Source organism: Pseudosulfitobacter koreensis (genome assembly GCF_024733015.1).
GTDB classification, from domain to species: Bacteria; Pseudomonadota; Alphaproteobacteria; order Rhodobacterales; family Rhodobacteraceae; genus Pseudosulfitobacter; species Pseudosulfitobacter koreensis.
In genome coordinates this window covers 1-161,884 of the sequence record NZ_JANKJG010000010.1, presented here as the reverse complement: position 1 = coordinate 161,884, position 161,884 = coordinate 1, and the positions used below count along the sequence as shown (strand labels likewise).

Here is a 161,884-nt window from a genome sequence, read left to right as displayed (position 1 = left end):
GGTTGATGATCAGCGCTTCAAGATCAGCACGGTCGGCGGGGCCAAGGTAAAGGCAGATGTCGGAACGTCGCATCCGCTGATCATGCCACAGCCGGACATCATTGGGAATCCTATGTCAGGTGGGGAACACTAGCATTCAGCTCACGTCAACTACGTCACCTGCCATTTATCGTGGGTCTGGGCAGCTGCAATACGGCCCGCCGAACCGGCCATTCGCTGCATTTAGATAGCCTCTAGCCATCAAGCAGTCACGCTAGTCCGCTACTAATGCGCGCAACGCTCGCAAGCGGCCACCCGTCTGTGCAACGCGCTCCGCAGTCATTAAACATTCCCGACAATCAGATGGACTAGGCTACCCTAGAGAGTATGGTCGCAACGGAAAGCATTTAGGCCGGATTTTTTTCATGCACGACACAGCCCGAAACCAGATACGACAATTCCTATTGAGTTGGATCAATTCGCCAGACAACCCAAAATTTGCTGTGATGCTTGAAGGTCAGTGGGGATGTGGCAAGACGCACTTCATCCAGAGCCTCTTAGGTGAACAAGCCTTTGAAACGCGAAAGACGATATACCTATCGTTGTTCGGAGTCAGCAGCTTGCAGGATTTCGAACGGCAGTTATTCTATGCCGCATCCTCAAAAGCCGTAAAGATTATGCATCAGGGTTTAGGCTTTGCTTCGTCCCTGTTTTCTGGAGCAATCTCGGTTGGATCGGGGGGCGTGTTTTCAGGTTCAGCAGATATTGGCAAAGCTGTCGAAAGCACTTTAGGCCAAGTGACCAAAGCCATTGATGTCATTAACGGCGCATTGGTGGTGATTGACGATCTTGAACGATGTGGATTCGATCAGTCTGAACTGCTTGGCGTTTTGAACCGGTATATCGAGCACGGCAATGCTCGCGTCATATTGGTGGCGAACACACAGCGGATTGGTGACGAGAAGTTTAAAGACTTCCGAGAGAAGGTTATCGGCCAATCCTTCGAATTAGAACCTGATCCTAAGGCTGCTGTCGATGCATTCATCGCCGAAATAGCAGAAAGTGATGTAAGAACAATTATCGTTTCTCGAACCGATAGGATTGAAGAGCTATATCGACTTTCTGGCTTCAACAACCTACGGGCTGTTCGGCAATTCCTGTGGTTTTTAACAGGGATGTTTGATGCGACAGACCAGAAGTTTCGAGAAAATAGTGATTTGCTAGATAGCCTTGTAACTCAAGCCTTCATCTTCTTCATAGAGTTCAAATTAAATCTTGGGGCACCAGACAATGTTCTGACCCCCATTGACCTTCTTCCCAAGTTCGGGAGCGATGACCCTGAACAAAGAAACTTCCATTCGTTCCAGCTGGGCGATAACGAGATTGACACACCTATTCGGAAAATAGTCGAAAAATACAATCTCGTGAACGGCATTCATGCAGCGGTCACACTTCGACAATGGATTGATATTCTTAATAGCGGCACCGTTAATGCGTCGCGGTTCAACGCTGAACTGGCAGACGCTCTCGAAGTTAACGGCCCGGAAAGCTGGCCTTCCTGGAAGCGGCTCTGGCACATTTGGACCTGGGATTTTTCCGATGGCTCAGGTTCAGTATTTGATGACGATGTCAGCGACGTTCTTTCTGGTATCGAAGATGGTCGTTATCAGAACCCGGTCGTTGTGATGCACGTTGTTGGCGTCATTCTGATGCTACTAGATGAAGGGCTGATCGATGATGTCGAAGGTGGGTGGGTCCAAAGATTTAAGAATTATATTGATGCGGTCGTGATACCCAAACTTGACCTCAAGAGTTTTAAATTAACTCGATGGGGATTCGATACCGGCTATGATGGCCTTGGGTATCACCGAAGACAGGAAGAAGATTTTGGCGAAGTTTTAAATCATCTACAGGTAGCTGCAGATGATTGGTATACCAATTGGAAAGCGCAATCCGTAGCTGACCACCTTATCAAAACTATGAAGTCGGACTACTTTTCTTTTCTCGGCGATCTGACTGTCATTAATGGCAAAGGCGAGCAAAGATTTCTAAGAGAGCCAATCTTACAGTGCATCCCAATAGCTCAGTTCGTAGAGGCGTGGACTTCTTTGAGCCGGGACGAAGAACGAATGCTCACAGGGTATCTCAAAGAACGGTATGATCGCGTACCGGAATTAATCCTTGCTGAGGGACCTTGGTGGAGAGGCGTTTCAGAAACCCTTTCGGTCTGGATCAACAAAGAAACACTATTGCCGCGAAAGGTCCAGCTCCGCAACTTGGTAGAGCGGATCGAAAGTCTAGTGGACGCTAGGCTAGAAAGAGCGCGATTGAAAGATCTCTTTTCCGCTCCAGCGTGCCAAACGGAAATTAATCTCGGCTGGACTTTGCCAATCAATGCAACAGACAATTAATCCTTCTAACCCCCAGTCCGCCTTTCCCATATGACATAATAGGGTGACAAACGATCGACGCAGACCCGTTTCGAGGTATCCGGAAAAACTGCAAACCTGCCTACGTCTAAGAAGAGGCCCGTTTGCCTTCGCTACTACGACCAGTGTCAGCTTCCTGCTCAGTGTAGCTAGGATGTTGCTGTATACACCAAGGCTGTGAAGATTTGTACCGCGTTTTAATGATCAAGATGGACGGAATCTGCAAATATGTTGTTTGGCGGCGCATATGGCTGACCATCCCGCGCGCTCGCTGCACTACCAAGATTTTCTAGCCAGCCATAAAACATATAGCTGTCCCCGTAGACTGTGAAGGTGCTCAATATGTCCTGGTCAGCAAACCGCCACATCGTGCTCAGAAAACAGTTCATTCTAAAGGGATGCGCGGCGAGGTTAAGCCCTTTGCGTTCCAAACCATCAACGATTATCCTATTTTGGTCGCGATGATCAAAACGCAGATGGTCGCATTTGGTCGCAATCTTCATCGCCTCTTTTACAGCGAAACGCCCAAAATGATCACGCAACCCTGAATTCGACAAAATGCCATGGGCAGTTATCCATAGGTCTAGTGATGAAATCCAAGCGATGTTTGCAAACTGGTCTGGGACTGTTAGCCGGTATGATTTCGTTGGTCTCATTCTCTTTGTCCTAACTGACTAAGGTAAAGGGCTTGGGCATCGCTCATAGTCATGTCAATTTTAACGCGTGGAAATTCAAACCAACTACTTGGCGTCCATTTTGTGTAGTTAATATACGTTTCGTATAGTCCGAATGAGTGCTCTGCCTTGAACTGGCCCCACCACTTTTTATAATACTGACGCTGCTCAGGTGAGAATGACGCGAAAGGGTCATCAGGTTGAGCCGCCTTTAATTTTTTGAGTAGTCTGTTAGCTCTGAGCAACCTACTTGCAATCATCATGCCGTTTAGCCTTTCAACAACTCTTCGATCTGAGCCAAGCGTTCTTCAAGTACGTCCATTTCATCAATTTCTTTCAATCTTGCGATGGACATTGAAATGGTTCGAGCTTCATCAGGACTGACTGTGCCGTCAATAAGCGCAGAAACGATACTGCCAACGTCTGCACCGTCTAGCTCAACGGTTCGCTGATTTGGCAGAATCTTTTCAAGAACGAATATTGCTGCCTTTGTGTCATTCCTATCCAAATTCTCCTTTAGGACTCGCAAGGCATCAAACGACATGTTCTTGATCTCTTGCATAGCCTTCTGGCTTACCCTGTTACGGCTACCTTTGGGTCGGCCAATATTCCCGCTGCCGGACGCGAAACGCCCGTTACTATCACGCCCAGCCAAGGCGGTAGACTTACGTTCGTTATCGGTCATTTTCGAATTACCTTAACGCCCTGCTCATCAAACCAGTGAGCTACCTGAGTTGTTGAGAACCATCCACTTGGGCCGTCTTTCAATGTCTTTGGAAAGCCTCGTGTTTCGCGCCAACGCTGGAGGGTCTGTCTTGTTACTGACGCCGTTATTAACAAAGATACCATGGTGATCGTGTCGGCTCTTGGCAACCTGACAACAGACATAGAGAGCGGACGCAGTTCGCGCCTGCGCTCAACATTTTGGCTAATAGACATCAGGCAGCTTTCAGGATTTCAAACACCTGCCCTGTAGTCATACTTGCGACGCTTGCAGCCACTAAAGTCAAGGCACCCGCAAGGTACTGATCTGACGCGTCGATTTCGTCATTGCTTTGAACGATGCCTATCCATTGATCACGTGCATTCTTTTCAAGGGTCTTCCAGTCCGGCTCAATGCCTGCCAAATTATCAATAGCCATGGGTGCTGGTGGAAATTTTTTGTCTGAACCATATAGAAATTTAACGACTGCATAGCGTTCTTCCACCCGTTCAAAGATTGTATCGTCCAAGCCAATAAGAGCGGGACCGCTTTCAATTGCCGAAGCAAGAAGTTCAACGTTTTTGGAGTTTAGCAAAGTTTTGAAAAGTTCCGGCGGGCTTAACGAGAGAAACCACTTTCGATATTCGGAACGCATTTCTGCATTCCCGCCCTCTACCTTCAGCATCATATCGCTGCGGTCTATCAGCGATGACTTTTCATCCATAATTGATCTACGCAGCGCGTTCCAGGGGGCAGCTAGGTTTGCTGCTTCTGTTTCAGCTTTTGTCTTGTATCCTTTTGCGTTCAGAACCTCAGCCTGCTTCAACATGGTTTTGCTGTAGTCATACAATGCGGTCGCCATTGCGTTGATCGATGGTGTTAGCCTGCTGTCTTTGAAGCGAGAACGCCAAAGCAGCGTAGCCATGCTATCGGTTCCATGAACCTGAAGAAAGTTACCTGCATCACCATCGGGGGTGTAAATCATCTTTGTCAGCATATTGTCTATCCTTTCGAGTTGCCTTTCCAGACAGGTGACGTCGCCCTCAAATCAAGTCAACCCATTAATTTTGCTAGAAAAAATTCTTATGATGCATTAGGTTCTGTGAGGTTTTGTTGGCGTAAGAAATTTTATCCGCCCCCATGCTAGAGGCGAAAAATCAAAGTAGAGCTGTAGAAGTTTTCAGCTGTATCCGCCTACCCATGGCTACTATATGGATACAATGTAGAGCTTACGAACCACGCCAATAAACATGCTTCAGCAGCGCATTGAATTTATTCAAATATTTCAGAATGTTGAGAATCAAGTATCGGACTAGGTATCCGTTGCAGACCATCTGAAGGTTCGCTGCAAACATCAGTTTGAGCAGTCCGTAATGGGCAAGCCATGATACTGCCCGACACCAAAATCATAAATTATCGTTCAGTCTAATCAATCACTGGTTCCCAAAGGTTCCCAAATTACTCAACACTATAATAACGCAAGATCAAATTTCACTTATTCTATATCTACAGAGTTCTTAGATGCTGGTAATTTTGGGAACCGTTGGGAACCGCCCCACTAATCGCGTCCAAGCTATGTTATTTTCCGAAAACTCATCTGATTACCAATAATAGTCCGTGCAATTTCTGACCTGTCTGCGTTCACTAGATTTTCAGCGGTCAAATCACCTTTTACGATCAAGACGGTTCTCACGTCTGGACCAATCTTTTGTTTGTGCGCAGACTTCATGCCAGCACGTTTGATTGCATGACCCATCGCCGCTGGCGACCTTGGTGCGTTCTCACCCATGAAGGTTGTCAGGTCACTGGTCGTCGCCAACTCTCCCGGCCAAGACCTGATGAATTCTTGGGCATCTTGGTCAGCAGGGCTTTCCATGCTCTTTAGTGATTTCACCTTGGCGACGTTCATTGGTGCAGGTTCATGCGGGCTAAAACCGTCCAAACTGAGCGTCGTCAAATAGCGTTGGACCGAAGCAATGAAACGTTGATCTTTTAGCAATTTGTTCAACCACAGATAGTACTCTTGCGATTGCCGGAGCACGGGGTTTTCAACAACGATGACGCGCCGATCACTGTTATCGAATGGCAATGCATCTTCATGGTTGGAAAACATCAGAAACCTACAACAGTTCTTTTCGACAAACTGCATGCCGTATTTTTCGTTGATATTGCGTGTTTCTTCAGTGATTTTCGCCTTAAACGCCTCTTGGTTCTGGTAACGATTAGCGGCGTTGCCTTCGCGGATTTCATCAACTGTTACCAGCAGCTTTTGCGCAAGCCGACCGTTAAATCCGCCAAACAATGCGTTTACGTCCATGTTTGCAGCAACATAACCTCGTAAAGCGCGTGTCAAAATACTGCCTAACGTGCCGCGACCAGTTCCGGTTTGTGGGGTGATCATAAGATAGCAGGTGTGTGGCAGTTCACCTGGCTTTTGAAAGATGTGCGCACACCATTTCAGAAACCGTTCTCGCTCAATGTGATCCGGCACAAGGTATTCAACGTGCTTCAAAAACGGTTGCGCCCACTCCTGCCAGTTTTCAGGCGGTGTTTGCAGCCGTATCCCAGACCAAAGGTTGTAGGCTTTGTCACCGCCTTGGCTGATTTCCGGTGAACGGCAAAACTGACCATCAGCAGGGTTCCAAGTTATCGTATCGACAGACGTTCTTGTTTCGCTTTTCATCCAGCTTTGCAAAGCTGGGATTGTCTTCAGAATTGGTTGCCCATCTTTGTCAATCTTGCCCGTGTCAAAGGTGTGCCAAGATGCTGCATATTCATTACCGGCATCATGAACAGTTCTAGTGGTCTTGTTGAGCGTGTTGACCACCTTTGATCCGGTTGCGACAAAAACAAGATGCTGCTGCATTTGCTCAAGTGTCAAAACAGTTGGGACAGTTGAGAAAGCAAGATCGTCGCCAATCTTAATGTCGTCAGTTTTGCGTTGGTTTCGCTGCCGCTGCATCACACCACCGAACGATAGTTGGGCCTGTACAGATGGCACGCGCCGTACGATGCTGGACCACCCTACCTGTGCATCCTTAATGCTGTTCCACTGCTTAAGATTTTCACCAACATCATTCCCGCTGTAGCGCTCGCACCATGCAGACCACATACCATAGAGCGTGTCAGGATCCGTCAATGACCATCCAGACTGCTTTATGGCCGCTGTAAAGCTGACCCAATCACCACGATCCAGCGTGTTCGGATCACAGTTGTCCAAAGCATACTGAACCCATTCTAAACTAGGCGCTGCTTTGCCTGGATCACCCAATTCATGACGTTCGCCGACACTGCTGACCACATTGACGTGTGCCAAGGCCAGTTCCAGCGCATCAACAGGCGTGACCATGCCATAACCCGATAGCTGCTGACAGGTTACTAGCTGCGGCTCACCTTTCAGATGGTATGTGCCAGGCAGACGCATTACGCGCGGCGCATCCCAGCAGGCCGGATCACCGTCGAAGAGCTGGATAAGCTTGCGCTGTATAGTATGAAACCGATCATTACCTTGATAGGGTATCACGGGCCAGTAGACGTGCGCTTTGTTTGCGCTTGATTGCACCATGAAAGACGGTTTGATTACCCATTCGTTTGCACGTTGCAAGTTTTGCATTGCTGAAAGGTTGTCCAGGTCCACAAATTGCGCTCTGTTGTTGGTGATATTGTCGGCTGATCGCCCATGTCCGTCCATCTGATTGATGACAACAAAACAACCGTAACCAAGTTGGTTGTAGACCACTAAAGTAGACCAAACGTCATCAATAGTTCCTCTGAAATTCACGCCCTGCAAACTACGATCACGGTCATGAATTGCACGAAAATCAAAGACACCACCGCCTAAAGCATCAACAAATGCACGGCCTTGGTTTATATCTTGATCGTCTGGAACAGAGTTGTCGAATGCTTGGGGGAAATAAGGGGTGCGACTGATCGCACAGAATTGGAAAGCCATGTTTATACCTACGGTTCAAAATGAGATTGAACGCCCGTGAAGACGTGTTTAGTAGGCTATCCGGCCTATTCGCCACGTCTTTACCGCGGCATGGGTCATCCAACCCTTACTCATGCACAAACCGCTAACGAGGGCGGATGCGGGGCAATCACCAATTCCGGTGAAGGTTCACGCCCCCGCTACCCTATCTCATTTTGCACGGTTGGATAACATGCCTACCCTTTGTACAGATTAGATATATGAATCGCAATATGCTGTTATTATTTAATTCTCTTGCAATATTCACCCGAACAACCCTCGCAATAATCATCTGAACGACCATCGCAATCAACGTGCTGCGGCTTCAACAATATTGCTTTCAACATATGCAACAAGGTCCGATGCGCGATAACGAACATGACGCCCCATCTTTACATACGGGATACGGCGCTCACACCATCTGTCACGTTCAAGCTTCTTCTCTGACACGCCCAGATACTCGGCAGCTTGTGCCTGTGTGAGTATCGACGGCAAGATAATATTTTGTTCCATGCTGTAACCCTTCAGTTAAACCCTAAGGCCAACTTATTGAGCGTTCGCCGCCCTTAGAAGCCATTCCCGACCGCAAAAAAGGGGTCAAAATCATTATGAAGGCTACAATGCGGCTACTTTGGTGAAGTTGCTGGCACATATCAGATATTTTAAAATATATATTTCGATCCGCAGCGGATATGTTGTCCGATGCAGCCCCAATAACTACCGTTCTAACTGCCAGTTCTCTTCATTAATCCCGCCAGCATTCCGACAGTAGTCGGTCTCCAAACATGCAGTACCAGACAGTTATTGGAAGAGAGTTATTTTTAATGGTGCTTTCTAGACGATACCAATGTGCCTGACAGTTCGCTGTATCTTCGCAAACGATAATGATTCCGGCTTGGCGTTCAAGCTCAACTCCATAGTGAAGAGCTTGACCAATTGCTTCTGCCCACTTATGAGACTTTTCAACCTCAATGGCGTACTCATCACTCACACAATCCGCCTTAGTTCCAGCTTCCGTGATGACTTCGAGATTCATTCCAACGCAAAAACGCTCTTGAAATTCGCGTTCTTTGATCTTTGATTGCGCAGTTGCCATTGAAGCTGCGAGTACAATAGCAACTAGAAATACTGCTAAACGAGTGAATTCGAGCATGGTGTACCTTTAGAAAAATGCTACTCAGTTAGCAAAATTGAAGTCGTTAAAGATCAGGTGACGGTTTTGTCCTCCTAAAGAAATATTGGGGATATGATGGCCTGCAAACCATATAGTCAAAACCATCAAAACTATTCATTTATAAGAAATCTAATTGTTTCGATACTTCTCAATAGCCATTTTCCGCTTTTCCGTTATCTGCCAATATTTTTCAACTGTCCTCTTGCTGACAGTAAATCTTTCACCAGTCGAAGGGTTTACGTGCCGGATCAACCTTCCAGTCTTGGGATTTTTTACAACTGCATCGACCGCGTTGGAATGTGAATTTTGGGTGTTTCCGTATTTGCATTTTAGCCTTCGAACTGTTCTGGCTATGGTTTTGACGCGCCAGTGCCCTGCTCCTATCGGCGGTCGTCCTTTGCGGGCATTGTGGGCGTTGGGTTTTTTCGGTGAAAACAATTCAGCAAGTTCTTGGCGCTCGCCTAAACCGAATGGGGCTTGGCCTGATCGCAGCATGTGCGCAAGTGAAGCGCCTGCAACAGATGGATGCTCTGCTTTGCCAGCACGCCATACAGCGTTAGCACGTCGCACCGCACGGGCAAACTCGGTTTCACCTTTCCGCTGCGCCTTGGAGCTATGCAACTTACCTGTGACCGCCAATGCCATCAGCTCTAATCCATGCTGATCAAGTTCTCCATCACTGCAGAGGATCGCACATAACGGACCGGCTTCAACCAAGTCATCAGCACGAGAGTATAGACGGATACCTTTTGCCGCGCGACGAACAGCGTGCGCAAAGCTGGTATCACATACAGCGTTCACGCCTTAACCGCCCGCAACATAAAATCTTCAATCCTTTGCATGGGTTCGCGCAAATCATCGGTTGTGATTTCACCAATGTAGCCTGCCGTTACATCGCTGGTGTTCCCACTGATATGGTTCAACAGCCTTTTCAACTTATATGCGGAGATGTCTAAAGTGTTCGCTACGGCTGCGAATGTGCGGCGTAAATCGTGCGCCGTCACGCGCAACCCACTGGCCTGCTGGATACGCGCAAATGCCGTGCGAAGATCGCTTGAAACTTTGTCGTCTTTATCACCAAAGACGTAGTGACCGGATGAAACCTCGTTGCGAGACGCAAGGGTTTTCGTCAGTTCTGTTCCGAGTGCAGTTTCATGATCGGTTCGATTTTTTGTGTCCCGAAATGTTACGGTTCTGCGCTTTAGATCAACGTCCGACCAGCGCAGCGCTGGATAGCCATCCTGGTCGTTGCCAAACACTTCAGCTAAACGCGCGCCCGTCAACAAGATGAATAGCAAGGCGTCCTTATGTTCCGCGCCATGCTTCAAACCCACAAGTTCAGTTCGGACTGCGCTTACCCAAACCGGAATGTCATCACGCTCAAGTCGCCCCTTCTTTGGTTTAGTATCTGCCCACTGATTGAGCCTTTTCAGGCGGTCTACAGGGTTGCTCACGATAAGAGGTGTGTCCCCTTCGCTTTCATCATTCACATGGTTCAGAGCGGCCCGCAGATAGCGCATGGCAAGATTTGCTTGCGTAGCTGCATCAACAGCTATTTCCGCGTGACGCTCCTTCACCATTCCACCCGTGATTGAGGTAACCGTCTTGTCCATCCAGTCGCCAAAATGACGATTGGTAACGGTATGAATATCGCGGATGGTTCGTGCCTTCTTTAGCTTAACGCCTGAGCCGTAACCGCTACCTTTCTTTTTCGGTGCATCCGCATACCTCTTAATCGCATCCTTTAAGGTTAGAGCTTCAGCGCGCTCACGCACACTAGCTTCCTTCAAGCGCACCTTTTCCGCAGCAGGGTCGACGCCACGGTTGAATGCGTCGGCTTGACGGGTCGCTTCAGCCCGCGCCCGCTTCAAATCAGTAAACACATCCACACGACCGATTGTCACACGGCGCTTCTTTCCGTTCACACGGGCATCGAAGATGAACGTCTTCGTCGTCGGGGTGACCCGCAACCCAAAGCCCCTTGGCGTATCAAACCAAACGAATTTTTGCCCCGCCACCGGGTGTGGCACAGCCTCAATCGCTTTCTTTGAAAGGTCCATTTGCTTGCCCTCGCCCGAAATGTAGCCAATATGTAGCCACACCAGTTAGAACTTTTGGGTGACCACAACGGACTCTTAGGGCATATAATCCTTTTTAAGCAAGGATTTTCATGGCTACATTGGATAATTAGCAGTTGCTAGAAGCGATACGCAACGGATTGCAAATCCGTGTACAGGAGTTCGATTCTCCTACTCGCCTCCACTTATTTTCAATGACTTGCGATCCGATCATCAGGCATCACTTTAAGATGCGGGTGCGACATTTGCAGACCCTCGCTTTACGCGCCCTTTTTCTTGAACAACCGGTACACATAGAGCACCAGCAATCCGCCCAGCAGGATATTGGTGACGGGATTAAGCCATTCGGACACCAGTTCGAACTGGCTGCCCAGCGCATAGCCCGCGCCGGTCAGCAGGCAGACCCACAGCACGCTGCCGATCAGCGACAGGAACAAAAACCGCGCAAGCGGCATGCCTGCGAGCCCTGCGGGAACCGAAATCAATGTGCGAACCCCCGGTATCATCCGCCCGATCAGGATTGCCATGTCGCCGTGGCGGTCGAACCATCCCAGGGCGCGATCATAGTCGGTTTCGGACAGGGTCAGCCATCGCCCATGTTTCACGATCAGCCGCCGGATACGGTCTGCACCAAGACGCACGGCAGCCCAATACCACAGCGTCGTGCCCAAAAGTGATCCCAGACTGCCCGCGACCACGGCGCCGAACATGGTCATCTCGCCCTGCTCGACCAGAAAGCCGCCCAAGGGCATGATCACCTCGGAAGGGATTGGCGGGAATACATTTTCGCCCAGCATCAGAAGGAAAATTCCGATCAGACCGGTTTGCGAAATCAGACCGGTTATCCAGTCGAACATAGTCTACTCCTGCTCTGTCATCTCTTCGATTTGGGTCCAGCCATCGGCCTCGCGCGAAAAGCTCACTTTCAGGTGGTGATCAAAGCTGCGGGTGCTTTCGACGGCGGCAAACCGCTCGACCGTGACGCGGTCGGGTCCCAGATGCAGAAGGTTGAAGTCGTTCGGCTCGCCACGCACCCGATTGGAAAGACCGGTGCCCGCGTGGATCTGGATAACGCCACGATGATCTTCGATGCGCGCGAATGTTTCGGCGCGCCAACTGTGCAGATGGCCCGAAAGCACGATGTCAGCGCCCGCATCGCCCAGCGCCTTTATCGCCGTGCGCGCGCCGCGCATCAGTTTTTTCTGCTCGCCCGGCAGATGCTCGAGCGGGTGATGCACCACCACGATCCGCAGCGCCCCGTCGGCTGCATCCAGAAATCCGCGTCTGACACGGCGAATGTCGCGGGGGCTGAACCAACCGCGCTGAATGCCCAAGGGGTTTACCGAATTGACCCCGATCACCGATGCTTGTGCATTGTGGACAACAGGTTGCAAATCGCGGTTGATCCACTTGCGATAGCGGTAAAAGGGCCAGATCACCCGTTCGAAGAAGTTATAGAGCGGCGTGTCGTGATTGCCGGGCACCACCAGCGTCGGCGCGTCGATGGCGTCGATGAAGGTGCGCGCCTGCTGGAACTGCCAGTTGCGCGCGCGCTGCGTCAGGTCGCCCGAAATGGCAACCAGATCGACATCCAGCCCGTTGATCCGCTCCAGCAGCGGCGCCATCAGTTCAGGGCGGTCGCGTCCAAAATGCAGGTCCGACAGATGAATGATCCGTTTCATCGAATACCCCCGTCCTCTCCATCCGGGGTCAAAACCGTCAGCGCCCCCTGGCGCATTTCCAGCTCAAAGGGGCCGGAAATCCGTGTGCGTTCGCCGTCGCGCGCCACCAGCAAAGATTTGCGTTTGCAGGTGATGTGCATGCGGTCGGCGCAGAGCAGTTCAAAGTCATGATCGCGCTGTGCGCGTCCCAGCATCAGCGCCAGACCGTTTTTCAGCAGACCGAGCCGACCGCGATTGGGTGCAATCAATACGGCCAGCTTGCCCTGTTCAATGCATTTGATCCCTTCCAGCCCCATCTGCTCCAGCTGGAATGCGTTTGAGACCGCGAACAAAAGCGAGGTTTTGACCTCGCGGGTGTCTCCGTCGACGGTGATCTTCAGTTTCAGCCTTCGGGGCAGCCGCATCATGGTCTTGAGCACCGACCAATAGGCGGCAATCCGGCTGCGGCCCCAGCGTTCATAGACGGTTTCGCGGGTCCGCAGGATCTGCGGATAGATGCCCAGGCTTGTGTTGTTCAGAAACACTCGGTCATTGATCACGCCCACGGGAATGGTCTTGCGGCGGTTGGCTGCAATGACGGCAATGGCCTCGGCGGCGGTTTCGGGAATGTTCAGCGAACGCCCGAAATAGTTGAACGTGCCCAACGGAATAACGCCCATCGCCGCATCCGTTCCGACCAGCCCGGAGGCGACGCCGCAGATGGTGCCGTCCCCCCCAGCTGCAATGATCAGTTCGGCGCCTTCGCGGGCCAGTTGCGCCGCGCGCGCCGAAATATCGTCCTTGGGCTTCAGCCGGATGATCTCGGCGGTGATCCCATGGGCGGCAAAGGTATCTTCGAGGTCCTGAATTTGCGGCTTTTCCGAGCCACGGCCCGATTTGAGGTTCATCAGGACATGCACACGCATGGTCTGCGGAACGGTCTGTGGTTCTGACGCCATGGTGGCCTGCATTTTTTCGCCTTTTCATCCGCTTTTGCGCGGAATTTTTACAAGATCGGCAAACGCAGTGCCTGCGCCGGTCCGTCCCGTCATCGCCCGCTTCTGGTGTGCGGACCCATGGTACAACGCTGCAACGCGGCGGCGGGTTCCTTGTGCGCCTTCGAACCTCAGAGAATGACCCGGTGTTCAGGCTGGCCCTTTACGTCCATCTTCTGAACGAAAGTCATGCCCGCCTTCGGATCGCTCGCGCGGTCCATATCCACCGCCGCCGTCGTCACGTAGAGCGTCTGAAAGCCCTCGCCGCCAAAGCTGGGGCAGGAGGATTGCGTCGCGGGCACGGTGACTGCGCGCAGGAAACGGCCGTCGGGCGCATAGCAGGCAATGCGGCTTGCGCCCCACTGCGCGTTCCACAGGTTGCCCTCGGCGTCGACCACGGCACCATCGGGAAACAGTTCCTCCGCGCGCAGGTCCACGAAAACCTTCGCGTCGCCCTTGGGCCACCCGTCCGCGTCCAGATTGATGCGCATGATCCGCTGCCTGACCGTGTCGGTGAAATAGGCAAGCGTGCCGTCGGGGCTGAAACAGATCGCATTGCTGACCGTTATGTCACCCATCAGCTTGCGCACCTCGCCGCGATAATAGCGATAGATTGCGCCCGCGCGGCGTTCCTGCCCCTTGCCCATTGTCCCGATCCAGAACCCGCCTATGGGGTCGACGCGGCCATCGTTCGAGCGTGTCACCGGATTGTCCGCGTCCAGCGGGGCCACATGCGTGCGTGCGCCCGTGTCGACGTCGAGAGTGAAAAGCTCGCGCTCGGACGCGATCAACAGGCACGTATCGTCAACCCAACCCGCTGCCGAGACATGATCGTCGAAGGACCAGACCTGCTCGCCCGCGTCGGTTTTTGTCAGCAGCTTTTTCCCGATGATATCGAACCAGAACAGTTGCTTGCGCATGGGGTGCCACAGCGGCCCCTCGCCCAATGCGCAGATGGTATCGCTGAATATGTCCATTAGCCTGCCTTTCGTGCCAGATCGTAGGCCGCAACAATGTCGGCGGCGCGCCTGCGGATATCGTTCACGGTCATGCCGGGAGAATAGAGTGCTGAGCCGATACCAAATCCATCGGCTCCCGCCGCCAGCCAGTCGCCGAAGTTGTCCGCCCCCACTCCGCCCACGGCAAAGACCTGGGCGTCCGCAGGCAGCACCGCGCGCATCGCCTCAAGCCCCCTGGTGCCCACCACGAACGACGGAAAAATCTTGATGCCATCCGCGCCAGCTGCAAGCGCTGCAAAGCATTCGGTCGGGGTAGCGCAACCCGGAAAGGACGCCATGCCCGCATCCTTGGTCGCGGCGATCACCGCGACATTGCAATCGGGCGACACGACCATCTGCGCGCCGATCCCCGCCAGTCGTTCGACATCGGCGACCGTCAGGACCGTGCCTGCGCCGATCATAGCCTGCTGCCCGTGCTCAGCCTGCATCGCTGCGATGCTGTCAAAAGGCTCGGGCGAGTTCAGCGGCACCTCGATCCGGGTGATCCCGGCGGCGATCAGCGTTTCGCACACCGGCTGGGCCTCTTGCGGCGTGATGCCGCGCAGGATGGCGATCAGATTGCGCGTCATGAGTGCTCCAGTTCCGAATATGCGGCGCTAAGCCCTGCAAGTGTCATGTCTGTAGGATTCTGGCGCAGCACCGGCACGCCTTGGGCGGACAATGCGACCTCGTAGGCGTCGGCAGAGTACGCCGCCCCGATCAGCGCGACCTGCTGGCCCAGCCAATAAGGGCGCGCGGCGGCCAGTTCGATGCCGATCAACAGCCCCGACAGACGCGCGCGCGCCTCGACTTCGCCAAGCCCGCCCAGCAAGGCTGCGGCACGCAGGCCGAAAAGCTTGGCGGCAACCGCCTGCGGCCTGCTCATCGCCTCGTCCACCGCCGTCTTGAAGGCGTCATCGTCCCAGCCGTTCAACGCCACCGAATGACGCAGCACCGATTGCTGCGACAGCAGGGCAAAGATCTCACCGGTCATGAAGGTCTGAAAGCTGACGATTTCGCCCGCGCTGAGATGCGCCCATTTGGTGTGGGTGCCGGGCAGGCAGGCCACACCGTCAAAGCCGGGATGCGTCGCAATCAGCCCCTTGATCTGCGTTTCCTCGCCGCGCATCACGTCGGCAGGGCTGCTCTGGCTGACACCGGGCAGGATGATAACCTGCAACCTCGCATCCTCTGTCTGCACCCGCCGTCCCTGTCGCGGATCGGGGGGCGCGCAGGGCACCGTGGCATAGGGCGCTTCGGCCCAGCCCTGCCGTGCTCCGGCCATGCCGCAGATCACCACGGGCATCGGGGCATCGTCCAGAACGTCCGAAATCAACGCCAGCAATGCGGGCTCGTATCCTTCGGGTGCAAGCGCGCCCATGCCGCGATCGCTGCTGCGCGCCTCGATCATCCCACCGCCGCGCGACATCAGCCAGACGCGCATGTGCGTGGTGCCCCAATCGACGGCGATCCAGTCCACCTGCCCCATCAGCCCGACACCGCGACACCGCCATCGACGACCATTGCCTGCCCGGTCATCATCCGGCTGGTCTGCGACGACAGGAACAGCACCGCATCGACGATGTCGCGCGGTTGCAGGTGTTCCGGCAGGCACTGCCGGTCAAGATGAGCGGCAAGGACGTCGGGCGTGGCCCACAGATCCATCTGCCGCTGCGTCAGAACCCAACCGGGCATCACCGCGTTGACGCGGATCTGATCCGGCCCCAACTCGCGCGCCAGCGCCCGTGTCAGCCCGGTGATCGCGGCCTTGGCCGTTACATACCCGGCCATCCCCGCCATCCCGAGCATGTATGAGATAGAGGAAAAGTTGACGATCGACCCGTATCCTGCCGCCTTCATCATCGGGGCTGCGGTCTGGGCTGTGAACAGATGCGGGCGCAGGTTGACGTTCTGGTAGGCGTCCCAGTCTTCGACGGTCAAATCGGCGACGTTGTGACGGTTGTCGTTCGCCGCGTTGTTGACCAGCCGCGTGATCGGGCCGTGCGCCTGCGCGGCCTGCGCAATCGCATCCTTCAGCGCCGGAATATCGGTTATGTCGCAGGGCAGGTACAATGGCGCATGTGCGTATTTCCCGGCCATTTCGGCGACGAAGGCGCTGGCGTCCGAGCGTTGGACAAAAGCCACCCTGGCCCCCTGCGCAAGGAACCCTTCGGTCAGGGCGGCACCGATCCCGGACCCGCCGCCGGTGATGAACACCGACGCCCCGTCGAGATCGTGGAAAGTGGCATAGGCTGTCATCGGTGTCCCTCTTCGCCGGGTGGTGCTGCACACGTCAAAGGGTACCGTATTTCCATCTCTCTGCCAAAGGCAACAGCGCCTGCGCGCACTTTCACCTCGCAGGGTAATGATCTGATAGAATACAGGAAAGGTGGCGTGGATGGCTCCAGTGACGGCGGCGCTTGGCGGGTTTGTTTTTGCAAGACGATTATTTGGTTTGATATTTTATATCAATGACTTGCGATGTTTTATTAAGGCTGACTGCGATCCTGTGGTGGTGCAAAAGGGCATGGAGTGTGCGGTTGGAAGACGAGCGAAGTACGTCGAAGCACCAGGCGAATGGATGCCGTGCAGGCTGTGGATAAGTCTACAGGCTTGTGCTTATCACCCTCCAAATAACTGATACAATACAATTTCTTCTGAAATAATTATCCACAGCAGGTTCCCGTATCATCAATCTGAACTGCACTTTCGACCAATCTCAACAGGAAGGACCAGCCGCGCGCCACAGGGTAAGGCGCCAGGGGAAATTCGCTTCCCGGCACCGTTCCGGCATAGGATCAGCGCCGTGTAACGCAGCTTGTGGATAAGCTTTGAAATGCGCAGTTATAGCAATTTCAAAGCTATATCACCATCAATTTCGCCAAAAATAGCATCAAAAGGACAAGCCCTTCAGCCCAGATTCACGAGGATTTACGCCGTTTTACTGCTCTCTCAGCCAGTCCATGACCGCCGGACGCACCGACATCGCGCCACGGTGGCGGGTATCCGCAATCACCTTGCGCAGATCCTCAAGGTTGGAACGCCGCAGCAGCGACTTGACCGGCCCGATGGACGCGGGCCGCATCGACAACCGGCGCAGGCCGATGGCTGCAAGACACAAGGCCTCGACCGGGCGACCCGCGTCCTCGCCGCAGAACGACACCGGGGTATTCGAGACCGCGCAGCGCTCGACGATCTGTTCGAGAAAGCTCAGGAAGCTGACGTTCAGCGTGTCATAGCGCCGCCGCACACGCTCGTTCTCGCGGTCCGCCGCAAAGAAGAACTGTTTGAGATCGTTGCCCCCGATCGAGATGAAATCGACCTCGTCGAAGAACTTGCGCGGCGCAAACCCAAGCGACGGAGTTTCCAGCATTGCGCCCACCTCGATCCGCGAGGGCAACGGGTGCCCCAGTCGACGTTCGCGCTCGAGCGCCTTGTCGACCTCGGCACGGGCGCGCGTATACTCTTCGTATTGCGCGACGAAGGGGAACATCACATAGAGCGGGCGCCCGTTCGACGCGCGCATCAGCGCCTGCAACTGCATGCGCAGCACACCCGGCTTGTCCAACCCCACTCGGATCGCGCGCCACCCCATCGCGGGGTTCGGCTCGTCGTTGGGCTTCATATAGGTCAGCACCTTGTCCGACCCGATATCAAGCGTGCGAAAGACCACCGGCTTGCCATGCGCCGCGTCGATCACGCGGGCATAAAGCGCGCTCAGTTCAGAGCGTTTCGGCATCTGGTTGCGGATCAGGAATTGCAACTCGGTCCGAAACAGCCCGACGCCTTCGGCACCGGAGTTCGGCAAGGACGGCAAATCGGCCATCAGGCCCGCGTTCATCATCAACTCGACCGTAGCCCCGCATTGGGTCACGGCAGGTTTGTCGCGGATCGAGGCGTAGCGTTCCAGCGCTTCGGCCTCCATCGCCATCTTGTCACGGAACGCTGCCACCACGTTGTCGTCGGGGCGCAGGTGCACGACGCCCTGATCGCCGTCCACCATGACGTGATCGCCGTTCAGCGCCTCGGTTGTGACCGATTTGGCATGCACCACCAGCGGAATGGCCAGTGCCCGCGCGACAATCGCCGCATGGCTGCCGACCGACCCGGTTTCCAGCACGATCCCTTTCAGACGCCGCCCGTAATCCAGCAGCTCGCCCGGACCGATGTTGCGCGCCACCAGGATCGGATCGGGCGGCATTTCCGCGCCCGTATCCGTGCCCTGCCCGGTCAGAATGCGCAGCAGGCGGTTCGACAGATCGTCAAGATCGCTGAGCCTTTCGCGCAGATAGCCGTCAGCCGCCTGGCCCACGCGCGCGCGCGCCAGCGATTGTTCCTTTTCCACGGCAGCCTCGGCGCTCAGGCCGCGCCCGATGTCCTCTTCCATCCGCCGCATCCAGCTTTTGGAGTTGGCAAACATCCGGTAGGCTTCCAGCACCTGCCGCTGTTCCTGATCGGGGCCGGCAAGGCTCAGCATCTTGTCCACGCCGACGCGCAATTCATCGACGGCGGCGTTCAGCCGCTCCATCTCGCGCTGCGGGTCGTCGGCGATGGGGTTCACCACCACCACGCGCGGCTCGTGCAGCCAGATGTGGCCCTCTGCCACGCCCTCCTGCCCGGTCGTGCCCTTGATCATCACCGGATGGCTGTGACGCGCCGACATCGCGGCACCTTCGCCCACGAAGGCACCCAGTTCGGTCATTTCGGCCAGAACCATCGCCACGACTTCCAGCGCATAGACCTCGTCCGAGGAAAATTCGCGCGCGTCCTTGGACTGCACGACCAGCACGCCCAGCGCTTCGCCCAGACGCTGGATCGGGATGCCGAGGAAACTGGAATAAACCTCTTCGCCGGTTTCGGGCATGAAGCGGAAACCGCTGGCCTTGGGCGCGTTGGCGGTGTTCACCACCTGTCTGCGCTGTGCCACGCGACCAACCAGCCCCTCACCCAGACGCATCCGTGTCTGGTGCACCGCCTCGGCCTTCAGCCCTTCGGTGGCACACAGTTCCAGTGTTTCCTGATCGCGGAACAGATAGATCGAACACACCTCGCAGCCCATCGACGTGGCGATCAGCGAGGTGATCTTGTCCAGCCGTGTCTGTCCGGGTGCATCGCCGGCCAGCTCATCGCGCAGCCTGCCCAGCAACTTGCGGCTCTCGGTGTCCGTGCGCTCGGTCATCTTGGCGCCCCCCTTGGTGTCCGGTATCGACTTAAATCATACCGCACGCCAATTAGAAATGAGGTTTTACACCCCAAGCGCAGGATTTGCCGCCTGCCTTCGCGGAACGTCGCAATGCCTGACCTTGGGCGCAAGGCCCGGCAATCAGGCGGATTTTTCCAGCTCGAACGCATCGTGCAGCGCCTGAACCGCCAGCTCCATGTACTTGCGATCGATCAGCACGCTGATCTTGATCTCGGAGGTGGTGATGACCTTGATGTTGATGCCCTCGTTCGACAGCACCCGGAACATCTTGGCCGCGACGCCGGTGTGGCTGCGCATGCCGATGCCGACAACGCTGACCTTGGCCACGTCCATATCGGCGATCATCTCGTCAAAGCGGATCACGCCCGACTCCTTGGCCGCGTCCATCGCCTTTTCGGCGCGTTTCACCTGATCGTTGGGGCACGACCACGTCATGTCGGTGCGCCCTTCTTCGGCGATGTTCTGCACGATCATGTCCACGTTCACGCCCGCTTCGCTGAGGGCGGTAAAGATCGTGGCGGCGATGCCGGGGCGGTCGGCCACCGACACAAGGGTCATCTTTGCTTCGTCACGGCTGAATGCGACACCGGCTACAACATTGCTTTCCATGATTTCCTCCTCGTCACAGACCAGCGTTCCGGCCGTGTCCGATTGTTCCTCGAAACTGCTCAGCACCCGCAGCTTGACCTTATACCGCATCGCCAACTCGACCGAGCGGGTCTGCAACACCTTCGCGCCCAGTGATGCCAGCTCAAGCATCTCTTCGAACGCGATCTTGTCCAGTTTGCGCGCCTTGGCGCTGACCCGCGGGTCGGTGGTGTATACCCCGTCCACGTCGGTATAGATATCGCAACGCTCTGCATCGAATGCGGCGGCAAAGGCCACGGCGGTGGTGTCGCTGCCGCCCCGGCCCAGCGTGGTGATGCGCCCCTCGGGGCTGACGCCCTGAAAGCCCGCGACCACGGCGACGCGCATACCCTGCTGGAACTTGGCCATGATGTTGTCGCTCGGAATTTCCTCGATCCGGGCCGAGGAATGCGCGCTGGTGGTCTTCACCGGCACCTGCCAGCCCTGCCAGGACCGTGCGGGCACGTCCATTTCCTGCAGGGTCAGCGCCATCAGGCCGGCGGTCACGTTCTCGCCGCTTGAAACGACCGCATCATATTCGCGCGCGTCGTACATCGGAGAGGTCTCGTTGACCCAGCCGACCAGCTCGTTGGTCTTGCCCGACATCGCCGAGACGATCACGATCACATCATAGCCCTTGGCCACTTCGACGCCCACGCGTTTCGCGGCGCGGCGGATGCGGTCAAGGGTGGCCACCGAGGTGCCGCCAAATTTCATCACCAGAACGGGCATGATGTCCTCACGTCAAAATCCGACGTTTCCCTACGCGTCGCTTGGGACAATGACAAGCGTTACAAGGCGGTTATATCGGCGCAGGGCCATCCGACATTGCAAAACCGACGTTGCACCCGCTTAGAAGGGGTGTGTCTCACCGTCCCACGTCAGAAACGACCCGGTCGAGGCGATGTCCAGTTCGGCAAACCGCGCGCTGAGGCCCGCGACGCTTTCGTCGACCGAAATCGCCGCCCCGTCGCCGCCCATGTCGGTGCGCACCCAGCCTGGATGATAGATGCCCACGGCGATCCCCTCGGACTTCAGATCCGTCGCCAGATTGCGCCCCAGATTCAGCGCCGCCGCCTTGGACGCGCGGTAGATATAGCTGCCACCGGGCGCGCGGGTGTCCGATCCCATCTGGCTGGAGATGATCGCGATGTTGCCCTTCGCCGCGCGCAGGCTGGGCAGCAGGGTCTGCACCGTCTGAAACACGCCCGTGACATTGGCGGCAAAGGATTGCGCCCAAATATCAGGTTCATAGCCGTCGTCGATGCTGTGCCCCTTGTCGAGGTAAACGCCCGCGTTGCACACCAAAAGATCGACAGGCTGCGTGCCGACGGCTGCGGCCAAGCTTGCGAAATCAGCCGGTTGCGTCACGTCCAGCCTCAGGTCGGCGGTGTCCGAGCGCCCAGTGCCTGTAACGTGGTGGCCCAGGGCCTTGTAATGCGCAGCAAGACCCGCGCCGATGCCGCGCGTGGCACCCGTGATAACGATGTTCATGATTTAATTTACCTTTGATTTGGGCAGGAACGGCAGCGGCATCAGCGGCACGCCGTCTTCGATCAGCGCCTTGGCTTCGGCGGGTTTCGCCTCGCCGTAGATGGCGCGTTCGGGGGCATCGCCCAAGTGCATCGCCCGCGCCTCACGCACGAAATTGCCGCCCACGTAGGTCGCGTTTTTTTCCACATGCTTGCGCATCTGTGCCAGCGCGGCCTTGAACGCGGCCGCCTTGGCGTCGTCGGTCTGGTCAGCAGGCACCGCTTCCGCGCGCGCGGACGCCACACGCGGGGCCATGATCGCCTTGTGCACATCCGTGCTGCTGCATTCGGCGCAGGTCAGATGACCAGCCGCGCGCAGGGCATCGAAGGCCTCGGCCGATTTGAACCAGCTTTCAAAAGTGTGGCCGCGATCACATTTCAGGGCATAGCGGATCATGTGTGCTCCAACACAGGGTTACAGAACTGAGATATACACGCAGGCCGCAGGTTCAAGCGGCAAGATCAGGGCTTGTTGTCTGGCTATCGCAGGATACGCGGATCGAAACCCTTGATGATCTGCGCCAGTTCGGGTTCTTCCACCAGTTGCGCGGCCTTCTTGCGGCTGACCCAGCGCCGCTTGCGCTCCAGCGCTTCGGGATAGGTCTTGGCCAGCGATTTCACCCGCACCGGGTAAACCATTGCCACGCAGGGCAGTTCATCCTCGTCGGCAATCGCCTTGTTGTAGGAAAACAACCCGATCGGTCGCGCGTCGACCTTACCCACCACGCCCGCTTCTTCCCAGGCTTCGGTCAATGCCGCCTCGCCGGGGGTATGCCCGTCCACGGGCCATCCCTTCGGCACGATCCAGCGCCCCGACCCGCGCGAGGTGATCAGCAGAACCTGCACCTTGCCGTCGATCAGCCGCCAGCACAGCGCGGCAAACTGGGTGCGCACATCGGTCTTGCGCGCACCGTTTACCGAGATGGGAAGCTGCTTGATCAGCGGCGCTGTCATGAGATGCCTCGCAGATAGTCTTTCGATTACCATGCACTGATTTAGGTCTGATACCAGACGGATGCCACGTTTTTGCGAATTTTTGGTGAAGGTGTCCGAGTTTCGTCACATCTTTGGCAGGACTTGCGGAATGAACTTGCGATGGCTGGGCCGCGTGTAAATACTGCCCAATCATGGGCAAACTTACATGCAAGAGCTTTTGCATCGCCGCTGCGATGATCTGCGCCGTCGCGGCGCCCGCTATAGCGCGCGACGTCACTGTTTTCGCAGCCGCCAGCCTGCGCGGCGCGCTGGACGAGGTCGCGGCCCTGAGCGCCGATACTGTCGTGATTTCCTATGGCGGATCGGGGGCCATGGCGCGGCAGGTGGCGCAGGGTGCCCCTGCGGATCTGGTCGTTTTGGCAAACCCGCAATGGATGGACTGGCTGCACGCACAAGGGGTGGTTGCACCGGATGCAGCAGCCCCGCTCTTGACCAATACGCTGGTCCTGATCGGGCATAGCGGCCCCGAAATGCCGAACCCCGACGCCGATGCCCTGCTGGCGCGCCTAAATGGCGGGCGCATGGCGATGGGTCAGCGCGACGCCGTGCCCGCAGGCGTCTACGCGCGCGCCTGGCTTGAGCACATCGGCGCTTGGTCCACGGTCGAGCCGCATCTTGCCGAAGTCGAGAACGTGCGCGCCGCGCTGGCACTGGTGGCGCGGGGCGACGCGCCGCTGGGCGTCGTCTATGGATCGGACGCGGGGGCCGAGCCGAAGGTCAGCGTTCTATGGCGCATTCCATCCGAGCAACATCCCGCCATCTCCTATCCTGCGGCGGCCCTGACGCCCGAGGGGGCGCAGTTCATGACCACCTTACGCAGCCCGCAGGCTGCAGCCATATTCGTTCGACACGGCTTCAGCCTGCCCTGATGGACGCCGCCGGATACGAAGCACTGCGCCTGTCGCTGCTGGTTTCGGGCACGGCGACGCTGCTTGCCCTGCCGCTGGCCCTGGGCTGCGCCTGGCTGCTGGCGCGGCGTGATTTTTGGGGCAAGGATCTGCTCAGCGCGGCGATACACCTGCCGCTGGTCCTGCCCCCGGTCGTCACCGGCTATCTGCTGCTGCTGGCTTTCGGCCGCACGGCCCCGGTGGGGCGGTTTCTGGAACAGACGCTGGGGCTGGTGCTGGCCTTCCGCTGGACCGGCGCGGTGCTTGCGGCGATGGTCATGGGCTTTCCGCTGATGGTGCGCGCAATGCGATTGGCGATCCAAGCCGTCGATCCGCGCATCGAGGCCGCCGCCGCCACGCTGGGCGCGCCGCGCTACGCCGTTTTTGCCACCATCACCCTGCCGCTGATCGCACCGGGCATTCTGGCAGGCACCGTTATGGGCTTTGCCAAGGCCCTGGGCGAGTTCGGGGCCACGATCACCTTCGTCGCCGCGATCCCCGGCCAGACACAGACGCTGCCCTCGGCCATCTACAGCTACCTGCAGGTGCCGGGCGGAGAGGCACGCGCGGCGCAGCTGACCCTGATCGCCTGCGCTATCGCGGTGTCGGCTGTCATCGTGTCGGAATGGCTGTCGCGGCGCATCGCGGCACGGATCGGGGCAGCATGAGCCTCAGCGTCGATATCGAACACCGTTTCGACGGCTTCACGCTCAAGGCCGCTTTCGAGGCACCGCCGGGGGTCACTGCGTTGTTCGGACGGTCTGGGGCGGGCAAGACGACGCTGGTAAATGCGGTGGCCGGTTTGCTGCGCCCGGACGCAGGGCGGATCACGCTGAAGGACCGCGTGCTGCTGGACAGCGCAGCGCACATCTGCCTGCCGCCGCACCGGCGTCGCCTCGGCTATGTCTTTCAAGACGCACGGCTTTTCCCGCATCTCAGCGTGGCGGCCAACCTCGATTATGGCACGCGCTATGCCTCCGGGGGCGGCACCGCGATGTCACGCAGCGATGTGATCGACCTCTTGGGTCTGGCACCGCTGCTCGACCGCCGCCCGCGCCATCTGTCGGGCGGCGAGACCCAGCGCGTCGCAATCGGGCGCGCGCTGCTGTCGCGACCCGAAATGCTGTTGATGGACGAACCGCTGGCCGCACTGGATGCGACGCGAAAGGCCGATATCCTGCCCTATCTGGAACGGCTCAAGACCGCCTACAACCTGCCGATCCTCTATGTCTCGCACGCGCTCGATGAAATCGCGCGGCTTGCCGACACGCTCGTGCTGCTGGCGGACGGCAGGGTCCACAGTGCCGGACCGATCCGCACGTTGCTGTCCGATCCCGCACTGGTTCCGGTGCTGGGCGTGCGCGAAGCGGGTGCGGTGATCGACGCGCGCGTGACGCATCATGCCGACGACGGGCTGACGACCTTGCGTATCGCGGCAGGCGATCTCTATCTGCCCGGCGTGCAGGCCCATGTGGGAGACGTGGTGCGGGTGCGCATCCGCGCAGGCGACGTGATCATCGCGCGCGAGCGGCCCAAGGGCCTGAGTTCGGTGAACATCCTGCCTGTCACGGTCACCGCCGTACAGATGGGCGACGGGCCGGGGGCTGCCATCGCGCTCGATGCCGCGGGCGACGCGCTGCTGGCGCGGATCACCGCACGGTCGGCGCGCGATCTGGGGCTCCAGGCGGGCATGCCCTGCTTTGCCGTACTCAAGGCGACGTCCGTGGCCCAGGCCTCGATCGGGCAGCACCTGCCCTGAGGGTTGATCACGTCAGGCCCTGACGCCCTTGCGACGGTCCAGACGTTCCTTCAGCCTTGCAACCAGCACCTCGCGCGGGGTGTCGGCATCAATCGCCAGCTTGCGCAGGGAAAAGTGGATATGCGCCATCTCGGCGTAATAGCTGGTGTACGCATAGTTCACCGCAGCCCCGGCCACGGCGCCCAGCACCGGCACCGTCTGCGCCGCAAGCTTTTGCCCCAGCACCACGGCCAACCGGGGCGCGACCCGCGCCACCAGCGCCTGCATCGCCGCCCCGCTCAGCGCGACCCGCGCCGACAGAAACGCGATGTCCGCGCCATCGTCCTCGGCCAGCGGCCCGGCGGCGGCAAAGACCTGCACGCAGTCGAACCGCACATTCTCGGACGCGGTGTCAAAGCCCAGCGCATGCGCCTCGCCCTCGATCACCCGCAACAGCAGCGTGGTGGTCACCGGCAGCTCTGCCAGCGCCGTGGGCAGACCGCCAAAGCCACCCGCCGCCCCCATCGCCGCACTGACCGACCGGTTGATCCACGAGGATTGGTCGCGCACCATCCTGCGCGAGCCGCTGGCAACCTTCATCGCCTGGGTCAGCGCCATGACCGTGGACCCTTCCAGCCGCTGGCGCACATCGCCGGGCAGTCGCGTCAGCAGCCCGTCTGCCCGTGCGCCAAAGGCGTTCAGCAGCTCGATCCCCATTCCGCTGGCCTTGCGATAGCGCGCGGCAAGCCTGTCCAGCTCGGCATCCAGATCCACAACCGCCGGTCCGGCATCTTCGGGCAAGGTCACGTTGTTCATGTGCAGTCCTCCTGTCCTCAAAGATCGGGGCAGAGGGCGCAAAATTCAATGCTCTATATCAGTCAGGCTTGGACAGTCTCAGACCTCGGCGTCCCAGCGCATCACGTCGCCGCGCACACCGTCCCATGCGCCCGGTGTCAACTCGTGCCCCAGCACCCGGTCGGGGTTGGTCGGCGGCGGCATCACCACGTCGTCCAGCCGCGCAAAGCCAAAGCGCTGGTAATAAGGCGCATCGCCCACCAGCATCACACGGTCCCACCCCAGATCGCGGGCAGCGTGCAGCGAAGCATGCATCAGTTGCCCGCCCAAGCCCTCGCCCTGCCGTGTCGGGTGCACCGCGACCGGCCCCAGCAGCAGCACCTGCGCACCGTCCACCCGCACCGGCCAATAGCGGATCGCGCCGCCCAGAATGCCGTCGCGGTCACGCGCCACGTGGCTCAGCCCGACGACGGGTGCGATGCCGTCCCGCAAGCGGTAGGACGACAGCGCCTCGCGTCCCGGTGCGAAACACAGGTCGTACAAGGCTTCGACTTCCCACCAGTCATCGCGGGTTTCGGGCGTCAGGGCGTACATCGGTGGCGGGTCTTACTTCGGTGGTTCCGGCTGGCCTTTGCCCTATCATGCGGCTAACCCTTTGCCAAACCGAACCGAAAGGCCTGCCTCATGTTTTATCGCCCCGCCGACGGACACCCTCTGCCGCACAATCCCTTCAACGCCATCGTCACGCCCCGCCCCATCGGCTGGATCTCGACGCAGGATGCGAGCGGCGTGCCCAACCTCGCGCCCTACTCGTTCTTCAACGGCGTGGCCTACGTGCCGCCGCAGGTCATGTTCGCATCGACCGGCACAAAGGACGATCAGGACAACACCAAGGACAGCGTCGCAAACATCCGCGAAACCGGCGTGTTCTGCGTCAACATCGTCGAAGCGGCGGCGCGCGACGCGATGAACGCGTCCTCGGCCACCTATCCCAAGGGCACGGATGAATTCGCCGAGGCAGGGGTCACCGCCGAGCGCTGCGAGACCATCGACTGCCCCCGCGTCGGCGGCGCGCCTGCGGCCCTGGAATGCAAGGTCACCCAGATCGTGCAGATCGAAGGCGCCTCCAACTACGTTGTGTTCGGAAGGGTCACAGGCGTGCACATGCGCGACGACACCATCGTCGATGGCCGGTTCGACATCACCACCTATCAGCCGCTGTCGCGCCTTGGCTACCGCGACTATACCGTGATCAAGGACCTGTTCGAACTGACACGCCCCGACGACTGACAACGCCACGCCTGCCCCCCGAACCCTGCGCTTCTTTTGGCCATAAATATCCTCGGGGGACGGCGCGCCAGCGCCGGGGGGCAGACAGCCCTCGCCGCTATCCCCCCAACAACCGCCTTGCGGGCCGCGCCCCAGACGTTAGGCTTGCCGCGATACACTCACCCCACGAAAGGGCGCCTCCCATGACCCCCACCCGCATCGCCGTGATCGGCGGCTCCGGCATCTACGAAATCGACGGTCTGGAAGACGCCAAATGGGTGCAGGTCGCAACCCCCTGGGGCAAGCCGTCCGACCAGATCCTGACCGGCACACTCGATGGCGTCGAAATGGCGTTCCTGCCCCGCCACGGGCGCGGCCATGTGCACACGCCGACGTCGGTGCCCTACCGCGCCAACATCGACGCGCTCAAGCGGATCGGCTGCACCGACGTGATCAGCGTCTCGGCCTGCGGGTCGTTCCGCGAGGAAATGGCGCCCGGCGATTTCGTCATCATCGATCAGTTCATCGACCGGACGGTGAACCGCGACAAGACCTTCTTCGGCCCCGGCTGTGTGGCCCATGTCAGCGTCGCGCACCCGACCTGCCCGCGCCTGTCGGACGCCTGCGAAACCGCCGCGCGCGACGCGGGCATCAATGTGCATCGCGGCGGCACCTATCTCGCGATGGAAGGCCCGCAGTTCTCGACCCTCGCGGAAAGCCGGATGTACCGCGAAAGCTGGTGCGCGGACGTGATCGGCATGACCAACATGCCCGAGGCCAAACTCGCCCGCGAGGCCGAGCTGTGCTATGCTTCCGTCGCGATGATCACCGATTATGACAGCTGGCATCCCGATCACGGCGAGGTCGACGTGACGCAGATCATCGCCACGCTGACCGGCAATGCCGACAAGGGCCGCAATCTGGTCGCCCGCCTGCCAGCCCTTCTGGGGGCCGAACGCGCGCCCTGCCCACACTTCTGTGACCGCGCATTGGAATACGCGATCATGACCTCACCCGAGGCGCGCGACCCCGACGTTGTGGCCAAGCTTGACGCCGTCGCCGGGCGGATGCTCGGCTGACAGCGGCAAACGTGGAAAGAAACCGCTGATGGATGCTTACCTCACAGCCAAGTGGCTGCACATACTGTCATCCACAGTCCTGTTCGGCACAAGCATCGGCACCGCGTTCCACATGGTCTGGGCCATGCGCAGCGACAATCCGCAGGTGATCCACCGCACCGTCTCGGGCGCCCTGATGGCGGCCTTGCTCTGCACCGCGCCTGCCTGGCTGATCCAGCCCGCGACCGGCCTGTGGCTGATCCACCTGCAGGGCTATCCGCCGACCGAAGCCTGGCTCACGCTGACCTATGCGCTTTACGCCCTGGCCTTCATCGCGTGGGTGCCCGCAATCGGCCTGCAGTTCCGTATCCGCAGCCTGACGGACAGCACCACATCCGTGCCGTTGCAAGCGCGCCGCGCCTATCGCATCTGCATCGCGTTGGGCTGCCCTGCCTTCCTTGCACTGGTGGCAATCTTCTGGCTTATGATCCACAGGCCGCCACTCTGGGGCTGAGCGCCCGCCTCCCCAAACACCGGAAAACACCATGAAAACCGTCCAAGACTATATCCGCACCATCCCCGACTTCCCGCACGAGGGCATCATGTTTCGCGATGTCACCACGCTCTTTGCCGATCCGCGCGGCTTTCGCATGGCTATCGACCAGATGCTGCACCCCTACGCGGGTCTGCATATCGACAAGGTCGTGGGGCTCGAGGCGCGCGGCTTCATCCTGGGCGGTGCCATCGCGCACCAGCTGTCCAAGGGCTTCGTGCCGATCCGCAAGAAGGGCAAGCTGCCCGGTGCGACGATCGAACAGGATTACACGCTGGAGTACGGCAAGGCCGTGGTCGAGATCCACGATGATGCCATCCAGCCGGGCGAGACCGTGCTGATCGTCGATGACCTGCTGGCCACGGGCGGCACGGCCGAGGCTGGCATCAAGCTGATCGAACGTCTGGGCGGCAAGATCATCTCGTGCAGCTTCATCATCGACCTGCCCGACCTGGGTGGCCGCGCCCGGCTTGAGGGGATGGGCATCGACGTCCAGGCCTTGTGCGCCTACGCGGGCGACTAGCCCTCCCCTTCATCTTGCCAAAAAACTCCGGGGTGAGGCGCGCCAGCGCCGAGGGGCAGCGCCCCTCTCGTCGGTCAGCCCCGCAGAACAGCGCCGGGGTTCATGATCCCCACAGGGTCCAGCGCCGTCTTGATCGCGCGCATCGCCGCCAGCTTGGCGGGATCGCCATAGCGCTCCAGATCGTCCACCTTCAGCCGCCCGATCCCGTGTTCGGCGCTGACCGAACCGCCCAGTTCTTGCACCAGATCGTGCACCGTGCGCTTGATCTGCGCACGCTTGTCCTGATGATCCGCGCGGCTCTCGCCCGCGACCGGAAACACGTTGTAATGCAGGTTGCCGTCGCCGACGTGCCCGAAGCAGTTGATGCGAAAATCACCGATGGCATGGATGCGCGCGTCGGCCATGGTGATGAACTCGGCCAGCGCGCCCAGCGGCACGGAAATGTCGTGGCTGCTGACCGACCCTATGCGCCGGTTGGCCTCGGGGATGTGCTCGCGCACGGCCCAGAAGTCGTCGGACTGCGTCTGGGATTGCGCGATGATGCCGTCGCTGACCAGATCCGCCTCCGCCCCCGCCACGAACAATTGCTCCAGCGCTTCGACCGGGTCCTGCGCCGCAGGCAGACCGACCTCGACCAGCACGCACCATTCCGGCGCCACGTCCCAGGGCCTGCGAATATCGGGCAGGGTTTCGGCCAGGAACTCCATGCCCTGTCGGTGCATCAGCTCGAAGGCGCTGATCCCCTCGCCCAGGACGTCACGGCCCAGAGTCAGCAGTTTCAGCGCCGCCGCCGGACTTTCGACCACCAGCATCGCGGTGCCGCTGCGGGCGGGGCGTGGCGACAGTTTCAGTGCTGCTGCGGTGATGATGCCCAGCGTGCCCTCGGCACCGATCAGCAGATGCCGCAGGTCGTATCCGGTGTTGTCCTTGCGCAACCGGCTCAGTCCGTTGAGGACGCTGCCGTCGGGCAGAACCGCCTCGAGCCCGAGGCACAGATCGCGCGTATTGCCATAACGCAGCACGCCGGTGCCGCCCGCGTTTGTGCTGAGGTTGCCGCCGATCCGCGCGGTGCCCTCGGCGGCCAACGACAGCGGAAACAGCCGTCCGGCATCGTCGGCAGCCTTCTGGACGTCGGCCAGGATCACGCCCGCCTCGACAATCGCCACGTTTTCATCTGGATAGACAGCGCGCACCGCGTTCATCCGCTCCAGTGACAGGATCAGCGGCACGGGGCCTGCCTCAGCAATCTGTCCACCGACCAGACCGGTGCCGCCGCCATAGGGAATGATGCCGATGCGATGTTCAGCGCATATCCGCACCAGCACCGCCACCTCTTCAACGCTCCGTGGCAGGGCCACCAGCCCGCTCTGGCCGCGATAACGTCCGCGCGGTTCTTCAAGATAGCGATCCTCGGAGCGCCGGAACCGGTCGTCAGGCAGCGCCGCAGTCAGCAGCGGTTCGATCTCGGGGGTCAATGATGCCAATGTCATGGCCGCAACATCCCGCCGCGCCGCGCCAAAGGCAACCGCTGAATGTGGCCCTATCGCCGCAGCCATTCGGGGCGCAGCACCATGATCGTGGGCCGCGACGGCAACCTGTCGCGCGACATCTGAAGGGACGGACCGCCCACCTCGACCACGGCGAAACTGTCCGTCATCCCGGTCAGGAACGCATCCAGCGCATAGTCGGAAAACCAGTGCATCGGCAGCACCACGGAAGACTTCAGACGTTTCAGGATGCGCGTCATCGTCGGCAGGTCCAGCGTCATGCCCCCGTCGATCGGGGCCATCACCACATCCAGCCGCCCGATGGCCGCATATTGCTCGGCGTTCGGCTCGTGGTGCAGGTGCCCCAGATGGCCGATGCACAGGCCTGCGATTTCAAACACAAAGATCGAATTGCCCCGAGGCTCGCTGCCGCCGTACTGGCTGCGAATGTCGGTCGAGACGTTGCGCACCAGCACTTCGCCCAGATCCACATGATGCTCAATCCCTTCGCCGAACGGGCCCCAACCATTCAGCACGTGGTCGATGGCCGGGTCGGGAAAGGCGGTCCAGTGGGTGTCATGCGCGTGGTTCATCGTGACCACGTCGGGGATCATCGGCACGTTACCGATAAAGCCCGTGAAATCGGTCACCATGTTCAGCCCGGCATGGCTTCGGATCAGAAAGCTGGCGTGGTTGATATAATGGATCAGCACCGTCTCGCGCGGCACTTCGGCGTCATAACTGGCGTGGTGGACAAAACTGGCGCCGTCGATGTCGCCTGCCAGTGCGATGCAGTGGCTCGGCGTGCGCGGCGGTTGCTGGGCAGCGACCTGCGTTGCGCCTGCAAAAACTGTCAAGGCCGTCAAAAGTCTGATCAACATGATGCGTTCCCCCTGACCCGAAAGGATAGCGCACCTGCCGCCAAAGTCATCCTGCGTCGGTGCGTCCGCGTCGGTCATGGCGCAGGGATGCGTAAAGAACGTGCGTTCGCCAGCGTCCGTCGATCTGCAGATAGGATTGCGCGACACCTTCGTACTTGAAACCCGACTTTTCCAGCAGCCCGCGCGAGGCGACGTTCTCGGGCAGGCAGGCGGCTTCGATCCGGCTGAGGTCCTGGCGGGTAAAGGCATGGTGCACCACCGCTTCGATGGCCTCGCGCATGTAGCCCTTGCGCGCAAACATCTGCCCCGTCCAATAACCCAGCGTACCCGCCTGCGCAGGGCCGCGCCGGATATTGTCCAGCGTGATCGCCCCCAACAGCACCTCGTCCGTGCGGCGGATCAAAAACAGCGGAAGCGCCGATCCGTTGGCGATGGAACGTTGCGCCCAATAGACCCGGTTGGTGAAGGCCTTGCGCGACAGATGGTCGTCGGCCCAGCCCGGCTCCCAGGGGCTAAGGTACTCCCTCGAATGGGCGCGAAGTGCAGCCCATGGCCGGAAATCTGCATGGGTCGGGGGCCGCAGCGTCAAACGCTCGGTCTCGATCCGCAGTTTCCGTTTGGTCAGAAGCATCAGGCGACCCGACGCTCCTGCAAGGCGTCCAGCGTGGGGGCTGTCTCGACCGGACCATAGAGCGCCAGTGCCGCCGGGGCCGAGGCCGCGATGTTTTCGGCAAACTCGCGCACGTCGCCGGTGGTGACGGCATCAATGCGTGCGATGGTCTCTTCCAATGGCGGCACACGGTCCCAGATCTGCACCAGCCGCGCCAGACGCTCGGCGCGGTTCGACGGGCTTTCCAGCCCCATCAGCAGCCCTGCCTTCATCTGCGCACGGGCGCGGGCCACTTCTGCGGGGTTCATGTCAGAGGCCGCGCGCTTCATCTCGTCGATGGTGATCTGCGACAACTCGGCCACCTGATCGCCGCTGGTGCCGGCGTAGACGGTCATCATGCCGGTGTCCTCATAGGCACCTGCCGAGGCGAAGATCGAATAGCACAGGCCACGGTTCTCGCGGACCTCCTGGAACAGCCGCGAAGACATGCCGCCACCCAGAGCGCTCGCGTAAATCTGTGCCACATAGATGTCGTCATCGCGATAGCCGGGGCTCTCGAAGGCCAGCGCGAAATGCGCCTGCTCCAGATCCTTGACCTGACGCACTTCGCCGCCCCGAAATGCCGCAGGCGCCAGTTTGAACGCAGGGGTCGGAACCATGCCGCCGAACATTTCCTCGGCCAGCTTTACGATGGCATCATGGTCGACCGCACCCGCCGCCGACAGGATCATCTCTTCTGGCCCGTAATGCTGGGCCACGAACTTCGCCAGGTCCTTACGCGAAAACGCCTCGATCCGCTCGGTCGGGCCCAGAATGGTGCGTCCGATGGGCTGTTCGGGATAGGCCTGCGCCTGCAACCAGTCGAATATCACGTCATCGGGGGTGTCCAGCGCCTGACCGATCTCTTGCAGGATCACGCCGCGCTCTATCTCGATCTCGTTCTTGTCGAAGGTCGGGTTCAGCAGGATGTCCCCGATCACGTCCATCGCCAGCGGCACGTCCGCCTCGAGCACCCGCGCGTAATAGGCCGTGACTTCGCGGCTGGTGTAGGCGTTGATATAGCCGCCCACGTCTTCTATCGCCTCGGCGATCTGCAGGGCGCTGCGCTTGGCCGTGCCCTTGAACGCCATATGCTCGAGGAAATGCGCGATACCGTTCTGCTTGGGCGCTTCGTGTCGGCCACCGGCATTGACCCAGATCCCGATAGACGCCGAGGCCAGCCCCGGCATGTGTTCGGTCACGATGCGAAAGCCGTTGGCAAGGCGGTGCTGTTGCAAGCTCACTGTGCGATGTGTCCCTTGATATGGTCCTTGAGCGCGGCAAGGTCGTTGGCAACCCGCGTCACCCGTTCCGCGCGTTCATAGAGGTCTTCCATGCGCGGGGGAAGAGGCGGATGAATGCCGCTGGCTTTCTCAACCGCGTCGGGAAATTTCGCCGGATGGGCGGTGGCCAGCGTGATCATCGGCGTGCCGGGCACGCGGGTGTCTTCCGCGACCTTCACACCCACGGCGGAGTGCGGGCACAAGAGTTCGGTGGTGGTCTTCAGCGTGGCGGCAATGGTCGCCTCGGTCTCGGCCTCGGACGCGCGGCCACTGTCGTAGTGCTCCTGCAGCGCCTGCATCGCGCCCTGGCTTACGTCAAAGCCACCCTCTTTCAATTCATCCATCAGTTGCGCCACGGCCTTGCCGTCGCGCCCATAGGCGTCGAACAGCGCACGCTCGAAGTTGGACGAGACCTGAATGTCCATCGACGGGCTGATTGACGGCACGGTCTCGCCCTTGCGATAGCCCTGCCCCTTGAGGCAGCGGTCAAGGATGTCGTTCTGGTTGGTCGCCACCACCAGCCGGTCGATGGGCAAGCCCATGCGCTTGGCGATATAGCCCGCAAAGATATCGCCAAAGTTGCCGGTGGGCACGGTAAAGCTGACCTTGCGGTGCGGCGCGCCGAGCGCGACGGCAGAGGAGAAGTAGTAAACCACCTGCGCCAGCACGCGCCCCCAGTTGATGCTGTTGACGCCAGCCAGCTTCACCGCGTCACGGAATTCAAAGTCGTTGAACATGTCCTTGAGCCGGGCCTGACAGTCGTCAAAATCGCCGTCGACCGCCAGAGCGTGCACATTGCTTTCGGTGGGCGTGGTCATCTGGCGACGCTGCACTTCTGAAATGCGGCCATGCGGGTAGAGGATGAACACATCGACGTTTTCGATCCCGCGAAATGCCTCGATCGCAGCCGAGCCTGTGTCGCCACTGGTGGCGCCCACGATGGTCACCCGTTTGCCGCTGCGGGTCAGGGCGGTCTGAAACAGCTGGCCGATCAGCTGCATGGCGAAATCCTTGAACGCCAGCGTCGGCCCGTGGAACAGTTCCAGCAGAAAATGGCCCTGATCCAACTGCACCAGAGGCGCGCGGGCGGCGTGGCCAAAGCCCGCATAGGCGCGGTCGATACACCCGCGAAATTCTTCGTCGCTGAAACTGTCGCCGACAAAGGGGCGCATCACGCGAAAGGCGATTTCCTCATAGCTTTGCCCTTCCATCGCGGCGATCTGGTCATGCGACAGCGTCGGAATTTCCGACGGCACGTAGAGCCCGCCGTCGCGGGCCAGACCCGTCAGCATGGTGTCTTCGAATGTGAGCTCAGGGGCTTTGCCACGGGTAGAGATATATTTCACAAGTCGGGCCTTTCAGGTCTGCGGCGGGTGCCGCGCAGGGCAAAAACAACGGTCATGCCGACCCAGATCAGGGCAAGCGAGAACCATGTGATAGCGTATTGCAAGTGATTGTTGGGAATACCGTCGGTGTCCACAGGCAATGGGATGACGGTGGCGTCCGGCAGCGATGTTTCGCGCGCCACCACGAACAGGGGTTCGGTGTTCAGGACCTGCGCCATCGCGGGCAGATCGCGGGCGAACCAGATGTTGCGGTCCAGATCGGGTTCGGGGGTGAAGCCGTCGATTTCCTGCGGCCAATGCAGGTTGCCGGTGACGGTCACGGAACCGTCGGGCTGGGTCACTGCACCCCGGTCCTCGTCCCGCACAAAGCCCCGGTCTATCAACACGCGGCGGCCCGCGTCGGTGACAAGCGGTGCAATCACGCGGTAGCCTGCGCCGATCTGCTTCTGGCTGACCAGCACGTAGATCACGCCTTGGTCGAAGGTGCCGGTCACCGTCACGGGCAGGTATTTGTCGTCCACCGGATCGGCCTCGTCAGGCAATGCCACCGGCGCTGCCGAGATACGGGCAGTGATGTCGGCCAGTATGCCTTGTTTCCAGGTCAGACGCTGCACCTGCCAGACCCCGAGCGAGATCAGGATAGCAGCCCCCCCCAAACCGATACCGATCAGAAACAGAATACGTCCCATGCCCGTCGTCCACCGCGCCGTTAGAATGACAAAAGGCGCGAGGGTGACCACGCGCCTTTCGGGGTATTAGGTATTTGCCTGGAATGTGCAACCAGCCAAGGCTTAGGACGGCACGCCCCACATGTAGACGGCGAAGAAGAGGAACAGCCAGACCACGTCGACAAAGTGCCAGTACCATGCCGCCGCTTCGAACCCGACGTGGCGTTCGGGGGTAAAGTGCCCCTTCATCGCGCGGATCAGACAGACCAGCAGAAAGATGGTGCCGATGACCACGTGGAAACCGTGAAAGCCTGTCGCCATGAAGAAGTTGGAATAGAATTCGTCGCCGCCGAATTCCCAGCCTTCGTGCAGCAGGTGGAAGTATTCATAGGCCTGCAGCCCGGTGAACAGAACGCCCAGCACGATCGACAGCGCCAGACCGTTGATCAGGTCCTTGCGGTTGTTTTCGTGCACCAGCGCGTGGTGCGCCCATGTGACCGCACAGCCCGACAGCAGCAGCACCAGCGTGTTGATCAACGGCAGGTGCAGCGCATCGACCGGCACGATGAACGGCGCCTCGTAGGAGGATCCCACGTAGTTTTCCATCGGATAGATCGCGTGTTTGAAGAACGACCAGAACCAGGCCGAAAAGAACATGACTTCGGACATGATGAACAGGATGAAGCCATAGCGCAGACCGATCTGGACCACGGGCGTATGATCGCCCACGTGGCTTTCGTCGACCACCTTGGACCACCACGCGAACATCACATAGAGGATGCCTGCAAGGCCGATCAGAAACAGAAACGGCGAGCCGTCGTGCATCCAGAGCACGGCGCCAAAGAGCATGGCAAAGGCCGCGACCGAGGCCAGAAGCGGCTCGATCGACGGCGGCAGGATGTGGTAGTCATGGTTCTTGGCATGGGCCATGTTCAGTCCCTCAGTTCAGGTTGGTGTCGTTGCTCTGCGCATCCAGGGCGGCATAGCCCTCGGGCAGATCAATTTCGTAGAATGTATAGCTCAGCGTGATCGTATGCACGTATTTTGCATCGCGGTCATCGACAATTTCCGGGTCCACAAAGAAAGTCACGGGCATCTGCACGCGCTCTCCGGGTTGCAGAACCTGCTCTTCAAAGCAGAAACACTGGATCTTGTTGAAAAAGCCGCCTGCCGCATAGGGGGCCACGTTGTAGCTGGCAGAGCCCGCGATGGGCCGGTCGGTGGGGTTGTAGGCCTCGTAGAAGGCCAGCGCGGTTTCACCGATGCGCAGCTTCATCTTGTTCTCGACCGGCTTGAACTGCCAGGCCATCGTGCTGTCGACCGACGCATCGAAGCGCACCGTGATTTCACGGTCGAGGATCTGATCCACACCTTCTGCGGCACGGCCCGGCGTCCCGCCGAACCCCGTCACACGGCAGAACCAGTCATAGAACGGCACCGACGCCCACGACAGCGCGCCCATGACCACGACCACGCCGACCAGTTGGGCAACCGTCCGCCCCGGACCCTGCAACCGCTTCATCTCAACGTCTCCGCCCGCGGCACTTCGAAATCACCGCTTGTGACCTTGGCAAAGGTCAGCGCCAGCACCAGCACCACGAAGGCGACCAGCAGAACGCCGACGCCTACATTGCGGCTGCGGCGACGGCCATGCATTTCATGTTCAGCTTTCAAAGTCATTACCAGCCTCCCAGACCCGAGTTGCGCAGCAGCGCCTCGGCCATGATCGCACCGAAGTGCAGGAACAAATACAACAGCGACAGCTTGAAGAACGACTTTTCAACCGCATAGCTGTCGGCTTCGGCCTGGGCCTCGTTGCGGCGCCAGATCGCATAGGCCCCTTTCAGGAACAGCGCGTTCAGGATCACGGCGGTGGTCAGGTAGATCACGCCGCCGATGGCGGTGAACGCGGTGCCCACGGCCAGCACCACCAGCAGGACGGTGTAGGCCAGGATATGTTTGCGGGTGGATTTGCGCCCGTGCGTCACGGTCAGCATCGGCACGCCCGCATCGTCGTAATCCGACTTCATGAACAGCGCCAGCGCCCAGAAGTGCGGCGGCGTCCACATGAAGATCAGCGCGAACATCAACCATGCCTCGACCGACATCGACCCCGTGGCGACGACCCAGCCGATCACCGGAGGGAACGCCCCTGCCGCGCCACCGATCACGATGTTCTGCGGCGTCGCACGCTTCAGCCACATCGAATAGACGACGGCGTAGAAGAAGATGGTGAAGGCCAAGAGCCCGGCCGCCAGAAAGTTCGCCGACAGTGCCAGCATCATGACCGACAGGCCCGAAAGCGCCACGCCAATGCTCAGGGCCTCGCCCGGCGCGACCTTGCCCGCAGGGATCGGGCGCTTGGCGGTGCGGGTCATCACTTGGTCGATGTCCGCATCCCACCACATGTTCAGCGCACCGGACGCACCTGCACCGATGGCGATGAACAGGATCGAGGCAAAGCCGATCACCGGATTCACGCCGACGGGTGCCGCCAACATGCCCACCAGCGCGGTGAACACGACAAGCTGCATTACGCGCGGCTTCATCAAGGCGAAATAATCGCCAAAGGACGCTTCGGCCTCGAAGGGCTGTTGCTGGCTGCTGATGTCAGTCATCGGTGGCTCACGCATCATGTAAAAACAGAAAGAGGCGGAGAGGCATGCCCCCGCCCCGTTGGTTCAAGTTTACTTGGCTGCGACCTGAAAGCTCTGCGGCAGGCTTGCGAACTCTTCGCGGGCCTCTTCCAGCCAGGCGGCATAGGCCTCTTCCGAGACGACCTTGACGGTGATCGGCATGTAGGCGTGGTTTATGCCGCACAGTTCCGAACATTGGCCAAAGTAGATGCCTTCACGGTCGGCGTTGAACCACAGTTCGGCCAGACGTCCGGGAATACCGTCTTGTTTCACGCCGAACGCGGGGATCGTCCACGAGTGGATCACATCCGCACCTGTCACCTGCATCACGATGTTCTTGCCCACGGGCACGACGACGGCATTGTCGGTGGCAAGCAGGAATTCATCTTCGGAATAGCCTGCTTCGTTCAGCTGCTCGATCACTTCGGGTGTCAGCATGTTCTGACCGCCGGTCGCCGGGGCACCGATCATGTAGCTGGAGAATTCGAACCCTTCGTCCACATAGGAGTAGTCCCAGTACCATTGGTAGCCGGTCACCTTGATCGTCACGTCGGCGTCGGGGATCACCTGCTGCTTGAACAGGATCGGCAGCGAGAATGCACCGATCAGAACCAGAACCACGATGGGAATCACGGTCCATGCGATCTCGATGGGCGAATTGTGGGTAAAGCTGGCAGGCTCGGGGTGGCGGCGCGCATTATAGCGCCAGCCGGCCCAGGCCAGAAGTACGACCACGAACAGCGAGATGATCGTGATGATGACCAGCAGCATGCCGTCAAGCCACTGCAGATCATGGGCCAGTTCGGTCGCGGCAGGCTGAAAGCCCATGGCACCGGGTGTCGGCGCGCCGACGATTTCAAGGTTGTCCTGCGCCAGGGCTGGCAATGCGGCGGTGGCGGCAAAAAGGCCGGAAACAAGGCCTTTGATCGAGAAAAGCTTGGTCATGTATCGTCCTGATCTTGTGATCGCTGTTGGGCGCGGGGAACGGACAAAGCAACATACGCTTTCGCCTCCCGTTGTATTACCCGCGCTTACAATCATATTCTAACCACAAGATAAAGCCATTCTTACCGCGTCAAAGAGACACGCTAAGCCCAAAACAGCAGGATCAGCACCCCATGACCGATGCCCCATTCGCCCCTTTCGACAGCCTGCTGGACCGCGACGAAGCGCTCAAGGTGCTGCGCGCCGCAACCGACGGGGCAGACGACGGCGAACTTTTCCTAGAACGCCGCCGGTCCGAAGCGCTGGTGTTCGACGATGGCCGCCTGAAAACCGCCAGCTACGACGCCTCCGAAGGCTTCGGCCTGCGGGCGGTGCGCGGCGAAGTGGCAGGCTACGCCCATTCCACCGAACTGTCGGTTGCGGCGTTGCGACGCGCCGCCGACACCGCGCGGCTGGCCGTGGGCGACGGCGGCGGCACCTGGGCCGATGCGCCGCAGGCCACGAACACGCGGCTTTACACCGATGAAGACCCGATTGCGGGTGCGGCGTTCCCGGTGAAACTGGACACATTGCGCGAGATCGACGCCTTTGCCCGCGCGCTGGACAAACGCGTGGTGCAGGTCTCGGCGACCATCGCCGCCTCGTTGCAAGAAGTCGAGATCTTGCGCCCCGAGGGCGGCTCGGTGCGCGACGTGCGCCCGATGACGCGGGTGAACGTGTCGGTGATCGTGGAACAGAATGGCCGACGCGAATCGGGCACCGCAGGCGGCGGCGGGCGCATCGGCCTCGACGGGCTGCTGGACCCCGCTGACTGGCAGGCCAAGGCGCGCGAGGCTCTGCGGATCGCCATCGTCAACCTGGATGCGGTCCCCGCCCCTGCGGGCGTGATGGACGTGGTGCTTGGCCCAGGCTGGCCCGGCATCCTGCTGCACGAGGCCATCGGTCACGGGCTGGAGGGCGATTTCAACCGCAAGGGATCATCCGCCTTTGCGGGGCTGATGGGCCAGCGGATCGCAGCCCCCGGCGTGACCGTGCTGGACGACGGCACGATCCCCGACCGGCGCGGGTCGATCAGCGTCGATGACGAAGGCACCCCCAGCGCGCGCAACGTGCTGATCGAAGACGGCATTCTGGTAGGCTTCATGCAGGACCGTCAGAACGCGCGGCTGATGGGCGTGGAACCCACCGGCAACGGGCGGCGCGAGAGTTATGCGCATACGCCGATGCCGCGCATGACCAACACCTATATGCTGGGCGGGAACCTGACACCGGGCGACATCGTGGCCGATCTGAAGGACGGTATATATGCCGTGGGCTTCGGCGGCGGTCAGGTGGACATCACCAACGGCAAGTTCGTGTTCTCGTGCACCGAAGCCTACCGGGTGCAGAACGGGGTTGTGGGCGCGCCGGTCAAGGGGGCCACGCTGATCGGGGACGGTGCCACGGCGCTGCAACAGATCCGCGCCATCGGCAACGACCCGGCGCTGGACCCCGGCATGGGCAACTGCGGCAAGGCGGGGCAATGGGTGCCGGTGGGCGTGGGCCAACCCACGCTGATGATCGGCGGGCTGACCGTGGGGGGCAGCGGAAAATAGGCTGTGGCAAAAGGCTGTGTTGATGCCGCCAATTCGTTCGATTGTTTTTGTCGAAACGAGGCTGATTCTTTCACCGCTTGTTAACCTAGAACCCGCATAAAGCTTGTAGCAACAGGCGGAGACACGGATGACTGAGCGAGGATCATATCCTTCTTCCACTCACCCCCCACTCCCACCCACCCCGGAAGACGATTGGTTTCTGCGCCTTCGCCTGTTGCGATCCCGCCGGGTCGGCATAGCAACCTTTCACAGGCTGCTGATCGAACACGGCACGGCGCAAAACGCGCTGGATGCGTTGCCGGAACTGGCGCGCGCTGCTGGTGTAGAAAACTACGCCCCTTGCCCCGTTGCCGTCATCGAGGCCGAGCTGAAAGCCGGCCGGACGGCCGGGGCAACCCTTGTATCGCAAACTTCACCACTCTACCCCGCCACCCTGCGCGATCTGTCGGATGCGCCGCCGTTCCTGTGGGCGATCGGCGATCTGTCGGTGCTGACACGCCCGATGATTTCGATCGTGGGCGCGCGCAATGCGTCCAGCCTGGGCACCCGCATGGCCAAATCGCTGGCCCGCGATCTGGGGGCCGAAGGGTTCGTGATCGTCTCGGGCCTTGCGCGGGGGATTGATGCGGCGGCACATCTGGCGGCACTCGAGACCGGGACGGTCGCCGTGCAGGCAGGCGGCGTCGACATGATGTATCCGGCGGAAAACACCGAACTGGCCCTGGCGATCCCCGAACACGGTCTGCGGCTGTCGGAACAGCCGATGGGTCTGCAACCGATGGCGCGGCATTTCCCCACCCGCAACCGGATCGTCTCGGGGCTGAGCCGCGCGACCATCATCGTCGAGGCGGCGTCGAAATCGGGCAGCCTGATCACCGCGCGCGATGCGCTGGACCAGGGCCGCGAGGTGCTCGCGGTGCCCGGCAGCCCGCTGGATGCCCGCGCATCGGGATGCAACTTGCTGATCCGCGATGGTGCCACATTGATCCGCAATGCCGCAGATGTGATCGAAGCACTTGCACCAATGGCACCGCGCGCGCCCAGCCTGCCGATGCATCTGCCGCTGACCCCGCCCCCTGTGCCTGTGCGCGACCGCCGCTCATTGCGCGACACCGCAGCACTGCACATCCAGATCCTGAACCGTCTCGGCCCTGCCCCGGTGGCCGAGGACCAGTTGATCCGCGATCTGGCCGCCGCACCGTCCGATGTGGCCCCGGTTCTGCTGGAACTGGAACTGGATGGACGCATCGAACGGGGGGCGGGCGGGCTGCTGACGCGGCCCAACTAAGGGCCCCTGCAAGGCCCCCAACCGGACCCATGTTGACATTCAATGCTTGCACCCCACATCTAGCGCCGCCATAGACGCAGAAGATTTTCAGTCCCCGAGGTGCATCTTACATGCCAGTTGTCGTCGTCGAATCTCCGGCCAAGGCCAAGACTATCAACAAGTATCTGGGTGACAATTACACCGTTCTGGCATCCTACGGCCACGTCAGGGACCTGCCGCCCAAGGACGGATCGGTCGACACCGACCATGATTTCGAGATGCTCTGGGAGATCGGCAGCGACAGCAAGAAGCACGTCAAGGCCATCGCCGACGCCCTGAAAAACGACAACGAACTGATCCTCGCGACCGACCCCGACCGCGAGGGCGAGGCGATCAGCTGGCACCTGCAAGAGGCGCTGACCAAGCGCAAGTCGATCACCAAGAGCACTCCGGTGTCGCGCGTGGTGTTCAACGCCATCACCAAAACCGCCGTGACCGAGGCGATGAAAAACCCGCGTCAGGTCGACATGCCGCTGGTCGAGGCCTATCTCGCCCGCCGCGCGCTAGATTACCTTGTGGGCTTCAACCTGTCGCCGGTGCTCTGGCGCAAGCTGCCCGGTGCAAAATCCGCCGGCCGCGTACAATCGGTCTGCCTGCGCCTTATCACCGAACGCGAGATGGAGATCGAAGCCTTTCGTGCCCGCGAATACTGGTCGGTCAAGGCGCTGCTTGCCACGCCGCGCGGACAGGAGTTCGAGGCGCGCCTGACCACGCTGGCAGGCAAGAAGCTGGATCGCTACGATATCGAGAACGGCACACAGGCCGAAATGGCCGTCCAGGCGATCACCAGCCGCGATCTCAAGGTGCAGTCGGTCGAGGCCAAGCCCGCCAACCGCAACCCCTCTGCCCCGTTCATGACATCAACGCTGCAACAGGAAGCCAGCCGCAAGTTCGGCATGGGCGCACGCCAGACCATGAGCGCGGCTCAACGTCTCTACGAGGCGGGTTACATTACCTACATGCGGACCGACGGCATCGACATGGCACCCGAGGCCGTGCAGATGGCGCGCGACGCGATCAAGGACCGCTATGGCGCCGATTACGTGCCGAGCAGCCCGCGCGTCTACAAGAACAAGGCGAAGAACGCGCAGGAAGCGCACGAATGCATCCGCCCGACCGAGATGTCGCAGGATGCCGACGCCCTGAAGATCAGCGATGGTGATCAGCGCAAGCTTTACGATCTGATCTGGAAACGCACGCTGGCCTGCCAGATGGAGAGCGCGCGTCTGGAGCGGACCACCGTCGATGTGGGCAGCCAGGACGGCCAGGTGATGCTGCGCGCAACCGGTCAGGTCGTGCTGTTCGACGGCTTCCTCAAAATCTACGAGGAAGGCCGCGACGACGATGTGACGGATGACGACGACAAGCGACTGCCGCAGATCGGCGAAGGCGACAAGATGGACAAACGCGCCGTCACGCCCGAGCAGCACCATACCCAGCCCCCGCCCCGCTACACCGAGGCGACGCTGGTCAAGCGCATGGAAGAGCTGGGGATCGGCCGCCCGTCGACCTACGCCAGCATCGTGACCACGATCCAGGACCGCGAATACGTCCGCAAGGAAAAGAACCGCCTGATCCCCGAGGACAAGGGGCGGTTGGTCATCGCCTTCCTCGAAAACTATTTCCGCCGCTACGTGGGCTATGACTTCACCGCCTCGCTCGAAGAAGAGCTCGACGACGTCAGCGCCGGTGACCGCGATTACAAGTCGGTGCTGGCGACGTTCTGGCGCGACTTTTCGGCGGCGATTGCCGAAACCTCGGATCTGCGCATCACCGAGGTGCTGGAAAAGATCAACGAGGTTCTGGAGCCGCACCTGTTCCCACCCACCGAAGACGGCACCGACCCGCGCCTGTGCCCCAACTGCGGCACCGGGCGTCTGTCGATGCGCACGGCCCGCTCCGGCGGTGCGTTCATCGGCTGCTCGAACTACCCCGAATGCCGCTATACCCGCGCCTTCGGCCCTCCCGGAGCCGAGGATACGGGCGGCATTCCGCCCGAGGGCAAGGTGCTGGGCGAAGATGCGGGCGACAAGATCTACGCCTTCAAAGGACGCTTCGGCCCTTACGTGCAGCGCGGCGAGGTCACTGACGACAACAAGAAGCCGCCGCGCCAGTCGATCCCGAAGGACTGGCCGCCCGCCGACGTCGATCTGGCGCAGGCGTTGCAATTGCTGTCTCTGCCCCGTCTGGTCGGCCCCCACCCCGAGGATGGCGTTGCTGTCTGGGCCAACATCGGGCGCTATGGACCCTATCTGAAACACGCCGAAAGCACGTCGGAGCGCGGCGGCACCAACGCCAACCTCGAAGGCATCGACGAGGTCTGGACCGTGGGCATGAACCGCGCGGTGCAGCTCTTGGCCGAGAAGCTCGCCTCGCGCGGGGGGCGTGGCGCTGCCGCGAAACCGATCCGTGAATTGGGCGAGCACCCCGATCAGGGTGGCCCGGTCAACATCATGAAGGGCAAATACGGGCCTTATGTGAAATGGGAAAAGGTCAACGCCACCATCCCCAAGGAGGTCGAGCCCGAAGACCTGACGATGGATGCGGCCGTCCTGCTGATCGAGGAAAAGCTGGCGAAATCTCCGGCCAAGCGCAAGGCAGCGCCTAAGAAGAAACCAGCGGCGAAGAAACCCGCCGCCAAGAAGCCTGCCGCCAAGAAAGCGCCGACCAAGAAGCCTGCTGCCAAGAAAACAGCCGCGAAAAAACCGGCCGCAAAGCAAGCCGACGCCGGCGAAAGCTGACCCCTTTACCGCCACCACCTCGCGAACTGCGACTGGTGGCGGTAACATCCTCCCAGCCCCCCTTCCAGAGCCGCCGGGTCATGTTGACACCAAGGCGACCTAAGGTCAGAAGTCTCGGGACACTGACAACAAGGGGATATTCGTGAAAAAAGTCTATGGCTCCGCCGCCGAGGCGCTGGAAGGCGTTCTTTCGGATGGCATGTTGATCGCGGCGGGTGGCTTTGGCCTCTGCGGCATCCCCGAACTGCTGCTCCAGGCGATCAGGGACGCAGGCACCAAGGATCTGACATTCGCGTCGAACAACGCGGGCGTCGATGATTTCGGCATCGGCATCCTGCTGCAGACCAAACAGGTCAAGAAGATGATCTCGTCCTATGTCGGCGAGAACAAGGAGTTCATGCGCCAGTATCTCGGCGGCGAGCTTGAGCTGGAATTCAACCCGCAGGGCACATTGGCCGAACGGATGCGCGCTGGCGGGTCGGGCATTCCCGGTTTCTACACGAAAACCGGCGTCGGCACCCAGATCGCCGAGGGCAAGGAAGTGAAGACCTTCCACGGCGAGGATTACATCCTGGAACGCGGCATCGTCGCGGACCTGTCGATCGTCAAGGCCTGGAAGGCCGACGACACCGGCAACCTGGTGTTCCGCAAGACCGCCCGCAACTTCAACCCGCCCGCAGCGATGTGCGGCAAGGTCTGCGTCGTCGAGGTCGAAGAGATCGTGCCGCGCGGCTCGCTCGACCCCGACAGCATCCACCTGCCCGGCATCTATGTGCACCGCATCATTCAGGGGCAGCACGAAAAGCGCATCGAACAACGCACGACACGCCCGCAGGAGGAAAAGTAATGCCCTGGGATCGCAATCAGATGGCCGCACGCGCGGCACAAGAGCTTGAAGACGGCATGTACGTGAACCTCGGCATCGGCATTCCGACGCTGGTGGCCAACTATGTCGGCGACAAGGACATCACCCTGCAATCGGAAAATGGCATGCTAGGCATGGGCCCGTTCCCGTTCGAAGGCGAAGAAGACGCAGACCTGATCAACGCGGGCAAGCAGACCATCACCGAACTGTCGCGCACGGCCTATTTCGACAGCGCCATGTCGTTCGGCATGATCCGCGGCGGCAAGATTGCTGCGGCGATCCTGGGTGCGATGGAAGTGGCCGAAAACGGCGACCTGGCGAACTGGATGATCCCCGGCAAGCTGGTCAAGGGCATGGGCGGTGCGATGGATCTGGTCGCGGGCGTGGGCCGTGTGATCGTGGTCATGGACCACCAGAACAAGGCGGGAGAATCCAAGGTGCTGAAGGATTGCACGCTGCCGCTGACCGGCAAGGGCGTGGTTGATCGGATCATCACCAACCTTGGCGTGCTCGACGTGGTCGAGGGCGGCCTGCGAATCGTGGAATGCGCCGAGGGCGTCACCGAGGACGAGCTGCGCGCGGCGACCGAAGCCACCATCGTCTGAGACTGAGCAATCAAGAGAGGGGGGCCCGTCGCGGCCCCCTTTTGCATGTCCGCCTGACTTTGCGCCTAGTTCATCGCCGCAAAGACACAACCGTCGCTGATCAACTGCGGCGGCGTCAGGCACAGCCCGCGCGCCACCTGAAACGCCGCCAGCACCTTCGGAACATAATCGCGGGTCTCGGCAAAGGGCGGCACACCGGCATGGGTCTGCACCGACCCCTCGCCCGCATTGTATCCGGCCAGCACCAGTATCGGGTCGTGATCGAACTTGCCCATCAGCCAATCAAGGTAAGCGACGCCGCCCCTGATGTTGTCGGCGGCCACCAGACTGTCCAGAACACCGAACCGCGCGGCGGTGTCGGGCATCAGCTGCATCAACCCCTTGGCCCCTGCCCGGCTGACCGCATCGGGCTTGCCGGCGCTTTCCACGGTCATCACGGCCAGCACCAGCGCTGGCGAGACCCGCGTGCCGATGGTGGATTTCAGAATCTCGACGCCCTGCGCCTTTGCTATGCCCTGCATCTGCTGCAAACGGGGGGCTGCGACGCCGCCTGTGCTGATCGCGGCCATCGCCTCCTCCAGCCGTCCGGCGCTGGACTGCGCCAGATCCGGCGAGACCTTTTCCCAGAACCAGTCGTAGGTTCCTGTTGCCGGACGCGGGATGCCGGGCGTTGCAGGTGGCGTGCCGGGTCCTGCGGGGGGTGCGGGCACAGCTGCGACCACGGGGGGCGCTTCGATCTGGATCGTGATTCGCTTTTTCACGCCCGCTTTGGGCGGTTTGACCCGCTTTGCCTGGAAATCGGGGAAGGGTGCGGGCGTTTCGGCACACACAGGTGCACACAAAAGCGCAGCCCCCAGCAGGGGAATCACAAAAAATCGCATATCAAGGACCTGCTATTTGCCCGGCTATTGTTTTTAATTGCCGCCAGCATCGCAGGAAACTGCTGTTGAAACCAGAAAATCAGCCGCCAAACATGGCCAAACGAACACATTTTGTTGGATTTCGATCACAGAGCACTGCGGTTCCATTTTTTGGAAAAAAAATAATCGTTCCGAAACAATGCCTTAACCCACTGTTTCCGAAAAAAACTGCGCACCATAATATATCCGAATTGACGCCAAATTCACGCCCCAATCAGACGGCTATATAGGGTCATACCAAGTCGAGCACGGGCCAATGAGAGAGAGCGGCCCACACAGAGCAGACAAGGTTGAACATAACATACTGATCCTTTGGAGGGACACTACGATGACAAAATTTTTCAAAAACTTCCGTAAGAACGACGATGGTGCCGTGACTGTTGACTGGGTTGTGCTGACCGCCGCCGTCGTCGCTCTGGCCGGTGCCGCATACACTTCGATCGAAACCGGTTCGTCGAACCTGACATCGAAAACAGCTTCGGTTCTCGGCGGCATCTCCGTCACCGAGTAAGCTGACCCGCTTACCAAGGTCAAAGCTTTCAAAGGCCGCGTTCTGCACGCAGGACGCGGCTTTTTTTGTTCCCTTCAGGGGGCGGTCGCAGTTTCCGGACAATGGGAAAATCGATATGCGAAAATTCATAAGCAAGATCCGTTCCGAAGAAAACGGTGCCGTCACGGTCGACTGGGTCGTCCTGACTGCCCTGATTGTCGGTCTGGCGCTGGGTGTGATCCTGGCCCTGACGAATGCCGGCATCAACACCGCGGACGGCATCGGAGCGTTTCTTTCGAACTACGTGCCCACCAACTGACACGGAGCGGTCTGCCGCACCAGATCGAACACACGCCGCGCCCCTCACCCGGACGCGGCGTTCGTACATGGGGCGGAAATTGTTTCCAAGTGTCACCAGCAGGCCACGCCGCGCCCCAGTTTTTGCCACATTACCCCTGTATGGTAAGCGTTGAAAAAACAGGCGCGCCGGGCATCCGGACGCCAGACATCGAGCTAGAGGTATTCACATGCGTGCTGTATTTGGAATGGTCCTGATCCTTGGCATCGCCCTTGCAGGCGGCGCCGTTTACATGGCCAAGAACTACATCGGGGCCTATCAGGCCGAACTGGCCAGGGAACGCGCGGCACGTGCCGAAATCGTGCCCACGGTCGAGGTCTATGTCGCGGACCGCGCCCTGAAATATGGCGAGACATTCACCCAAGAGGATGTGCGCGCGGTCAACTGGCCGGAAAACGCGATCCCCGAGGGGGCGTTCACCATCGACAACGCGCTTTGGCCCGAAGGGCAGCCGAAAGAACGTGTGGTCCTGCGCGCCATGGAAAAAGACGAGGCGATCCTTGCCATCAAGGTTACGGAACCTGGCGAAGAGGCTGGCCTTACCTCGCGGCTGGAACGCGGCATGCGCGCCTTTGCGATCAAGGTCGACGTGGCCAGCGGCGTTTCGGGCTTCTTGCGACCGGGCGACCGCGTAGACGTCTATTGGACCGGGCAAGTCAGCCGCAGCCTGTCGGAAAGCAGCGAAGTGACCAAGTTGATCGAGCCGGGCGTCAAACTGATCGCCATCGACCAGTCCGCCGCGGGCGATTCCTACGGCGCCGTGATTGCCCAGACCGTGACCGTCGCGGTGAAACCCGAACAGGTCGCAGCCCTTGCACAGGCGCAATCGACGGGCCGTCTGGCCCTGTCGCTGGTCGGCACCGACGACGACACCGTGGCCGGAGCAATCGAGATCGACCAGCGCACCTTGCTGGGCATCGCCGCCGAGGAAGTTGCCGCCGAAGTGAAGGCCAAAGAGGTCTGCACCATCAGAACCCGTCGCGGTGCCGAGGTTGTCGAGATTCCGATCCCTTGCACGAACTGACGACAAAGCGGCGCGTTATCATGATCTTACCCAAGACCGCCCGACGCTGGCGGTCTTGTCATTTTTGCACCTGTTGCCAGTTATCCACATAAACCAAGGGTGCGAAGCCGTTGATTCTTGCATAAAAAACCAAACTGGCGCATGGTCGTGACAATTCAGGGCACCAAGACCCAATCCAGGCGTGATCAAAAGGGCAGGTCACAATGACATTGAATAGATTTATTAAGATGGCTCTTTTGGGCCTTACGCTGACGGCTGCACCGTTGGCGCTGACACATTCTGCGCAGGCCGACACGTTACGTGTGGTGAAAAAGGGCACGTCCAGCACGCTGAGCGTACCGATGAACCGCGCCGTGGTGGTCGAAAGCGATATACCATTTTCGGAACTCAGCATCGCAAACCCGGCCATCGCCGACATTTCGTCGCTGTCCGACCGTACCATATATGTCCTGGGCAAATCGCCCGGACTGACGACGCTGACCTTGCTCGATGCGTCGGGGCAATTGATCACCAACGTCGAGGTCCGCGTCTCAGCCGACATTTCGGAATTCAAGGAACGCCTGCGGCAGATCCTGCCCGGCGAAAACATCGAAGTGCGCACCGCCAACGACGGCATCGTGCTTTCGGGCACCGTATCGTCGACCGCGCACCTGCAACGGGCTCTGGATCTGGCCGCGCGCTATGCGCCGGAACGGGTTTCCAACCTGATGAGCGTGGGTGGCATTCAGCAGGTGATGCTGAAGGTCCGCTTTGCCGAGATGCAGCGCTCCGTGTCGAAATCGCTGAGCTCCTCGCTTGCAATCAACGGCACGACCCTGGGCGGCGATCTGGGGATCAGCGGCGGCACCGGCACGACCAGCACCTCTGGCGGTGTGTCCAATTCGCTGTCGGGCAACATTCCCGCCGCGAACTCCAACGCGGGCGCGGTTCTTTTCGGCTTCAACGCGGGGTCGACACAAGTCGGCATCCTGCTCGAAGCACTTGAAACCAAGGGCGCCGTGCGCACCCTTGCCGAACCCAACCTCGTGGCCCTGTCGGGACAAGAGGCAAAGTTTCTGGCAGGTGGCGAATATCCCGTGCCCGTCAGCCAAGATAACGACACGATCACGGTCGAATACAAACCCTTCGGCATCGAGCTGAACTTTATCCCCCGCGTGGTGGACAAGGATCTGATCAACCTCGAACTGCAGGCGGCGGTGTCGGCCATCGACCCGACCAACGGCTTTTCGGTCAACGGCTTCAACATCGACGCGTTCACCCGCCGCGAGACATCGACGACCGTCGAAATGCGCGACGGCGAAAGCTTTGCGATTGCCGGGCTCTTGCAGGACGACTTTACCGACAACAACTCCCAGCTTCCGTGGCTTGGCGATGTTCCGGTGCTGGGCGCCCTCTTCCGCTCGTCCTCTTACCAGCGCAACCAGACCGAACTGGTGATCATCATCACCGCCCATCTGGTGACGCCGACACGCGGAGAAGCCCTGGCCCTGCCCACGGACCGGATTTTGATCCCGACCGAGAAAGACCTGTTTCTGCATGGCCGCGTGGTCGGTGGAACGCGGGCACCGAAAAAAGGTGCCGCTGGCGAAGTTGCCAAACAGGATTTCAGCGGTTCCTACGGCTATGTGATGGATTAAGGCGATGCGAGGCCCAAATATCATGAAAAACCAATGTGTTTCAGCGCTGGCCCTCGTGGCCGCCCTCTCCGCGTGCACGACCTCGACCGACCCGGTCTATACCCAGTTCCACCGCGAGGCGGGGGCATCGCTGGACAACGGGACGTTTGGCGCGGCCACGCACAACAACACATTGATCATGAACGGCGAAGCGCAATACACGCTTGATCTGGCAAACCGCTTTGCGGGCGAGGTCACATCGGTCGTGACTTTCGCCTTCAACAGCGCGCAACTGGACGGAACCGCCCAGGCGGTGCTGCGTCAACAGGCCGACTGGATACGCCAGTTCCCCGAAATCCGGTTTCGCGTCTACGGTCACACCGATCTGGTGGGATCGGCGGCCTACAACCGCAGGCTGGGCCTGGCCCGCGCCAATGCGGTCGTGCATTACCTGACATCGCTGGGCATTTCGCGCAGCCGTCTCGAAGCGGTGGCGTCTTTTGGCGAAACCCAGCCGCTGATCGTGACGCAGGGCCGCGAGCGGCGCAATCGTCGCACGGTCACCGAAGTGTCGGGCTTTGTCGCGCGTCACCCGCAGGTGCTGGACGGCAAATATGCCGAGATCATCTACCGCGATTACATCGCCTCTGCCGTGCCGCCCAGCCAGCTGTCCAACACCACCGAAGGGCTGGCTGAACAATAAGCGCGACTTTCTCGGATCGTGCCGAGATTCCTAACAATTGGGCCCTTTTGGCCCCATTCCTGCCCAGATTAGCTGCGATTTTACCTTTAATGGGACAGCTGCGTTCGGTGCTTTGCACCAGATGTGGCAGGGTCAGGTAGAATCGGGCAGAACATATAGCCTGAACATTGCTTGCCCAACCCTTTGACAAAAGGAAGTTAGGTAATGAGCAGTGTCATGCCACCACCACAGACCGCCCCGATCGTCGCTTGCACCGTCAGCCGCGATGTGCAGAACTTTGATCTGCTGATCGAGGACATGGAAACGGCACTTGGCGAAGCATGGGGCGATCTTGGCTTTGCCGAGGCGCTTGCCTTCTTCGGCCAACCCGAGGCAGAGGCCCTCGAATTCATTGCCCTGGCGATGGACCACGAGGACGAGCAGGACCTTGTTCTGATGTCCGAGATCATCACGCAGGCCAAGGCCCGCAAGATCAAGGTCATCCTGATCGCCGAAGACATGACCCCCGCCTCGCTGCACACGTTGCTGCGCAAGGGCGCGGACGAGTTCATCCCCTACCCTCTTCCCGAAAAAGAGCTGGAGCGCGCCATCGAGCGCATCCGCACCCCCGAAGAGCCCGCCAAGCCCGAAGCGTCGGCGCCGTCCCTCAAGGCCGGCACCAGCAAGGAAGGCGCGGTCATCGTCGTGCACGGGTTGGCTGGCGGCACGGGTGCCACGACATTGGCGACCAACCTGGCATGGGAACTGGCGATCCTTGAGAAAAAGGGCAAAAAGCCCCCGTCGGTCTGCCTGCTGGATCTGGATCTGCAGTTCGGATCGGTCTCGACCTTTCTCGACCTGCCCCGCCGCGAGGCCGTCTATGAAATGCTGTCCGACACCGAAAGCATGGACGACGAAACCTTTGGCCAGTCGCTGCTGACCTTCAACGACAAGCTGCACGTTCTCACGGCCCCGTCCGACATGCTGCCGCTTGACCTGATTTCGGTCGAGGACATCGCCCGCGTGATCGACATGGCGCGCAGCCACTTTGATTACGTGGTCGTCGACATGCCCTCGACGCTGGTGCAATGGACCGAAACCGTGCTGCACGCGGCGCACGTCTATTTCGCCACCATCGAGCTCGACATGCGGTCGGCCCAGAACACCCTGCGCTTCAAGCGCGCCTTGCAGTCCGAAGAGCTGCCCGCGGAAAAGCTCCGCTATGTGCTGAACCGCGCCCCGAAATTTACCGACCTAAGCGGCAAGGGCCGTGTCAAACGCATGGCCGAAAGCCTGGAGGTGGCGATCGAACTGTCGCTGCCCGATGGCGGCAAACAGATCACACAAGGGGCGGACCACGGACTTCCCCTGGCCTCTTCGGCACCAAAAAACCCGCTGCGCCGTGAAATTGCCAAATTGGCAGCGTCTATTCATGAAACAAAATCCGACGAAGCCAAGGCGGCCTAGTCTGAAACCGGGGGAAGCCCATGTTTTCCAAGTACAAAAAACCTGCGACGAGTGCGCCCAAGGCCGAATCTGCCGTCAAAGAGACGCCCATTGCCAAGATCACACCGTTGCCCAAGGCTTCGGTCAAGCCTGATCCGGGCCGTGTCGCGCGTCGCAGCAACATGGTCACCGCCGCCGTCGTGCCCGTCGAGAAAGAGCGCAAGCGCAAGGAGCGCATGGGCGAGATCAAGCTGGACCTGCACCGCGCCCTGCTGGACAGCCTGAACCTCTCGGCTCTCGAGACGGCGACGGAGAGCGATCTGCGTCACGAGATCGGAGCCATTGCCGCGGAATTCCTGCAAGAGCGCAGCATCGTTCTGAACCGTGACGAACGCCAGACCCTGAACCAGGAGCTTTACGACGAAGTGAAGGGTCTCGGCCCGCTTGAAACACTTCTGAAAGACGACACCGTCAACGATATTCTGGTCAACGGCCCGCAACAGATCTTTGTCGAACGCGACGGCAAGCTGCAACTGACCGACGTCACGTTCAAAGACGAACGTCACCTTCTGCGCATCATCGACAAGATCGTCTCGGCGGTCGGTCGGCGCGTGGACGAAAGCAACCCCTACGTCGATGCGCGTCTGAAAGATGGCTCGCGTTTCAACGCCATGGTGCCCCCGATTGCGGTCGACGGCAGCCTGGTGTCGATCCGTAAGTTCAAGAAGGACAAGCTGGGCATCGACGATCTGGTCGATTTCGGGGCCTTCACCGAAGAAATGGCCGCCTATCTTCAGGCCGCCGTCGCCACACGTCTCAACATCATCGTCTCGGGCGGTACCGGCTCGGGCAAGACGACCACGCTGAACGCGCTGTCGTCCTTCATCGACAACTCCGAACGCATCCTGACCATCGAGGATACGGCCGAACTTCAACTGCAACAGACCCACGTGGGCCGCATGGAAAGCCGCCCGCCCAACGTCGAAGGCAAGGGCGAGGTGTCCCCCCGTGACTGTCTGAAAAACGCCCTGCGGATGCGTCCCGACCGTATCATCGTCGGCGAGACGCGCGGCGAGGAAGTCATCGACATGTTGCAGGCGATGAACACCGGCCACGACGGCTCGATGACCACGATCCACGCCAACAGCGCGCGCGATGGCGTGTCGCGTCTGGAAAACATGATCGCCATGGCAGGCATCGAAATGCCGCTCAAGGCGGTGCGCTCGCAAATCTCAAGCGCTGTGAACCTGATCGTTCAGGCCTCGCGCCTGCAGGACGGCTCGCGCCGGATGACCTCGATCACCGAGATCACCGGCATGGAGGGCGACGTAATCTCCATGCAGGAAATCTTTCGCTACCAGCGCGTCGGCCTGACCCCCGACAACAAGATCATTGGACATTTCACCGCGACGGGTGTGCGCTCGCACTTTGCCGAACGCTTCCGGATGTGGGGCTATGATCTGCCCGCGTCCATCTACGAACCCATCGCGGCTCAATAAGGACAGATGACATGAGCGCAGAACCCATCATCTACGGCCTGATCTTTGTCGGCGTGCTGGTCCTCGTCGAGGGCCTGTATCTGGTCGCCTTCGGCAAGTCGATTTCGCTGAACTCGCGGGTCAACCGCCGGCTCGACATGCTCAACAAGGGCGGACGCCGCGAAGAAGTGCTCGACCAGCTCCGCAAGGAAATGCAGCAGCACATGAACGCCAAGTCGATCCCGCTCTATTCGCTGCTTGCGGAAAAGGCGCAGAAGGCGGCGATTGCCTTCACGCCCAAGCAGCTTATCGGCGTGATGGCGGGGCTGACCGTGATCGCGTTCTTCGGCCTGACCATCGGCACCGAGACGGAAACGCCCGTGCGGATCATGCTGTCGATCGTGATCGGCGTCGGCGCAGTCTATTTCTGGGTCTCGACCAAGGCCAACAAACGCCTGGCCCTGATCGAGGAACAGCTGCCCGATGCGGTCGAACTCATGGTGCGCTCGTTGCGCGTGGGCCACCCGTTCACCTCGACGATCCAGATCGTGTCGAAAGAGGTTCAGGACCCGCTGGCCTCGGAATTCGGTGTGATCGCGGACGAAAGCGCCTATGGCCGCGACGTCGGCGAAGCGCTGAAGGACATGGCAGAGCGTCTGGACATGCAGGACTTGCGCTTTCTTGCGGTCGCCGTGACCATCCAGCAGCAATCGGGCGGCAACCTCGCCGAGATCCTCGCCGGTCTGGCCCAGGTGATCCGTGCCCGCTTCCGCCTGTTCCGCCGCGTCAAGGCGATCACCGCCGAGGCGAAATGGTCGGGCAAGTTTCTGTCCGCCTTCCCCCTGCTGGCGCTGGTCGTGATCCAGGTCAGCGATCCCAACTATTACGACGCGGTGCGCGATCACCCCTACTTCATCCCGGCCTGCTTTCTGGTTGGCATTTTCCTCGCGGTCAATCTGGTGGTCATGCGCGTGCTGACCGACATCAAGGTATAAGGAAGCGAACCTGTGGACATGATACTGGAAATTCAGGGTGCCATCACGGACGCTCTCGGGCCACTTGGGCCGATCATCATCGCGGGTGTTCTGGGCCTGATGCTGGTCATCTTCACCGTCGTGATGATGCTGCGCCAGCCCGAAGACCCGATGACACGGCTCAAGCGTCAGGTGCAGGCCCCCGGCGGCTCGATCACCCGCGAAAAGCTGCGTCAGGGCGGGCATAACGAACAGCTAGACCGATTTGCGGGCTTTCTCGAGCCCAAGGACGTGGCCGAGCTGAGCAAACGCCAGTTGATGCTGACGCAGGCGGGCTATCAGTCGCGCGACGCGGTGCGGATCTTTCACTTTGCCCAGTTCACTCTGGGGATCATCGGTCTGATTCTGGGCGTGATCTATGTGAACGTCCTGAACGCAGACGTCGAGATGACCACGAACCAGATGGCCATGTGGACGCTTGGACCGGGTGGTGCGGGCTATTACCTGCCGCAATACTGGGTCACCCGCCGCGTCGAGACCCGCAAGGAAGAGATCACGCGCGGCTTTCCCGATGCCCTCGACATGATGCTGGTCTGCGTCGAGGCCGGACAATCGCTGGATCAGTCCATCGTCCGCGTGGCCCGCGAACTGCGTGCCTCCTACCCCGCTCTGGCCGACGAATTCGACATCGTCGCCTATGAGATGAAGGCGGGCAAGGACAAGGAAACCGTTCTGAAAGACATGGGCGAACGCTGCGGCGTGGCCGATGTGTCCAGCTTTACCACCGTGCTGGTGCAATCGGCCAGCTTCGGCACATCCATCGCCGAAGCGCTGCGGGTCTATGCGGGCGAAATGCGCGACAAACGCGTCATGCGCGCCGAAGAGGCCGCAAACAAGTTGCCAACCAAGATGACCCTTGCCACAATGATGCTGACAGTGCCGCCGCTGCTGATCATTCTGGTCGGCCCTTCGGCGCACGGGATCACCCAATTGGGCAACATGAGTAAGTAACCTTATGACATCAGCCACCAAAGCGGCCTTTGTTGCCGCTGCCATGGCTCACGGATTGGCCGCCTGTTCATCGGGCGGCCTTTCGGCATCTTCGGACGGCGTTTACGCCCCCGGCGTCGACACCCGCAAGGAGGCAGTCGACGGCGTCGAAGTCGGCCACCGCCTGATCGCGGCGGGCGAATTCGAACTGGCGATCAAGGCCTTCACCCGCGCCGCCCTCGACGATGGCATGAACGCCGAGATCCTGTCGGGCTTGGGCACCGCCAACCTGGGGCTGGGCCGTCTGGGACAGGCCGAAAAGCTGCTGCGCCGGGCGACCACCGACTACGAGGCATGGCCCGAGATCTACAACAACCTTGGCGTCGTCCTGATGGAAAGCGGCCAAAACGCCGAAGCCGAACAGATTTTTCGCAAAGCCTATGCACTTGATGACGGAGAAAGCACACTCATCCGGGATAATCTGCGCTTGGCACTCGCAAAAACGGAAAAATCTGTTAATGTGGAAGAAGAAAACAACAATTATAAATTGGTGCGGCGCGGCAGCAGCGATTATCTGATCCGGCCAGCATCATGATTGAGGCAGCAGTAAAGGACGCAATAAATGCGCCACCCCATTCTTGTTTCCGCCTGCATCGCAGGCGCACTGGTTCTATCCGCATGTGACAAGAAAAGCGGCGATGCCACCGTGCAGCGCGCCTTTCAGGACGTCAACGTCGTGGATGAAAGCAACCTGAACGACGTGATGCTGACCGTGGCCGACCCCAACGAGGCGGTCTCGTATTTCCAGCGCACCGCCGCCAGCGACCCCAGCCGCATCGACCTGCAACGCGGGCTCGCCAGTTCTCTGGTCAGGGCCAAGCGCATGACCGAAGCCGCCACAGCCTATGCCAAGGTGGTCAAGATGGACGGGGCCACGGCCGACGACCAGGTGGATTACGCCGATGCGCTCATCCGCGCGGGCGACTGGGCCAAGGCCGAAAAGGTTCTGGATGCGGTCCCCCCAACCCACGAGACGTTCAAGCGCTACCGGCTTGAGGCGATGGTGGCCGACAGCAATCAGGAATGGAAGAAATCCGACAGTTTCTATGAAATCGCCGTGGGCCTGACAACGAAACCCGCCGGGGTGATGAACAACTGGGGCTATTCCAAGCTGACGCGCGGCGACTTTGCCGATGCCGAGCGCCTGTTCGGCGAGGCGATCCGCCAGGAGCCGTCGCTGTTCACCGCCAAGAACAACATGATCCTCGCCCGTGGCGCGCAGCGCGACTATACCCTGCCCGTGATCCCGATGGACCAGGTCGAGCGCGCGCAACTGCTGCACACCCTCGCCCTGTCGGCGATCAAGCAGGGCGATGTGGAAACCGGCAAGGGCCTGTTGCGCGACGCCATCGAGACGCACCCCCAGCACTTCGAGGCTGCGGTCCGGTCCCTGCAGGCGTTGGAAAACAACGTCTCGAACGGCTAGGCGCATGGCGATCTCGGCCTGGTCCGCGTGGTGGTTCCTGCCCTTCGTGCTGCCACTGTGTTTCTACGTGGCCTTCACCGACCTGCGCGAAATGCGCATTACAAATCAGGCGGTCGGCGCCTTGGTCGTCGAGTTCGCGCTGGTCGGCCTGATCGCGCTGCCCTTCGATGAATACCTGTGGCGGTTCGCGCAGCTGGGCATCGTTCTGGTGATCACGATCATCCTCAATGCCGTGGGCGCAATGGGGGCGGGCGATTCCAAATTCATCGCCGCCGCCGCCCCCTATCTGGCGGTGGGCGACACGCAGATCATCATCGCCCTCTATACCGCCAGCCTGCTGGCCGCCTTCAGCGCGCACCGTCTGGCCAAGCACAGCGCCCTGCACCGCATGGCCCCACACTGGATCAGCTGGAACCAGGGCAAGAAATTCCCGATGGGCTTTGCCCTCGGCGGCACGCTCGCCTTCTACCTGATCCTCGGGGCGATTTTCGGCAGCTAGGGCAGCACTGCCAAAGTCGCACGAGTTTCGCCACAATATTGGCCCAAACGCCGGGTATTGCAGGCCCAAAGCAGACAACACACAGGCAGCGCCCCATGACCATGCAGCAGACAACCGTAATGGCCCCGCCCGCCCCCAAGCGGCTGGAAGAGATGAAGTTGCCCATCGTCATGATGCGCGACATCCTCCTCAAGACGATGTTCCGCAAGACGTTGGACATGGTCACCGACCTGGCCCCTGCGCTCTGCCTGCCCATTCCCGTCACGCAAGAGCTGATCGACATGGGCCGCGACCAGCGCCTGATCGAGGCGACGGGCACGCTCAACGCCAACAACGGCAGCGAAATGGGCTATCAGTTGACCGACGCGGGCAAGGCGCGCGCGCTCGATGCGCTGCAGCAGTCGGAATATTACGGTGCGATGCCGGTGCCGCTCGACGTCTACCGCGAACAGGTCGAACGCCAGTCGATCCGCAACATCATGATCAGCCGCGACCAGTTGACCAACGCCATGGGCCATCTGGTGCTGCCCGACAGCCTGCTCGACCACCTCGGCCCCGCCGTCAGTGCCGGCCGCTCTATCTTGATGTACGGCCCCCCCGGCAATGGCAAATCCTCGATTTCCAACGGTATCCGCGACGCATTGGGCGACTGTGTCTACGTGCCGCGCGCCATCGAATACGCCGGTCAGGTCATCACCGTCTACGACCCCATCGTGCACACGCTGGCCCCCGAAGAGGCCGAAGACCCCAGCGCGCTGCGCCGCGTTACCCGCTATGACCGCCGCTATGTCTGCTGCGAACGCCCCACGGTCATCACCGGCGGCGAGCTGTCGCTGAACATGCTCGATCTGGTCTACAACCCCGTCGCACGCACCTATCAGGCGCCGCTGCAACTCAAATCCACCGGCGGCATCTTCATCGTCGACGACCTTGGCCGCCAGGCGGAATCGCCACAAAGCCTGGTGAACCGCTGGATCGTTCCGCTGGAAGAGGGCAAGGACATCCTCTCGCTGCAGTCGGGCGAGAAGTTCGAAGTGCCCTTCGACACGCTGGTGATCTTCTCGACCAACTTCCACCCGAACGAGATTTTCGACCAGGCCGCCCTGCGCCGTATCTTCTTCAAGATCAAGATCGACGGCCCCAATCAGGCGAACTTCCTCAAGATCTTCGCGATGGTCGCCCGCAAGAAGAAAATGGCGCTGGACGAGCCTTCGCTGGTTCACCTGCTGAAGGTCAAATACCCCACCATCGGCAACGTCTATGCGAACTACCAGCCGGTCTTCCTGATCGACCAGATGATCGCGATCTGCGACTTCGAGGGCATCCCCTACAAGATGTCGCCGCAACTGATCGACCGCGCCTGGGCCAACATGTTCGTCAAGGACGAAGTGATCGTCAAATAACCCTTCATCTTGCCAGCCAAACTCCGGGGGAGGCCAAAGGCCGGGGGCAGCGCCCCCGATTGCTCTGGCCGCTGCGCCCGCGCCCGCTACATTGGGCCGCATGACAGACCTCCCCCCCCTCTTTGCCGACTGGTTTGCCGCCAAGGGCTGGCACATCCACCCGCACCAGCAGGACATGTTGGACCGCGCGGACGCCCCCGCCCTGCTGCTGATCGCGCCAACCGGCGGCGGCAAGACGCTGGCGGGTTTCCTGCCGACGCTGGTTGATCTTGCAACCACGCCCCATGCCGGTCTGCACACGCTCTACGTCTCGCCGCTCAAGGCGCTGGCCGCCGACATCAAACGCAACCTGACCACGCCCGTCACCGAGATGGCCCTGCCGATCCGGATCGAGGACCGCACCGGCGACACCACCGCCACCCAGAAACGCCGCCAGCGCGCCGACCCGCCGCATATCCTGCTGACCACCCCTGAATCGCTGGCCCTGCTCACCAGTTACCCGGATGCGCCACACATCTTCAAAGGGCTCAAGCGCGTGATCGTCGACGAAATCCACGCCCTGGCCGAAAGCAAGCGGGGCGACCAATTGATGCTGGCGCTGGGTCGGCTGCAAACCCTCTGCCCCGATCTGCGGCGCGTCGGCCTCTCCGCCACGGTCGAGGACCCCGCCGCCATCGCCCACACCCTCGCGCGCCATCCCGATCCCTGCGAGATCCTGCTTGCCGACCCGGGCCCCGCGCCCGATATCGCCATGCTGGACACCGATGCCGCCCCGCCCTGGTCCGGCGGCGGTGCCAAGTACGCCATTCCCGCCGTGCTCGACCAGGTCCGCCAGCACAAGACCACGCTGATCTTCCACAACACCCGCGCCCAGGCCGAGATTTTCTTTCACAACCTCTGGCTTGCCAACGACGACGGCCTGCCCATCGGCATCCACCACGGCTCGCTCGACCGCGCCCAGCGGCTCAAGGTCGAGGCGGCGATGGTGGCGGGGCAGCTGCGCGCCATTGTCTGTACCGGTACGCTCGATCTGGGGATCGACTGGGGCGATGTCGACCTGATCATCCAGATCGGCGCGCCCAAGAACGTCAAGCGTCTGGTCCAGCGCATCGGCCGCGCCAACCACCGCTACAATGCGCCCTCCAAGGCACGTCTGGTTCCCGCCAACCGTTTCGAAGTGGTCGAATGCATAGCCGCCATCGACGCAGCCCTCGCAGGCGAACTTGACGGCGAGCCGCGCGGCCCCGGCCCCCGCGACGTACTTTGCCAGCACATCCTGATCACCGCCGCCTCCGGCCCCTTCGACGCAGATGCGCTCTACGCCGAGGTCACCACGGTCGGCGCCTACTCCGCCCTCACCCGCGCAGATTTCGACGCCTGCCTCGACTTCGTGGCCACCGGCGGCTATGCCCTGCGCGGCTACGACCAGTGGCAGCGCCTGAAACAGGCCCCCGACGGCACATGGGCCTTGCGCGATCCGCGCTCCGACAGGCGCATCCGCATGAACATCGGCACCATTCAGGACACCGACACGCTCAAGGTGCGGATGAAGAACGCCCGCGGCGGCAAGCCTCTGGGCGAGATCGAGGAAGGCTTTGCCGCAAGCCTCACCCCCGGCGACACCTTCCTGATCGGCGGCCAGATCGTGCGCTATGATTCCTTGCGCGAAATGACCGTGCAAGTCACCCCCGACGCGGCGAAAAAACCCAAGGTCGCAGCCTTCATGGGCACCAAGTTCGCCACCTCCACCCAGCTCAGCCAGCGTATTCTGCGCCTGTTTCAGCAGGATACCTGGCCGGAGCTGCCCGACCACACCGCCGAATGGCTCGCCCTTCAGCGCAGGGTCAGCCACCTGCCGGAACCGAACCGCCTGCTGATCGAATGCTTCCCCCACGACGGACGCACGCACCACGCGATCTACGGCTTTGCGGGGCGCAATGCGATGCAGACCCTGGGCCTGCTGCTGACCAAACGCATGGAGGAGCTGGGCCTCGACCCGCTTGGCTTTCTTGCCACCGACTACGCCACCTTGATCTGGGGGCTTGAGCCGATCACCAATCCCGCACCGCTTTTCGATATCGACGCGCTGCGCGACGGGCTCGACCGCTGGCTCGCGGGCAACGCGGTAATGAAACGCACCTTTCGCGCCTCGGCCACCATCGCGGGGCTGATCGACCGCAACACGCCCACCGCGCGCAAATCGGGCCGCCAAGCAACGTTTTCCTCCGACATCCTCTACGACACGCTGGCCAAATACGACCCCGGCCACCTGATGCTGCAAATCACCCGCGAAGAAGCGATGCGCGGGCTCGTCGACTTTGGCCGCATCGAGGATATGGCCGCGCGCATCAACGACCGCATCGACCTCGTCACCCTCGACCGCCTGACCCCGCTCGCCGCCCCCCTGATGCTCGAAGTGGGCCGTGTCCCGGTCAAGGGCCTGGCCGAAGAGCGCCTGATCGCCGAAGAAGCCGCGCGGCTGATGGCCACTGCGGGCCTCGAACTCTGACCATTTCTTTTGGCCCCAAATATCCCGGGGGGCCAGGGGGCAGAGCCCCCAGATTCAGTGGCACGGGCAAAGCCCCCAAATTCGCGCTTTCACCCTGCGCACCCAGACGCTATTGAACAAACCATGAACTTTTGCGACATCACCCTGAACGGCGCACATCTCAAAACCCTCGGTTCCGGCGCGCTCTGGTGGCCGGATCAAGACCTGCTTTGCGTCTCCGACCTGCACTTCGGCAAATCCGAACGCATGGCGCGGCGCGGCGGGCCGTCGCTGCCCCCCTACGAGACCCGCGATACGCTGACCCGCCTCGCCGCCGATCTCGACCACACCCAGGCGCGCACCGTGATCTGCCTCGGCGACAGCTTCGACGACCTGCAAGCGGCGCAATCTCTGCCCGAAGAGGAACGCCTGTGGATCACCCGCCTGCAGGCAGGCCGTCGCTGGGTCTGGATCGAGGGCAACCATGATCCCGGTCCCATCGACCTCGGCGGCAGCCATCTGGCGCAGCTCGCGATGCCGCCGCTGACCTTCCGCCACGTCGCCACGCCCGAAGAAGCCGCAGAGATATCAGGCCACTACCACCCAAAGGTCACCCTGCCGACGCGCGGGCGCAGCATTTCACGGCCTGCGTTCCTGCTGGACGCGCACCGGCTGATCCTGCCTGCCTATGGCACCTATACGGGCGGATTGCGCAGCCATGACGGTGTTCTTGCAGGGCTGATGGGCCCCGACGCCACTGCAATCCTGACCGGTGCCACACCGGTCCGCATCCCGATGCCGCGCCTATAAGATGCCCGCAGCCTCAAGGTCCGGCTGGTATTTGCGGCTGACGGGCACCTTGTCGCCATTGCACAAGATCAGCACGGGCCGCCCGTTGACCATCTCGGTCTCGGCAATCGCCGCCCGCGCAACCCAATGCGAGCGGTGCGTGCAATAGCCTTCGACCAGGTCCATCTCCTCGACAGCATCGGCAAAACGCATGCGCAGCTCGAACTGTCCCTGCGCGGTGATCACATGCACCACATGCCCGTCCGCCGACAGCCGCAGCACGTCGTGATCCGCATCTTCCGGCAGCCTGCGCGTCAGTCTGGGGCGTTCGGGCTCTGCCCCTTGGGTCTCGGTGCTCACCGCTGCCATTTTCGGAAGACAATACCGCAACAGGCTGACCATGACGCAGATCACCAAGATCATGCCAGCCAGCGGCCAGAAGCCGAAATTTCCGGTCTCTTCGGGCTTCAGCCAGAACAAAGTCCAGCCATAGACGATGGGACTGAGGATCGCGGTTATCGTCAGCAGGACGACGGCTTCATGGGCCAGCGGCGGAAACGAGAGCAGTGCACGCGCCGACAGCCTGCGCACGGCCTGCGCCAGCGCGATCCCGACGCAGATGTTGACCAGCCAATAGAACAGCCGCGTCGGCAGGTAGAGATAGGAATAGGTTCCAAAAGGTCCCGCCAGGCTGATCGTGATCGAACAGACCACGATCATGGCCAAAGCGGGCAGCGTATCGTGCACCAAGCGTTCGCGATGTCTGGTAAACTCTGAACTCACGCAACCATTGCCCAACGCACAAAACAGGATTCTCTCAACCTGTGCGGGTTTTACGCGAAAAGCGTGGAGTTTCAACAGCCAACCCGACGCCCACGCCCCCAAAAGATGCGTGCGTTCAGATCTTTACCGGCAGGCAGGGACGAACCCCGCCCGCCGGAAAACCGGTCTCAGACGGTCAGACCCTCGGGCGCGGGCAGGCCATTGGCGCGGCAGCAGGCGGTGACCGTGTTGGCCAGCAGGCAGGCAATCGTCATCGGCCCGACACCTCCCGGAACGGGCGTGATCGCGCCTGCGACAGCGGCGCAGCTGTCATAGTCGACATCACCCACCAGCCGCGTGCCGCCTTCGGGCTTGTCGATGCGGTTGATGCCCACGTCGATGACCGTCGCGCCCGGCTTGATCCAGTCGCCCGGCACCATCTGCGGACGCCCCACCGCTGCCACCACGATGTCGGCGCGGCGCACAACGTCGGCCAGATCCTTCGTGCGCGAATGCGCGATCGTCACCGTGCAGCTGTCGCCCAGCAGCAGCTGCGCCATCGGCTTGCCGACGATGTTGCTGCGCCCGATCACCACCGCGTCCATGCCCGACAGCGATCCGTGGTGGTCGCGCAGCATCATCAGACAGCCCAGCGGCGTGCAGGGCACCATGCTGTCCTGACCGGTGCCCAGCAGACCGACGTTGGAAATGTGAAACCCGTCCACATCCTTGGCGGGGTCAATGCTGTTGATCACCAGATCCTCGTCCAGATGACCCGGAAGCGGCAATTGCACAAGGATTCCATGAATTTCCGGGTCGGTGTTCAACTGATGGATCAACGCCAGCAGGTCCGCCTCGGCGGTGCCCGCGTCCAGCTTGTGCTCGACGCTTTTCATACCGACCTCGAGGGTCATCTTGCCCTTGGACTTTACATAGACCTGGCTCGCGGGGTCTTCGCCCACCAGCACCACGGCCAGACCGGGCGTGATCCCGTGATCGGCCTTCAGCGCCGCCACATGGGTCGCCACCTGCCCCCGTACCCTGGCCGCAAAAGCCTTGCCATCAATCACCGTCGCCGCCATTTTCACGTCCTCTTTCTTGATAAAATCGTCGCCTGCACCGCAAGCCTTTGCAGGTTAAAACAGCCCTTCGATCTGGCCGTCGTCGTTCAACATGATCGTTTCCGCCGAAGGCGTGCGCGGCAGACCGGGCATCGTCATGATCTCGCCGCAGACCACCACGACAAAGCCCGCACCCGCGCTCAGCCGCACCTCGCGCACCGGCACCAGATGGCCCGTGGGCGCACCGCGCAGCGCGGGATCGGTCGTGAACGAATACTGTGTCTTGGCCATGCAAACCGGAAGATGGCCATAGCCCTGCTCCTCCCAGTCACGCAACTGGGCCAGAATTTTCTGGTCCATCACCGCGTCATCGGCCCGGTAGATGCGCTTGCAGATGGTCCGTATCTTGTCGGCCAGCGCCATCTCGTCGGGATAAATCGGGGCAAAGTTCGCGGTGTCCGCATCGGCAATCTCGGCCACGCGGGTGGCAAGCTCTTGCGAGCCGTCGCTGCCCAGTTCCCAGTGCCGCGACAGGATCGCCTCGCCCCCCTGCTCTGCCACAAAATCCTTGATCGCCTGCACTTCGGCCTCGGTGTCGGTGACGAAATGGTTGATCGCCACGACCACAGGCACGCCAAAGGATTTCAGGTTCTCGATGTGCCGCCCCAGGTTCGGACAGCCCGACTGTACGGCCTCGACATTCTCGGTGCCCAACTCGGCCTTGGGCACGCCGCCGTTCATCTTCATCGCGCGCACCGTGGCCACGCAGACCACCACCGACGGGGCCAGCCCCGCCTTGCGGCACTTGATGTTCATGAACTTTTCTGCCCCCAAATCAGCCCCGAAACCTGCCTCCGTCACCACATAATCTGACAATTTCAGCGCCGTCGTGGTGGCGATGACCGAATTGCATCCATGCGCGATATTGGCGAACGGCCCGCCGTGCACGAAGGCGGGATTGTTCTCCAGCGTCTGCACCAGGTTCGGCTGCAGCGCGTCCTTCAGCAGCACGGTCATCGCGCCATCGGCCTTCAGATCGCGGGCGAACACCGGCGTGCGGTCGCGGCGGTAGGCGACGATCATCGCACCCAGCCGCCTTTGCAGATCGTTCAGGTCATTGGACAGACACAGGATCGCCATGACCTCGGAGGCGACGGTGATGTCGTAGCCAGTCTCGCGCGGGAAACCGTTTGTCACCCCGCCAAGGCCCACGTTGACCTGCCGCAGCGCACGGTCGTTCATGTCCACCACGCGGCGCCAGACGACCCGGCGCACGTCGATGTCCAGTTCGTTGCCCCAATAGATGTGGTTGTCGATCATCGCCGCCAGCAGCGAATGGGCGCTGGTGATGGCGTGAAAATCGCCGGTGAAATGCAGGTTCATGTCTTCCATCGGCACGATCTGCGCATAGCCGCCGCCCGCGGCCCCGCCCTTCATGCCAAAGTTCGGCCCAAGCGACGCCTCGCGGATGCAGACGCAGGCCTTCTTGCCGATGCGGTTCAGCCCGTCGCCCAGACCCACGGTGGTCGTCGTCTTGCCCTCGCCCGCGGGCGTGGGGTTGATCGCGGTCACCAGGATCAGCTTGCCGGTCTTGCGGTCCTGCACCCCGTTGATGAAATCCTGCCCGACCTTCGCCTTGTCATGACCATAAGGCACCAGATCGTCGAGCGGGATGCCCAGCTTGGCCCCGATCTCCTGAATGGGCAGCTTTCGTGCTGCACGCGCGATCTGGATGTCGCTCTTGAAAGCCATGGTGTCACCTTCCCCTTTGGGCATCACCCCGCGACGCGTGGCCCTCGTGCCCTTTTGCATACAAGCCGACCCTGCCGCAACATGTCACCGTTTCCGACCCTTTCTTTGTGTCCTGCGGCGAATTCTTCCCAGAGGCTGCGGGGAACGTCGCGGCGGGGCTCTGCGTTTGTACCGCATGAGCAAAACCGAAGAAGGAGATTGAAGATGTATGCACTATCCAGATTGTCTACGGCATCGGCCCTCGTCGCGGCATCCACCGTGCTGGCCGGAACCACCGCACTTGCTGAAACGCACTCGAACCCCTGCGCTGACAACTACAGCATGACCGACGTCGACGGGAACGGGTACATTTCCCCGATCGAGATCAACGCCTATGCCGAAGCCCAAGTCGCGGCACAGGACACTGACCAAAGCGGCACAATCAGCCGCGATGAATACGTCAACTGCTCGATGCAGATGATGCAGGAGGACGCCCGTGCCACCGACCGGATCGTCGCCGACCTTGACGGCATGGACACCGACGACAGCGGCACCGTATCTCCGCAGGAATACGTGAAAGCCAACACCGAGGATTACACCGCGGCCAAATCCGGCGATACCGAGGCCGAGGCCCGTGCCACGCGGTCGATCCTGATCCTGCAACGCGAGCCCGAGCTGACCGTGCCGATGCTGAGCCTCGAAGAGGTTGCCGCACGCGCAGCGATGCTGCACGCCATGCTGGACACCGATCAGGACGGCGCGCTGACCGAAGAGGAATATCTGAACAGGATGCCGCCCAAGGTCGACATCTCGGAAACGATGAACCGCGAATTCGAAGCCGCAGACACCGACGCGTCGGGTGATCTGACCACGACCGAGCTGATCGCGGCCAACACCCGCCGGTCCGAAGCGGCACAAGCCCAGGCAGAGGAAGACACTGGCGAGGCCGCCAACCCCGACGTGGGCGCGCCCGTGGTCTACTACACCTACCCCAGCACCATGTAAGCGGGCCTCCGGGCCGTCATGACGACCTATCGCGGGCCGGGGCACATGCTCCGGCCCTTTTTTCATGCCCTATTTCATGCAGTGTGCTTCCAGGCGGGCTGGTCCGGTACATGCAGCACCAGCGTATCGCCGACCGAAAACCGTCCCGCCCGTTCGACCCAGGCCGTAACCCCGCGCCGTCCTTTCGCCGCCGGTTTGAACAGCTTGCCCAGCCCCGGCGTTTCCGCCTCGATCTCGCGGCCCGGCAGGTTGCAGGGGCGGTTTTCCATGTCGATCACAAGGGTCGCGCCATCGGGGCCTTGCAGGCGCGCGGATGGCGGCACATGGCTGAAATCAGGGATACCCTCGACGATCATCGACGCGCCCAACAGCGCGGGGTCGAGCCTATCGACACCCATCTTCTGCGCGATCTGCGCCAGTTCCTCGGCGGACATGACCGACAGTTGCCGCACGTTGGCGATCTCGGTGCCCTTGGGATGCTGCGACGTCACACGGCTGCACGATGCGCGCGTATGGCCGCTGTGCACCTCACCCTCGAATCCCTCCAGCGTGGCAACCACGGTCTCCAGCGGCTCGGACCGCAAGGCCCCCGCAACACTGCTGTCCCGCGGGTCGGTGTTGCGCCCCAGCCAGGTAATACGGGCCATGAATGTCGTGGGCTTGAGCGCGGGCATGGGGGGCGTCCTTCCGGGAGCGTGGCTGATGTCGGCGCAATCTGACGCGACGCTTGGCAAAAGAAAAGACCCCGCGCGTGCACCAGCCTGAAACCCTAGGCGCCCGGCAACGTCACGATGATCGCACCCCGGTCTGTCGCCACGACCGTATGCTCGTACTGCACCACCGGCGCGCGCGGCGTACTATACAGCGTCCAGCCGTCATCACCATCGTCCGCCCACTTCCCGCCCATGGACAGGAACGGCTCGACCGTCAGCACCAGGCCCTTGTTGATCCGCCGCTTGTCGTGGCGATTGGGCCAGGTGGCAATCTCTTCGGGGTATTCGTGCAGCGACCGGCCCACGCCGTGACTGGCAAGGTTGCGGATCAGCGTATAGCCGCGCCCCGATGCAAAGCGCCCGATGGCATTGCCGATCCCCGCCAGCGGCTTGCCACTGCCGACCTGTGCGATGCCGATCTGCATGGCGCGTCTGCCGTCCCGGCACAGCTTGGTGGTGGGTTTGATGACCGGCGGCACCTGAAAGCTCGCGCCGGTGTCCGCGAAAAATCCGTTTTTCGAGGCTGAAACGTCGATGTTCACCAGATCACCCGCCGCGATGATCCGATCCGACGGGATGCCGTGGGCAATTTCCTCGTTCACGCTGATGCAGGTCGTGCCTGGAAAGTCGTAGCAGGCCTGCGGCGCAGAGACCGCACCCGCTTGGTCGAGAAAGGCACGGCCAATGGCATCCAGCTCGCGCGTGGTCATGCCCGGCTCCATCGCCTTCGCCATGGTCTGCAACGTATCGGCGACGATCCGGCCGATGGCCTTCAGCCCCTCAAGTTCGTCCTGCTTCGTGATCGTCATCGCACCCTCGTCCTGACAGCAAAAGGCCCCGCACCAGCGAGGCCCTTCGTTATGTGTACCCTTCCAAGACCCCCAAGGATCAAGTCGGTTCCGGTTCCATGCCACCGTCCGAGGATGGCGGCTTTTTCTTCTTCGCCTTCGGGATAGCGGTCAAGCTGGGCTTTTCCTCGACAGCGGGTGTGCCGCCCTCGTCGTCGCTGCCCGGTACGGGTGGATCACCGTTCATCACGCGCTTGATCTCGTCGCCGGTCAGGGTCTCGTATTCCAGCAGGCCTTGGGCCAGACGCTCGAATTCGACGTTCTTCTCGCGGATGATCTTGGCCGCCCAGTCGTATCCGTCCTGAATGAACGTGCGCACTTCCTGCTCGACCGTCTCCTTGGTGTTGGCCGAGACCGAGAACCCCGCCGTCGCACCCTGATAGCCCTGAGCCGCTTCGGAATAGTCGATGTTGCCGACCTTGTCCGACATGCCCCATTGCAGAACCATCGCACGGGCCAGCGCGCTGGCCTGCTGGATGTCGCCCGCGGGGCCGTTCGACACGGATTCTTCACCGTATTTGAAGATCTCGGCCGCCTTGCCCGCCATGGTCATGGCCAGACGCTGCTTGCACTCGTCCTTGAACATGTTCAGCCGGTCCATTTCAGGCAGGCTCATCACCATGCCCAAGGCACCGCCGCGCGGAATGATCGTCGCCTTGTAGACCGGATCGCACTTCGGCAGGGACATCCCCACCAGCGCGTGGCCGGCCTCGTGATAGGCGGTCATTTCCTTTTGCGCCGCTGTCATCACCATCGTGCGCCGCTCGGGGCCCATCATCACCTTGTCCTTGGCGGATTCAAAGTCGATCATGGTGACGAACCGTCGGCCCACACGTGCCGCCATCAGCGCCGCCTCGTTCACGAGGTTTGCAAGATCCGCACCCGAGAAACCCGGCGTGCCGCGTGCAATGATCCGCAGATCAACGTCAGGGCCCAGCGGGGTCTTGCGCGCGTGCACGTTCAAGATCTTCTCGCGGCCCTTGATGTCGGGGTTGGGCACGGTCACCTGACGGTCGAAACGACCGGGACGCAGCAGGGCGGGGTCCAGCACGTCGCGACGGTTGGTCGCGGCCAGAATGATCACACCCTCGTTCGCCTCGAAGCCGTCCATCTCGACCAGAAGCTGGTTCAACGTCTGTTCACGCTCGTCGTTACCGCCGCCGTAACCGGCACCACGATGGCGACCCACGGCGTCGATCTCGTCGATAAAGACGATGCAGGGCGCATTCTTCTTGGCCTGCTCGAACATGTCGCGCACACGGCTTGCACCGACACCGACGAACATCTCGACAAAGTCAGAGCCCGAGATGGTAAAGAATGGCACGCCAGCCTCGCCCGCAATCGCGCGCGCCAGCAGCGTCTTACCGGTGCCCGGAGGGCCCACCAGCAAAGCACCCTTGGGGATCTTGCCGCCGAGGCGCGAAAATTTCTGCGGGTTGCGCAGGAATTCGACGATCTCTTCCAGCTCTTCCTTGGCCTCGTCGATGCCCGCGACGTCGTCAAAGGTCACGCGACCCGACTTTTCCGTCAGCATCTTGGCCTTGGACTTGCCAAAGCCCATCGCGCCGCCTTTGCCGCCGCCCTGCATCCGGTTCATGAAGTAGATCCAGACACCGATTAGCAGCAGGAACGGCAGCAACGTCATCAGGAACGACTGAAGCCCCGACTGCTGTTGCTGCTCGGCCTTCACCGGCACATTGTTGGAAATCAACAGGCTGGTCACCTCGGCATCGGCCGGCTTGATGGTGACATAGTCGGTCTCGCCTTCGCGAAAGCGCACCTGCTCTCCGTCCAGGGTCACGCTGGTGACCTTGCCGGTCTCTACGGACTGGACGAATTCGGAATAGCTGATTTCGCGGCTCTGCAATGTGCTGCCTGTGCCACTGAACAGATTGAACAGCGAAACGATCAAGACCAGCAGGACAACCCAAAACGCGATATTGCGTGCATTACCCAAAGGACACTCTCCCAAAAAATTCACGGGATCAGATGGCAGTTCGCCACGATCACCCTTCTAAGATAGACATGCTATCCCTCAGTTCAATGCGATAACACCATCATTGACGGGATAGAAGTGCGGCAAAAACGGAATCCTGCGCGCCCGTCGCCTCGGCCTTCCAGCCATCCGGGGCACCAACGACCGGTGCCGCGACCAATTCCTGCCCGCGCCAGACGGCGGGCATCGACATCAACGCGTCGCGCGGCAGACCCAGATCGCGCCAGTCGGGGCGGGTCGCAAGCCCGGCCTCGCCCAATGCGGCCACATGCAATTGCGCCGTATCGCCGGGGCCGGACACGCGCCAGCGACCGTCCCACAGATCATCCGGTGCACTGCGGGTGTCGCGCACCGCGTTCAACTCGCGATACACCCACATGTGATCGCCGGAAAAGCTGATCTGGCATCCGTCCAGCGTGACCGTGCGCCGTTCCTTGATGGCGGCCTGCACCGCCGAAACACCACCGCGGCGGGGAGGATAGGCCCCGCCGTTGATCCACAGTATAGCATGAACCAGCAGCCGACGCGAGATTTCCGCAGGCAGCGCCTCGTATGGCTGCAAGTCCAACCGCACCGTGCCCGCATGTACCGATGCGACGTCCTGCGCGGCGGTTTGCGTCTGCGCCTCAAGCGCATCGCGGGCCTGCCGCATGTTCTGCGCCACGCCCGAGAGGGTCTTGGCCGACAGGCCCAAGGGCCCAAGCTGCGCCAGCGCACGGCGCATCGCCACGCGGGCAAAGCTGGTGTCCTCGTTGCTGGGATCGTCCGCCCAACGGATGTGCCGGGCCTTGAGATAGTCGCGCAATTCGGCGCGGGTGATGTCCAGCAAGGGGCGCACATACGTCACGGCGCCGCGCCGGCGGCGAACGGCCATCGCCGACAGGCCATCGACCCCCGCGCCACGCGCCAGACGCATCATCAGCGTTTCGGCCTGATCGTCTGCGGTGTGCCCCAGCAGCACGGTGTCGATCCCCTGCGCTTCGGCCCAGCGGTTGATCAGGTGATAGCGCGCCGCGCGCGCCGCCCCCTGAAGGTTGCCGGTGCCGTCCCAGCCCTGCCAGCTTTCCACATGGTGCGGCAGCTGTTGGGCGGCGCAGAAATCGCCAACCAGCGCAAGTTCCTCGCGCACCCCGGACCGCAGCCCGTGATCCACGCTGATCACACTTAGGGAAATGCCCCGCGCACGGGCTATGTCGGCGGTCAGCGCCAGCAGCGCCATCGAATCGCCCCCGCCTGAAACGGCGAGGCCCAGTTTTTCAGGCAATTCGGGCTGCAACTGCCCAAGGATCGCGTCGGTCAGCGGCGAGTCATCCATGGTCAGCCGCAGATCACCCATGCTCAGCCGCAGACAAGCGTGCTCATCTCTGTCTGTGCGCGAACCGCCGCATCGGTCCCGGCAAAGCGCAATGGCACCTCGCTCAAGGTCACGCAGGCCTCGTCGGTCTTGCCCAGACGTCCCAACGACACGCCCAGCAGATAGAGCGCCTCGGGCGCCGTCTGGCCGGTCTGGTCCGCCGAGAACGATGCCAGATAGGCGCGCGCGGCCTCGCGGGTGTCGCCCAGAGCCTCAAGCGCCTTGCCACGACCCAGATCGGCAGCAGCGGCTAGCGGACCACCGGGATAGGTCTGATTGAAGGCCGCAAACTGGTCTGAGGCGCTGCGAAAGTCACCGGATGCGAGCGCCTCCGACGCCCGCGTAAAATCGGCTTCTTCCTGGGTTGCAAGTTGCGCGCCACCCGAAGGTGTCGTCGTGGGTGCGCTCGCGACCGGACCGGGCAAGGGCGTGACCCCGCCGGTGTCACCGCCCAACGTCGGCGTATCGCCCAATGTGCCCAGATCGCCGCCTTCCAGCTCGACCAATCGGAACTCCAGGTCACCGATGCGGTTGGTGCCGTCCTCGACCACCCGACCGATGCGGAACTCCAGCTGCTCGGTCTTGGCCGTCACCCGCTGCAATTCGGACTCGATGGCATTCAGCCGGTCGAGCGTGCCGCCCTCCGGCAAGTTCACCGAAGCCGACCCGGTTGTCGAAAGCTCGCGTCGCAGCTTCTGGATTTCCACGTTCAATATGGTCAGCTCCTGCCGGATGTCAGCCAATGTGCTGCCATCCGCCGATTGCGCCATACCCGTCGTCGGACCCATCAGGGCCAGAACGGTCACCAGAACTGCGAAACGTCGCATCACTTTACCCCGTCAATCCACCGGCCAGCACTGTCACAGCGCGGCGGTTCTTTGCATAGCATGCTTCGTTGCTGCACACTTCGATCGGCCGTTCCTTGCCATAGCTGATCGTCCGCAGACGGCCTGCCGGAACACCCTGGTTGATCAGGTAGGCCCGCGCCGCATCGGCACGACGTGCGCCCAGGGCAAGGTTGTATTCGCGCGTGCCCTGCTCGTCGGCATGGCCTTCGATGATGGCGGTGTAGTCGACGTTCTGGTTCAGCCAGATGGCTTGCTGGTTCAGCGTCGCGCGCCCTTCCTCGGTCAGGGTCGACTGGTCGACCAGGAACAGAACCCGGTCACCGACCGATTGCTGGAAATACGCAACCGAGGTGGGATCGCTTGCGCTGCCGGGGGCCCCGCCACCGATCATGCCGCTGCCGGTGCCCATGCCATTGGCTCCATCCGCGCCAAAGCGGTCGGGGTTGGTACAGGCCGCCAGTGCCAGCACGCCTGCCAGCATCACGAATTTAGTCGAGAGTTTCATTGCTTAATGCCTTTTGAATTGAGTTCTATGTCTCGCGTTCGGTTCACTCTAGCACGCTTGCCCGCCAAGGGGAATCGTGCGGCTTAATTCTGTAGCGGGCCCCAGCTTGGGTCCGACGCACCCTCGGGGGTGCGCACCGGGCGCAGGTTGCGACCCGTAATGTCCACCGAATAGAGCGTCGCGCGGCCCGATTCCCCCTGGGTTTCGCGGGTGAACATGATGACCCGCCCGTTCGGGGCCCAGGTCGGACCCTCATCCAGGAACGAGGCCGTCAACAGCCGCTCTTCGCTGCCATCCACCCGCATCACGCCGATGTGGAAACGCCCCTTCGACTGTTTGGTGAACGCGATCAGATCGCCGCGCGGCGACCAGACGGGCGTGCCATAGCGCCCCTCGCCAAAGGAAATCCGCGTCGGCTCGCCGCCGCTTGCGGACATCACGTAAAGCTGCTGGGTGCCCGAGCGGTCGCTCTCGAACACGATCTGGCTGCCGTCGGGCGAATAGCTGGGTGCAGTCTCGATCGACGGGGCCGAGGTCAGGCGCGTCGCCTGCCCCGAGTTGATGTCCATGGTATAGATGTCGGTGTTGGCCCCCCGGCTCAGCGAATAGACCACTGTCTGCCCGTTGGGATGAAACCGCGGCGCAAAGCTCATGGTGCCCTCCTGGCTTTCCAGAACACGGCGCTGCACGCTGCCCACGTCCAGCACGAAGATGCGCGGAAAGCCGGTCTCGTAGCTGGTATAAAGCACCCGGTCGCCCGATTTCGAGAATCGCGGCGCCAGCACGATGCTTTCACTGCCCGTCAGGTACTGCACGTTGGCCCCGTCGTAATCCATCACCGCCAGCCGCTTCTGACGGTCGGCCTTGGCCCCGGTTTCGGACACGAACACGACGCGGCTGTCGAAGTAACCGCTTTCGCCGGTGATGCGGCTGTAGACGGCATCGGCCACCTTGTGACCCATGCGCCGCCAGCCCGATGTGGTGCCTGCGAATTGCAGGCCGCTGCCCAGTTCGGCACCGGAAAACACGTCGTAGACGCGGAATTTCACGGTCATCTGTTCACCCGACACGGCAACCGCCCCGGTGATCAGCGCCTGCGCGTTCACGGCCTTCCAGTCGGCATATTGGATCGGCGCGTTGAAGTCATTCACCCCGCTGATAAAGGCCGAGGCCGGCACTTCGCGGAACAGGCCGGTGCCGATCAGATCGGCCGCCACCAGTTGCGCCAATTGCTGCCCCATCTGCGCGCTTTCGCCGGTTTCGGGCACAAAGGCCGGAACCGCGAAGGGCAAGGGTTCGATCACCCCTTCGGTGATCTCGATCCGCAGCGGGCCCTGCTGGGCCTGCGCGATTGGGGCGGTCCAGGCCAGAACGGCCATCATGCAAACGAGAATTCGCCAGATCATTTGATGCGCATCCTTTCAGGATTGAACGTCATTTCTATTTCTTGCCATTGCCCGTATTTTTCGGACGGCAGGTTAAATCCACTTGCACCGCAGCGGATGATCGCACGGCGCGCGGCTTCGAACGCCTGACCGGCAGCGCCGTCAGATCCGCCCGAACTGCCCGTCATCCGGATGGACGAGGTCACGGGCCGGGCGTCGGGCGTCATCGACACTGTCACCACCACTGTGGTGCGCAAGGCCTCGGACGACAAGGACCCCACGTTCCAGCAGCTTGATACCGCCACCCGCAACGCATCCTTCTCACCCGCAGACAACGGAGGCCCGGTCGGAACCGCAGGCTCAGGGTCAGATGTGGCCCCGCCAAGCGCTTCGGCAAGGGCTGCATCCACCGCGTCACTGGTGCTGCTGCTGGTCGCGGGCGGCGTCTCGGGCGTGGGCTCGGACGTCGGCGTAGGTGCGGGCGGCGTCGGTGCGGGTGTTTCCGCAGGCTCGGCAACTGCGGTGCGCACGGGCGGTGTCGGGCGCGCTGGCGGGCGCGGTGACGCGTTGGGGGCCGAACTTGGCTGTTCCGCCTCGGTCACGATCTCGGTCGCGGCCTCCTCGGGTGCTGTCGCCTCCTGCGGCTCCTGCACGGTCTCGCCGGTGTCTTCGGGGGTCACGGCCTCTTGCTGCACCGGATCGGGCTGCGCCTCGGGCGGCGGTGCTGCGACAGGCTCGGGCGCCACACGCTCGGACGGGCGCGGCACCGGACGGTCGCTGACCTGCGGCACCAGCACGGCCACATCCTCGGGCGGGCTGGGCTGCTGGGGCGGGCTGTCCTCGACCACGGCCACGGGCGGCGCGGGCTGCGGCACCTCCGGCACGGTTTCGGGCTCGGGTGCTTGCGTCACCTCGGGCGGTGGCGGCGGCGTCACTTCGGTCTCGGCGGGCGGCGGTGTCGCGGCGCTGTCCTCGACGGTCGGTGCCTCGGGTTGCGCCACTTCGGTCCCCGACTGGGGGGCCTGCTGTGCCGCGACCAGCGCCTCGTAATCCTCGGTCGAAATGACGGAAATATCCGTGGCCTGAAACGGCAGCGGCTCGGACTGGAACACGCCGCCAAACAGCAACCAGCCGATCAGGCCGATATGACCTGCACCCGATATGACATGCCCTGCGTGCACTGTGGCTTACCCGCCCGACGCGTCCGTGCCGTCCAGCGCAGGACCGCCGGTGTCGGTCACCAGACCAATATTGGAAAATCCGCCCGCATTCAGCGCGCCCATGATCTGCATCACGTCGCTATAGGGCACCGCACCGTCGGCACGCAGAAACACCCGGTCGCTGTCACGCTCGGCGGCAATCGCGCGCAGTTTCAGGACCAGCTGATCGCGCGCCGTCTCGGTCGTCTGGATCTGCACCGACCCCGTCGAGGTGATGGTGACCGTCAACGGCTCTTCCTGATCCGCGGCCAGCGCACCAGCGGCGGTCTTGGGCAGTTCCACCGGAACGCCCACCGTCAGCAGCGGGGCCGCGACCATGAAAATGATCAAAAGCACCAGCATCACGTCCACGAAGGGCGTGACGTTGATCTCGGCCATGGGCCGCGCACGGGCGCGCCTGCGCCGCTTGCCGCCCCCGCCGCCACCGTCTTTCGCTATGACACCTGCACCCATGGCTCAGCTGTCCAACTGGCGTGACAGGATGGTGGCGAATTCGTCGGAAAACGCCTCGTAGCCCGCGATGATGCGGTCGCTGTCCGACGTCAGCTTGTTATAAAGGATAACGGCAGGGATCGCAGCCAGCAGGCCAAGGCCCGTGGCCAGCAGCGCCTCTGCGATGCCCGGTGCCACGACGGCAAGGCTGGTGTTCTGCTGCTCCGCAATCTCGATGAAGGCGTTCATGATCCCGATGACCGTCCCGAACAGACCGATGAACGGTGCCGTCGATCCGACCGTCGCCAGAACCGTAAGCCCCTTTTGCAACTTGTCGGCTTCCTTGTTGATCGCCACGTCCATGCTGCGGTCGATCCGCGCGGTCGCCCCTGCGATCAGGCCGCCGTCGTCCCGGTGCGAGCGCCGCCATTCCGTCATGCCCGCCGCAAATATCTTCTCGGCGCTGCCGTTCGGGTCCGGTCCGATCTCGTCGAACAACTCGTCCAGCGGCTCGCCCGACCAGAATCGCTCGTCAAAGCGCGCGGCTTCGGCCTGCGCCGCGCGGTAGCGGATCAGCTTTTGCACGATGATCGACCACGCCCAGAAAGACGCGACGACCAGAATGATCATGACAAGTTTAACTGTAAATGTGGCGCGTGCGAAAAGGCCCCACAGAGAGAAATCTATCTCCTGCGCCAAAGCCAGCGTTTCTGCTTCCATCTGCCTGCTCTTTATCTGCGGCTGTTATGTCCAGCCTTCCCTGTCGGGAATCTAACGAAAGTCCAAGCAGAAAGCTATCACAATGGCGGCAACCGGCGTTCAGAGGTCATTCAATGCGCGTATTTTCGCTGGAAGCCGGGTGGGCCGCCCCTCGGTGGACATGCACGCCGCCGTCACCTTGGCGCGAAAGATCACCCTGTCGCCCAAAAGCACCTGCTGGTCGAACACCCAGCGCACCGCACCCACCGGCTGATGGGTGGTGACCACCCTCAAACGGTCGCCCAGACGGGCCGATCCGACATAATCCGCCTCCACGCGTGTAACCGCGAAAACAACGCCCTCGGCGCGCATGGCGCGTTGATCCACGCCTAGGTCCTCGACGATTTCCGACCGCGCGCGCTCAATAAACCGCAGATAATTGGCGTAATAGACGATCCCCGCCATGTCGGTGTCTTCGTAATAAACTGTAACGGGAAACTCATGCGCCACCCTGCACCTCCATCCTTGCGGCCAGCCGCAGCGCATGTGACGCATCGCGCGCCGCCACCGGCATCACCGGATCATAGGCCGCGCGGATCACCTCCGCGATGTCGGGGCGCAGCACCGTGGCCTGACCGACGATCCCCAGCGGCGAGCTTGCCACAAAGGCCATATCCGACCACAGCACGATCGACTGCGCCACCTGCCCCAGCACCAGCGTGTCGGCAGGCAGTGCCGTCAACGCGTCGTCCATGCGCACGAACACGAAACAGGCCTTGATCCCGCCCGCCGCATCGAACCGGAACGCACGGTACTGGTTGGCCTCCGCCGCCTTCAACCGCGCGACCAGCGGCACCAGATCCTTCACCAGCCGGTCCAGTCCCGGCACCTCCAGCAACTCGTCCCAGTCGCTGAAGAAGAACCACATGAAATTGCTGCCCAGTTCGGGGTCCATATCCGTGGTCTCGTGCCCCGCCAGCGTACAGACCGCCTCGATCGCGCCCTTGATGACACCCAGCGTTTCATCTTCGACACCAAAGGCGATCGGTGCGATCGGGCGCCCCCAGCGGGCAAAGGCATATGATCCGTCGGCGCGGGTGAACAAGGCTTCGATCTGGTCAGCTGTCATGGTTTCTTTTGGCCTCAAATATCCTCGCCGAAGGCATAAAAGTTATGAACGCCAGCCTCAACCAAACAAATCGTCAGGTCCGCGCGGCGCGTCCAGTCCCAGGTGCGCCCAGGCCTTCGCTGCCAGCATCCGCCCGCGCGGCGTGCGCTGGATCAGCCCCTGCTGCAGCATGAACGGCTCGATCACGTCTTCCAGCGAGTCGCGGCTTTCGCTCAATGCCGCACTCAGCGTCTCGATCCCCACGGGTCCGCCACCATAGTTCTCCGCGATCAGCCGCAAATAGCGCCGGTCGGCCCCGTCCAGCCCCAGATGGTCCACGCCCAGTCGCGTCAGCGCGCTGTCGGCCAGTTCCTTGGTCACACGCCCGTCGCCCTCGACCACGGCAAAGTCCACCACCCGCCGCAGCAACCGCCCGGCGATCCGTGGCGTGCCCCGCGCCCGCCGCGCTATCTCGCGCGCACCGCCTTCGTCCGCGGGCGCGCCCAGCTTGCGTGCATTGCCGGTGACGATCTGAAACAACTCGTCCTCGGTGTAGAAATTCAGCCGCGTCGGTATTCCGAACCGGTCGCGCAGCGGCGTGGTCAAAAGCCCCATCCGCGTCGTGGCCCCCACCAGCGTGAAGGGCTGCAATTCAATCCGCACGGTGCGCGCCGCCGGCCCCTCGCCGATCACCAGATCCAGCTCGAAATCCTCCAGCGCCGGGTACAGCACCTCCTCGACCACCGGGTTCAGCCGGTGGATCTCGTCGATGAACAGCACATCCCGTGCTTCCAGGTTGGTCAGGATCGCCGCCAGGTCCCCCGCCTTGGCCAGAACCGGCCCCGACGTCATGCGAAAGTTCACCCCCAACTCGCGCGACATGATCTGCGCCAGCGTCGTCTTGCCCAATCCGGGGGGCCCATGAAACAGCGTGTGATCCATCGCCTCGCCGCGCTGGCGGGCCGACTGGATGAACACCCGCAGGTTTGCGCGCGCCTCGGCCTGCCCCACGAAATCATCCAGCATCTGCGGCCGCAGCGCGCGGTCAAACCCGTCCTCGGGCAGCGGCTCGGGCCGCACGGTGGGGTCGATGTCGCTCATGCCCTACCCCTTCGGTGCCAGCAGTTTCAGCGCGGCGCGGATCAACGTCGGCGTGTCGGCCTGCGGATCATCATTCGCCGCCTGCGCCACCGCCCCCGCCGCATCGCCCGGTCCATAGCCGAGGTTGGCCAGGGCCGACAGCGCATCTGCCTGCGCCGTGGGCGTGGGCGCGGGTGCGGCCTTGCGTGCCGGGGTCTCGATCACCTCTGGGCTCTCGTCGCCCATCGCCTGAGCCACGGTGCCACCCATCGCCATCAGGCCGGGGGCCTTGTCCTTAAGGTCCAACACCACGCGCTGCGCGATCTTGGGTCCAACGCCCTTGGCCGCCTTGACCGCGTTCCAGTCGCCCAGGGCAATCGCGCGGCCCACGCCGTCGGGGCCAAGCGCGCCCAGGATTGCCAGCGATGCCTTTGCCCCCACGCCCTGCACCGACACCAGCAGGCGGTGCCATTCCTTTTCGACCAGTGTGGTAAAGCCGAAAAGCTGCATTAGGTCCTCGCGCACCACCAGATCGGTATAAAGCGCAGCAACCTGCCCGTTTCCGGGCAAAGCCGCCAGCGTGCGGTCAGAACAATAGACCAGATAGCCCACGCCGTTCACATCCAGCAGCACATGGTCCAAGGCGCGGTAGTCGATCCGTCCGGTAAGTTTGCCGATCATGCGCGTGCCCGTTCCACTGCCGCAGCCAGACCGCCCGTGGGACCATGATGCGCGTGGCAGATGGCTATCGCCAGCGCATCCGCCGCATCCGGCCCCACGATGACGGCACCGGGCAGTTGCATCTGCACCATGTGCAGCACCTGCACCTTGGCCGCATGACCCACGCCGACGACGGTCTTTTTTACCGTGTTGGGGGAATATTCGCCCACCTTCAGCCCCGCCTGCGCCGGCACCAGCATCGCGATGCCGCGCGCCTGACCCAGTTTCAGCGTGCCGGCCCCGTCCTTGTTCACGAATGTCTGCTCGACCGCCGCCGCATCGGGCCTGTATTGACGGATCACTTCGGTCAACTGGCTGTGCAGCGACAACAGCCTGTCCGCCAGATCCCCCGGCAGCGAATGGCAAATGCCGTTCGCCACATGGGTCAGCCGCGATCCGGTCATGTCGATCACGCCCCACCCAAGGTTGCGCAATCCGGGGTCGATGCCCAAAATCCGTGTCATATGTCTTGCCCTGCCCGGTCTCGATTGTGGCGTTTTTGCCGCTTTGGGCGACAAGTAGCACGAAACGCGAACATCCGCCAAGAGCTAAGGCGCAGGCGGTCATCGACGGGTTTGCCGCAAAAAGCGGCAGACGCGGGTCGAATCCGCCCCTTCGGCTCAAAAAAGCGACAGCAATTCGGGCCGCCGCACAGGCCTGTCAAGAAAAAAGTAACGTTTTGCCCAACCCATGTGATTTTCGCATATCTCACATGCAAACTTGACGGCTTGTGGCGCGAAAAGAGGCGAACTATGTGCCACTCAGAACGACGAGATAACGCAAATCATTTAAAAGAGGACTGCACCAATGGCTGCTTTCGACACCACCCGCACCACATACGGCTCCGCTATTGTAGCAGGCCGTATCAGCCGCTCCGTTTTCAACTTCATCGCTTCGGTGATGGCATGGAACGACGCGCGCGTCACCCGCAAAGCTCTGTCCGCCCTGAGCGACCGTGAACTGCAAGACATCGGCCTGATCCGTGGCGATATCGACTCGGTGGTTTTCCGCCGTTAATCCGCGCGGAAGCGCCGCTGCCGCCCCTCCCTCGGCACGCGTTTCACGCCCCGGATAAGAAAAACCGCTTCCCCTTCCGGGTGAGCGGTTTTTTTGTGTCCAGCGTCCCGGCGACAGCACAAAGATACCAAATAAAAAGGCCGCCGCGATCACAGATCGAGACGGCCCATAACCCCTTACCTTACCGAAATGTTCAAAGTAGATTGACGCGCGTAAAAGTCACGATTGTTTTTGTAACAGGGTCGGCCTGCATAACCCAGGCCCCGGCCTGTTCGACAATCGTGCCGTTTTGCAGCCTGGCCAGCCGGTCGGCATAGGTCAGCTCGCCCAGCGAAATCAGCATGAATGCCTTGAAGGCGAAGAAGCCCGCAAGAACCAGCAGCGCGCCTTTCAGCGGGAACTGGGCCTTGCGGCGTTTCGGCTTGACCACGATCAACCCGTCGCCGCGCAGGCGGGTGGTGTATCCGTTGGCCATCCGGCGGTGCTTGCGCGTCAGGACACGCAGGCGGGAATCGAAGTTTTGCTTGGTCTCAACCATGGCAGCCTCTCGCGGTTCGGCCCCCACCGAATTGCCTCAACTATATGCCGCTGAAATGTGGCAAAATCTGGGCAAATCGTTCAATTAAGCCTTAAAAGCGGCATTTCTCACGGTCTTTTTCTGACAGTAAGCGTCGTCCAGTCACCAATGACCTCTCGGTGATCCAGACTGTGTCCAGCTTCGAAATAGTGGGCCAAAACGTCCTCTGCCTGCTCGTTCAGGATACCGGACAGAATCGCGATGCCATCAGCGCGCAGATTTGCCGCGATATCGGGGGCCAGCGCGACCAGCGGACCTTTCAGGATATTGGCAAAGATCAGGTCATAGGGCGCCAGCGCCCGCAGATCCCGATGGTCAAAGCCTGCCGCCTCGACGCATCTGACAGCACCCGCCATGTCGTTGGCCGCCAGGTTGGCCTCGGCCACGTCCACCGCCACCTCGTCGATGTCGCTGGCGATCACGTCGCCCTGCCAGATCCGCGCCGCGGCCATCGCCAGCACGGCGGTGCCGCAACCGATGTCGGCCACGCGGTCTGCCTTCCAGCCGTCGCTTGCCAACCGGTCCAGCGCGCGCAAGCAGCCCAGCGTGGTGCCGTGGTGCCCGGTCCCGAACGCCATCGCCGCCTCGATCAGCAGCGGCACGCTGCCTTCGGGCACCTTGTCGGCATCATGGCTGCCATAGACAAAGAACCGCCCCGCCTCGACCGGGGCCAGTTCGCGGCGCACATGGGCCACCCAGTCGGTTTCGGGCAGTTCCGAAATCACGAAGGGTTTCGCCTCCATCGCAGTCGCCAGCAGCATCAGCCCGGTCTCGTCGGGACGCTCGGAAAAATATCCGCCGACCTCCCACAGGCCCGATCCGTCCTCGACCTCGAACACGCCGATGCCGGTGGGTTCAGGCTCCAGCCGCTCCATCGCGGCGCCCAGCGCCTCTGCTGCGGTTTTACCTGTCAGGGTGGTGAGGGCTGTATATGTAGGCATTTAACGTCTCCGAAAGCGGTCCAGATTCGGATAGGGGCGTGGCGGCGCGGGGTCAATGTCCGATTGCGGACCCAGCCGCGCCACATAGCGCCAGCCCCAGCTTGCCGCCAGTATGCCCATGACCGCCCCGCCCAGCGCCTGCCCATAGATCACGCCCGCCGCCCCGAAGCTGCCCGCCAGCAGCATCGCCGCAGGCCAGCTCAGCACGCCGTCCTTGAGCCAGTTCAGCAGCGTCGAGCGTCCGGGCTTGCCCAGATTGTTGAACGCGGCGTTGGACACGAACAGCGCGCCGACGAACATGAACGCTCCCACACCAACCCCGGCAAAGGCGTGCAGCACCTCGGCCCCCTGTCCCTTCAGACCGAACAGCACGCTGACGTAAGGGATCGCCGTCCACAGCAGCGCCCAGGCAACCAGCGTATAAAGCGCGCAGAACACCAGCGCGTCGCGATAGGTGCTGCGCAGCCGGTCGAACTGGCCCGCGCCATAGTTCTGGCCAAAGATGCCGCCGATGGCCCCCGACAGCGCAAAGATACCACCAAAGACCAGCACCGTCAGCCGCCCGACCACGGCCCAGGCCGCGACCGCATCGTCACCGAAGGGCGCCATGATGATCGTCAGGAAATAGTTGCCCGCAGGGGTGCTCATCTGCGTGGCGATGGCGGGCAGCGCCACCACCATGAAGGGGCGCAAGATGCGCCGCACCATCGCAGCGTCGGGGCGGTCGATCAGGTTCATCTGGATGATCGCATAATAAATCGCCAGCCCCAGCAGGCTGACGCGAAACACCACCAGGCCGATGGCAGCGCCGTCCAGCCCGTAATAGTAGATCAGCGGCGGGTCGATGAACATGCTCAGCACGCCCGAGAACAGCGTGACGTACATCGCCTTGGCGCCGTAGCCTTCGGCGCGCAGCACACCCGAGCCAACCAGAGACACCGCCATCGGCACCAGCGAGGGCACGGATATGGCAAGATACCGCGCGGCAAGCGCCGCAGTCTCTCCCGTGGCCCCGGACAGTTCCAGCAGCGGATGGCGAAAGGTGACGATCAGCGTCGCGACCACCGCCTGAATGCCGACGGCGATGACAATCGCGGCCCCCGCCTGCTGTCGGGCCAGCGCCCGTTCGCCCCGCCCGATGCTGCGCGACACCAGCGCCGTCGCCGCGATCATCAGGCCGACGCCGATGGAGACCGAAAAGAACTGGATCGCAAAGGCGAAACCAATCGCCGCCACCTGTTGCGGCGCGCCCCACAGGCTCAGCCACAGCAGGTTCGCCGCATCGACCAGAAACACGAAGGTGATGCCAAAGGCCCCCGTCGCTGTCATCCGCACCACATGGCCCATGGTGGACCCGGTCAGGAAACGCCCCTGCTCTGAAACCGGTCCGGGCACCTATCCGACCACGGCGGGCATGACCGGTGTCAGGATCGTCTCGTGCCCCGGAACCGGGTGGCGCGGGATCAGCAGCGCCAGCATCAGCGACGTGGCGGCCATGCCTGCCGCCAGAAAGAACACGGCGGCGGGCGACACCAGCCACAGCAGGCCCAGCGGCGCAGGCAGACCCACGGCGGCGATGTGGTTGATGGTAAAGGCGACGGCCGCCGTGGGCGCGATGTCCTGCGGATCGGCGATTTTCTGGAAATAGGTCTTCAACGCCAGCGCCAGACCGAAAAAGATATGGTCGACCACGTATAGAAACGCGGCCACCGCGATGCCCCAACCCAGATAATAGACCCCGCCATAGCTGAGGAACACCAGCACCAGACCGATGTATTCGACCCCCAGCGTCTTGCGCTCGCCATAACGTTGCACGACACGGCCCAGCAGCGGTGCGACCAGCATGTTGATCAGCAGGTTGACCAGATAGAGCATGGTCAGCTCGTCAACCTCGAAGCCGAACTTTTCGACCATCATGAAACCTGCAAAGACCACAAAGATCTGCCGCCGCGCACCCGCCATGAATTGCAGCGCATAATAGAGCCAATAGCGACGGCGCAGGATGAACTGCTTGTGCTGCGGATGCGGTGCCTCGAACTGCGGGTAGGCGATCATCGCGAAGATGGCGATGGCCGCCGTCACGCAGCCCCCCGCCATGTAGACGATGTTATAGGTCAGGTTCAGCGGCTCCCACAGCAGTAGGATCACCAGGTACACCACGAAGGTCGCCGCCGACCCGGTGGCCAGCAGCCAGCCCAGAACCTGCGGCGCGTTTTCCTTGGCGATCCATTGCAGTTGCAGCGACTGGTTCACGGTCTCGTAGTAGTGAAACCCGATCGAACTGAGCATGGTCAGCGTCAGGATGCCGCCCAGCGACGGATATTGCGCGGTGATCGCCGTGGCCACCCCCAGCAGGATCAGCGCGACCAGCCCCAGCACCTGTTCGCGCACGAAGATGATGATGGCGATGACACCGATGGCCAGAAAGCCCGGAATTTCGCGGATCGTGTGCAGCAGACCAATATCGGCCCCGTCAAAGTTGGCGGCGTCGATGACAAAGTTGTTCAAGAGCGCCGACCACGTGTTGAACGCAATCGGCATGGCAGCGGCCATAAGGAACAAAAGTGCGATGGGGCGGCGCCAGAACGGCAAGGTGGCGGCGTCGCCGGTTTTCACGATACGGGTCATGTGATCCGCAGTACGCCTATTGCGGAAAACTGGCGAGATGAAAATTGTACCAAATCGCCCCGATCATGTACATATTTTCGGCGATATCAGCAGGTTGACAGAACAACCAAAACTGCCGGATCAGTAAAAGCTCTGCGGATCAATATCTATGGCCAGCCGGATGTCACCCTTGATCTGCACCTGGCCCACCCATTTGCGCAGGGCCCCTTGCAGCGCCACGCCCTTGTCTGCCTTGACCAGCATCCGCACGCGGTGACGCCCCCGCACGCGGGCAATCGGCGCAGGGGCCGGCCCGTAGACCTGCGCCCCCACCTGCCGCAGCGGCCCGTCCGCCCGCGCCAGATGGTTTGCGATGTCGAACACCGCAGCCACATCCGGCCCGCTCAGGATGATCCCCGCCATACGGCCATAGGGCGGCACGCCCGCCGCTTCACGTTGCGCCGCTTCGGCACGCCAAAAGCCTTCCTCGTCACCCGCCAGAATGGCGCGGATCACCGGGTGCTCGGGCTGATAGGTCTGCAACAGCGCCGTTCCCGGCTTGTCCGCACGCCCCGCCCGCCCCGCCACCTGCCGCATCAGCTGGAACGTCCGCTCGGCGGCGCGCAGATCGGAGCCTTGCAACCCCAGATCGGCGTCGATCACCCCGACCAGCGTGAGGTTCGGGAAATTGTGCCCCTTTGCAACCAGTTGCGTGCCGATGACAATGTCGGCCCCGCCCTGGGCGATGCTTTCGATCTCGGCCTTCAGCGCGCGGGCGCTGCCGTACATGTCTGAACTCAGCGTCGCGATCCGCGCATCGGGCCAGAGCGTTGCCGCCTCCTCGCCCAGACGCTCGACGCCGGGGCCGACGGGCGCCAGACGGTCCTCGGCGCCGCAGGACGGGCAGATATTGGGCATCGGCTTGGTCTCGCCGCATTGGTGGCACATCAGCCGTTTCAGAAACCGGTGTTCGACCATCCGCGCGTCGCATTGGTCACAGGCGATCTGGTGCCCGCAGGCCCGGCAGAGCGTGATCGGCGCATAGCCGCGCCGGTTGATGAACAACATCGCCTGCTCGCCCGCATCAATCCGCGCCTGCACCGCCTTTTGCAGATCGGGCGACACCCAGCGATCAGAGGGCAAAGCCGCCGCGCGCATGTCGATGGTGCCCATCGTCGGCATCACGGCAGGACCAAAGCGCGAGGTCAGTTCCAGCCGCTTGTACTTGCCCGCCTCTGCATTCACCCAGCTTTCCAGACTGGGCGTGGCCGAGGCCAGCACCACATGCGCCCCGCAGATCGACGCGCGCAGCACCGCCATGTCGCGGGCATTATACAGCACGCCATCCTCTTGTTTGTACGAGGTGTCATGTTCCTCATCCACCACGATAAGTCCAAGGTTCTGATAGGGCAGGAACAGCGCCGACCGCGCGCCGATCACCAATTGCGCACCGCCCTGCCCGACCATGCGCCAGATCCGTCGGCGTTCGGTCATCGTGGCCCCCGAATGCCATTCGGCGGGCCGCGCGCCAAACCGCGCCTGCACCCGTTTCAGAAACTCGGCGGTCAACGCGATCTCGGGCAACAGCACCAGCGCCTGCCTGCCTTGGGCAAGACAGGCAGCAACGGCTTCCAAGTAAACCTCGGTCTTGCCCGATCCGGTGACGCCGCGCAGCAGCGTGGTGCCATAGGTCTCCGAGCGCACCGCCTCGGCCAGCATCGCGGCGCCGGCGGCCTGATCGTCGGTCAGCGCCTTGCCGGGCAGCGACGGGTCCAGCCTGCGGAACGGTACGTCGCGCGGCGCATCCTCTTCCGAGACAACACCCTGCTTTACCAACCCCTTGACGACCGAGGAGGTGACCCCCGCCATCTCGGAAAGCTCTTTCAACGTAAAAGACAGATCACCGTATTCGTCCAGCGTCTCCATCACCCGGCGGCGCGCGTCGGTGGAGCGTTCCGGTTCGCCCTCGCCCCGGCGGTAGATCTTGCGCATCGACGGCGGATCGCCCAGACCCGGCGCGCGGGTGGCCAGCCGCAGCATCGCGGGCATCGGCGTCAGTGTATATTCCGCCGCCTTCAGCAGAAACGTGCGCATTTCCGCGCGCATGGGGGCCGCATCCAGCACCCGGATAACCGAGCGGACCTTCTTGATATCCCAATCACCCCGCCCCGGTCCCCAGACGATTCCCAGCACCTTGCGCGGCCCCAGCGGCACCTCGACGAACGCGCCCAGCATCGCTCCGCCCTCGGGTGCCTTGTAGTCCAGCAGCCGGTCCAGTGGCTGCGTGGTCAGCACGGCCACCAGGGCACCTTCGTCGTAAAATTCGGGGCGCGTCACGTCTGGCCTCGGCAATTGTGGGTTTCAGCGGGTGTTCAGTTGGGGTACATGCAAACACAAAGCAAGACCATCGCCAACTGATCGCGCGTGGCCTTGTGATTGCGCTAACAGCCACTGGAGCCACCGACATGAAATTCTTCGTAGACACAGCCGATATCGACGCCATTGCCGAACTGAACGATCTGGGCATGGTCGACGGTGTGACGACAAACCCCTCGCTGATCCTGAAATCGGGACGCGACATTCTCGAAGTGACCAAGGAAATCTGCGATCTGGTTTCGGGTCCGGTCAGCGCCGAAGTGGTGTCGCTGGACGCCGACGCGATGATCGCCGAAGGCCGCAAGCTGGCCGAGATTGCCGAGAACATCGCCGTCAAGCTGCCGCTGACCTGGGACGGCCTGAAAGCGTGCAAGGTGCTGTCGGGCGAAGGCAAGATGGTCAACGTGACACTGTGCTTTTCCGCCAACCAGGCGCTGCTGGCGGCCAAGGCGGGTGCGACATTCATCAGCCCCTTCATCGGGCGTCTGGACGACATCAACATCGACGGCATGGACCTGATCGAGGACATCCGCACGATCTATGACAACTACGGGTTCGAGACCAACATCCTCGCGGCCTCGATCCGCACCGTCGCCCATGTGCAGGATTGCGCGCGCATCGGTGCCGACGTGATGACCGCGCCCCCCGAAGTGATCAAGAAATTGGCGGCGCACCCGCTGACCAACGCGGGCCTCGACCAGTTCATGAAAGACTGGGCGAAGACAGGCCAGAAAATCCTGTAAGCCCGCCGCCTTGCGCTGCCGCCGCCCGGTATTCGTCGGGCGACGCAATTGTGTGCGGCGCAGGCCACCGCGCCGGTTTGAGCGGGAAATCACCCGCGCTGCACACAGTCCGCGCCGAAACCATTGATTTTCTCCAAAAAGGGGCAGATTTCATCGCCCGTGCGTGTTACGGTTCCCAAAATAAAAAATGAGCAGCAGATGACCAGCAGCCCGAAAATCGACGACGCCCTGCGCGAGGCGATCATTTCGCGTCCCGACGTGATCCTTGACGACAAGGACATGATGCATGCCCTGATCGCCGCGAACGAACGCAGCATGGGCGGCAACATCGTCGATCTGCGCGGCATCGCGATGGAGCGGCTCGAATCGCGGCTGGACCGGCTGGAAGACACCCACCGCAGCGTGATCGCCGCCGCCTACGAGAATCTCGCGGGCACCAATCAGGTGCACCGCGCGATCCTGCGGATGCTGGACCCGATCGAATTCGAGACCTTCCTGCGCGATCTGGGCGGCGAAGTGGCCGAGATCCTGCGCGTGGATGCGGTGAAACTGGTGCTTGAAAGCGTCCAGAATGACAAGGACCCGGCTGTGCAGCGTCTGGGCGATGTGCTCAGCGTGGCGGAACCGGGCTTTATCGACAGCTATCTCAGCCAGGGGCGCGGAGGCCCCGTGCGTCAGGTCACCCTGCGTCAGGTGCAGGACGGCAACGCCGAGATTTACGGCAGCAATTGCGACTGGATCAGGTCCGAAGCCTGCCTGAAGCTGAACTTTGGCGCGGGCCGCCTGCCCGGTCTGCTGGTGATGGGGGCGGAAGATCCGCATATGTTCGGCCCGCAACAGGGCACCGACCTGCTGACATTCTTTACCGGCGTGTTCGAGCGCACCATGCGCCGCTGGCTGTCATGAGCCTGATTTCTCCGGCAGCACGTGACGCGCTGGAGACATGGCTGGACCACCAGCGCGCCCTGAAAGGCGCCGCCGCCAACACGATCACCGCCTATGCGGGCGATCTGGGCGAGTTTCTGGCCTTTATCAGCAATCACAAAGGCGCGCCGCAGGGTCTGGGCGCGCTGTCCCATATCACGGTCAGCGACATGCGCGCATGGATGGCGCACACCAGATCGGCGGATGTCGGCCCCCGGTCGCTGGCGCGCAAGCTGAGCGCGGTCAAGTCGTTCTATCGCTGGCTCGCCGCCCGCGAAGGGTTCGAGCCGACTGCCGTGCTTTCCACCCGCGCGCCGAAATACACCCGCAAGCTGCCGCGCCCGCTGGCGGTGGATGCGGCCCGCGACATGGTCGAGACCATCGGGATGCAATCCACGACCCCATGGGTGGGACTGCGCGACATCGCGGTTCTGACGCTGCTTTGGGGGTGCGGTCTGCGCATATCCGAAGCGCTGAGCCTGCGTGGCCGTGACGTGCCGCTGCCGCAGGTCATGCGGATCACCGGCAAGGGCGGCAAGGAACGCATCGTGCCCGTTGTCGGCGCAGCGCAGCAGGCGGTGGACGCCTATGTCGCCGCCTGCCCGCACATCCTGCAGGACGACCAACCGCTGTTTCGCGCCGTGCGCGGCGGTGCGCTGGCCCCGCGTGCCATCCAGAAGGCGATGGAATCAGCGCGGATGCAGCTGGGCCTGCCCGCCACGGCGACACCGCACGCGATGCGTCACAGCTTTGCCACGCACCTGCTGAACGCGGGTGGCGATCTGCGCAGCATCCAGGAACTGCTGGGCCATGCCTCGCTGTCGACCACGCAGGCCTATACCGCCGTCGACACCGCGCGGCTGATGGATGTCTACAACAGCGCCCACCCAAAGGCCTGAGTCCCGGCGGCTGTGCGGGCTGATCCGCCGATCTGGCCGGATGGCTCGATTTCCTTTTGCATCCATGCCGCCGATGGGCCATCAACGGGCATATGAATCGCCACGCAAAAGCTCTTTCCGTTCATCTGCTGACCGCCACGGGTGCAGTCTTTGCGATGCTGGCCATGCTGGCCGCTGTCGAGGCCAAGTGGGACATGATGTTCCTGTGGCTGGTGGTGGCCTTTGCCGTCGATGGCGTCGATGGCCCGCTGGCGCGCAAATACGATGTGGGGACCAACGCGCCTGAATTCGACGGTGTGCTTCTGGATCTGATCATCGACTATCTGACGTATGTGTTCATCCCGGCCTTCGCGCTCTTTGCCTCGGGGCTGATGGACGGCTGGACCGGCTGGGTCGCGATCATCCTGATCACATTCGCCTCGGCGCTCTATTTCGCCGACACGCGGATGAAGACCAAGGACAATTCGTTCTCGGGCTTTCCCGGCTGCTGGAACATGCTGGTTCTGGTGATCTTCGCGACCGAGCCGAACTTCTGGGTGTCGCTGGCGCTGGTGACCGTGCTGACCGTCGCGATGTTCCTGCCGCTGAAATTCATCCACCCCGTGCGCACCGAGCGTTGGCGCAAGGTCAGCCTGCCCATCGCGCTGGCCTGGACGCTGTTCGCGGGCTGGGCGGCTTGGGTAAACTTTCACCCCGACACGTGGGCGGTCTACGGGCTGGCGATCACCTCGATCTACCTGACCTTTGCAGGCATCGCGCAGCAGGCGATCTACGGTCCCGACGGCTGATCCCACTAGATCAGGAAGCCGCCCGCGCCCTCGTGGCGCAGCAGCGCGACCTTGGTCTCGACCCCGCCCGCCCCTGAAAATCCGGTCAGACCCTTGGCGCCCATGACGCGGTGACAGGGGATGATCACAGGCACCGGATTGCCACCGCAAGCCTGCCCCACCGCCTGCGCCGACGCGCCCACCTCCTTGGCGATCTCACCGTAGGTGCGGGTAAAGCCGAAAGGTATCGCCTGCATCGCCGCACAGACCGCACGCTGCAAATCGGACCCTGCCACGCGCAGCGGCAGGTCGAACCACTCCAGTTCGCCCGCATCATAGGCGCGCAGTTGCTTCGCCGCCGCGCGCAGCAAGTCGGTGTCATCCGCGCGCCCCGATGCCTGCCACGACAACGCCGTGATCGCGCCATCGTCCTCGGTCAGGCACAGGGTGCCGAACTGGGTGGAAACATCATGCAGGTTCATCGCAGCACCATGCGCCCGGCGCCGCGATCTCTCAAGTCCGAAACCTGCGCATTCCGCCGGCTACCCAGACACTGAAACGCAAACGGCCCGCCCCGTTTCAGGAGCGGGCCGCGAAGCTTTCGGAGCTTTGATGCCTCAGCTCAGCGCGTCTTCGCAGCGGCCACAGACACCGGGGTGCGCGTGCGTGCCCACATCCGGCAAGACCTTCCAGCAGCGCTGGCATTTCTGCCCTGCGGCCTTTTCAAACACCACGCCCACGCCCGAAACTTCGGGCATGCGGAACGCCTCGGCGGGTGCGGCGTCAGCGGTGATCGCGATGTCCGAGGTGATGCACAGATCCTCGAAGGCCACCGATTGCAGGGCCGCGCGCAGGGCGTCGTCCTCGACATGGACCACGGGGGCCGCTTCCAGCGAGGCACCGATCACCTTGTCGGTGCGCTGCACTTCCAGCGCTGCGGTCACCGCGCGGCGGGCAGCACGGACACCGGCCCACTTTGCGGCCAGCGCATCGTTGCGCCAATCCGCAGGCGTCGCAGGGAAATCCGCCAAATGCACCGAACTGCCCGCGTCCGGGTTCCGCTCCAGCCAGACCTCTTCCATGGTGAACACCAGGATAGGGGCCAGCCATGTGGTCAACCGCTGGAACAGCAGATCCAGCACGGTGCGCGCGGCCCGACGGCGCAGCGTGTCGCCATCGCAATAGAGCACATCCTTGCGCACATCGAAGTAGAACGCCGACAGTTCCAGCGTGGCAAAGTTGAACACCGCCTGCCAGACGCCCTGAAAATCGAACGCGGCATAGCGCGTGCGCACGACATCATCCAGTTCGGCCAGACGGTGCAGCACCCACTGTTCCAGCTCGGGCATGTCCGCGGCCTCGGTCCGGTCGCTTTCGGTGAAATCCGACAGCGACCCCAGCATGAACCGCATGGTGTTGCGCAAACGGCGATAGCTGTCGGCCACCCCTTTCAGGATCTCCGGCCCGATCCGCTGGTCGGCGGTATAATCGGCCTGTGCCACCCACAGACGCAGGATATCGGCACCGTACTGGCGCACCACCTCGTCGGGCACGATGGTGTTGCCGATGGATTTCGACATTTTCATGCCCTTGGCATCCAGCGTGAACCCGTGCGTGACCACGTTGCGATAAGGCGCGCGGCCCGTGGTGCCGACAGATTGCAACAGCGAAGAGTGGAACCAGCCGCGGTGCTGGTCGGTGCCCTCCATGTAGACATCGGCGATGCCGTCCTCGGAGCCGTCCGCGCGGTCGCGCAGGGTGAATGCGTGGGTCGACCCGCTATCGAACCACACGTCCAGAATGTCGGTCACCTGATTGTAGTCGTCGGGGTTCACGATCCCGCCCAGGAACCGCTCTTTCGCGCCGTCGGCATACCACACGTCCGCGCCGTCCGCCTCGAAGGCTTCGACGATGCGCGCGTTCACGTCCGCATTGCGCAGCAGGAAATCGGCGTCGGTCGGCAGCGCGCCCTTTTTGGTAAAGCAGGTCAGCGGCACGCCCCACGCCCGTTGGCGCGACAGCACCCAGTCGGGGCGCGCCTCCATCATCGAATGCAGACGGTTGCGGCCCGATTTCGGCGTCCAGTTGACGTTGTCGATCTCGGTCAGCGCACGCTCGCGGATGGTCTTGCCGAATGTGTCCAGCCCGTCGCCCACGGGCTTGTCGATGGCGGCAAACCACTGCGGCGTGTTGCGGTAGATCACCGGCGCCTTGGACCGCCAGGAATGCGGATAGCTGTGCTTGATCTTGCCGCGCGCCAACAGGCCGCCGACCGAGGCCAGCTTCTCGATGATGGCGGCGTTGGCGTTGCCTTCCTTGCCGTTGGGCTTCAGAATTGCCTTGCCGCCGAAGAACGGCAGATCGTCGCGGAAACGCCCGTCTTCCATGACGTTATAGGTGATCACCTGCTCCAGCATGCCCAGATCACGGTAAAGTTCGTATTCCTCCAACCCGTGCGACGGGGCGCAGTGCACAAAGCCGGTGCCCTCGGTGTCGGTGACGAAATCGGCATCACGGAAGTCGCGCAGGTCGTCCCATTCGCCACCTGCGCCTTCGGCGTCTTTCAGCGGATGCTCGAGGCTGGCCTTGGCCAATTCATCCTGCGCAACGTCGCGCACGCGGGTGTACATGCCTTCTTCAAGCCGCGCGCGGGTCATCACATCGGCGGCCAGCGCATCGCTCAGCACAAAACGCTCGCCCACGTCGGCCCAGCATTCCTCGGGCGTACCGGTCACTTCGTAGAGACCATAGGAAATACCCGCGCCGTAAACCACAGCCTTGTTACTGGGCATGGTCCACGGCGTCGTGGTCCAGATCACAACCTTGGCGCCGTCCAGATCACCGCCGGTGCCGACCACCTGAAACTTCACCCAAACCGTAAAGCTCTCCTTGTCGTGATACTCGACCTCGGCCTCGGCCAGCGCGGTCTTCTCGACCGGCGACCACATCACGGGCTTGGACCCCTGGTACAGCGTGCCGTTCATCAGGAACTTCATGAACTCCTCGGCGATCACCCGCTCGGCGTGGAAATCCATCGTCAGGTACGGGTTTTCCCAATTGCCGGTGATGCCCAGCCGCTTGAACTCGTCGCGCTGGATGTCGACCCAGCCGCGCGCGAAATCGCGGCACTCGCCGCGGAATTCGTTGATCGGCACCTGATCCTTGTCGCGGCCCTTCTTGCGGTACTGCTCTTCGATCTTCCATTCGATCGGCAGGCCATGGCAGTCCCAGCCGGGGATATAGCGCGCATCAAAGCCCATCATCTGATGGCTGCGCACGATCATGTCCTTGATCGTCTTGTTCAGCGCGTGGCCGATGTGCAGGTGCCCGTTGGCATAGGGCGGTCCGTCGTGCAGCGTGAAGGGCGTGCGCCCCTCTTTCTCGCGCAGGCGGTCATAGACACCGATCTCTTCCCAGCGCGCCAGCCATTCGGGTTCGCGCTTGGGCAGGCCCGCGCGCATCGGAAACTCGGTGCGGGGCAGGTTCAGTGTGTCTTTGTATTCAGGCGTATCGGCGCACATGTCGGGCGTCCTTCGGGTCAGATCGGAGATAATGGGAATGTGAGGGTCGGTGCGATGGCTCGAACACCTGTTGCCCGGCGTCTCAAGGGGTCAGAGCGCCGGGGAAATAATTCGAATAATGGGCGCGCAGTGCATCCTCATGCCCGCCTTATAATCAGCGGGGGATAGCCCGACAAGTCCCCTTCTTTTGGCCCTAAATATCCCGGGGGGAAGGCCGCAGGCCGGGGGCAGCGCCCCCCTACTCCCTCGCATCGACGGGTGCCGCCGTCTTGCCCTGCGCCCAGCGGTTCAGCCACGCCAGCCCCGCCAGCGACAGGCCCAGCACCAAGAGCGAGAACACCCGCACCAAACCACCCAGACCCGAGATGTCGATCAAAAACACCTTGGCCACCGCCAGCCCGATCACCACCAGCCCCGCGCGCCGCATCAGCGCCGATCCCGCAGCCATCGACTGATAGAACAGCACGGCCCCGGTCAGCAGCAGCGCCACGGTATAGGAATAAAGCTCGCCCTGCCCCATGCCCCGGCTCAACTCCATCGCCTCGGAACCTTGCCAGAAATGCCGGATCACACAGAACAGCCACAGCACACCCAGCGCGCCCGCCAGCACCGCCATCGCCAGCCGCAGCAGCCGTGGCAAAGTGCCGATCCGCCACACACCCAAGGCCAGAACCAGCGCCGGTGCCAGATAGGCAGGCATCAGCGTGTTGATCACCGGCGGCCCCGCCACCTCCGCGAACCACGAACTCAGCAGCGGCGATACCAGGATCACCCCCAGCGCCAGTGCGCCCAGCCCGAACAGCGCAAAAACCGCGCCCAAGGCAGCCCGCCCCCAGCGCAGCGCGCGCCGCCCGGCCATCCGCTGCACCTGCGCCAGCGCCAGCGCAAACCAGATCGACGCAAACAGCCCCATCGCCCAATGCGACCCGACGCTGTCCTCGTCCAGCACATATGCAATCGTGCGGTAGACCAGCAGCGTCAGCAAGATGCCCCCGAACGACCATGCGGCACTGTCCAGCATCAGCACCGCCTCGTCGCGCCGCCCCTGCGCCACGCGCGGACGCAGCAGCCACAGCCCCGCGACCATCGCGGCAAAGGCGCTGCCATAGGCCAGCAGCATCTCGAACAGCGCCACGTTCACCGCCCAGATCAGCCCCGGATCGGCCACCAGCCGGTATCCCAACGTCGCCACGCCCGCAGCCACGAACCAGCCCATATGCGGCAGATCAAACCGCCTGTCCAGCCATGCGGCGACCACCACCGTCACCGCAATCGCCGCCGTCAGCGCCGCCAGCGACAGGATCAGCACCAGCGCAAAGGTGATGCACGACAGCGCCGACAGCACAAAAAATGCAGTCCTCAGGCGATGTTCGCTTCCGTCCACGCGGGCAAAGCGTTCGGCCAGCACGCCCATCATCACCGCCAGTGCTGCGGCGTGCAGCGCCCAAGGGTACGCTCCGATGGCTTGCGTGGGTTGCCACGTCACCTCGATCAGCACCGCAAGCCCTGGCGCAATCACCGCCGCCGCTGCGGCCCACAGCGGGGCAAACGCACCACCGCGCATCGACCGCCACGCGGTCAGCAGAGACAGCACGGCGCCCACGGCCACAAGCCCGCTGACCGCCAGCGGAAAATCGGCATCGGGCGCGTCGGTATAGGTGTTCAGATAGTCCGAGACGACCTGCGCGTGGTCCAACCCGATCAGCGCCACCGCCGCTCCCAGGCCCGCAACAGGCAGCAGCGTCTGGTCCTGCAGCGCCGGTGCCTCCACCGACCAACAGGCCCATGCGGCAGCCAGCCCCGACAGCGCCAGCACCGACAGCCAGAATTCGGACACGCCGCCATGCGCGATCATCACCAGTGACACCACGGTCACGCCCAGCGCCCCAGCAGCCAGCAGCGTCGGAAAGTTCGGGCGCGCGCCCTTGCGGATTTCATGGACCTGAACACCGCTGTGATCGGGCATCAGCGACCGCGCCGGGATCAGCAGCGCCATCAGCGCCATCGCGGTGACATAGACCACGAAAGCTCCAATCGTCTGATCCGCGCCGACGACCAGCAACCAGCCCGCGACATAGGCCAGAACCACACTCAGGACCGACACCCAGGCCCAGCGTTTCAGCGTGTCGATGCCCAGCCCAAATGCTGATATGATCGCGAAATAACCATAGAATATCGTTGGATCGTCCGACGACCCGCCGACCACAAAGGGCGCCGCAAAGGCACCGATCACGCCGACCGCTGCCAGCAGCGGGCCATAGAACCAGCCCAGCACCAGCGCAATCAGCGCGACCAGCACCATGCCGACCAGCGCCGCTTCGGGGCCGATGAGATCGTAGAGCAGCCGCGCCGACAGCACGCCGCCGAACAGCGACACGATGCCTGCACCGGAAAAGACCGAGGGCAGATAGGCGGTGGCCGCGTCCTCGTCATCGCCAAAGCGGCGGCGGATGTATTCGCCCGCGCCGATCAGCGCGACGCCAAAGGCCAGCGCCGCTGCAACCCGTGCTGCGGGCGGCAACAGGCCGTTCTCGACGCCGTATTGCACCAAAAAAAGCCCCGCCAAAGCCAGCGACAGGGCTGACACGGCATAGAACCAGTTTTGCACGAGCCATGCGCTCAGCCGCTGCATCCAGTCCGACGCTTGCGAGGGCGGGCGAGGTGTCGAAGATGGGGAAACAGCCGCATCGCGCGCCGCGATCACCGCAGCCGCCGGTGGTGGTGGCGGTGGCGTCGCAAGTTTTGAGGGTTTCGGCGCAGGCAAAGCCGCTTCGCTCGGTCCCGCAGGCCCCGACAAACGCAGCGCCGTCAGTTCCTTTTCAACCTCGGCAAGGCGGGCTTTCACGCCGCTGTGGCTGATCAGAAGATAGATCACCGCCACCGGGATCGCCAAGACGACCCCTCCGATCACGACCAGAAGACCTTCCATGTCCGCCCTGCCCTTACCTTTTATTCAAAGCGCACGTTAACGCTTTGGCAGGACCGGGCAAAGCACGGAAATCCTTACCCGTGAACGATATTCAGGCGCCCTTGGACCCGAAGAGCCCCGTCAGGCTACGCTGTACGATGCCACGGCTGGTCGGACGCTTGCCCGGCGGAAACGGCAGCGGGCGGCAGACCTCCATCGCGGCGACGCCGACGCGGGCGGTCAATGCGCCGTTGACCAGCCCCTCGCCGAAGCGGCGCGAGAGTTTGCCCAGAAGCGATCCGCCCAGCACGGGCTCAAGCATGTCGTCGCCCACCGCAACGGCACCCGTCGCCACCAGATGCGACATCACCGCGCGCGTCAGCCGCCAGCTGCCGAAAAAGCCCGAGCGCCCGCCATAGACATCCGCCACCCGGCGGATCATCCGCAAATTGGCGCTGAGCGCGGTCGCGACATCGGCCAGCGCCAGCGGCACAAGTGCTGTCACGGCGGCGACCTGCCGGGCCGCGGCCTCGACCTCGCGCGATGCGGCCACGTCCAGCGGGGCCAGCAGTTCGGCATCGGCCAGCGTCAGCAGGGCGGCAGCGTCCATCTGGTCGCCGCGCAGTTCCTCAAGCCGGTCACGGCCCCAGCGGGTGTCCTCGCGCCCCGCATAAAGCGTGACCAGCCGGTCGGTGACCCTGCGCGCCGCAGCGAGGTCCACAGCCTCGAGCGCCGTAGCCGCCTGATGGCGCAGATCGTCGATGCGGGTCAGTCGCGCCAGTGCAGCCAGCTCGCGCACAGCCATCATCAGCAGCGTGAACACGAACAGCGCGAACAGCCCTGTCACGATCCAGCCGACGACGGGTGCGCGGTCGATCAACCCGGTGGCAAAGTCCCAGGAGGCAATCGTCACCACCGCACCGATCAGCGTGGTCGTCACCCACCAGAACAGGCGCACCAGCTTGGAAGGGCGGCGCGCGGCCACCCGTGCGACGGCCTGCATGGCCCGGCCCTGAGGCACCAGCGCCTCTTGCGCGTCGGGCACCGGCGGCGCGTCAGCGACTGACGGGGTTTCGGTAAGATCAATCAGAACCGGACCCTTGGCCATCACGGTGCCTCCCTGCTTGCGTGCCATTCGTATCGGATGTCGGGCAGGCCCGCGTCATTGTCCGCGCCGTTGCTGCGTTCGACGGGGCGGAACCCGGCCCGCTCGTAAAACCGGTTGGCGCTTGTGTTGCGCGCATAGGACCACAGGCCCAGCCGATTGCAGCGACGCTTGGCGTGGGTCAGAAGTGCGGTGCCCGCCGCACGGTTCTGCGCCTCTGGCGCGACATAGAGCCCTTGGATCTCCGTGCCGTCCAGCGCCAGAAACCCAACCACGCCCGCATCGGTGCGTGCGGTCGTCACCCAGCCTGCGTCGATCATGTCGGCGGCGAACATCACCTCTTCGGCGCGGCTGTGGACACGCGGCAGCCAGTCGGTTGCGTCCACATGCGCGCCGATGATCGCGCCCACAGTTCCGGCGTCGAGCGGTCGGGCGGGGCAAAGCTGCACCGCGCTCACAGCTTGTCCCCGAACAGGAACTGCGCGGCACGGTCCAACCGGATGTGCGGCGGCCCGTCGCCGGGGCGCAAGGTCAGCGTGGCGGGAGCAAAGCGCATCACCTGATAGTCGCCCGCCAGCCAGTTCTGCCCGCGCTGCGGGTTCAGCAGATGCGAGGGATCGCTCGGCAGATGGCCCGGAAAGAACGCCGCCTGCTTGCCGGTATCCAGCAACCTGCCCTGCACCATGCCCAGCGTCTCGCCCTCGTGGGGCATGTCGGTCTCAGTCGTCGCACGCAGCGACGCGATGGCCAGCGCCTGCGCGTCCGCACCGGCAAAACGCGCCCGGTCCGTGGCGTCGCGTACCAGCGCCTGCATGATCGCGGTCAGTTGCGCGTGCTGGCCGTGATGCAGGTGGTCGGCCTTTGTCGCCGCGAAAAGGATCTTTTCGACCCGTCGACCCATCAGCAACCGCGTCAGGAACGCATTGCGACCGGGGCGGAAGGCCTGCAGGATCTCGGTCAACGCACCGCGCAGGTCTTCGAGCGCGGCGGGGCCGTTGTGGATGGACCCCAAGGCATCGACCAGCACCACCTGACGGTCGATGCGGGCGAAGTGATCGCGAAAGAACGGTTTCACCACCTGCGATTTATACGCCTCGTACCGGCGGTCCATCTCGCGCCGCAGCGAGCCGCGCGGCGTATCGCCTGCGGGCAATGGCGCGAAGGTCAGCACCGGGGAGCCCGCCAGATCGCCGGGCAGCAGGAACCGGCCCGGCGCGCAATCGGAATAGCCCGCGCGCCGCGCATCCTGCAGGTAGGCCGCGAAGGTCGCGGCCAGGTCCTGCGCCAATGGCTCGTCAAGCTTGGTTGCACCATCGACCAGCGCGACCTTGGCGCGAAAGGCTGCGGCCTCTTCGCGGTTTTCTATCGCCTTCAGGGTGGCGGCGGACCACTCGGCATAGCTCTTGTCCATCAGCGTCAGGTCCAGCAGCCATTCGCCGGGATAATCGACGATGTCCAGATGCACCGTGCGCGGACCTTTTATGCCCGCAAGCAGCCCCTTGGGACGCACGCGCAGGCTGACCCGCAGCTCGGAGATGTGGCGCGTGCTTTCGGGCCAATGGGCCGGGTCGGCGGTCAGCGCGCCCAGATGGCTTTCGTAGTCGAAGCGCGGGATCGTGTCGTCGGGCTGCGGCTGCAGGAACGCGGCCTCGATCCGCCCCTCGGAGGCGGCCAGAAGATGCGGCATCCGGCCCCGGTCCAGCAGGTTGGCCACCAGCGAGGTGATGAACACTGTCTTGCCCGAGCGCGCAAGGCCGGTCACGCCAAGACGCACGACCGGCTCGAACAGCGTCTCGGATACCGTGTCCTGCACCGTCTCGACGCCGCGCAGGATGTTGTCGGCGATTGCTGATATGACCACTCGTGGCACCTTCTTTACTCTTCGGCAGCCTTTGCGGCTGCCACTCTTCTGTCAAACTCGGCCTGTTGCAGACAACATAGGCAGTCCAGCGCAGGCTTGCCAGTGGGCCCGCGTGGCGCTAGGGCATGCGCCATGCCCCGTTATGCTCTGAAAGTCGAATATCATGGCGCGCCATTCGTCGGATGGCAGCGGCAGCCCGACCATCCGTCGGTTCAGGGTGCCATCGAAGCGGCGCTGGCCAGGCTTGAGCCGCGCGGCCACACCATCGCCGCTGCCGGGCGCACCGATGCGGGCGTACATGCGCTGGCACAGGTGGCACATTGCGACATGGCGCGCGACTGGGACCCGTTCCGCCTGTCCGAGGCGATCAATTATCACCTCAAGCCCTTGCCGGTTGCGATCGTCGATTGCGCCGAGGTGGCCGACGACTGGCACGCGCGGTTTTCGGCGCTTGAGAGGCACTACAAGTTTCGTCTGCTGATGCGGCGCGCGCCTGCCACGCACCTTGAAGGATTGGTGTGGCGGGTGAACCGCGAACTGGACTTGGATGCGATGCGCGAGGGCGCGGCACATCTGCTGGGTCTGCAAGATTTCACCACCTTCCGGTCGTCGATCTGTCAGGCAGAAAGCCCGGTCAAGACGCTGGACGCGCTGGATATCACAGGGATCGAGACGGATTGGGGGCCGGAGGTGCATTTCGACGTGCGAGCCCGGTCGTTCCTGCACAATCAGGTGCGCAGTTTTGTCGGCACTCTGGAGCGTGTGGGCAGCGGCGGCTGGGCACCGGATGACGTGCGCCGCGCGCTTGAGGCCCGAGACCGCGCGGCCTGCGGGCCGGTATGCCCACCGCAGGGGTTGTATCTGGCGGGGGTGCAATATCCCGACGATCCGTTCGCGGGTTAGGCCGGTACGGGGGGCGCTGCTCCCGGCGCTTTCGCGCCTCCCCCGGAGTTTATCTGGCAAGATGAAGGATCAGGCCTGCGGCTTTGGCAGGTCGAGCCAGAGCGGACCCTTGGCATAGCCACCGCGGATCAGGTGGCCGGGTTTGCGCGCCTCCGGATAGGTCTTGAGCCAGTCGCGGTAGCGGTCGTTGGTGACGATGCGCGCGCCCTGATCGCGGGCGGCCTGCAGGATCAGCGGATCGGCGGGGGTGCCCTTGTCCACGACCAACACGTGACTTTCGGGCAGGTTCAGAGCCTTGGCAAAGTCCGCGTGGTGCCAGTAGCGCCCCTGCAGCAGGTGGCCCGCATTTGCGTCGAAGATGACAGCGGGCGTCAGGCCATGCGCGCGCAGTGTCGCGATGACGTCGCGCACCGGGGCGAGGTCGGGGGCCTGGGTTTTCCAGTACATGACGTTGGAGCCGTCGAGGATGACGGGCGGACCGGCGGGCTGGGCATCGGACGCGGCTTCCGGCGCTTTGTGCCGCAGGGCGCGCAACAGCAGGATGGCTGCGGCCACCGCCATCGGCACAGCCAGAAGCAGCAGATCGGACCAGCCGGGCACGATCAAGGCGGCGGCTACGCCCAGACATGAGATCAACAGGAGGATGAGAGGCGCGCGCATGGTGCAGTCTTAGCGTCGCATCAAGTTCCCGCCAAGGCTGTAAGTTCAATCCGCGTCGGGGTGGCTGGCAAGGACCAGAAGGCCCCCCGCAATCGCCCAGTTCTTGACGAAGATGCTGATCTGCCAGGGATCGTCTGGAATGAAATGAAAGGCCGATGTCACCACGCAGTAGGCGGCCAGCACCAGTGCCATCAGGCTGACACGCCTGCCGAACCAGAGCGCGAAGGCACCGGCAGTGCAGAACGCCATCGCGGGCCAGACCAGCAGCGCAGGCAGGCCCGCGCCGCGCAGCAGGTCCATCGCGGGCACAGGGTTCACGAGTTTCTGCACCGCCCCGGCTGCAAAAAACGCGCCCAGAAGGGCGCGTCCCAGACGCAGTGACCAGAGGCGATACCCGGTCACGCCATTTCGGGCGTGAACGTCAGGCTGACGCCGTTCAGGCAATGACGTTTGCCGGTGGGCTCGGGGCCGTCGTCAAAGATGTGACCCAAGTGGCTGCCACAGCGGCTGCAATGGCATTCGGTGCGCACGTAGAACAGCAGCTTGCGGTCCTCTTTCGTGCCGATTGCACCGGGCAGGTTGTCGTAGAAGCTGGGCCAGCCCGTGCCGCTCTTGAACTTGGTGCTGGCATCGTAGAGCGCCTGATCGCAGCCCTTGCAATGGAACACGCCGGGGCGTGTCTCGTCGTTGAGCGGGCTGGTAAAGGCGCGCTCGGTCTCTTCCTCGCGCATCACGGCGAATTCGGTGTCGGTCAGCATCGCGCGCCATTCGGCCTCGGTGCGGGTGACTTCGAAGCTGTCATCGGTGGTCGCGGCAAAGCCCGGACGGGTCATGGCGATTGCGGCGGCGGAAGCGATAAAATTTCTGCGTAGCATGATATGATCCTTTCCCTACACATGTAGGTATTGAATGGGACCCTGTCAAAAGTGGGTTGGCCGCTTGCCTCGAGGGACGCACGGCCAACCCGTCGGAAATTACGCGTACTTACTTCGGAACCAAAACCGCATCGACGACGTGAATCACGCCATTCGACTGGTCGACGTCCGCAATCGTTACTCTTCCGACATTCCCGTTTTCGTCATAGATATAGACATTGCTGCCCTTGACCTGAGCCGAGATCGCATCGCCCGACAGGGTCTCCATGTGGTAAAAGCCATCGCTGGAGCGCTTGGCCATCCGCACGATGTTGTCTGCCGACAGATCGCCCGCGACCACGTGGGCCGTCAGAACCTTGGTCAGCATGTCCTTGTTTTCCGGCATCAGCAGCGTGTCGACCGTGCCCTCGGGCAGCTTGGCGAAACCTGCGTTGGTGGGCGCAAAGACGGTGAAGGGGCCCGCACCCTGCAGGGCATCGACCAGGCCTGCGGCCTTGACGGCGGCGACGAGCGTGGTGTGATCGGCAGAGTTCACGGCATTTTCGATAATGTTCTTGTCTTCGAACATCGGCGCGCCGCCGACGTCGGGGTTTGCGGCAAAGGCGGATGTGGCCAGTACGGTGCCAAGTGCGAGGGCTGTCAGTGTCTTGATCGGTGTCATATCTTCAATCCTTCCAAAGTTGGTGCAGCGGCGTGTCCCCCCTGCTTGACCTGAGCCACGCAAAAACGCCGCGTGAAGTTTCACGCGGCGTTCATTTTTTCCGAAATATTTTCGATGGCCCTGTGCGGGCGGGATACTACAGCGCCTGTTCCACCGCAGCGGCCGCCAGAACCGCACCCGTGGGCGCGCCGGTGGGCGAGCCGCCGACCGGTTCGTCGGAGAGCGCCAGCGTCAAGCTGCCCGCGATGGCGCGCAACTCCTCTGGCAGGGTCAGCTGCCATTCGCCGTCCAGCGGCAGCACGCCCAGCGACACAGGGGCCGCATCGGGTGCAATCGCCCAAAGCTCGGTGACGCGGCCTGCGGGCGGGGCCGCAGTGCTGCTGCGCACAAGGTTCAGCAAGCCGGTGTCGGGTGCCAGCGTCGCGGTCAGCACAAAGCTGCGCTGTTCAGGCGTCAGTTGGGCAGTATAGACGGGACCGGGTGGTTGCAGACGATCCGGCACCACCACGATCAAGGCGATCACAGCGACAGTCGCAGCCCCCAGTCCAATCCACAAGGGGCGCCACCAGCGCCGTGCGCCTGCGCGCTGCTCCGCCCCGAACACGCGGTCCATCAGGGCACGGCGCGCGGCGGCAGAGGGTTGCACCGGGGCCAGATCGTCGGTCAGCGCCGACAGATCGCGCTGCCAGGCCACGACCTCGGCTGCAAAATCCGCATCGGTCCGCATCCGGCGCGCGGCGCTCTCGGCCTCGTCTTGCGACAGCAGGCTCAGGGCATATTCGGCGGCCAGTGCGCGGTCTTCTTCTCCAAGGGTGTCTCTATCAGCCATCGGACATACACTCGCGCAGCGCGATCAGACCACGGCGCAGCCAGGTGCGCATCGTGTTCAGCGGCTGTTTGAATTCAGTGGCCAGTTCGGCATAGCTGCGTCCGTCCAGATAGGCACCGCGCACGGCGGCGGCGCGGTCGGGGGGCAGTTCGTCCATGCAGCCCGACAGGCGGCGTGCCGAGGATGCGGCCACGACCAGCGCTTCGGGTCCGGGATCGGGCGACGCAAGCGCAAGCGCCGGATCATCGACGTCCGACGTGAACTTGCGTTTGCGCAAACGGTCGATCGCGGTGTTCCGCGCGATCGTGATCAGCCAGGTCATCGGGCTGTGGCCCGTGGTCTGATACCGTCCGGCATGCGTCCAGATTTTGATATAAGCGTCCTGCATTGCATCCTCTGCTGAGGCTTTGTTGGACAAGACACGCAGGCACACGGCCAGAAGTTTCGCAGAGGTGGCATCGAACAGAGCTTCGAACGCTGCACGGTCGCGCAAGGCACAGCGGGATATCATATCTTCCAGATCGGAATGCTCCATGCGCCATACATGCCACAGCCATCCGGCGTTTCAACAGTTAATCTTGATTGCACGTGCGAAATCAATGGAACCGGACGCGCGACGCATTGCGGGATTCAGAAACATGGGAACCTCCCGCACCACCGGAAGTTGACAAGTCAAACCAATCGGCATCTTAATGATGCAACCCCATTTTACCCCCTCAGGTTGTGCGCCACGCGGGTGCCGCCTGAGCGAACCGCCGGAATTTGCGCGCCAATGAAAGACGACGAACAGATCATATCCCAATTCGATTTGCGTCAGTATCTGACCTATCGTTTGTCCAAGCTGCAAAATGCGCTGAACGCACAGGCCGCGCAGGTACTGTCGGCGCACAGCGACATCACCCTGACCGAATGGCGCGTCCTGTTCATCCTGCGCAGCATGTCCACCGCCACGATGAGCATGATCGTGCAGGAAAGCCGTCTGGACAAGGCGCAGATCAGCCGGTCGATCAAGGCGCTGGTGGAAAAGGGCTATATCGCCTCGGTGCAGGATGAAAGCGATCAGCGGCGCCAGTTGCTCAGCGCGACCGAAGCGGGGCGCGCGCTGAAGGAAAAGGTACTGCCGATCATGATGCGCCGCCAGCAGGCGCTGACCGACGGGATGCCGCGCGCCGAGCTTGAGACCTTCTTCAAGGTGCTGGATCAGCTGGAAACGGTGGCCTTGCGCCGCGATTTCTGAGCGCTTTCAAGGCGGGGGCTGTCCCCCGCCACTCTTCCATCAGCTCTTGAGGATACCGGGCAGGTTCAGCCCGTTCTCGCGCGCGCAGTCCAGCGCGATGTCATAGCCTGCATCCGCATGGCGCATCACACCCGTCGCAGGATCGTTCCACAGCACGTTGGCAATGCGGCGGTCGGCGTCCTCTGACCCGTCGCAGCAGATCACCATGCCCGAGTGCTGGGAAAAGCCCATGCCGACCCCGCCGCCGTGGTGCAGCGACACCCATGTGGCCCCGCTGGCCACGTTCAGCATCGCATTGAGCAGCGGCCAGTCGCTGACCGCGTCCGACCCGTCCTTCATCGCCTCGGTCTCGCGGTTGGGGGACGCGACGGAGCCTGAATCGAGGTGGTCGCGGCCAATGACGACAGGTGCCGACAACTCTCCGGTGCGGACCATTTCATTGAACGCCAGCCCCAGCTTGTCGCGCAGGCCCAGGCCCACCCAGCAGATGCGCGCAGGCAGCCCCTGAAACGAGATCCGCGCGCGTGCCATGTCCAGCCAGTTGTGCAGATGCGGATCGTCGATCAGCTCCTTCACCTTGGCGTCGGTCCTGTAGATGTCCTCGGGATCGCCCGACAGCGCCGCCCAACGGAACGGGCCGATGCCACGACAGAACAGCGGGCGGATATAGGCAGGCACAAATCCGGGAAAGGCAAAGGCATTCTCCAGCCCCTCTTCCTGTGCGACCTGCCGGATGTTGTTGCCGTAATCCAGCGTCGGCACGCCCGCGTTCCAGAAATCGACCATGGCGGCGACGTGATTTTTCATCGACGCGCGGGCGGCTTTCTCGACGCCCTTGGGGTCGGTTTCCTGCTTGGCACGCCATTCGGCCACGCTCCAGCCCTGCGGCAGATAGCCATGCACGGGGTCATGGGCCGATGTCTGGTCGGTTACCATGTCGGGGCGCACGCCGCGCGCGACCAGTTCGGCAAAGATATCGGCGGCGTTGCCAATCAGCCCCACGCTTTTCGCCTCACCCGCCTTGGTCCAGGTCTCGATCATCTCAAGCGCGCGGTCCAGCGTGTGCGCCTTTTCGTCGACATAGCGCGTGCGCAGGCGAAAATCGACGCGGGTCTCGTCGCATTCCACCGCCAGACAGCACGCCCCCGCCATCACCGCCGCAAGCGGCTGCGCGCCGCCCATACCACCAAGGCCCCCGGTCAAAATCCAGCGCCCTTTCAGATCGCCATCATAGTGCTGGCGTCCCGCCTCCATGAAGGTCTCGTAGGTGCCCTGCACGATGCCTTGGGTCCCGATATAGATCCAGGACCCGGCGGTCATCTGGCCGTACATCGCCAGGCCCTTTTTATCCAACTCGTTGAAATGGTCCCAATTGGCCCAATGCGGCACCAGGTTCGAATTGGCGATCAGCACCCGCGGCGCATCCTTGTGGGTCTGGAACACGCCCACCGGTTTGCCCGATTGCACCAGCAGCGTCTGGTTGTCTTCCAGCTCTTTCAGCGCGGCGACGATGGCGTCGAAATCCTCCCAGGTGCGGGCGGCACGACCGATGCCGCCGTACACCACCAGCTCATGCGGGTTCTCGGCCACGTCGGGGTGCAGGTTGTTCATCAGCATCCGCATCGGTGCCTCGGTCAGCCAGCTTTTGGCGGTGATCGTGGTGCCGGTGTCGGGATAGACGTCGCGAAGGTTGTGGCGCGGATTGGTCATGATGTGCCTTTCGACTGCTGTATATGGATGGAAGTCACGCAAGTTCGCCGCGCACAAAGCCGGGAAGGTCGGCAGTCTCGATCAACTGACCGTCCCGGATCAATGCCGCCGCGGCCTCCAAGCTGGGGGCCATGTAGCGGTCCTCGACCACCTCCGGCACCGACCGGCGCAGGGTGGCGATGACCGATTGCAACGTCGCACTGGTCTGCAGCGGCGCGCGAAAGCCGATGCCCTGCGCGCCGCAGATCGCCTCGACGCCCAGGATCACGTTCAGGTTGGTGTTCATCCGCGCCAGCCTGCGCGCGGCATGGGCGGCCATGCTGACGTGATCCTCCTGATTGGCAGAGGTCGGCGTGCTGTCGGTGGTGCAGGGATTGGCCAGATGCTTGTTCTCGCTCATCAGGGCGGCGGTGGTGACTTCGGCGATCATCAGGCCCGAGTTCAGGCCCGGATCGGGGGTCAGGAACGGCGGCAGATCGAAACTGAGGTTCGGATCGACCATCAACGCCACGCGGCGCTGCGCGATCGCGCCCATCTCGGATATCGCCACGGCGATCTGGTCGGCGGCAAAGCCCACGGGTTCGGCATGAAAATTCCCGCCCGAGACGATCATCCCGCCCTCTGGGTGTGTATCATCGACCAGCACCAGCGGGTTGTCCGTCACCGCGTTCGCCTCGATCTCAAGCGTGCGCGCGGCGGCGTGCAGCAGGTCCATCGCGGCCCCTGTCACTTGCGGCTGGCAGCGAATGCAATACGGGTCCTGCACACGGGTGTCGCCATCGCGGTGGCTTTCGCGGATCTGCGAGCCTTCCATGAGGGCGCGCTGCGCACGGGCGACGGCGATCTGGCCCGCGTGACCGCGCAGAGTGTGAATCGCATCTTCCAGCGGTGCCGTGCTGCCCATGATCGCATCGGTGCTGAGCGCGCAGGTGACGACGCTGGCCGCCGCATTGGCCCAGGCGCCCCACAACCCCACCAGCGCGCAGGCGGTGGAAAACTGCGTGCCGTTGATCAGCGCCAACCCTTCTTTCGGCCCCAGCGTGATCGGCTGCAAGCCTGCGGCACGCAGCGCGTCGCCACCTGCCATGCGGATGCCCTGATGGATCGCCTCGCCCTCGCCGATCATCACGGCGGCCATATGTGCCAGCGGCGCCAGATCGCCCGACGCCCCGACCGAGCCTTGGTCGGGGATCACCGGCATCACGCCCTGCGCCAGCATGCCTTCGATCAGCGCGACGGTGGACCACACCACGCCCGACGCCCCGCGCCCCAGCGACAGCAGTTTCAGCACCATCATCAGCCGCGTCGTGGCCTCGTCCAGCGGCGTGCCCACGCCACAGCAATGCGACAGGATCAGGTTGCGCTGCAACCGCGCGGTGTCCTTCGCGGCGATCTTGACCGAGGCAAGCTTGCCAAAGCCGGTGTTCACGCCGTACACCGCCGCCTCGCCCGCTGCCGCCTTGGCGACCAGCGCCGCCGCCGCCTCGACGCGCGGACGGGCATCGGGCGTCAATTCCGCCGCAGGACCATGCGCCCAGATGTGGTGCAGGGTCGACAGGGATGTCGTGCCGGGTGTCAGGGTAACGATCACGGGGTTCCTCCGAAAATGCGGGTGTGCAGGGGGTTAAAGCCGATGCGATAGGCAAGCTCGGCAGGCTCGGTCACGTCCCAGACCGCAAGATCGGCACGCATGTCAGGGGCGATGCGGCCCTGATCCGCCAAGCCCAGTGCCAGCGCCGCGTTGCGGGTCAGCCCGGCAAGCGCCTCTGCGGGGGTCAATCGGAACAGAGTGCAGGCCATGTTCAGCGCCAGCAGGGGCGAGGCCAGCGGCGACGAACCGGGGTTGCAATCGGTGGCGATGGCCATCGGCACGCCCGCTGCGCGGAAGGCCGCGACGGGCGGCATCTGCGTCTCGCGCAGGGTGTAGAACGCACCGGGCAGCAAAACCGCGACGCTGCCCGCCTGCCCCAACGCCTGCGCGTCGGCATCGTTGGCGTATTCCACGTGATCAGCGCTGAGCGCAGCGTAACGCGCGGCCAACTGCGTGCCGCCGATGTTCGACAGTTGCTCGGCATGCAGCTTGACCGGCAGGCCCAGCGCACGGGCCGCATCGAACACCAGCGCGATCTGCGTGGTGTCAAAGGCGATGCCTTCGCAGAACCCGTCCACCGCATCGACCAGCCCCTCGGCATGGGCGGCGTGCAGGGTCGGGATGCAGACCTGGTCAAGATAGCCGTCCGCATCGCCCGCAAACTCGGGCGGCACGGCATGTGCGCCAAGATAGCTGGTGCGCACGGTCACCGGGCGCATGTCCGCGATCCGGCGCGCCACGCGCAACATCTTCAGCTCTGTCTCGCGATCGAGACCATAGCCGGACTTGATTTCAATCGTCGCGACCCCTTCAGCGATCATCGCATCGACACGCGTCAGCGCATCGCGCAGCAAGGCATCAGGCGTGGCATCACGCGTGGCCCGCACCGTCGAGACAATCCCACCGCCGCTGCGCGCGATCTGCTCATAGGTCGCGCCTTCCAGCCGCTGTTCAAACTCGCCCGCGCGATTTCCGCCAAACACCAGATGGGTGTGGCAGTCGATCAGCGCAGGGGTCACCAACCGCCCACCCAGATCGGTCGCGTCCTGCGCGGCATGTGCGGCAGGCAGGTCTGCCATCGCTCCGACCCAAACGATCCGGTCGCCTTGCACGACAATCGCGCCGTCGTCGATCAGGCCATAGCCGTCCGGCGTGGCCATGGTGGCGATACGGGCATTGGTCAAAAGCATTGGTACGACTCACCTTGGTTTATGTACATCTTTACAATTATTATGTCTGCACATAATATTCTGTCAAGCACGGGCTACGAAGCCCGGCACCCGGACCGAACACCCAGAGGGGACCGCGACGTGACGACAGCTTTTCGCAACTGGCAGGCGGTGCAACAGGAAGTGCTGCGGCGCATCCACGCGCGCGAATGGGCACCGGGGGACCTGATCCCGAACGAGGCCGATCTGGCATCCGAATTCGGCTGCGCGCGCGCCACGGTCAACCGCGCCCTGCGCGCCGTGGCCGAGGCGGGATTGCTGGACCGCAAGCGCAAGGCAGGCACGCGCGTGGCCCTGCAACCCGTGGCGCGGGCGACGCTGTCCATCGCGGTGATACGGCAAGAGGTCGAGGAGAAAGGCGCGCGCTATGGCTATGCGCTGCTGGAACGCAGCATGACGCGCCCACCTGCCCCCGTACGTGCGGCGCTGAACACCGCTGATGCCACATTGCTGCACATCCGCGCGCTGCATTTCGCCGACGGCGCGCCCTATGCGCTGGAAGACCGCTGGATAAATCCACAGGGCGCGCCCGGTGTGCTGGACCAGCCGTTCGAGACCACCAGCGCCAACGAATGGCTGTTGGAGCACACCCCTTATACCCGCGGCGACATCGCCCTGTCGGCGCAGAGCGCGACTGTGGCAGAGGCGCGGGATCTGGGCTGCGACGCTGGGGCCGCGCTCTTCGCCCTGACGCGCAACACATGGAACGGGCCGGTTGCCGTGACGCGCGTGCGCCTGCTCTTCGCACCCGGCCACAGCATGCAGGCAGATTTATAGCCCTAGGCAGGCCAGCCGCTGATCGCGCGCACTTCCAGGAACTCTTCCAGCCCCCAGATGCCGCCCTCGCGGCCATTGCCCGATTGCTTCATCCCACCGAACGGCGCACCGGTGCTGCGGCGCTGTTCGTTGATCTCGACCATGCCCGAGCGGACCTCGCGGGCGATGCGCATGGCGCGGTCGGGGTCGGCGGTCTGGACATAGTTGGTCAGCCCGTAATCGGTGTCATTGGCGATGGCTACGGCCTCGTCCTCGGTGTCGAAGGGCATCATCGACAGCACGGGACCAAAGATTTCCGTGCGCATGATCGCCATGTCGGGCGTGCAATCGGCAAACACCGTGGGCCGCACGAAATACCCGCGCTCCAGCCCCTCGGGACGGCCAAGTCCGCCTGCCACCAGCCGCGCGCCCTCGTCGATGCCTGCGGCGATCAGCGTCTGGATCTTGTCGAATTGTGCAGCATTGACCACCGGCCCGATGTGCGGCGCGGTTTCAGATGTGCCGCCCACGGTGAACGCGGCCGCGACCTCTTGCGCCTGTGCCACTGCCTGATCATAGCGCGCACGCTCGACCAGCATCCGGCTGGGCGCGTTGCACGACTGGCCCGAGTTGTTGAAACAGCGCATCACCCCGTTTTGCACCGCATCCGCGTCCGCATCGGCAAAGATCATGTTCGCCCCCTTGCCACCCAGTTCCAGACAGACGCGTTTCACCGTTTCCGCCCCGGCCCGCGTGATCGCGCGGCCCGCGTCGGTCGATCCGGTAAAGCTGATCATGTCCACGTCCGGATGCGCCGACAGTTGCGCGCCCACGCCCCGCCCATCGCCGTTGATCATGTTGAACACACCCGCAGGCACGCCCGCCTCGTGCAATATCTCGGCGAAAAGCATCGCGGAGAGCGGCGATTGTTCCGACGGTTTCAGCACGGCGGTACAGCCCGATGCCAGCGCCGGAATGACCTTGAGCACGATCTGCTTCATCGGCCAGTTCCACGGCGTGATCAGCGCAGCGACGCCAATCGGTTCGTACAATATGCGGTCATGCGGCGTGTCCGCACGCAGCGGACGGTCGAAGTCGAACGCCTCCAGCGCGTCGATAAAACCGGTAAAATGCGAACTGCTGGTGCGCGCCTGCTGGGCAATCGACATCTCCAGCGGCGCGCCGACCTCGCGGCTGATGACCGCGCCCATCTCGTCCGAGCGGCGCATATACACATCGCGGATCGCGCGGATCAGGTCCAGCCGCTGCGCCTTGGTCGAGGTGCGCCAATGGGGAAACGCCGCGCGGGCGGCGGCCACGGCGAAATTGGTATCCGCCTCGCCGCCCAGTGCGATGGTAGCAAAAGGGTCTTCGGTTGCGGGATCGATCACCAGCCGGTCGGTGCCCGCCAACGGGGCGACCCACCCGCCGTCGATGTAGAACTGACGCTTGTCGAGCATGGCGCGGCCCTTTCTGTCTGGCGTCTGTCAAAAGACGACGCCCCGGCGGGGATAGTCGCGGCCCCTCGCCTTGTCCAGTACGCGCCATGATATCGCGGGGGGGCCTTGCCCTGTCGCGCCCTGACAGGTCAACGTCGCAGTGCGACGCGTCCCTGCGGCATCTCAGCCGCTAGGATGCACATACCACACCCCCAGCAAGGAACACGTCATGTCCAAAGATCCGCTTTTGCAGCCCTTTCAGTTGAAACATCTGACACTGAAAAACCGGATCATGACCACCAGCCACGAACCGGCCTATCCCGAAAACGGCATGCCCACGGACCGCTATGCCGCCTATCACGCCGAGCGTGCCAAGGCCGGCGTGGCGCTGGCGATGACGGCAGGGTCGGCTTCGGTGTCGCGCGACAGCCCGCCGGTGTTCAACAACGTGCTGGCCTACAAGGACGAGGTGGTGCCGTGGATCAGGCGGCTGACCGACGGGTGCCACGAACACGGCTGTGCGGTGATGATCCAGCTGACTCATCTGGGCCGCCGCACCACCTGGAACAAGGGCGACTGGCTGCCTTCGGTCTCGTCCTCGCGGCACCGCGAACCGGCCCACCATGCCTTTCCCAAGCTGATCGAGGACTGGGACATCGAGCGGATCATCACCCAGTTTGCCGACGCCGCCGAGCGGATGCAGGCGGGCGGCATGGACGGGATCGAATTGCAGGTCTACGGGCACCTGCTGGACCAGTTCTGGTCGCCGCTGACCAATGATCTGACCGGGCCATACGGTGCCGATACGCTGGAAAACCGGATGCGGTTTCCGATGGAGGTGCTGGGCGCCGTGCGCAAACGTGTGGGCAATGATTTCATCGTGGGATTCCGGTTCACGGCGGACGAGGCGCAGAAAGGCGGCATCGACGCCGCCGAGGGACTGGAGATATCGAAGATACTGGCCGCAAGCGGGCAGTTGGATTTTCTGAACGTCATTCGCGGGCGCATCCACACCGACCCTGCCATGACCGACGTGATCCCGGTGCAGGGCATGAAAAGTGCGCCGCATCTGGATTTCGCGGGCGAAGTGCGCCGCGCCACCGGCATGCCCACCTTTCACGCCGCGCGCATTCCCGATGTGGCGACCGCGCGCCATGCGGTCGAGGCAGGGCTGCTGGACATGGTCGGCATGACCCGCGCGCACATGGCCGATCCGCATATCGTGCGCAAGATCATCGAAGGCCGCGAGGAGGATATCCGCCCCTGCGTTGGTGCCACCTATTGCCTCGACCGGATCTATCAGGCGGGCGAGGCGCTGTGCATCCACAACGCGGCGACCGGGCGCGAGCTGACGATGCCGCATGACATTCCCGTGGCCGAAATACGCCGCAAAGTAGTGATCGTGGGCGCAGGACCGGCGGGGCTGGAAGCGGCGCGGGTCGCCGCCGTGCGCGGCCACGACGTGACGGTGTTCGAGGCGCAACCCGACCCCGGCGGGCAAATCCGCCTGACTGCCCGCACCCCGCGCCGCCGCGAGATGATCGGGATCATCGACTGGCGCATGGCGCAATGCGCCGCCCGCGATGTGACGTTTCATTTCAACACCTGGGCCGAGCCTGCGGACATCACCGCCCTATCGCCCGATGTGGTGATCGTGGCCACCGGCGGCATGCCCAACACCCAGCTGTTCGAGACAAGCATCGAAGCCGCCCACGTGGTCAGCGCCTGGGACATTATCGCTGGCGACGTCAAGCCCGCCGCCCGCATCCTGATCTATGACGAAAGCGGCGACCACCCTGCCCTGCAAGCCGCCGAAATCGCCGCCGCCGCCGGGTCGCAGGTCGAGGTGATGACCCCCGACCGCAGCTTTGCCCCCGACATCATGGGCATGAACCTTGTGCCCTACATGCGCTCCCTGCAGGACAAGGACGTGACCATGACCGTCGCGCGCCGGCTGCTGGGCGTTGCGCGCAACGGCAACGTGCTGACTGCGACCATCGGCACCGATTACAGCGATCACACGCATCAGGCCGACTATGATCAGGTCGTGGTGAACTACGGCACCCTGCCGCTGGACGAGGTTTACCACGATCTGAAACCGCTCAGCCGCAATGGCGGTGCGGTGGATCACGATGCGCTGATCGAAGGCCGCACGCAGGAGATCCTGCGCAATCCCGAGGGCAGCTTTCAGCTTTTCCGCATCGGCGACGCGGTGTCCGCGCGCAACACCCATGCGGCGATCTACGATGCGCTGCGGCTGGTCAAGGATCTTTAACGGGCACCGGGCACTAACCAAGTGTTTTAATCGGGATTGACAATTCCGAGCGATTTAGTCAGCTTTCGGGCATCACCTGCATGGTCCCGTCTGGGCCATCCCAATGCGGACACCGATTTTCCCGAGCCCAAAGGATCTATGATGAAACGCCTGTTTACGACGACTGCGCTTTGCCTCGCGGCCACCGCCTCGTTTGCCGATACCCGCGCCGATGTGCTGACCACCTACGCCGATATCGCGGCTGCGACTTATGGCGACAGCCTGACCACCGCGCAAACGCTGCAAGCGGCCGTCGACAGGCTGATCGCCGAACCGTCGCAGACCAACCTGATCGCCGCACGTACCGCATGGAAGGCCGCCCGCGTGCCCTATCAGCAAAGCGAAGCGTTCCGGTTCGGCAACCCCATCGTCGACGACTGGGAGGGCAAGGTGAACGCCTGGCCGCTGGACGAGGGGCTGATCGACTATGTGGACAACGCCTATGGCGGGGCGACGGACGAAAACGCGGCGGCGGCGCTGAACGTGATCGCCAATCCGACCTTCACCCTATCGGGCACCGAGGTCGACGCGACCGAGATCACGCCCGCCCTGCTGTCAGGCACCCTGCAAGAGGCGGACGGCGTCGAGGCGAACGTCGCCACAGGCTATCACGCCATCGAATTCCTGCTGTGGGGGCAGGATTTGAACGGCAACGGGCCCGGTGCGGGCGACCGCCCCTGGACCGATTACGCGGCAGGCGACGACTGCACCAACGACAACTGCGAACGGCGCGGTGCCTATCTGAAAGCGGCGACCGACCTGCTGGTCTCCGACCTGGAATGGATGACCGCGCAATGGGCCGATGACGGTGCCGCGCGCGCCAACGTGATGGCCGACGAGGGCGCGGGCATCTCTGCCATGCTGACGGGCATGGGCAGCCTGTCCTACGGCGAGCAGGCGGGCGAGCGGATGCGTCTGGGCCTGATGCTGAACGACCCCGAAGAAGAGCACGACTGTTTTTCCGACAACACCCACAACAGCCACTATTACGACGGTCTGGGCGTGCAGAACGTGTACCTTGGCAGCTACACCCGCGTTGACGGCTCGACCGTGTCGGGCGCGTCGCTGTCGGGTCTGGTGACCGAGGCCGACGCGGCGCTGGACACAGAAATGCGCCTGAAGCTGGGCACCACCATGCGCGAACTGGGCCAGATCAAGACCGCAGCCGAGGCCGGATTTGCCTATGACCAGATGCTGGAAGCAGGCAACGCTGCGGGCGAAGACCTGGTGATGGGCGGCGTCAATGCGCTGATCGACCAGACCCGGTCGATCGAGCGTGTGGTCGCCGCGCTTGGCGTCGATGGCATCGCCTTCGAAGGGTCGGACAGCCTCGACAATCCGGGCGCCGTGTTCGAATAAACACCGCCCAACCGGCAGGGCGCATCGCGGTGCCCTGCCATTTTCTCTTTTTGCAAAGCCAGAGCGCCATGCCAAAACTGCCCAGCCCCTGTATCGACGTCTGCAAATACAAACGCGAAGGTCACTGCATCGCCTGTTCGATGACCAAGCCGCAGAAAAAAGCGTTCAAGTCGCTGAAGAAAGAAGACCAGCGGCACGGCTTCGTGCAACTGGTCATGGCGCAGCAGGCACAGATGGGCAAGTTCAAGGCCTGGCCTGCCGTCTATGAGAAAAAGTGCCGCAACAAGGGCGTGACCGTGCCATTGTTGCCCGAAGGGTGACATGGTGAAAGCCGCGTGCCGCCTCGCTGATCAGGGCAAGGACGGCGCGCTTTTCCGCTGACCTTACTTGACCGTGATGCGCACGGTATCGCCATGGATCTTCACGGTTTCCCTGCCGGGCCGGTCCGCGACAAAGATCGTCTCGTAGACCGGCGTCCATCCATTGCAACTGCCGCTTTGCCGAACGCCGACCTTGCCGAACACGATGTGGCCCGTTTTTAGCTTCGCATCCAGATTGCTCTTGGATTCAGCAAGGTCGCTCTTGCTGGGCAATTGACCATACTCACCACGCGCGCCATGCAGAATTGCCGCTTGGCCCACTTTCAGCGATACCTTGCCTCTGAATTTGACCTGGTTGGAACTGTCAGCCTGCACCTGGGGTGCAAAGGCGAAAACGGCCATGCCGACCCCAAGGGCGAGGCAGGCAGATTTGATATATTTCATGGGAAATCTCCAGTTAAACAATTATTCTACCTTAGCGCGAACACCGGTTTTTCGCTACTGTAAGCCCAAATTGACGTGACGTCAGATGAGTGCCCTGACCGCGCCCTAAACAATGGTTCCCCGCACGAAAAAAGCCGCTGACAATCGCCAGCGGCTTTCAAACAGTGGATTTGGCCCGATGCGGGGCCGCAGCCTTACGCCAGATGGGCGCGCAGCATCCAGGCGAATTTCTCGTGCGTGCGGCCACGCTCGATCGCCAGATCCTCGGTCAGCGAATCGCCGTTTTCGGCCGACACATGCTCCAGCCCCGACAGCGTCGCCGACAACTGTTCCTGTGCGTCCAGCAGGATCTTGATCATTTCCTTGTCGGACTGGTGACCGTCATGCTCGGAAATCTTCGAGCGTTTCAGCATACCGGCCAGTTGCCCTTCGGCGTGGCAGTCCAGCGCGCGGATGCGTTCGGCCAGATCGTCCTGTGCGACAAAGTGATCCTCGTACAGCGTCTGGAACAGCGTGTGCAGCGGGCCGAAGGCCATACCCTTGACGTTCCAGTGAAAGTTCTGCGCAAGCATCGTCGCGACCGCGGTTTCGGCAACCGCCTGGTTCAACGCCTCGGCGATGGCTTCGCGGGCGCTGGTGCTGATCTCTGTAACGGGCTGTCCCATATCGTGGTCTCCTCTATGTGTTTAGATATGATGTATTGCAATCAAGTGTAGCTGCAACACTGTGCAGCAAAAAAGCGACCCAGCGGCGAAGATGAACCGGAACGCGGCGCGCGATCAGAAAATAAAGGCTATCGCTGTCCGCCCGCCGCGCCGCATCAATTGCGGCCAGCAGCCACCGCTCGTCAAAGCTGAGTTCGCTCTCGCCCAGCCGGTAAAACCGCGTCGGGCGACCAAAGGCGGCAGGCAAGGCCCCCAAGAGCGTGTGCAACGCCTTGTCCGGCGATGCGTCGATCATCGCGCAGGCCTGCTCGACCTCAATCCGTGCAGACGCGCGGCATCCGCATGCGGCAATCCGCAGCGCCGCCAAAGTGGCCCGGTCGGGTTCCATTCGTTCGGTATCAAAGGCATAGAGAGGCTGAATGCGCGATGCTATCATGGTCACACCTGTGTGTTGGCCGTCACTAATCACTGGACGACTCTAATTTCTGACAATATTGCTCAGGTTAATGCAGAAAACAAGTTCACTCTTTGTCGCGGTCTGTCTCGGAGCCAGTTTCGGAGCGTTCGCGCTGACCCACGCCACGGCGCAGACCGACCGCTATGCGGCGGTCTCGGAGGATCCGCATCTTGACGTCATCCCGCGCACGGACGTCGAAGCGGCCCGCATCGCAGCCGTGGTGGCCCCGCCGCAGGATTTCACCAAACCGCAGCAATTCGAAGAGCTGTCCGGCGGCGCCGCGACCGTGCGGGTCAAGCCCGATGCCGATGCGTTCTCGCAACCCTCGGGCAACATCGGGTTCGAGCAAGAGCTTGAGTTCAAGGTCGGCAACGGCCTCTTCCGCAAGATCTGGGTGTCGTCGCCGTCGTCCACGCTGGCCTCCGATGGCTTGGGCCCGCTTTACAATGCGCGGTCGTGCCAACGCTGCCACATCAAGGACGGGCGCGGCCACCCGCCCGAAGAAGGCGCGGAAAACGCGGTGTCGATGTTCCTGCGCGTGTCGATCCCGGACGAAGCTGCGGGCATCGCCGACATTCAGGATTATCTCGGCACCGCCCCCGACCCGACCTATGGCACGCAGTTGCAGGATTTCGCATTGCCCGGCCTGCCCGCCGAATACCGGTTTCAAGTCGATTATGTGGAACGCCCGGTGACGCTAGCCGATGGCACCGTGGTGACGCTGCGCGATCCGACCTATACCGCCGCCGATCTGGGCTATGGCCCGCTGCACCCTGAGGCGATGCTGTCGCCGCGCGTGGCGCCGCAGATGATCGGGCTGGGCCTGCTCGAGGCGATCCCCGCCGCCGACATTCTGGCGCTGGCCGACCCCGACGACGCCGACGGCGACGGCATATCGGGGCGCCCCAACATCGTATGGTCCGGCGAATTCGACCGCCCGATGCTGGGCCGCTTTGGCCTGAAGGCGGGCATGGCCACGGTGATGGAGCAAAGCGCCGGGGCTTTCGCTGGTGACATCGGCATCTCCAACCCGCTGTTCCCCGACCCTTTTGGCGAATGTTCGACCATTCAGGATGCGTGCCGCAACGCGCCCCATGGCGACGGTGACGAGCGCGGGTTCGAGATTGATCAGGCGGGACTGGATCTGGTGGTGTTCTATTCGCGCAACCTGGGCGTTCCGGCGCGGCGCGATGTGGGCGACCCGCAAGTGCTGCGTGGCAAGCAGGTGTTTCACGACACCGGATGCGCCAGTTGCCACCAGCCGTCTTTCGTCACGCACCGTCTGAACGACCAGCCCGAGCAAAGCTTTCAGCTGATCTGGCCGCACACCGACATGCTGTTGCACGACATGGGCCCCGGCCTCGCCGACAACCGGCCCGAGGCGGTCGCGAACGGCACCGAATGGCGCACGCCGCCGCTCTGGGGGATCGGTCTGACGCAGCAGGTGTCGGGGCATACGATGTTCCTGCACGATGGCCGCGCAAGATCGCTGCTCGAGGCGATCCTGTGGCATGGCGGCGAGGCGCAAGCCGCGCGCGACCGTGTCGTCGATATGCCAAAACCCGACCGCGACGCCCTTTTGACCTATCTGGAGAGCCTGTGATGCGCCTTGCCATCCTTCTTGCCCTGCTGCCGATGCCCGCTCTTGCCGATGGGCGCGTGGATGCAGCATTGGACCAGCATATATTGCCCGGCTTCGCCCGCCTGACCGACAGCACCGCCGCACTGGCCGCATCGGACGACTGCGCGCCGGTCGCGGCCTGGGCACAGGCATCGGACGCATGGCAGGCGGTATCGCATCTGCGGTTCGGCCCGACCGAAATGGACAATCGCGGCTTTGCGCTGGCCTATTGGCCCGATCCACGCGGGGCCACGCCGAAGGCGCTGAACACGCTTCTGAGCGATGACAGCCCTGCCGTTACGGACGCATCAGTGGCGGGGCGCGGGGTCTATGCGATGGAATATCTGCTTTTCGATCCCGCCTTTGCGGCGGACAAGGCCCGCTGCGCCCTGATCCATGCCCTTGCAGATGATGCCCACGCAACCGCCACGGCCATCGCGCAGGACTGGAATGACCGATACGCCGATCTGCTGCGGAATGCGTCGAACGCCACCTACCAGTCGGACACCGAGGCACTGCAGGAGCTGTACAAAGCGCTGCAAACCGGGCTCGAGTTCGCATCAGACACCCGCATCGGTCGCCCTCTCGGCACCTATGACCGCCCGCGTGCCACCCGCGCGGAAATGCGCCGTTCCGGTCGGTCGCTGAACAATGTCGTTGTCTCACTCACCAGCCTGCAAGAACTGGCGCTGGCGCTGACCTCGGCAGATCCTGCCCTGGCGTCCGAGATCGACGCGGCGTTCGACATGGCCCTGACCCGCGCAGACGAGATCGCGCAGATCGACGGCGGCCCTGATTTCAGCCTGGTCGACCAACCGCAGAACCGCCTGAAACTGGAAGTGCTGCAACAGAACATCGACAGCATCCGAGATCTTCTGGCGATGAAGCTGGGGCCGCAACTGGGTGTCATCGCGGGCTTCAATTCACTGGACGGGGACTGAGATGGCCAACCGCCGCCAATTCCTTGCGGGGCTTCTGGCCACCGGCCTTGCCCCGGTGCCGACATGGGCCGATGCGGGCAATCCCGCCTATCTGTCCGCGGCGCGCCTGCCCGATGGCCGCTATGTGCTGACCGGGCTGGACCGCGAAGGGGTTGAACGTTTCCGCATCCCGCTGCCCGACCGTGGCCATGCCGCCGCCGCCCATCCGACGCAGCCTATCGCCGTCGCCTTTGCCCGCAGGCCGGGGCGGTTTGCGCTGGTGCTGGATTGTCGCGATGGCGCGGTGCTGGCACAGCTGCACAGCCCCGAGGGGCGGCATTTCTACGGGCACGGCAGCTTCGACGCCAGCGGTGACTATCTGTTTACCACCGAAAACGACTATGACGCAGGCGAAGGGCGCATCGGCGTCTGGGATGCGGCCAAGGGCTACGCCCGCATCGGCGAATTTGCCTCGGGCGGGGTCGGGCCGCATGACATCAAGCTGCTGCCGGATGGCGGTTTTGTGGTCGCCAATGGCGGCATCGACACGCATCCCGACAGCGGGCGGCTGAAGCTGAACCTGTCGACGATGCAGCCCAATCTGGCCTATCTGAGCGCGACAGGCGCGTTGCTTGAGAACGTCGCGCCCGCCCATCACCACGCCTCTACCCGTCACCTCGCGGTGCGTGCCGACGGGCTGGTGGCGGTCGGCATGCAGTGGCAGGGCGACGTGGCAAGCGCGCCCGCGCTGGTGGCGCTGCACCGGCGAGGTGCGCCCCTTCAGATGCTCGGCGATGCCTCGGCGCTGGATGGATATGTGGGCAGCATCGCCTTTTCCGGCGATGGCGCGCAGGTCGCCATCACCTCGCCCCGTGGCGGCACGCTGGAAGTGTTCGATGCGACCAGCGGCGCGCTGGTGCAGCGGTTGGCCGAGGCTGATATCTGCGGGGTTGCCGCCGCTGACCACGGCCTGTTGGCCACAACCGGACTGGGCCACGTGATCCGCGCGGACACCGCCACGCAGACTCTGCAATCGGCATCGCTGGCCTATGACAATCACCTGGTGGCGATCGCCCCGCGGGGCTAGGTGCCCGTCCCGCTCAGCCAGCCATGCGCGCGCACCAGCTTGTCGCGCACAACTCGGCTGTGCACGAAGGGATAGATGTCGTCCTGCCCCATCGACCGGTTCACGTGGTTCAGCGCCAGCCCATAGGCTCCCGCCGTCTCGATCAGCGCCTCGGCGCTGGTCTCGGCATAGGCATCGTATTTCAGGTTGTTCAGCGTCGGCAGGGTCAGCCCCGCCTCGACCGCGCTGTCCAGCATGTCTGTCAGGTGCATCACATGCGCCGAGGTTTCGGCCCAGTCCTCATGCGCGTGGGCCGACGCATAAGAGGTGATGAACCGGCTGTTCCAGTCGGTCGAGGCCCCCTTGGCATAGTGGCGTTTCAGCGCGGCACCGTAGTCTTCCTGCGGATCGCCGAAGACTGCGGTGAACTGGTCCACGAAATCCGGGCGGCTGGCGGCCAGACGCTCGAACAGGAAGTGCGCAATCTCGTGGCGGAAGTGCGCTGTCATGGTGCGCAGCCGCTCGCTCAATGCCTCGCGGCGGCGGACCTCCTCGATCGGGTCGGCTTCGGCCAGGTTGATGGTGACCAGTCCGTTCTGGTGGCCCATGACGATCTGCGCGGGCCCCTCTGCGGTATCTTCGGACAGCAGATGAAAGCGCGGATTGGGCCCGGTATCGGCATCGGTGAACCAGCCCCAGCGGCCCAGCGTGGCAAGCACCCAACGCTTCGACGCCTCGGACCGCGCCCAGAGCGACAGGTTGTCGCCCAGTTCGATGTCGGGCACCACCTCGGTCATGGCACAGGACCGGCAGAGGTCGGTCTCGGCCTGCTCGGCCACCCAGTTGCACCCGATCTGCCCACGGTTGGCGCATTGCGTGCCGTTTTGGACAAAGCTGTCGGCTTCGGGGTCATAGACCAGCGCCGCGCCGCAGACGCACCTCTGGTTCGAGAAATAGGCCGTGGCCTTGCATGCGGGGCAGGCATAGATACGCATCGGTGAAGTTCCGTTCTTTGGGGGCTGGCGTGGTTTGCAGCACGGACTGCAGGACAATCCTGCGGGCTATGTGACCACCTTGACGTCAACAGATTGCGAAGTCGTTTGGTTCCCCGCAGATCGCAGATGGCCGATATCGGGGCTGACGTCGGCGTAATCGCGCCCGTAGCCCACGACGATATGATCGGTGCCGACGATGCAGCGGTTGGTGGGATCGTACTCCACCCAGCCCAGCGCCGCACCGCACCAGGCCTTGACCCAGGCGTGCATCGCATCGGCCCCTTCCAGACGGGTGCCGCCCTTGGGTGGAAGGGTGCGAAGATAGCCGCTGACATAGCCCGCAGGGATACCCAGCGCGCGCAGCGCAAGGATCATCACGTGGCTATAGTCCTGGCACACACCCCGTTTAAGCCGGAAAGCATCGACCGCATTGGTGTCGACGGTTGTCGCCATCGCGTCGAAGGTCATGATCCCGTGCAGCGCCTCGCCCAGCCGCATGACGGTGTCGGCCACGCTGTCGCCATCGCGCCGGATCGCGCGGGCGAAGGCCGAGATTTCAGAGTTCGCCACCAGCCGTGGCGACGGGCCCAGGAAATGCGTCGGCGACAGCGGCCCCATCTCGCGCACATCGGCCAGCTCGACCGCCAGTTGCTCTGCGGTCAACGGGAAATCCAGCAGGGGTGCTGGCGCCTGCACGTCGATCCGGCAGGCCATGGTGATCGCCATTTCGCTGTGCACATCCGCGTGCACAAATGTCGTCGTCTGGTTGCCGAAGAAATCGACGCTGTCGAACTGCTCGGACGGGCTGGGCGTGATGGTCAGCATCGACAGCTTCAACCGTTGCCGCCCGCCCAGCGCACGCGGCACCACGCGCACCACGTGCCGCCCGTTTCCGGCGGGGGAATGATAGGTGTGCGACAGGGTCAGTCGAATATCGTATTCCATTGCTTACACCAGAAATGTTTCGGTCAGCGCATCGGACAGCGCCCAAAGCTCGCGCTCGATCCGGTCGAACAGTTCGGTGGTCAGGCCGTCCGTGGTCACGGTCGCCAGCTGCGTTTCCAAAAGCAGGATGCGCCGTGCCACATCGCCCAGAACAGCGCCGCCGGTCTGACCGGGAAGCTCCTTGATCTGCTGGTTGGCGCGGGTCACGTGAAACCGCACCGAGCGCGGGTTGTTCGCATCCAGCGCCAGCATGTGAAACACCGACCCGATGTCCGCCACGACCGAGAACCGCGCCCGGTGCGACACGATGCTGTCGCCCAGCTCAAGCGCCAGGTTCAGCGCGCCCTCGGGCGCATCCGCGCGACCCAACTGACGCAGCACGCGCACCATGCCCGCCGCACGTTCCAGCGAAATGCCCAGGCTCAGAAACCGCCACCCGTGCGAGCGGTACATGTTCTCGTGCACAAGCCCGGAAAACCCGGTGATCTTGCGCAAGAGCAGGCTGCTTTCGGTCAGGATGTCATCGGGCTCGACCTTGATCCCGTGCAGGCGGTCGACGTTTTGCACGATGTCCTTCAGCGCCTTCATCCCGTCGGGCGAAAAGCGGTCACCGATCTTGGTTGCGGCCTGCAGGGCACCGTACAGCGGCGTCTCGAACCGTTCGGCCATCGTGGCCGCATCGTGCGTGACGCCAAACAGCAGGTGCTTGCGGATATAGCGCAGGATCGGGGCGCCGGGGCTGACGCCGTCGCTGACGCGGGCGAAATAGGCGCGAAACAGGCGCACGTTGAACTCTGCCCGCTCGACGTTTCGGCCCACCCAGAACAGGTTGTCGGCGGAGCGCGACGGCAGCGCACCTTCCGAGAATGCGCGCGTCGGCGCGTCGGCTTTCGGTGTCAGCAGGCTGGTCTGCGGCACCGGCGTGTCCGATACGATCCAGACGTCCGCCACCTTGCCGCCGCGCTGCATCGCCAGCGCCTTGGGGTCGTCGCCGCCGCTGACGCGCGCATAGCCGCCGGGCATCATCTGCCAGCCGTCCGCCGTGCGCACCAGAAACACCCGCAGGCACATGGGCCGCGCGACAAGCTGTTCGTTTTCGTAGACCGGCGTGGTCGACAGGGTGACGGTCTCCTGCCCCACCAACTCGCGCCCCGAGGTTTGCAAGAGCGACATCACATGATCGGGAAAGCTGCCCAGCTTGTCCGCGTCGAACACGAACGTCCCCGGATCGGCCATCAGCGGCACGGTGGAAAAGGCCGAGCCGACCATCATCTGCTCGCAGTGCCGGATCACATGGTCGCGCTCGGCCGCGTGACCGCACCACCAGGTCGCGATATTGGGCATGATCAGTGGCTGGCCCAGATGCTTGCGCGCGATCTTGGGCAAAAACGCCATCAGCGCGCGGGTCTCCAGCACCCCTGCCCCCTCGGCGTTGAGCATCCGCAGGTTGCGCCTGCGCAGGGCATCCAGCAGGCCGGGCGTGCCGATCAGCGATGCGGCCTCCAGCTCCAGCGGGTCGATCATCGCGGACGGCACCCGGTTCCACAGCAGGCTGATCGGTTTGGGGCCAGAAACGGTGCGCACCATCGCCTGCCCGTCGGTCACGATCAGGTCCTCGCCCTCGACCAGAAGCAGGCCCAGGTAGCGCGCCAGATAGGCGTGTTCGGCATAGTTCTGGTTCATCGGTCCGGGGCTGAGCATGGCGATCTGCCCCGCGCCCTTGCCCCTCAGATCGAACAGACGCTGCTGGATCGCCTGAAAGAATCCCGCGATGCGGTGCACATGCGCATTGCTGAAAAAGTTCGGAAACACGCGCGAAAGCGCCACGCGGTTTTCGATGGCAAAGCCCGTGGTGGTCGGCGATTCCACGATGTCGCTGATCACCCACCATCTGCCGTCCGGCCCGCGCCCGATCTCGAACGACAGGAAATTCAGGAACGGTTCGGACTTCGGCTGCACCCCCATCATCGGACGCAGCCACGCGGGGTTCTGCCCCAGCAGCGCCGCCGGGATCTGCCCCGACCGCACCAGATCGTTGGCTCCGTAGAAATCGCGCACCACGTATTCCAGCAGGTCGGCGCGCTGCACCAGCCCTGCCCCGATCTCGGCCCATTCGCTTTCGCCCAGAACCACCGGAATATGGCTGAGCGGCCATTCGCGTTCCGACGATACGGTGTCGTCGTATTGGCGGTAGAACACGCCCGCCTCGCTCAGGTACTGGTCGCCACGGGCAAAGCGGTGCGCCAGCCCCTCGGTCGACAGCTCTCCGAGATGTTTCATCAGGTCACGCCAGGCAGGTTTCACCGCGCCGTCCGCGCCGATCATCTCGTCGCGGACGCCCCGGTGCGTGGCGTAATTGGCAAGCAGATCGTTGCTTGCCCCGCCCCTGTTGGTTTGCGTGCTGGCCATGTCCGGCTGACTACAACCCCGCCCGTCTGCGCAGGTCAAGCGTCAAAGGAAACTCCGGGTGCGGTATTTCCGATGGCGGCGTGAAGGCCCCCGTGGTGTGGCCCAGCGGCTCGAACCGCGACAGCCTGCGCGCCTCGGCCTCGTTGCCGTTGACCGGGAAGGTGTCGAAGTTGCGCCCGCCGGGATGTGCCACGTGATAGCGGCAGCCGCCCAGCGACCGACCCGTCCAGGTGTCGTAGATGTCAAAGGTCAGCGGCGCGTCGACCTCAAGCACCGGATGCATCGACTGTGCGGGCTTCCACGCCTTGTAACGCACGGCAGCCACGCGCGACTGCGGCGCACGGGTCTGCGCCAGCGGCACGATCCGCTTGTTGGCGGTGACGCGGTAGCGGTCGGGGTTGGCCCCCGTCAGCTTGACCTGCAACCGCTCGACCGAGCTGTCGGTATAGCGCACGGTGCCGCCGATGGCACCGGTCTCGCCCAGCACATGCCATGGCTCCAGCGCTTGCCGCAGCTCCAGCGTCATGCCCTCGTATGTGACCTCTCCGCAGAAGGGAAAGCGGAACTCGGCCTGCGCCTCGAACCACATCGGGTCCAGCGCCATGCCATGCGCGTTCAGATCGTCGAGCACCTCGATGAAGTCGTCCCAGATGAATTCGGGCAGCATGAAGCGGTCATGCAGTTGCGTGCCCCAGCGGGTCAGGTTGCCACTGATCGGATCATCCCAGCAGCGCGCAATGATGGCCCGGATCAGCACCTGTTGTGCCAGGCTCATGCGCGGGTTCGGCGGCATCTCGAAGCCGCGGAATTCGACCAGGCCCAGACGTCCGGTGGGTCCATCGGGCGAATAGAGCTTGTCGATGCAGATCTCGGTCCGGTGGGTGTTGCCCGTGACGTCGATCAGGCTGTTGCGCAGCAGACGGTCGGTCAGCCACGGCGGCGGCACGTCCGCCTTGGTCGGCGGCCAGATCTGGTCCAGCGCGATTTCAAGCTCGTAAAGCTGGTCATGGCGCGCCTCGTCGATGCGCGGCGCCTGGCTGGTGGGACCGACGAAGGTGCCAGAGAACAGATAGGACAGGCTGGGGTGCCGCTGCCAGAAGTGGATCAGGCTTTTCAGCAGATCGGGACGGCGCAGGAACGGGCTGTCAGCGGGCTTTACCCCGCCCACGACCACGTGGTTGCCGCCGCCGGTGCCGGTATGGCGCCCGTCGATCATGAACTTGTCCGCCCCCAGACGACACTGGCGCGCCTGTTCATAGACGATCTCGGTGGTGTTGACGCATTCGGCCCAGCTGGCGGCGGGGTGAATGTTCACCTCAAGCACACCGGGGTCCGGTGCCACGCGGATCACCTCGATCCGCGGATCGCTGGGCGGGCTGTACCCTTCGATCAGCACCTTGTGGCCGGTCGCCTTGGCGGCGGCTTCGGTCGCGGCGATCAGCTCCAGATAGTCCTCAAGCGTTTCCACCGGCGGCAGGAACACGCAAAGCCGCCCATCGCGCGGCTCGACCGAGATGGCGGTGCGCACCGACCCGCTCAGATCGCCGTCGCGGGCCATCGTCTGTTCGACGACCTCCTGCCCCGCAGTCGCGTCGGTGCGGTGGGCCACGGCCTGCGGACGTGCCTCGATCTCGGCGGGATCAGCCAGCGGCGCGCGCTCCTCCATCGGGTCCTGCGGGTTGATGAACGGAAAGCTTGCCTCGGGGATGTGCCGCAGCGTGCCCAGCGGCAGCCGGTAGCCCACGGGGCTGTCACCGGCGACCAGGAACACCTTGCCGCGCCGCATGTTCCACACTTCGGACATCCAGCGGCTTTCGGCCCGCGCCTGCCAACGCTGCACCGGCAACACGTAGCCTGCGGGCGTGGTCAGCCCCCGCTCGAACACCCGCGCGATGCGAGCGCGCTCTTCGGGGTCCTTCAGCTTGTTGTTCTCCGGGGTCACGTTTTCCGGCAGGCTGGCTTCCTTGATGATCCAGTCGGCTGGGTCCTCGAAGGCGGGCAGCACGTTTTCGCGTGGCACCGCCAGATGCTGCGCAATGCTGTCCAGCAGCGCCTTGGCATCGTCTGGCCCCACGTTTTCCTGCGTGTCCTCGCGCGCCAGCAGATCGGGATCCTTCCAGATCGGCTTGCCGTCCTTGCGCCAGTACAGCGAAAAGGTCCAGCGCGGCAGCGTCTCGCCGGGGTACCACTTGCCCTGCCCGTAATGCAGCAGCCCGCCATTGGCGAACCTGTCCTGCAAGCGGCGGATCAGCTTGTCGGCCAGCACCCGCTTGGTGGGCCCCACGGCGTCCGAATTCCACTCGGGGCTTTCAAAATCGTCGATGGACACGAACGTGGGCTCGCCGCCCATGGTCAGGCGCACATCGCCGTCCTCCAGCCGCTTGTCGATCTTCTGGCCCAGCGCGTTCAGCGCGTCCCACGAGGCGTCCGAGAACGGCTTGGTGATGCGTGGATGCTCGGCGGTACGCTTGACCTGCATGTCGAACGAGAACTCGACCTCGGCAAAGCTGGCCACCCCGGTGATCGGTGCCGCGTTCGCATAATGCGGCGTCGCGGCCAGCGGAATATGGCTTTCGCCCGCCAGCAGGCCAGACGTCGGGTCCAGCCCGATCCAGCCGGCACCGGGCAGGTAAACCTCGACCCAGGCGTGCAGATCGGTGAAATCGTGATCCGTGCCCGCAGGACCGTCGAGCGCCACCAGATCGGGCTTCAACTGGATCAGATAGCCCGAGACAAAGCGCGCCGCGATCCCGAGATTGCGCAGGATCTGTACCAACAGCCAGCTGCTGTCGCGGCACGAGCCTGACGCGCGGCCCAGCGTGACCTCGGGCGTCTGTACCCCCGGCTCCATGCGGATTTCATAGTTGATCTCGGAGGCAAGCCGCATGTTCAGCGCCACCAGAAAGTCGATCGTGACCATCTTGTCGCGCGGCACCGACTTGAGGAAACCCTCAAGTTTCGGCGTCATCGGCTCGGTCTTGAGGTAGATCGACAGATCGTCGGCAATCTCGTCGCCATAGGTGAACGGGAAGTCCTTGGCGCTGTCCTCGACGAAGAAATCAAAGGGGTTGTAGACGGACATGTCCGCGACCAGATCCACCTCGATCTTGAATTCGCGCACAGGTTCGGGAAACACCAGCCGCGCCATCCAGTTGCCATAGGGGTCCTGTTGATGGTTCACGAAATGATCCACAGGCGACACCGACAGGGAATGCGAGATGACCCGCGTGCGCGAATGCGGCGCCGGTCGCAGCCGGATGATCTGCGGCCCCAGGGTGACGGGACGGTCATATTTATAGTGGGTCAGGTGATAGATGCTGGCGGTGATCGACATGGGCGTCTCCTTTCGCACACCATCGCGCCGCGTATTGGACGCGGCAACGTGTTAGGTGTGGTTTTGCAGTCATTGTAGCGCGCGGTTGCGGCAATTGCGACCAGACGCTTGGAAACAGGGCAAAACTCCGGCGGTCCGGGCCGCCGGGACAGTGTGGACGTGGGCCTGCTGCGCTGCGACAGAACGGGCCTGCTGCAGATTCCCCTGACGGCCTTAATGGTTTCGAAGCCATTGCACGGCAGTGTGGCTGAAATCGGTTCATCAAAGGTTGGCAGGGATTCGACATGGCTTGGTTCAAAAAAGAGAACTTGGAATTGGACACCCTGCGCAGGGAATTGCGGGCGCTTGAGACATCGCATGTTTTTGCGCGTCTGGCCCCGGATCACACGGTCCTGTCCGTCAACGACAGTTTCTGCACGTTTCTGAACGTCCAGGCGGTCGATATCATCGGCAAGGACTATGAACAGATCGTGCGCGAAAAGGATTATGACAGCGCAGAGTTCATCGACATCTGGCGGCATGTCGACAACGGGCGGCCCATCAACCAGATTGTGCCGCGATTGAACAAACAGCGCGACGAGGTCTGGTTCGACGCCACCTATACCCCCATCATGAAGCCCGACGGCACCCATGACTATACCATCGTCGCCGCGCGCGAGATCACGGCGGCGCATTTGCGCCGGCGCGACAACCGAAGCCAGGTGGATGCCGTCAATCGCTCCATGGCAGTGATCGAATTTGATCTAAGCGGAAATATTCTGTCCGCAAACGACCTGTTTTTGAAAACGATGGGCTATGCGCAGGATGACATCATTGGCAAGAACCACCGAATTTTCATGCCCCGCGAAGAAGCTGAAAGCCAAGATTACAAGGACTTCTGGGATGGTCTTTCACAGATCGCGTCCAAAACCGGGCAGGTCAAGCGCATCGGCAAGGACGGCAAGATCCGCTGGCTGCAGGCGACGTACGAGACGCTGATCGACCCCGAGGGGCGCGCGTTCAAGGTTGTCAAATACGCCTTCGACATCACCGCCGCCCGCGACATGGAGGCGGACGCCAAGGGCAAGGTGGACGCAATCCAGAAGGTGCAGGCGGTCATCGAATTTGACCCCCATGGCAAGATCCTGAGCGCAAACGATCTTTTCTGTCAGGCCCTGGGCTATGAGCAGCACGAGATCGTCGGCAAGATGCACCGCATGTTCGTTGACAAGACCTATGCAGGCAGTCCTGAATATATCTCATTCTGGGAAGGCCTGCGGCGCGGCGAGCCGAACGACGGCGCCTTCGAGAGGATCGGCAAGGACGGAAGCACGGTACACATCCGCGCCAGCTATAACCCGATCCGCAACGCCGCAGGCGAAGTGGTGAAGGTCGTCAAGTTCGCGGTGGACACGACCCCCTACGTCCGAACCGCCAGTGCGATGCAATCGGGGCTGGGCAAACTGGCCGCAGGCGACCTGACCGTCAGACTGCACGAAGACCTGGGGGAGTTCGACGACATCCGCGTGCAGTTCAACGCCTCGGTCGAGCGGCTGGACAGCGTGTTATCCTCCGTTCTGCGCCAATCCGGCGAGGTCAACCAGGAGGTCGCCGCGATTTCAACCGGAATGAACGATTTGTCGAACCGATCAGAACGGCAGGCGGCCACGCTGGAAGAAAGCGCCGCGGCACTGGAGGAGCTGACGTTTTCCGTCAAAAGCGCGACCGAAATGACCAATGACACAAGCAAGAAGGTCCAGAAGGCCAAGGAGCAGACGGACCGGTCCAGCGTGGTCGTGGGCGATGCGATCAGCGCGATGAACGTGATCGCGGAAAGCTCGCAATCCATTTCGCGCATCACCAGCGTCATCGACGACATCGCCTTTCAGACCAACCTGCTGGCACTGAACGCGGGCGTCGAGGCCGCGCGCGCAGGCGAAGCCGGTCGCGGCTTTGCGGTGGTGGCATCGGAAGTGCGCGAACTGGCCCAGCGCTCGTCCGCCGCCGCACGTGAGATTGCGGAACTGATCGAGGATTCCAAGCGACAGGTCGGACACGGCGTCGAACTGGTCGGGCAAGCGGGTCAATCGCTGCAATCCATCGACATGACCGTGACCGAGATACGCGACAGCATCCTGCAGATCGCCTCGGCAGCGCTTGAGCAAAGCAGTGGTCTGCACGAGATGAACAGCGCCGTCAGCGACCTGGACCGCGCCGTTCAGCAAAATGCCGCGATGGCCGGGGAAAGCTCGAACGCGGTACAACTGCTGCAGGCGGGGATCGATTCAATGACTTCCAATGTCGGTTTCTTCAACTGCTCTGGCGGCGTGACAGAGCCTGCGGCGCGGCACACGCGACTGGCAGGGTAGCGCGGTCAGGCTGGCAATCCGCCGGATGCCTCGTGAGGAGGCGTTCGCGGATCGCCGTCCGGGCCAGAGAAGAGTACGTGCCGTAAGCCACTGAACTGAAATCACTTTCTATCAATCAGTAACAGCAAGCGCTCGTCGCGGCGCGCGCGGAACAGACCCGCACTCAGCTCCCTCGCCCGCTTTTTCTGCCGCCAAAGGACCCGCGCCAAACCCCGCTTCAAAATATTTATTTAAGCGCTCAATAAAACTTGCTAGAGTGCTCCCGAGCCATCAACCGGGAGCCTCCTCATGACGTCCTCTGTCGCACAAGCGCAAGATCTGCCCATCGACCATGACCGCAAGGGCCTGCCCGCGTGGAGTTATTTCAACACCGAAATGCTCGAGATGGAAAAGGACCTGCTGTTCCGGTCGCATTGGCAACTGGTCTGTCATGTCAACGACCTGCCCGACGCGGGCGATTTCGTCACTCTGGACTGCGTCGGTGAACGCGCGCTGGTGATCCGGGGCAAGGACGGCGTGTTGCGCGGGTTTCACAACCTCTGCCGCCACCGCGGATCGCGCGTGGTCGCCGCCGAGCAGGGCAACTGCCGCAACTCCATCGTCTGCCCGTTCCACGGCTGGGTCTACAATCTCGACGGCACCTTGCGCGGTGCCGCGCAGCCAGAAAAGCTACCCGAGCTTGATTCGGTCGCCTTTGGCCTCAAGGCGATCGAGACCGACATCTGGCGCGGCTTCGTCTTCGTGCGCTTCCGCCCCGGCCCGCAGCCGCCCATGTCAGAAGTGCTCAAGCGTTTCGACGCCGAGATCGACCAATACGACCTCGAAGGGCTGATGCCCTCGGGCGAAGGGTTTTACTCTGAAACCGCCGAAGTGAACTGGAAATGCATCCGCGACGTCGACAACGAAGGCTATCACGTGCCGATGGCCCACCCCGGCCTTCAGGATCTGTTCGGCAGCAACTACTACGACGAGGATTTCAAAGACGGCGCATCCCGCTCCTACTCGGAGTTTCGCGAAGCCAACCACCGACTGTGGAGCGTTCAGGCCTACACCTCAATCCTGCAGGCACCGCCCGAGCTGGACGAAAGCCACGCGAAGGCCTGGCTTTACATCGGTCTCTTTCCAAATTGCGTGCTTGGCATTTATCCCGACTGTGTCAAATTCTATCAGGAATTCCCGGTGGAGTACGGCAAGACCATGCAACGCGGCACGACCTACAGGCTGGCAAACGAAGACCGCCGCATGCGGCTGTCGCGCTATCTCAGCAGCCGGATCGACCGGCTGACATCCGAAGAGGACGAAGAGCTGGTGCGCTGGTCCTGGGAGGCCGCCTTTTCCAGCGGCTATGACGGCGTGATCCTGTCCGATCTGGAAAACACCGTGCGCAGCTATCACGACTGCCTGCGCGCGCACTTCCCGGTACTGAACGAGGATGAGCCACCCAAGGGCACGGTTGCCGCGCGCAACGCCGAACTGCTGGCCGCAAGAGCCGCCGAATGAGGCGATCAACCGCAAGGGATGCGCGTTAGATGGCGCTCCGGTTCGACCGTGAAGCGGGTCAGGGCCTGCGGCTGATCAGCTTGACGCTTGCCTATGTGCTGGTCATGCTGGCGGCCCCGCTGCTGATGGTGATCACCTTCAGCTTCTGGACTCAGGACTACCTGACCATCGACACCACGCTGACCCTCAATAACTACCGCGAGGCATGGGGCACGCCGATCTACCAGGTGCTGATGTGGCGCTCGCTCAAGATTTCGCTGATCGTGACGGTGGTGACGGTGCTGCTGGCCTTTCCCATTGCCTATTACCTGTCGTTTCATGTCACCCGCCGCAAGGCGCTGTGGCTGTTCCTGATCACCGTGCCGTTCTGGACCAGCTACTTGCTGCGCGTCTTCCTGTGGAAGGTGATCCTGGGCTACAACGGCGTGCTCAACTCGGCGCTTCTGGGGCTGGGGTTCATCGACGCGCCGCTGACCTTCATCCTCTACAACCTGAATGCGGTGGTGATCACGCTGGCCCATGCCTGGGCCCCTTTCGCGATCCTGCCGATCTTTGTGGCGCTGGAAAAGATCGACCGCTCCCTGCTCGAGGCCGCGACCGATCTGGGTGACAGCCCGCTGCGGCGGTTCTTTCGCATCACCCTGCCGCTGGCCATGCCCGGCATCGTCGCGGCCACCCTGATCGTGCTGATCCCCACCGTGGGTGATTTCATCACACCGCGGCTGGTGGGCGGCACCGACGGGCTGATGATTTCCAACATGATCCAGATCCAGTTCGGCAAGGCGAACAATGCCCCGCTGGGCGCGGCGCTCGCCGTGTCGTCGATGGTGGTGATCGGGCTGATCAGTGTCGGCATCTTTCTGGTCGGCAAGAAACTGGGGGGCCGTGTGCGATGAAATGGCTCTCGTCCAAATGGCTCGCGGTCTATGCCGTGGTCTACATGATCTTTCTCTACGCGCCCGTGATCCTGCTGCCGCTCTTTGCGTTCAACACCTCGACGATCATCGCCTTTCCGCTGTCGGGGTTCACGACCGAATGGTTCGTGGGGCTTTGGTACACCGACACGCTGCACATCGCCCTTGGCAATTCGATGTTCGTGGGGGTGACCACGGCCTTGCTCAGCACGCTGCTGGGGGCCTTCGCCGCGCGGGCCTCGGCGCGGTTCGCCTTTCCGGGCAAGACCGGGATCGTCGGACTGATCATGTTGCCGCTGGTGCTGCCCGAGATCATCATCGCGGTGGCGCTGCTGGTGATGCTCAATCAGCTTGGCATGCCGCTGTCGCTGTGGACCGTGGTGGGTGGGCACGTGCTGATCTGCACGCCTTTCGCCATCGCCATCCTCAGTTCATCCTATCGCGGGCTGGACCGCGAGCTTGAGGAAGCCTCGTTCGACCTGGGCGAATCCCGTTGGGGCACCTTTCGGCGCGTGACGCTGCCGCTGGTGCTGCCGGGGGTGATCTCAAGCTTGCTGATCACCTTCACCATCTCGCTCGACGAATTCATCATCGCGTTTTTCCTCACCGGCACCGACGTCACCCTGCCCGTCTATATCTGGAGCCAGCTGCGCTTTCCGGCCAAGCTGCCCTCGGTCATGGCGCTGGGGACGATCCTGCTGTTGGTGTCGGTGGTGCTCTTGATCATCGCCGAGGCGCTGCGCCGCCGCAGTGCCGCGCGCCAAGGTGTCGATACCACGCTGGCGGGGCTGTGACGCATGACCAGAAAGGCTGACATGAAAGACACCCACACCAAACCGATGATCGTGATCGACCAGGTGGTCAAGAAGTTCGGATCGTTCACCGCGCTGCACGGCATCTCTGCCGAAATCCGCGAGGGCGAGTTCTTTTCGCTGCTGGGGCCATCGGGCTGCGGCAAGACCACGCTGTTGCGCGTCATCGCGGGGTTCGAGCCGCCGACAAAAGGCAAGGTCGCGATCGGCGGCAAGGACATGTCGGGCATTCCTGCCAACAGCCGCCCCACCAACATGGTGTTCCAGAGCTATGCGATCTTTCCCCATCTCAACGTCGAGGAAAACGTGGGCTATGGGCTGAAGACCCGCAAGATGTCCAAGGCGGACATCGCCCGCGACGTCGCCGAAGTGCTGAAACTGGTCGACATGGAAAGCTATGGCAAGCGCAAGGCGCACGAGCTGTCGGGCGGCCAGCGGCAACGCGTCGCCCTGGCCCGCGCGCTTGTGATGCGGCCCGAGGTGATCTTGCTGGACGAGCCGCTTTCGGCGCTGGATAAAAAGCTGCGCGACCAGATGCAGGTCGAATTGCGCAGCCTGCAACGCAGCATCGGGATCACCTTCATTCTGGTCACCCACGACCAGGAAGAGGCGCTGATCATGTCGGACCGCATCGCGGTGATGTTCGACGGGCGCATCGAACAGCTTGATACGCCCGAGGGGCTGTATCGGCGTCCCGTGAACCGACGGGTGGCATCTTTCATCGGCGTGATGAACTTCCTGCCCGCCAAGGTTCTGGGCGTAACCGACCAGCATGTGAAACTGGACATCGCAGCATTGGGACAAATTGACGTGCCGCGCCACGACATCGACCCCGCGTTCGACATCGAAGCGGTCGACACCATTGGCGTGCGTCCCGAGATGTTTACGCTGCTGGCCGACGCGGACGATACCGCGCAGATGAAGGTTCAGGGCGAGGTGGTCGATTCCGAATATTACGGCGACATGACCTATTATTCGGTGCGGCTGGCTGGCCATGACACGCCCGTCACCATCTCGATGCGCAACACCGCCGGCCGGTCAGTCGTACCTCCGGGCAGCCAGGTTACCGTCGGATGGGGGGCGGATTCCATCGTCGTTTTCAAGGAGTGAGACGGCCCAACAGCATGATGTACGTAATTGGGCCGAATATGTACCACATCGCGTCTCGGAGGCCACCGGATGAGCGCTGAACTGAACTATGACGACCGCCACATCGCCTTGCTCGAAGCGCTTTGGGGCGAAGGATACCTGTCGCCCGGCGGCCCCGAAGAAGTCGCCCGCGTGGTCGAGAACGCACCCGTCGCAGGGGCGCACATGCTGGATATCGGCAGCGGGTCAGGTGCCATCGCTGTGTCGCTCGTGCGCGATCACGGGGCCGCCCATGTGACCGGCATCGACATAGAGGAACCGGTGTGCGCCGCTGCCAGACGCCGCGTGGCGCAGGCTGGCCTGTCCGATCGCATCACCATCCGGCAGGTGACGCCCGGCCCCCTGCCTTTCGACGCCGCCAGCTACGACGTTGTATTCTCAAAAGATTCCATCATCCACATTCCGGACAAGGAAGCGCTGGCTGCCGATGCTTTCCGCGTGCTGAAACCGGGCGGATGGTTTGCCGCCTCGGACTGGCTGATCGCGCATGACGATGCGCCCTCGGCCGAAATGGCAGCCTATATCGCGCAGGAGGATCTTGATTTCGCGATGGCATCGCCCGCACGCTATCATAGGGCGCTGAAGCAGGCGGGGTTTGACAACATAACGCTCACCAATCGCAATGCCTGGTATACGGCGGTCGCGCGCGAAGAGCTGGCGCGGATGTCGGGGCCTGAGCGTCCCGAGTGGGAGGCCACGCACGGCGCGGATCTGATCGCCGAGTCCATCGTGACATGGACCGCGATGATCAAGGTTCTGGAGACGGGCGAGCATTGTCCGCATCACCTGCTGGCACAAAAACCAGCCTGACCGCGTCACGGTAACACCCGCAGTAAAATGCCGCCGCACCCTTTCGGATACGGCGGCGATCTGTCTGCCAGATGCTTAGAAGCCTGCCTTGATGTTCTCATACTCCGCGATCATCTTCTCGCGCAGTTCAGGTCCCGGAGGGGACTGCCACAGCGTGTTAGCCCGCAGGGATTCGTTGCTGTCCAGACCGACGCTTTTCAGCATCTCCTGATCCAGTTCGGCCATGGCCGCCGAATTGGAGTGGCCGTAACCCCAAGCGGTGACAATGTAATCGACCGTCTTGGGCTCGAGCCATGCGTTGATGAAATCATAGAACTTGTCGTCCGAGCCTTCGCCGTCCTTCAGCTTGACATAACCGCAGACCCAGCTCGACGCGCCCTCGTCGGTGTCGCGTTTCAGCGAAATCGGCAGACCCTCGGCGCTCATCGTCGATGAGGTTTCATTCCACGCCCAAGCCAGTTCGACCTGCCCCGATTGCATCAACTGCGCCAGCGACGACGACGAATCCCAATAGCTCAGGACGTTCTTGTGTACCTCGCGCAGGAAATCCGAGGCCTTCTGGAAGTCTTCGTCGGTGGCCTTGGTCCAGTCCTGCACACCAGTTGCCAGGAATCCCAGCGCATAGGCGTCGTCGACATTGTCGCTCATCGAGACCTTGCCCGCCATCGACGGATCGGCAAAGATCTGCAGCGACTGTACCTGATCCTCGGTCAGCTTTTCGGTGTTGTAGGTCAGGCCGGTATTGCCCCAGTCGACCGGCACGAAATAATATTCACCGTCTTTCTTGTAGGCTTCGATCTCGCGGAACTCGGCGTTCAGATCGTCCCAGCGGTCGATGCGGGAGGGGTCCAGCGGTTCCAACAGGCCCGCTTCCATCCACTTGGGGACAGACTGAGAGCATGGGTGCGCCGCATCGGCCGTGAAGCCCGAGCGAAGTTTTTGAAACGCCTCTTCCTCGTCGCCGTAAAAGGCGAACGTGGGGGCGGTGCCGTGTTTTTCGTTATATGCTGTATAAAAGGCCGGGTCTTCGTAACCCGCCCAATCGAACACCGTCAGTTCCGCATCCTGCGCCAGCGTGGACGTACCGAGCAGCGCGGCAATCCCGGCAAGCGCCGCGACCTTCAATCGTAGAGTGGTCATGAAATTCTCCCTGTTATTTTTTGTCGGCCCTTACCGGCAAAGCTTTGGGCAGGACCCTGGGTAAAAAGTTAAGCGGGAACGTTGCTTGTTACAAGTTTTATATGAGCGCTCAAACAATATATGGCATTTGAAGGCGTCCCCTGATGAACAAAGCGCCAGCAAAGATCACTCCCCAGCCATCTGCGCGGTCACCTCTTCCAGCGCGTCCTCCAGCAGGTCGAACATCTCGTCCACCTGCGCGCGCGTGACCACCAGAGGCGGCGAAAAGACGGCCATGTTGATCAACGGCCGCACCAGAAGCCCGCGTTTTTCGCAAGCAATATCCAGCAGTTCGCCCAGCTTGCGCTCTGCCGCCAGCGAGGTGCCGGGCGTGTCGGGCCGCCCCTGAATACACGCAAGCAAGCCCATGCCGCGTGCGTCGCCGACGATGGGAAACTTGTGCAGCGCCTGCAGACGCGATTGGAAATAGGGCGTGATTTCGCGCACATGCTCCAGGATGCGCTCCTGCTCCAGTATCTCGATGTTCTTCAGCGCGGCGGCACAGCAGACCGGATGGGCGGAATAGGTATAGCCGTTGGAAAAGAGCACGTTTTCGTCCGGTCCGGTCATCCGCTGCATCACCGCATCGGAAATGATGCAGGCGCCCAGCGGCAGATAGCCCGAGGTCAACCCTTTGGCGCAGGTGATGATGTCGGGCACGATGCCGAAGACATCCTCGGAGGCGAACCAGTGGCCCAGACGCCCGAAGGCCGTCACCACCTCGTCCGAGATATAGAGAATGTCGTGCGCCTTGCAGATGTCATGCGTGCGCTTGTGGTAGCCTTCGGGCGGGATGATCACACCGCCCGAACACAGGATCGGCTCGGCGATGAAGGCCCCGATGTTTTCGGGTCCCACCTCGGCGATCAGGTTTTCCAGGTCGGCGACCTTGGCATCACACCAGTCGGCCACGCTCATGGCCTCGGGGCGATTGTACGGATTGACGTCGGGCAGGAACCGCACCAGCCGGTCCTCGACGTCGAAACGGCTTTTGTCGCGTTCCTTGCCGGTGACTGTCGAAGCCAGGTAGGTCGAGCCGTGATAGCCCTTTTCGCGGGCGATCACGATCTTCTTGTCGGGCCGTCCAAGAGCGTTGTTCATAAAGTGCATGGTGCGTATGGCGGTGTCCACCGCCGTCGATCCGCCCGTGGTGAAGAAAACGTTGTTCAGATCACCGGGCGCCAGATCGGCGATTTTCTTCGCCAGCAGCGTCGACGGATCGGTCGTCGTGGTCCACGGTGATGTATAGGGCAGACGCAGAACCTGATCGGCGATTGCGGTCGCCATCTCCTTGCGGCCATAGCCGATCTGGACGCACCACATCCCCCCCGGCCCGTCGATGTAGCGTTTGCCGCTCGCGTCCCACAGATAGATGCCCTCGGCCCGCTCGATAGGCTGGTAATCGCTTTCCTGCCAGGCATCCATCGCGGCCCAGGGGTGCAGCTGATGGTTGCGGTCCCACTCGTTCAGGGTCTCGGCCGAGGGTTCGTTCGACAAATTACGTGGCAAGGTCGTCATGGTCATGCTCTCCGGGGGCTCAGAATGCGGCGGGCGGCGTTGTGCGGGCGCGGGCATTGATGAAAAAAGGTTTGTCCTGAATGGTGACAGAGACCAGTCGGCGGTCCCACCGGCCTTCCTGATTGACGTAGATCTCGGCCATCAGGTCGTCGGTCCTGGAAATACCGTAGGGGGCTTTCAACTCGGCCAGCGCGATGTTGCGCTTGGTCGTGGGCGACCAGACACCGGACGTGACGTGGCCGACCTCGCGCTTGCGATGGTAGATCAGCGCGTCCTGCGCAGGCTTGAACCCGCCCAGGTCGATCTTCACCAGCGCATAGCGCTGCCCGCCGTCCCTCTGTTTCAAAAGGGCGCGGCGGCCATTGAAATGGCCCTTGTCGAAATGCACCATGCGGCCGAAGCCCAACTCGATCGGGGTGCGGCCACGGTGCAGGCGCATGGCGGCGTGCACGGGCTGAAAGTCCATTCCGGCGGCGATAAACCCCGCCTCGATCCGCGCGATGTGCAGCGCGTCGAAGCCGATGGCACGCAGGCCCCAGTGGTTTCCTGCGGCCCAGAGCCTGTCCCACAAGGGCAGTGCCGCGTCCCAAGGCACCCAGATTTCGTAGCCCAGATCGCCGGTGAAGCCGGTGCGCGATATCCACAGGTCAGTCTCGACCTCGTGCCAGTCGAAGGGTTTCATCTGGCCCACGTCCAGCCCCGCATCGCGCAGCACCGAATAGGCGGTCGGTCCCTGCAAGGCCACGGCAGCAACCGCATCGCTTTCGTCGGTGACCGTCACGTCAAAGCCCCAAGCGGCGTCCAGCAGCCACAAGAACATGCGTTCCTGGCAACACAGCCGGAAGTCCGTTTCCGAAAACCGGAACAGGGTACCGTCGTCGATCAGCATCCCCTCCTCGTCGCACCACATGACATAACCGACGCGGCCATCGCCGATGCGCGATACGTCGCGGGTGACGACGCGGTTGATCATCGCCAGCGCGTCCGGTCCGGTGATGCGGTATTTGTGCATCGGCGAGATGTCGAACAGCGTCGCCTGATTGCGGATCGCAAAATACTCGAACTCTGCCGTGTCGAGCACGGAGGGCGACATGTAGCCCGCCCAATCCATCCAACCCTTGGCACGGCTCAGAGCCTCGAGGCGTGGGTGAAAGGGACCAGGGATCAGGCCGATAGGCACCGCTTCGTGCGTCATGACAACACTCCTTCGGCCAGAAGCTGCAGGGCGGCGTTGCGGCCCGGTGATCCGGTTACGTCACCGCCGGGATGCGCCGAGGCACCGCAGAGGTAGTATCCCCGGACCCCGAAAGAATAGCGCGACAGACCGTTCACGGGGCGCACCGTCAACAACTGATCGATGCTCAGCTCACCGTGGTGCCAGTGCCCACCAGGCGCGCCAGTAAGTGTTTCGATATCGTCAGGCGTCAGCAGGGTGCTGTGGGTGATCAGGTCTTGCAGGCCAGGCATATGCACCTCAAGCGTCTGAATGATGCGCTTGCTCAAGTCGTCGCGCTGCGCTGCCGTCCAGCCGCCATCGGGCGCGTGCGGCACGAATTGCGCGATCACCGATATGACTTGCCTGCCATCCTTGCACAGCGACGGATCACTGAGCGACGGAAGCACAGCTTCGAGCACCGGTGCAGCGGAAGCCTCGCCGTATTTTACCGGGTTGAAGGCGCTTTCAACGTGGGTGGCAGAGGGGGCCACGATCAGGCGCGCCGCCTTTTGCGCATCGCTCAGGCCCGGCATGTCGGGTGTCGCGCTCAGCACAAGATTAAGCTTTGCGGTGGTGCCCTTGGCGCGCATTCTTTGCAGCCGTCTGGTTGCCTCGATGTCGAAGTGCCGCGCGCCCGCCAGTTGCATGGTCAGCGGCGCGGCAAGGCTGGACAGGACGGCGGCGGCCTGCAGGATCGTACCGTCGTCCAGCGTGACACCGCGCACCTGATCCTGCTCGACCATGACAGAGGCCACGGTGCTTCTTGTGCGCATCTCGACGCCCGCATCCTTCGCCGCCGTCTCGAACGCGCCCATGCCCCGCATCGGCAACAGCACGTCGCCGCCCTGCCCCAGACGGTAGAGCAGCGTGAACACCGACCCCGGCCCGCGCGGCCCGCTCCAGCAGCCACGCACGGCATCGGCGGCAAGTGCGCCGGCGACCGGGCCATCGGCCAGATCGTCAAGCAGCAGGTCATAGGCGTTCGACAGGATGATGCGCAGGAATTCCCGCATGTCCTGCTTGCCCAGCCGTTTGACGTTCAGCCCCAGCCTGGCCAACCCACCGATATCGCGCAGGCCCGCAAGCCCCTCGGCCAGCGATGGCGGCGGCGCATCCGAAAGCTGGCCCAGCAGGCGTGCGAATTTCACCAGACGCTTGCGCAACGCAGCATAGGCTTCGGCCTCCGGGTGGGCCGTGCCATCGGCAAAGCGCAGCGTGTCGCCCGCCATCTCCACATGCTTGCCATCGGGTGACATGGCGATGGTCGGCAGCTTGCGGGTCTCGACGCGCAAGGCGATGTCTTTCGCCACCTTCGGGCTGAGGTTGTAGAGCAGATGCGCAATCTCGGGGCCGCGCGCGCCCTCGGCATAGTCCACCGTGCGTGCCATGCCGCCCGCCTGCCCGGACTTTTCCACCACGCACACACGTTTGCCACGGCGCGCCAGCACGGTTGCCGCTGTTAGCCCGTTGTGGCCCGCGCCCACGACGATTGCATCATAGGTATCGGTCATGCGGCGAACCTCGGCATCGACTTGCCCTTGCCCGCCCTGCGCAGGATCTCGCGCGCGGCGTTCGCACCCGGCGCTGCCATCACACCGCCGCCGGGGTGGCTGGACGATCCGACCATGAACAGCCCCTCGACCGGCGTGCTGTAGTCGGAATATCCCGGCACCGGACGGTTGAAAAGCAACTGGTCGAAGGTCAACTCGCCCTGAAAGATGTTGCCCTCGGTCAGCCCGACCTCGTTTTCAATGTCGAGCGGCGTGCGCACCTCGGCATGGACGATACGCTGACGAATGTCGGGCATCGCCTGCTCCATCTTGTCATAGACGCAATTGGCCAGTGCCGTGCGCGTCTCGTCGGTCCAGTTCTGCCCCGAGCGGACGCCACCCCGCTCAAGATCATAGGGCGCGTATTGCACGAAGACCGTCATCATGTGCTTGCCTGGCGGGGCCATCGTGGGGTCGATCTGGCTGGGGATCAGCATGTCGAAATAGGGCTCGGAGGACCAACGCCCGTCCTTCCAGTCATCATAGCCGCGTTCAAGCTCGGCCAGCGAGGTCGAGCAATGCAGATCGCCGCGCAGGAAGGGCGCGTCCTTTGGGGCTGCGGGAAATTCGGGCAGCCGGTCCAGCGCGATGTTCAGCTTGGCCGACGATCCGCGTATCTTGAAGCGGTTGACCGCCTTGGTGAAATCGTCGGGCACATGGATCGGGTCCACGTGTCGCTGAAAGGTACGCTTGATGTCCATGTTCGACGCGACAATAGGCGCATCGAAGGTGTCGCCGTTCTCAAGCGCCACGCCCACGACCTTGCCGTCCTTCACCCGAAAACTGTCGATACCCGATCCGGTCCTGATCTCGCCCCCCGCCTCTTCGAACGCCATGCCCAGCGCCTTGGAGATCGAGCCCATGCCGCCGCGCGCGAAGCCCCAGGCCCCGATGGCCCCGTCGACGTCGCCCATGTAGTGATGCAAGAGCACATAGGCGGTGCCGGGTGAATAGACACCAAGGCCGGTTCCGATGATGCCTGAACCTGCCAGATGCGCCTTGATCAGGTCGCTTTCAAAATGCTCGTCCAGAAAATCCCCGATGGACATTGTCCAGAAGCGGATGGTCTCGCCCAACTCCTTCGCTCCCAGCCCGTGCGCCTTTTTCACAAGAAAGGCCAGTTCGCCCAAATCACGCGGGTGCAGCGAGGTGGGATCAGGGGCATGGCGCAGCAGGAAGGGCCGGATGAAACGGCACTGACGCATCACCGTCTGCGAGAAGCGCGCATAGGCGTCTACATCGCGCGGGCTGTGCCGGGCGATCTCGCGCTCCAGCGCGTTGTGGTCGGACATATAGGCGAAATAATCGTTGTCTTCGGTAAAGGTCGCGCCGCCCTCATAGGGGATCACCTGCAAACCAAAGCGGGGCAGTTCCAGATCGCGCACGATTTCGCGGCGCAGCAGGGAACAGACGTAGGAACAATTGGAATAGGTCCAGCCGTCGTGCAGCGACCGGCTGACAGCGGCACCGCCGATCCAGTCGTTCTTTTCCACGATCAGCGTCTTCAGCCCCGCCTTGGCCAGATAGCATCCGGTGGTCAGCCCGTTGTGCCCCGCCCCCACGATGATCGCGTCGTATGATGCCACGCCCATGCGCTTTCTCCCAAAGATTGCCCCAAGTCTTAGCCGAGCCACCCACGCCCGTAAAGTTTTTTTGAGCGCTCAAATAAAAACAATTGAAATGACATCCCCCAGACATTGTGAAAAAGAGAACGACACGCGACGGAGGAAACGGGTTTGACCGAAAAAGCAACAGCAGGCGCATCGAAGCCCCGCAAGGAACGCAAGGACAACGCCGACATGCGGCGGCGGCAATTGCTTGAAGCGGCACAGCGATCGGTGATGCAACACGGGCTGGCCAAGACCACGCTTGCCACGGTCGCCGCCGAGGCCGGGTTGTCACAGGGCGTCGCGGTGTTCTACTTCAAATCCAAGAACGGCTTGCTGACGGAAACGCTGCGCGCGCATTACCAGACCTATGCGGACACCTGGCGCGCCGCGATGGAAAGCGCTGGCCCCGATCCGCTGGACCGACTGATGGCCCTGATCGCGGCGGATTTCTCGCCCGAGGTCTGCACGCCCGAGGCGCTGTCGATCTGGTTCGCCTTCTGGGGCGAACAGAATTTTACCCCGCAATACGCCGAGATTTCACGCGCCTTCGACAAGGACCGGGGCGACATGATCCGCAGCATCTGCCGCGATCTTCTGGCAGGCGCGCCTGACGACGACGTCAACCGTTTCGCGGAATGGATCGACACGCTGACCGACGGGTTCTGGCAGACGCTGCACCTGCAACCCCACCGGATCACGCGGGAGCATTGCCTGGCCTCGACCCGCGCGATGATCCTGCAGCTGCTGCGCGGCTAGGGGATAGGCAGGGCTCAGAACAGCCCGAAATACTCGGTCTGTTCCCATTCCGAGATGGTGAGGTGATAGCGGTCCCACTCGGCCTTGCGGATGGTGGTCAGGTAATCGACGAAGGCGTCGCCAAGCTGGCTGCGGTAGAACTCCGACCCGGCAAAATGCTGTATCGCGCTCAGCAGGCTTTCGGGCAAGTGGACAGCATCGGCATCGTAGGGCGTCTCGACCGGTTCGGGTGCTTTCATACCCTGCAAGATGCCGTCGAGGCCCGACAGGATCTGGCTGGCGAAGAAGTAATAGGGGTTCGCCGTCGTCTCGGCGACGCGGTTCTCCACCCGCGAGGCATTGTCGCCGGGCGCCATCAGCCCCCGCACCATCGCGCCCCGGTTGTCGCGGCCCCACTGAATGCGGTCTGGGGCCAGCTGGTGCGGGCGATAGCGTTTGTAGCCGTTGACCGTCGGCGTCGTCAGCAGGCAGCTTTCCTCGGCATGGGCCAGCAGCCCCGCGATCCAGCCGCTGGCGACATCGCTCAAGGTGTCGGGCTCGTCGGGGATCATCAGGTTGCGGCCTGTCTTTGCATCCACGACAGACTGGTGCAGGTGCCAGCCGCTGGCGGCCGCGTTCGGCACGCTCGGTTTGCACATGAACGTCGCATGCAACCCCTGCCGCGCGCAGACCTCTTTGACCATCGTGCGGAACATCATCATGTTGTCGGCGTGGGTCAGCGGGTCGGCGGGGTCGAAGGTAAACTCGAACTGGCTCGGCCCCATCTCGATCTCCATCGAGCGGACCGGCAGGTTCAGCGCTTGGCAATGACGGCGCAGATCGTCCAGCAGCGGCTCAGCTTGGGAATAAAGCGTCTCGGTCAGGAACTGATAGCCTTGCGCCAGATTGCGCGTCTGCACTGGCTTCCCCGGCATGGTGGCGTCGGCATGGTCCAGCCTTGGGTCGATCCGCTCGAACACATGAAACTCGACCTCGAGCCCCACGACCAGCGCCATATCCTGCACCTCCATCTTTGCAATGGCGGATTTGAGCACGTCGCGCGGCGAAAACGGCATGACCGCGCCCGACTTGAACCGAGGATCACAAAAGATCCAGGCACTGTGCGGCGACCACGGCAGAATGCGGAACGTGTCGGGATCGGGCAGCATCAGGATGTCGCCCGCCCCGCCCATGCCGCCGCTTACACCAGGATCGTCGGACCAGATCGGAAAGACGGTACGATGTGCGGTATCCTTGAGCAGCAGCGACGACGGTGCGGCCAGCCCCGAAGTGAAGATCGACGCGAAGGCCCCCGCCACGATGGTCTTGCCGCGCAAAATGCCGTGCTGGTCGGCGAAGAGTACGCGGATCGTTTCCAGATCGCTTTGCGCCACCCGATCGACCAGCGCCGCGACCTTGTCCAAGTCGGCATCACCGATCAATCCCGCCTGCGCCAGCGCGCCCTTCGCGATTGCGGAACGGGTGTCGGTCACGTGGTCGCGTCCCAGCCCTTGCAACCCGCGCGGCGGGCGCGGTCGCTCGCCTCGAAGGCGTCGTGCCATGCGTGGCGGTCGCCGATGGTGTCGTTCGAGATCGGGCCATAGACCGTGCTGGGATCGACCCCGTTCAGCATCGGCAGCGCGTCGGTGTTGCCCTCTTTCAGGCTGGCGATGGCAGCGCGCATCATGCGGCGGTATTTGATGATCGCCACATCGGTCTTGCCCAGATGCTCCTTGGTCCGGTCAAAGATCGGGCCGGGGCTTTCGACGGCCCACTGGTCATGCACGTTGATGTCGAGGCCCATGCCGGTATAGGTCTCGGTGCGCTGCTCGTCAGGGTCAAAGCCGTAATCGTTCGACTTGTTCTTGATCGGGGCGTAATCCGGCAAGCGGTGTTCCTTGAGACGTTGCGCGCGCATCAGGTCCTTGTCGACGGGTTTGTCGAAGCTGGTGAACATCGAATACCAATAGCATCTTTCGTCGTCGATAGGCACGTGCCACTGGGTGATGATCATCTCGCGGCTCATCGGGATCGAGATCGCCTCGGGGAAGATCTGGTTGGTGATGCGCACGTGGGTCTTGCCCCCGTCCAGATGCCGCAGCGCGATGATGCGCATGCCGTAATCCGTCTCCTCGACCGAGATGTCGGGCCGCGTGTAATCGCGCAGCAGCTTGGTCATGGGAATGTCGGTATCGGCGGCCTTGTCGCGGAACTGCTTGCCATAGCTGTCGGCGGGGTCTTCGTCTTCGAGAAAGCGGTGCAGGAACGACGCGTGCGCGGGGTCGATGCCGACCTCCATCGCTTGCAGCCAGTTGCATTGCCACAGCCCCTTAAACGCGAAAACATGGGTTTCAGGCGCGCGAAAGCAGTCGAAGTTGGGAAATTCTGGCGGCTCACCGGGGCCCATGTAGGCAAAGATGATGCCGTTCTTTTCGACCACCGGATAGGCGGTGTTCTTAATCTGCTCATGCATTTTCGAACCTTCGGGCTCGCCGGGCTGTTCGACGCACTGACCGGTTCGGTCGAAATGCCAGCCGTGGAACGGGCAGCGCAACCCGTTGTCCTCAAGTCGGCCAAAGCACAGATCGGCTCCGCGATGCGGACAGCCGCGCCCGATCAGGCCCAGCTTGCCTTCGGTGTCGCGAAACAGCACCAGATCCTCGCCCAGCAGTTTGACTGGCACCACGGGGCGCGGGCCTTTCAGTTCATCCGAAAGTGCCGCGGGTTGCCAATAGTGGCGCATCACTGCCCCGGCGTCGGTGCCGGGTCCGGTGCGGGTCAGCGTATCGTTGAGTTCCTGACTGATCATGTCGCGTGTCCTTCACGTTGCGGTGGCTGCCGCGAGATGCGCGGCGGCTGCCTTGGCAAAGTCGTCACTTCGAATTTCCCTATTGGCAGTGCGGCCCCAATATGTTCATATATCGCACAATTGTTTATATATCGAGCGCGAACAGGGGCGATATGTCAAGCCTGAATCGTCGTGCGTCCAAGGTTCCGCATTTGAAAAATGCACGCGTTCCACCGCAAAGGAATTTCTCACGTGACAACAGCATCCGGCCCCGACGGCCCACCGCACCGCGACATATCTTCGACGTTCTTCAAGGGCTTGCAGGTTTTGTCGGCATTCGATGATGATCACCCGCGCCTGACCATGGCCGAGATCGGGCAGATCACCGGGCTGGACCGTGCCGCCGTGCGCCGCCTGATGATCACGCTGGTCGCATTCGGCTATGTGCAGAAAACCGGCAAACACTACGGGCTGCTGCCCAAAATCCTGACACTCACCGGCAGCTACATGCGCGGCAATGCCATGGGCACGGTCGTCCAGCCGATCCTGAACCGACACTCAAAGGATCTGCTGAAAGAGATTTCGCTGGCCGCGCGTGCGGATACCGAAGCCGTCTATATCGCCAAGTCGATCCTGAGCGATGCGGATATCTCGTTCGGTTTCACCGTCGGAAGCCGCCTGCCGATCCTGCAAACGGCGATTGGCCGGATGCTGCTGGCGACCTGCGATGACGCGACCCTATCGCAGATTGTGCGCACCGCGCCCTTGCGCCCCTACACCGCCCAGAGCCTGATGGACCGCGAGGCGATCCTGAGCAAAGTACAGGATGCCCGCGCCCAGGGCTACGCGCTGGTCGACAATGAATTCGAGGCGGGCGTGGCCGGTCTGGCCGTGCCGGTCGGGCCGGTGGCGGGGGCCACGATGGTCATCGGCGTTTCTGTTCCGCTGGCCCGGTTGACGGGCACCGACCTCAAGACACATGCGCTGAACACCTTGCAGCAATGCGCCAACGAGCTGGTTCGCAGCCGCACGGGCGTCTGAAGCCGTCAGATCAGCCGCTTGCGGTAACTCTCGGAGTCCATGTCGCAAATCTCGATGCTGATGCTTTGAACCTCCGGCCAGCGGGCCGCCAGCGCGTCGCGCAGATCACATGACAGCGCATCCTTTTGCGCGAACGTGCGCCCGGCCAGCAAACGCGCGGTCACGTGGATAAAACTTGTGCGCCCATCCAACGCCAGGGCGTCGGCGCAGGGATAGAGCCGTACCTTGATGTCCTGCGGATTGATCGTGTCCTGCGCCGCCCCCGTTTCCGCCACGATCCGCATGAGGTCCTGCCGATCCTGGGGCGTGTCCGGTGTTCCGACGGTTTCGATGATGAAATGGGGCATGGTTCGATCCAGTTTTGGCAATTGCCTCCCCTGCTTACTGCGCAAATTTTTTCAGGGCAAACCCCTCTGCCCGATCCCGTGCGGCGGCGCCTGTCATAATCCTGTTGCGAATCTTCGGTACTCATGTGGAAACGTTTCCACGCGGGTACATCAGATGGACAACCGGCAGAAAGTCACGATCAAGGACGTCGCACGCGAGGCGGGGTGCGGTATCGCCACGGCAAGCCGGGTCCTGAACAAATCCGGCCCCGCCAGCCCCGAAGTTCGCGCCCGTGTCGAGACCGCGGCACAGGATCTGGGTTTTTCCTTCAGCGCCCTTGGGCGGGCGCTGCAAGGGGGGCGCAGCATGACAATCGGCTGCCTGGTGCCATCGCTCGCCAACCCGGTCTTTGCCGAAGCGGTGCAGGGCGTGCAGGAGACGTTGGCAGGCACAGGATACCAACTGCTGATCGCCAGTTCGAACTATGACGGCGAGGCCGACAACGAGGCCATCGCGACGCTTGCCGCCAAAGAAGTCGACGGGCTGATCGTGACGATGGTCGCGCCCGAACGCAGTGCGGCGCTGAAGCAGGCGCGCCAGCGAGGGCTGCCGGTTTCGCTGATGTTTCATGATCCCATCGATGGCTTTCTCACCGCCCATGTCGACAACTTCGAGGCGGCGCGCGAGGTGGCGCGGCGGTTCGCGGACCTTGGCCACCGGCAGACGGCGTTTCTGGCGCTGCGATTTTCCACTTCGGACCGGTCGCGCAACCGTTATGCCGGGTTTCACGCCGGATGCCGTGCGCGCGGCATGCCAGATCCGGCGCTGATCGAATTGGGCGAGGCCGAGGCCAATACGCCCGAGCTTCTGGCCGCGATCCTTGCTGCACACCAAGGACTGACCGCGATTTTTGCGTCGAACGACTTTCTGGCCATCGCGGTTCAAAAAGCCGCGCGCCTGATGGGCAAGAGCGTGCCGAGGGATCTGTCGGTCGTGGGCTTCGACGGTATCGAAATCGGGCGGCTGCTGGACGTGCCGCTGGCCACCATCGAGACCGCGCCGGACGCCATGGGCCGACAGGCCGCGCAGACGCTTCTGGATATGATGCAGGGAAATCCCGGCGTGCAGCGCCCGCCCCTGCCCTTTGATTTTCGTGCAGGTGCCACGCTGGCACCCCCGCGCACGAAAAGCCGTGACGACGACCAGGTTCGCCCCCGGCCGCCGTCTGTTCACTCGCTCAAGACCGATCTCAAACAAGGATGAACCCATGAAACATACTGTTCTCTCAGCGCTTCTTGCAACCGCGATTGCCGCTCCGGCCTTTGCAGACGACGCCATCTGCTACAACTGCCCGCCACAGTGGGCTGACTGGGCCTCGATGCTGGAAGCCATCGACGAGAAGCTTGACGTGCAAATGCCGCACGACAACAAGAACTCGGGCCAGACCCTCAGCCAGCTTTTGGCCGAGCGCGCCGCGCCCGTGGCCGATGTGGCCTATTACGGTGTGACCACAGGCATCAAGGCTGGCAACGAAGGTGTCGTTGAGCCCTACAAACCAGCAGGCTTTGAAGATATCCCCGATGGCCTGAAAGATCCCGAAGGCCGCTGGTTTGCCATCCACTACGGCACGCTGGGCTTTTTCGTGAACGTCGATGCGCTTGGCGGTGCCGAAGTACCACAGTGTTTCGCGGACCTGACCAAGCCCGAATATCGCGGCATGGTGGGCTATCTTGATCCGTCGTCCGCCTTTGTCGGTTATGCCGGTGCCGTGGCAGTGAACCTGGCCAATGGCGGCGATCTGGGCAACTTCGATCCTGCGATCGAATACTTCAATGCCCTTGCCGAAAACGACCCCATCGTGCCCAAGCAAACCTCGTTCGCGCGCGTGGTTTCGGGGGAAATCCCGATCCTTTTCGATTACGATTTCAACGCCTATCGCGGCAAATACGAAGAAGACGGCAATTTCGAATTCGTGCTGCCCTGCGAAGGTTCGGTGCGCGTGCCTTATGTCATGAGCCTGGTGGCAGACGCGCCGAACCCGGACACCGGCAAGCGTGTGCTGGATTTCATCCTGTCGGATGAGGGTCAGGCGATCTGGACCAACGCCTATCTGCAACCGGCCCGCCCTGTCGAGCTGCCTGCGGATGTGGCCGACAAGTTCCTGCCCGCCTCTGATTACGAGCGTGCGGTTGCCGTGGATTACGCCGAGATGGAACGCGCACAAGCAGCCTTTGGCGAGCGTTACCTGAACGAAGTCAAGTAACTCCCCAAACCCGTTCGGACCGGGCAAAGGATATGCCTGCCCGGTCCCCTTTTTTGGCATCGGAGCCGCCGTTATGGGCCAACGACAATTCTTAATGCTCTGCCTGCTGCCGCTGGCGGTGTTCACGCTGGCGTTTCTGGCGATCCCGCTTGGGCGGTTGATCCTTGCCTCGGGCGAGAGCGAAGCGGGTTGGGCGATCTACCTCAAGATCATCCAGACCCCGCGCTATGTCTCGACACTGGTGCAGACGGTCGTGGTATCGCTGGCCGTCACGGCAGCGGCGCTGGCGATCTCGACCACGGCAGGTCTGTTTCTGGTGCGCAACCGCTTTGTCGGGCGCAATACGTTGCTGTCGATCCTGACCTTGCCGCTTGCCTTTCCGGGGGTGGTCGTGGGCTTTATGATCATCCTGCTGGGCGGGCGTCAGGGCTTGGTGAACCAGATCCTGCCCGGTCACTGGGTCTTTGCCTATTCGATTACGGGCTTATTTCTGGGCTATCTCTATTTCTCGATCCCGCGCGTGCTGCTGACCGTCATGGCCGCCGCCGAAAAGATCGACCCCGCGCTGGAAGAGGCCGCGCAGACGCTGGGCGCGCCGCAGCACCGCATTGTCATCGACGTTCTGTTGCCCGCACTTTCGCCTGCGCTGATCGCGGCGGGGGCCATCGCCTTTGCAACCGCGATGGGGGCGTTCGGCACCGCATTCACGCTGGCAACCGACATCGACGTGTTGCCGATGGTGATCTACACCGAATTCACCCTGTCGGCGAACATTGCCATGGCCTCGGCGCTGTCGGTGATCCTGGGGCTGGTGACCTGGACCATGCTGCTGATCGCGCGCAGCTTCTCTGGCGGCACCGTCGCGGCGGGAGGCTGAAGCGATGAAATCCCTGAGCAAAGCCATTCCGCTGATCGTCACGCTGCTGGCCTGCGCCTTTCTGCTGATCCCGATCATCCAGTCGGTGCTGGCGGGGCTGACCGTCAACTATTTCCGCGGTCTGTCTTCTGGCCTGACGTTGAAATGGGTCGCGAGGGTGCTTGAGCTTTATTCCGGCAGCATCCTGCTGTCGATCTGGATCGCGCTGGCCTGTCTGGTCGTCACCCTGATCCTGGGCGTGCCCGCCGCCTATGCGCTGGCGCGCAATCCGGGCCGCGCGTCGCGGGTGCTGGAGGAATTCATCTCGCTGCCGCTGGCCATCCCCGGTCTGGCGCTGGCGCTGGCGCTTTTGCAGCTTTACGGCACTTTGCAGGGGTTCCGAACCAGCTGGACCTTCATCCTTGTGGGTCATGTTCTGTATACGCTGCCGTTCATGGTAAGGTCGGTCCTGTCGGTGCTGGCCGCCATTGATCTCAAGGTGCTTGAAGAAGGGGCAGCCTCGCTTGGTGCCGGCCCTGCGCGACGCTTTTTCGACATCGTGGTGCCTAACGCCTTGCCGGGTATTCTCGCCGGAGCGCTGACCGTCGTCACCCTGTCGATCGGCGAGTTCAATCTGACATGGATGCTGCACACGCCCTATCTGAAAACCCTCCCCGTGGGGCTGGCCGACAGCTATGCCTCGATGCGGCTCGAAGTGGCCTCGGCCTATACGCTGGTCTTCTTCGTGATGATCGTTCCCCTGTTGATGGCCATGCAATGGGCCAGTGCCCGCGCCCAAAGGATCATGCAATGACGCTGACGCTTACCAATATCGCCAAGACATTTCCGGGCGGCGTTCAGGCGCTGCTGCCCACCGATCTGGAAATCGCGAAGGGCGAGATTGTCTCGCTGTTGGGGCCGTCGGGCTGCGGCAAGTCCACGCTGCTGCGAATGATCGCCGGGCTGGAGACACCTGATGCAGGCGCGAAGATTGTTTTCGACGGCGAAGACGTGACAAGACAATCGGTCGAGACCCGCAAGATCGGCATGGTGTTTCAATCCTATGCGCTGTTTCCCAACATGTCCGTGCGCGGCAACATCGGATATGGGCTGAAGATGCAGAAACTGCCCAAGACCGAGATCGAGGCGCGGGTGAACGAGGTCATCGCGCTGTGCCGTCTGGACGGGTATGCCGACCGCGCGATCACCGCACTGTCGGGCGGGCAGCGGCAGCGCGTGGCTCTGGCCCGCGCAATGGCGCCGCGCCCGCGGGTGCTGTTGCTGGACGAGCCGCTTTCGGCGCTGGATGCCGCCCTGCGCAGCCAGTTGCGCGACGAGCTGGCGTTGCTGTTGCGCCAGTTCGGGATCACCGCGATTTTCGTCACCCACGACCAGAACGAAGCGATGGCCATCGCCGACCGTGTCGCGGTGATGAGCCTGGGCGAAGTGGCCCAGATCGGCACACCCGAGGCGCTTTACCGCAATCCTGCCACCGGGTTCGTCGCGCGTTTCGTCGGCGATGCCATGCCACTGGAGGGACGGATCGAGGGCGACCGGCTGCACCTGCCGGGCGGTATCCTGCCCTTGCCGGGGCCTGCGCGCGGCAGCGAGGTTCTGGTTCGTGCAGAAGACATTCGTCTCGACCCGCAGGGGCCTATCACGGCCCGCGTTGAGACCGTTACCTTTCTCGGCACGCACTACCGGATCGCGTTGTCGGGCGCGTCGGACACGCTGCTGATCGCACTGCATTCGGGCCTGAGCGCGCCGCAGCAGGGCGAGAACGTGCGCCTGTCTATCGCCCCCGAAGCGCTTTTGATCCTGCCCAAGGGAGTGGCAGCCTGATGCCCGGTTTCATCCAGATCACCGACACCCATATCGTCGAGCCCGGCGCGCTCGTCTGCGAACGTTCCGACAGCGCTTCGGCCCTGCGCCGAGCGATCGAGACGATCAACGCCAAACTGTCCCTGTTCGACGGGATTGACTGCGCCATCGTCACGGGCGATCTGACGGATCATGGGACGCCGCAGGAATATGCGCATTTCGCAACGTTGATGGCAGGGCTGAACCTGCCCTGGCTGGCGATTCCGGGCAATCACGACCAGCGCGACGCGATGCGCACAGCCTTTGCCGACGCGCCGTGGATGCCCGCGCGCGGCCCGGTTCACTGGGTGCGCGACTTTGGCCCGTTCGTAGTGATCGCCCTCGACACGCTGCTTGAAGGTGCCCATCACGGCGAACTCGGCCCCGACGGGCTGGCCTTTCTCGACGCCTCGCTTGCGGCGCGTGGCGACCAACCCGTCGTTGTCGCCACGCACCACCCGTGGATGCACAGCGGGATACCCGCGATGGATGCCGACAACCTGCGCGATGGCGCTGCCATGATCGAACGGTTGCAGGCGCACCCTGCCCCCGTGCGGATGATTTCGGGCCATGTCCACCGCGCGATGACTGGCCAGATCGGGCGTGTGACCTGCCAGATCGCGCCCGCCACCTGCCATGCGGTGCTAACCGATCACCTGCCTGATGCCGCGCTGCACCTGGTGCTGGAACCGGGCGGCTTCTCAGTTTGTCGCTGGATCGACCATCCGGGCCCCGGTCTGGTGTCGGATGTGATCCCGGTGGGCAACTTTGCGGGACCCTGGCCATTTCAGGACTGACGCCTTTCATCCAGCACCCGGAAATGGCCAGCACGGGCATCGCAAAAACTTCACTTGCCTCACTTCATAGTTCATATATTCGTGAATTATGGAATCAATATTCTCATCCCGACTCGCCACCCTTGGCCATCCGCAGCGTCTGGCCCTGTTCCGGCTGCTGATGCGTCGCTATCCCGACCGGGTGCCCGCAACCGAACTGGCGCAGGCGCTTGGCCTGAAGCCGAACACGCTTTCGACCTATGTGAACGCGCTCAGGCAGGCGGGTCTGATCACGCAAGACCGCGTGGGAACCTCGCTGCTTTATGCCATCGACATGGCTGCGGCGCGCGAAACGATTGATTTTCTCCTGCTCGACTGTTGCAGGGGTCGGCCCGAAATTTGCACCCCGAACATTTTTCCTGTCTTGACCGGAAACCGGCCCATGCCTGACCGCAAGTACAATGTGCTGTTCATCTGCACGGCCAATTCCGCCCGCTCGATCTTTGCGGAATCGATCCTGCGTGATCTGGCAGGCGACCGGTTCAACGCATATTCCGCAGGCACCAAACCACGCTCCGAGATCAATCCCTTTGCGCTTGAGGTGTTGAGGAACAAGAAGCACGACCTGTCGGTCCTGCACTCGAAGAACGTGGCGGCGTTTCAAACCGAAAACGCGCCCGATTTCGATTTTGTCTTTACCGTCTGCAATCAGGCCGCAAACGAGGATTGCCCCGCGTGGCAGGGGCAGCCGATCAGCGCGCATTGGGGGCTGCCCGACCCGGTCAAGGCCGAAGGGTCGGACGCGGAAAAAAGCCTGGCGTTCCAGCACACATACGGCGCGCTGCGCAACCGCATGATCGCCTTTACCGCCCTGCCCTTTGCTGCACTTGACCGTCTTTCATTGCAAAGGGCTGTCGATGACATTGGCCAATCCACCACGGAAGGACTGCTTACATGACCGTTTATGCCCTCAATGGCCTTGGCCGCATCGGCAAGCTGGCGCTGAAACCCCTGCTGGCGCGGGGGGCTGAAATTGCATGGATCAACGACGCGGTCGGCGACCCCGAGATGCACGCCCACCTGTTCGAATTCGACACGGTGCACGGGCGGTGGCAGGCCGATTTTGCTCATGATGCGGACAGTGTCACGATTGACGGCGTGCGCCTGCCGTTCATCGGCACGCGCGACCTTTCTGCCCTGCCGCTGGAGGGTGCCGATGTCGTGATCGACTGCACCGGCGTCTTCAAGTCGGAAGCAGCGCTTGCGCCCTATTTCGAGGCGGGCGTGAAAAAGGTGATCGTGTCGGCCCCGGTCAAGGACGGCGATGCCGCAAACATCGTCTATGGTGTCAATCAAGACATCTACGACGCTGACCGCCACCGCATCGTGACCGCCGCAAGCTGCACCACCAACTGTCTGGCACCGGTGGTCAAGGTCATCCACCAGGCCCTGAAAATCCGGCACGGGTCAATCACCACGATCCACAATGTCACCAACACCCAGACCATCGTGGACCGCCCGGCAAGGGATCTGCGCCGCGCCCGTTCGGCGCTGAATTCGCTGATCCCGACCACCACGGGCAGTGCGACCGCCATCACCCTGATCTATCCCGACCTTAAGGGGCGGCTGAACGGCCACGCCGTGCGGGTGCCACTGCTGAACGGCTCGTTGACCGACTGCGTGTTCGAGGTGGAACGCGCCACGACAGCCGAAGAGGTGAACGCCCTGTTCAAGGCGGCGGCAGAGGGGCCCCTGAAGGGCATTCTGGGATATGAAGAACGCCCGCTGGTGTCGACTGACTATACCAACGACAAACGTTCCGGCATCGTCGATGCGCCTTCGACCAAAGTCGTCAATGGCACCCAGGTGAAGATTTACGCCTGGTACGACAATGAAATGGGCTATGCGCACCGGCTGGTCGATGTGGCCTGCATGGTGGGTGACCGGCTGTGACCCAGGCTGCTGCACGGCCCGAAGGCCTGTCCGCCTATATTGCGGTCACGGCCTCCTACTGGGCGTTCATGCTGACCGATGGCGCGCTGCGCATGTTGGTGCTGCTGCATTTTCATACGCTGGGCTTTTCACCGGTCCAGCTTGCCTATCTCTTCGTGTTCTACGAGATCGCGGGCGTGGTGACCAACCTGTGCGCAGGCTGGATCGCCGCACGGTTCGGTCTGACCTCGACGCTTTATGCGGGCCTCGGATTGCAGGTGCTGGCCTTGCTTGCCCTGGCGCAGCTTGATCCCGCCTGGACGGTCAGTGTCTCGGTTCTGTTCGTCATGCTGGTGCAGGGCGCAAGCGGTGTCGCGAAGGATCTGGCCAAGATGTCGTCGAAATCCGCGGTCAAGCTGTTGGCACCCGAGGGCGAAGGGCTGTTTCGCTGGGTGGCGCTTTTGACCGGCTCGAAGAACATGGTGAAAGGCGCGGGTTTCCTTCTGGGGGCCACCTTGCTGGCAACGCTTGGGTTCGTCTGGGCCGTGCTTGGGATGGCTGCGATCCTTGGCGCGATATTGGTGGCGGTGTTGATCGCGATGCCGCCCGGACTGCCGAAGGGGCGCAGGGGTGCCAAATTCTCCGAAGTGTTTTCGAAATCGGCCAACGTAAACTGGCTGAGCGCCGCTCGTGTCTTTCTGTTCGGCGCACGGGATGTCTGGTTCGTCGTAGGCATCCCGATCTATTTTTACGCCGTGCTGTCAGATGGCACGGTCGAGGGCAACCGTGCGGCGTTCTTTCAGATCGGCACGTTCATGGCCGGTTGGGTGATCCTCTATGGTTTGGTGCAGGCAAATGCGCCCCGCATCCTGCGCGCCAAAAGCCGACCGGAACCCGAGCTGGTTGCCGCAGCGCGCGGCTGGGCCTGGACGCTTCTTGTGGTGCCGGTTGTGCTGACCATCGCGGCCACAATTGCGCCTGCGCCGCAGACATGGCTGACCGTCACCGTGGTTGCCGGACTGCTGGCCTTCGGCGCGATCTTTGCGGTGAATTCGTCCCTGCACTCCTATCTGATCCTGTCGTTCACCCAGGCCGAGCGCGTGACAATGGACGTCGGTTTCTACTACATGGCCAATGCCGCCGGACGCCTGGCCGGAACGCTGTTGTCGGGACTGACCTATCAGCTGGGCGGCCTGCCCCTGATGTTCGGCACAGCGGCGGCCATGGTGGCCGCATCGGCAGTGGCGGTCGGGTTTCTGAGGCCGGGTCAGCGGGTCGCCGGCGTCTGAGACAGGCCCACGGCGACGCTTATTCCCCGCGCGTCAGCAGCGGTGCGATCTGGGCGGCGATGCGGGCAGAGCCCTTGCGCGACGGGTGCAGCCGGTCGGCTGCGAAAAGCGACGGATCGTCGGGGCGAAACACATCGTCCATGTCGACCAGCGTGACGCCCGGATCGGCCTGTGCCATCCGGGCCACACGCTCTTCAAGCACCCGGTAGGGCGGCTCGCAGGTGGTGCCCGCATAGCGCGGAGAAGTGTAATAATCGGCCCAGATCACATTCGAGCCACGCGCCCTCAGATCGGCCACCAGCGCTGGGATCGCCCCTTGGGTGCCATCCTGCGAGATCAGCCGATCCAGCACGGCACCGCAATCGGAACAATCGCACCCCCCGCTCAGATCGTTCGAGCCGCCGTTCAGCACCACCCAATCTGCCCGGACCCCGTCAAGCTGCGCAGGAATGTTCAGCGGACCGCGTCCACCTGCAACCTGCGCCAGGGACAGCGACACATCCCCCACCGGCGCGCCCAGCCGCTCCTGCAGGACATCGGCCACCGAAGCCCCCGCCGCGCGGTTCCACGCCATGACGGAATCCCCCGCCACGACAATCCGCGCATCGTCAGGAACGCCACGCCCGCAGGCAGTGAGCAGGCTCAGAAGGAGTATGATCCAGTATTTCATTTCGGTGGACCTAAGCCGCGCGACCCCGACTGCAAGCCACGCGCGCGGCATGAGCGAACTTTTACGCAGGTTTGTTCGGACCGGCAAACGGGGGTAGTGGCGGAGACGAAGGGATTCGAACCCTCGAGACCCTTCCGGGCCTACTCCCTTAGCAGGGGAGCGCCTTCGACCACTCGGCCACATCTCCGTCGACGCGTATAGCCAAGCAAACATAGGGATTACAAGGCGATTCTGCCCTTCTGCTGAAAAACCTTACCACACCCGAAAATCGACTCAAGTGGCACTGAGAGGCACTGAACGGCACCGAGTGTGGGCAAGATTTGGTCAATTTCCCTTACAGCAAAAGCGCCCTCGAACGCGTCAAGTGGTTTGTGAGGCGGCGCAGACCGAACGCGTCCTTGAACCTGCCACGGCCATTTCCCCCCGATCCTGCGCGATCCGATCTCCTTCTCAGAAGGAGGCTCAGACATGAAAAACATCAGCAAGGACCCAGGTTCGGCGAGTGCTGAAGAGCTTGCCAAGTATTGGAGACTGCCTTCGGCCAGGGCAGCCCGTGAGCTGGCACGAAAGGTCGGCGTTCGCCACTTCGGCGGCCGATACGCGTGGTATTCCATTTGGGCGTCCGAGGGTCTTGCCCCACCGCCACGTTCGCGCTGGGACGAACTGAAGCTGCTACACTGCACGGCTGACGACGTCGCGGGCATCCTGGGGGAGTCGCCGCGCTCCGCCCGGCGGCGCAACTTGGCGAAGCCCGATGCGGGTTTTCCAGATCCGATCCCACTGCGGAAAAAACCCATGCTTTGGCGAAGGGCACAGCTACGCGCCTGGCAAGCAGGATTGCCCGTTCCTCACTACAAGCGCGTCTCGACGACACCGATGCTCTCGCCGGAAGCCTCGAAGGCCCGGCAGCAGAAGCCCGTTTGCAACTCATTCGATCCGTGGGCTGCCGTGCGATCTGCGGCCACCGGGAACGATTAAGTGACACCCCCGACGAAGAACGGAAAAGATGACAAACACCCGGCAAGATTGTTCCGGCTTTTCTTGCAGACTGCCTGTCAATTTCCGCTTCGTCATAACGAAGAACGGCCAATCTGAACGATGAACGGCCAAATCAAGGAAGTGAGACCCATGACTTTCAATCCCTTTGAAGATAATTTCCAGGGCCTTGGCGACAAAGCGACATCCGGAGAGAAGAATCTCCAGGGAGTGCTCGCGTGGCTCGAACGCGACGAATGCCCTCTCGGGGATGCCGCTCGGCGAACCTATGCGCAAGCCGTCCGAAAAGCAGCAAGGCTGATCGGTCGGACGCCTGACCAAATTCCAGCTTGCACGACGCAGTTTCAGAGCATTTTTCCAAACAAGGAATATGTTCGTTCCTGGGGCAAGTCCTTCTGCGCTGCCAAGCGCTGGAAGCGCAACGTCTCGGCGGCAATCAATGGCGCGACCGGCACCATCGCGGCTCAGAAGGAGCGCAGGTCGCGGCGCGACGATTGGGCCTGGCTTCTGGCTGTGCTGCGGGAAATTGCAGAGAAGGGCCGACCCTCTCCGTTCGAGCTTCATCCGAAGCAGCTCATCTGTATCCAAAGCTGCGCGGATACAGCCAGAAAGCTGGAGATCCGGGTAAGCGACATTGATCCGGACGTCGCTTTTTGTCTTTACCGAGCTGCACCTACGAAAGCGGCAAAGAACGCTGTCGTAGCAGCGCTCGATCTCGTCGATCAGTCACGCGTCATAACGGATCGGCGGATACAGCGTATCCTGCCAGCGGAGATCATTGGCTTCGTCCGGCCAGAACGGGCTGAGAAAGTCGCAATTCCAGCATCCTTGATGCAGGAACTGGACACTTGGGTTGACCTTGCATCTCGAGGACGCTGGTCGATAACAGACAACGCTTTTACGGGCGGCGTCTCCCCCACACCCTACCTCAATGCCGCCAAGAAGATCATCACAACGGCAGAACGTGCCGACGCTTTGAAGCTCACTGAACTGAACACCATAGCGGCGGCCTTCGATGAGCGGGTTTTGGTTACTGTCGTTCAAATGCTACGCGACCTAAACAAAAATGATGGAGTCGGCGCCATCACGCCTCGCACCGCTCGGGGTTATTTCGAATGCCTCATTCCGCTTTTAGAGCGCAACGGCGAAGATACTTCTTCCGTAAGAATGATCCTCGACACGGATCGATGGCTCAAGACGGGCAGCCGCAGTCGGACCGAAATGTCCCCACACGTCCGCTCCTTCTGTCGGAGTGTGGTAACCGACATGAACGCGCGAATTCGATTCCTGTCACTCCACATCCAGCTCAGGAAGAAGGCGATCCTGCACTTGAAAGCTGCCCAGATGACAACGGGCCGTGAAGCCGAGCAGCAACTCGAGAAGGCGCGTCGCTTCGGGACATGCGCGGCCTTCGCGGCCCTGGAAACCGACGCGATCCCGGCGCGCGTCTCGAGCGTCTTGAAGACGACCTTCCGCGGCAGCGCCGCTTGGCTTCACCTCGGACAACGCAAGACGGACGACGGGCGCATTACGATCCCCTCTGCATACGTGAAGAACCGAAAGACGCTCCATGCGACCATATCGGCGTCCAGCCGCTTGCGGGGTCTGGAAACGCTCCGCTGGTATAAAAAGGTCATCCGGCCGCTGTTTGTTTGTTGGTTTTCATTGAGAACTGACCCGGTATTTTCACCGAGATTTGACCCACCCTTTATTGTTTATCAGCGGTCATGATTTGGTCAATGGCTGCGTCTCCTTTCGTGTTTTCTTTGCAGCTTCTGAG

Annotated in this window: 153 protein-coding genes and 1 tRNA gene; 63 read left to right on the top strand and 91 right to left on the bottom strand. The window is 62.4% G+C overall.

What is annotated here, in order from left to right; all coding sequences use genetic code 11:
* Positions 1-404: 404 nt before the first annotated feature.
* Positions 405-2,390 carry a KAP family NTPase gene (locus NTA49_RS13860; protein ID WP_258295393.1) on the top strand — a complete coding sequence of 662 codons (1,986 nt, stop codon included), beginning with the start codon at positions 405-407 and terminating at the stop codon, positions 2,388-2,390.
* A gap of 215 nt (positions 2,391-2,605) precedes the next feature.
* On the opposite strand, the gene NTA49_RS13855 is transcribed toward NTA49_RS13860, so the two are convergent.
* From NTA49_RS13855 to NTA49_RS13780, 16 genes are all read right to left on the bottom strand, one after another.
* A complete protein-coding gene (locus tag NTA49_RS13855; protein WP_258295392.1) occupies positions 2,606-3,064 on the bottom strand; it encodes a hypothetical protein in 459 nt (152 codons plus the stop codon).
* Entirely contained in the window at positions 3,061-3,345 is a 285-nt protein-coding gene (locus NTA49_RS13850; protein WP_258295391.1) for a hypothetical protein, read from the bottom strand. Before NTA49_RS13850 ends, NTA49_RS13855 begins: the two co-directional genes overlap by 4 nt.
* A 5-nt stretch (positions 3,346-3,350) precedes the next feature.
* Entirely contained in the window at positions 3,351-3,767 is a 417-nt protein-coding gene (locus NTA49_RS13845) for a hypothetical protein (protein ID WP_258295390.1), read from the bottom strand.
* Between the two features lie 253 nt (positions 3,768-4,020).
* A complete protein-coding gene (locus NTA49_RS13840) occupies positions 4,021-4,782 on the bottom strand; it encodes a hypothetical protein (protein WP_258295389.1) in 762 nt (253 codons plus the stop codon).
* Positions 4,783-5,358: 576 nt separating this feature from the next.
* A complete protein-coding gene (locus NTA49_RS13835; RefSeq protein WP_258295388.1) occupies positions 5,359-7,737 on the bottom strand; it encodes a DUF5906 domain-containing protein in 2,379 nt (792 codons plus the stop codon).
* 327 nt (positions 7,738-8,064) lie between these two features.
* A complete protein-coding gene (locus NTA49_RS13830; protein ID WP_258295387.1) occupies positions 8,065-8,268 on the bottom strand; it encodes a helix-turn-helix domain-containing protein in 204 nt (67 codons plus the stop codon).
* A 232-nt stretch (positions 8,269-8,500) separates the two neighbouring features.
* Positions 8,501-8,908 carry a hypothetical protein gene (locus NTA49_RS13825; protein ID WP_258295386.1) on the bottom strand — a complete coding sequence of 136 codons (408 nt, stop codon included), beginning with the start codon at positions 8,906-8,908 and terminating at the stop codon, positions 8,501-8,503.
* Between the two features lie 150 nt (positions 8,909-9,058).
* A complete protein-coding gene (locus tag NTA49_RS13820; RefSeq protein WP_258295385.1) occupies positions 9,059-9,730 on the bottom strand; it encodes a hypothetical protein in 672 nt (223 codons plus the stop codon).
* On the bottom strand, positions 9,727-10,989 hold the full coding sequence (locus tag NTA49_RS13815) for a tyrosine-type recombinase/integrase (protein WP_258295384.1): 1,263 nt from the start codon (positions 10,987-10,989) through the stop codon (positions 9,727-9,729). Before NTA49_RS13815 ends, NTA49_RS13820 begins: the two co-directional genes overlap by 4 nt.
* Before the next feature lie 278 nt (positions 10,990-11,267).
* On the bottom strand, positions 11,268-11,864 hold the full coding sequence (locus tag NTA49_RS13810; RefSeq protein WP_258295383.1) for a DedA family protein: 597 nt from the start codon (positions 11,862-11,864) through the stop codon (positions 11,268-11,270).
* Between the two features lie 3 nt (positions 11,865-11,867).
* On the bottom strand, positions 11,868-12,689 hold the full coding sequence (locus NTA49_RS13805; protein ID WP_258295382.1) for a metallophosphoesterase family protein: 822 nt from the start codon (positions 12,687-12,689) through the stop codon (positions 11,868-11,870).
* Positions 12,686-13,639, bottom strand: a complete 954-nt coding sequence (locus NTA49_RS13800) for a diacylglycerol/lipid kinase family protein (RefSeq protein ID WP_258295381.1) — start codon at positions 13,637-13,639, stop codon at positions 12,686-12,688. Before NTA49_RS13800 ends, NTA49_RS13805 begins: the two co-directional genes overlap by 4 nt.
* A gap of 155 nt (positions 13,640-13,794) precedes the next feature.
* Positions 13,795-14,640 carry an SMP-30/gluconolactonase/LRE family protein gene (locus tag NTA49_RS13795; RefSeq protein WP_258295380.1) on the bottom strand — a complete coding sequence of 282 codons (846 nt, stop codon included), beginning with the start codon at positions 14,638-14,640 and terminating at the stop codon, positions 13,795-13,797.
* Positions 14,640-15,251, bottom strand: a complete 612-nt coding sequence (locus NTA49_RS13790) for a 2-dehydro-3-deoxy-6-phosphogalactonate aldolase (RefSeq protein ID WP_258295379.1) — start codon at positions 15,249-15,251, stop codon at positions 14,640-14,642. Before NTA49_RS13790 ends, NTA49_RS13795 begins: the two co-directional genes overlap by 1 nt.
* Positions 15,248-16,150 (bottom strand): 2-dehydro-3-deoxygalactonokinase, encoded by a 903-nt coding sequence (locus tag NTA49_RS13785; RefSeq protein ID WP_258295378.1) that lies wholly within the window; start codon positions 16,148-16,150, stop codon positions 15,248-15,250. Before NTA49_RS13785 ends, NTA49_RS13790 begins: the two co-directional genes overlap by 4 nt.
* Positions 16,150-16,920, bottom strand: coding sequence for an SDR family NAD(P)-dependent oxidoreductase (locus NTA49_RS13780; protein WP_258295377.1), 771 nt, complete (start codon positions 16,918-16,920; stop codon positions 16,150-16,152). The genes NTA49_RS13785 and NTA49_RS13780 overlap by 1 nt, the downstream gene beginning before the upstream one ends.
* A 139-nt stretch (positions 16,921-17,059) precedes the next feature.
* Between NTA49_RS13780 and NTA49_RS13775 the strand changes: the two genes are divergently transcribed.
* Complete coding sequence (locus NTA49_RS13775; RefSeq protein ID WP_258295376.1) at positions 17,060-17,302, top strand: hypothetical protein; 243 nt, start codon at positions 17,060-17,062, stop codon at positions 17,300-17,302.
* A gap of 300 nt (positions 17,303-17,602) precedes the next feature.
* Here NTA49_RS13775 and ptsP read toward each other — a convergent pair whose 3' ends face one another.
* The 5 genes from ptsP to NTA49_RS13750 form a co-directional block, all read right to left on the bottom strand.
* Positions 17,603-19,840, bottom strand: a complete 2,238-nt coding sequence (ptsP, locus tag NTA49_RS13770) for a phosphoenolpyruvate--protein phosphotransferase (RefSeq protein WP_258295375.1) — start codon at positions 19,838-19,840, stop codon at positions 17,603-17,605.
* Positions 19,841-19,984: 144 nt separating this feature from the next.
* Positions 19,985-21,223 carry an aspartate kinase gene (locus NTA49_RS13765; RefSeq protein WP_258295374.1) on the bottom strand — a complete coding sequence of 413 codons (1,239 nt, stop codon included), beginning with the start codon at positions 21,221-21,223 and terminating at the stop codon, positions 19,985-19,987.
* 120 nt (positions 21,224-21,343) lie between these two features.
* Positions 21,344-21,985, bottom strand: coding sequence for an SDR family NAD(P)-dependent oxidoreductase (locus NTA49_RS13760; protein WP_258295373.1), 642 nt, complete (start codon positions 21,983-21,985; stop codon positions 21,344-21,346).
* A 3-nt stretch (positions 21,986-21,988) separates the two neighbouring features.
* The gene (locus NTA49_RS13755; protein ID WP_258295372.1) at positions 21,989-22,420 is read right to left on the bottom strand and encodes a DUF1178 family protein; all 432 of its coding nucleotides are present in this window, start codon (positions 22,418-22,420) and stop codon (positions 21,989-21,991) included.
* A gap of 83 nt (positions 22,421-22,503) precedes the next feature.
* A complete protein-coding gene (locus NTA49_RS13750; protein ID WP_258295371.1) occupies positions 22,504-22,977 on the bottom strand; it encodes an NUDIX hydrolase in 474 nt (157 codons plus the stop codon).
* Between the two features lie 173 nt (positions 22,978-23,150).
* Here NTA49_RS13750 and modA point away from each other — a divergent pair, with 173 nt between their 5' ends.
* Genes modA through modC form a run of 3 tightly spaced genes read left to right on the top strand, consistent with a single transcriptional unit; the run spans position 23,151 to position 25,665 of the window.
* Entirely contained in the window at positions 23,151-23,888 is a 738-nt protein-coding gene (modA, locus tag NTA49_RS13745) for a molybdate ABC transporter substrate-binding protein (RefSeq protein ID WP_258295370.1), read from the top strand.
* Positions 23,888-24,574 carry a molybdate ABC transporter permease subunit gene (gene modB, locus NTA49_RS13740; RefSeq protein ID WP_258295369.1) on the top strand — a complete coding sequence of 229 codons (687 nt, stop codon included), beginning with the start codon at positions 23,888-23,890 and terminating at the stop codon, positions 24,572-24,574. The genes modA and modB overlap by 1 nt, the downstream gene beginning before the upstream one ends.
* Complete coding sequence (gene modC / locus NTA49_RS13735; RefSeq protein WP_258295368.1) at positions 24,571-25,665, top strand: molybdenum ABC transporter ATP-binding protein; 1,095 nt, start codon at positions 24,571-24,573, stop codon at positions 25,663-25,665. Before modB ends, modC begins: the two co-directional genes overlap by 4 nt.
* A gap of 12 nt (positions 25,666-25,677) precedes the next feature.
* On the opposite strand, the gene NTA49_RS13730 is transcribed toward modC, so the two are convergent.
* A complete protein-coding gene (locus NTA49_RS13730; RefSeq protein WP_258295367.1) occupies positions 25,678-26,460 on the bottom strand; it encodes an EcsC family protein in 783 nt (260 codons plus the stop codon).
* A gap of 78 nt (positions 26,461-26,538) precedes the next feature.
* Positions 26,539-27,033 carry a GNAT family N-acetyltransferase gene (locus NTA49_RS13725; RefSeq protein ID WP_258295366.1) on the bottom strand — a complete coding sequence of 165 codons (495 nt, stop codon included), beginning with the start codon at positions 27,031-27,033 and terminating at the stop codon, positions 26,539-26,541.
* 90 nt (positions 27,034-27,123) lie between these two features.
* Here NTA49_RS13725 and NTA49_RS13720 point away from each other — a divergent pair, with 90 nt between their 5' ends.
* The 4 genes from NTA49_RS13720 (at position 27,124) to NTA49_RS13705 (ending at position 29,842) form a co-directional block, all read left to right on the top strand.
* On the top strand, positions 27,124-27,729 hold the full coding sequence (locus NTA49_RS13720) for a flavin reductase family protein (protein ID WP_258295365.1): 606 nt from the start codon (positions 27,124-27,126) through the stop codon (positions 27,727-27,729).
* 182 nt (positions 27,730-27,911) lie between these two features.
* The gene (locus tag NTA49_RS13715) at positions 27,912-28,787 is read left to right on the top strand and encodes an S-methyl-5'-thioadenosine phosphorylase (protein WP_258295364.1); all 876 of its coding nucleotides are present in this window, start codon (positions 27,912-27,914) and stop codon (positions 28,785-28,787) included.
* A gap of 28 nt (positions 28,788-28,815) precedes the next feature.
* The gene (locus NTA49_RS13710; RefSeq protein ID WP_258295363.1) at positions 28,816-29,280 is read left to right on the top strand and encodes a DUF2269 family protein; all 465 of its coding nucleotides are present in this window, start codon (positions 28,816-28,818) and stop codon (positions 29,278-29,280) included.
* Positions 29,281-29,311: 31 nt separating this feature from the next.
* Positions 29,312-29,842, top strand: a complete 531-nt coding sequence (locus NTA49_RS13705; protein WP_258295362.1) for an adenine phosphoribosyltransferase — start codon at positions 29,312-29,314, stop codon at positions 29,840-29,842.
* Positions 29,843-29,916: 74 nt separating this feature from the next.
* Here the strand turns inward: NTA49_RS13705 and NTA49_RS13700 are convergent, their stop codons facing one another.
* The 11 genes from NTA49_RS13700 to coxB all read right to left on the bottom strand — a co-directional run bounded on the left by NTA49_RS13700 (position 29,917) and on the right by coxB (position 39,737).
* A complete protein-coding gene (locus NTA49_RS13700; RefSeq protein ID WP_258295361.1) occupies positions 29,917-31,332 on the bottom strand; it encodes an FAD-binding oxidoreductase in 1,416 nt (471 codons plus the stop codon).
* Positions 31,333-31,382: 50 nt separating this feature from the next.
* Complete coding sequence (locus NTA49_RS13695) at positions 31,383-32,210, bottom strand: MBL fold metallo-hydrolase (RefSeq protein ID WP_261368319.1); 828 nt, start codon at positions 32,208-32,210, stop codon at positions 31,383-31,385.
* A gap of 46 nt (positions 32,211-32,256) precedes the next feature.
* The gene (locus NTA49_RS13690; protein WP_258295359.1) at positions 32,257-32,841 is read right to left on the bottom strand and encodes a GNAT family N-acetyltransferase; all 585 of its coding nucleotides are present in this window, start codon (positions 32,839-32,841) and stop codon (positions 32,257-32,259) included.
* On the bottom strand, positions 32,841-34,103 hold the full coding sequence (locus tag NTA49_RS13685; RefSeq protein ID WP_258295358.1) for a M16 family metallopeptidase: 1,263 nt from the start codon (positions 34,101-34,103) through the stop codon (positions 32,841-32,843). The genes NTA49_RS13690 and NTA49_RS13685 overlap by 1 nt, the downstream gene beginning before the upstream one ends.
* On the bottom strand, positions 34,100-35,488 hold the full coding sequence (thrC, locus tag NTA49_RS13680) for a threonine synthase (protein WP_258295357.1): 1,389 nt from the start codon (positions 35,486-35,488) through the stop codon (positions 34,100-34,102). Before thrC ends, NTA49_RS13685 begins: the two co-directional genes overlap by 4 nt.
* Positions 35,485-36,177: an SURF1 family protein gene (locus NTA49_RS13675; protein WP_258295356.1), complete on the bottom strand. Its 693-nt coding sequence runs from the start codon at positions 36,175-36,177 to the stop codon at positions 35,485-35,487. Before NTA49_RS13675 ends, thrC begins: the two co-directional genes overlap by 4 nt.
* 102 nt (positions 36,178-36,279) lie before the next feature.
* The gene (locus tag NTA49_RS13670; protein ID WP_258295355.1) at positions 36,280-37,086 is read right to left on the bottom strand and encodes a cytochrome c oxidase subunit 3; all 807 of its coding nucleotides are present in this window, start codon (positions 37,084-37,086) and stop codon (positions 36,280-36,282) included.
* A gap of 10 nt (positions 37,087-37,096) precedes the next feature.
* The gene (locus NTA49_RS13665) at positions 37,097-37,678 is read right to left on the bottom strand and encodes a cytochrome c oxidase assembly protein (RefSeq protein ID WP_258295354.1); all 582 of its coding nucleotides are present in this window, start codon (positions 37,676-37,678) and stop codon (positions 37,097-37,099) included.
* On the bottom strand, positions 37,675-37,836 hold the full coding sequence (locus NTA49_RS13660) for a hypothetical protein (protein WP_258295353.1): 162 nt from the start codon (positions 37,834-37,836) through the stop codon (positions 37,675-37,677). Before NTA49_RS13660 ends, NTA49_RS13665 begins: the two co-directional genes overlap by 4 nt.
* The gene (locus NTA49_RS13655) at positions 37,836-38,774 is read right to left on the bottom strand and encodes a heme o synthase (protein ID WP_258295352.1); all 939 of its coding nucleotides are present in this window, start codon (positions 38,772-38,774) and stop codon (positions 37,836-37,838) included. The genes NTA49_RS13660 and NTA49_RS13655 overlap by 1 nt, the downstream gene beginning before the upstream one ends.
* A 69-nt stretch (positions 38,775-38,843) precedes the next feature.
* On the bottom strand, positions 38,844-39,737 hold the full coding sequence (gene coxB / locus NTA49_RS13650) for a cytochrome c oxidase subunit II (protein ID WP_258295351.1): 894 nt from the start codon (positions 39,735-39,737) through the stop codon (positions 38,844-38,846).
* 173 nt (positions 39,738-39,910) lie between these two features.
* Here coxB and tldD point away from each other — a divergent pair, with 173 nt between their 5' ends.
* The 5 genes from tldD (at position 39,911) to NTA49_RS13625 (ending at position 46,870) form a co-directional block, all read left to right on the top strand.
* Entirely contained in the window at positions 39,911-41,332 is a 1,422-nt protein-coding gene (gene tldD, locus NTA49_RS13645) for a metalloprotease TldD (protein ID WP_258295350.1), read from the top strand.
* A gap of 127 nt (positions 41,333-41,459) precedes the next feature.
* The gene (dprA, locus tag NTA49_RS13640) at positions 41,460-42,620 is read left to right on the top strand and encodes a DNA-processing protein DprA (protein WP_261368318.1); all 1,161 of its coding nucleotides are present in this window, start codon (positions 41,460-41,462) and stop codon (positions 42,618-42,620) included.
* Between the two features lie 110 nt (positions 42,621-42,730).
* Complete coding sequence (topA, locus tag NTA49_RS13635; protein WP_258295348.1) at positions 42,731-45,400, top strand: type I DNA topoisomerase; 2,670 nt, start codon at positions 42,731-42,733, stop codon at positions 45,398-45,400.
* Between the two features lie 142 nt (positions 45,401-45,542).
* A complete protein-coding gene (locus NTA49_RS13630; RefSeq protein ID WP_258295347.1) occupies positions 45,543-46,247 on the top strand; it encodes a CoA transferase subunit A in 705 nt (234 codons plus the stop codon).
* Entirely contained in the window at positions 46,247-46,870 is a 624-nt protein-coding gene (locus NTA49_RS13625; RefSeq protein WP_258295346.1) for a 3-oxoacid CoA-transferase subunit B, read from the top strand. Before NTA49_RS13630 ends, NTA49_RS13625 begins: the two co-directional genes overlap by 1 nt.
* A 65-nt stretch (positions 46,871-46,935) precedes the next feature.
* Here the strand turns inward: NTA49_RS13625 and NTA49_RS13620 are convergent, their stop codons facing one another.
* The gene (locus NTA49_RS13620; protein WP_261368317.1) at positions 46,936-47,751 is read right to left on the bottom strand and encodes a lytic transglycosylase domain-containing protein; all 816 of its coding nucleotides are present in this window, start codon (positions 47,749-47,751) and stop codon (positions 46,936-46,938) included.
* Positions 47,752-48,118: 367 nt separating this feature from the next.
* Between NTA49_RS13620 and NTA49_RS13615 the strand changes: the two genes are divergently transcribed.
* From NTA49_RS13615 to pdeM, 15 genes are all read left to right on the top strand, one after another.
* Positions 48,119-48,301, top strand: a complete 183-nt coding sequence (locus NTA49_RS13615) for a hypothetical protein (protein ID WP_258295344.1) — start codon at positions 48,119-48,121, stop codon at positions 48,299-48,301.
* Positions 48,302-48,416: 115 nt separating this feature from the next.
* The gene (locus NTA49_RS13610) at positions 48,417-48,599 is read left to right on the top strand and encodes a hypothetical protein (RefSeq protein WP_258295343.1); all 183 of its coding nucleotides are present in this window, start codon (positions 48,417-48,419) and stop codon (positions 48,597-48,599) included.
* A 208-nt stretch (positions 48,600-48,807) separates the two neighbouring features.
* Complete coding sequence (cpaB, locus tag NTA49_RS13605; protein ID WP_258295342.1) at positions 48,808-49,662, top strand: Flp pilus assembly protein CpaB; 855 nt, start codon at positions 48,808-48,810, stop codon at positions 49,660-49,662.
* Positions 49,663-49,865: 203 nt separating this feature from the next.
* The gene (locus NTA49_RS13600; protein WP_261368316.1) at positions 49,866-51,299 is read left to right on the top strand and encodes a type II and III secretion system protein family protein; all 1,434 of its coding nucleotides are present in this window, start codon (positions 49,866-49,868) and stop codon (positions 51,297-51,299) included.
* Positions 51,300-51,321: 22 nt separating this feature from the next.
* On the top strand, positions 51,322-51,981 hold the full coding sequence (locus tag NTA49_RS13595) for an OmpA family protein (protein ID WP_258295340.1): 660 nt from the start codon (positions 51,322-51,324) through the stop codon (positions 51,979-51,981).
* Between the two features lie 204 nt (positions 51,982-52,185).
* Positions 52,186-53,427 (top strand): AAA family ATPase, encoded by a 1,242-nt coding sequence (locus NTA49_RS13590; RefSeq protein ID WP_261368315.1) that lies wholly within the window; start codon positions 52,186-52,188, stop codon positions 53,425-53,427.
* Between the two features lie 20 nt (positions 53,428-53,447).
* Positions 53,448-54,905: a CpaF family protein gene (locus tag NTA49_RS13585; protein WP_258295338.1), complete on the top strand. Its 1,458-nt coding sequence runs from the start codon at positions 53,448-53,450 to the stop codon at positions 54,903-54,905.
* Between the two features lie 11 nt (positions 54,906-54,916).
* Entirely contained in the window at positions 54,917-55,879 is a 963-nt protein-coding gene (locus NTA49_RS13580; RefSeq protein WP_258295337.1) for a type II secretion system F family protein, read from the top strand.
* A 12-nt stretch (positions 55,880-55,891) separates the two neighbouring features.
* A complete protein-coding gene (locus tag NTA49_RS13575; protein WP_408637150.1) occupies positions 55,892-56,869 on the top strand; it encodes a type II secretion system F family protein in 978 nt (325 codons plus the stop codon).
* 43 nt (positions 56,870-56,912) lie between these two features.
* Positions 56,913-57,443 carry a tetratricopeptide repeat protein gene (locus tag NTA49_RS13570; protein ID WP_258295336.1) on the top strand — a complete coding sequence of 177 codons (531 nt, stop codon included), beginning with the start codon at positions 56,913-56,915 and terminating at the stop codon, positions 57,441-57,443.
* 27 nt (positions 57,444-57,470) lie between these two features.
* Positions 57,471-58,334, top strand: a complete 864-nt coding sequence (locus NTA49_RS13565; protein WP_258295335.1) for a tetratricopeptide repeat protein — start codon at positions 57,471-57,473, stop codon at positions 58,332-58,334.
* Positions 58,335-58,338: 4 nt separating this feature from the next.
* Positions 58,339-58,833: a prepilin peptidase gene (locus tag NTA49_RS13560; protein ID WP_258295334.1), complete on the top strand. Its 495-nt coding sequence runs from the start codon at positions 58,339-58,341 to the stop codon at positions 58,831-58,833.
* A 95-nt stretch (positions 58,834-58,928) separates the two neighbouring features.
* Positions 58,929-60,236, top strand: a complete 1,308-nt coding sequence (locus NTA49_RS13555; RefSeq protein WP_258295333.1) for an ATP-binding protein — start codon at positions 58,929-58,931, stop codon at positions 60,234-60,236.
* Between the two features lie 100 nt (positions 60,237-60,336).
* Positions 60,337-62,745, top strand: a complete 2,409-nt coding sequence (locus NTA49_RS13550) for a ligase-associated DNA damage response DEXH box helicase (RefSeq protein WP_258295332.1) — start codon at positions 60,337-60,339, stop codon at positions 62,743-62,745.
* 123 nt (positions 62,746-62,868) lie between these two features.
* Positions 62,869-63,534: a ligase-associated DNA damage response endonuclease PdeM gene (pdeM, locus tag NTA49_RS13545; protein ID WP_258295331.1), complete on the top strand. Its 666-nt coding sequence runs from the start codon at positions 62,869-62,871 to the stop codon at positions 63,532-63,534.
* Here the strand turns inward: pdeM and NTA49_RS17275 are convergent.
* The 3 genes from NTA49_RS17275 to NTA49_RS13530 form a co-directional block, all read right to left on the bottom strand.
* Positions 63,529-64,260 carry a LytTR family DNA-binding domain-containing protein gene (locus tag NTA49_RS17275; protein ID WP_258295330.1) on the bottom strand — a complete coding sequence of 244 codons (732 nt, stop codon included), beginning with the start codon at positions 64,258-64,260 and terminating at the stop codon, positions 63,529-63,531. The two genes, pdeM and NTA49_RS17275, sit on opposite strands and share 6 nt — an antisense overlap.
* A gap of 203 nt (positions 64,261-64,463) precedes the next feature.
* Positions 64,464-65,357 carry a bifunctional methylenetetrahydrofolate dehydrogenase/methenyltetrahydrofolate cyclohydrolase FolD gene (gene folD, locus NTA49_RS13535; protein WP_258295329.1) on the bottom strand — a complete coding sequence of 298 codons (894 nt, stop codon included), beginning with the start codon at positions 65,355-65,357 and terminating at the stop codon, positions 64,464-64,466.
* A 54-nt stretch (positions 65,358-65,411) separates the two neighbouring features.
* Positions 65,412-67,088 (bottom strand): formate--tetrahydrofolate ligase, encoded by a 1,677-nt coding sequence (locus NTA49_RS13530; RefSeq protein WP_258295328.1) that lies wholly within the window; start codon positions 67,086-67,088, stop codon positions 65,412-65,414.
* A 204-nt stretch (positions 67,089-67,292) separates the two neighbouring features.
* On the opposite strand from NTA49_RS13530, the gene NTA49_RS13525 reads away from it, so the two are divergent.
* The gene (locus NTA49_RS13525) at positions 67,293-68,072 is read left to right on the top strand and encodes a hypothetical protein (RefSeq protein WP_258295327.1); all 780 of its coding nucleotides are present in this window, start codon (positions 67,293-67,295) and stop codon (positions 68,070-68,072) included.
* 74 nt (positions 68,073-68,146) lie between these two features.
* Here the strand turns inward: NTA49_RS13525 and NTA49_RS13520 are convergent, their stop codons facing one another.
* From NTA49_RS13520 to ruvC, 15 genes are all read right to left on the bottom strand, one after another.
* Positions 68,147-68,746: an MOSC domain-containing protein gene (locus NTA49_RS13520; protein ID WP_258295326.1), complete on the bottom strand. Its 600-nt coding sequence runs from the start codon at positions 68,744-68,746 to the stop codon at positions 68,147-68,149.
* Between the two features lie 95 nt (positions 68,747-68,841).
* The gene (gene map / locus NTA49_RS13515) at positions 68,842-69,594 is read right to left on the bottom strand and encodes a type I methionyl aminopeptidase (RefSeq protein WP_258295325.1); all 753 of its coding nucleotides are present in this window, start codon (positions 69,592-69,594) and stop codon (positions 68,842-68,844) included.
* A gap of 79 nt (positions 69,595-69,673) precedes the next feature.
* Positions 69,674-71,590 carry an ATP-dependent zinc metalloprotease FtsH gene (gene ftsH / locus NTA49_RS13510; RefSeq protein ID WP_258295324.1) on the bottom strand — a complete coding sequence of 639 codons (1,917 nt, stop codon included), beginning with the start codon at positions 71,588-71,590 and terminating at the stop codon, positions 69,674-69,676.
* A gap of 100 nt (positions 71,591-71,690) precedes the next feature.
* A complete protein-coding gene (gene tilS, locus NTA49_RS13505; protein WP_258295323.1) occupies positions 71,691-72,965 on the bottom strand; it encodes a tRNA lysidine(34) synthetase TilS in 1,275 nt (424 codons plus the stop codon).
* 2 nt (positions 72,966-72,967) lie between these two features.
* Positions 72,968-73,810, bottom strand: a complete 843-nt coding sequence (ybgF, locus tag NTA49_RS13500) for a tol-pal system protein YbgF (RefSeq protein ID WP_258295322.1) — start codon at positions 73,808-73,810, stop codon at positions 72,968-72,970.
* A gap of 4 nt (positions 73,811-73,814) precedes the next feature.
* Positions 73,815-74,336 (bottom strand): peptidoglycan-associated lipoprotein Pal, encoded by a 522-nt coding sequence (gene pal / locus NTA49_RS13495; RefSeq protein WP_258295321.1) that lies wholly within the window; start codon positions 74,334-74,336, stop codon positions 73,815-73,817.
* A gap of 83 nt (positions 74,337-74,419) precedes the next feature.
* The gene (tolB, locus tag NTA49_RS13490; RefSeq protein WP_258295320.1) at positions 74,420-75,742 is read right to left on the bottom strand and encodes a Tol-Pal system beta propeller repeat protein TolB; all 1,323 of its coding nucleotides are present in this window, start codon (positions 75,740-75,742) and stop codon (positions 74,420-74,422) included.
* Positions 75,739-76,902 carry a hypothetical protein gene (locus tag NTA49_RS13485; protein ID WP_258295319.1) on the bottom strand — a complete coding sequence of 388 codons (1,164 nt, stop codon included), beginning with the start codon at positions 76,900-76,902 and terminating at the stop codon, positions 75,739-75,741. The genes tolB and NTA49_RS13485 overlap by 4 nt, the downstream gene beginning before the upstream one ends.
* A 6-nt stretch (positions 76,903-76,908) precedes the next feature.
* Positions 76,909-77,394 carry a protein TolR gene (gene tolR / locus NTA49_RS13480; RefSeq protein WP_258295318.1) on the bottom strand — a complete coding sequence of 162 codons (486 nt, stop codon included), beginning with the start codon at positions 77,392-77,394 and terminating at the stop codon, positions 76,909-76,911.
* Positions 77,395-77,397: 3 nt separating this feature from the next.
* Positions 77,398-78,093: a protein TolQ gene (tolQ, locus tag NTA49_RS13475; RefSeq protein WP_258295317.1), complete on the bottom strand. Its 696-nt coding sequence runs from the start codon at positions 78,091-78,093 to the stop codon at positions 77,398-77,400.
* A 99-nt stretch (positions 78,094-78,192) separates the two neighbouring features.
* The gene (locus NTA49_RS13470; protein ID WP_332844292.1) at positions 78,193-78,582 is read right to left on the bottom strand and encodes a YbgC/FadM family acyl-CoA thioesterase; all 390 of its coding nucleotides are present in this window, start codon (positions 78,580-78,582) and stop codon (positions 78,193-78,195) included.
* The gene (locus tag NTA49_RS13465) at positions 78,572-79,201 is read right to left on the bottom strand and encodes a hypothetical protein (RefSeq protein ID WP_258295316.1); all 630 of its coding nucleotides are present in this window, start codon (positions 79,199-79,201) and stop codon (positions 78,572-78,574) included. The genes NTA49_RS13470 and NTA49_RS13465 overlap by 11 nt, the downstream gene beginning before the upstream one ends.
* 57 nt (positions 79,202-79,258) lie before the next feature.
* On the bottom strand, positions 79,259-80,281 hold the full coding sequence (gene ruvB, locus NTA49_RS13460; protein ID WP_258295315.1) for a Holliday junction branch migration DNA helicase RuvB: 1,023 nt from the start codon (positions 80,279-80,281) through the stop codon (positions 79,259-79,261).
* Between the two features lie 3 nt (positions 80,282-80,284).
* Complete coding sequence (ruvA, locus tag NTA49_RS13455; protein ID WP_258295314.1) at positions 80,285-80,941, bottom strand: Holliday junction branch migration protein RuvA; 657 nt, start codon at positions 80,939-80,941, stop codon at positions 80,285-80,287.
* A complete protein-coding gene (gene ruvC / locus NTA49_RS13450) occupies positions 80,938-81,444 on the bottom strand; it encodes a crossover junction endodeoxyribonuclease RuvC (protein ID WP_258295313.1) in 507 nt (168 codons plus the stop codon). The genes ruvA and ruvC overlap by 4 nt, the downstream gene beginning before the upstream one ends.
* A 343-nt stretch (positions 81,445-81,787) precedes the next feature.
* Here ruvC and NTA49_RS13445 point away from each other — a divergent pair, with 343 nt between their 5' ends.
* Positions 81,788-81,997, top strand: a complete 210-nt coding sequence (locus tag NTA49_RS13445) for a DUF1127 domain-containing protein (protein WP_258295312.1) — start codon at positions 81,788-81,790, stop codon at positions 81,995-81,997.
* Between the two features lie 193 nt (positions 81,998-82,190).
* Here the strand turns inward: NTA49_RS13445 and NTA49_RS13440 are convergent, their stop codons facing one another.
* The 5 genes from NTA49_RS13440 to NTA49_RS13420 form a co-directional block, all read right to left on the bottom strand.
* Entirely contained in the window at positions 82,191-82,535 is a 345-nt protein-coding gene (locus NTA49_RS13440) for a hypothetical protein (protein ID WP_258295311.1), read from the bottom strand.
* Positions 82,536-82,642: 107 nt separating this feature from the next.
* Positions 82,643-83,515: a 50S ribosomal protein L11 methyltransferase gene (locus NTA49_RS13435; protein ID WP_258295310.1), complete on the bottom strand. Its 873-nt coding sequence runs from the start codon at positions 83,513-83,515 to the stop codon at positions 82,643-82,645.
* Positions 83,516-84,910 (bottom strand): MATE family efflux transporter, encoded by a 1,395-nt coding sequence (locus NTA49_RS13430; protein ID WP_258295309.1) that lies wholly within the window; start codon positions 84,908-84,910, stop codon positions 83,516-83,518.
* Positions 84,911-86,143: an MFS transporter gene (locus NTA49_RS13425; RefSeq protein ID WP_261368314.1), complete on the bottom strand. Its 1,233-nt coding sequence runs from the start codon at positions 86,141-86,143 to the stop codon at positions 84,911-84,913. It lies immediately after the preceding gene.
* A 120-nt stretch (positions 86,144-86,263) separates the two neighbouring features.
* Positions 86,264-88,459, bottom strand: coding sequence for a primosomal protein N' (locus NTA49_RS13420; RefSeq protein ID WP_258295308.1), 2,196 nt, complete (start codon positions 88,457-88,459; stop codon positions 86,264-86,266).
* A gap of 128 nt (positions 88,460-88,587) precedes the next feature.
* Here NTA49_RS13420 and fsa point away from each other — a divergent pair, with 128 nt between their 5' ends.
* From fsa to NTA49_RS13400, 4 genes are all read left to right on the top strand, one after another.
* A complete protein-coding gene (fsa, locus tag NTA49_RS13415; RefSeq protein ID WP_258295307.1) occupies positions 88,588-89,241 on the top strand; it encodes a fructose-6-phosphate aldolase in 654 nt (217 codons plus the stop codon).
* Positions 89,242-89,439: 198 nt separating this feature from the next.
* A complete protein-coding gene (locus NTA49_RS13410) occupies positions 89,440-90,147 on the top strand; it encodes a DUF484 family protein (RefSeq protein ID WP_258295306.1) in 708 nt (235 codons plus the stop codon).
* Positions 90,144-91,064 (top strand): tyrosine recombinase XerC, encoded by a 921-nt coding sequence (locus NTA49_RS13405; protein WP_258295305.1) that lies wholly within the window; start codon positions 90,144-90,146, stop codon positions 91,062-91,064. The genes NTA49_RS13410 and NTA49_RS13405 overlap by 4 nt, the downstream gene beginning before the upstream one ends.
* A 92-nt stretch (positions 91,065-91,156) precedes the next feature.
* Positions 91,157-91,852, top strand: coding sequence for a CDP-alcohol phosphatidyltransferase family protein (locus NTA49_RS13400; RefSeq protein ID WP_258295304.1), 696 nt, complete (start codon positions 91,157-91,159; stop codon positions 91,850-91,852).
* A 5-nt stretch (positions 91,853-91,857) separates the two neighbouring features.
* On the opposite strand, the gene NTA49_RS13395 is transcribed toward NTA49_RS13400, so the two are convergent.
* The 6 genes from NTA49_RS13395 to NTA49_RS13370 form a co-directional block, all read right to left on the bottom strand.
* Complete coding sequence (locus NTA49_RS13395) at positions 91,858-92,313, bottom strand: methylated-DNA--[protein]-cysteine S-methyltransferase (RefSeq protein ID WP_258295303.1); 456 nt, start codon at positions 92,311-92,313, stop codon at positions 91,858-91,860.
* A gap of 135 nt (positions 92,314-92,448) precedes the next feature.
* Positions 92,449-95,352, bottom strand: a complete 2,904-nt coding sequence (gene ileS / locus NTA49_RS13390; protein WP_258295302.1) for an isoleucine--tRNA ligase — start codon at positions 95,350-95,352, stop codon at positions 92,449-92,451.
* Between the two features lie 238 nt (positions 95,353-95,590).
* A complete protein-coding gene (locus NTA49_RS13385; protein WP_258295301.1) occupies positions 95,591-98,281 on the bottom strand; it encodes a DUF2339 domain-containing protein in 2,691 nt (896 codons plus the stop codon).
* Between the two features lie 91 nt (positions 98,282-98,372).
* Positions 98,373-99,368: a YcjF family protein gene (locus tag NTA49_RS13380; protein WP_261368325.1), complete on the bottom strand. Its 996-nt coding sequence runs from the start codon at positions 99,366-99,368 to the stop codon at positions 98,373-98,375.
* A complete protein-coding gene (locus NTA49_RS13375; protein WP_258295299.1) occupies positions 99,368-99,823 on the bottom strand; it encodes a GNAT family N-acetyltransferase in 456 nt (151 codons plus the stop codon). Before NTA49_RS13375 ends, NTA49_RS13380 begins: the two co-directional genes overlap by 1 nt.
* The gene (locus NTA49_RS13370; protein ID WP_258295298.1) at positions 99,820-101,226 is read right to left on the bottom strand and encodes a YcjX family GTP-binding protein; all 1,407 of its coding nucleotides are present in this window, start codon (positions 101,224-101,226) and stop codon (positions 99,820-99,822) included. Before NTA49_RS13370 ends, NTA49_RS13375 begins: the two co-directional genes overlap by 4 nt.
* Before the next feature lie 132 nt (positions 101,227-101,358).
* On the opposite strand from NTA49_RS13370, the gene truA reads away from it, so the two are divergent.
* Positions 101,359-102,129, top strand: coding sequence for a tRNA pseudouridine(38-40) synthase TruA (gene truA / locus NTA49_RS13365; RefSeq protein ID WP_258295297.1), 771 nt, complete (start codon positions 101,359-101,361; stop codon positions 102,127-102,129).
* Between the two features lie 69 nt (positions 102,130-102,198).
* Here truA and NTA49_RS13360 read toward each other — a convergent pair whose 3' ends face one another.
* The 6 genes from NTA49_RS13360 to NTA49_RS13335 form a co-directional block, all read right to left on the bottom strand.
* A complete protein-coding gene (locus NTA49_RS13360) occupies positions 102,199-102,789 on the bottom strand; it encodes an NYN domain-containing protein (protein ID WP_258295296.1) in 591 nt (196 codons plus the stop codon).
* A gap of 45 nt (positions 102,790-102,834) precedes the next feature.
* The gene (locus NTA49_RS13355) at positions 102,835-103,191 is read right to left on the bottom strand and encodes a DoxX family protein (protein ID WP_258295295.1); all 357 of its coding nucleotides are present in this window, start codon (positions 103,189-103,191) and stop codon (positions 102,835-102,837) included.
* On the bottom strand, positions 103,188-103,664 hold the full coding sequence (msrB, locus tag NTA49_RS13350) for a peptide-methionine (R)-S-oxide reductase MsrB (protein ID WP_258295294.1): 477 nt from the start codon (positions 103,662-103,664) through the stop codon (positions 103,188-103,190). The genes NTA49_RS13355 and msrB overlap by 4 nt, the downstream gene beginning before the upstream one ends.
* A 109-nt stretch (positions 103,665-103,773) precedes the next feature.
* Positions 103,774-104,325 carry a fasciclin domain-containing protein gene (locus NTA49_RS13345; protein ID WP_258295293.1) on the bottom strand — a complete coding sequence of 184 codons (552 nt, stop codon included), beginning with the start codon at positions 104,323-104,325 and terminating at the stop codon, positions 103,774-103,776.
* Positions 104,326-104,461: 136 nt separating this feature from the next.
* Complete coding sequence (locus NTA49_RS13340) at positions 104,462-105,154, bottom strand: anti-sigma factor (RefSeq protein ID WP_258295292.1); 693 nt, start codon at positions 105,152-105,154, stop codon at positions 104,462-104,464.
* On the bottom strand, positions 105,147-105,689 hold the full coding sequence (locus NTA49_RS13335) for a sigma-70 family RNA polymerase sigma factor (protein ID WP_258295291.1): 543 nt from the start codon (positions 105,687-105,689) through the stop codon (positions 105,147-105,149). Before NTA49_RS13335 ends, NTA49_RS13340 begins: the two co-directional genes overlap by 8 nt.
* Before the next feature lie 237 nt (positions 105,690-105,926).
* Here NTA49_RS13335 and NTA49_RS13330 point away from each other — a divergent pair, with 237 nt between their 5' ends.
* On the top strand, positions 105,927-106,391 hold the full coding sequence (locus NTA49_RS13330) for a MarR family winged helix-turn-helix transcriptional regulator (protein ID WP_258295290.1): 465 nt from the start codon (positions 105,927-105,929) through the stop codon (positions 106,389-106,391).
* 39 nt (positions 106,392-106,430) lie between these two features.
* On the opposite strand, the gene hutU is transcribed toward NTA49_RS13330, so the two are convergent.
* Genes hutU through hutI form a run of 3 tightly spaced genes read right to left on the bottom strand, consistent with a single transcriptional unit; the run spans position 106,431 to position 110,882 of the window.
* Positions 106,431-108,101: a urocanate hydratase gene (hutU, locus tag NTA49_RS13325; RefSeq protein ID WP_258295289.1), complete on the bottom strand. Its 1,671-nt coding sequence runs from the start codon at positions 108,099-108,101 to the stop codon at positions 106,431-106,433.
* Positions 108,102-108,135: 34 nt separating this feature from the next.
* Complete coding sequence (gene hutH, locus NTA49_RS13320) at positions 108,136-109,692, bottom strand: histidine ammonia-lyase (protein ID WP_258295288.1); 1,557 nt, start codon at positions 109,690-109,692, stop codon at positions 108,136-108,138.
* Positions 109,689-110,882: an imidazolonepropionase gene (gene hutI, locus NTA49_RS13315; protein ID WP_258295287.1), complete on the bottom strand. Its 1,194-nt coding sequence runs from the start codon at positions 110,880-110,882 to the stop codon at positions 109,689-109,691. Before hutI ends, hutH begins: the two co-directional genes overlap by 4 nt.
* Positions 110,883-111,002: 120 nt before the next feature.
* Between hutI and NTA49_RS13310 the strand changes: the two genes are divergently transcribed.
* Complete coding sequence (locus tag NTA49_RS13310) at positions 111,003-111,698, top strand: GntR family transcriptional regulator (protein WP_258295286.1); 696 nt, start codon at positions 111,003-111,005, stop codon at positions 111,696-111,698.
* A 2-nt stretch (positions 111,699-111,700) separates the two neighbouring features.
* Here NTA49_RS13310 and NTA49_RS13305 read toward each other — a convergent pair whose 3' ends face one another.
* Positions 111,701-113,137 carry an aldehyde dehydrogenase family protein gene (locus NTA49_RS13305; RefSeq protein WP_258295285.1) on the bottom strand — a complete coding sequence of 479 codons (1,437 nt, stop codon included), beginning with the start codon at positions 113,135-113,137 and terminating at the stop codon, positions 111,701-111,703.
* A gap of 208 nt (positions 113,138-113,345) precedes the next feature.
* Here NTA49_RS13305 and NTA49_RS13300 point away from each other — a divergent pair, with 208 nt between their 5' ends.
* The 3 genes from NTA49_RS13300 (at position 113,346) to NTA49_RS13290 (ending at position 117,109) form a co-directional block, all read left to right on the top strand.
* Positions 113,346-115,391, top strand: a complete 2,046-nt coding sequence (locus tag NTA49_RS13300; RefSeq protein WP_258295284.1) for an NADH:flavin oxidoreductase — start codon at positions 113,346-113,348, stop codon at positions 115,389-115,391.
* Between the two features lie 141 nt (positions 115,392-115,532).
* A complete protein-coding gene (locus tag NTA49_RS13295) occupies positions 115,533-116,789 on the top strand; it encodes an imelysin family protein (protein WP_258295283.1) in 1,257 nt (418 codons plus the stop codon).
* 68 nt (positions 116,790-116,857) lie between these two features.
* Positions 116,858-117,109 carry a DUF1289 domain-containing protein gene (locus NTA49_RS13290; protein ID WP_258295282.1) on the top strand — a complete coding sequence of 84 codons (252 nt, stop codon included), beginning with the start codon at positions 116,858-116,860 and terminating at the stop codon, positions 117,107-117,109.
* A 63-nt stretch (positions 117,110-117,172) separates the two neighbouring features.
* Here the strand turns inward: NTA49_RS13290 and NTA49_RS13285 are convergent, their stop codons facing one another.
* The 3 genes from NTA49_RS13285 to NTA49_RS13275 form a co-directional block, all read right to left on the bottom strand.
* On the bottom strand, positions 117,173-117,553 hold the full coding sequence (locus NTA49_RS13285) for a hypothetical protein (protein ID WP_258295281.1): 381 nt from the start codon (positions 117,551-117,553) through the stop codon (positions 117,173-117,175).
* Positions 117,554-117,747: 194 nt separating this feature from the next.
* On the bottom strand, positions 117,748-118,218 hold the full coding sequence (locus NTA49_RS13280; protein WP_258295280.1) for a Dps family protein: 471 nt from the start codon (positions 118,216-118,218) through the stop codon (positions 117,748-117,750).
* Positions 118,219-118,231: 13 nt separating this feature from the next.
* Entirely contained in the window at positions 118,232-118,585 is a 354-nt protein-coding gene (locus NTA49_RS13275) for a hypothetical protein (RefSeq protein WP_258295279.1), read from the bottom strand.
* 139 nt (positions 118,586-118,724) lie between these two features.
* Here NTA49_RS13275 and NTA49_RS13270 point away from each other — a divergent pair, with 139 nt between their 5' ends.
* Genes NTA49_RS13270 through NTA49_RS13260 form a run of 3 tightly spaced genes read left to right on the top strand, consistent with a single transcriptional unit; the run spans position 118,725 to position 122,303 of the window.
* Complete coding sequence (locus tag NTA49_RS13270; RefSeq protein ID WP_258295278.1) at positions 118,725-120,278, top strand: di-heme oxidoreductase family protein; 1,554 nt, start codon at positions 118,725-118,727, stop codon at positions 120,276-120,278.
* Complete coding sequence (locus NTA49_RS13265; protein ID WP_258295277.1) at positions 120,278-121,237, top strand: imelysin family protein; 960 nt, start codon at positions 120,278-120,280, stop codon at positions 121,235-121,237. The genes NTA49_RS13270 and NTA49_RS13265 overlap by 1 nt, the downstream gene beginning before the upstream one ends.
* A 1-nt stretch (position 121,238) precedes the next feature.
* Positions 121,239-122,303 carry a DUF1513 domain-containing protein gene (locus NTA49_RS13260; RefSeq protein WP_258295276.1) on the top strand — a complete coding sequence of 355 codons (1,065 nt, stop codon included), beginning with the start codon at positions 121,239-121,241 and terminating at the stop codon, positions 122,301-122,303.
* Here NTA49_RS13260 and NTA49_RS13255 read toward each other — a convergent pair.
* From NTA49_RS13255 to NTA49_RS13240, 4 genes are all read right to left on the bottom strand, one after another.
* Positions 122,300-123,277, bottom strand: coding sequence for a zinc-binding metallopeptidase family protein (locus tag NTA49_RS13255; protein WP_258295275.1), 978 nt, complete (start codon positions 123,275-123,277; stop codon positions 122,300-122,302). The genes NTA49_RS13260 and NTA49_RS13255 overlap by 4 nt on opposite strands.
* 66 nt (positions 123,278-123,343) lie before the next feature.
* Positions 123,344-124,222: a transglutaminase family protein gene (locus NTA49_RS13250; RefSeq protein ID WP_258295274.1), complete on the bottom strand. Its 879-nt coding sequence runs from the start codon at positions 124,220-124,222 to the stop codon at positions 123,344-123,346.
* A 3-nt stretch (positions 124,223-124,225) separates the two neighbouring features.
* Complete coding sequence (locus NTA49_RS13245) at positions 124,226-126,631, bottom strand: circularly permuted type 2 ATP-grasp protein (RefSeq protein ID WP_258295273.1); 2,406 nt, start codon at positions 126,629-126,631, stop codon at positions 124,226-124,228.
* 10 nt (positions 126,632-126,641) lie between these two features.
* Positions 126,642-129,965 (bottom strand): transglutaminase family protein, encoded by a 3,324-nt coding sequence (locus NTA49_RS13240; protein ID WP_258295272.1) that lies wholly within the window; start codon positions 129,963-129,965, stop codon positions 126,642-126,644.
* A gap of 284 nt (positions 129,966-130,249) precedes the next feature.
* On the opposite strand from NTA49_RS13240, the gene NTA49_RS13235 reads away from it, so the two are divergent.
* From NTA49_RS13235 to NTA49_RS13210, 6 genes are all read left to right on the top strand, one after another.
* The gene (locus NTA49_RS13235) at positions 130,250-132,313 is read left to right on the top strand and encodes a methyl-accepting chemotaxis protein (RefSeq protein WP_258295271.1); all 2,064 of its coding nucleotides are present in this window, start codon (positions 130,250-130,252) and stop codon (positions 132,311-132,313) included.
* A gap of 288 nt (positions 132,314-132,601) precedes the next feature.
* Complete coding sequence (locus NTA49_RS13230; RefSeq protein WP_258295270.1) at positions 132,602-133,813, top strand: aromatic ring-hydroxylating oxygenase subunit alpha; 1,212 nt, start codon at positions 132,602-132,604, stop codon at positions 133,811-133,813.
* Between the two features lie 29 nt (positions 133,814-133,842).
* Positions 133,843-134,709: an ABC transporter permease gene (locus tag NTA49_RS13225; RefSeq protein ID WP_258295269.1), complete on the top strand. Its 867-nt coding sequence runs from the start codon at positions 133,843-133,845 to the stop codon at positions 134,707-134,709.
* Complete coding sequence (locus tag NTA49_RS13220; protein ID WP_258295268.1) at positions 134,706-135,521, top strand: ABC transporter permease; 816 nt, start codon at positions 134,706-134,708, stop codon at positions 135,519-135,521. Before NTA49_RS13225 ends, NTA49_RS13220 begins: the two co-directional genes overlap by 4 nt.
* Before the next feature lie 21 nt (positions 135,522-135,542).
* Complete coding sequence (locus NTA49_RS13215; protein ID WP_258295267.1) at positions 135,543-136,649, top strand: ABC transporter ATP-binding protein; 1,107 nt, start codon at positions 135,543-135,545, stop codon at positions 136,647-136,649.
* A 69-nt stretch (positions 136,650-136,718) separates the two neighbouring features.
* Positions 136,719-137,498, top strand: a complete 780-nt coding sequence (locus NTA49_RS13210; protein ID WP_258295266.1) for a methyltransferase domain-containing protein — start codon at positions 136,719-136,721, stop codon at positions 137,496-137,498.
* Between the two features lie 75 nt (positions 137,499-137,573).
* On the opposite strand, the gene NTA49_RS13205 is transcribed toward NTA49_RS13210, so the two are convergent.
* The 5 genes from NTA49_RS13205 to NTA49_RS13185 form a co-directional block, all read right to left on the bottom strand.
* Positions 137,574-138,638, bottom strand: coding sequence for an extracellular solute-binding protein (locus tag NTA49_RS13205; RefSeq protein WP_258295265.1), 1,065 nt, complete (start codon positions 138,636-138,638; stop codon positions 137,574-137,576).
* A 165-nt stretch (positions 138,639-138,803) separates the two neighbouring features.
* Positions 138,804-140,201, bottom strand: a complete 1,398-nt coding sequence (locus NTA49_RS13200; RefSeq protein ID WP_258295264.1) for an aminotransferase — start codon at positions 140,199-140,201, stop codon at positions 138,804-138,806.
* A 13-nt stretch (positions 140,202-140,214) separates the two neighbouring features.
* Positions 140,215-141,390, bottom strand: a complete 1,176-nt coding sequence (locus NTA49_RS13195; RefSeq protein ID WP_258295263.1) for an aminomethyltransferase family protein — start codon at positions 141,388-141,390, stop codon at positions 140,215-140,217.
* Positions 141,387-142,922 (bottom strand): phytoene desaturase family protein, encoded by a 1,536-nt coding sequence (locus NTA49_RS13190; protein ID WP_258295262.1) that lies wholly within the window; start codon positions 142,920-142,922, stop codon positions 141,387-141,389. The genes NTA49_RS13195 and NTA49_RS13190 overlap by 4 nt, the downstream gene beginning before the upstream one ends.
* On the bottom strand, positions 142,919-144,553 hold the full coding sequence (locus NTA49_RS13185; protein WP_258295261.1) for a phytoene desaturase family protein: 1,635 nt from the start codon (positions 144,551-144,553) through the stop codon (positions 142,919-142,921). Before NTA49_RS13185 ends, NTA49_RS13190 begins: the two co-directional genes overlap by 4 nt.
* 144 nt (positions 144,554-144,697) lie before the next feature.
* On the opposite strand from NTA49_RS13185, the gene NTA49_RS13180 reads away from it, so the two are divergent.
* Positions 144,698-145,327, top strand: a complete 630-nt coding sequence (locus NTA49_RS13180) for a TetR family transcriptional regulator C-terminal domain-containing protein (RefSeq protein WP_258295260.1) — start codon at positions 144,698-144,700, stop codon at positions 145,325-145,327.
* A 14-nt stretch (positions 145,328-145,341) separates the two neighbouring features.
* Here NTA49_RS13180 and NTA49_RS13175 read toward each other — a convergent pair whose 3' ends face one another.
* A complete protein-coding gene (locus NTA49_RS13175) occupies positions 145,342-146,799 on the bottom strand; it encodes a glutamine synthetase family protein (protein WP_258295259.1) in 1,458 nt (485 codons plus the stop codon).
* Positions 146,796-148,115: an aromatic ring-hydroxylating dioxygenase subunit alpha gene (locus tag NTA49_RS13170; RefSeq protein WP_258295258.1), complete on the bottom strand. Its 1,320-nt coding sequence runs from the start codon at positions 148,113-148,115 to the stop codon at positions 146,796-146,798. The genes NTA49_RS13175 and NTA49_RS13170 overlap by 4 nt, the downstream gene beginning before the upstream one ends.
* 231 nt (positions 148,116-148,346) lie before the next feature.
* On the opposite strand from NTA49_RS13170, the gene NTA49_RS13165 reads away from it, so the two are divergent.
* The gene (locus NTA49_RS13165) at positions 148,347-149,135 is read left to right on the top strand and encodes an IclR family transcriptional regulator domain-containing protein (protein ID WP_258295257.1); all 789 of its coding nucleotides are present in this window, start codon (positions 148,347-148,349) and stop codon (positions 149,133-149,135) included.
* A gap of 5 nt (positions 149,136-149,140) precedes the next feature.
* On the opposite strand, the gene NTA49_RS13160 is transcribed toward NTA49_RS13165, so the two are convergent.
* Positions 149,141-149,482 (bottom strand): 5-carboxymethyl-2-hydroxymuconate Delta-isomerase, encoded by a 342-nt coding sequence (locus NTA49_RS13160; protein ID WP_258295256.1) that lies wholly within the window; start codon positions 149,480-149,482, stop codon positions 149,141-149,143.
* A gap of 154 nt (positions 149,483-149,636) precedes the next feature.
* Between NTA49_RS13160 and NTA49_RS13155 the strand changes: the two genes are divergently transcribed.
* The 9 genes from NTA49_RS13155 to arsJ all read left to right on the top strand — a co-directional run bounded on the left by NTA49_RS13155 (position 149,637) and on the right by arsJ (position 158,438).
* Positions 149,637-150,725 (top strand): LacI family DNA-binding transcriptional regulator, encoded by a 1,089-nt coding sequence (locus NTA49_RS13155; RefSeq protein ID WP_258295255.1) that lies wholly within the window; start codon positions 149,637-149,639, stop codon positions 150,723-150,725.
* 4 nt (positions 150,726-150,729) lie between these two features.
* Positions 150,730-151,725, top strand: a complete 996-nt coding sequence (locus tag NTA49_RS13150) for an ABC transporter substrate-binding protein (protein ID WP_258295254.1) — start codon at positions 150,730-150,732, stop codon at positions 151,723-151,725.
* Positions 151,726-151,819: 94 nt separating this feature from the next.
* Positions 151,820-152,602 (top strand): ABC transporter permease, encoded by a 783-nt coding sequence (locus NTA49_RS13145; protein ID WP_258295253.1) that lies wholly within the window; start codon positions 151,820-151,822, stop codon positions 152,600-152,602.
* Between the two features lie 4 nt (positions 152,603-152,606).
* Entirely contained in the window at positions 152,607-153,395 is a 789-nt protein-coding gene (locus NTA49_RS13140) for an ABC transporter permease (protein ID WP_258295252.1), read from the top strand.
* A complete protein-coding gene (locus NTA49_RS13135) occupies positions 153,392-154,423 on the top strand; it encodes an ABC transporter ATP-binding protein (RefSeq protein ID WP_258295251.1) in 1,032 nt (343 codons plus the stop codon). The genes NTA49_RS13140 and NTA49_RS13135 overlap by 4 nt, the downstream gene beginning before the upstream one ends.
* Positions 154,423-155,238 carry a phosphodiesterase gene (locus NTA49_RS13130; protein ID WP_258295250.1) on the top strand — a complete coding sequence of 272 codons (816 nt, stop codon included), beginning with the start codon at positions 154,423-154,425 and terminating at the stop codon, positions 155,236-155,238. Before NTA49_RS13135 ends, NTA49_RS13130 begins: the two co-directional genes overlap by 1 nt.
* An 88-nt stretch (positions 155,239-155,326) precedes the next feature.
* On the top strand, positions 155,327-156,175 hold the full coding sequence (locus NTA49_RS13125; protein WP_258295249.1) for an arsenate reductase/protein-tyrosine-phosphatase family protein: 849 nt from the start codon (positions 155,327-155,329) through the stop codon (positions 156,173-156,175).
* Positions 156,172-157,170 (top strand): ArsJ-associated glyceraldehyde-3-phosphate dehydrogenase, encoded by a 999-nt coding sequence (locus NTA49_RS13120; protein ID WP_258295248.1) that lies wholly within the window; start codon positions 156,172-156,174, stop codon positions 157,168-157,170. The genes NTA49_RS13125 and NTA49_RS13120 overlap by 4 nt, the downstream gene beginning before the upstream one ends.
* Positions 157,167-158,438, top strand: coding sequence for an organoarsenical effux MFS transporter ArsJ (gene arsJ / locus NTA49_RS13115; protein ID WP_258295247.1), 1,272 nt, complete (start codon positions 157,167-157,169; stop codon positions 158,436-158,438). Before NTA49_RS13120 ends, arsJ begins: the two co-directional genes overlap by 4 nt.
* 19 nt (positions 158,439-158,457) lie before the next feature.
* Here the strand turns inward: arsJ and NTA49_RS13110 are convergent, their stop codons facing one another.
* Together NTA49_RS13110 and NTA49_RS13105 are read right to left on the bottom strand one after the other, a co-directional pair.
* Positions 158,458-159,108 carry an SGNH/GDSL hydrolase family protein gene (locus NTA49_RS13110; protein WP_258295246.1) on the bottom strand — a complete coding sequence of 217 codons (651 nt, stop codon included), beginning with the start codon at positions 159,106-159,108 and terminating at the stop codon, positions 158,458-158,460.
* 97 nt (positions 159,109-159,205) lie between these two features.
* Positions 159,206-159,295: transfer RNA gene (locus NTA49_RS13105), tRNA-Ser, on the bottom strand.
* A gap of 281 nt (positions 159,296-159,576) precedes the next feature.
* On the opposite strand from NTA49_RS13105, the gene NTA49_RS13100 reads away from it, so the two are divergent.
* Positions 159,577-160,086 carry a hypothetical protein gene (locus tag NTA49_RS13100; protein WP_258295245.1) on the top strand — a complete coding sequence of 170 codons (510 nt, stop codon included), beginning with the start codon at positions 159,577-159,579 and terminating at the stop codon, positions 160,084-160,086.
* A 150-nt stretch (positions 160,087-160,236) separates the two neighbouring features.
* Positions 160,237-161,835, top strand: coding sequence for a hypothetical protein (locus NTA49_RS13095; protein WP_258295244.1), 1,599 nt, complete (start codon positions 160,237-160,239; stop codon positions 161,833-161,835).
* Positions 161,836-161,884: the final 49 nt, after the last annotated feature.

Bases quoted from the DNA above. Each gene is read 5' to 3' on its own strand.
- NTA49_RS13835 (WP_258295388.1), bottom strand. From the start codon at position 7,737: ATGGCTTTCCAATTCTGTGCGATCAGTCGCACCCCTTATTTCCCCCAA.
- tldD (WP_258295350.1), top strand. From the start codon at position 39,911: ATGACCGATGCCCCATTCGCCCCTTTCGACAGCCTGCTGGACCGCGAC.
- NTA49_RS13245 (WP_258295273.1), bottom strand. From the start codon at position 126,631: ATGGCCAGCACGCAAACCAACAGGGGCGGGGCAAGCAACGATCTGCTT.
- NTA49_RS13760 (WP_258295373.1), bottom strand. From the start codon at position 21,985: ATGAACATCGTTATCACGGGTGCCACGCGCGGCATCGGCGCGGGTCTT.
- NTA49_RS13440 (WP_258295311.1), bottom strand. From the start codon at position 82,535: ATGGTTGAGACCAAGCAAAACTTCGATTCCCGCCTGCGTGTCCTGACG.
- ruvB (WP_258295315.1), bottom strand. From the start codon at position 80,281: ATGAGCGACATCGACCCCACCGTGCGGCCCGAGCCGCTGCCCGAGGAC.
- ileS (WP_258295302.1), bottom strand. From the start codon at position 95,352: ATGTGCGCCGATACGCCTGAATACAAAGACACACTGAACCTGCCCCGC.
- NTA49_RS13710 (WP_258295363.1), top strand. From the start codon at position 28,816: ATGGATGCTTACCTCACAGCCAAGTGGCTGCACATACTGTCATCCACA.
- NTA49_RS13435 (WP_258295310.1), bottom strand. From the start codon at position 83,515: ATGCCTACATATACAGCCCTCACCACCCTGACAGGTAAAACCGCAGCA.
- NTA49_RS13285 (WP_258295281.1), bottom strand. From the start codon at position 117,553: ATGAAATATATCAAATCTGCCTGCCTCGCCCTTGGGGTCGGCATGGCC.
- NTA49_RS13095 (WP_258295244.1), top strand. From the start codon at position 160,237: ATGACTTTCAATCCCTTTGAAGATAATTTCCAGGGCCTTGGCGACAAA.
- NTA49_RS13585 (WP_258295338.1), top strand. From the start codon at position 53,448: ATGTTTTCCAAGTACAAAAAACCTGCGACGAGTGCGCCCAAGGCCGAA.
- NTA49_RS13120 (WP_258295248.1), top strand. From the start codon at position 156,172: ATGACCGTTTATGCCCTCAATGGCCTTGGCCGCATCGGCAAGCTGGCG.
- NTA49_RS13615 (WP_258295344.1), top strand. From the start codon at position 48,119: ATGACAAAATTTTTCAAAAACTTCCGTAAGAACGACGATGGTGCCGTG.
- NTA49_RS13305 (WP_258295285.1), bottom strand. From the start codon at position 113,137: ATGCTCGACAAGCGTCAGTTCTACATCGACGGCGGGTGGGTCGCCCCG.
- hutU (WP_258295289.1), bottom strand. From the start codon at position 108,101: ATGACCAATCCGCGCCACAACCTTCGCGACGTCTATCCCGACACCGGC.
- NTA49_RS13465 (WP_258295316.1), bottom strand. From the start codon at position 79,201: ATGACAGCTGACCAGATCGAAGCCTTGTTCACCCGCGCCGACGGATCA.
- NTA49_RS13660 (WP_258295353.1), bottom strand. From the start codon at position 37,836: ATGACTTTGAAAGCTGAACATGAAATGCATGGCCGTCGCCGCAGCCGC.
- NTA49_RS13730 (WP_258295367.1), bottom strand. From the start codon at position 26,460: ATGAACAACGTGACCTTGCCCGAAGATGCCGGACCGGCGGTTGTGGAT.
- NTA49_RS13665 (WP_258295354.1), bottom strand. From the start codon at position 37,678: ATGAAGCGGTTGCAGGGTCCGGGGCGGACGGTTGCCCAACTGGTCGGC.
- NTA49_RS13200 (WP_258295264.1), bottom strand. From the start codon at position 140,201: ATGACCATGACGACCTTGCCACGTAATTTGTCGAACGAACCCTCGGCC.
- tolR (WP_258295318.1), bottom strand. From the start codon at position 77,394: ATGGGTGCAGGTGTCATAGCGAAAGACGGTGGCGGCGGGGGCGGCAAG.
- NTA49_RS13625 (WP_258295346.1), top strand. From the start codon at position 46,247: ATGCCCTGGGATCGCAATCAGATGGCCGCACGCGCGGCACAAGAGCTT.
- tolB (WP_258295320.1), bottom strand. From the start codon at position 75,742: ATGATCTGGCGAATTCTCGTTTGCATGATGGCCGTTCTGGCCTGGACC.
- NTA49_RS13260 (WP_258295276.1), top strand. From the start codon at position 121,239: ATGGCCAACCGCCGCCAATTCCTTGCGGGGCTTCTGGCCACCGGCCTT.
- pal (WP_258295321.1), bottom strand. From the start codon at position 74,336: ATGAAACTCTCGACTAAATTCGTGATGCTGGCAGGCGTGCTGGCACTG.
- NTA49_RS13530 (WP_258295328.1), bottom strand. From the start codon at position 67,088: ATGGCTTTCAAGAGCGACATCCAGATCGCGCGTGCAGCACGAAAGCTG.
- NTA49_RS13160 (WP_258295256.1), bottom strand. From the start codon at position 149,482: ATGCCCCATTTCATCATCGAAACCGTCGGAACACCGGACACGCCCCAG.
- NTA49_RS13255 (WP_258295275.1), bottom strand. From the start codon at position 123,277: ATGCGTATCTATGCCTGCCCCGCATGCAAGGCCACGGCCTATTTCTCG.
- NTA49_RS13780 (WP_258295377.1), bottom strand. From the start codon at position 16,920: ATGACAGCCTATGCCACTTTCCACGATCTCGACGGGGCGTCGGTGTTC.
- NTA49_RS13385 (WP_258295301.1), bottom strand. From the start codon at position 98,281: ATGGAAGGTCTTCTGGTCGTGATCGGAGGGGTCGTCTTGGCGATCCCG.
- NTA49_RS13265 (WP_258295277.1), top strand. From the start codon at position 120,278: ATGCGCCTTGCCATCCTTCTTGCCCTGCTGCCGATGCCCGCTCTTGCC.
- NTA49_RS13110 (WP_258295246.1), bottom strand. From the start codon at position 159,108: ATGAAATACTGGATCATACTCCTTCTGAGCCTGCTCACTGCCTGCGGG.
- NTA49_RS13195 (WP_258295263.1), bottom strand. From the start codon at position 141,390: ATGACGCACGAAGCGGTGCCTATCGGCCTGATCCCTGGTCCCTTTCAC.
- NTA49_RS13785 (WP_258295378.1), bottom strand. From the start codon at position 16,150: ATGGGGCAGGTGGACTGGATCGCCGTCGATTGGGGCACCACGCACATG.
- NTA49_RS13555 (WP_258295333.1), top strand. From the start codon at position 58,929: ATGACCATGCAGCAGACAACCGTAATGGCCCCGCCCGCCCCCAAGCGG.
- NTA49_RS13580 (WP_258295337.1), top strand. From the start codon at position 54,917: ATGAGCGCAGAACCCATCATCTACGGCCTGATCTTTGTCGGCGTGCTG.
- NTA49_RS13750 (WP_258295371.1), bottom strand. From the start codon at position 22,977: ATGACAGCGCCGCTGATCAAGCAGCTTCCCATCTCGGTAAACGGTGCG.
- NTA49_RS13765 (WP_258295374.1), bottom strand. From the start codon at position 21,223: ATGCCCGTTCTGGTGATGAAATTTGGCGGCACCTCGGTGGCCACCCTT.
- NTA49_RS13290 (WP_258295282.1), top strand. From the start codon at position 116,858: ATGCCAAAACTGCCCAGCCCCTGTATCGACGTCTGCAAATACAAACGC.
- NTA49_RS13560 (WP_258295334.1), top strand. From the start codon at position 58,339: ATGGCGATCTCGGCCTGGTCCGCGTGGTGGTTCCTGCCCTTCGTGCTG.
- NTA49_RS13840 (WP_258295389.1), bottom strand. From the start codon at position 4,782: ATGCTGACAAAGATGATTTACACCCCCGATGGTGATGCAGGTAACTTT.
- map (WP_258295325.1), bottom strand. From the start codon at position 69,594: ATGACGATCACGAAGCAGGACGAACTTGAGGGGCTGAAGGCCATCGGC.
- NTA49_RS13550 (WP_258295332.1), top strand. From the start codon at position 60,337: ATGACAGACCTCCCCCCCCTCTTTGCCGACTGGTTTGCCGCCAAGGGC.
- NTA49_RS13800 (WP_258295381.1), bottom strand. From the start codon at position 13,639: ATGCAGGCCACCATGGCGTCAGAACCACAGACCGTTCCGCAGACCATG.
- NTA49_RS13335 (WP_258295291.1), bottom strand. From the start codon at position 105,689: ATGGAGCATTCCGATCTGGAAGATATGATATCCCGCTGTGCCTTGCGC.
- NTA49_RS13360 (WP_258295296.1), bottom strand. From the start codon at position 102,789: ATGCGCGCGCCTCTCATCCTCCTGTTGATCTCATGTCTGGGCGTAGCC.
- modB (WP_258295369.1), top strand. From the start codon at position 23,888: ATGGACGCCGCCGGATACGAAGCACTGCGCCTGTCGCTGCTGGTTTCG.
- ybgF (WP_258295322.1), bottom strand. From the start codon at position 73,810: ATGCGACGTTTCGCAGTTCTGGTGACCGTTCTGGCCCTGATGGGTCCG.
- NTA49_RS13220 (WP_258295268.1), top strand. From the start codon at position 134,706: ATGAAATGGCTCTCGTCCAAATGGCTCGCGGTCTATGCCGTGGTCTAC.
- NTA49_RS13520 (WP_258295326.1), bottom strand. From the start codon at position 68,746: ATGCCCGCGCTCAAGCCCACGACATTCATGGCCCGTATTACCTGGCTG.
- NTA49_RS13145 (WP_258295253.1), top strand. From the start codon at position 151,820: ATGCTCTGCCTGCTGCCGCTGGCGGTGTTCACGCTGGCGTTTCTGGCG.
- NTA49_RS13425 (WP_261368314.1), bottom strand. From the start codon at position 86,143: ATGACCCGTATCGTGAAAACCGGCGACGCCGCCACCTTGCCGTTCTGG.
- NTA49_RS13240 (WP_258295272.1), bottom strand. From the start codon at position 129,965: ATGTCGATCACCGCCAGCATCTATCACCTGACCCACTATAAATATGAC.
- NTA49_RS13140 (WP_258295252.1), top strand. From the start codon at position 152,607: ATGAAATCCCTGAGCAAAGCCATTCCGCTGATCGTCACGCTGCTGGCC.
- NTA49_RS13225 (WP_258295269.1), top strand. From the start codon at position 133,843: ATGGCGCTCCGGTTCGACCGTGAAGCGGGTCAGGGCCTGCGGCTGATC.
- NTA49_RS13155 (WP_258295255.1), top strand. From the start codon at position 149,637: ATGGACAACCGGCAGAAAGTCACGATCAAGGACGTCGCACGCGAGGCG.
- tilS (WP_258295323.1), bottom strand. From the start codon at position 72,965: ATGGGTGATCTGCGGCTGACCATGGATGACTCGCCGCTGACCGACGCG.
- folD (WP_258295329.1), bottom strand. From the start codon at position 65,357: ATGGCGGCGACGGTGATTGATGGCAAGGCTTTTGCGGCCAGGGTACGG.
- NTA49_RS13600 (WP_261368316.1), top strand. From the start codon at position 49,866: ATGACATTGAATAGATTTATTAAGATGGCTCTTTTGGGCCTTACGCTG.
- NTA49_RS13405 (WP_258295305.1), top strand. From the start codon at position 90,144: ATGAGCCTGATTTCTCCGGCAGCACGTGACGCGCTGGAGACATGGCTG.
- NTA49_RS13855 (WP_258295392.1), bottom strand. From the start codon at position 3,064: ATGAGACCAACGAAATCATACCGGCTAACAGTCCCAGACCAGTTTGCA.
- NTA49_RS13690 (WP_258295359.1), bottom strand. From the start codon at position 32,841: ATGCTTCTGACCAAACGGAAACTGCGGATCGAGACCGAGCGTTTGACG.
- NTA49_RS13130 (WP_258295250.1), top strand. From the start codon at position 154,423: ATGCCCGGTTTCATCCAGATCACCGACACCCATATCGTCGAGCCCGGC.
- NTA49_RS13695 (WP_261368319.1), bottom strand. From the start codon at position 32,210: ATGTTGATCAGACTTTTGACGGCCTTGACAGTTTTTGCAGGCGCAACG.
- NTA49_RS13100 (WP_258295245.1), top strand. From the start codon at position 159,577: ATGAAAAACATCAGCAAGGACCCAGGTTCGGCGAGTGCTGAAGAGCTT.
- ptsP (WP_258295375.1), bottom strand. From the start codon at position 19,840: ATGACCGAGCGCACGGACACCGAGAGCCGCAAGTTGCTGGGCAGGCTG.
- NTA49_RS13135 (WP_258295251.1), top strand. From the start codon at position 153,392: ATGACGCTGACGCTTACCAATATCGCCAAGACATTTCCGGGCGGCGTT.
- NTA49_RS13590 (WP_261368315.1), top strand. From the start codon at position 52,186: ATGAGCAGTGTCATGCCACCACCACAGACCGCCCCGATCGTCGCTTGC.
- NTA49_RS13830 (WP_258295387.1), bottom strand. From the start codon at position 8,268: ATGGAACAAAATATTATCTTGCCGTCGATACTCACACAGGCACAAGCT.
- NTA49_RS13775 (WP_258295376.1), top strand. From the start codon at position 17,060: ATGGCTCCAGTGACGGCGGCGCTTGGCGGGTTTGTTTTTGCAAGACGA.
- modC (WP_258295368.1), top strand. From the start codon at position 24,571: ATGAGCCTCAGCGTCGATATCGAACACCGTTTCGACGGCTTCACGCTC.
- NTA49_RS13205 (WP_258295265.1), bottom strand. From the start codon at position 138,638: ATGACCACTCTACGATTGAAGGTCGCGGCGCTTGCCGGGATTGCCGCG.
- NTA49_RS13755 (WP_258295372.1), bottom strand. From the start codon at position 22,420: ATGATCCGCTATGCCCTGAAATGTGATCGCGGCCACACTTTTGAAAGC.
- NTA49_RS13270 (WP_258295278.1), top strand. From the start codon at position 118,725: ATGCAGAAAACAAGTTCACTCTTTGTCGCGGTCTGTCTCGGAGCCAGT.
- NTA49_RS13620 (WP_261368317.1), bottom strand. From the start codon at position 47,751: ATGCGATTTTTTGTGATTCCCCTGCTGGGGGCTGCGCTTTTGTGTGCA.
- NTA49_RS13170 (WP_258295258.1), bottom strand. From the start codon at position 148,115: ATGATCAGTCAGGAACTCAACGATACGCTGACCCGCACCGGACCCGGC.
- NTA49_RS13720 (WP_258295365.1), top strand. From the start codon at position 27,124: ATGTTTTATCGCCCCGCCGACGGACACCCTCTGCCGCACAATCCCTTC.
- coxB (WP_258295351.1), bottom strand. From the start codon at position 39,737: ATGACCAAGCTTTTCTCGATCAAAGGCCTTGTTTCCGGCCTTTTTGCC.
- NTA49_RS13525 (WP_258295327.1), top strand. From the start codon at position 67,293: ATGTATGCACTATCCAGATTGTCTACGGCATCGGCCCTCGTCGCGGCA.
- ruvA (WP_258295314.1), bottom strand. From the start codon at position 80,941: ATGATCGGCAAACTTACCGGACGGATCGACTACCGCGCCTTGGACCAT.
- NTA49_RS13860 (WP_258295393.1), top strand. From the start codon at position 405: ATGCACGACACAGCCCGAAACCAGATACGACAATTCCTATTGAGTTGG.
- NTA49_RS13570 (WP_258295336.1), top strand. From the start codon at position 56,913: ATGGCTCACGGATTGGCCGCCTGTTCATCGGGCGGCCTTTCGGCATCT.
- NTA49_RS13825 (WP_258295386.1), bottom strand. From the start codon at position 8,908: ATGCTCGAATTCACTCGTTTAGCAGTATTTCTAGTTGCTATTGTACTC.
- NTA49_RS13850 (WP_258295391.1), bottom strand. From the start codon at position 3,345: ATGATGATTGCAAGTAGGTTGCTCAGAGCTAACAGACTACTCAAAAAA.
- NTA49_RS13340 (WP_258295292.1), bottom strand. From the start codon at position 105,154: ATGGCTGATAGAGACACCCTTGGAGAAGAAGACCGCGCACTGGCCGCC.
- topA (WP_258295348.1), top strand. From the start codon at position 42,731: ATGCCAGTTGTCGTCGTCGAATCTCCGGCCAAGGCCAAGACTATCAAC.
- NTA49_RS13815 (WP_258295384.1), bottom strand. From the start codon at position 10,989: ATGGACCTTTCAAAGAAAGCGATTGAGGCTGTGCCACACCCGGTGGCG.
- NTA49_RS13655 (WP_258295352.1), bottom strand. From the start codon at position 38,774: ATGACTGACATCAGCAGCCAGCAACAGCCCTTCGAGGCCGAAGCGTCC.
- NTA49_RS13805 (WP_258295382.1), bottom strand. From the start codon at position 12,689: ATGAAACGGATCATTCATCTGTCGGACCTGCATTTTGGACGCGACCGC.
- NTA49_RS13215 (WP_258295267.1), top strand. From the start codon at position 135,543: ATGAAAGACACCCACACCAAACCGATGATCGTGATCGACCAGGTGGTC.
- NTA49_RS13610 (WP_258295343.1), top strand. From the start codon at position 48,417: ATGCGAAAATTCATAAGCAAGATCCGTTCCGAAGAAAACGGTGCCGTC.
- NTA49_RS13715 (WP_258295364.1), top strand. From the start codon at position 27,912: ATGACCCCCACCCGCATCGCCGTGATCGGCGGCTCCGGCATCTACGAA.
- fsa (WP_258295307.1), top strand. From the start codon at position 88,588: ATGAAATTCTTCGTAGACACAGCCGATATCGACGCCATTGCCGAACTG.
- NTA49_RS13400 (WP_258295304.1), top strand. From the start codon at position 91,157: ATGAATCGCCACGCAAAAGCTCTTTCCGTTCATCTGCTGACCGCCACG.
- NTA49_RS13445 (WP_258295312.1), top strand. From the start codon at position 81,788: ATGGCTGCTTTCGACACCACCCGCACCACATACGGCTCCGCTATTGTA.
- NTA49_RS13670 (WP_258295355.1), bottom strand. From the start codon at position 37,086: ATGGCCCATGCCAAGAACCATGACTACCACATCCTGCCGCCGTCGATC.
- NTA49_RS13700 (WP_258295361.1), bottom strand. From the start codon at position 31,332: ATGACATTGGCATCATTGACCCCCGAGATCGAACCGCTGCTGACTGCG.
- NTA49_RS13345 (WP_258295293.1), bottom strand. From the start codon at position 104,325: ATGACACCGATCAAGACACTGACAGCCCTCGCACTTGGCACCGTACTG.
- NTA49_RS13190 (WP_258295262.1), bottom strand. From the start codon at position 142,922: ATGACCGATACCTATGATGCAATCGTCGTGGGCGCGGGCCACAACGGG.
- NTA49_RS13810 (WP_258295383.1), bottom strand. From the start codon at position 11,864: ATGTTCGACTGGATAACCGGTCTGATTTCGCAAACCGGTCTGATCGGA.
- NTA49_RS13230 (WP_258295270.1), top strand. From the start codon at position 132,602: ATGACGTCCTCTGTCGCACAAGCGCAAGATCTGCCCATCGACCATGAC.
- NTA49_RS13705 (WP_258295362.1), top strand. From the start codon at position 29,312: ATGAAAACCGTCCAAGACTATATCCGCACCATCCCCGACTTCCCGCAC.
- NTA49_RS13675 (WP_258295356.1), bottom strand. From the start codon at position 36,177: ATGGGACGTATTCTGTTTCTGATCGGTATCGGTTTGGGGGGGGCTGCT.
- NTA49_RS13595 (WP_258295340.1), top strand. From the start codon at position 51,322: ATGAAAAACCAATGTGTTTCAGCGCTGGCCCTCGTGGCCGCCCTCTCC.
- dprA (WP_261368318.1), top strand. From the start codon at position 41,460: ATGACTGAGCGAGGATCATATCCTTCTTCCACTCACCCCCCACTCCCA.
- cpaB (WP_258295342.1), top strand. From the start codon at position 48,808: ATGCGTGCTGTATTTGGAATGGTCCTGATCCTTGGCATCGCCCTTGCA.
- NTA49_RS13300 (WP_258295284.1), top strand. From the start codon at position 113,346: ATGTCCAAAGATCCGCTTTTGCAGCCCTTTCAGTTGAAACATCTGACA.
- modA (WP_258295370.1), top strand. From the start codon at position 23,151: ATGGGCAAACTTACATGCAAGAGCTTTTGCATCGCCGCTGCGATGATC.
- ruvC (WP_258295313.1), bottom strand. From the start codon at position 81,444: ATGACACGGATTTTGGGCATCGACCCCGGATTGCGCAACCTTGGGTGG.
- truA (WP_258295297.1), top strand. From the start codon at position 101,359: ATGCCCCGTTATGCTCTGAAAGTCGAATATCATGGCGCGCCATTCGTC.
- NTA49_RS13250 (WP_258295274.1), bottom strand. From the start codon at position 124,222: ATGGAATACGATATTCGACTGACCCTGTCGCACACCTATCATTCCCCC.
- NTA49_RS13210 (WP_258295266.1), top strand. From the start codon at position 136,719: ATGAGCGCTGAACTGAACTATGACGACCGCCACATCGCCTTGCTCGAA.
- pdeM (WP_258295331.1), top strand. From the start codon at position 62,869: ATGAACTTTTGCGACATCACCCTGAACGGCGCACATCTCAAAACCCTC.
- NTA49_RS13125 (WP_258295249.1), top strand. From the start codon at position 155,327: ATGGAATCAATATTCTCATCCCGACTCGCCACCCTTGGCCATCCGCAG.
- tolQ (WP_258295317.1), bottom strand. From the start codon at position 78,093: ATGGAAGCAGAAACGCTGGCTTTGGCGCAGGAGATAGATTTCTCTCTG.
- NTA49_RS13845 (WP_258295390.1), bottom strand. From the start codon at position 3,767: ATGACCGATAACGAACGTAAGTCTACCGCCTTGGCTGGGCGTGATAGT.
- NTA49_RS13185 (WP_258295261.1), bottom strand. From the start codon at position 144,553: ATGGGCGTGGCATCATACGACGCGATCATCGTGGGGGCGGGGCACAAC.
- NTA49_RS13410 (WP_258295306.1), top strand. From the start codon at position 89,440: ATGACCAGCAGCCCGAAAATCGACGACGCCCTGCGCGAGGCGATCATT.
- NTA49_RS13150 (WP_258295254.1), top strand. From the start codon at position 150,730: ATGAAACATACTGTTCTCTCAGCGCTTCTTGCAACCGCGATTGCCGCT.
- NTA49_RS13795 (WP_258295380.1), bottom strand. From the start codon at position 14,640: ATGGACATATTCAGCGATACCATCTGCGCATTGGGCGAGGGGCCGCTG.
- NTA49_RS13330 (WP_258295290.1), top strand. From the start codon at position 105,927: ATGAAAGACGACGAACAGATCATATCCCAATTCGATTTGCGTCAGTAT.
- NTA49_RS13790 (WP_258295379.1), bottom strand. From the start codon at position 15,251: ATGACGCGCAATCTGATCGCCATCCTGCGCGGCATCACGCCGCAAGAG.
- NTA49_RS13565 (WP_258295335.1), top strand. From the start codon at position 57,471: ATGCGCCACCCCATTCTTGTTTCCGCCTGCATCGCAGGCGCACTGGTT.
- NTA49_RS13380 (WP_261368325.1), bottom strand. From the start codon at position 99,368: ATGGCCAAGGGTCCGGTTCTGATTGATCTTACCGAAACCCCGTCAGTC.
- NTA49_RS13395 (WP_258295303.1), bottom strand. From the start codon at position 92,313: ATGAACCTGCATGATGTTTCCACCCAGTTCGGCACCCTGTGCCTGACC.
- NTA49_RS13295 (WP_258295283.1), top strand. From the start codon at position 115,533: ATGAAACGCCTGTTTACGACGACTGCGCTTTGCCTCGCGGCCACCGCC.
- hutI (WP_258295287.1), bottom strand. From the start codon at position 110,882: ATGCTTTTGACCAATGCCCGTATCGCCACCATGGCCACGCCGGACGGC.
- NTA49_RS13235 (WP_258295271.1), top strand. From the start codon at position 130,250: ATGGCTTGGTTCAAAAAAGAGAACTTGGAATTGGACACCCTGCGCAGG.
- msrB (WP_258295294.1), bottom strand. From the start codon at position 103,664: ATGCTACGCAGAAATTTTATCGCTTCCGCCGCCGCAATCGCCATGACC.
- NTA49_RS13725 (WP_258295366.1), bottom strand. From the start codon at position 27,033: ATGTACGCCCTGACGCCCGAAACCCGCGATGACTGGTGGGAAGTCGAA.
- NTA49_RS13280 (WP_258295280.1), bottom strand. From the start codon at position 118,218: ATGGGACAGCCCGTTACAGAGATCAGCACCAGCGCCCGCGAAGCCATC.